Here is a 226325-nt window from a genome sequence, read left to right on the forward strand (position 1 = left end):
TTGGCGGTAGCGGCAGCTTCCAGGTCCTGCCGTGCTTGCGCCTGCCTGGATTTCTGGAGAGCGGCAAGCTCGCCCGCGCTCGACGTCTCCGTCTTGGCCTCCTGCTGGCGGGCACGCTCACCCGCATCGACGGGCTTTGCCGCAATCTGCGTTTCGGTCGCCAGCGGCACCGTGCCATTGCGCACCAGTTCATAGGTGACGAGACCGGCGACGGGAACGACGAGCAAGGTGGCGAGGGCCGAGCCGGCCAGAAGTCTGCGGTTCATGATGGGGCTCCATATCCGGTTGAAGATGGAGCTTCGACGCCCGCCACCGGCCGAACCTTGGGGCGCCGTTACAATTTTTTCCGCATCGTCGAAGGCCCGCATGGCTGCGGTCAGCGCATCGGCGCGCGCAGAATCCAGCGCGGCAGGCGGGGCGCGGCGGGCGAGTTTTTCGAGGTCGAGATCGGTCATCGGTCTATCCTTCCGTCACGCGGCGGCATCGCGCAAAAGCACCTTCAGGCGCTTGCGGGCCTCGTGCACATGCCAGGAAATCGTCGTTTCGGCGCAGCCGAGCACCTCGGCCGCAGCGGCGTGGCTCAGGCCTTCACCATAGATGAGCAGCACGGCGTCGCGCTGCTTGTCGGGAAGCTGGCGCACGGCCTGCCAGAGGTCCTCGTTGTCGCCCTCCTGCGGGCCGCCTTCCAGCACGGCCCGCTCACGCAGATAGGCCGCATCGCGCCATTCGGCCCGGCGGCGCTTGCGCATCTGGTCGCGGGCGGCGTTCAGCGTCACGGTGTAAAGCCATGTGCCGAAGCGGCTCGCGCCCTTGAAGCCGCGAATGGCGGCGGCAAGGCGTATGCACACCTCCTGCGCCACGTCCTCGGCGTCCTGCCGGTCGCCGCACCATCGCCAGGCGACGGCGTGAATGAAATCATAGCGGCTTTCGACTAGCGCGGCGAATGCCTGCCGGTCCCCCAAAGCCGCTTTCTCGACGAGTTCTGTTTCCACGGGTCCATCCCGATTGCGTGCACTAACCCTTCAGACGTCTGCCGGGCGGCAATCCTTGGGCGGCAAACGAGATTTTTTTCACCAGGGCAGTTTTTTCACGACAGCGATGATCGTGCCCATCACCGCATCGCGGTCATGCCGCCGGATTTCCGGCGCATAGAGGCTGGAAATACTACCGTCGAGGAAGAGCGCATTGTTGCATTGCAGCCGGTCGCGGAAGAGCGTCGCGAAGTCGTGGAAACGCACCGGAACATCGGAAATAGCGAAGGCGACGCGCCCATCCGGCAGGATGCCGACGCCGTTGCGGATTTGCAGGCTGGTGGCATCCGGCAGGAAACGAGGATGGATCTTCCCGTCGATGACGAGCATCGGCCCGGATTGCGTTGCCGCGACGGGCGAAAGGCCGGCCTTGGCAAAAGCCTCCGTCTCCATCACGCCGGCCTTGCCCTCCGCTACCCAGAACACGCCATTCGGCTTCATGAAGAAATTGCCGAAGGCATCGTCGTGATTGAGCGCGCCCGTCTCCTTGCCATCCTCCACCAGCAGCCCGACCGGCCCGTAGTCGTGGTGATACATGCCGCCATTCATGGCGAAGCTCATATGCTGCCCGTTGCGCAGAAGATGCGTGTTGAGCTGGTCGTAGGTCGCCCCCGCCGTGTCCAGCGTCCTCGCGCCGTAAAGCCGGATCGCGTCCTTCGCCGGATCGAAGGTGCAGACGGTATAACGGCCGGAAAGATGCTCGATCCCGGCGCATTTCGGCGGTTCGGCCATGGCGGTGCTCCGCAGGACAAGGATGAAAAACAAAAATGAAAGAGACAGGAATAACCGCATGGGCCTTGGCTCCCCTCGCAATGCGGCGAATTTAGCGGTGATTCCCCTCAAAGCGACAGCGCCGCCATGTGGAAGCGCAGTTGCGCGTCGTCGTAGCGATAGGCGGCACCCACAGGACAGGCCGCGCGGGCGAGACAGCCGGAGAGCATGCAGCCCGCCTGCCCCTCCTGCGTGCGCAGATGCGAGCGGCAGGCCGGCACGTCGAAGGCTCCCGCATGGACCGCGCCGGCGGGACAGGTGGTCAGGCATGGTTTGTCGGGACAGTGGTCGCAGGGATGGGGTTTTGCCGCGAACCGTTCCTCCTCGATCCTCTCCACAAAACCCAGCGCGCCACGATAGCCATGCCAGAGGCCGTAAACGGGGTGGATGAGGATGCCGAGTGGCGAGGTCTTCAGGCCCTCCGCGCGCATGGCCCATTGCTGGAAGGGTTGCCAGGGCGGGTCGGAGGGAAACCAGACGGTGGCGTCCACCGCCGCAGCGACGGGATGGAGAACCGCTTTCGACCAGGTGTCCAGGGGATCGCTGCCGCCGCGATCCGGCTGCGTCTCGCGCCAGCGCGAGAAGGCGGGCCAGAGGGAGGAGCCGATATTGCCGATGAGCACGACGCTTCCGGCGGGGCGGCCGTCCGCCAGTTGCGGGGCGGTCTCGCCCTCGGCGAAATTCACGAAGCCACGCAAAAAAAGACCGTGCGGCTCGAGAGCCGCACGGATGTTGTTCGTATCGGGACGACGCGCCCTCACCGGGTCACGTCTCCCTTGAGCTCGTAGTGGGGACGCCAGACGTCTTTCTGGATCATGTCCGCCACCCGCGTCGCTCCGCCTTGCTCCCTGGCGCGATCGGGACCCTTTCAGGTAAAGGCGTCCGGCATCGATTCCTTGCGCTTGGCAACGTATTCGAGCAGCGCATCGTCGATCGACGGATCGAGATACGGCGCCTCATAGTGCTCCAGCCAGGTGCGGCAGAGCGCGTTGGCGCGCTCCTCGATGCGCTTCTGGCCTTCGATCTCCCACTGCTCGAACGAGTTGTTGTCGGCGAGCGGCGAGCGGTAGAAGGCGCTCTGGAAGTTGGCCTGGGTATGGGCGCAGCCGAGATAGTGGCTGCCCGGGCCGACTTCGCGGATGGCGTCGAGCGCCTGCGCAGTCTCCGAAAGGTCGATGCCTTCGGCGAACTTTTGCTGCATGCCGAGCTGGTCTTGGTCGATCATGAACTTCTCGTAGGAGGCGACGAGGCCGCCTTCGAGCCAGCCGGCCGCGTGCAGCACGAAATTCGTGCCGGCGAGCAGCGTCATGTTCAGCGTGTTGGCCGATTCGTGGGCCGCCTGCGCATCCGGAATCTTCGAGCCGCAGAGCGAGCCGCCCGTACGGAACGGCAGGCCAAGGCGGCGGGCGAGCTGCGCCGCGCCGTAGGAGACGAGCGACGGCTCCGGCGAACCGAAGGTCGGCGCGCCCGACTGCATGGAGATCGAGGCGGCGAAGGTGCCGAACAGCACCGGCGCACCCTTGCGGATGAGCTGGGTGAAGGACGCGCCGGCGAGAACCTCGGCAAGAATCTGCGTCAGCGTGCCGGCGACCGTGACCGGGCTCATGGCGCCCGACAGGATGAACGGCGAGACGACGCAGGCCTGATTATGACGGGCATAGACCTTCAGCGCGCCCACCATGGTCTCGTCGAAGACCATCGGCGAATTGGCGTTGATGAGGTTGAGCGTGACCGTGTTCTTCTCGACGAAATCGTCGCCGAAGACGAGCTTGGCCATGGCGATCGTGTCTTCCGCGCGTTCCGGCGCGGTGACCGAGCCCATGAACGGCTTGTCGGAATATTTGATATGGCTGTAGACCATGTCCAGGTGACGCTTGTTCACCGGAACGTCCACCGGCTCGCAGACCGTGCCGCCGGAGGAATGCATGGACGGCGCCATATAGGCGAGCTTCACGAAATTGCGGAAGTCCTCGATGGTCGCATAGCGGCGATTGCCGTCGAGGTCGCGCACGAAGGGCGGGCCATAGACCGGCGCGAAGACGGTGGCCTTGCCGCCGATATGCGCGTTGCGCTCGGCGTTGCGGGCATGCCAGGTGAAATCGGACGGAGCGGTCTTCAGAAGCTCACGGCACAGGCCCTTGGGAAAATGCACGCGCTCGCCGCGCACATCCGCGCCGGCATCCTTCCAGAGCGCCAGGGCTTCCGGGTCGTCGCGGAATTCGATGCCGATCTCCTCCAGCACGCGGTCGGCATTGCGCTCGATCAGCGACAGGCCTTCCTCGTCGAGAACCTCGTATTCCTTCACCTTGCGGGTGATGTAGGGCAGCGACGGGCCGGGACCGCCCCCCGTGCGCGATGCGCGCCGTGCGGCCGCGCCGCGTCCCTCGCGCGAACGGCGTCCGCCGCCCTCGCCTGCTGCCTGCTGGATGTCCTCGCTCATGATCCGTCTTTCCTTGTGCTGCCCGGCCTTGTACTTCCGGCCTTGTTCTTCCAGCGCCTGAATGCGCCTCCTGCCCTATGCTAGCAAGCCCCGGGTGGAGGGCGGTTCTCAATGCGCCAAGCCGTGGCGCACGCTGGATATCGATGTCGCGGAGACTATAGCGGGTTTGCGACGGCGCGCGTAGCGGCATCGTCGCGTTTGCACTGTCAATTCACGGCTTTACGGAGTATTGAGGAAACAAGTGTTCGGCGGGTCGCTTTTCGCTGTATGCGACGTCGCTTTCAAAATCAGGTGCGCGCGGGAGGAAGGATATTCCTTTACGACGAGCCTGCCGACCGCAGAGCCAATGGAGACGAGGAACCAACATGTCTGACGACGAAATCATTCTCGCCGATCTCTCCGACGAAGAGCTTGTGCAGCAGATGCACGACGACCTCTACGACGGCCTCAAGGAGGAGATCGAAGAGGGCACGAACATCCTGCTCGAACGCGGCTGGGCTCCCTATGACGTGCTGACCCAGGCGCTCGTCGAAGGCATGCGCATCGTCGGCGTCGACTTCCGCGACGGCATCCTCTTCGTTCCGGAAGTGCTGCTTTCGGCCAATGCCATGAAGGCCGGCATGTCGATCCTGCGTCCGCTGCTCGCCGCCACCGGCGCGCCGAAGCAGGGCAAGATGGTCATCGGCACCGTCAAGGGCGACATCCACGACATCGGCAAGAACCTCGTCGGCATGATGATGGAAGGCGCGGGCTTCGACGTCATCGACCTCGGCATCAACAACCCGGTCGAAAACTACCTCGAAGCCATCGAGCGCGAGCAGCCGGATATCCTCGGCATGTCCGCCCTGCTGACCACCACCATGCCCTACATGAAGGTCGTCATCGACACGATGAAGGAAAAGGGCCTGCGCGACGACTACGTCGTTCTCGTCGGCGGCGCGCCGCTGAACGAGGAATTCGGCAAGGCCGTCGGTGCGGACGCCTATTGCCGCGACGCGGCCGTCGCCGTTGAAACGGCCAAGGAATTCATGAAGCGCAAGCACAACATGCTTGCAGGCTGACAAACGAATAGGGCGGCGCCGGTCTTGAATCGGCGCCACCCTGCAATGATCTATCAGGTAGCCGCGCCCGAAGGCGCTGGCCCCGGCCGCATCAGTTGGCGGCGCGTGCGATGTTGTTGCCGGCATCCTTCGTCGCGTCGACGGCGTTGGCCGTATCCCGGCCCAGGCCGCGAATGGTGTTGCCGCAGGCGCTGAGCATGATCAGCGCGGTGAGTACGATACCGAAACGGGCGAGATGTTTCGCGGTCATGGCAGGGTCTCCTCATGAATCACTTCGAATCGAAAGTTAGACCAGCAAAGCCGGAAGGGGAACGTACCCCCCCTGAAAAATTACGGGTGATCGCCTGCGGCGCCATCGCCCGCGAAGTCCTCGCCATCCGGGATGCGAACGGTCTCGACCATATCGACCTGCAATGTCTTCCCGCCATCTGGCACGCCCATCCGGAAAAGATCGCCCCCGGCGTGGAACAGGCGATCGGGGAGGCCCGGGCCGAAGGCTTTTCGCGCATCTTCGTCGGCTATGCCGATTGCGGCACCGGCGGACTGCTCGACAAGGTCTGCGAGCGCGAGGGCGTCGAGCGCATCGCCGGCCCGCACTGTTATTCCTTCTTCGCCGGCAACGAAGCCTTCGCGGCCAAGGACGACGACGTGACGTCCTTCTTCCTTACCGACTTCCTCGCCCGCCAGTTCCGCTCCTTCGTCATCGAGCCGCTCGGCCTCGACCGGCATCCGCAGTTGAAGGAGATGTATTTCGGCAATTACCGCAAGGTCGTCTACCTCTCGCAGATCGAGGACGAGGCCCTGCAGCAGAAGGCGAAGGAAGCCGCAGACTATCTCGGCCTCGCCTACGAATACCGCTTCACCGGCTATGGCGACCTGACGGGCGAACTGCTGCGGGCGCGTTAGCCAATCCTTAGCCCTGCCTTGCAAATCCGGGGCGACGGTTACCGCTTCCTAAGCCATGTCCACGATGATGCGCGCCAAAGACCGGGCGAGGCATGACATGACGGAACGCGAGACGCGAATGGAAACGGTGGCGATGCTGATCCAGCCCGGCACCAACCCCGAAATCGTCGTCAACGCCGTCAGGGCGGCCTTCCCGAATCTCGTGGTGATCGAGGAACAGCCCGAATCGAAGGCGCTCTTCATCCGGCGACGCGCCAGGAAACTCGGCTGGGTGCAGGCGCTGGGACAGCTCGCGACCATGGTCGTCTCCAGATACGGCAAGCGCTTCACCGCCGCCCGCGCTGCCGAAATCCTCGAAGAATTCGGCGCAAATCCTCAAATCGACTCGACAATCCGTCGGATCGCCGTTCCCTCCGCCAACAGCCCGGATTTCCTGAAGGTGCTCGACGGCGTTCGCCCGGCAGCGCTGCTTCTCGTCAGCACCCGCATGCTGAAGGCCGAAACGCTCGCCGCCATCCCCTGCCCCGTCCTCAACCTGCATGCCGGCATCAACCCGCAATATCGCGGCCTGCAGGGCGGCTACTGGTCGCGCGTCATGGCCGACGAGGCGAACTTCGGCGCGACCGTGCATCTCGTCGATGCGGGCGTGGATACCGGCGGCGTGCTCTACCAGCATCGCCTCGAACCGTCCAAACGCGACACGATGCACACCTATCCGCTGCTCCAGACGGCGGCGGCGACCGGCATCGTCGTCGCGGCGCTGCGCGATGCGGTTTGCGGTGACCTCAAGCCTTTGAAAATAGCGGCGCCCTCGCGGCAATGGTATCATCCGCCGATCTGGACCTGGCTCTGGAACGGCGTGACCCGCGGCATCTGGTAAAACTTCTGGATAGCGAAATCCCGCGTCGCTTTTGAGCATGGGGCAGTCGTGGCGAGTGCAGCCCGCGACGCGGCCACGAAGCATTGTCATTGCGAGGAGACCTTTTCACATGGCAGACCGCATCATCGTCTACTGGCGCGACATCCCCGCCCAGGTCATCATCAAGAAGGGCCGCACGAACGCCAAGCGGGAGCTGTCGCTGCGCTTCACCGAGGCGATCGACATGTGCGCCATGCGCACCGGCGCCGCCGAGACGGACGACTACCTCGCCGAATGGCGCAAGGCCGATCCGGTCCCGGTTTCCGACGATCTCGAAGCCGAGGCCGACAAGGCCGCCGCCGAGCTGGAAGCCGCCTATGACCGCGAGCGCCTCGTCGCCCTCGTCAAGGCCGGAGGCCGCGACAATGGCTGACGCCGTCCAGAAGCCCGGTAATGCCGCGCCCGCCAAGAAGGCCGCCACCGGCGCCTTCACCCCGGCCGGCGTCTCCCCGAGCCGCCGCTCGCGCCACAAATACACGATCCGCCTGTGGGCCGTGCGCAACTCGCGCTTCTTCGAGTGGTTCTACAACCGCTTCGCCCAAGGCTTCCTGCTGCTGCACCCGGTCTGGAAGCTCTTCGGCTACCAGCGCGTGGAGCGACCGATCACCTTCGTCGAGCGCCATGTGAAGGGTTTCCTCTTCGACTGTCGCATGTGCGGCCAGTGCGCTCTGTCCTCCACGGGCATGTCCTGCCCGATGAACTGTCCCAAGCAGCTTCGCAACGGTCCCTGCGGCGGCGTGCGCGCCAACGGCAATTGCGAAGTGGAGCCGGACATGCCCTGCGTCTGGGTACAGGCATGGAAGGGCTCGCAGAACATGGCGAACGGGAATGCCATCATGAACGTGCAGAAGCCGGTGAACCAGTCGCTGCGTGAAACCTCCTCCTGGCTGCGCGTGACGGCCGAAGCCGCCGCTGCCCGGGAAGCCGACGCCTCCGCCGGAAAGGACGCCTGAGCCATGGCGCATATCGACGAAAACCCGCTCGGCGCGCACCTGCCGCTCGATCCGCTTCCCGGCCATTCCTCGCTCGGCCGCCTCGAACGCGTCCTGCGCCGCGGCGAATTCGCCGTGACGACGGAACTCAACCCGCCGGACAGCGCCAACCCGGAAGACGTCTATGCCCGCGCCGCGATCTTCGACGGCTGGGTGGACGGCATCAACGCGGTGGACGCTTCGGGCGCCAACTGCCACATGTCGTCCGTCGGCATCTGCGCGCTTTTGACCCGCATGGGCTATGCGCCGATCATGCAGATCGCCTGCCGCGACAAGAACCGCATCGCCATCCAGGGCGACGTGCTGGGCGCGGCCGCCATGGGCGTGTGCAACATCATGTGCCTCACCGGCGACGGCGTGCAGGCCGGCGACCAGCCGGGCGCAAAGCCGGTCTTCGACCTCGACTGCATGTCGCTGCTCGAAACGGTGCGCATCATGCGCGACAATTCGAAATTCCTGTCGGGCCGCAAGCTGACGACGCCGCCGAAGGTCTTCCTCGGCGCGGCGATCAACCCCTTCGCCCCGCCCCACGACTTCCGCCCCTATCGCCTCGCCAAGAAGATCGAGGCCGGCGCGCAGTTCGTGCAGAGCCAGTATTGCTTCGATGTTCCCATGTTCCGGGAATACATGAAGAAGGTGCGCGACCTCGGCCTGCACGAGAAGTGCTACATCCTCGTCGGCGTCGGGCCGATGGCCTCCGCCAAGACGGCCAAGTGGATCCGCTCCAACGTGCCGGGCATCCACATTCCCGATGCGGTCATCAAGCGCCTGGAAGGCGCGGAAGACCAGAAGAAGGAAGGCAAGCAGCTCTGCATCGACATCATCAACGAGGTGAAGGAGATAGAGGGCGTTTCCGGCATTCACGTCATGGCCTACCGCCAGGAAGAATATGTCGCGGAAATGGTGCATGATTCCGGCGTGCTGAAGGGCCGCCAGCCCTGGAAGCGCGAGCCGAACCCGGTCGACCAGCTCATTGCCGAACGCATCGAGGCGGCGCGCAACGGTCAGGAACAGGACCAGCAGCAGATGGCCGGACAGGCCGCCCAGCAACCCCATTGATTCCGCCTGCCGGCGCCCGCCGGCATGCAGCTTGTAACACCGGAAATCGCGCGCTAGACCAGAACCAGCGCCCTGCCCCAGAGGACCCTATATGACACGCACCATCGTCGCCTCGGCCACCCGCGAAATCGTCATCGGTTTCGACCAGCCCTTCTGCGTCATCGGCGAACGCATCAACCCGACCGGCCGCAAGAAGCTGGCCGCGGAAATGCAGGCCGGCAACTTCGAGACCGTCATCAAGGACGCGCTGGAACAGGTCGCCGCCGGTGCGACGATGCTCGACATCAATGCGGGCGTGACCTCGGTCAACCCGAACGAGACCGAACCGGGCCTGCTCGTCCAGACGCTGGAGATCGTCCAGGGCCTCGTCGATATCCCGCTCGCCATCGACTCGTCGGTAACGGCCGCCATCGAAGCCGGCCTCAAGGTCGCCAAGGGCCGCCCGCTGGTGAACTCGGTCACGGGCGAGGAAGAAAAGCTCGAAGCGATCCTGCCGCTGGTCAAGAAATACGACGTTCCGGTCGTCGCCATCTCGAACGACGAAACCGGCATCTCCATGGACCCGGACGTGCGCTTCGCCGTCGCCAAGAAGATCGTCGAACGCGCCATGGACCACGGCATCAAGCCGCACGACATCGTCGTCGACCCGCTCGTCATGCCGATCGGCGCGCTGGGCGATGCCGGCCGACAGGTCTTCCAGCTCCTTTATCGCCTGCGCAACGAGCTGAAGGTCAACACGACCTGCGGCCTCTCCAACATCTCCTTCGGCCTGCCGCACCGCCACGGCATCAATGCCGGCTTCATCCCGATGGTCATCGGCGCCGGCATGACGTCCGCCATCATGAACCCGTGCCGCCCGCAGGAAATGGAAGCCGTGCGCGCCGCCAACGTGCTGAACGGCACCGACGCGAACTGCACCAACTGGATCATGACCTACCGCGACCACAAGCCCGCCGAAGCCGGTGCGCCGGCTGCGGCCTCCGCCGCAGCCCCTGCAGCCGGCGGCGGTCGCCGTGGCGGTCGCGCAGCCCGCGCCGGCGCCGGCGCGGCACGGGAATAACGTGGCCGGCGGGCGTCAGCTTCGTCGCGACGCCTTCAGCCTCTGGCTGGAGGCCCCTTTCGTGATCGCCATGCGCTGCCACGAGATGGGCATGGCCGCGATGACGGGTTCGACGCAGGACACCGCCGAAATGACCCGGATGGTCACCGAGAAGATGGCTGCCGCGGCGGAAAGCGTCGTGGCGGCCAATTTTGCTTTGGCAAAGGCCCTGATGACGGCGGCTTCGCCGGAAAGCACGGTCCGCGCCGTTTCCGAAGCCGCCGTCAGGCCCTACGGCAAGCGCGTGCGCCGCAATGCGCGCCGCCTCGCCGCCCGGAAGCACTGACATGGCCGGCCCTGTCTGCAAGAGAGAGTATGAGCGATGCGCATCGAAGGTGAGAGCGAGACCAATATGACGGAAGCCTCGGCAAAGGAACCGCTCGTCCTCTTCATGCCCTCGGGCAAGCGCGGCCGCTTCCCGGTCGGCACGCCCGTTCTGGAAGCCGCGCGCAAGCTGGGCGTCTATGTCGAGAGCGTGTGCGGCGGGCGCGCGACCTGCGGGCGCTGTCAGATCGAGGTGCAGGAAGGCAACTTCGCCAAGCACAAGATCGTCTCCTCCCTCGACCACATCTCCGAAAAGGGCCCGAAGGAAGAGCGCTACGAGAAGATCCGCGGCCTTCCCGAAGGACGCCGCCTCTCCTGCTCCGCCCTCATCCTCGGCGATCTCGTCGTCGACGTGCCGCAGGACACCGTCATCAATGCGCAGGTCGTGCGCAAGGCGGCGACCGACCGTGTCATCGAGCGCAACGCCGCCGTCCAGCTCTGCTATGTCGAGGTGGACGAACCCGACATGCACAAGCCGCTCGGCGATCTCGACCGCCTCAAGGTCATGCTGGAAAAGGACTGGGGCTGGAAGGACCTTCTCATCGCTCCGCACCTCATCCCGCAGGTCCAGTCGATCCTGCGCAAGGGCGAATGGGGCGTCACCGCCGCCATCCACCGCGACATGGATAGTTCGCGCCCCTTCATCGTCGGCCTGTGGCCGGGCCTCAAGAACGAGGCCTATGGCATCGCCTGCGATATCGGCTCGACGACCATCGCCATGCATCTCGTCTCGCTGCTCTCCGGCCGCATCGTCGCCTCCTCCGGCACGTCGAACCCGCAGATCCGCTTCGGCGAGGATCTGATGAGCCGCGTCTCCTACGTCATGATGAACCCGGACGGCCGGGAAGCCATGACCAAGGCGGTGCGCGAGGCCGTCAACAGCCTGATCGGCAAGGTCTGCGAGGAAGGTGAGGTCGACCGGCACGATATCCTCGACCTCGTCTTCGTCGCCAACCCCATCATGCACCACCTCTTCCTCGGCATCGACCCGACGGAACTCGGCCAGGCGCCCTTCGCGCTCGCCGTGTCCGGCGCGCTGCAATATTGGGCGCATGAGATCGATATCGAGGTCAATCGCGGCGCGCGACTCTATACGCTGCCCTGCATCGCCGGCCATGTCGGCGCGGATGCGGCCGGCGCGACGCTTGCGGAAGGCCCCTATCGGCAGGATCGCATGATGCTGCTGGTCGACGTCGGCACCAATGCGGAAATCGTGCTCGGCAACAAAAGCCGCGTCGTCGCCGCCTCCTCGCCCACCGGCCCCGCTTTCGAGGGCGCGGAAATCTCCTCCGGCCAGCGCGCTGCCCCCGGCGCGATCGAGCGCGTGCGCATCGATCCTGCCACGCTGGAGCCGAAATTCCGCGTCATCGGCGTCGACAAGTGGTCCGACGAGGAAGGCTTTGCCGAAGCCGCCTCCAGCGTCGGCGTCACCGGCATCTGCGGCTCGGCGATCATCGAGGTCGTCGCGGAAATGTACCTTTCCGGCATCATCTCCGAGGATGGCGTGGTGGATGGCTCCATGGCGGAGCGCAGCCCGCGCATCCTGCAGAACGGCCGCACCTTCTCCTACCTGCTGCATGACGGCGAGCCGCGCATCACGGTGACGCAGAACGATATCCGCGCCATCCAGCTCGCCAAGTCCGCGCTCTATGCCGGCATCAAGCTCTTGATGGAAAAGCAGGGCGTGGAGCATGTCGACACGATCCGCTTCGCCGGCGCCTTCGGCTCCTTCATCGATCCGAAATACGCCATGGTGCTCGGCCTCATCCCGGACTGCGACCTTGCCGAGGTTAAGGCCGTCGGCAATGCCGCAGGCACCGGCGCGCTGATGGCGCTGCTCAACCGCGACCACCGCCGCGAGATCGAGAAGGAAGTGGCCCGCATCGAGAAGATCGAGACGGCGCTGGAGCCGAACTTCCAGCAGCTCTTCGTCAACGCCATGGCCATGCCGAACAAGGTGGACGCCTTCCCGGAACTTGCCAAGGTGGTCACCCTGCCGGAACGCAAGGTGCTTTCCGACGATGGCGGCGGCGAAGGTGGCGGCCGGCGTCGGCGTCGCAGCCGCGAATGAGGCCGCAGCCGGCCTTTTCCTCGTCCCAAAGCAGCCCTACGATGGGCCGCCGAAGACAATGAGAATCACCATGACCAGTTCCCCCATCGCCGCCGTCGCCCTGTGCGTCGTGCTCGCCTCGCCCGCTTTCGCCGACACCTATGCGGCCGTCAGCAACACGGCGATGTCCATCACCGGCGATATCGAGCTGGATGAAACCGGCATCACCTTCGAAAACGGCGAACAGGTCACGTTCGACGAGCAGGTCGCCGACCGGCTGACGGTCGACGGCCAGTCGGTGGAGGCGCATGTCTTCAGCCTTGCGGAAGCGCGCGATCCGGTCCTGCTCAACGGCAACAGGCTGTGTGGCGCGCCCGTGACCTATGCCGCATCGTGGGAGACGAGCGACGGTAACGGCACGATACTCGCCGTCTTCTCGACGCCGGAGCCGCCGCAGAGCGACGCCGACATGTGCGCCTCCTACACCTACGAATAGACCTGCTTCCGCACGATCCCGGAAGGCGACCCTGCCGGTAGCGCTTCAGCAGGCGACCTGCAGCATGTCCATCGGCCGGCGCTCCATGCGGGCGAAGGCGGCGCGGATATATTCGGCGACAGCCTGCGCCGGGGCCTCGGCCTCATCGCTCACCACGAGGCCAATGAGATAGTGGCCGAGGTCCGGCAGGCCGTCCTTCTCGCCGAGCGCCACCATGTCGTCGCCGACGAGGAAGCGGGCGAGCGGGGCAACGGCGAGGTCCGCGCGGATGGCGGCGCGCTGGCCCATGTGATGGGCGCAGAAATAGGCGACGCGGAAATCCCGGCCCGACCGGCTGAGTTCCTCCAGCGCACGGGCGCGCCAGATGCAGCCCTCTTCCCAGACGGAGACCGGCAGCGGGTTTTTCAGATGGGCATTGCCGCAGTTCTTGCCCGCCCAGACGAGCTGTTCCTTGAGCAGGATTTCACCGGGAACGGGAAGAGTGCCGTCCGCCGAATTGAAGATCGCAAGGTCGAGCCGGCGTTCGGCGACCGCGCGGCGGAGATTCGCGCTGTTCTCGATCGACACGTTGACGGCGATCGACGGGAAGGTTTCGGCAAAGCGGCGCAGCACCTCCGGCAGGATCAGTTCGCCCACATCGTCCGGCGCGCCGAGCCGCACGACGCCGTTCATCTCCGGCATCATGAAGCGCGAGACCGCCTCGTTGCTGAGCGCGATCAGCCGGCGCGCATAGGAAAGCAGCACCTCGCCGTGATGGGTCAGCACCACCGAGCGTGCGTCACGGCGGAAAAGGGTGCAGCCCAGAAGCTCCTCCAGCTTCTTGATCTGCATCGACACCGCCGAGGGCGTGCGATGCACGGTCTCGGCCGCCGTGGTGAAGTTTCCCGTCTCGGCAATCGCCACGAAGGTTCTGAGGATATCCAGCTCCAGCAAGGGGAGCGTCTGGCGCATCAGCAGGTTCATCGCTGCCTCCATGGATCAGAAAATCTGAAGTAAAGACTAACTTCATTTCGTTTGATTGAAATACGAGACAGGCAGATAGTCAATCTGCAAAGCCACCGAATGGAAGGAAAAACGCCATGAACACGCAAAAATCGTTGTCGGACGGCGCCGATCTCGCCGTTCTCGTCCGTGGAAACGGATTCTCCTACGCCATCCGGCGCTTCGTCGGCGAGGCCATCGCGGCCCACCGCAAACGCGCCGCAATCCGCCACACAGCCTATGAACTGAACCAGCTTCCTCCTTACCTGCAACAGGACATCGACTGGCCTGCCATCGGAAAACATGAAGAACGCTGATCTATCCAATCAAATATATTCGTTTGTGTGATGCATGAGGTTGCGAGATAGTCACGATCAAGGTCGCGACCTTTCGATACCTCCCAAGCTCGAAAGGACCCTGAAATGGCAATAGCATTGGAACATCGCCCGGTACGGCGCGCAGCCCCCGCCGGCAGTCTTACCCGTCTCGTGCAGGATGGCCTTGCACGCATCGCATCCGCATGGCGGCGCTACCGCGTCCAGCGCGAACTCGAAGGCCTGTCCTACGACCAGCGCAAGGACATCGGCTTCCGCGCATGGGACAAGACCACGCGATGACAGACGACTGTAACGGCGACATGCCGAAGGAAGACGACGCCGAACACCGCCGGAGCTGACCTCAAACGTCTCTCCGGCGGTTTTCGTTTCGGCCTACAGGATCGGGATATGCGGGGCGGTGTTCATGGGCAGGGCGCCCGTCAACCGGGGATCGTCGAAGACCTCGACCTGCCGCCTGACCGGCGTGAAGCCCGAGCGGATGTAAAAGCCCAGCGCCTGCGGCGAATCCAGCGTGCAGGTATGCAGCCAGAAGCGGCGAATGGGCGACTGCGGCCGCGACCATGCCCGCGCGATGGCGTGGTTCATCAGCCAGCGCCCGGCCCCCTTGCCGATGATCGCCTCGGTCAACCCGAAGAAGGCGAGTTCGCAGCTTCCCTCTTCCCGGAAATCGAGTTCCAGCAGCCCCTCGGCGCGCCCGTCGCGCATCACGGCGAAGACGTCGACATCCGCATGATGCAGGATCGCGGCAAGTTCGGCATCGGCCATGGCGAGACGCGAGGTCCAAAGCCATTGCGCGCCGATACGCCGGTAGAGATCGCGATACCAGGCGGGATCCGCCTTTTCGACAGGCGAAAGCGCGACGCCGGGCTGGTCGATCTCGACATGGCGTTCCGCCGGCGCGGACATCTCCAGGCAGGTCACCACCGCCGCGAGCTTTCCCGCCGGCACGTCCGAATATCCGTCTGGCAGCATTCAGCAGTCCCTTTCGATCGTCTGCGCCGTTGTGACCGCCCGCGCCGGTCCTGTCAAACCGGCGCGCAGGGAGGCGGCGTCGCGTTTTGACCATTACGTAAGGTGCGTCGCAAACGCATAAGAGCCGGCATTCGTCACAATTCCGCCGGAAGCCCCTGACATCGCAACGTTACGTGACAGGCTACAGTCGCAACCATCCTTATGACTGTCGCAAAAATACTAGCGCAGCCGCCGCCTCGCCTGCGACGCTTGCAGTATCTCCCCCGGCATGGACACTCCGATGAACAAGCAAGACGTCAAGAAGCGCTCTCTCGTTTTCTTCCTGGTGCCCAATTTCTCCATGCTGCCCTTCTCGGCGGCCATTGAGACGCTGCGCATCGCAAACCGCATGCTGGGCTACGAAGCCTATACCTGGCGGCTCGCCTCGACGGACGGCCAGCAGGTCCTCTCCTCCAGCGGCATCGGCATAGAGGTCAATTCCTCGCTCGCCGACGAACGCAAGCATCTCGGCGGCGAGAACCGGCCCTCGATGGTGCTGGTCTGTTCCGGCATCTATGTCGAGGACTTCAGCAACAAGTCCGTCAACGCCTGGCTGCGCGAGGTCTATAACCGCGGCATCGCCGTCGGTTCGCTCTGTACGGGCGCGCATGTGCTGGCGCAGGCGGGCCTGCTGACGGGCAAGCGCTGCGCGATCCACTGGGAGAACCTGCCGGGCTTCGCCGAGGCCTTCCCACAGGCCGACGTCTATGCCGACCTCTACGAGATCGACAGCAATATCTACACCTGTGCCGGCGGCACCGCCTCGCTCGACATGATGCTGAACCTGATCGACCAGGATTTCGGCGAGAACCTCGTCAACCGCGTCTGCGAACAGGCGCTGACCGACCGCGTGCGCGGCCCGCACGACCGCCAGCGCCTGCCGCTGCGCGCCCGCCTCGGCGTACAGAACGCCAAGGTTCTGTCGATCATCGAACTGATGGAGAAGAACCTCGCCGAGCCGCTGTCGCTGCTGGAGATCGCCGACGGCGCCGACCTCTCCCGCCGGCAGATCGAGCGGCTGTTCCGCCAGGAAATGGGCCGCTCGCCCGCCCGCTACTACCTCGAAATCCGGCTCGACCGCGCACGGCACCTGCTGGTGCAGTCCTCGATGCCCGTGGTGGAGGTGGCCGTCGCCTGCGGCTTCGTTTCCGCCTCGCACTTCTCCAAGTGTTATCGCGAACTCTACAACCGCTCGCCCCAGCAGGAGCGCGCCGAGCGCAAGCTGACGCTCTCGACCCTCGCGCGCTAGGACCGCTCGACATTCAGGCCGGCATGGGCTGAATGGCGAGCGGTCCCAAGACGGCGGGCTTTAAGCCTGCTGGCGCTGCCGCGCGGTACGGATTTGCGTCAGCGTGTCGAGGTTCTGGTTGACGCGGCAGTAGAATTCCTCGTCGATGAACGGGCGCATGATGAAGTCGTTGCCGCCGGCCTTGAGGAAGCGGGCCGACAGCAGGCGATCCGTCGAGGACGAGACGCCGATGATGCGCAACTGGTGCGAGCCGACCGTGCCGCGAATGCGCCGCGTCAGCTCGAAGCCGTCGATATCCGGCATGTTGTAGTCGGTGATCATCAGCGCGATATCGGGATTGGCCTTGAGCAGCGCGAGCGCGCTGGACCCGTTTTCCGCCGTGCTGACACGGAAATTGTAGCGCTTGAGGCGCGTCGTCAGCAGCGCCCTCGCCGTCGCGCTGTCGTCGACGATCAGCACGTGATGCTGGTGGTTGGTCAGGAAGCGGCAGACCGATTCCGCCAGCATGTCTACCGCGAAGATATTGTCCTTCAGGATATAGTCGACGATCTCCTTGGACAGGAGCTTGTCGCGCGTCGCCTGCTGGAACGTGCCGGTGAAGACGATGGTCGGAATGGAAAGATCCACCAGATAGTTCAGCGCCTCGCCATTCTCGGCGCCCGGCAGGTTTATGTTCGAAATCGCCAGGGTGATCTTGTCGGTGGATTTGTCATAGGCAAGCTCCAGTTCCTCGAAGCTGCGGCAAATCTCGACATCGATGTCGAAAAGCTCCTTCAACCGCTTCGAGATCATGGACGTGAAGACATTCGAGTCCTCGGCAACAAGAATACGGTGGTGCGAAAGAGACGCGCCGGAATACTGCATTCCGGAAATGCCGATGAACGCCATGACTTGCCTTCGTAAGATGGATTATCCCCGTCTGAAGACGTAGCGACAACCCTTTGCGAAAGCGTTAAATTTAGGGGGCTTGAAAACACGACGGGCGGGTCGGCGCGTCGTTTCTCGCAGGCAAAGTAAAACGGCGCGCCTCTTCTTGCGCGCCGTTTGCGGAAAGTGGCCGGATGCCTATTTCACCGAGGCGCCGCCGCCCTTGATCTCGACATCCTCCGCGCCGTTGAGCGCGATGCGGTCGCCGTTAGGCAGGGTGAGGAAGCAGCCCGAGGGGCAGATCGTTTCGGTCGCGCCCGGCTCCAGCGCCACCTCGGCGCGGCTGCCGTCCTCGACGATGACGAGAACCTGCGTGTCGGCGTCCTTGTTGGTCACCGAGGCGGCAACGGCCGGAGCGGACATCGCGGCCGACACCAGCAGCATCATGATCATTCGCTTCATCTTCACCCGGCGCAGCGCGCCGCCCTCTTCAAAGCCCTCGGGGAACACTAACGTTCCCCGATTGGATTTGCATGTGTTTTATGAGGGGGCGGCTGAATGGAGCGTGAATGCGGCGTTCATGTGCCGGAAATCGGGCGGCGCTCAGGTCTCGGGCGTCTCGTCGGCCGTCGGCTTCGCCTTGCGCCGGGCGGCTTGCGGGCGCACTTTCTCCGTCGCCTGTTCGAGAATGGCGGTGATCAGCTCGGCGCTTTCCGGCGATATCTTGACCGGCACCTCCGCCGCCGACGGCGCGCCGATGGCGATCTTCTCCTCGCGGAACCGTTCGAGGATGGCGGCCCTGAGGTCCGACTTGACGCCCGTGCCGTTGAGGATATCCGCCAGGAAGGCGCGGATTTCGAAGTCCAGCGTCGCGGAAGAGAACCCCTGGAAGACGACCGTCGGCTCAGGATTGCGCAGGAGGCCCTGCTGGCCGCGCACGACCTCGACGAGCAGTTGCTGCACGTGGCGCGGATCGTTGCCGCCATGCACGCTGATCGGAATCTCGACGCGGCCGAGCTTGTTGCGGTGCGTCCAGTTGCCGACCTGCCCGTTGATCAGCACCGAGTTCGGCACGATCACCGTCTGGCGCTGGAAGGTCTCGATCTCGGTGGCGCGCACGGAGATGCGGCGCACGAAACCCTCGGTCGTGCCCGCCACCACCCAGTCGCCGACCTTGAACGGTCGCTCGGCAAGCAGGATGAGGCCGGAGACGAAATTCGACACGATGTTCTGCAGGCCGAAACCGATACCGAGCGAGAGGGCGCCGGCGACGAGCGCAAGGCTGGAAAGATTGATGCCCGCCGCCGAGATACCGACGAGACCGGCAAGCGCCACGCCCGCATAGCCGACCGCCGTGCGCACGGAGTTGCGCACGCCCGCATCGACCTGGCTGCGCGCCAGCACATTGCCGTCGACCCACCGCTGGAACCAGCGCGTGATGACGAGGCCGGCGACGAAGAGCAGGACGCCGGCAAGGATGCCCACCAGCGAGATCGTGATGGTGCCGATGCGGATTTCCGTAAAGATGCGATAGGCCCAGGACTCGATATCCGCGATCTGGAAGCCCCATTGCAGCAGGATGAGCGGCACGAAGAAGACGAAGAGCAGCAGATAGATCGCCAGCCCCGCCGCAAGGCCGATCTGGTCGAGCGCGACCTGCCCGAGGCCGAAGCGCTCCTCCAGCCGCTTGCCGACCGCCGTCTCGGCAAAGGCGTTCGTGGCGGAAACGGCGCGGCCGGACAGGAAGCCGATATACATCGTCACCACCACCGCGCCCGTTACCACGATCTGGGTGGCGACAAAGCGCGCCATGCCGACATAGCCGAGCAGCGCCGCGAGGATGAGGCCGAGGCCGGTCAGCACCAGCAGAACGAAGATTGAGCGCGGCCAGGGACGCCCCGGCGAATCCGGCGTCTCACCCTGCCGCAGCACCGGCTTGATGAAGGCGGTGACGAGAAGCAGCGCGCCGATGACGATGGAGGCGAAGAAGCTCTTCACCACCGTCAGCACCACCGGCGAGCCCAGCACCTCGCTGATCGTGCCGAGGAAATAATCCGCGCCGTTGACCACGGCCATGCTGAAGATCAGGAGCCAGAGGAGCTGCGCGCCCCGGTCGGAAACCCGCACCAGCCGCCAGTGCCCGTCCCCCGGCGACAGCACCGCATTGGCAAGCTGCCCGAGGAAATAGATGGCGACCAGCACGCCGAGCGCGATGGCGACGATGGGCGCGATATCGGGCCGCAGCACCTTGAAGGCGTCGAGGAAGAAATAGCTCGCACCGGCAAAGGCCGCCGCCGCCATGGTCGGCAGGACGGTGGACCAGAAGGCGACGGACAGGCGCGTGATATAGTGCGGCTTCTCCTGCCGGGCCGCGCGCGTGATATAGGGCGAGAACAGCCGGTAGCTGCCGGACAGCAGAACAAGGGCCGCCATCAGCGACAGGGCAACGGCGCCCAGAAGCTGCATGCGCTTGAATTTCCAGACGAACTGCATCCACGCTGTCACGGTGCGGCCGAGCGTCTGCGTCTCCTCGGTAATCGCACCGGAGGCCTCGGAGAAGAGATCGGAACTGATTTCGGTCCGCTTCAGGATGGCGTCGGAGAAAAGCTGTCGGCGGATTTCCGTAATGCGGTTGGAAAGCTTCGTCGCCTCGATCGAAAGGTTCTCCGCCTCCCCCGTCAGCGCATTGATCTCGTTGCGCTCGGTGGTGAGCTTCTTGCGCTCCTCCACCACGACGTCGGCCTCGGCCGGCGCGCCCTCGGCCGGCGGGTCGCCAAGCTCGGCCTGACGCGCCTTGATGGCGTCGAGGCGCGGGCGCGTGGCGACGGAGATCGCCAGGATCGACCGGTTCAGCGCTTCCGCCTCGACCTTGAGCTGGACAAGGCGCGCATCGTCGTCGGCATGGGTATCGACGCGCTCGCGGATGGCGTTGAGCTGCGCGCCCGCCTTGTCGAGATCGGCATTGGCCTGCTGGAGCGGCGTCGCCGTCTCGACGGCGGGCGCGGCGGCCGTCTGCGCGAGAACGGGCGTGGCCGCGCTGAGGACAAGCGCGAGAAGAACGGAGACAAGACGAAAGACCGGCAAAAGGCCACCCTCGCAGGACAGAGACAGACGACGCATCGCACGCATGCGATTCCCCACCCTTCTAGCCATGATTGCGGCCATTTTGAACCATCCGGCCCGCGCGGCTAGAATCCGGCCCCCGGTTCGGCGAGATAAGCCTCCTCCTCCCGCGTCGAAACCCTGCCGAGGAAGGCGTTGCGATGGGGAAAGCGGCCATATTCGGCGACGACCTCGCGGTGCCGTATGGCATAGTCGAGATACATCTCGTCGCCATGCGCCTCGAACAGCGCGACGGAAAGATCCTGATCCGCCAGGTCCTCTGAATGCTCGAAGGGCATGTAGAAGAAATGGCGGCGGCCGTAGTCGACCAGCTTGTCCGCCCCAGCCTCTAGCGCCAGCCTTGCCTCGCGCCGGGCGATCCAGTCCGTGGCGAACGCCATCGGCGAGGCGCGGTACATGTTGCGGGGGAACTGGTCGAGCACGATGATCGCCGCCAGCCGCGCCTCGGGGCTTTCCCGCCACTCGGGCGTGACCGCGCGGGAGAGCGCGCGATGCGTCGCGCAAAACCGCGAGAAGACCCGCGCGTCGAGATCGGGCGTGGATTGCCACCAGTCCTTCGCCGTCAGGGTCTCGCACCAATAGCCGACGACCTCCTCCGGCCGCCTCATCCCGTCATCCTGCATATTTGCGCCTCCAGTCATTGTCTGCGGCAATATGGCGTCGCGCCGGGGCGCGGCAAGGGGCCGGCCCTATCGACTCGCGCCATCCGCCCATGCATCCTGCCGCGAGCGGAACCCGAAGGGAAATGGCTTGGCCCGGCAGATCGCATTGTGCGTCCTTATCGCCGTCATCGCCTATGTCTGCCTCTGGGCGGCATGGACCTGGTATTGATCGTCCATGCCGGCAATCGCCGCCAGACGGGGCTGCGGCCGCCCGTATCCCGCATGGCGCGCAAGATCGAGGAACGCGCCGACGCGGCGCTCGACCTTCTGCGCATGGTTCTGCGCGATATCCGCCAGCCGATGGTCGAGGCAGGGATTGGCGAAGCGTTCGAGAGTGACGGCAAGATAGTCTTCCGCCGCCTCGCCCTGCCCGAGATGCGCGAAGACCGGCAGAACCTCGTCCCGGTAGAGCGCCGCCAGTTCCTCCATGACATCGGCCCGCGCGATGAAATCGCGCACGACCGGATCGCCCGCGCCGCCCTGTCGCCGCCAGAGATCGACAAGAACCGTGTGGCCGAGATTGAGGATATGCAGCTTCAGCCGCTCGATCACCTTCAGGTCGTCGACCATGAGGATCGCCGGATGGGCGCAGGGCGCGACGACGCCCGGCCCCTTCTCGATGGCCCAGAGCGCGTAAGGCTCCGCGACGGCGCCGGCCGGCTCTATCGGCTCCGAGACGATGCGGTCGACGAGGCTGCTCGCCCATATCACCCGGTCCCCGATATAGGAGACCAGCGCGCCATCCGCGTCGTGGCGCCGCGCGATGGCGAGGACCGCGTCCTTCAGCACCGCGCCATTGTCGGCCACCAGCTCCATCGGCATGACGACGATCGGGGCCGCGCCCGCCACGAACCGGGCAGCCAGCAGATGGTATAGCTTGGCGGGAAAGCTCATCGCCGGGAGATAGGCGCTCTCGCCATCCTCCGGCCGGCTCTGGAAGCCGGCGTCGCCCGTATTGGAAAGGACGAATTCGGCCTCCTCGACGAAGACGCGCACCACCTCCGGCCAGTCGGCGGAAGCGGAAAAGCAGCGCCGCACGGAGGTGACCGTCCGTATCTCATCGACCACACGGCCATCCTGAAGACCGCGGATGCGGACGGGATAGCCTTCCGGCGCGGCCAGCGCGGCAAGCCGCCGGCTGCGGCCGGCATCGCCCGAGGTCTGCACCACGGTGATCGCGCGCGCCGGCGCGCCCTCGGACAGGAACAGGTCGGCATGGGCCTGCAGGAACCGGCTGGTTCCGAACTGGATGACGGTGGTCTTCATCGCCGCGTCTTGCTCCCTGATGCGCGCTTCCTTCCTGTTTCACACCATCGCCGGCCGACCGCAAGCTTAGCGGCCGCCTAATCAACGCTGAATCAAACGCTCATGTCGGCCCTTTCCCGCTTCCACTACACATCGGGAAAGGCGGCCGCAGGGCCGGCGCTCCGGGAAGGGAAGGAAGCGGCATGGCAGTTGAAAAAGTGGACACGCTCGTCATCGGCGCCGGTCAGGCGGGTGTTGCGATGAGCGAGCATCTCGGCAGGCGTGGCATTCCCCATCTCGTGCTCGAAAAGGCCCGCATCGCCGAAAGCTGGCGCACGGCCCGCTGGGACAGCCTCGTCGCCAACGGCCCCGCCTGGCACGACCGCTTCCCCGGCCTCACCTTCGCCGGCCTCGAGGACGAGGCCTTCGCGCCCAAGGAACAGGTGGCCGACTACTTCGTGACCTATGCCGAGAAGATCAAGGCCCCGATCCGCTGTGGTGTCGAGGTGCGGTCCGTGCGCAAGGAGGGCGACACCTTCCGCGTCGAGACCTCCGACGGCGTGATCGAGGCGAAGAACGTCGTCTCCGCCACCGGAGCGTTCCAGCGGCCCGTCATGCCGGCCCTCGTGCCGGAACAGAAGGGGCTGACGCAGATCCATTCCAACACCTATCGCAATCCCGGCCAGTTGCCCGAGGGCGCGGTTCTGGTGATCGGCGCAGGTTCGTCCGGCACGCAGATCGCCGACGAACTGCTGCGCGCCGGCCGCAGCGTCTACCTTTCCATCGGCCCGCACGACCGGCCGCCGCGCCGCTATCGCGGCAAGGATTTCTGCTGGTGGCTCGGCGTGCTCGGCATATGGGACCTCAAGGTGCCGGCCCCGAACACCGAGCATGTCACCATCGCCGTCAGCGGCGCCTATGGCGGCAACACCGTGGACTTCCGCCGCCTCGGCAATCGCGGCATGACGCTGCTCGGTCGGGCCGAGGCCTGCAAGGACGGCGTGCTGCATGTCGCGCCCGACCTCGTGGAGAACATCGCCCGGGGCGACGCCAACCACCTTTCCCTGCTCGACCGCGCCGACGCCTATGCGGCGGAACACGGCCTCGACCTGCCGGAAGACCCGGAGGCGCGCCGCAAGGAACCGGACCCGGCCTGCGTGACCGACCCGATCCTGACGCTGAACCTCAAGGAAGCCGGCATCACCTCGATCATCTGGGCGACGGGCTATGCGGTCGATTACGGCTGGCTGAAGGCCGACACGCTCGACGAAAAGGGCCGCCCGGTCCACGAGCGCGGCGTCTCCAAAGTGCCCGGCCTCTTCTTCGTCGGCCTGCCGTGGCTGTCGCGCCGCGCCTCCTCCTTCATCTGGGGCTGCTGGCACGATGCGGATTATCTGGCCGGCTACATCGCCGAACACCGTGGCGGACAGGATGCCGGCATCGCCGCCGCGGCCTCCTGAAAACCCGGCGCCGGCCGCCCGCAAGGAGGAAGCGAGCATGCCATGAACCGACACCCGGCCCCCGAGAAAGCCCCCGTCGTCCACAGCCCTGCGGAACGCGCTCTTTCCGAGCGTGCAAATCTGTTCCTTAATTGGCGTTTCAACGGGGGAACAGACATGGCCTTGCGCTTCACGCTCCGGCAACTGGAATATCTTGTCGCTGTCGGGGAATTCGGCTCCGTCACGGAGGCGGCCGAACGGGTGAACGTCTCGGCCCCCTCCGTCTCGGCGGCGATCTCGCAGCTCGAGAAGGAATTCGGCATCAACCTCTTCGTGCGCCGCCACGCGCATGGCCTGTCGCTGACGCAGGCCGGCCACAGCTTCGTCGCGCAGGCGCGGCAGATCCTCTCGGAAGCCGCAAGACTCAACGCCCTTTCCAACGAGCTGACCGGCCAGGTGCGCGGGCCGCTGCATGTCGCCTGCCTCGTCACCTTCGCGCAGGCCGTCATCCCCTCCCTGCGCCGCGCCTTCTCCGATACCTATCCCGAGGTCGATTTCTTTCAGTACGAGCGCGACCAGGCGCGTATCCTCGAAGGCCTGCGCATGGCGCGCTTCGACATCGCGCTCAGCTACGATCTCGACATCCCCGCCGACATGGCCTTCCACGAACTGGCCGTGCTGCCGCCCTATGCGGTGCTGCACGAGGAGCATCCGCTGGCGAACCGCCGCGAGGTGACGGTGGAAGACCTTGCGCCGCACCCGATGATCCTGCTCGACCTGCCGCATTCCTCGGCCTATTTCCTCTCGCTCTTCCGCGACGCGGGCCTGACGCCGCATATCGCCGAGCGCACGCGGGACATGTCGGTGATGCGCGCCATGGTGGCCAACCGCTTCGGCTATTCCATCGCCAATATCCGCCCGGTCTCCACCTATGCACCAGATGGCAGCCGCCTCACCTTCGTGCCGCTCACCGGGAACCTGCGCCCCATGCGCATGGGCATCCTCTCGATGGCCGGCTCCACGCCGGCGCTCACCGTCCGGCGCTTCATCGATTTCTGCGGCGAGACGATCCGCGGCATGGGCATGGACCTGCCGGTTTCCGCCGACGACCCTCAGCAAGAGAAAGGCAGTTCATGACGACGACCATCGACTGGCGCGCCCGCGCCGCGAGCCTGAAATTCCGCAACGGCCTCTATATCGACGGCGGCTTCCGCGATGCGGCGAAGGGCGGCCGGTTCGAGACCGTGAACCCGGCCAACGCGCAGGTGCTGACGGCCGTCGCCCGCGGCACCGCCGAGGATATCGACGCCGCCGTCGCCTCCGCTCGCCGCGCCTTCGAGGATGGCCGCTGGTCCGGCAAGTCGCCGGCCGAGCGCAAGGCGGTGCTCTTGCGCCTCGCCGCCCTCATCCGCGAGAACGTGCCGGAACTCGCTTTGCTCGATACGCTCGACATGGGCAAACCGATCAGCGACAGCTCCACCATCGACGCGCCCGGCTCCGCCCATTTCTTCGAATGGCATGCCGAGGCCATCGACAAGCTCTATGACGAGATCGCCCCCACCGGGCGCGGCGACCTCGCCATGATCCGCCGCGTGCCGCTCGGCGTCATCGGCGCCGTCGTGCCGTGGAACTTCCCGCTCGACATGGCGACGTGGAAGCTCGCGCCGGCGCTCGCCACCGGCAATTCCGTCGTGCTCAAGCCGGCCGAGCAATCGCCGCTCTCCGCCCTCATGCTGGCCGAACTTGCCTCCGAGGCGGGCCTGCCGGATGGCGTGCTCAACGTCGTGCCCGGCTTCGGCGAGGATGCCGGCCGCGCGCTCGGCCTCCACCCGGATGTCGACGCCCTCGTCTTCACCGGCTCCACCAAGGTCGGCAAGCTCTTCATGACCTATGCGGGCGAGAGCAACATGAAGCAAGTCTGGCTGGAGACGGGCGGCAAGTCGCCGAACCTTATCTTCGCCGATGCGGACCTCGACAAGGCGGCCGAAATGGCGGCCTTCGGCATCCTGTTCAATTCCGGCGAGGTCTGCTCGGCCAATTCCCGCCTGCTGGTGCATCGCTCCGTGCAGGAGGAGTTTACGCAGAAGCTGATCGCCGCGACCGCTGCATGGCCGCTCGGCGACCCGCTCGACACCGCCACCCGCATGGGGCCGCTGGTGGAAAAGAGCCATGCCGACCGCGTCGCCTCCTATATCGACATCGGCCGCAAGGAAGCCCGCCTTGCCCACGGTGGCACGCGCGAGACGCGCGACGGCTCGGACTGCTACATCCAGCCGACCATCTTCAACGAGGTCGCGCCGGACGCCCGCATTGCGCGGGAGGAAATCTTCGGCCCCGTGCTCGCCATCACGCCCTTCGACAGCGACGAGGAAGCGCTTCGCATCGCCAATGACAGCGAATACGGCCTCGCCGCCTCCGTCTGGACGAAGGACCTGTCGCGCGCGCTCTCGGTCTCCGACCGACTGAACGCCGGCACCGTCTCCGTCAACACGGTCGACGCGCTCTCGGCCATGACGCCCTTCGGCGGGGTCAAGCAATCCGGCTTCGGCCGCGATCTCTCCATCCACAGCTTCGACAAGTATTGCTCCCTCAAGACCGTGTGGGTGAAATACTAGGCCCGCCCATCCGGTCCGGGTTGCGCGCCGGTCCCCTTTTTGCGGTTGTTTCCGCAGAGGGGATCGGCGCAAAAGTCTTCATAATTGACTGAAATCAAAAGATATTTTCCAAGCCCCTGAAGAACCTGACAGGGATAGGGGAAGCGTCGCGGCCACGCGAAGGGTCTCGATTAGCCTGAACCTAATCCATGCTTCCGGAACGCATCATTTACCGAAAGCCCTTCGCCCAATCCAATAGCCTCACAAACCCCGAGGATTGCCATGCGCGACGCCAAATACGATATCCTGTTCGAACCCCTCGCGATCGGCCCGCACGTCGCAAAGAACCGGCTCTATCAGGTGCCGCATTGCAACGGCGGCGGCTATCGTGACCCCTCCGCGGCCGCGGCCATGCGCGGCATCAAGTCGGAAGGCGGCTGGGGCGTCATCTTCACCGAACAGACCGAGATGCACCACACCTCGGAAATCACACCCTTCATCGAATTGCGTCTCTGGGAGGACAAGGACATTCCCGGCCTTCGCCGCATGTCCGACGCGATGAAGGTGCATGGCGCGCTCGCCGGCATCCAGCTTGCCTATTCCGGCATCAACGGCCCGAACTTCTACACCAAGGAAGTGCCGCTCGCCCCCTCCGCCCTGCCGATCCGCACCTTCACCAACGATCCGGTGCAGGCCCGCGCACTCGACCTCACGGATATCAGGAATCTCCGCCGCTGGTTCGTCAACGCAGCCAAGCGCTCCAAGATGGCCGGCTTCGACCTGATCTGTCTTTACGGCGCGCACGGCTTCGGCATCTTCCAGCACTTCCTGTCGCGCGCCACCAACCAGCGCACGGACGAATATGGCGGGAGCCTGGAAAACCGCTCGCGCTTCGCCCGCGAGGTCGTCGCCGATATCCGCGACGCCGTCGGCGATACGACCGCGATCACCATGCGCGTCAGCCTTGACGAGACCATCGGCGAACTCGGCTTCTCCAATGCCGAGGTGCGCGAATTCGTCGAGATGAATGCCGACCTGCCCGACCTTTGGGACCTCGCGCACGGCGCATGGGAAGACTGTTCCGGCCCCTCGCGCTTCAAGGAGGAAGGCGCGCAGGAGCTACTGGTCCGGGGTATTCGCGAACTCTCCTCCAGACCCGTCGTCGGCGTCGGCCGCTTCACCTCGCCGGACGTGATGGCGCGCATGATCCGCCAGGGCGTGCTTGATTTCATCGGCTGCGCCCGCCCCTCCATCGCCGATCCCTTCCTGCCGAAAAAGATCGAGGAAGGCCGCATCGAGGACATCCGCGAATGCATCGGCTGCAACATGTGCATCACCGGCGACATGACCATGTCGATCAGCCGCTGCACGCAGAACCCGACCTTCATGGAGGAATGGCGCAAGGGCTGGCACCCCGAGCGCATGAACGAGAAGGGCGAGAGCCAGACGGTGCTCGTCGTCGGCGCAGGTCCCGCCGGGCTTGAGGCCACCCGCGCCCTCTCGCTGCGCGGCTATGACGTGACGCTGGCCGAGGCGACCACGGCGCTCGGCGGCCGTGTCGCCCGCGAGCGGCTGCTGCCCGGCCTTTCCGCCTGGGGCCGCGTCGTCGATTACCGCCAGTACCAGATTTCCCAGCGCACCAATGTCGAGACCTATTTCGACAGCCGCCTGACGGCCGAGGACGTGCTGGGCTTCGGCTTCGAGCATGTCGCCATCGCCACCGGCTCGCACTGGCGGCGCGACGGCGTCGCCCGTCAGCATGTCATGCCCATGCCGGTCGACCCCGCCATGACCGTCTGGACGCCCGACGACGTGATGGCGAAGGTCCATCCCGAAAACCTCGCCGGCAAGACCGTGGTGGTCTATGACGACGACCACTATTACATGGGTGGCGTGATGGCCGAGGTGATGGCCAAGGCTGGCGCCAACGTCATCCTCGTCACGCCCTCGGCCTATGTCTCGGACTGGACGCGCAACACGCTGGAACAGGGCGCGATCCATGTGCGCCTCGACGATCTCGGCGTCGACATCCGCCTCAACCGCGGCGTCACCGCCATCCGCGCCGGCGAGGTCGAGACCAATTGCACCTATACCGGCCGCAAGACGGCCATCGGCTGCGACGCGGTCGTGATGGTCGCCTCGCGCCTTGCGGAAGATGCGCTCTACAACGCGCTTCTCGCCCGGCAGGCCGACTGGGCCGATGCCGGCATCAAGACGGTCAAGATCATCGGCGACGCCAGCGCCCCGGCCCCCATCGCCTGGGCGACCTATGCCGGCCATCGCTATGCGCGGGAACTGGACACGCCCGACATCGGCGACGCCCTGCCCTTCCGCCGCGAAGTCACCCAGCTCGAACCGGCGTGAGGAACGACGCATGACTGAGCCCAAGGCCATCGAAGTGAAGTCGGTCTCCAAAAACTTCGGGGCCTATCAGGCGCTGAAATCGGTCAGCTTCGACATCGGCAGCAACGAGTTCTTCACGATGCTCGGCCCGTCGGGCTGCGGCAAGACCACGCTCTTGCGCATGCTCGCCGGCTTCGAAAGCCCGGACGCCGGCTCGATCCTGCTCAACGGCAAGGAAGTCGTCTCCATCCCGCCGCACAAGCGGCGGGTCAACACCGTCTTCCAGAGCTACGCCCTCTTCCCGCACATGACGCTGGAACAGAACGTCGCCTACGGCCTCGAAAACCTCGGCTGGGAACAGGCGCGCATCAGAACCCGCGTCGGCGAGATGCTGGAGCGCGTGCATATGGGACCGATGGCGAAGCGCAAGCCCGCCCAGCTTTCCGGCGGCCAGCGCCAGCGCATCGCGCTTGCCCGGGCGCTCGCGCCCGAGCCGGAGGTGCTGCTGCTCGACGAGCCGCTTTCCGCCCTCGACCTGAAGCTCCGGCAGGCGATGCGCGACGAGCTGCGCACGCTCCAGCGCGACACCGGCATCACCTTCGTCTTCGTCACGCACGATCAGGAAGAAGCGCTCGACATGTCCGATCGTATCGCCGTGCTCGGCGGCGGCGAGGTGCAGCAGATCGGCACCCCGGCGGAAATCTACGAGGAGCCGGTGAACCGCTTCGTCGCCGATTTCGTCGGCGAGACGAATTTCCTCGACGTGGAAGTACTGGAAACCACCGGCAGCGAGGCGACCATCCGCACCCCCTTCGGCCTTTCCATCACCGTACCGGCAACCGGCCCGACCGCCAAAGGCCGCGCCACGCTCTCCGTGCGCCCGGAAAAGATCAATCTCGGCAATCAGGCGCAGGGCATCACCTTCGAGGGCCGCATCACCAACAAGAACTATATGGGCGGCTACACCCACTACACGCTCGACGTCGCGGGCACGGAACTGCGCGCCTCGCGCCGCAATGCATCCCGCGAGGGCGACACGATCCCGCTCGGCGCAACGGTTCCCGTCGGCTTCATCGCAGCCTCCGCGCGGGTGCTGGCGGCATGACGGACAGCGCCCTCCATATCCCCGCCGAGACGGTGCGCGCGCCCCGCGCCCGCTTCTGGCACGATCTTTCCTTCTGGGGCCTGCTGCCGGCGCGGCTGCTGATGAGCTTCGCGCTGATCCTGCCGATCTTCATCATCGCCGCCGTCTCCGTGGCGACACGCGGCGCCTATGGCGGCTTCACCTGGGATTTCAACCTCGCCGGCTACAGCCAGATCCTCTTCAACGAGGGCTGGACCGGGGAACTCGAATTCACCCCGCAATATCTCCTCATCATCGGCCGCACCTTCCTGCTTGCCGGTGCGACCACGCTGATCTGCCTCCTCTTCGCCGTGCCGGTCGCCTATTTCATCTCGCGCCAGCCGCCGGGCCGCAAGGCGGCACTGGTCTATCTCGTGACGCTGCCCTTCTGGGTCTCGATGATCCTGCGCGTCTATGCCTGGATGATCATTCTCGGAAAGGACGGTACGCTGCCGAAACTGCTGGAAACGCTCGGCTTTCCCGCCGGCATGAGCTTCATGTTCAACGACGGGGCGACGCTGACGGCCATGGTCTATACCGCCATGCCGCTGATGGTGCTGCCGGTCTTCGCCTCCATCGAGAAGCTGGACGGCACGCTGATCGAAGCCTCGCACGACCTTTACGGCGACCGCTGGGTGACGCTGCGCCGGGTGATCCTGCCGCTGACGGCGCCGGGTCTTACGGCGGGCGCCATCCTCGTCTTCGTCCCCTCGCTCGGCGCGGTGCTGGAGCCGGCCCTGATGGGCGGCGGCAAGCAGATGATGATGGGTTCGCTCATCCAGCTCCAGTTCGGCGGCGGCCGCAACTGGCCCTTCGGCGCGGCCATCGCCATGACGCTGATGGCCCTTGTCATGCTCTTCCTGATCTTCACGGCGCTGCGCGCCGCCCGCCGGGAGGCGACGCCATGAGCATCCGCCACGACGTCAAGCGCTATCCGGGCCTTGCCCCCCTCACCGTCTTCTTCTTCCTCTATCTCTATGCACCGCTCGCGGTCATCGTCGTCTATTCCTTCAACGCCAATCGCGTGGCCGGCGTCTGGACGGGCTTTTCGCTGAAATGGTACGGCTCGGCGCTCAACAACGCCGCGCTGATGAACGCGCTGGAGACCTCTTTGACGGTCGCGGCCGTCGCTACAATCGTCTCCACCCTCGTCGCGCTTTCCGCCGCGCTCGCCATCATTCGCGGCAAGAACCTGCGCTTCCGCAAGCTCTCCGAGACGATCGTCAACCTGCCGCTGCTGCTGCCGGAAATCGTGCTGGCCGTCGCGACGCTTCTTCTCTTCTCGCTGCTCGATATCCAGAACGGCATGCTGCGGCTGATCATCGCCCATTCGGCCTTCTGCACGCCTTTCGCCTTCCTGCCGATCCGCGCCCGCCTGCAGGGCATGTCGCTGGACTTCGAGGAGGCGAGCGCCGACCTTTACGCCGACCGCTGGACGACCTTCCGCCGTGTGACGCTGCCGCTCATCTTCCCCGGCGTCTTTTCCGGCGCGATGCTGGCCTTCCTCATCTCGATGGACGACTTCATCACCTCGAACCTGCTTTCGACCGGCGGCTCGACGACGCTGCCCGTTTACATCTTCTCGCTGATCCGCGCCGGCACCTCGCCGGAACTGAACGCCATCGCGACGCTGCTGATCCTCGCCTCACTCGTCCTTGCCACCGTCGCGCTTCTGGTTTCCGCGCGCGGCGCCCGCGAAAATGCCGAACCATAAATAATCAAAGAGAGGAACATAAAATGAAGAAATATCTTGCCGCCACCGCCCTCGCCCTCTGCTTCGCCACGAGCGCGCAGGCCGCCGGTGAACTCAACATCTACGCCTGGGCCGAATCCATCTCGCCCGACCTCATCGCGAAATTCTCCAAGGAGAACGACGTGAAGGTGAATGTCGACAGCTTCACCTCCAACGAGGACCTTTTGACCAAGCTGCAGGCCGGCTCCTCCGGCTACGACATCGCAACCCCCTCGCAGCACTTCCTGCGCGTAATGATCGACCAGGGCATCATCGAGAATTTCGGGGCCAACAAGCTCAAGGCCTATGAGAACATCGAGGAGAAATGGCGTAACCAATGGTGGGACGAAAAGCAGGAATACTCCATTCCGCTCGCCTATGGCACCGCCGGCTTCGTGGTGAACACGGACCAGTACAAGGGCCCGACCGACAGCTTCAAATACTTCTTCGAGCCGGCCGAAGAGCTGAAGGGCAAGATCGCCCTCCTCTCCTATCCCGACGAGGTGATCGGCGCGGCCCAGCTCTATCTCGGCGTGCCCTTCTGCTCGGAAGACCAGGCGGAGATGAAGAAGGTGCTGGACCTGCTCATGGCGCAGAAGCCGTTCGTCGCCGTCTATTCCTCCGACAATATCGCAAGCCGCCTCGCCTCCGGCGAGGTCTCGGTGCATTTCTGGTGGGATGGCGACTCGCTGCGCGCCCGCAAGGCCGGCTCGCCGGTCAAGCTCGCCATGACCAAGGAAGGCCTCGTCGGCTGGATGGACAGCTATGTCATCCCGAAGGGTGCGCCGAACCAGGATAACGCGGTGAAGTTCATCGAGTTCATGTCGACGCAGGAGAACGCCACGGAGCAGATGAATTTCTACTCCCATTCCTCGCCGATGAAGGTCATCCAGGAAAAGGTCGTCAACACGCGCGAAACGGCGCCGGAACTCTATCCGGACGTGCCGATCACCTTCTCGCGCACCTGCTCGGCCGCCGCACAGGATTTGGTGACCCGCGTCTGGACCCAGCTTCTCCAGTAATTTCGCCTTCGCGCCGCGGGCGACCGCGGCGCTTTCCCATACCCTCAAGGAGACATCCATGCCCGTGCACACCCGCATCCGCCCCTTCAACACGAAGGAAACCTATCCCGAGCAAAAGCTGAACAACGATCTCTGCCAGGCCGTGGTGGCGCGCGGGGCGACGGTGTTCGTGCGCGGGCAGATCGCGCAGGACCTCGACACGCGCGAGAGCCTGCATATCGGCGATGCCGGCGCACAGGCCCGCAAGGCGATGGAGAACATCAAGATGCTGCTGGAAGAGGCCGGCTCCGACCTCAGCCATATCTGCCGCGTCGTCGTCTATCTCATCGATATCCGCTATCGCGAGGCGGTCTATACCGAGATGGGCAAGTATCTGCAGGGCGTCTTCCCGGTCTCGACCGGCCTCGTCGTCTCCGCCCTCGCCCGGCCGGAATGGCTGGTCGAGATCGAGGCGACCGCCGTCATTCCCGACGAAGCCTGAAGGAGGCCGGCATGACCTTTTCCGTCTCCGGCCGCTGCCCCGACACCGGCATGTTCGGCGTCGCCGTCTCCTCCTCCTCGCCGAGCGTTGCGGCGCGCTGCGCCCATGTCCGCGCCGGCGTCGGCGCGGTCTCGACGCAGAACGTCACCGATCCCCGCCTCGGCCCGAAGGGGCTGGACCTGATGGCCGCCGGCCTTTCGGCGGAAGCGGCGCTGGAACGGCTCATCACTGAAGCCCCGCATATCGAATACCGCCAGCTCGCCCTCGTCGATGCCGAAGGCCGCACCGCAAGTTATTCGGGCGCAAAGACCCTCGGCACCCATGCGACGGCGCGCGGCAACAATGTCGTCGCCGCCGGCAACATGCTGACGAGCACCGCAATCCCGCAGAAGATGGTGGAGGCCTTCGAGGCCGCCGCCGGACAGCATCTCGGCGACCGCCTGATCGCCGCCATGCGCGCGGCGCTTGCGGCAGGCGGCGAGGAAGGGCCGGTCCATTCCATGGGCCTCGTCATGGTCGACAAGGTTTCCTGGAACGTCGCGGACCTGCGCGTCGACTGGACCGACGGCGACCCGGTCGAGGAATGCGCCGCCCTGTGGGAGCGCTGGCGCGGCGAGATGGACGCCTATGTCACCCGCGCGCTCAATCCCTCGGGCGCGCCGAGCTACGGCGTGCCGGGCGACCTCTGATCCATGATCCCCTCGACACCCAAAATCCTCGCCCGCCTCGTCGCAGAACCCACCGTCTCGCGCCGCTCCAATCTTGCGCTGCTCGACTATGTGGAAGGGCTTCTGCGCCCGGCGGGCGCGCGCATCGAGCGGTTCGCCCATCCGGACGGCAGCCGCGCCAATCTCTGGGCGACCATCGGCCCGGCGGGTTCGGGCGGCGTGGTCCTGTCGGGCCATACGGATGTCGTGCCGGTCGAGGGACAGGCCTGGAGCAGCGATCCCTTCACGCTCCGCGAGCATGACGGCCGCCTTTACGGCCGCGGCACGGCGGATATGAAGGGTTTCGTCGCGGCCAGCCTGCGGGCGGCCCTCCTCGCCGCCGCCCGCCCGCTGAAACGCCCGCTGCATCTCGCCTTCTCCTATGACGAGGAGATCGGCTGCATCGGCGTGCGCGGCATGATCGAGGCGCTGGCGGCGCGGACGGAACGGCCGGCGCTCTGCATCGTCGGCGAACCGACGGAAATGGGCATCGCCACCGGCCACAAGGGCAAGCGCGCGCTGCGCGCCTGCTGCCACGGGCAGGAGGGCCACTCCGCCCTCGCCCCGAACGCGCTCAACGCCCTGCATCTCGGCGCGGCCTTCATCCAGGCCCTTCAGGCGCGGCAAGCGCATCTGGCCGATCACGGCCCGCGCGATCCGGATTACGACATCCCCTATTCCACCATCCATGCCGGCATGATGCAGGGTGGCACGGCGCTCAACATCGTGCCGAACCGCTGCGAGATCGATTTCGAAATCCGCAACATCGCGGAGGACGATCCCGCCGATATCCTCGCCGGCATCGCCGCCGATGCGCAAAGCATCGCCGCACCCTATCGCAACCGCTTCCCCATGGCCTGCGTCGAGATCGAGGAAATCTCCAGCTATCCCGGCCTTGCCACCCGGCGCGACGCCCCGGCCGTGCGCCTGCTCGCCCGCCTGCTGGACGACGAGGCCACGCGCAAGGTGGCCTTCGGCACGGAGGGCGGCCTTTTCGATGAAACGCTCGGCCTTTCCACCGCGATCTGCGGCCCCGGCTCCATGGAACAGGGCCACAAGCCGGACGAATTCGTCACCCGCGCGCAACTCGACCGCTGCGACGCCATGCTGGCCCGCCTCGTGACGGAACTCGAAACCGCGCCCTGAGCTGGCCTCCCTCAGCCCTATCCCCCTATCCACCCCGGCAGGCACCGAAGCCGCCCATCGGGCTACCTGCGCATGGCAACGCCGGCATGGCCATCGCATACAAAATTTATGGATATTCGGCACAATATAGCCAATCATCCCCGGCATGACGATTCTTGACATTGCATACAAAAACAAGAAATAATGTGAACTTATTACGCACACAAGAATTCCCGCCACCCGAATCCAGTGAGAATCCGATGGACGTCGAGAACAGAACCGCTCGCCACCTCTCCCCGCGCACGACCCTCGTGCTGTCCCGATCCCAGATCGAGGGACTGGTGACCATGGCCGAGGTGGTCGAGGCCGTGGAGGCCGCGCATGCCGACATATCCCGTGGCGCTGCCGCGCAGCCGGCGGCGGTCGCGATGACGCTTCCCTCCGGCACCGGAACCTTCCTGGCGATGCCGGCGCTGGCCGACCGTCAGGGCCTCGCGGCCGTCAAGCTGCTGGCCGACATTCCCGACAACACGGCGCGCAGCCTGCCGATGCAGCGCTCGGTGGCGCTTCTGATCTCGCAGGAAACCGGCGCGCCGGTGGCGATCTTCCATGGCCAGATCCCGACCCGCATCCGCACCGCCGCCGCCAGCGCCGTGGCGACCCGCCACCTGTCGCGCGCCGACAGCCGCGTGCTGGGCCTGATCGGCGCCGGCGACCTTGCCGTGGAGCATGTGCGCGCCATCCAGGAGGTCCGCCCGATCGAGCGCGTCGTGGTATGGTCGCGCTCGCCAGCCACCGTCGCCCGTTTCATCGAACGGGTCGGCCGCGATTACCCCGATCTTGCCCTGGAGGCCGCCACAGCACCGGAAGAGGTCTTCGCCAAGGCAGATATCGTCTGCACCCTCACTCCGTCCCGCGAGCCGCATGTCAAAGGCGCATGGTTCAAATCGGGCCAGCACATCAACGCCGTCGGCGCGCCGCCGCGCCCGGACCACCGCGAAATCGATTCCGCCGGCATGGCGCGCGCGCGCGTCTTCCTCGACAGCGTTCCCATGGCCATGCACGATTCGGGCGACCTGCTGCTCGCCATCGCCGAAGGAGCGATCACCGCCGAGCAGGCCTCGACGGAAATCGGCGACGTGATCACCGGCGCCACCAAGGGCCGGACCGCCACCGACGAGATCACCCTCTTCAATTCCGTGGGCCTCGCCATCCAGGATCTTGCGATCGGCGACCTGATCGTCGCCAAGGCCCGCGAGAAGGGCATCGGCCTCGAAATAGACCTTACGGCCTGAGCACACCGCAGCCTTATGAGCGGCAGGGACAGATATCCTTGCCGCCCACAGGCGTTTCTACAAGAAGCTTCCGCCATGCCTGACGCACGGGGATGGTGTTAGCTGCTCAAGTGAGAAGATCGGGTTCCAGGCATCCCAAGCGGGCCTTGATGCCCCCCCTTGTCGAACGCTCCTTCTGCAAGCTCGAACGCTTCCGCCGAATAGCAACACACTTCGACAAACTCGCCAGAAACCTCGTGACCGCTGCCCTTCTCGCTTCAACGAAATTGAAGCTTATTGGGCAGCAGCCCGAATCGGCCCTCGCGTTGGATATGCAGCACGCGCATGCCTCCTTGCGAATTGTATGGCTGGTGGCATCGGAGCGTTCGGCTATCCTGTTAGCGGATAGGTTGATCGGGAGGGGTTCGCCAATGCCCAGGCACACTTGGAATTTCGCTATATGAGCGGCAAGGACGGGCAGATCGAATGCCCCTTCCAGCGGATGCACTGACTTCAGCGATACATCTTGCGCAGCAACGCTTCAACAAGCTGGCGGCTTTGCAAAACCGCTTCGGTGCGCGCGTTCCCTTTTCTAGCAGTTACGACGCCACCGCCTTTGACTCTGGGAGGAGTATTTGGAGACCGTGAGCTACACCGCACAACCCGTCTATAGCCCGCTGGAGCTTGGCCCCACGCAGGCCGAACGCCGTGAACGGGCACCCTACGGCGTCATCGACATGGGCTCCAATTCCATCCGGCTGGTCGTCCACGAACAACTCAGCCGAGCACCGCTGGCGCCATTGAAGCCGTGCTGCGCTCCCGCACCATCGCCGATGGCTATGCGCGTCTCACGCCGCGATACTCAAGCTCAAGTCCTTCGAGGTCATTGAACTTCAGGCCGGCAATCCATCCTGAAACGTCCACGGCGATCCCAGCGGAGCCTACGCATGCACAGGTCGATCCCTCGTTCCATCCTCTTTTGTTGCGATCACAATTCGGTCAGGTCCCCCATGGCCGAGGGACTGATGAAGAAGCTGCATGGCCGCACCGCCTACGTCCAGTCGGCCGGCGTCAAGAACGACATGGAGATCGACGGCTTCGCCGTCGCCGTCTGCAACGAGATCGGCGTCGAACTGGTACGCCACCGGTCTCGTTCGTTCGAGCAGATGCAGGAATGGGGCGATCATCTCGGAAGCTTCGATCTGGTGGTCGCCCTGTCCACGGCGAGCCAGGAGCAAGCCTTGGCGCTGGCGCAAACAGCATATCTCGAAGTGGAATACTGGCCTATCGCAGACCCTGTCGGCTTGTCGGAGGGGCGTGAGGCCACGCTCCATCAGTACAGAATCGCCCGCGATCAGATCCGAACGAGGATAATCGAACGCTTCGGGCTCCCATCGGACGTTTAAGCTGCCACCGCTGAAGACGCCCCGCCTGAACCATCGATGCCGACAGGACATCTTGCGAATTCCGGGAAAGCTCCATCAAATCCCCCTCCCGTCTTGCCGCGGGAGGTGGACATACGACTATCGTGGCGCTCGATGGCGGGCTTCGTGATGCAAGACCGAGGCCGTATGCTCCTGCGGTATTTCCTGCATGAACAGTGTCATGGCGGCCCGGATATCAAGGCCTTCATGCTCGACTTCCGCGCCGTGTTACCCGACCCCAGCTTCTGCGCCGCAGATCTGCTCACCGAGTACGACGATGTCGTCGGCCAATGAAAGGCCGCAACGCATACCGGAGCGGACTAGATTGATCTTCTGCCCGGCTACAAGGCTCCTCTCGCCGCACCCGACCACAGGACGCACTTCACCTGCAAAACCATGTTGAAGGTGATGGATGGACGGCATGACCGCGATAAGGCCTGCTTCCTCCGGCTCGCCTGATGTGACATCTCCTCGAATAGCGGAGAGCATCGATAGGTGCCGACAGAAGGTCTGACAAGCGCGATCAGGGTGGAGCAAGCCGTGGCGCGCAGACGAGTGCCGCAGTGCCCGGCACGCTGCCGATCACGACGTCTATTCCGTACAGCGTTTTCAGCGCTTCCAGCGTCAGCGTTTCTCGCGTAGGGCCGAGGTCTTCCAGCCTGCCGTCCTTGAGCAGAGCCACACGATCGGCGGCCTGAAGGGCGTGATCGGGGTTGTGCGTGGACAACACGACGGCGAGCCCCTGTGCGGCCAGCCGGCGGATATGGGCGAGCAGCCGCATCTGGTTGCCATAGTCGAGATTGGCCGTCGGCTCGTCCATGACGACAATGCGCGCCTCCTGCGCCAATGCCCGGGCAATCAGCGCCAGTTGCCGCTCGCCGCCACTGATCTCGGTGGAAGGTATATCGGCAAGCCGCTCGATGCCGAGGCTCGCGAGCGCGGCGTCGGCAACCGCCCGCTCGTGCGCACCGGGCACTGCGAAGGCGGAAAGATGCGCCGCCCGGCCCATCAGCACGACATCGCGAACGGTGAAGGGAAACGGGGTGGCATGGGCCTGCGGCACATAGGCGATGCGCAACGCCCGCTCACGGCGCGACCAGACGGAAAGCGGCTTGCCGTCGAGCAGGACTTCGCCGGCCTGCACCGGCAGGAGGCCGAGCATGGTCTTGAACAGTGTCGTCTTGCCGGCCCCGTTCGGGCCAAGCAGGGCCAGCACCTCCCCGCTTGCCAGCGACAGCTCGACACCGTGGCCGATCTCGCGGCCGCGATAGCCGAAGGAGAGCGATTTCAGCGTCAGTGTCATGACCACCCTCGCTTTCCAGCAATCAACAGCCACAGGAAGAACGGCGCGCCGACAACGGCGGTGAGAATACCGAGCGGCACTTCAATCGCAGCGATGGAGCGCGCCAGCATGTCGACGACGAGCAGATAGGCCGCGCCGAGCATCATCGCGGCCGGCAGGAGGCGGCGGAAATCCGGCCCGACGAGCATGCGGGCGATATGGGGGATGACGAGACCGATCCAGCCGATAATGCCGGTAACGGACACGGTCGCCGCCGTCACCAGCGTTGCGCCGGCAATCAGCACGATGCGGGTCCTCAATGTGTCGATACCCAGCGTCTGCGCCTCCTCCTCGCCCAGCGTCATGACGTTCATGCGCCAGCGCAGGAGAACGAGCGGCACCAGACCGATGACGACGGCGGGAAGGATGGAGAGAACGTCGAAGCGTGTGATCGCCGTCATGCTGCCAAGCAGCCAGTAGGTGATCGCCGGCAACTGGTCATAGGGGTCGGCGAGCACCTTGATCAGCGATATGCCGGCGCCGATCAGCGCCTGGATGGCAATGCCGGCCAGCACCAGCGTGAGCACGGGATCGCGTTCGCGCACCAGAGCGCCGATGCCGGTGACGGCCAGGACCGCCACAAGCCCGCCAACGAATGCGGCGAGCTGAATGGCGAGCAGCGGCAGAGAGAGGAAGATGCCAAGCACCGCGCCGAGGCTCGCACCGACGGAAACGCCGAGCAGATCGGGCGAGACGAGCGGATTGCGGAACAGCCCCTGATAGGTCGCTCCCGCCGCGGCAAGCCCCGCCCCAACGATCAAGGCGGCCATGACGCGCGGCAGGCGCACGTTCCAAAGCACGGTGGCCAGCAGCGGATCCGTTCCCTCGCCCGTCACCAGTTGCCGCACCGCCTCGAACAGCGGTTTCGGCCCGCCGCCATATTTGCCGACCATCATGGAAACGAGCGCTAGCAGTACAAGACCGGCGACGCCGATCAGCGCCGCAGACCGACCCGTCAGGGCGGTGCCTATCCGCATCTACTTCGCCGCTCCCTTGCCAAGCAGCGTTTCCAGCTCTTCGCTATTGAGCTCGACCTGATAGAACAACTTGAAGAACGCCTTTACCTCGTCATCGAGCGCCGCCGGAAATGCTTCGGGGTAGAGCGTATGCTCCAACCAGGCGACGCCGATCAGGCGGTTGACGCCGGGCGGCGAGTCGATCCAGCCGAACGGCATGGTCGGCGCGACATGAATGCGCCCGGCCTTCACCGCCTCCAGCCCGGCCCAGAGCGGATCGGTCCTTACGGCCTTCGCGAACTTCGGCGAGGCAGCGAAGATGACGTCCGGCCTCCAGGACAGGATTTGCTCGAGCGAGACCGCGGTCAGGCCGCCCTTGCCCGCCGCTGCCGCCACGTTGCGCGCACCGACCGCCTCGAGCAATTCCATGTTGATCGAGCCGGAAAGCCCCGTCTCCAGGCCTTCCGCACCGCGGCCATAATAGACCGAGGGGCGCTTCTCTGCGGGTATGCCGGCGAGGCCTTCTTCCAGCGCGGCAAGCTTTTCATCGGCATAGGCGGCCAGCGTTTCCGCCCGCGCCTCGACGCCGAGAATCGCGCCGGTCTCACGCAGCATCGCACCGCTGCGGGCAAAAGCGCCATCGACGAGAATATAGGGAATGCCGGTCTGCGCCTGCACCTTGTCGGCCAGCGAGGCATAGGTCGGGTTCACGGTGCCCGCATCGATGATGACATCGGGCTTGGCCGCCAGAACCGCCTCGATATTGGCCGTTCCGCCCTTGCCGGTGAGCTGGCCGAAGACCGGCAGATCTCGCACGGCAGGCAGCAGGAAGGCTTTTTCCTCCGCCTTCGGCTCACGCACCCAGCCAACGAGTTTTTCCGGCGCCAGCACGTAGACGAGCACCGAGGCCGGCGGGCCGGCCGCCAGAACACGCTCCACCTTATCGGGGATTTCGACGACGCGGCCCGCGGCATCCGTGATGCTGCGGGCCGCAACAGGCAGAGCCGAAGCGAGGAAGGCCAAGAGGATGAATAGGCTGCGCAAGGCAGGCATGAATGACCTCCCACTTTTCGTTTCGCCAAGGCCGATGGCGCGCGGACGAAAACTCACTGCCGCGCGTCTTCGCGATGACGGGCTTGCCGCAGCCAGCCCAGAACCTGTGTGCTCGACGCCGGCAATTCCTCTGCCCTGCCGTCAGCGAAGGCGAGAAATGCCTCCCGCCATTGCGGAGACACGCCTACCAGCACCGGAATCCCGCGATCGCAGGCTTCGATGATGGCCGCGACAAGCCCGCGGCCGATGGCCTCCTGCTTGCCGAACTTGTTGACGATCAAGCCATCGGCCCCCGGCAACCGGTCATGGACGATCATCACCGCCTCTTCCAGCGCCGCCGCATCGAGCCGGCATCCGGTCGCGCCCGGCCCGAGGTCGAGGCTGATATTCCATCTCGCGCCGTCCGGCAGCAGGCCGAGGACGATGTTGCATTTTTCATGCGGGGCATCGGGATCGACCGGCTGTATGGTCCCAGCCAAAAGAATCCCGTCGCGCTTCGCCTCCTCGGCGACCACCCCCAGAACCGCATCCGTTTTACGCTCCTCGCTAGAGCAGACATAACCGATGTTCATCTTCACCTCCCCGATACGTGTCATGGTCAGAACGTGGCGCGTGCATTCAGGTAAAACGTGCGTCCGGCCTCCGGGAACCCGGTGACAAGCTCGTAGTTCCTGTCGAACAGGTTGCGGACGCCGAAGCTGGCGGAATGGGCCTCCGTGAACTTGTACTCGAAATTCAGGTTCGCGAGAGCGAAACCGCCGGTCTCGATATATGGACCGTTCTTCACCGGGTTGTCCGACCAGCGGGAGGACGATGCCTCCAGGCTCCCGGTCACCGACAGCTTTTCCGTCGGATTCCAGGTAGCATGGGCAAAAAATAGATGCTCCGGCACGCCGGTCGAGCGCAGGTTCGGGAGAAGCGCATCAGTGATCTCTCGCTTGAGATACGTGTAGTTACCACCAACCGTCAGCTCTTCCGTGGCATCCCACTCGGTGGTCAGTTCGAAGCCATAATATCGCCCGTCGCCGACATTCTGGTTCTGCCCCGTGGTGGCATTGACGCCGACCGACTGGATGACATCCTTGACGTCGCTGTAGAATAGGGCGCCGGAGCCGCGCCACGTGTCCGTCAGCTCGGTCTCGCCGCCGACTTCGAAATTGACCGCACGCTCGGGGCCGAGATCGGGATTGGGCAGCGCCGTGTCGAAGCGCGTGCTGAACCGCTCGAACATGTTGGGAAAGCGCGTGCGCGAGGAAACGCTGGCATGAAGCTCGGTCACGGCGGTCGGGCGCCATATGGCGGCCGTCTGCCAATTTAAGGAATCGCTGCCGCCAAGCGGATAGGAGAAGACCGCACTGGTGTTCTTGTCGTATTCCTCGGCGCGTTTCAGCGTCGTTTTCTCATAGCTGGCGCCAGCAACGAGATCGAGCGTGTCGGTGATGTGGTACGTATTCTCCAGCGCGAAAGCCAGGCCGTCTTCAACCTGGGTCTGCCTCGGTTCAAGCAGGCGACTGGTCGGGTGATCCGGTCGATTGTCGTTCCATTCCGTATGGCTATCCCGGCGATAATGGAGAGCAGCCTTCAGGCTGTTGCTCTCGAATTCCGTCCCGGCTTCGACGCTTAGGCCGTAGGCATGGTCATCGTAGTAGCTGTCGAAGGCCCGCTTCTCCTGCTGCGTCGTGAACGTGCTGTCGTCGTAGGACGACAGGAGGTTGTCAAACGTGTTGTAGAACGCCTTCACCTTCACATAGGAGTCTTCGCCAATCGCCGTATTGGAGTTGAACGAGAGCGATCCGATATCCCATTGCGGCCAGGTCCAGTTGCGCTGCCAGTCCGTTCCAATGCCGAAGATCTTGGAAGGCGTGCGGCCGATCACGCCTTGGTTGATCGCGTAAGGCGCATTCTTCTCCCCCTCCTGCCGCGTATAGCTGACGACATATTCATCCGTGTCGTTCGGCGTAATGCCGACCTTGATATTCCCGCGCCAATCCTCGACGTCGCTGAAATCGCGACGCCCCCCATTTTCAACGGCGTTGGGGCTGAAATCACGAGAGAGGAACCAGCCATTGCTGGAGCGCACCAGGCGATAGCGTCCGTCAAGTTGGTGTAATTTCGGGTGTAGGACCGGGCCGTCATGATCAGGCGGCTCTGGGTGTAATCTGAAGTGTAGTTTCCTCTTCGATTGTTGGTGGGTTTAGCTCGGCCATTGCCTCGACCTGCATGTATCGGCTCAGGAGCTGCCATTCGTCGTTGGCTTCGAGCAGAACCGCGCCGATGAGGCGAACGATGCTGTCCTCGTTGGGGAAGATGCCGACGACATCGGCACGGCGCTTGACCTCCTTGTTGAGGCGTTCGAGTGGATTCGTTGAATGTAATTTCGTGCGGTGCTGGGCGGGGAAGGCCATGTAGGCCAGCACGTCGGCTTCGGCATTGTCCATGAAGGTACCGAGCTTGGGCCATCTGGCGCGGAGCTGGTCGGCGACATGCCGCCAGGTCTGCACGGCATTGTCATGGTCGGGCTGGATGAAAGCCTGACGGATCGCGGCGGCGACCATGGTGTGCTGGCCCTTGGGAACGTAGGCCAGCGCATTGCGTGTCGCATGAACACGGCAGCGCTGCCATGTCGCGCTGAGGATACGGGTAATGGCCGCTTTCAGCCCTTCATGGGCATCGGAGATGACCAGCTTGACGCCGGTGAGGCCTCGGCGGACCAGATCACGCAGGAAGCTCGTCCAGAACGGCTCGGCTTCGGAGGGGCCGATGTGCAGGCCGACAATCTCCCTCTTCCCGTCCGTGTTGACCGCCACCGCGATTATCGCCGCCACCGACACGATGCGACCGCCCTCACGCACCTTCAGATAGGTGGCGTCGAGCCAGAGGTATGGCCAGTCACCGGAAAGGGGGCGCTTGAGGAAGGCGTTCACCCGCTCGTCGATATCCTTGCACAGCTTGGAGACGGAGGATTTGGAGATGCCGGTCATGCCCATGGCCTGCACCAGCTCATCGACCTTGCGCGTCGAGACGCCGTTGATCCACGCCTCCTGGATCACGGCCACCAGCGCCTTCTCCACCATCTTCCTCGGCTCCAGAAAGCCGGGAAAGTAGGCTCCCTGTCGCATCTTCGGTATCTTCAGGTTCAGCGTGCCGAGCCGGGTGTCGAGCGAGCGGTCGCGGTAGCCGTTGCGCCATGTCTGGCGGCTGTCGCCACGTTCATAGCGCCCAGCGCCGATCAGGCCATCAACATCGGCTTCCATGATCAGTTGCAGCACGCTTTCGGCAATCGTGCGCAGAAAATCGCTATCGCCACTCTTCGCGGCAAGCTCGGAAAGAGCTAATCTGTCGTCGGTCATCGGGGTTCCTTTCGGCTGGTTGAAGCTTTGCAACTCCACCTTCTCCGACAGGCCCGGTGCCCACCTTGCGCTCAACGAATTCGGCAGCTCATTCTCCACCGCCGTTTCCACCTCAATGCGCCTCCGAAATTACACCACGTGCGCGGACGCTACCCACCAGGCCGCTTGCCTGAACATAGAACATGTCCTGCCGCGTGCCCACGGATGCAAACGTCTTGTAGGAAGCAAGTCTACCGGTATTGCCGAATTCCAGTCCGGTTTGCACCTCCCCTTCGAAAGGTTCGGTCGGTGTTCTGGTGACGAGATTGATGGCGCCGCCCATGCCGCCGGGACCGCTCAGGACAGGCACATACCCCTTCTGCACTTGAATCTCGGAGAGGTCCGGCGTCAGGAAGCGACCGTAGTCGATGCGATTGTCGGCCGGCAGGTAGATGCGCACGCCATCGATGTAGAGCGGCACCTGCCAGCGGTCGAAACCGCGCACATAAACCAGCCGCTCGTTACGGCTGCCGCCGGTATTGGCAACCGCGACACCGGGAACGACGCGCAAAGCGTCATCGAGCGTAACGCGGTTACTTCGACGAACCTCTTCGGCGCTGACCGTGGATTGTGAAACAGCCCTGCCGCCGCTGCCGCCGCCCGGAACAACGATCTGGCCCAATTCGAAGACACCCGTGTCCTCGGGCTTGAGGCGTGTCGTCTTCACGGAGGCCAATGGCCCGGCCTTTTGCTGACCTGACGTTGCGGGCTGTGCCCACGCACATGTTCCAAAGACACTCGCGCTCAGCAAGGTCAGCGACAGACGGATAATATGGTTGTTCATAGGCGTCCCCTTCCCATTGAACCCCAAAGGCACGCGCAGAAAACATCCCCATTTCTGGAGACGGATCGATCAGCCCCGGGAATCCCTACTCGATATATTTTTTGAGATATATCGAGTAGGGTCGACCAGCAACCCTCTGTCGCAATCAGCAACACGTTCCTTATTGCCTATTTGAGATCAGGCTGTTGCCGGAAAGACATCAACCACATGGCGCTGCGCATGCATCTCGATAGAACGAAAACATTCCGAACCCCGTCGCCGCGTGAACGAGCGCTTTCTCCTGCCCTTCTCGCCCGAATATTTCACCAGCCGGCGATGATCTATTTCCAGACCGTCGCCGAACTCCTGTCCGTGCGCGAATGTGCGCGGCGCCTCAATGTCGCATCCTCGGCCGTATCGCGGCAGATTACCCAATTGGAAGACGCGCTCGGCATGGCCCTGTTCCAACGAGAGGGTCGTCGACTGCAGTTGACACCGGCGGGCGAAATCCTCTTTCGTCACGTCCGCCGTGTTGCCTCGCCACTGGAGGCGGCGGTGTCCGAACTCGACATGCTGCGCGGCCTCAAGACCGGGTCGGTTCGCATCGCAACCGTCGAAAGCGTCGGCATGTCTTTCCTGCCTCCCTTGCTGACGGCGTTCTCGCAGCAACATCCGACCTTGCATCTCAGCGTCGAAGTCACCTCGTCCGCCGATGTCGTGGCCCGCCTCATCGGCGAAACCGTCGACGTCGGCTTCGGCTTCGTCACGACACCGCCGCGCGAAATCGAAATGGCTGTACGACGCGATATGCGCGTCGGCGTGCTCATGCGACGGGATCACCCGCTGGCAGAACGCAAAAGCCTGAGCCTTGCCGACTGCTTTACCCACCCCGTCGCAATCGGCACGCGGGACCTGTCGATCCGGCGGGCAATCCAGCCGATCCTCGACGCATCCCCGTCTGTCCCGCCGCCACTCCTGGAGGTGGGCTCCATCCGCATGCTGGTCGAATTGGCCGAGGCCGGACACCATGTCTCCATCATGACGCCAATCGGCGCGCACAACGAGATCAGCCGTGGCTCTCTGCTTTTCCGGTCGCTCGACGAGCCCGGTCTCTCCACCAACCGTTTCGGCCTCATGGTGCGCGCCGGCGCAGATCTTCACTTCGCTCCCGCCGTGTTCTACGAACACGCAAAGGAGCATTTTCGCGGCCTGGAACTACCCGGGGCGGTGCTGACCTAGATTTGCACCGAATACATCGCGGGAACGAAGCCGTTCGGCCGAAGCGATATCAGGTTTGGCGCCCTTTGGTTGATCGAGAAAGACGTTGCTGGTGCTTCATGCGGTCACCAAACAAAGGCAGGTCGGCACGCTTATACGGACTTTGAATCCTGCTCAATCGAGCGTGCGGCGGAAGCGTAGCAGCGCCAGGATGCCGAGGACGGCCACCATTGCCGTGAGCGCCAGGAAATCGACGGCGATGTCGGCGGATGTGGCGCCCTTGAGCATGACGGCGCGGACCATGCGCAGGAGATGCGTGACCGGCTGCACCTCGCCGAGCCACTGTGCCCAGACCGGCATGCCGCGGAACGGGAACATGAAACCGGACAGCAGGATAGAGGGCAGGAAGACGAAGATGGAGAGCTGCATGGCCTGCATCTGCGTGCGCGCCACCGTCGAGATGAGATAGCCGAGCAGAACGAGCGCCAGCACGAAGAGCAGGACGCAGGCGAACAGCAGCAGCGGCGAGCCGACGAAGGGCACGTCGAAGATGAGTTTTGCCGCGCCGAGCACCACCAGCCCCTGCACGGCGCCGATGCCGATGAAGGGTGTGATCTTGCCGATCATGATTTCCGCCGGTGTCGCGGGCATCGCCAGCAGGTTTTCCATCGTGCCGCGCTCGATCTCGCGCGTCAGCGCCATGGCCGCCATCATCACCAGCGTCATCTGCAGGATGATGCCGAGCAAGCCGGGCACGATATTGTATTGCATGATGCCCTCGGGATTGTAGCGGCTGTGCGCGACGATCTCGAGCTGAAGCGGCGGCGTCTCGCCGAGTTCCTTCGCCACGAAGGCGTTCGCCACCCGGCCGAGCGCGCCGACCGCGCCGGAGGACGCCGCAGGATCGGACGCGTCGGCCTCGACCAGCAATTGCGGCCGGTCGCCCCTCAGAATTCGCCGGCCGAAATCCGGCGGGATGAGGATGACGAAGGAGACGTCGCCGCGGGCGAGCAGCCGGTCCGCTTCCTCGGCGGTGACGTTGGGATGGGTGATGTCGAAATAGCCCGTCACCTCCAGCGCCGTGGACATGGCCTGCGTGAACCGGTCCTGCACCGGGGCGACAAGCGCCGTCGGCAGATGGCGCGGATCGTTGTTGATGGCGAAGCCGAAGAGCAGGAGCTGCATCAGCGGCACGATGAGCATCATGGCGAAGGTGACGCGGTCGCGCCGCATCTGGATGAATTCCTTGCGCAGGATCGCGCCCAGCCGGCTCGGAGAAAGGATCATCGCATATTGTCCTTCGACTGGTCCATGAGGCGGATGAAGACATCCTCCAGGCTGGTTTCCGCCGGCCGGCCCTCGACATTCTCCGCCGCCAGCGCCGCCATCAGCGCCGCGCGATCCGTCCCGGTGACATGCAGCGCCGTGCCGAAGGGTTCCACCTGCTCGACGCCCGGAGCCTTGCGCAGGTGCGTGGCGAGCACGCCGGGCCGCTCGGCTTCGACAAGCAGCGTCACGAGACCGGCATTGTCGATCACCTCCTGCGTCGTGCCGGAGGCGACGAGGCGGCCATAGGCGATGTAGTTGATGCGATGGCAGCGCTCGGCCTCGTCCATGTAGTGGGTGGAGACCAGCACGGTCATGCCTTCGGCGGCGCGCGCGTGGATTTCGTCCCAGAACTGCCGGCGCGCCTTGGGGTCCACCCCGGCGGTCGGCTCGTCCAGCAGCAGGAGGCGCGGCTTGTGCATGATACAGGCGGCCAGCGCCAGCCGCTGCTTCCAGCCGCCGGAAAGGCTGGCGGCGAGCTGGCGCTTGCGGGAGGTGAGCCCGAGATCGGCAAGCGTATCGGCGACGGCCTGGCGCGGCAGGCCATAGAGGCCGGCGACGAAGACAAGGTTCTCCTCGATGGTGAGGTCCTCGTAGAAGGAGAAGCGCTGCGTCATGTAGCCGACCTGCCGGCGGATCTGGCGCTGGTCACGGCGCACATCGAGACCCAGCACCTCGCCCTCCCCGGCATCCGGCGTCAGCAACCCGCAGATCATGCGGATACAGGTCGTCTTGCCGGAGCCGTTCGGCCCCAGGAAGCCGGCGATCTCGCCTTCCGCCACCGTCAGCGCGACATCGTCCACGACCTTGCGGCCGTCGAAGGATTTCGTCAGGCCGCGCACGGCGACGACCGGAGGAGCAGCAGCATCCGTCATGGCGCGCGGCGGACCTCCACGATCTGGCCCGGCTTCAGCGCCGCCTCGCCCTCCGGCCGCGCCTCGACCCGGTAGACGAGCTTCTGGCGCGCATCGCGCGAATAGATGACGGGGGGCGTGAACTCCGCCTCGTCGGCGACATGCGTCACGACGGCGGACAGCGGCGGGCAGCCGTCGCAACTGACGGCGAGTTTCGTGTCGATGCCGATCGAGGAGAGGTCCCCTTCGCCCACATAGAGCCGCAGCTTGATCGCCCCGTCCGGCAGGAAGGAGAGAACCGGCATGGAAGGTCCGGCGATTTCCCCGGCATGGCGCACGATATCCGTAACCGTGCCGCCTGCCGGCGCGACGAGCCGGCGCTGGTCGAGCGTCCAGCGGGCGGCATCCCGGCTGGCCGTCGCCTCGCGCACCGCAGCGCGCGCCGCCTCGATCTGCTCCTTGCGGGCGGGCAGGCGCGCAACGGCAAGGCGCGCCTCCGCCTCGGTGACGGCGGCGGCGGCCATGTCGGCGGCAGCCTGCGCGGCGTCGTATTGCGACTGGGAGCTGGCGCGCTCCTGCACGAGCCGTTTCTGCCGCGCGGCTTCCTTCTGCGTGCGCAGGGCATTGGCCCGCGCGGAGGCGGCCGTTGCCTCGATGACGGCAAGCTCTTCGGCGCGGCTTCCTTCCTCAAGGTTCGCCAGTTCGCTTTCGGCGCGGCCCAGCGCGGCCTCCGCCGCGGCAAGGGCGATTTCGGCATCCGCCTCGTCGACCTGCGCCAGCACCGTTCCCTTTTCCACCCGGTCGCCGAGATGGACCGGGATTTCGACGATGCGTGCGGTGGCGAGCGGCGTGATCGCCACATATTCGCCCTCCACATAACCTGTGGCGAGCGGCGGCGGCGCGCCGCAGGCGGCGAACAATCCGGCAAGCAGCGGGATCGTGCAGAGGAAGTCAGCCATTTTCTGCCTCCAGAATGGCATCGAGATTGAAGAGCAGGCGGCGGGCGATGGCGCGCGTGGCGGCCGGCGGATAACCGTTCCAGTCCATGCGCCGCTGCACGACGGGCGCTGCCAGCCGGAAATAGGCCGCCTGCCCCACGAGGGAGAAGACCGCGAGCTTCACATCCTCCGACTCCGCCGGTTTGCCGGTGGCAATCGACCAGATATGGCAGAGGGCGCGATGCCGATTTTCGATGAGCGTCCGATACAGCCGCTCCGGCACGGGACTGGTCGGCTGCGCCAGTTCGCGCAGCAGGAAGGCTACGAGAGGCTCGGCCGCCGGTGCGGTGAGGAACAACACCATGCGCCGCAGCAGCCGCTTGAGAATATGATGCGCCACGGCGGGCGTCAGCCTTGCCGGATCGGCGGGCAGCACGCGGGCGATCTGGCCGATGCGGGATGCGACGAAATCCGCGCAGGCAAGCCGCAAGCCATCCTTGCCGCCGAAATGATAGGCGATGGACGAAATGTTCGTTTCCGCCTCCGCAGCGATGGCGCGCGTGGAGGTCGCGGCGAAGCCATCGCGGCCAAAGAGCCGCAAGGCCACCTGGACGAGAGCCGCGCGGGTGGGATGTTCATTCTCCTGCATGCGCCACCGAATTCAATCAATCGATTGATTTATTGATGGACGATTTGCGGGCGTCTGTCGAGTCATGGGCTTCGATGGCTGCCAGATCGCGCCTCCCCCGCAATGGCAGCCCGTGTGAGCCAAGGCCAAATCCCGACAAGGGTCAGCCGCTACGCCTTGCGCTCCTGGAGAATGTTGCCGCCGTCGACGACGAGAACGGCGCCATTGATGTAGCTCGCTTTCGCCGACGCAAGGAAGCTGACGGCGGCGGCGATCTCGTCGGGCGTTCCGGCACGCCCACAGGGCGTTGCCTGCGCCGCACGGCGCTCCTCTTCCGTCGAGGCCCCGGTTTCGACCCAGCCGGGCGCGACCGCATTCACGGTGACGCCGTGCGGCCCGGCCTCAAGGGCCAATGCATGGGTCATGCCCACCATGCCGGCCTTGGCGGCCGAATAGGCGGTTTCGCCCGGATTGGCGACATAGGGGCCGGTCACCGAGGCGACGTTGACGATGCGTCCATACCCATCGGCATACATGGACGGCAGATAGATCCGTGTCGCGAGAAAGGCCGTCTTGAGGCTCACGGAGATGCCGCGGTCCCAGTCCGTTTCCTCCAGCTCGACGAATGCCCGCTGCAAGGCCGGCTGCGCGACGCTGCCCATGCCGGCATTGTTGACAAGGACGGCGGCGGGGCCCGTTGCCCGATAGAGGGCTTCGACCGCCACCCCGTCCGTAAGGTCGCAGATATGACCGGTCGCTGCGAAGCCGGAGGCGCGCAGCTCGCCGGCGCGGGCAAGGATGCGCTCGCTCGTCGCGACGAGATGGACGTGGAACCCCTCTTCGGCGAGGCTTCTCGCACAGGCGAAGCCGATGCCGTCGAGGGCGCCGGCGCCGGTGATGATCGCGGTCTTGCGCTGCATGGACATTCCTCAATAGCCCGCCGTGACGCCGAAATCGATGGAGAGGGCCGCGCCGGTGATCGGCGCGCCTTCCGGCTCGCAAAGATAGGCTACCATCCGGGCGATTTCTTCGGGCCGGATGAAACGTGCCGCCCCCTGCTGCGGGTAGTTCGAGAGCAGCTTCGCCTTGTAGCCATCGGGATCGCCGCCGCCGTAGCGCTCCGCCTGGAACTCGATCATCGGGGTCGCGACATCGCCGGGGCAGACGGCATTGACCCGGATCTGGCGCGGCGCAAGCTCCAGCGCAAGAGCCTTCGTCAGCAACACCAGGCCGCCCTTCGAGGCGCAGTAGATCGCCGCGCCATTGTTGCCGACAAGGCCGGCATCCGAGGCGATACTGACGATGGACGCGCCCGCGCCGAGATGCGGGATCGCAGCTTGTATGAGGAAGAACGCCCCCTTGAGATTGACGTCCATCACGATGTCCCAGTCGGCTTCCGTCATCGTCACGGAATCCCCCTCGCGCCAGACACCGGCGGAATTGACGAGGACATCCAGACGCCCGCGCCAGGCCAGCACCGCCTCGACGGCTGACGCGCAGGCGGCGACCTGACGTATGTCGAGCGACACGGCAAGCGCCTCCCCGCCTTTCGCCCGGATGGCTTCCACGGTTGCGGTCAGGCGCTCCGAAGGAAGGTCCGCGACGGCCACCGCATAGCCATCGGCCGACAGGCGCGTGGCGATCGCCGCCCCCATGCCGCCCGCTCCGCCCGCGACAAGCGCCACTCTTCGGGTCCGCTGATCGGTCATGTCTACCCCTGTTCTGCCGAAGGCCGAATTGCACCGCGCGCAAGCAACCCTGCCGCCTCAGCGTGAAGCACCGCGCTGCCGGCGGCAAGGACGGTCCTGCCGGAATCGATCGTCAGCGGCTGTCCCGCCCAGTCGGAGATCACGCCGCCCGCCCCCTCGATCACCGGCACCGCGGCAAGATAATCGAAGATATCGAGGCCCGTCTCGACGATGAGATCGGCATAGCCGCTCGCGACGAGACCGAAACCGTGGCACTCCATGCCATAGGAGGTGAACCGCGTGGCTGCATGCAGGCTGGCGAGCGCCGCCGGCTCTTCCGGCATCGTGTAGTAATGCGGCGAGTTCGTCAGGAAACGGGCGGCGGCAAGGTCGGTACAGGCGGAGACCCGGACCGGGCGGCCATCGAGCAGCGTCGGACGGCCGTGAACGCCAAGCCAACGCTGGCCGAGCGCGGGGTGGTCGATGATGCCGAGAACCGGCCTGCCCTTGTACAGGAGCGCAATCAGCACGCCGAACATGGGCGAACCGACGATGAAGGACTGCGTTCCGTCGATAGGATCGATGACCCAGACATGATCGCGGTTGCGATCCTGCGCCCCGGACTCCTCGCCGACGATGCCGTGGCCGGGAAAGCGCGCGGCGATCATCTCGCGCAGCGTCGTCTCGACGCTGCGGTCGGCGATGGTCACCGGGCTTTGATCGGCCTTGATTTCCACTTCGGGCGCGGCGCGGAAATATCGCATGGCGACGGGCCTTGCCGCATCGGCAAGCGCATTCGCAAAGGCCATGATGGTTTCGTCGGGAGCGAGCGACACGATAGTTCCTTCCAGCATCAGGTGACGGGTTCCTTCCATGCCTGCATGCGGCGCGCGAGGCGGGAACTCACCCAGGCCCGCAGCAGCCAGACAGACGCGGAGGTGATGAGCAGGACGGTGCTCATGGCCGCCGAGGGGGCGAGCGCGCCGCCCGTATTCCAGTTGACGATGGTGATGGCAGCGACCTGCGTGCGCGCGGAATAAAGGAAGATAACCGCCGCCACCGTGGTCATCGCATTCACGAAGAGATAGCCCCAGATATTGATGATCGTGGGCAGGCAGCAGGGCAGCGTGACGCGCAAGAACGTGACGTAGAACGGCACCTTCAGCGAAGCGCCGGTCGCCTCGAACTCCCGGCTGAGATGCTTCAGCGCGGTCAGCGACATGATATGCGGCACCGTGTAGAAATAGATCACCGAGGACAGAACGAGGATGCCCATCGTCGAATAGAGGCCGACAAGCGGGTTCATCGGATTGTTGAAGAAGAAGATGTAGGAAAGGCCCAGCACGACGCCCGGCACCGCCAGCGGCAGCATGCAGACGAGGTTCATGGCCGCGCGAAGGCCGGCATTCCCCTCCCCCTTCTCGATCAGGTAGGCCCCGAGGAAGATCATGACGGTGCCGATACTCGCCGTCGCCGTCGCAAGAATCCAGCTATTGAAATAGACCGACCAGCCGCCGCCCGGCATGCGCGAGAACTGGTAGCTGTTGAACGACAGGCTGAGATTGTAAGGCCAGTACTTCACCAGCGAGGCGAAGCCGGCCGTGCCGAGAATGGCCAGCAGGAAGATCGCAACGGCCGTGCAGAGGAGGAAAAGCGCGGTATCGAGCGCCGGCCGCCGCACCACGCGCAGCGGGATGGCGCCGGAGCTGACGAGGCCGTCATTGCGGCGCTGGACGATCTGCTGCACCACGAAGGACAGGATCGTCGGCAACAGCAGGAAGATCGCCGTCACCGCGCCCATCTGGAAATCGTAGCGTCCGACCACCTGCAGATAGATCTGCGTCGACAGCACCGGATAATTGCCGCCGATCACGCTCGGCACGCCGAAATCCGTGAACGAGATGGTGAAGACGGAAAGGGCCGCGCTCGTCAGGCCGTAGCGGCAACCCGGCAGGGTGACGGTGCGGAAGATGCGGGCGGGGGTGGCCCTCAGCGAAATCGCCGCCTCGTAAAGCCGCTGGTCGGCGGCGGCGAGCGCCGTCGAGAGGATGAGAACCGCATGGGGAAAGGCGAAGGTGACCTGCCCCATGACGATGCCGATCGGCCCATAGACCGAGTGGCCCATCAACACGTCTTTCAGGATACCCTGCTTGCCGAAGAGATAGATCAGCGAGATACCCGGCAAGAGCGAGGGCGCGAGGATGGGGATCATCGCAATGCCCGAAAAGAGCGCCCGCGCCGGCATCCGGGTGCGCATCACGCCATAGGCATAGGCGAAGGCGAGCGTGACCGTGATCACGGTGGAGATCGCGGAGGTCACGAAGCTGTTGCGCGCCGCGCCGGCAAGACCGGGCGTGTCGGCGAAACGCCGGAAATTGTCCAGGCCGGCGAACATGCCCTCGGTATTCTGCACGCTCTTCACCAGAATGGCGGCGAGCGGGAAGACAAGGCCGAAGGCGAGAAAGGCCGCGATCAGGCAGAGGACCGAATTGGTGAGGGTGCGGCTGGAGATCATGGCCGTCACCCGCGCGGAAAGAGACGGAGCTTTTCGGCGGGCAGCGCGACGGAGAGCGTGGCGCCCGGCGCAAGCGCGCGGGCACGTACGGCCGTCTCCGAAAGATCGACGCGCAGCGCAGCGCCGCCGAGCCCCAAAGCCGCCGCATGAACGCGAATGAAGGCGCCCAGGAATTCGAGGCGCTCCACGGCAAGGTCGACACGGTTCACGCCGCCTTCGCCTTCCGCAAGAGCGATCTCGGAAGGCCGGATCGCGAGCCGAACGGCGGTTCCCCGCGGCAGCGCGCCGTGCTCTGCCGTGAGATTCAGCCTCGTCGCCCCGGCCATGGCTGCGCCATCGCCATCGAACTGCGCATCGACGAAGTTCATCTCCCCGACGAAATCCGCAACGAACTCGGTGGCCGGGGTGTTGTAGATTTCCGGCGCGGTACCGAACTGCTCGACGCGCCCCTGATTCATCACCACGATCCTGTCGGCCATGGCGAGCGCTTCCTCCTGGTCGTGCGTCACCATGATGGTGGTGACGGCGAGGCGCTTCTGCAGGGCGCGCAATTCTCCGCGCAGCCGGAAGCGGACACGCGTGTCCAATGCAGAAAGCGGCTCGTCGAGCAGAAGCAGGCCCGGCGAGATCGCCAGCGCCCTTGCCAGCGCCACGCGCTGCTGCTGGCCACCGGAAAGCTGGGCGGGATATTTCCCGGCCTGATTGGCGATGCCCACGAGGTCGAGCATGTCGTGGACATGCGTCCTGACGGCCTCGCGCGACATCTTCCGGCCATAGAGCCCGTAACCGACATTGGCCGCGACGGTCAGGTTCGGAAACAGCGCGTAGGACTGGAAGACGATGCCGAAATCACGCGCCTGCGGCGGCAGCAGCGTCACGTCCTGCCCATTCTGCACGATCCTGCCCGAACTCAGCAGCTCCAGCCCGGCAATGCTGCGCAGAAGGGTCGTCTTGCCGCAGCCCGATGGACCGAGAAAGCAGATGAACTCGGATTTTCCGATGGAAAGGCTGACATCGTTCAGCGCCGTGAAGGCGCCATAGGCCTTCGACGCTTCGGAGAGCTGGAGATAGGGTTGGGCAATATCTGTCACGGGAACCTCGAAGAATGGGAGGACATCGCGGAAAGCCCCGCGATGTCCGCTCGGCTGGCCGGTTACTCCACCGTTTTCGCGCCGTAGCGGCGCTGCCATTCCTCCAGAATGCCGGCCTTCTTCTCAGCCAGCATGTTGAAGTCGAGGTTGAGCATCTTGGCCTCCTCGCCTTCCGGATAGTTCTCGATTTCCGGCTTGATGCCTTCCCGCGCGACGACCACGTAATATTTGCTGTTGATCTCGCCGGACTTCTGGCTGGCGGCAAAATCCGCGAGGATCTTGGCCGCTTCCGGGTTCTTGCCGCCCTTGATCAGCGCCGTCGCCTCGATCTCGGAGCCGAGGCCCTCCGTCGGCAGGATGATGTTGACGGGCGCGCCCTCGTTCTTGGCCTTCACGCCGGGGAACGCATAGGAAATGCCGACGACCGCCTCACCCGAGGCCGCCATGCGGCACGGCGCGCCGCCGCTCGAGACATATTGCGAGATGTTCTCGTGCAGCTTGTCCATATAATCCCAGCCGTCCTTTTCGCCGAAAAGCGTGAGCCAGCCGGCAACGGTCAGGAAGCCCGTGCCCGAGGCGTTCGGGTTGGCCATGACGATCTTGCCCTTGTATTCCGGCTTGATCAGGTCCTTCCAGCTCGCAGGTTCCGCCGCACCGCCCGCCGGCCCTTCCACGGTGTTGTAGCAGACCGCCGACGCCCAGGCGTCGAGGCCCGTCCAGAGCGGCACGTCATGCGCGGTGTCCTTGAGGGCGGGCTTGATCTTGTCGAACTCGGCCGGCTTGTACGGCTCGATGACGCCTTCCTTGTCGAGCACGAGAAGCCCGCTCACCGGCGCGCCGAACAGGATATCGGCGCGGGGATTGGCCTTCTCGGCGATCAGCCGCGAGATGATCGTGCCGCCGGTCGAGACGATCATGTCGACCTCGATATCCGGATGCTCCGCCTTGAAGGCGTCCATGAGCTCGACCACCTGGTCCTCGTCGAGGGCGCTATAGACGGTCAGCGGCTCGGCCTGCGCCGCGCCGGCCGCAAGCATCAGCGCGAGCGCCGAGGTCAGGTGGCGAAACGTGATGGAATTCCTTTTCGCAATGGTCATGTCTTCCTCAGCCTCTTGAATGCTTGAATGAACGGTCGCGACCGCCAGGGTCGAACGGAAAGTGCGCACCACCGCAAATCGAGATCACAAAACACGTCATGTTTTGGCAATTATGCGGCGAAACATGATCACGATTATGGCAAAAAGCGCCCCTGTCAAAGCCTTTTGAGGATATTGCGCCACCACGGGAAAAGCGAAAAATATCGCACAACATCATAATTTATAGAATAATTTCAAACTATTATCTCCACATCCACGGCAACGCCGGGAGCAAGATATACCTCGCTTGCAATTACAAAACTCGAATGCTAATTGTGATCACAATTGATGCATCGCTGAGAGACCGCAAACAATTCAATGCGGATAACCTTGCGTCTGAAGCGCCCCTTCCCACGATGACGGATGGAAGAGGCCGCGCTGTCGGCGCATAGTGATGGCGGCAATTTGCGTCGCACCGGCCAGGGGCCTGCCGACGCAACGATCGAGAACGACGGGGTGAGGATGAGCGACAGGAACCACCACGCGACGGACCGAACGGCAACAAGCGCGGGGCTGACTGCGCATGCGGGCCGGCCGGAGACCAGCGCCGCGCCTGAGCAGACGATGCAGGAGCGCGCCTACCAGGCCTTGCGCCATGCCCTGATCGTCGGGCAGCTCGCGCCCGGCAAGGGCATCAGCCTTCGTGCGATGGCCGAGGTCATCGGTGTCGGCATCATGCCGGTGCGGGCCGCCATCGCCCGGCTTTCGGCCGAAAACGCCCTTGCGGTCCACGACAATCGCCGCGTCTCCATTCCGGAAATGACCATGGAGCGTTTCGACCAGCTCATGCAGGCCCGCCTGCTGCTGGAGCCGGCCTGCGCCATGCGCGCGCTCAACGTCATTGACGAAGCAGGGCTTGCCCGCATCCGCAGCCACGACGACCAGATGAACAGCAGCTACGAGACCGGCGATGCCGAACTCTATATGGCCGCCAACTATGCATTCCATTTCGAAATCTACCGCGCCGGCCGGTCCGAGGTCCTCACCCACCTGCTGGAGAGCGTCTGGATGCAGTTCGGTCCCTTCATGCGTAAGGTCTATGGCATGGTAGGCACCGCCCACCTTTCCGACAAGCACGAGATGGCGATCAACGCCATCGCACGGCGCGACGTCACGAGCCTGAAGGTCGCCATCGAGGCCGATATCCTCGACGGCATGGACCTGCTCGGAAAATCCATCTTCACCCAGGCCGCCGAACCGGGCAGCCCGTCATCAAGACGCAGGTCCAGGGCCAGCAGCGGCCGGGCCCGACTCACAGCAACGGAGTAGAGACATGGCATCCTCAGTTCCCGCCGGGGCTGCAGCCTCGGGCGACATCTTCGTGCGCGCCGCGCTGGACGACCTCCTGAAGGCGGAAAACGCCCTCTACCGCGACCGCCGCCCCCTTGCGGCGGCCCGCGCCGCGCGCAACGCCAAGGGCGGTTTTGCCGGCGGCGTGCCGCTGCACTGGATGCGCGACTGGCCGCAGCCCTTCCCGATGGTGATCGACGCCGCGCAGGGCAACCGGCTGCGGGATGTCGACGGCAACGAGGCGGTGGATTTCTGCCTCGGCGATACGGGGGCGATGTTCGGCCACTCCCCCGCCCCCGTCATGCAGGCGCTGCGCGAGCGCGAGAGCCGCGGCCTCACCCACATGCTGCCCTCCGCCGATGCCGACCGGGTGGGCGAACTTTTGCAGGACCGCTTCGGCCTGCCCTGCTGGCAGATGGCCGTGACGGCGAGTGACGCCAACCGCTTCGCCCTGCGCGCCGCCCGCGCGGCGACGGGGCGCAGGCGCATCCTCGTCTTCGACGGCTGCTACCACGGCACCGCCGAGGACACGCTGGTCGACCTCGTCGACGGCAAGACCATGGCCCGGCGCAGCCTTGTCGGGCAGGTGCAGGACCCCAGCCTGACCACCGTCATGATCCCCTTCAACGATATCGCGGCCCTCGACGCCGAACTGGCCAAGGGCGACATCGCCTGCGTCATCGCCGAGCCGGTCATGACGAATTGCGGCATGATCCTGCCGCAGCCCGGCTTCTGGGAGCATCTGCGCGCGGCCACCCGCAAGGCCGGCACGCTGCTGCTGCTCGACGAGACCCACACCATCTCCACCGGCCCCGGCGGCTACGGCCGGACCTACGGCGTCGAACCGGACCTTTTCGTGCTCGGCAAGCCCGTGGCGGGCGGCGTCCCGGCCGCCGTCTGGGGCATGACGCAGGAGGTGAACGACCGCCTCTTCGCCTCCCGTCCCGAGGACGAGCACGGCCATTCGGGCGTCGGCACGACGCTGGCGGGCAGCACGCTGCAGCTTGCCTGCGTGCGAGCCACGCTCGAGCACCTGATGACGCCGGAAACCTATGCAGCGATGCTGGCCGGCGCGGAACGCCTCGATGCCGGCATCAGCGGCCTGATCGCACGCCACGGCCTGCCCTGGCATACGGCGCGGGTCGGCGCGCGGCTGGAGATCGTCTTCAGCCCCGTTCCCGTCACCAATGCCGCCGAGGCGCGCGCCGCCGCCGATCCGCAGGTCGAGCGCTTCCTGCATGTCGCCCTCCTCAACCGCGGCTTCCTGCTCACCCCGTTCCACAACATGATGCTGGTCAGCCCCGATACGAGCGAGGCCGACATCGCGGCCTTCCTGACCGCCTTCGACGCGGTTCTCGCCCTCCTGCCGCGGGAGGAGGCGCGATGAGAACGATCGAGGCCCCCGCCCGTCCGGCCGCGCCGCAGACGCGCGCCTCCATCGGCGAACTGCACGATTTCCTAAAGGCTCATCCAGAGATCGAGGCCTTCGACCTCATCCTGATCGATCCCAACGGCATTCCGCGCGGCAAGACCGTGCGGCGCCACGAGATCGAGGGCATCTATGAGACCGGGCGCAACCTGCCCGGCTCCATCCTCGGACTGGACGTGACGGGCGAGGACGTGGACGAGACCGGGCTGGTCTGGTCGGACGGCGATGCCGACCGCTGCGCCTGGCCCATCCCCGGCACCCTCGCCCCGGCGCTGTGGACCGATCCGCCACGGGGTCAGTTCCGCGTCGCGCTGCACGAAATGGACGGGCGGCCCGTGGAGGCCGATCCGCGCCATGTGCTCCAGCGCCGGATCGACGCGCTCGCCGAAAAGGGTTACCGGGCCGTCGCGGCCTTCGAGCTGGAATTCTACCTCGTCGACATGGCCGAGGGCGACAGCGTCCCCCAGCCCGCCCGCCTGCCGCTGACCGGCGCGCGCCCCGACGGCACCCATGTCTACGGCATCGAGGAACTGGACAGGCTGGAGCCGTTCAGCCGCGACCTTTACCGCGCCGCCGCCGCGCAAGGCCTGCCGGTCGAGACGCTGATCTCGGAATATGCGCCCGGCCAGTTCGAGCTGACGCTGCACCATCGCGACGCGATGCAGGCGGCAGAGGACCTCGTTGCGCTGAAACACCTGCTGCGCGGCGTCGCGCGCCGCCACGGCATGCAGGCCTGCTTCATGGCGAAACCCTTCGCCGACCGCGCCGGCTCCGGCATGCACATGCATGCGAGCCTGTGCGACATGGACGGCCGCAACCTCTTCGCCGACCGCGACGGCCTGCTCGCGCCGCCGCTGCTGTCCGCCATCGGCGGCCTGCTCGACGCGCTCCCGGAAAGCATGCTCGTCATGGCGCCCCACAACAATTCCTGGCGGCGCTTCTCGGCACAGAGCTATGCGCCGACGACGCCGAACTGGGGCATCAACAACCGCGGCGTCGCCGTCCGCGTGCCCGCCGGCGCGCCGGGCGGCCGCCACCTCGAACAGCGCATGGCCGGCGTCGACGCCAACCCCTTCCTCGTCGCCGCCGTCACCCTCGCGGCAATGGCGCGCGGCATCGCGGCAGAGCGCGATCCAGGCCTGCCCGCAGACGGCGACGGCTCCGCCGCAGGCGACGCCCCGCCACTGCCGCGCAATTGGACCGAGGCCATCGAGGCCGCGCAAGGCTCCTCTTTCCTCAAGGACGCGCTGGGAGAGACGATGCACCGCGTCCTCCTCGCCATCAAACGCTCCGAAGCCGCCCGCTTCGCCGCCTATGTCTCACCGCTGGACTACCGGCTATATTTGGGGACGGTGTAACGCTGCCTGGACCATTCCGGTGAAGTGAATTTCATCGGAATGGTCAAGTCGGTGGCGTCAGAGGTGCCACCTGCCAAGGCTTTGGGGGAGCCGCGATAACCTGCTCATATGCGCGCCGAGACAAGTCGCACGACGAGGAGATCAAACTGATTTCGGAGATTTCCGGCCACTCAGCCGGCGATGCCCTCAGGCGCGGAGAGAACAGAGAATGAAAGTGTATAACTTTCCGTTTTCCGTAGGATGCGGGTTGGTAGAAAACCGCTAAGTAGTTGTATTTGGTGGGTGATCACGGGCTCGAACCGTGGACCCGCTGATTAAGAGTCAGCTGCTCTACCAACTGAGCTAATCACCCACTTGACCGCTGCTGCGGTGCTGGAGGGGCGTATAAAGGCGTTCTCGGGGCTTGTCTATACGCTGGTCCAAAAAAAATGCGCCGCGGGACAAATTTCTTTCGCAGCGCAAAACGAATGTCACAAATCCAGCGTGCCGGATGCGGTGCGCACCGCCTCGCCGCCGATGCGTGCGCCGGCGATGACGCCGCCGGATATGTCGAGATGCAGGTGGATCAGCGAGGGGCGGCCCATTTCGACGCCCTGCTCGATGAGAAGCGGATGGTGACCGTCCACCAGCCTGTCGAAGGCGTGGATGGCGCCAGACAGCGCGGCGACCGCCGCCCCCGTCGCCGGGTCCTCCGATATGCCCATGTCGGGCGCGAACATGCGGGCATGGAATTTCGCATTGTGGTTCACGCCGCCGCGGCAATAGAGATAGGCCGAGGCGAGCCGTCCTTCGGCAAAGGGCGCGCAGCGCTCCCAGAGCGTTGGATCGAACTCCACGGCCGCTGCCGCCGCCAGGTCGTGCACCGGAACCATGACGAAGGCGACGCCGGCGCTCCAGAGCGTCGGCTGGTGATTCTCGAAGCCGATCTGGCTGGGCTTCAGGCTGAAGGCATCGGCGAGCGCCTGCCGGTCGAAGGTCGCGTCGAGGCGTACGGATTTGCGCGGCACGTCGAATTCGGCAAAGGCCGCGCCGCCCGCGCCGAGCCGGACCGCACAGCGCACCGGGCCGACATTCTCCTCCAGCACGCTCACCTGGTCGCTCGGGCCTGCCTGCCCGTTGCCGGTGACCTCGGCGATGGCGATGGCCGCGCCCACTGTCGGATGGCCGGCGAAGGGCAGTTCGCGGCCGGGCGTGAAGATACGCAGGCGCGCGGTGTGCGCCGGATTTTCCGCCGTCTTCACGAACACCGTCTCGGACAGGTTGAACTCGCCGGCGATGCGCTGCATCGCCCCATCCTCCAGGCCATCGGCATCGAAGACGACGGCCAGCGGGTTGCCGGCAAGGCGCGTATCGGTGAAGACGTCGTAGATGGCGTAGCGGCGGGACAAGGCATTCTCCGTATTCGATTTTCGCACCAGCCTGCCCGAGGCCTTTGCCGCGGGCAAGGGAAAACGGCTCAAAGGTCGAGCGTCATGACGACGGGGCAATGGTCCGAGGCCTTCGGCCGGTCCCAGCCGACACGCGGATAGCGTTCCACCTCCTGTCCCGGCGGGAAGATCGTGCGGAACGGCTGGCCGGCACGGATGATCTCGGGGACATGGTGGGCATTGCGCTCGGCCAGCGAGGGCGACAGCCAGATATAGTCGAGCTGGCAGAGATGGCGCTCCTCCGGGCCGCGGCTGTGGTAGAGCGTCCAGCGGTCGTCCACCGGCCGGCGCAGCATCGGGTTCACCGCAAAGCCGCCTTCGGTGAAGGTGTCGAGCGCGCTCACCGGCTCCTGCTGCGGCACGAATCGGTAGCCGTTGCGCCGGTCGCCCTCGATGGCGAGCTTTTCCTGGTAGTCGTTCATGTCGCCGCAGATGGCGAAGGCCTTGTCGGCCGTGCGCCCGGCGCCGAAGCGGTTCTCGACGATGCGGCGCACCGCCCGCGCCTCGGCCATGCGCACCGGCATGGTCGACTGGCGTCCGTCCATGCCCTCCCTGCCCGGCCCCATCGATTTGAAATGCACGACATAGAGCGTCAGCGGCCGCCCGCCGATGCGCAGGTCCATTTCCAGGCAGTCGCGCTTGAAGATCTTGTCGTCCGGGTTGAGGCCCGAGCCGAGATCCGGCGTATAGAGGCCGAAATCGCGGTAGGTGACGGAGGCATGGCTGCGGATATCGACGCATTCGATCCGCTGGCCGTCGCGCGTCTCCTCGCGCATCAACACGGAAACGTCGATGCCGCGGCTGTCATTGCCCTCGATGAGATATTTCTGGCGGTAGCCGTTGCCGACCATGCGGAAGAGATAGCCGTATTCGAAGGCCTGCAGCGCCGCCATGTTGTCAGTTTCCTGCAGGCAGAGGATATCGGCATCCGCATCGGCGATGGCGAGCGCCGAATGCTGGCGCGTGTCGTCCGTATGGGCGACGGTGCGCGCCTCCTCCAGCCGCTGATATTCCGCCTCGTTGCGGATGTCGAACAGGCGCAGCACGCGATCCTGCCGAATCTGGTTGCGAAAACCCGTGAAATCGAAGCGGGTCATGAGGTTTTCGATATTGAAGGTGGCAAGGCGTAGCGACATGAGGTCCTTCCGGGAATGCCGCCGGAGTGTAGCCGGCTGACCGGCAATGGGAAGCGCTTTTCACAGGCCAGCCTGCATCACCGGAATAAACCGCCCCGCCCTCCCGTCATCTCCTCACGGACGATGCGTGTTCCGGCGACGGCGGGAGAACGGTCATGGCAGTTGCATCCAGCATGGCGCGGGCGTTTATGCCCCTGTTGCTTCTCATGAGCCTCGTCGGCGGGGCGGCCGGCCAGCCGGCGCAGAACTGGCTGGAGCCGAAGACGACGGCCGAGAAGCTCGCCATGCTCGGCCGGGAATTCGGCAGGAACGCCCGATATTCCGAGATCAGCATCACCAGCGATTCGATGCGCATTCTTGCCGAAGTGCCCGACAAGCCCGGCACGATGGCCGACTACAACGCCAATGACAACGGCATCACCGCATCCAGCATGATGATGCCCTGGGATGCGGAGTTCCGGCCCGAGCAGCTCTACCGGATGAGCGACCTCGCCTTCTTCTCGGCGGAAAAACTCAATGAGCTGACGGCCCGCACCTTCGCACGGCTGCAGGTCGGTTCGGAAATGGCGCTGGCGCGCTACACCTTCTCCATCGGCCAGTTGCCGACGCCGGACGGGACTTTCATGGTGCCCTCGCCGGATGGCAAGGTGACACTGGAAATCCGGCTGGAGGCCGATGACGGCTGGAAGGGCGGGCGCGTCACCTATTCCTCGACCGGCGAGGAAATCGATATCGTCATGCCCTGACGGGCGGCGCTCAGAGGGTTGTGAGAAGCAGGCTGGTCTCGGATTTCGAGACACCGTCCATGGCACGGATGCCGCGCAGCACCCGCTCGAACTCGACGAGATTGTCCGCGTGAAGCTCCGCGACGAGGTCCCACGCCCCGTTGGTGGTGTGCAGGGCGCGCACTTGCGGAATACCGCGCAGCGCCTTGATCGCGGCCAGCGTCTTCTGGCCGGTGATCTCGATCATCATGATGGCCCGCACGGCATGGGGATCGTCTGCCTCCGTCACCCGCACGGAAAAACCGGCGATGACGCCGTCGCGCGTCAGCCGCTCGATGCGGTTCTGCACCGTGCCGCGCGAGACGTTCAATTCGGCTGCAAGCGCCGAAAGCGACGCGCGGCCGTCCTTGCGCAGCAAGGCGAGAAGTTTCCGGTCTACCGTATCCATATCCGCTGCCGAAATGTCAGTTATGGCTTGCGAAATGCTAATCCAAGGTGCGATTTTCGCAAAAGATTGCCGTTTCGCTTGCCGTCATCCTTGGCTAGCCTTGCAATCTCCTGAATGCAACCTCCATCGGCAGGCCCCATGTCCCAGACGAACGAAACCGCCCTTCGCACCGCCGCCCGCCGCAGCCGGGACCTTTCGCTGATGATGACCCGCTGGCCGAGCGTGACGGGTTCGGCGGACGAGGCGTCCTTTTCCGAAAAACTGCGCACCCATCTTGCCGAGACCGCCTATTTCAAAAGCCACCCGGACCAGCTCTTCACCGTCGACAGCCATGGCGAGCCGCTGACGCGGAACGTCGTGGCGCTGGTGCGCGGCAGCGGGCGGCGGACGGTGGTGCTGGCCGGCCATTTCGATACCGTCTCCATCACCAATTACGGCACGCTCGCGCCGCTCGCCTGCGAGCCGGAGCCGCTGACGCAGGCTCTGCTCGACGAGCTGCGCAGCCGCCCGCTGAACGGCGCGGAGACGAAAGCGCTCAGGGACTTCGAAAGCGGCGACTTCATCGCCGGGCGCGGCCTGCTCGACATGAAGAGCGGCCTTGCCGCCGGTATCGCGGCGCTGGAGCGTTTCGCCGGGCTGGAAGCCCCCGAGGGCAACATCCTCTTCGTGGCCACACCGGACGAGGAGAACCGCTCGCGCGGCATGCGCAGCCTGCGCAATGCCCTGCCGGAGATCGCCCGCCGCTTCGACCTCGATATCGTCGGCGGCATCAATCTCGATGCGTCGAGCTGCGAACGCGACGGCGAGGAAGGCCGGGCGGTCTATCTCGGCTCCATCGGCAAGTTCGCGCCCTTCGCCTTCGTCATCGGCCGCCCGACCCATGCCGGCTACCCCTTCAACGGCACCAGCGCCCACCGCATCAGCGCCGAGATCGTGCGCGCCATGGATACCGTACCGGAACTCAGCGACGAGGCCTTCGGCGAGCGCTCCCCGCCGCCCGTCTGCCTGGAAGCGCGCGACATCCGCGACGGCTACGACGTGACGACGCCGGACCGCGTCTGGCTCTCCTTCAACTGGCTGACCCACCGCCGCAGCGCCGGCGATATTCTTGGGGAATTCAGGGCGCTCGTCTCCGGCGCGCTGCAAACGGCGCTCGAAACGCAGGACGCCCATGCCGCCCGCTACCGCAACCGGGACACAGGCCGGACCGAGGGTCTCGTGCTCACCTATGCCGAGCTGCTGGAGCGCTTGAAGGCACGCGGCGGTTCGGCGGCCCTGGCGCGGCTCGAAGCGCTGGACCGTTCGCTCGCCGGCGGCACCGACCCGCTGAAGGTCAGCCGCGAGATCGTCTCGGCGGCCGTGACCGAAGCGGGCATCGAAGGGCCGGCGGTCATCGTCGGCTTCGGCAGCCTGCATTATCCGCTGGTGCATCTGCAGCGCGCTTCGACCGGCGGCAGCCTGCAGGGCATGCTACAGGGCGTGATGGATGCCGCCGCGACGCGGCACGGCACATCGATCAAGTTCAAGCAGATTTTCGCGGGCATTTCCGACATGAGCTTCTTCGGCCACCGGCCGGACGCCGGCGAGACCGGGCTGCTTGCCGGCAACACGCCCTCGGCGGCCTTCACGGACGATGCGCCGGAAGGGCTGCTGTCTTTCCCGACGGTCAATATCGGACCGTGGGGGCGCGACTATCACCAGAAATGGGAGCGCGTACACGCGCCCTATACGTTCGAGGTGCTGCCGGATCTGGTCTTCGAGACGGCGCTGGCCTGGCTTGCCGAATAGCCCCTCATCCGGCCTGCCGGCCACCGTCTCCTTGGCTGCGGGGAGAAGGAGATATGCCGCGCCGTTTTCCGCAATTCTTCAACATTGCGTGGGGCAAGTCCCCTCTCCCCGCTTGCGGGGAGAGGGTTAGGGTGAGGGGCAACCGCGACGGTTAAGCCGCCAGACGCTCGCTGGCGAGCAACCGGCCAAGGCGGGAGATGCCTTCTTCGATCGTCACATCGTTGGCGCAGGAGAAGCTGAGGCGCAGGGTGTTCGCGCCGCTGCCATCGGCATGGAAAGCCTGACCGGGAACGAAGGCGACCTTTTCCGTCTCGATGGAACGGGCGAGCAGCTTCGCGCCGTCCATGCCAACCGGCAAGGTGACCCAGACGAACATGCCGCCCTCGGGCTTCGTCCACGTCACGCCTTCCGGCATGTACTTATCGAGAGCGGCCAGCATGACGTTGCGGCGATGGCTGTAGGCCGCGCGAATCTTGGCGACCTGCGCGTCGAAGCCGCGCTCGGCGACATGGGCGATGGCCATCTGGTTGATGGTCGAGGAATGCAGGTCCGCCGCCTGCTTCATCAGCACGAGCTTGCGGATGACGGGCGCTGCCGCGACGATGTAGCCGACGCGCAGGCCCGGTGCGAGCGTCTTGGAGAAGCTGCCGCAATAGATGGTGCGCGCGGCGTCGATGCTGCCCTTCTCGGCAATTTCCAGCGCCAGGATCGGCGGGACCGCCTCGCCGTCATAGCGCAGCGACTGGTAGGCGGCGTCCTCGATGACGGGGATATCCAGCTCCTCGGCCAGCTTCAGCAGCTTCTCGCGGCCGGCGCGGTCGACCGTTTCGCCGGTCGGGTTGGCGAAATCGGCGGAGAGATAGGCGAACTTGACCCGGCCGCCGGCATCCGCCGCGGTCGCGCGATAGGCTTCCGGCGTGCGGTTGCCCGTCAGGTTGAGCTGGTCGTAGGTCGGCTCATAGGCGTTGAAGGCCTGCAGCGCGCCGAGATAGGTCGGCCAGGTGACGAGCGCCGTGTCCTTCGGGGACAGGAACAGCTTGCCGAGATAATCGAGGCCCTGCTGCGAGCCGGAAACGATGAAGACGTTCTCCGCCGTGCAGGGAATGCCGATCTTGCCCATTTCGCCGGCAAGCCAGTCCCGCAGCGGCTTGTAGCCCTCGCTGACGGAATATTGCAGGCCCGCTGCCGCGCCCTCGCCCGCCAGCACATCCGTATAGGCGGCGGAGAACGCCTCCTTCGGGAACAGCGCCGGATCCGGGATGCCGCCGGCAAACGAGATGATGTCCGGCCGCTCCAGCAGCTTCAGCAATTCGCGGATTTCGGATGCCTTCATACGCGACGCACGGGTCGCGAAGGCCTGTTCCCATTTGAACATAGGGGTTTCCTCGGGCTTGTTGTTTGACCCGCACATCATCACGGCGAAGTATTTATGTCAATAATACTGACCTAAATATTCGCATCGAAAAAGACGCGCGAAACCCGATGCCCGCGCAAACCCATTGCATGCGCAACCGCCACGCCTGCCGGCACTTGCGGCGGCAGCGGTCAGGTCGTCCGGTCTCCGTAAAGGCTGAGCAGCACGAGCATGGCTATACTGCCCAGGATAAAAAGATCGAACCAGGCGAAGTATTGGAAAATCGTGGTCATCGCACTATCCTCCTGACAGCGGAACGAAACACTTGCGTATTTTGTTCCCATTCAGGCTTTCGCGCAAGTTTATTACTTGCTGCGCCGCGATAGAGCGGAAGGATGCGCTGCACTATTTCAAATCTACTGAAATAGAGGACCGGGCGGAAAGCCGCCCGGCCCGTTTTCCCGCGAAAGCGGAAAAGCTTAGTTGACGGCCTTGTCGACCAGCTTGTTCTTGCCGATCCAGGGCATCATGCCGCGAAGCTTCGCGCCGACTTCCTCGATCTGGTGCGAGTCGTTGTTGCGGCGGATGCCCTTGAAGCGTGCGCCGCCGGCCTTCCATTCCTGCATCCACTCGGAGGTGAACTTGCCGGTCTGGATGTCGGTGAGGACGCGCTTCATCTCGGCCTTCGTTTCGGCGGTGATGATGCGCGGGCCCGTGACGTATTCGCCCCACTCGGCCGTGTTCGAGATCGAGTAGTTCATGTTGGCGATGCCGCCTTCATAGATCAGGTCGACGATGAGCTTCACTTCATGCAGGCACTCGAAATAGGCCATTTCCGGCGCGTAGCCGGCTTCGACCAGCGTTTCGAAACCGGCGCGGATCAGCTCGACGAGACCGCCGCACAGAACGACCTGCTCGCCGAAGAGGTCGGTTTCGCACTCTTCCTTGAAGTTGGTCTCGATGATGCCCGAACGGCCGCCGCCAACGCCGCAGGCGTAGGACAGGGCAACGTCAAGCGCGTTACCGGAAGCGTTCTGGTGAACGGCGACGAGGCAGGGAACGCCGCCGCCCTTCTGGTATTCGCCGCGAACCGTGTGGCCCGGGCCCTTCGGCGCGATCATGACGACGTCGACGGTGGCCTTCGGCTCGATGAGGCCGAAATGGACGTTGAGGCCGTGGGCAAACGCGATGGCCGCGCCGTCACGGATGTTGCCGGCGATTTCGCCCTTGTAGATGTCGGCCTGCAGCTCGTCCGGCGTCGCCATCATCAGGAGGTCGGCCCACTTGGCAGCTTCGGCGACGGTCATGACCTTGAAGCCGTCGGCTTCGGCCTTCTTGACGGTCGGCGAACCGGCCTTGAGCGCGATCACGACGTTCTTGGCGCCGGAATCCTTGAGGTTGAGAGCGTGCGCACGGCCCTGCGAGCCATAGCCGACGATGGCGACGTTCTTCGCCTTGATGAGGTTGAGATCGGCATCACGATCGTAATAGACGCGCATCGATGGTTCCTTCCCTTTGCTTGTCTGTTTCATCCGAACCGGCGGCTTTCCCTGCCGGTCTATCCTTTCACACCGTGAAGTGTCAGGAAGGCCTCCACGGCCCTCTCCGCACGCGGCGAGAATTCCTTTTTGAGCGCTGCGGCATCCTCGCCGAGAAGCATGCGCAGATGCATGTCCGAGACGATGAGGCCGTAGAGCGTGCCGTATGCCTCGTCAGCACTGTCGAAAGCAAGCAACTTCGCTTTGCGGCCCGCTTCGAGAAGCGCGGCGGCGCGCCTGCCGATCGGCCGGCGACCGCGCTCCTGCAGAAGACGGCCGAGCCCGGCCCCCTCGCGGCTCGCCTGGCCGATGGCGAGACGGTTGAGCGCGAGCGACACATCGCCCGAAAGCACGTCGATCAGATCGCGCGCGAAAGCGACGAGATGCTGGCGCAGCGTTTCCGCCGTCAGCTTGCCGGCCTCCACCTCGACGGTGCGCACCTTGCCGGCCTGATAGGCGATCATCGCCGAGATCAGCCCGTCGCGGTCGCCGAACCACTTGTAGAGGCTTTCCTTGGAACAGTTGGCCGCACGCGCCACGCCCGCGGTGGTCAACGCGCGCTCCCCGCCCTCCACGAGCAGGCCGAGCGCACGCTCCAGCACCGCGCCCTGACGTTCCGTCAGTCCCGCGGCCGCCGCGCCGGCATGTCCCTGCTCCCAGATCTGCAAGATGTTCACCTGTTCAATTTGCGTACCGTACCGTACGGTTCGGCATCTTCTAGCGCTCTCCACCGTTCCGGTCAACAGGCTTCTTCCAATCCCGGACCGCGCGGTGATTTGCCCGGCCGAATCCAGCCGTAAACGGCTCGATCCGCCATGGAGATCCGGCAGGGTGGATTGCCGCAACGCACAATCGGACAGAAATTTTCTTTCTGCTATCTCGCTGATTTGAAACAGAAGTCCAAGGCGATGCCCCTTCATCGTGGGTCCGGATAAAATTTTTCGCTTCCCAATCCGTTTCCGCCGGTTAAGATTTGTGAGACCTGCGGTGCGGCAGGCCGCTCGCCCCGTGCGCCGGCCGGCCAAAACCCGGGCCTCAGTCAGGAGTACGAAGCCAATCGCCCTTACGCCAAGGAGACAGAAAATGTTGAATTTCCTGCCAGACCTTCACGAAGGACATGCTCCCATCACTCTGCAGCAACTGTTCGGCGATGCCCTGGAGGCATTCGACGCCTGGGAAGACGAACGCGCCGAGCCGATGGTGATCTACGAGGACCACGTCGTTCCCATAAGCGCCGTCTTCGAAAGCATGCATGACTGCACGGATATCCTGCCGCGCACCCTGGCGGAGATCGCGGCCGATGCATTGGCCCGCAATCCGGCTACGGCCGAGGTGAAGATCGCCACCTTCGGCGATGCCGCCTGCATCGCCACGGCGCTCACCGAGCAGCGCCGCCTCTACGGCGAGGCCGCCATCGCCTCCTTCCTCGACCATAACCGCGTCGACAAGCGACGACCCGCCTGACACTCATAATAGCAACACGACAAGGGGCCCCGGAAACGGGGCCTCTTCTTTTTTGGCGCGCCTTTCCGGCCCTGTTCCCGCGGTGACAGCCAGACCCGGGGGGCTGTGGGATTATCCAGTTCAAGAGCGAAACGAAACGCTCTGCCAACCCAAGGAGAGAACCCCATGCGCAAGATCACCCTTATTTCCCTCGCCCTCGTCACCGTCCTCGGCGCCGCCGCAACCCCGTCCTTCGCCCAGGTCGCCACCCATTCCGCCAGCGTCGGCGGCGGCAGCTCGACCGGTGGTGGCGGCAGCTCGACCGGCGGCGGCCGCACCAGCCACGGCGGCAACAACGGCGGCGGCGGCCACCATGAAGGCCGTGGCGACTACGCCAACGTTCCCCCGGTGAAGCACAAGAAGCCCGTCGTCATTGCCGGCAAGGGCGGCGCCTACTGCTCGACCAACTTCCGCGTCCTTTACGATGCGAATGGCCGCCGCACCAAGGTTCGCCATTGCGACGAACGCAATCTCGTCGAGATCAATTGATCGCCAGACACCATCCGAAAGGGGCGCGGCTGCCGGCCGCGCCCCTTTCGCCATTTGCAGGCCCGGCAGAAGACTGAGCGGAAAGCTTGACCCGAGACGGAGAAGCACCTATTTCTCCCGCATCGAGATTTGAACGATGACTTCTGCATTTGCGGGTTCGCCCGCACCTTGACGAACTTCCCCTTCAAATTCGACCACCCATGGTCGCCGACCGGCGACCGACGATTGATTTGACGGCTTAGGAAAGGTTTCGTCATGGCAACTGGTACCGTAAAGTGGTTCAACACGACCAAGGGCTACGGCTTCATTCAGCAGGACAGCGGTGAACCGGACGTTTTCGTCCACATCTCCGCCGTACAGCGCGCAGGCCTCGCCGGCCTCAACGAAGGTCAGAAGGTCAGCTTCGAGCTGGTCCGCGACCGCAAGTCCGGCAAGATGTCTGCCGATCAGCTCGAAGCAGCCTGATCCGGCGTTTCGCCGACTGATTGAAAAGGCCGGTTTCGACCGGCCTTTTTTGTGTCCGCTATTCGGCGTGCTCCACCGGCAGGCGCGTGCCGCTCTTCAGCACCTCCATCGAAATGGAGGCCGAGACGTCGAACAACTCGACCTTGCGCACGATGCGCTTGTAGACCACATCGTAATGCTCGACCCGCGGCAGCACGACCTTCAATATGTAGTCGTAGTTGCCCGTCAGCCGGTGCGCCTCCACCACTTCGGGAATATCCGCGATCGCCCGCGAAAACAGCGCGATCCACTCGTCGCTGTGATGCGCCGTCTTGATGAGGGCGAAGACCGTGGTGGGCACGCCCATCCTGTCCCGGTCGAGCAGGGCGACCCTGCCGGCGATATGCCCGCTTTCCTCCAGCCGCTGGATGCGCCGGGCGCAGGCGGAAAGCGACAGGTTCACCTTCTCCGCCAGCGCCGCGACGGGCGCGCCCGCATCCTCCTGCAGAAGCGCCAGCAATTTTCTGTCCCGCTCATCAAGCACGCCGAGATTCCCTTTCAAAACCAAACGAGGCGCGAATTAAGCGCGCCTGAACGCCAATTCACAAGAGGGATTGTCGGCCTCCGCCCAAAATGCCCGGAACTTTGCGAACAATCGCCGTCCTCTCCGCTGCATTCTAGTCGTCATCGAAACACCAGCGGGGAAACGACCATGAAGACGATCGGCCTTATCGGCGGCATGAGCTTCGAGAGCACGGCAGTCTATTATCGCATGATCAACGAGGCGGCGCGCGAGCGGCTCGGCGGCCTGCATTCGGCCGACGTGCTGGTGCATTCGGTCGATTTCCAGTCCATTGTCGACCTGCAGAAGGCGGGTCGCTGGGATGCGGCGGGCGAGCGCCTCGGCGCGGTCGCGGCCGGTCTTGAAAAGGCCGGCGCGCAATGCGTGCTGATCTGCACCAACACCATGCATCTCGTCGCCGACGCCGTGCAGGAAGCGGTTTCCGCCCCCGTCATCAACATCATCGACGAAGTCGCACGCGACATTCTGGCGGCCGGCAAGCGCCGCCCGCTGCTGCTCGCCACGCGCTACACGATGGAGCACGGCTTCTATGCGAACCGCATGAAGGACGCCGGTCTCGACGTCATGGTGCCGGATGAAGCCGGCCGCGCGCTGATGCACAGCGTCATCTTCAACGAACTGTGCCAGGGCAAGGTGCTGGACACGTCCCGCGAGCGCGTTCTCGCTCTCATAGAGACCGCGCGGGCCGCGGGCGCCGACAGCGTCATCCTCGGCTGCACGGAGATCTGCCTGCTGCTCGATCCCGACGCCCTGACGCTGCCCGGCTTCGATTCGACCGCGATCCATGCTCGCGCCGCCGTCGACTTCGCGCTCGGCCCGGTCGTCGCCAGCAAGGCTGCCTGAGCCGTCTCAGGCCTCACGAAGCGCGGCATCCAGCCATACGCATTCCTGCAGGCCGGCCCGTGTAAACGGGTCGGCCAATGTGCCTGAGACGATGGCTGCAAGGATCTGCGGCGCCGGCGGAATTTTCGCGACGGTGGCGACCAGCCGGTCGCGCAGCCAGGCGATGGAACGGGAATCCGACTGGTAGAACGGCGTGAAGACGTAGGACAGGAGCTGGAACAGCCGCACATGACTGCGCCGGGCATCCGCGTAACTGGCAAGTGCCTCCTCAAGCGTTGCCGCCGATGAAAGGGCATGCGCCAGCGCCGCCGCATCGAGCAAGGCCATATTGGCCCCCTGCCCGAGCTGCGGACTGGTGGAATGGGCGCTGTCGCCGATGAACGCGATGCCGTCCGCATGGGGCGGCAAGGCGGTGCGGTGGGCATAACGCGCCAGCGTCAACTGATCCCAATCCGCGATCTGGTCGAGGAACGGCACGGTCTGCGGCCAGTAATCGGCGATGCGGTCCTTCCAGCGCGCCAGCCCTTCCCGTTTTACGGTATCCGCATCCGCAGTCTTGAGGCTCCAGAAGAAGGCGGCCTTGCGCGCGCCGCCGGCCTGCGCCCGGCCGACCGGCAGCACGCCGATCATGACCTTCGCGGCATCGTAGCGCTGGGTCAGCGCGCGGGCGTCATGGGCGATCCCCTCGCAATCGAGCGTCGCCCAGAACGCACCCCAGGGCAATTCCTTCACCTTCGGCGCGACGACAGAGGCAGCGACGAGCTGCGAGCGCGCACCGCTCGCGTCGACCACCAGATCGTAATCGCCGACGATCTCCCCGACGTCGTCATGCAGCACCGTGCGGGATTGCCGTGTCTCGGCCTTGGCGAGCGTGATGCCGGTGCGGATGGGCAGTCGCGCCGCCGCCACCGCATCGTGCAGGGTGGAGAACAGCGCGGCGCGATGCACGGCAAGGCCGTAGCGTCCGCCGGCCAGCGCATCGTAGCGCACGTCGAGGACGGTGCGGCCGCTGCGGGCATCCGCACCGTGCAGGCGCTCGATACGGTTGCCGAGCGCATGGATCGCCGGGGAGAGACCGAGGGCATCCAGCACCGTGAGGCCGGTCGGCTGCATCAGCAGGCCGGAGCCGACCGGCGACGGCGCGTCGAAGCGTTCGATCAGTTCGACCCGATGGCCGGCGCGCGAGAGAAAAAGCGCCGCCGCAAGTCCCGCAGGTCCCGCGCCGGCAATGCCGATATCCAATGGCTTCATGCCCGTCCCCGATGCGGCCCCGATGGCGGGAGCCTCAGCCCTGCCCCGCATCATAGGCCGTGCGTGCGGCCCGGATCGCGGTGTGGTGATCCGTAGACCACTGCACGAGCGTGCGCAGAAGCGCAAGGAAGGATTGGCCGAGCGACGTCAGCCGGTATTCCACGCTCGGCGGCTGCGTCGGATAGACGGTGCGCGTGAGATAGCCGTCGCGCTGCAGGTCGCGCAGCGTCTGGGTCAGCATGCGCTGGGAGATATCCGGGATGAAACGGCGCAATTCGGAGAAGCGGCGCGGGCCATCCGCAAGGCCGAGGATCATCAGCGACGTCCACTTGCCGCCGACGCTGTCCAGCACATCACGCACCGGGCAATCGTCCATCGACATGGGCACGCCGTCGATGAGCAAGACCCGCTCCCCGCGCGCACGATCGACGATCCTGTTCATAGCCGGTTCCCTCCAGGTAACCACCGCAGAAAAAACTGCCTTCTTTACAAGCTCTATCAGATTACCGGATAAGAGCAAGTCTCAATAAGAGACCAACATTCAGCAGGACATGAGGCTCCTCCCCGCCGCTCCTGCCAGAAAGGGAAAGACATGACCGATACGCTTCTCGTCACCGGCGCCTCCGGCCAGCTCGGCCGCCTCGTCCTCGATGCGCTCCTCGCCTCCGGCAAGGTCGCGCCCGCCGGCATCGTCGCCACCACGCGCGACACGGCCAAGCTCGCGGACTATGCCGCCAGGGGCGTCACCGTCCGCGCCGCCGATTTCGACGACCCGGCCTCGCTCGACGCCGCCTTCGCCGGCGCGACCAAGGTGTTGATCGTCTCCACCGACGCGCTCGACCAGCCCGGCAAGCGCCTTACCCAGCACACCGCAGCCGTCGCCGCCGCCAGGAAGGCCGGCGTGAAGCACATCCTCTACACGTCCATGCCGCAGCCGGACGATTCGCTCGTCACCTTCGCCCCCGACCATCTCGGCACCGAGGACGCCATCAAGGCGACCGGCATTCCCTACACGATCCTGCGCGACGGCTGGTATGCGGAAAACCTCTTCATGTCGCTGCCGCATGCCCTGGAAGCCGGCGCCTGGTACACCTCCACCGGCGAAGGCAGGATCGCGCATATCACGCGCGCCGACACGGCAGCGGCCCTTGCCGGCGCCCTGCTGAAGGCTGGCGATGAAAGCAGGACCTACACGCTGACTGGCACGAAGAGCCGCACGGCGGAGGAAATCGCCGCCGTCGTTTCCGCCGCGACCGGAAAGCCGCTGAAGGTGGTGCATGTCACCGACGCCCAGCTTGCCGAGGGCCTGAAGGCCGCCGGCCTGCCGGAAGGCTTCATCCCGACAATCGTTTCCTTCGACGCCAACACGCGCGAAGGCAAGATCGCCGCCGTCACCGGCGATGCCGAGGCACTCTCCGGCAGCAAGCCGACGTCCTTCGAGGACTTCGTCGCCGCCAGCAAGGCAGCCTTCCTCGGTTGAGGGGAAAGTGGTGCGGCGCTCGAAAGAGCGCCGCCCTCAGATATCCTGGCCGCAGGCGCGGCAGAAGCGCCGCACCGTTTCCGCCATGCCGTATTCCAGCGCATCGCCGGTCAGGCCATGGCCGATGGAGACTTCCGCAAGGTGCGGAATGCGGGCGACGAGCGCCGGGAGGTTGGCCACCGTCAGGTCATGGCCGGCATTGACGGCAAGGCCGAGGTCGCGGGCGATATCCGCCGTCTCGCCGAGCAGGTCGAGAATGCGCGCGCCCTCCGCCGGATCGTCGAAGCAGCCGCCGTAGGGGCCGGTATAAAGCTCGATCCGGTCCGCGCCGATATCCCGCGCAATGGTCAGCGCCTCGCGGTCCGGATCGCCGTCGGCGAACACCGAGACACGCAGGCCCAGCTTCTTCAGCCGCCCGACAATATTGCCGAGCAGGTTGTGGTTCCTGCGAAAATCCCAGCCATGGTCCGATGTCGCCTGCGACGGATCGTCGGGCACGAGTGTCACCTGCTCGGGGCGATGTTCCTCCACGAGGCGCATGAAGTTCTCTTCGGGGAAGCCTTCGATGTTGAATTCCGTGCCGGAAAACTCGCCGTCGATCAGCGTGCGGATCGGCGCGAGGTCGCTGAAGCGGACATGGCGCTGGTCCGGCCGGGGATGGACCGTGATGCCGCTTGCGCCCGCCTCCAGCGCGATCCGCCCGAGATGCGTGACGCTCGGCCAGGGCAGGTCGCGGCGATTGCGCAGCATGGCGATGGCATTGAGGTTGACCGACAGCTTCGCAGGCATGGCGACAGGCTCCTAGATTGCTGGCTCAACGTCTAGCCGGTTGTTTCCACAAGGGCAATCGCCGCAAGGCCCCAGGAAACCGGGCCTGCGGAGGAATTGGCGGCACCCTGCGTCATTCGCACTTGCCGATCATCAAGAATCATCGATAAATTCCCCACGAATTTTTGGGGTGCCTGTACACTGGGCGCCAGCGATTCGAGGAACGGGAAGGATATCAGGCAGCGCCGATGGTCTCCTCTTTGGCGGTACCATGACGAAGACGGACAGGCCGGCGTGCGAACTCGTGCGACGCGCCCTTGGCGCGATCATGGCCAGCGATACCTTCGCCCGTTCAGAGCGGCTGCGCTCCTTCCTCTCCTACATTGTCGAGAACGAACTGTCCGGCAAGGCCGCCCAGTTGAAGGGCTACAGCATCGGCATCGACGTTTTCAGCCGCGCGCCGGGCTTCGACGCGGGCAACGACCCGCTGGTGCGCGTGCAGGCCGGCAAGCTCAGGAAGCTGCTGGAACAATATTACCAGACCGAGGGCGCGGCCGACCCGCTGCGCATCTTCGTGCCGCTCGGCAGCTATGTGCCGGAATACCGCCTTTTCCAGCCCGACCGGCAGGATGCCGCCGCGCCGGCATCCCGCGCCTCCCGGCCGAAGCCGCAGGGCCGCCGCTCCTGGCTCCCGGCTCCGGTATCCTCCCCGCTCGCGCTCTTCTCGCTGCTGCCGCTCATCTTCCTCGCCCCGTCCGTCTATCCGGAAACGACCAATGCGGCGATCGCCAAGGCGCAGTCCACCCTCTTCGCGCAGGGTAGCGCCGCAAGCGAGGCCCCGGCCCTGCCCTACCTGCAGATCGTGCAATGCTGGCCCGCCGGCGGCGACTGCAACACGCTGGCAGCGGCCATCTCCAAATTCGCGGGCTACTACAAGACCGTGCATATCGGCGGACCCTACGGCACGAACGCGCCCGATCCATTGTCCTATGCCATCCGCATCGAGAACCGGCCGGACGGGAGCGGCATCTATGCCCGGCTGATCCACGAAAAAACCGGCGCAACGGTCTATACGCGGCATTTCACCCGCCAACAGTTGCGCAGCGAAACGGGCCTTGCCTACGAGGCCGTGGCCTTCGCCGCGCGCGCCTTTTCGGCGAGTGGCCCGCTCTATCGCCACGCGGCGCGCACCGGCACGGCCAGCGGCATCATGGAATGCCTCGCCCGCGAAGAGCGCCGCCCGCCGCGCGGGCTGCTACAGGCCGGACAGGCGCGCGACTGCGTCGCCAGCGCATCCAAGGCGCTCGCCGATGCCGGCCTGCGCAAGACCATCGCCCGCTGAAGCCTTTCGGCGGCTTTGCGCCCGGAACGCTCCACGCGATCAATTTCGCAAGATACATCCCTAGATATAACGATAGGAATCCCCGCCCCGCAGGCCTATTGTGAAGACTGCGGGCGAGTAGTGCTTACCGCTCGGGTTCACGATTGCACATCCCGAATGAATCCGAAACTCACGAAAATCGTATGCAACCATGCTCGATTTGCACAGATCGGCAGGCTATAGCGGACAGGACAATATCCGCCGTCCCGACATCCAGTCTCAGGGGGAGAGGGTGTCGCGCCGGCGACCGGGGGATAATGACATGACGACTTTTTCAACGCGCGGGCTGCTTTCATGATGACCACCGAGTCGAAGAAAGCCGAGGCCCGGACGGGCGGACGCAGATCCATCCGCTACCTGCCGGTGGCCCCGCTGCCGGAAAACCTGCCGGAAGGGCGGCTTGCCATCGCGGACATGGCGAACGCCTTCGGCGTGACCCATCGCACGCTGCACTTCTATGAGGAAAAGGGACTGCTGACCGCCACGCGCGTCGGCCCCATGCGGGTTTATGGGCCGGAGGAAATCCAGCAGATGGCGGTGGTCAACACCTGCCGCGAGACGGGCATGCCCGTCGCCGTGATCCAGGAACTGCTGGAACGGCTTTCCGCCGCCGATAGCCAGGAAGAGGCCGACACCGCCTTCCGCACCGCCATGACGGCGCGCAAGCGGGAACTGGCCGCCCAGCAATCGACGATCCGCCGGCAGATGCAGCAGATCAACGAGCTTCTGGACTTTACCGGCGCGCATGAAAGCGAGAGCAACGACAACACGCCGCAGGCGCATCTGACGCCCGTCGAACTGCGCTGCCTCGCGCTGATGGCCGAAGGCTATCCCACGAGCCGCATTGCCCGCGCGCTCGAGGTCGAGCCGGGCGAAGTGCAGGTGATGGAGAAGACCATTATCGGCAAGTTCAACAGCAGCAACCGTTTCCAGGCCGTCGCCAAGGCGGTCATGCTGGGGATCGTCGGCCACTGAGGCCGACGTAAGCGGCCGGACATGATGACCGGCGCTTCCATCCGCTTCCCGGGAAGCGGTCCGTGGTGCGGGGCCTTGGCTATCGCACCACGGTAAGCGTTTCGGCCGCGCGCGTAATGGCCGTGTAGAGCCAGCGTTCGCGCGTATCGCGGAAGGCGAAGCTCTCGTCGAACAGCACGACATTGTTCCACTGCGAACCCTGCGCCTTGTGCACCGTCAGCGCATAGCCGAAATCGAACTCGTCGTAGCGCTTGCGCGTCGACCACGGAATCTCTTCCTCGACATTCTCGAAGGCGGCCTTCAGCAGCTTGATCTTGGCCGCGCCGCGATCCATGTCGTCGTCTTCGGGCCGGATCATCAGGTTGATGCCGGGCTTCACCGTTTCCTTGGATGAACTCATCACCTGCCAGAGCGAGCCGTTGAGCAGGCCCTTGGCCGGGTCGTTGCGAAGGCACACCAGCTTGTCGCCGGATTGCGGATATTCGGTCGTAAAACCCTTCAGCTCGCGAAGGCGCTGGTTATAGCGCCGGCGCGTCCGGTTGGTGCCGACGAGAACCTGATCGGCATCGAGCACCAATGTCTGGTCGACCTCGCTGCGGCCGATGACGCGCGCCGCGCCATAGTCGCCATAGGCGATGTCGTTACCCTCGCGCACCTGCATGGCGAGCTGGATGATCGGGTTGTCGCGCGCCTGCCGGTGGATTTCCGTCAGGAGATAATCCGGTTCCTGGTTGGTGAAGTAGCCGCCGCCGGAGACGGGCGGCAACTGGCCGGGATCGCCGAGCACGAGGATGGGCGTGCCGAAGCTCATCAGGTCGCGGCCGAGCGCCTCGTCCACCATGGAGCATTCGTCGATGACGACGAGCGCCGCCTTGGCGACCGGGCTCTGGCGATTGATGGAAAACATCGGCGAGACCGAGGTCTTGCCGGTCTCCTCGTCCTCCACCTCTTCCTCGCCGCGCGGGCGATAGATCAGCGAATGGATCGTCTTGGCGTTGCGCGCGCCCTTGGAGCGCAACACCTGCGCCGCCTTGCCGGTGAAGGCGGCGAACAGCACCTCGCCGTCGACATGCTCGGCGAAATAGCGCGCAAGCGTGGTCTTGCCGGTGCCGGCATAGCCGAAGAGCCGGAACAGCGGGTCACGACCGTCCTTGAGCCATCGCGAGACGGCCTTCAGCGCTTCATCCTGTTGGGGTGCGAATTCCATGCCCGGACTTGGCAGGATTCGCGGGCGCGAGGCAAGGGGCATTGCCGGCGCAGCGGCGCGAAGAAATGCCCTTCCCCCGGATTTGGCCCTGTTCGCCGAAGACCTGCCGCGCTATGCAGGGCGCAACCTCCGGAGCGATGATTTGTCCCCCGCCTCCCGCACACCGAACGACACAGCGCCCGCGCCGGGCGGCCTCGGCAAATGGCCGGCCGCCGCGCAATGGTGCCTCGTCGGCGGCCTTTCGCTCGTGACCACCGTGCCGCTGGAAATCGCCGGCTTTCCGGCCGCCCTCCTCATGGGGCCGATGCTCGCCGGCATTTTCGCGGCGCTCGGCGGCAGCACGATCCGCCTGCCGCGTATCTTCTTCTTCGCCGTGCAGGTCGTGCTGGCGCTGATGATCGCGACAATGGTGTCGGAGGATTTCGTCGGCACCTTCGCGCGGAACTGGCCGGTGGTGCTTCTTGTCGTGCTCTCCGTCATAGCGGTCAGCACGCTGTCCGGCTGGATGATCGCACGCACCGGCCTCTTGCCCGGCACGACGGCGATCTGGGGTTCGTCGGCGGGCGCGGCCTCCACCATGCTGATGATGGCCGAAGCCTATGGCGCGGATGCCCGCCTCGTCGCCTTCATGCAATATCTGCGCGTCGTCTTCGTCGCGAGCCTTGCGACGCTGGTCGCCCATTTCGGCGGGCATGACGGCGCGACGGTGCCGCCGCACGCCTGGTTCGAGCCGGTGCCGATGCTGCCGCTCGCCGCCATGCTGGCCATCGGCGTCCTTGCCGGGCTTGCCGGCCAGAGGCTGCGCATACCGGCCGGCGCCTTCCTCGTGCCCTTTGCGCTTGCCTCGATGCTCAACGCCTCCGGCACGGTGACGATCGCCCTGCCGCAATGGCTGCTCGTCGCCGCCTTCGCCCTGCTCGGCTGGAATATCGGCCTCGGCTTCACCCGCACCATCCTGCTGCACGCGCGCCGGGCGCTGCTGCCGACGGTCATCTCCATCGTCGCGCTGATCGGTTTTTCCGGCCTGCTCGCCGGCCTGCTCATGCTGCTGCTGGATGTCGATCCGCTGACCGCCTATCTGGCGACCAGCCCCGGTGGCCTCGATTCCATCGCCGTCATCGCCGCCTCCGCCAAGGTGGATGTCGCCTTCGTCATGACGCTGCAGACGGCGCGGCTGATCCTCGTATCGCTCATCGGCCCCTGGCTCGCCCGCTTCATGGCCGACAGGGCCTGAAGCTGCGCTAGCGCAGCATCGGCCAGAGGCTGGCGACCAGCAGAAGCGCCATCGTGATGTTGAACCACTTGAGCCGCACCGGATCGGACAGCCATTCGCGCAGCGCCGAGCCGAAGCCGGCCCAGGTGGAAACGCTCGGGAAATTGACGATGGCGAAGGCGACGCCGACGATCAGCACGCTCATCGTGTAGTTCGCCGAATTGGTATAGGTCGCCATGGCGGAAACGGCCATGACCCAGGCCTTCGGATTCACCCACTGGAAGGCGGCCGCTTCGAGGAAGCTCATCGGCCGCGCGCCGGTCTTGCCCTCGCCGATGCTGCGCGACGTGCCGATCTTCCAGGCGATCCAGACAAGATACGCCCCGCCGGCGAATTTCAGCACCGTATAGACCAGCGGCACCGCCTCCAGCAGCGCGCCGAGGCCGAAGCCGACGGCCAGCAGCAGGATGAGGAAGCCGACGCCGATGCCGCACATATGCGGAATCGTGCGCACGAAGCCGAAATTCACACCCGATGCGAAAAGCATCATGTTGTTCGGGCCGGGCGTTATGGAAGTGGTGAAGGCGAAGACGAGAAGCGCCAGAAAGATTTCGATCTGCATCACAGACCCTTGTTATCCGGATTGTTTTTTCCGATTGATAGTCCATCTCTTGGCCAGGACCAGCCAATTCTTGTCATTGATACAATTCCGGCTGGTGATGCATCGTTTGCGGAGCACGACATGAAAGCGGAACTACCGGCAGTTACCCTTCCCGGCGGACGGCAGGTGCCGGCGCTCGGCCTCGGCACCTGGCACATGGGCGAAGGCTACGCCTCGCCGGACGAGGAGGTCGCAAGCCTCAGGGCCGGCCTCGACCTCGGCATGACGGTGATCGACACGGCCGAAATGTATGCCGACGGCGGCGCGGAAGAGGTGGTGGGCGAAGCCATCCGCGGCCGGCGCGACGAGGTTTTCCTCGTCAGCAAGGTGCTGCCCTACAATGCCAGCCGCGCCGGCACCATCGCCGCCTGCGAGGCAAGCCTGAAGCGGCTCGGCACCGACCATATCGAACTCTACCTGCTGCACTGGCGCGGCCGCTACCCGCTGGCGGAAACCGTCGAGGCCTTCGAGACGCTGAAGGCGCAGGGCAAGATCGGCGCCTGGGGCGTTTCCAATTTCGACGAGCCGGACATGAAGGAACTGCTGGGCGCCGCCGAGCCGTCGCGTCCCGCCGCCAACCAGGTGCTCTACAATCTCGCCCGGCGCGGCATCGAGTTCGATCTCCTGCGCTGGAGCCAGGTGCAGGGCATCCCGATCATGGCCTATTCGCCGCTCGACGAGGGCAGGCTCATCGGCCATCCGGCGCTGGAGGAGATCGGCCTTGTCCACAATGCCAGCAGCGCCCAGGTCGCCCTCGCCTTCCTGCTCACCAAGGCCGGCGTCATCGCCATCCCGAAATCCGGCTCGCCGGAGCGGGTGCGCGAGAACCTGCGCGCCGCCGAAATCCGCCTCACCTCGGAGGACCTGCGCCTCCTCGACGCCGCCTTCCCCCCGCCGACCCGCAAGCGGCCGCTGGAGATGATCTGAGGGGCAGAAACAAAAGGGCCTCCCCGTTTCCGGGGAGGCCCTTTTCAAATTCGATCCCTGCGGAAACTCACATGCCCTGCGGGCCGCGGTTCATCGCGGCAATGCCCGTGCGGCAGACTTCCACGAGGCCGAGCGGCTTCATGATCGCCACGAACTGGTCGATCTTGGAGGACTTGCCGGTGATCTCCAGAATGAAGTGCTCCGTCGTCGCATCGACGACCTTGGCATGGAAGGCGTCGGCAAGGCGCAGGGTTTCCTGGCGCATCTCGCCGGAACCGACGATCTTCACCAGCGCCACCTCGCGCTCGATCGGCCGCTCCTGCCCGAGAACCCGGGCGCGGACGGTCAGGTCGACGACCCGATGGACCGGCACGATGCGCTCGAGCTGCGACTTGATCTGCTCGAGAACGCTCGGCGTGCCGCGCGTGACGATGGTGATGCGCGACAGATGCGCCTCATGCTCGGTCTCGGAAACCGTGAGGCTTTCGATGTTGTAGCCACGGCCGGAGAACAGGCCGATGACGCGGGCAAGGACGCCCGGTTCGTTGTCGACGAGCACGGAGAGCGTGTGGCTCTCCGCGACCTGCGTTTCCTTGGCGATGAAATAGGCGGAGCCCGTGGGCTGAAGGTGTGCGTTCATGGGTTCTCTACCTTATATCAAACGAGCTGGCGGCCCTTGGCGTCGATCGCGTTGGCGACCGCTTCGTCCGTGGCCTCGTCGGGCAGCAGCATTTCGTTATGCGCCTTGCCCGAGGGGATCATCGGGAAGCAGTTCGTCAGGTTCGCGACGCGGCAGTCGAAGATGACCGGACGCTTGACGTCGATCATTTCCTGAATGGCTGCATCGAGATCGGCCGGCTTGTCGCAGGCGATGCCGACGCCGCCATAGGCTTCCGCCAGCTTGACGAAATCGGGCATGGCTTCCGTGTAGGAGTTCGACAGGCGGTTTCCGTGCAGCAACTGCTGCCACTGGCGCACCATGCCCATGTACTGGTTGTTCAGGATGAAGATCTTGACCGGCAGGTCATACTGCACGGCGCAGCTCATTTCCTGGATGCACATCTGGATCGAGGCGTCGCCGGCAATGTCGATGACGAGGCTGTCGCGATGCGCGACCTGTACGCCGATCGCCGCCGGGAAACCGTAGCCCATCGTGCCGAGGCCGCCCGAGGTCATCCAGCGGTTCGGATGCTCGAAGCCGTAGAACTGCGCCGCCCACATCTGGTGCTGGCCGACTTCCGTCGTGATGTAGGTGTCGCGGTCCTTGGTCAGCTCGTAGAGCCGCTGGATCGCGTATTGCGGCATGATGACGTCGTTGCTGTGCGTGTAGGCGAACGAGTTGCGCGCGCGCCACTTGGCAATCGAGGTCCACCAGTCGGCCTGAACGGCCTTGTCGTAGTCCTTCGCGCCGGCGCGCCACTGGCGAACCATGTCTTCGAGGACATTGCCGACATCGCCGAGGATCGGAACGTCGACGCGGACGTTCTTGTTGATTGAGGACGGATCGATGTCGATATGGATCTTCTTCGAATTCGGCGAGAAGGCATTGAGGCGGCCGGTGATGCGGTCGTCGAAGCGCGCGCCGATGCAGACCATGACGTCGCAGTCATGCATCGCCATGTTCGCCTCGTAGGAGCCGTGCATGCCCAGCATACCCAGCCAGTTCTTGCCGGACGCCGGATAGGCGCCGAGGCCCATCAGCGTCGAGGTGATCGGGAAGCCGGTGATTTCGACCAGCTCGCGCAGCAGGCGCGAGGCTTCCGGACCGGAATTCACGACGCCGCCGCCGGAATAGATGATCGGCCGGCGGGCGGACTTCATCAGGCTGACGGCCGCCGCGATCTGGTTCGCGTCGCCCTGGACCTTCGGCTGGTAGCTCTTCTGGATGGGCGCTGCGGACGGCGGCGTATAGGTGCCGGTCGCGAACTGCACGTCCTTCGGGATATCGACGACGACCGGGCCGGGACGGCCGGACTGCGCGACGCGGAAGGCCTCATGGATGGTGCGGGCCAGCTCGTTGACGTCCTTGACCAGCCAGTTGTGCTTGGTGCAGGGGCGCGTGATGCCGACCGTGTCGCACTCCTGGAAGGCGTCCGAGCCGATGAGCGTGGTCGGAACCTGGCCGGTGAGGCAGACGAGCGGGATGGAATCCATCAGGGCGTCCTGCAGCGGCGTGACGGCATTGGTCGCGCCGGGGCCGGAGGTGACGAGCATGACGCCGACCTTGCCGGTGGAGCGGGCATAGCCTTCGGCCATGTGGCCGGCGCCCTGCTCGTGGCGAACGAGGATGTGCTCGATGTCTTCCTGCTGGAATATCTCGTCATAGATCGGCAGGACGGCACCGCCCGGATAGCCGAAGATATGTTCCACGCCATTGTCTTTCAGGGCCTGCAAGACAATTTCCGCGCCCGTCATCTGGTTTTCTGTTCCGCTCATCGGATTTCCGTCCGTCTCTTTTCGCATGTCAGGGTGATTATCGAATTTCTGGGCATAAAAAAAGGCCCCTTGGAGGAGCCTGCTTACCGCGCATGGGTGCTTTCGCCGGGTGGTTACTCCACCCTGCCCATGCGCGTTCCCACCACAAGAATGATAGCCGTCAGATTTTTCATGGGGCGGATTGTTAGACACAAAGCAAAGGCGCGTCAACGCTTTTCCGGCTGTTTCGAAACGGCGCGGGGCGACTGGGGCCGCAAAACACCCGAAACCCCTTGTTAAGCGGCCCCGGAGTATGATCGGGGCCGATGGCAAGGAGTGCCGCGTTGCTCAACAATGATCTACAGACCTCTATCGTGGCCGGCGAGCAGGAACGGCGCGATGAACTGGCGGCCGGTAACCGCCTGCTCGGCCGCGTCGTCGCGTGCAGCGGCTCGCGCGCCACCATCAGCGCGCTGGCGCAAGCGGGCCAGACCGCGCTCACCGAACTGTGGGCTGTCGGCCGCCTCATCTCCATTTCCGTCGGCCGCAACCGCGTCGTCGCCCTCGTCTATTCCATGTCCACCGACCAGCAAAGCTGGTCGGAAAACGGCGATACCGTTTTCCGCATCGAGGTCGAGCTTCTCGGCGAGGTCTATGTCGGCCCGGACGGGCGCGAGCGGTTTTCCGCCGGCATCACCAATTATCCCTATCTCGGGGCTGTCGCCCACCGCATCCGCACCTCGGATCTCGCCAAGGTCTACGACACCGGCAAGCACGATGTCTGCGCGATCGGCAAGCTGACGCAGGACGACAGCCTCGATGCGACGATCCACGTGCCCTCCATGCTGGAGAAGCACTTCGCCATCGTCGGCACGACCGGCGTCGGCAAATCCACCGCCGTCACGCTGCTGTTGCACAAGGCGATCCAGTCCGACCCCAAGCTGCGCGTGCTGATCCTCGACCCGCACAACGAATTCGCCGCCGCCTTCGGCGACCTCGCCGTCGTCATCGACACGGACACGCTGGACCTGCCCTTCTGGCTGTTCCGGCTGGAGGAATTCGCCGAAGTGATCTTCCGCGGCCGCCCGCCGGCGCCGGAAGAGATGGATATCCTGCGCGACCTCATCCCGGAGGCCAAGCGCGCCTTCCGCGGCTCGAACGAGAACGGCGTGATGCGCCGCACGAGCGAGAAAAGCTCGATGACGGCCGACACGCCCGTGCCCTTCCGCATCGCGGACCTGCTGGCGCTGATCGACGAGCGCATCGGGCGGCTCGAAGGCCGGGCCGAGAAGCCGCACCTGCGCTCGCTCAAGGTCAAGATCATGTCGGCGATCAACGACCCGCGCTACCATTTCATGTTCTCCTCGAACACGATCACCGACACGATCCTCGACACCATCGCCCGCATCTTCCGCATTCCGGGCGAAGGCAAGCCGGTGACGACGTTCCAGCTCGCCGGCATCCCCTCGGAAGTGGTGAACTCCGTCGCCTCCGTCCTCTGCCGCATGGCCTTCGAAATCGGCCTTTGGAGCCATGGCGGCGTGCATATGCTCGTGGTATGCGAGGAAGCCCACCGCTATGTGCCGGCCGACCCCAAGCTCAGCTTCACGCCGACGCGCCAGGCCATTGCCCGCATCGCCAAGGAAGGCCGCAAATACGGCGTGTCGCTCGGCATCATCACCCAGCGCCCCGGCGAACTCGATCCGACCATCCTATCCCAGTGCTCGACGATCTTCGCAATGCGTCTTGCCAACGATCACGACCAGGAGATCATCCGCTCGGCGATCCCCAACTCCTCCGCCTCGACAACGAGCTTCATCTCCTCCATCGGCAATGGCGAGGCCATCGCCTTCGGCGAGGCCGTCGCGGTGCCCATGCGCATCCGCTTCGCGCGCGTGGCGGCCGAGAGCCTGCCCAAAGCGAACGGCGCGGGTGTCAAAGCCGGGGACGAGACGCCGCAAAGCGTCGACCTGCGCTCCATCGTCACGCGCATGCGCTCGATTTCCGGCCCCGATATTTCCGGCTTCCAGAACTCCTATCTCTCCACGCAGGACATGCCGACCGGCTACGAGGACGCGCCCTACGAGGATGAGGAGGACTATATCGACACGCTGCAGAACGCCGCGGCGCCCCCCGCCGCACCCGCGCGGTCCCTGCACGAGCCCTACCGGCCCGACATGCTGCCCGGTGCGGGCAGCGTCTACGAGCCGTCGCCGCAGGAGCGTTTCGAGGCCATCCGCCGCGAACTGACCGGCGACCCGCAGCGCCCCGCCGCCGATCCCCACCGCCAGCCGGCGCGCCCCGCCTTCGGCGAGCAGCAAGAGCCGCGCCGCGAAGGCTCCATCCGCGAACAGCTTCTCAAGAAACCGCTCAGCAGCCTGATCCGGCGCTAGAGCATTTCCAGCCGAAGCGGAACCGCTTCGGCGTCGGATAATGCGGCAAAGAATAATCTATGGCATCTCCGGTGCATCGGAATTCACCGGAGATGCCATAGGATCGATCCGCGACCAGCTTTCATCGAACTGGTTGCGGAACCAGGTCATCTGGCGCTTGGCATATTGCCTTGTCGCGGCCGCGCCGCGCTCGATCACCTCGGCCCTGGTCATTTCGCCGGCCAGCATGGCGGCGATCTGCGGCACGCCGATGGCTTTCATCACCGGCATGGCTGGCGAGAGATTCAAAGCCAGCAGCGCCTTCACCTCCTCCACCGCCCCCGTTTCCAGCATCTGCCCGAAACGCCGGTCGATGCGGGCGGCGAGCACCGCCCGGTCGGGCAGCACGACGATCTTCTCCGCCCGCTCCGGCGCAATGACCGCCGGCCCCGTGGCGGACTGGAAGACGGCAATGGACCGCCCCGTCGCCTCCAGCACTTCAAGCGCCCGCACGATGCGCTGGCCGTCGCCCGGCATCAGCCGCGCCGCCGTTTCCGGGTCGCGCCGCGCAAGCTCCCGGTGCAAGGCCTCTGCCCCCTCGGTGGCGAGCCGCCCCCGCATCCGCTCGCGCATATCGTCCGGGATCGCCGGCATATCCGACAGGCCGCCTGTCAGCGCGCGAAAGTAAAGGCCCGTACCGCCGACGAAGACGGGAAGCTTTCCCCGCTCGCGCAGCTCCGCGACGACGGCCGTCGCCTCGCGCAGCCAGTCGCCGGTGGAATAGGCCGCGCCCGCCGGCACATGGCCGTAAAGCCGATGCTCGATGCCGGCCATGTCCGCCGGCTGCGGGTGCGCCGTCAGGATGTTCAGCGTGTCATAGACCTGCATGCTGTCCGCATTGATCACGACGCCGCCGTGCTCGGCCGCAAGCCGCACGGCAAGCGCGGACTTGCCGCTTGCCGTCGGTCCCGTTATCAGGATCGCGTCCCGCTTTCGATCAAGGTTTCTCATCATGGCTTTCGTTGCCACGCTTGTCGCCAATCCGTCAAATCCTGTTCTGACGCCCGCCATTGCGGAGAAGGCCGCCGATGCGGTCAAGGCCTCCGGCCTCTACTGGCTTGCCGACGGCATCGCCTGCGATATCGCGCTGCGCGACGACAGCGATCCCGTTGCGGCGGAAAAGACGATCCGCGCACTCATCCCCGGCACGCCGATCGACCTTGCCGTTCAGGATGCCGAGACGCGGCGCAAGAAACTGCTGATCGCCGACATGGATTCGACCATGATCGGCCAGGAATGCATCGATGAACTGGCGGCGGAAGTCGGCCTCAAGGACAAGGTGGCGACGATCACCGCCCGCGCCATGAACGGCGAGATCGCCTTCGAGCCGGCCTTGCGCGAGCGCGTCGCGCTGTTGAAGGGCCTGCCGGTCTCCGTCGTCGACGAGGTCATCGCCAAGCGCATTACGCTGACGCCCGGCGGCATGGAGCTGATCGCGACGATGAAGGCCAAGAGCTATTACACCGCCCTCGTCTCCGGCGGCTTCACCGTCTTCACCAGCCGCATCGCCGCCACGCTGGGCTTTGACGAGAACCGCGCCAATATTCTGCTCGACGCCGATGGCAAGCTCACCGGCGAAGTCGCCGAACCCATCCTCGGCAGGCAGGCCAAGGTGGATGCGCTAATGGAGATTTCCGAACGCCTCGGCATCTCGCCGCAAGAGGCGATGGCCGTCGGCGACGGCGCGAACGACCTCGGCATGCTGCACGCCTCCGGCGCGGGCGTCGCCCTGCACGCCAAGCCGGCCGTCGCAGCCGAAGCGAAAATCCGCATCGACCACGGCGACCTCACCGCCCTTCTCTACCTACAGGGCTATCGCAAGTCGGACTTCGTGACGGCCTGATGCTCATCGCCACGACAAAGCGCCTCGCCTTGCGCAACTGGGAGGAAAAGGACCGGGCGCTTTTCCACGAGATCAATTCCGATCCCGTGGTCATGGAATTCTTTCCCTTCCTGCGCACGCGCGTCCAGTCGGACGAACTCTTCGACCGCCTGCGCGGCATCATCGCGCAGACTGGCCTCGGCTTCTACGCGCTCGCCGACCGGGCAACGGACGAGGCCATGGGCTTCTGCGGTCTCTCGCGCACCAACGGGCTGGAACCCCATGTGGCGGATGGCGCCGTCGAAATCGGCTGGCGGCTTGCAAGACGCCACTGGGGCCATGGCTACATTACGGAAGCGGCGGAAAAGCTGCTGGAATTCGGCTTCGCGGAAAAGGGCCTGCCCGAGATCGTCTCGTTCGCCGTCGCGGACAATGCCCGCTCCATCGCCGTCATGCGGCGCATCGGCATGGCGGCCGCACCGGACCGCGATTTCATTATGCCCGGCATAGAGGATGCCCGCGCCGAGCTTCGCCCGCACGTCCTTTACGCCCTCGACCGCGCGGGCTGGCAGCAAAAAGGCCGCTGAAGCAATGCTCCAACGGCCTGAATCACTGTCTCGAAAGCTGCCGCCAAGCCCCTGACGGGACTCGGCTTTTCCCGTCAGTCGATGCGCACCGTGACATAGCGCAGCGCCCCGCTGGGATTGGCGATCATCATCAGCGCGTTGCGGCGGTCCTCCGACTTCAGCTTGGCGACGCGGCTCCTGACTTCCTCCACCGTGGTGACGGTTTCCTGCCCGACCTCGACGATCACGTCGCCCGGCGCGATACCCCGCTCGGCGGCAGCCGAATCCGGGGCGACCTCGGTGATCACCACGCCCTTGACGCTTTCCACGATGCCGAAGGACTTGCGCGCGTCCTCGTCGAGGTCGCCGATGCCCATGCCGAGAACCGTTCCGGTCTTCTTCGGCTCGGCCTGCTCGCCGGTCTCGGGGGTCGCGCCCTCCTCGGTCGTGCTCTCGTCCTGCGTCGCCTCGGCGCCCGCGTCCTCCGTATCCTCGCCGTCCTCCAGGCGGCCGAGCGTGACCTTGACGGTCATCTCTTTGCCGTTGCGCAGGATCACGACATCCACCGCCTTGCCGATCGGGCTTTCGGCGACGACGCGCGGCAGGTCGCGCATCTCGTGGACATCCTTGCCGTCGAAGCGGACGATGACGTCGCCGGTCTGGATCGAGCCGTTATCGACCGGCCCGCCCTTGATGATGCCGGCGACCAGCGCACCCTTGGTCTCGGTCATGCCGAGGCTTTCGGCGATATCGTCGGTGACGGGCTGGATGCGAACGCCGAGCCAGCCGCGGCGCGTCTCGCCGAAGTCGCGAAGCTGGGTGAAGATGTTCTGCGCCAGTTCGGTCGGGACGGAGAAGCCGATGCCGATGGAGCCGCCGGAGGGCGAGATGATCGCCGTGTTGATGCCGATGACCTCGCCCTTCATGTTGAAGAGCGGACCGCCGGAATTGCCGCGGTTGATGGCGGCGTCCGTCTGGATGAAGTTGTCATAGGGGCCGGCATTGATGTTGCGGCCGCGCGCCGAAATGATGCCGACCGTGACCGAGCCGCCGAGGCCGAACGGATTGCCGATGGCCATCACCCAGTCGCCGATGCGCATGGTGCGGGAATCGCCGAAGGGCACGGCCTTCAGCGGCGATTTCGGCTCGACCTTCAAAAGCGCAAGGTCCGTCTTCGGGTCCGTGCCGACGAGCTTGGCCTTCAGCTTGGAGCCGTTGGCGAAATTCACCTCGATATCGTCCGCGCCCTCGATGACGTGATTGTTCGTGGCGATGAAGCCGGAGGGATCGATGACGAAGCCGGAGCCGAGCGAATTGACCGTCTGCGGCTGGTTGGAGCCTTCGCCGCCCTCGCCCTTGAAGAAATCGTCGAACAAATCCTGATAGGGCGAGCCTTCCGGCACCTGCGGAACGGGTCCCTTGTCCTCGTCCTTGACGTTCTGCGAGGTGGAGATGTTCACCACCGCGTCGAGCAGGCCTTCAGCGAGATCGGCGACGGATTCCGGGCCGGCCGGCTTCACCTCGGCCGCCGCCGGAACGGCGAGCGGACCTGCCGCGACCAGCGAAAAACTCACCGCGAGCGCGAGCGCCGCGTGGGCTGCGCTGGACCTCGTCTTCAAAGCCATGTTCGGCATCCTCTTTGTCTTGCTGTCACGGCGAGTGTTTGCCCCGGATACGGCAAAAATCAGTCCGCTATAATGATTTGCCGCGAAGTCTTGCCCGTCTTCGCCCCTGCCCGCAAGGGCGCTTTCATACGCCGCGAATGAACCACACCATCAGGACGCCGAGGGCGACGGCGACGAGACCGGAGGTTCGAAGCTGGTTTTCCGGAATCTGCGGCAGATATTCCGCCATGCGCTTCAAAGCCGAAGGGGCCAGTGCGTACACCAGCCCCTCGATGATCATGAAGAACGCGATCCCCGTCAGGAAATCGGACATGGAAGCGTTCTCAGTTTGCCGTGGAGGGCGTCGCCGCCGCGCCGTTCGTCGCACCCGAGGCGGCCGCCGGCCTTCTGCCCGAGGCATCCTCGAAGAAGCGGAAGAACTCCGAACGCGGCGACAGGACGAGCGTCGTGTCGGGCGAGTTCATCGAGTCGCGATAGGCGATCATCGAGCGATAGAACTCGAAGAAGTCCTCGTCCTGCGAGAAGGCTTCGCCGAAGACGCGATTGCGCTCGCCGTCGCCCTCGCCTCGCAGGATTTCCGAATCGCGCTGGGCAGCGGCCACGAACTCGACGACCTGACGATCGGCGATGGCGCGGCGGCGCTGGCCTTCTTCGTTACCGCGGGCGCGGATGAGTTCGGCTTCGGCAAGACGCTCGGCCTTCATGCGGTCGTAGGTCTGCTGCGAGACTTCCTGCGTCAGGTCCGTACGGCGGATGCGCACGTCGGAGATGGTGAGGCCGAGGTTGGAGGCGTCGTTCGCCAGTTCGCCGCGCACTTCACGCATCATCGAAGCGCGCTCTTCCGAAAGGGCGGATTCGAAGCCGCGCAGGCCGTAGACCCGGCGCAGCGCCGCGTCGAGACGGGTGCGCAGGCGCGCTTCCGCCGATTCCCGGTCGCCCGAGACTGCTTCGCGGAAGCGGCGGGCATCCGTGATCTTGTAGACCACGAAGGCATCGACCTCATAGAACTTGCCGCCCGAAACCTGGACGCGGATGTCGTCGAGGTCGAAGCGCAGCGCCTGGTCCTGGATATACTGGACGCTGTCGGCATCCATGAAGCCGAAGGGCAGCTTGAAATAGAGGCCCGGCTCGGACTTGACGTCCTGAATCTGGCCGAAGCGGATGACGATCGCCTGCTGGCGCTCGTTCACGACGAACACCGACGAATAGACGATGAAGAGAAGAACGCCGGCGGCGATCAGGATGGCCGTTACGCGATTGCCCATTACTGAGTGCCTCCCGCCTGCTGGCCGGTCGTCCGGCCAAGTTCGTTGAGGGGAAGGAAGGGAACCACGCCCTGTCCGTTCTGCTGCTCGTCGATGATGACCTTCTTGGAGCTCTTCATCACGCCTTCCATGGTTTCAAGGAAGAGACGCTTGCGCGTCACGTCGGGAGCGGCCTTGTACTGCTCGTAGATGGAAAGGAAGCGTGCCGCTTCACCTTCCGCTTCCTTGACGACGCGGTCCTTGTAGGCGGCCGCCTCTTCGCGGATCTGCGCGGCCTGACCGCGGGCAAGACCCAGCTTCTGGTTGGCGTACTGGTTGGCTTCCTCGACGAAGCGGTCCTCGTCCTGCTCGGCGCGCTGCACTTCGTCGAACGCGTCGGCCACTTCGCGCGGCGGGGCCGCATCCTCGATGGCGACGGTGTTGATGGAAATGCCGGCGCCATAGGCGTCCATGGTCGCCTGGATCGTCGACTTCACGCCTTCGGCGATGGCCTGACGGTTGTCGCGGAAGATATCCTGCGCCGGACGGCGGCCGACGACTTCGCGCATGGCGCTTTCGGAGACCTGCTGCAGCGTTTCGGCCGGATATTCGAGGTTGAAGAGGTAGGCCTGCGGATCGGTGACGGAATAGAGCACCGAGAACTGCACGTTCACGATGTTCTGGTCGCCCGTCAGCATCAGGCCGGAGCTGTCGGAATTCGACGATGCCGTGCGGCGGCCGATATTCTGCTGCTGCTCGGTGATCTTGACGACTTCGACGGTCTCGAACGGCCACATGTGGAAATGCAGGCCGGGCATGGAGACTTCCTGCTTCGGCTTGCCGAAGCGCAACTCGACGCCGCGCTCGTCCGGCTGGACGGTGTAGATGGCGTTCATCAGCCAGAAGACGCCGAGAAGCAGGAGCGCGATGACCACGATGCCGCCGTTGAAACCGCCGGGCATGACGTTCTTGAGCTGGTCCTGGCCACGCCGGATGATTTCCTCAAGGTCGGGCGGGCCGCCATTGCCGCCGCCACCGCCGCGCGGGCGGTTCGGTCCCTGCCCCCACGGTCCTTGATTGTTTCCACCGCCGCCGCCGCCCCAAGGGCCGCCGCCGCCGTTCTGATTGCTCCAGGGCATCAATACCTCTTTCGTTAAATCCCCTTGAAGCGTTCCCGCCAAACGCGAAAACGCCCCATCGCTTGTTCTGAGCGTTTCGCAGATTGTTTCGCCGCGCAACGCTAGGTGAACCCGTTATAGGTATCCCACGGGCACCTTTCAACAAATCCGCGGCGCGTTGCGCGCCCGTGCGGCAAAATAGTTCGTGATCGACGCGCCTTATGCGGATGTTTTCCGACGCCAGGTGACGAAACGCATGGCGTGGCTGTCCTTTTCGCCCTGCGGAATGGGTTCTTCCACAACCTTCTCGAAGACGGCAGGGTCGATTGCGGGAAAGCGCGTGTCGCCCTCCACATCCGCCTCGACATGGGTGACATGCAGGATATCGGCCCGGTCGAAGACCTGCGCATAGATTTGTCCGCCGCCGATGACGCAGATCTCGTCCACGCCGAGCAGCCGCGCCTCGCGCCCCGCCACGGCCAGCCCCTCGTCGAGCGAGGCGACGACATCCGCGCCGGGCGCGGAGAACGCCGTGTCGCGGGTGACGACGATGTTCGGGCGTCCCGGCAACGGGCGGCCGATCGACTCCCAGGTCTTGCGGCCCATCAGCACCGGCTTGCCGAGCGTCAGTTGCTTGAAGCGCTTCAGGTCCGACGGAAGCCGCCATGGCAGGTCGCCATCGCGGCCGATGACGCCGTTCCGCGCGACTGCGACGACGAGGACGATCTTGGCTTGGCTCATGCGGCTTTCCCGAAATCAGACGGCGATGGGCGCCTTGATGCTTGAATCGGCTTCATAGCCGACCAGTTCGAAGTCCTCGAATTTGAAGGAGAAAAGGTCCTTCACATCGGGGTTGATCTTCATGAAGGGCAACGGCTTCGGCGTGCGCGTCATCTGCGTGCGCACCTGCTCGAAATGGTTGGCGTAGATATGGGCGTCGCCGAGCGTATGCACGAAATCGCCGGGCTGGAGGCCCGTCACCTGCGCCACCATCATGGTCAGCAGCGCATAGGAGGCGATGTTGAAGGGCACGCCGAGGAAGATATCGGCGGAGCGCTGGTAGAGCTGGCAGGAGAGCCTGCCGTCCGCAACGTAGAACTGGAACAGGCAATGGCACGGCGGCAGCGCCATTTCGTCGACCAGCGCCGGGTTCCAGGCCGAGACGATATGGCGGCGCGAGTTCGGATTGTTCCGGATGCTGTCGACCACCGCGACGATCTGGTCGAGATGGCGGCCGTCATGGGTCGGCCAGGAGCGCCACTGGTAGCCGTAGACCGGGCCGAGATCGCCGTTGGCGTCCGCCCATTCGTCCCAGATGGTCACGCCGTTGTCGCGCAGATAGGCGATGTTGGTGTCGCCCTTCAGGAACCACAGCAGTTCATGGATGATGGAGCGCAGGTGCAGCTTCTTGGTGGTCAGCACCGGGAAACCTTCGGCAAGGTCGAAGCGCATCTGGTAGCCGAAGACGCCGCGCGTGCCCGTGCCGGTCCGGTCCCCGCGGTCGGAGCCGTTTTCCATCACATGGGCGAGAAGGTCGAGATATTGCTGCATGACCGCCGTCGATTCGTTGTCCAGCGTAAGATACTAGAGCCGAAGCGGCGGCGGCCAAAGGGTGAAATGGATTTTTCCCGGCTTTCCTCAGGCAAGCGCGCCGAGTTTTCCGAGTTCCTTGGCGGTGAGGTAGTAGAAGGTCACGCGCGATTTGGTACGGTCGTCGGCCATCGCCTTGCACACCGCCTCGACCGCCTTGTCGGCGGCATCCCCGGTAATGCCGAGCTTCTTGCCGCACCACTTCTCCTTGACGCGGCCCAGCTCTTCGGGATCGGTGCAGGAGACCAGGGAGGAGTCACGGTTGCGCAAGGCAATGCCGAGATGGGTCACGATCTTCTTGACGATGGCCTCGTCGGCACCGCTGTCATACTTGCGGACATTTGCGAGATAGTCGGTCATGCTGTCTCCTCTACGGTCACTGGGCGTCCGTCATCATGATGGACATGCCGCGCCGCCATGTTTTCACGCCGGAATGGCAAGTCAAGCACGAATGAATGCTCCGTCCGCCGAATGCGCGATCATCACATCGCTCGGTTTTACTTCGCCATTTTTGCACTTTCTGAAGGAATAGGCCGTAAAGGTGCCTCATGCGGCCAAAGGTGGACATGCCGCGGGCAACGACGGTAGCGGCAGGTGAGCAAGGCCGAAGACTATTCGCAGAAATTCTGGCTGGCCTACGGCATAGCCTGCCTCGCCGTGGCAGGAATGTCGTTCGGCTGGGGCGTCGTCTTCGCGCTGCGGCATGCCTGGGCGCTCGTCGCCATCGATATCGCCGTCATCGCCGTCGCCCTCATGAGCTTTATGCTCGCGCGCCGGCGCCGGCTTTCGGCAGCCCTGCTCTTCTCGCAGGCCTCGTTCCTGGCCATCATCCTCGTATTCTGTCTCGTCTTCGACGTGCCGAACGGCGTGGCGCCGCGCGTCACGCACCTTTTCCTCCTTGTCCTCGCCCTGCTCGGCTACATCAACTACCAGCGGGAGCGCTCGCGCTTCCAGTTCGCCGTCATCGCGCTCTGCCTCCTCTCCTTCGTGGTGTTCGCCAGCACCCATGTCTCCGTGCCCTTCGCCCGGCCGATTCCGGACGAATTCCGCACCCTCGGCACCTGGATCAATTCGATCATCGCCGTCGCCATGCTGTGCGGCGCGATCTACGTGATGCGGCTGAAATTCGCCCGGAACCTGGACATCGCGCGCGATATCAGGAGCGCGCTCACAAACCGGGAATTCGAGCTGTTCTACCAGCCGCAGGTCGACGAAGCCGGCGTGACGACCGGCGCGGAAGCCCTGCTGCGCCGCAGGCGGCCGGATGGCGGCCATATCCCGCCGGCCGCGTTCATCCCCGCCGCCGAGCAGGCGGGCCTGATGCCGGAAATCGGCGACTGGGTGCTGGGCGAAGCCTGCCGGACCCTCGCCTTCTGGCAGCAGGACCCGGCGACACGCCATCTGAAACTGGCGATCAACGTCAATGCCGACCAGTTCATGAAGCCGGATTTCGTCGATACCCTGATGGCGCGCATCGCCGCGCGCGACCTGGACCCGACCCGCCTCAAGCTGGAACTGACCGAAAGCATGATGGCCGCCGATATCGACATCGTGGCGGAAAAGATGCGCGCGCTGAGCGCCGCCGGCATCACCATCTCGCTCGACGACTTCGGCACCGGCTATTCCTCGCTCAGCCACCTGCGCCGCCTGCCGGTCCACGAAATCAAGATCGACCGCTCCTTCGTGCAGGAAGCGCCGGAGAGCAAGCGCAACCGCATCCTCTTGAAAAGCATCTTCGACATTGCCGGCATGCTGGAATTCTCGGTCGTCGCCGAGGGCATCGAGACGAAGGAACAGTTGCTGCTGCTGCAATCTTACGGCTGCACCGCCTTCCAGGGCTATTATTTCGGCCGCCCCGTGCCCTTTGCCGAGTTCCAGAAACAATGGATCGGCGAACCGCCGCCGCCGGCCGCAAGCGCCTGACCCGGCTTCGAAAAAATCCCTGTCACAAAGCCCTTTCCTTGCGCGGCGGGAATGCCTATATGTGAGGTGCTGCTTCGGCAGCTATGGCAATAAACGGGCGGTGTAATAAACCCATTGGACCCGGGGGCGGTACCCGGCGCCTCCACCAAAAACCGGTCGACCTTGACGGACCGGCTTTTGATGGGGGCGAAATAGGATCGACAAGGGCGTAAAGATCGACTTTTTGCTCGGCATTGTACCACCGTTATCGGGCTAAACTTGTAGTTGCAAACGACAACTATGCGGAAGCTCGTCTCGCTGCTTAATCGCGGTGTGACACTTCACTCAAAGTCCTGACGGGTCGCACCGGCAGGCGGGGTCCGAAGGCACCTGGCAACAGAAGCCTTCACCTTCTCCAATCCCTTGAAATGGTCTATAGCTGTGCCAGATGACTCGTGCCGGAAGGCATGAGAAAAACGAAGAATGCCTGAATACAAAGGCAGGAAGAAAGACAGGAACGGATGGCGCAAGACCACATTCGCTACGACATTCTCGCCCAGGACGCGCTGCGCAGCGTCATTCGCAAGGTTTTGTCCGAGGTTGCGGTCACGGGCCACCTGCCCGGCGAGCACCATTTCTTCATTACCTTCCTCACCAACGCCCCGGGCGTGCGCATCTCGCAGCACCTCAAGGCCAAGTATGCGGAACAGATGACCATCGTCGTCCAGCACCAGTTCTGGGACCTCAAGGTCACCGAGAGCCTGTTCGAGATCGGCCTCTCCTTCTCCGACACGCCCGAAAAGCTGGTCATCCCCTTCAACGCCATCCGCGGCTTCTACGACCCGTCCGTCAGCTTCGAGCTGGAATTCGACGTGCCGGCCGCCGAGGAAGAGGATGAGGATCACTCCGCGGAGATCACCGCCTACCCCGCCGCCCCGGAAAAGGCCGAGGATTCCGGTGAGGAGCCCGTGCCGCCGACTGGTGGCGACAACAACAAGGGCGGTTCGGTCGTCTCGCTCGATTCCTTCCGCAAGAAGAACTGAGCCTTTCCGATGAGCGGCGACGTCGTCAATCTCCGCCAGTTCCGCAAGCAGAAGGCCCGCTCCGACAAGGAGAAGGCGGCCGAGCAGAACCGCATCGCCTTCGGCCGGACCAAGGCGGAGAAGACGCTGACACGCGCCCTTAACGAGAAGGCGGAAAAGACGCTCGATCAGGGCCGCCTTGAGCGGCCTGACGGCGAACGACCCGACGACGCGGCGGACTGACTTTCCCCGCGATCTCAAAGTCTTGCCGGGAAAACCGGAATCAACCTGACAATCGCCTCGCGTGTTTTCACGCCGTTTCGGCCTGTGTGCTTCCGCCGGAAGCACACACCATCGTCCTGCAGGGAAAGCATGATCCGCAAATATTCGACCACCCTGCACGGCCATCGCACGAGCTTCTCGCTCGAACCGGCCTTCCATGACGAGTTGAAGGGCATCGCCGAGGAGCGTGGCCTGACGCTCGCCGCGCTGCTGCGCGAGATCGACGATACGCGCGGCCCCGACGACAATCTTTCCTCAGCGCTGCGCCTGCATGTGCTGGAATGGCTGAAACAGAAGGCCGGCAGCGTTTCCGCTGAGGACGGGCACGCACCCTCGGCGTAAAGCCGCCGCGCGCCCTCTTGGAAATACCCTAATTCACACCCGGCAGCACATCGAAATTCAAGTCCTCACCGCCGCCAACGGGCGGCAGTTCGCCGCCGCGCTCGACTCCCTCTTCCGGCGAGACCGGCAGGCGGCGGCGCTTCGCCTCCTCCTCCGCCTTGCGCGCTTCTTCCGAGGCTCGCTGTTCGGCAAGCCGGCGCGCCTCCTCCTGCGCCTCCAGCAACCGGCGGGCATCGTCCGCGGCCTTGCGCTTGGCCCGCTCGGCCTCTTCGGCCGCACGCTGCACCTCGAAACGCTCGTTCGCCTCCGCACGGCGGCGCGCCTCATCCTCCGCCCGCAGGCGCTCGGCTTCGGCTTGCTCGGCACGGGCCTCCGCCCGCGCGCGGTACAGCGCCGCCTCCCGCCGCAGGCGCTGCTTCTCAAGCACATTGGCCTGCAGCGTCTCCACGCGTCGGCGCTCCGTCTCGAAGCGGCGCAGCGAAAGGAAGTTGGCGAGCGGCTGCACGTCGAATTCGACGCCGGGCGCTTCAACAAGGCCGCGATAGGCGAGCGCCACTTCCGGCTCCGCACCGGCCAGAGCGTCCTCGCCGGCCTTGTAGGTCACGGAAAGCCGCCCCGTCATGGCATCGCCCGCAAGATCGATATCCGCATCGCCGGAGAATACCGCACGCGCATCTTCCGCCGTCGCGCTCTGTACGCGAAGCCTGCCGCCGGAAAGCGCGAAGGGGATGCGCACCGCGCCAAGCGCCGCCTCGCTTTGCAAAATGGCGTCGGCGGCAAAGCCTACGACACGCTCCGGCGTGATATCCCCCTCAATCCGGTCCGCCGCCGCCAGCAGCACCGGCAGCGCGCCGGTATCGACGCCGCGGATCGTGAAGTCGGCGGCCTTGATCTCGCCCGAACCGCTCGCCCCCTCGACCATGGCGCGCACGCTATTGCCGGAAGCATCGACGGCGAGCGTCACATCGGCCTTGCCGCCCGCGACCGCGCCATCGGCGCCCGACCACACCATTTTCAACAGATCGGCCCCGGCAAGCGTGGCGCGCGCCTCGAACAGGCCGTTTTCATCCGCATTGGCCAGCTTGATACGGCCCGAAAGCCTGCCGCCCAGCCAGTCGCCCGCCATGTCGGTCAGTGCCAGCTCGCCGCCCTTCCAGGCGAGATTACCCTTGAAGCCTTCCACCACGCCGTAAAGGCCGGGCCAGAAGGAACCGGCCTCCAGCGCGACGGACACATCCGCCGTTTCCAGAACCGGCCGTGCCAGCGGGGCCGCGCTCAGCCCGCCCTCGGCAATATCCGTCACCGATCCGGCCACCGCCTCCGCAAGGAAGGCGAAATCGACGGTATCGAAGCGCAGCGCGCCTGCGCCCTTCAGCATCGCGGCCGTACGGTCGAGCGTGAGATTGCCGGAAAAGGCGTTGCGATCGGCCTTGCCCGCGATATCCTTAATCGCAATGCTATCCGCGCCCGTCGCCACCGATGCCTGCAAGGTCAGCGGCAGACCGGCACCGGACTGCGGCAAGGCGATGCCGTTCATCATCAGATAGGGCTCGATATCGTCGCTCTGGACGGCAAGCGCCAGCGCGCCGTTCAGGAAGCCTTCCGCCGCGAGCGCTGCCGTGCCCTCGGCGGAAATCGACGTGTTGCCCGCCTTGAAGGCGGCCAAGACCGTCGCCGCGCCGTCCTGCGGTTGCGTCACGCGGAAGGTGACACTGCCATCCGGGTCGCCGTCAAAGGGCAGCGGATCGAGGCCGATCTGTCCCGCGAGAACCACGGATTGCGGATGGAAGAGGCTGCCCGTCAGGTCGAAGCCGCGCCCCGCGAGAAGATCGGCGAAGGTCGCCGCCGACAGGTTCAGTTCGATGCGCCCGTCATTCACCGGCCCCTTGAGCGTGATGCCCGCCTTCTCGCCAGAGATGGCGGCATGTAGCGCAAGGTCCGCATTGTCATAGTAGCCGGCATTGGCGACGAAGCGGGACAACAGCGGATGGGCGGGCAGATGCCGCGCCAGCAGCGCCGCCACCGGCCCCATCGCCTCCGCCTTCAGCGTGACATCCAGCCCGGCGCTCGGCGCGGCAAGCGAGCCGCCGAGCGTGCCGCGCGCGCCAAGCGCCGCACCCGCAAGCGAGGCCACGTCGAGGCGGTCGACGGTCATGAGGCCGTCCTTGGCGGAGAGCACGGCCCGCACCCCTTCGGCGCTTTCCCCGAAGGCAAGGAGAGTGTCCGCCTCAAGATCGAGCGCGATGGAATGACCAAGCACGGTGGAAAGCGAGGCATCGCCCGCGACAAGCCCGACGAGAGCCTGCAAGGATTCCAGCTCGACTTCATTGCCGCTGAGCTTCAGCGATAGCGTGGGCGCGGCATCCGGGCGGGATTCGCGCTCCATCCGGCCGGTCAGCGAGGCCCCGCCGACAGCGATTTCGAGATTCTCGAAGCGCTGCAACGCATCGGTAAGGTTCACCTTCGCCGAAAAACCGGCGGTCTTCAGCTTGCGGATTTCCGGGTCCACCGAGCCGGCGAGCCAGGCCGCAAGGCCCGAGGGCTGGTTGGAGGCGACGAGCAAGTCGCCGACGAAGGCGCGATCGCCGCGCAGGGTCAGCCGCCCCTTGGCCTCCAGCGCCGTGCGGCCCGGCAGCAGCGCATCGGCCCGCTCGATCCGCCAGCCGTCACCATCCGGCTTCACATCCAGCCGGATCTCGCGCACCGTCGTGTCGCCGACCACCACGGCCGGCAGGAAGAGGCTGGCGCGGCCCGGCACCTGCGGGATCGGGATATCGGCGGCAATGGTGAGCAGCGCCTGAAGCCGCTGGCGGGCGGAAACCTGCGGGTTGCGGCCGGTCTTGCCGGTCTCCCCGCTGTTGCCGATGCGGCTGACGTCGATCTGCTGGCCATCGGCGATCAGCAGGAATTCCGGCGCGCGGCCGGTATCCAGCGTCGCCTCGCCCGTCACCACGTAGGGGTCCTCATGCGGCCCGGCTTCCAGGCGGTATTCCGGCACGCGGATACGCTCGTTCGAAAGCTCGAACTTGCCGGCGACGCGGATCGGATCGGCGGCTTTCTCGCCCTTAGGGCGCGGCTTTTCGGAGATGGTGAAGCCGCCCTGATATTGCGGACGGAAATCCACCACCTTGAGCGCACCGTCGAGATCGGCGGTGAAGGCCAAACGATCCGGCACGATGCGGGCACGCATGGAAAGCGCGCCATTCTCCACCTGCCCGCTCGAAAGCTGGAAAGCGCCGCTTTCCCCGTCCAGCGCCGCGCGTCCGTCGATGCGCCACGGCCCGGCGAGCGACTTTGCCGAAATCTGCGCATCGAGGCCCGTGACATGGCGCGTGCGGCCCGTCTGCTCGTCGACGAATTCGATTTCGCCGCCGGTGATCGACACGTTTTCAAGAATGACCGTCTTGGCCGGAATGGCGGACTTGCGGCCGCGCGCCCAATCCAGCGTGCCGTCCGAAAAGAGCTTGATGCGCGCCCTCGGCTCCTCGATGCGCATGTCGAAGATCAGCGCCTCGCCGGAAAGGAAGGGCGCAAGCTCGGCATCCATGGAAAAGCGCGCCACCTCGACCAGCGGCTTGCCATCCTCCGGCGCGCCGACGCGCACGTCGTTCAGCGTCACGGAGGGAAACGGGATCAGCCGGGCATCGACGCTGCCATGCACGGTGACGGGGCGGCCCATGATGCGGCTCGCCTCGCGCTCGAAATCCTGCCGGAAACTCGTCCAGTCGATGAAGAGCGGAGCAAGCAGCGCCGCAAACAGCGCCACGACCACCACGCCGCCGACAATAAGCCCGATCCTAGAAAGCACGCCGCATGCCTCGACTTCCGTTCAACCGCCGCAACATAGCGGCTATTGTGCCGTCCTGACCGAAAAAATCTTGCCGGGGTTGAGAATGTTGTCCGGGTCGAGCGCCTGCTTGATCTGCCGCATGAGCTCGACCGAGCCGCCTAGCTCCATGGGCAGGAAGGCCTGCTTGCCCTGCCCGATGCCGTGCTCCCCGGTGCAGGTGCCGTCCATGGCGAGCGCGCGGGCGTTCAGCCGGCCGACGAAGGCTTCCACGGCGGCGACATGCGCCGGGTCCTTGTCGTCGAAGACGAGGCTGACATGGAAATTGCCGTCGCCGGCATGGCCGACGATAGGGGCGAGCAAGCCGTGCTCGTCGATATCCCGCTCGGTTTCCGCCACGCAATCGGCAAGGCGGGAGATCGGCACGCAGACATCCGTCGCGATCACGGAATAACCCGGCCGGAGCGCCTTCGCAGCCCAATAGACATTGTGCCGCGCCTTCCAGAGCTTCGCCCGTTCTTCGGCATCCGCCGTCCATTGGAACGCACCGCCGCCATATTCCGCGGCAATGGCACCGAATTCTTCCGATTGCAGGCGCACGCTCTCCTCGTTGCCGTGGAATTCGACGAAGAGCGTCGGCTGTTCCGGCAGGGTCAGGCCCGAATAGGCGTTGCAGGCCTTGATCTGGAGCGTATTCACAAGCTCGATCCGGGCCACCGGAATGCCGAGCTGGATCGTCATGATCACGGCATCGCACGCATCCTTCAGTGTCGGAAAACCGCAGATACCGCCGGCGATCACGGCCGGAATGCCCTGAAGACGCAGGGTGACGGAGGTGAGAATGCCGAGCGTGCCTTCCGCGCCGACGAGAAGACGCGTGAGATCGTAGCCGGCCGAGGATTTTCGCGCGCGCCGGGCGGTGCGGATCGCCTCGCCGGTCGCCGTCACGGCGGTCAGGGCCAGCACATTGTCCTTCATCGTGCCGTAGCGCACGGCATTGGTGCCGGAGGCGCGGGTGGAGGCCATGCCGCCGATGGAGGCGTTAGCACCCGGATCGATGGGGAAGAAAAGGCCGGTATCGCGCAGATAGGTGTTCAGCTCCTCGCGGGTGATTCCCGGCTCGACGGTGCAGTCGAGGTCCTCGGCATTCACCTCCAGAACCCGCTTCATGTTGCAGAAGTCGATGGAGATGCCGCCATAAGGCGCATTCACCTGCCCCTCCAGCGACGAGCCGGTGCCGAAGGGTACGACCGGCACTTTCAGCTCGGCGCAGAGCTTTACGACGGCCTGCACCTCTTCCGCATTTTCCACGAAGACGACGCCGTCGGGAAGCTGGGCGGGAATATAGGTGGTCGTATGGGCATGCTGGGCGCGGATCGCCTCGCCGGTCTGGAACCTTGCGCCAAAACGCGCCGCAAGGCGCGGCAGCGCCTCGGCAATGCCCTTTTCGTTCCGCGCGCCGCTGCTGATATCCGCCAGTGCCATGATGTCATCCTCAACTCTTCGAGGATTACTCAGCAAATTGGCGCTGCGCTGTCCAGCCGCAATTTCCCGCCCCGGGCGATCATTCCGCCGCCTGCGGCAGGGCGGCGTCCTCCTCGCGCCGGCCGAGCGTGCGCGCATGCTCCAGCTCGGCGGCAAGGCGCTTTTCCTCGTCCGCATGCGGGCTGGTGAAGCGCGCGATGACCAGATAGGCCACCGGCGTCAGGTAGAGCGTGACCACCGTCGCAAGGCCGAGGCCGCCGACAAGCACCCAGCCGAGCGAGATGCGCGCCTCCGCGCCTGCCCCGCTCGCCAGCACCAGCGGCACCGCGCCGACGACGGTGGCGATCATCGTCATCAGAACCGGGCGCAGGCGCACGTTCGAAGCGTTTTCGATGGCGCTGCGGATATCCTGCCCGCGGTCGCGAAGCTGGTTGGCGAATTCGACGATGAGAATGCCGTTCTTCGCCATGATGCCGACAAGCAACACGAGACCGATCTGGCTGTAGATGTTCAGCGTCGTCCCCGTCAGGATCATCGCGAAGACGGCGCAGGCAAGGCCGAGCGGCACCGTGACCATGATGATGATGGCGCTGACGAAGCTTTCGAACTGCGCCGCCAGCACGAGGAAGATGATGGCGAGCGCAAAGCCGAAGGTGACGATAAGGCCGCTCGAATTCTCCTGCAGCGTCGCCGCTTCCGCCATGGGCATCAGGCGCGCGCCGTCCGGCAGCAGCGGCTCGGCCATCTCCTGCACCATTTTCAGCGCATCGCCGAGCGCAAGCCCGTCTTTCAGGCCGGCCGACAGCGAGACGGCGCGAAGCTGCTGCTCGCGCGAAAGCTGCGGCGCGACGGCCTTTTCCTCCAGCGTGGCGATGGAGGACATCGGCACGATCTTGCCGTCGCCGGTCTTGAGGAAGATGTTCTCAAGGTCCATCGGGTCGTTGATCGGCGTCGTGGTGGAGGAGAGCTTGACCGGATAGGACTGGCCCTCGACATAGACGTCGACGACGCTCGTGCCCTCCAGCATCGCCTGCAAGGCGGCGGAAAGGCCGGTAATGTCGATGCCGAGGTCGGCGGCGCGTTCGCGGTCCACCGTCACGGAAAGCTGCGCCTGGTTGGCCTCGTAGTTGAGGCGCACGTTCTGGAAGCGGCCGCTGTCCTCGATCTTGCGCACCAGTTCCGCCGCCGCATTGCCGAGCCTGGTATAGTCGTTGCCGACCAGCGCAACCTGCAACCCGTTGCCCGCCCCGCGAATGCCGAGACTGTTCGGCTGGATGACGAAGGCGCGCACCGAGGGCACCGTGCCTACGGCCTTGTTGATATCCTGCACGATCTGCTGCTGCGTGCGGTCGCGCTCGCCCCAAGGCGCGAGCGTCAGCACCATGAAGCCGCTGTTCGTGGAGCCGCCCTGCCCGGAAATCGAGAAGATATTGACGATCTCGCCGCTGTCGTAGAGCGGGCGAAGCTGGTTCTCGATCAGCTTCATCTGGTCCTGCGCATAGTCGAGCGATACGCCCTGCGGCGCGTTCACGCGCAGCATCACCATGGAGCGGTCTTCACTCGGCGTCAGCTCCGACTTGATGGTGAAGAAGGAGGTCGCGCCGGCCGCCGTGAAGAGCACCGCCACCATGAAGACGATGAGCGGCGCGCCAAGGCAGGCGCTGAGCGTCCGGCGGTAGAAGCGCGAGGCCGCGCCGCCGATGCGCGCGAGGACACCGTCATGCTCGTGCTTCACCTCCTTCGTCAGCAGGCGCGAGGCGAGCATCGGGCAGAGCGTCAGCGCCACAAAGGACGAGAGCAGCACGGCGAAGGCCAAAACGAAGCCGAATTCGCGGAACAGCCGGCCCGCCTGCCCGGGCAGGAAGGAAAGCGGCACGAAGACGGCGGCGAGCGTCGCCGTGGTCGCGATGACGGCGAAGAACACTTCAAGCGTGCCGTGAATGGCCGCCGCGCGCGGCTGCAACCCTTCGGCGCGCCGGCGCACGATGTTCTCCAGCACCACGATGGCGTCGTCCACCACAAGGCCCGTCGCCAGAACGATGGCAAGCAGCGTGAGGATGTTGACGGAAAAGCCCGCCATGTAGATGGCCGCGATGGTGCCGACCAGCGCGATGGGCATGCTGATCGTCGGAATGAGCGTGGCGCGCCAGTCGAGCAGGAAGAGATAGATGACCAGCGTCACGATCAGCACGGCGACGACGAGTGCGATCCCGACCTCATGGATGGCCCCGTCGATGAAGACGGCATCGTTGCTGGTGATCTTGAGCTGCGTGCCTTCCGGCAGCACCGCGCCAAGCCGCGAGACCATCTCCTTCACGCCCTCGGCAATGTCGAGCGTGTTGGACTGCGCCTGCCGGATGATGCCGAGGCCGATGCCCTGACGGCCGTTCGAGCGCAGCGCCGTCGAACCTTCGTCCGGTCCCAGCGTCACCATGGCGATATCGCCGAGACGCACGCGATTCTTGAGAATGAGGTTCTCGAAATCGGCGGGCGTGGCAAGGTCCGCCGTCGCGCGCACGGTGATGTCCTGGCTCTGGCTCTTCAGGGAGCCGGCCGGCACGTCGAAGGCGGCAGTCGCCAGCGCATTGCGCAGGTCCGCGACCGTCAGCCCGCGCGCAGCGAGCTTGGCCTGATCGACGTCCACGCGGAAAATCTTCTCCTGGTCGCCATAGACGACGACATCGGCGACACCCTCGACGGAGGCGAGGCGGTCGGTGATCTCGTTTTCGGCCAGCAGCGTCAGGTCTTCGAGCGATCGGGTGTCGGAGGTCAGCGCAAGCCGCATGATCGGCTGGCTGTCGGCGTCCGCCTTCACCACGCGCGGCTCGTCGGCGCCGTCGGGAATCTGGTTCGCCACGCGGCCGAGCGCGTCGCGCACGTCGTTGGCGGCCTGGTTGACGTCCGTGGTCTCGGAGAATTGCAGCGTGACGCGGCTGCGGCCGAAGGACGAGACCGAGGAAATGTCCTTGATACCCTGCACGCGCGACACCGCGCCTTCGATGACATCCGTCAGTTCGCGGTCGACCGTCTCCGGCGACGCGCCGTCGAAATCCGTCGACACGCTGATGACCGGCTGGTCGACGGAGGGCAGTTCGCGGATTTCAACGCCGTTGAAAGCGGCAAGGCCGGCGACGACGATCAGCGTATTGAGGACGAGGGCGAAGATCGGCCGACGAATGAAGAGCGCGGTAAAGCCGGCCTTGCCGGTATCGTTCAGTCCGCCCGTCTCCCCCGACATCACGTGCCCTCCGTGGCGACGGGCGCCTTCTGTTCCGCCGTGCGGACCGAGCCACCCGGACGAAGCGTCTGCAGGCCTTCCGTGACGACCTGATCGCCCTCGGCAAGCTCCGCGCGCACCAGAACCTTGTCGGGATTGCGCTGGACGATGCGGATCGGCACGCGCTCCACCTTCTCGCCCTTCACGCGCCAGATATAGGAACCATCGGCGCTCCACTGGACGGAAAGCGGATCGACACTCGGATAGAGGTCGCCTTCGAAACGCATCGTCACCTGGAAGGACATGCCGGCGCGCAGCAGGTCCTCGGGATTGTCGATGCGGGCGCGCACGCGCAAGGTCCGGCTTTCCTGATCGATGCGGTTGTCGACCGCCTGCACCGTGCCCGTGAAGGTCTCGCCCGGCCGCGCCACGGCCGTCGCCGTGACCGCGCCGCCGACCCGCACGCTGGTCGCGAAACGCTCCGGCACCCAGTAGTCGACGAGGATTTCCGAGCGGTCGTCGATGCGGGCGATGGCCGTGGAGGTCGTGACATAGTCGCCGGGATTGACCGAAATGATGCCGACCACGCCGCCATAGGGCGCGGTGATGTCCCGGCGGCTCAGCGTCAGCTCGGCATTGCGCAGCGCCAGTTCGGCAGCCTTCAGCGCCGTCTGGGCGTCCTGCAATTCCGCAACGCTCACCGAGGCGCGCAGGTTTTCCACGCGCGTCAGTTTCTGCTGCGCGCTTTCAAGGGCGACACGCGCCTGATCGGCGGCGATTTTCTGCTCGTCGTTGTCGAGCCGGGCGATCACCTGCCCCTGCTCCACCCGGTCGCCGGATTCGACGAGGACTTCGGTCAGGTTGCCGGTGGCATAGGGCGTCACCGTCACCGTGCGGATCGCCTCGCCGTCGCCGATGGCGTTCAGCCGGTCGTTGACGGTGGCGATGGTGACCGGCTTGGTCACCACCAGCGCCGGCCCGCCGCCGAAGCCGCCGCGTTGTCCGCCGCCTGCCCCGCTCCCGGCATTGTCGCCCCCGGCCTTGCCGTCACCGGCCGGCGCTATCGCGGCGACGAGCGGGCCGGGCAGGCCCGCGGCCTCCAGCATGCCATTCGCCCCGGGCACGAAGCGGCCCCAGAGCAAGACCCCGGCCGAAAGGACGCCAAGGCTTATGAGGAGCTGTTTCCAAACCCGCATGCAATCTCTCTCCGATGGAAGCGAACCGCCGCTTGCTGCACCGCGACATAAGGCAAGTATCCCGCTTTGGAAATGAACCGGCAATGAAAGAATACGATCATTACGGAATTGTAAGGTTGGCGGGCGGCGGCGTTATGCAAAGGCAGGAAAACTTGGAGAAATCTTCCCGCCCTGCCCCTTTTGCGAGCATGCGCGGGTCTGGACCCGCCTTGCGCTTGTGATAGCTTTTTCGCCGGCCGGAAGGCCGCGCCTATTTCAGTATTCTTTCATCAACGCATTGAACGAGAGGGGAAAATCATGTGCGACGCCTGCGTCATCGAGACCGTCAAGAACCGCATGCTTTCGAGAAGAAGCTTCTTCCGCGCCGCCGCCGCGGGGGCCGCGACCGTCGCCGCTGCAAGCTCGGGTGCGCTCAGCCCCGCCCTTGCCGCCGCGCCGACGACGGTGACGGACCTCACCCATGAACTCCACGAGGAGTTCCCGACCTTCTTCGGCCAGCAGCAGTTCTGGCGCGAGCAGAAGTTCAATTACAAGGAACACAAGTTCAACCTGTTCGAACTGCGCGTGAACGAACATACCGGCACCCATCTCGACGCACCGCTGCATTTCTCCGAGGATGGCAAGTCGGTCGCCGAAATCCCGGTATCGGACCTCGTCGTGCCGCTCGCGGTCATCGATATCCGCGCGAAGGCCGATGCGAACCCGGATGCACAGCTCACGCCCGACGACATCAAGGCCTGGATCGCCGCCAATGGCGACCTGCCGGAAAAGGCGTGCGTGGCGCTCAATTCCGGCTGGGGCAAGCATCTGGGCACCGACAAGTTCCGCAATGCCGATGCCGAGGGCAAGATGCACTTCCCCGGCTTCCATGTCGAAGCGGTGCAGTATCTTGCGGAAAACTCCAGCGCCGTCGGCATCGCGGTCGATACGCTGTCGCTCGATTACGGCATCTCGCCGGACTTCGCCACGCACTATGCCTGGCTCGCTTCCGGCCATTGGGGGCTTGAAGGCGCGGCCAATCTGGACCAGCTTCCGGCAAAGGGCGCGACCCTCGTCGTCGGCGCGCCGAAAGTGCGCGGCGGCACGGGCGGCCCGTCCCGCGTCTTCGCACTGGTCTGAAACATGCCGGCCGGCGGTTCGCCGCCGGCCTTTCCCGAGGAGCAAGCCATGAGCACCGTCAAGCCCGCCGAAGACCTGGAAGCAAACCCGCGCGTCAAGGCGGTGTTCGACGATATCCGCGCCACCCGCAAGTCGGATTTCATCAACAATATGTGGCTCTACCTCGCCTTCGATCCCGCCTTGCTGGAGCGCACATGGGCGGAGGTGAAGGCCGTGATGGCGACGCCCTCGACGCTCGATCCGCTCGTCAAGGAAATGCTCTACATCGCCGTCTCGGTGACGAACGGTTGCAGCTATTGCGTCCATTCCCATACCGCCGCCGCCAAGGCCAAAGGCATGTCGGACGCGCAATATGCCGAGCTGCTCGCCATCGTCTCGCTCGCCGGCAAGACCAACCAGCTCGCCACCGGCCTTCAGGTGCCCGTGGACGCCGTCTTCGACGCGGACCGCGCAAAGGCCTGAGCAGCGGCAGTTTCCACAATCTTTCCGTCCCCGTTCTTCCCCATGGAATAAAAGCAGAACGGAAAACTGGCCTTTCGGGACCGAATCACTACATTGAGCCGCATGACCAGCGGTTACGACGACATTCCCTTCTTCGACGAGGACCCGCAGCTCGGCGGCAAGCCCGCAGCGCCCGCCAGGCCGGCCGGCGGCGGCATCGCCGCGCGCGCCATGGCGGCCCGCGACGCGCAGCGTGCGCCCGATTATCTTTCCGGCCTCAATCCCGAGCAGCGCGAGGCGGTCGAGACGCTGGACGGCCCCGTGCTGGTGCTCGCCGGCGCGGGCACCGGCAAGACGCGCGTGCTCACCACCCGCATCGCCCATATCCTCGCCACCGGCCGCGCCTTCCCCAGCCAGCTTCTCGCCGTGACCTTCACCAACAAGGCGGCGCGCGAGATGAAGGAGCGCATCGGCCTGCTCGTCGGCGGCGCGGTCGAGGGCATGCCCTGGCTCGGCACATTCCATTCCATCGGCGTAAAACTCCTGCGCCGCCATGCCGAACTCGTCGGCCTCAAGTCGGATTTCTCGATCCTCGACACCGACGACGTGGTGCGGCTGATCAAGCAGATCCTGCAGGCCGAGGGCATCGACGACAAGCGCTGGCCGGCCAAGCAGTTCGCCGGCATGATCGACACGTGGAAGAACAAGGGCCTCGACCCGGCGCAGATCCCGGAAGGTGACGCCCGCGCCTTCGCCAACGGCAAGGGCCGCGAACTCTACACCGCCTACCAGACCCGCCTGAAGACGCTGAACGCCTGCGATTTCGGCGACCTGCTGCTGCACCCGATCCGCATCTTCCGCGCCCATGCGGATGTGCTGGCCGAGTACCACCAGAAATTCCGTTACATCCTCGTCGACGAGTATCAGGACACCAACACCGCCCAATATATGTGGCTGCGCCTGCTCGCCCAGCGCCCCAAGGGCACGCCGCAGAACGTGTGCTGCGTCGGTGACGACGACCAGTCGATCTACGGCTGGCGCGGTGCGGAGGTAGACAACATCCTGCGCTTCGAAAAGGATTTTCCGGGCGCCAAGGTCATCAAGCTGGAGCGCAACTATCGCTCCACGGCCCATATCCTCGGCGCGGCCGGCCATCTGATCGCCCATAACGAGGACCGGCTGGGCAAGACGCTCTTCACCGACCGGCACGATCCCGACGACGACAAGGTCGTCGTCCACGCCGCCTGGGACTCCGAGGAGGAGGCCCGCGCGGTCGGCGAGGAGATCGAGCAGCTCCAGCGCAAACAGCACAAGCTGAACGATATGGCGATCCTCGTGCGCGCCTCGTTCCAGATGCGCGAGTTCGAAGACCGCTTCGTCACGCTCGGCCTCAACTACCGCGTCATCGGCGGCCCGCGCTTCTATGAGCGGCTCGAAATCCGCGATGCCCTCGCCTATTTCCGCCTCGTCAGCCAGCCGGCCGACGATCTTGCCTTCGAGCGCATCGTCAATACGCCCAAGCGCGGCCTCGGCGACACGACGATCCGCAACCTGCACGACTATGCCCGCGCCCGCGACATTCCGATGCTCGCCGCAGCGGCCGATATCGTCGAAACGGACGAGCTGAAGCCGAAGGCGCGCAAGGCGCTCTTCGACGTCGTCACCGATTTCCGCCGCTGGCAGACGCTCATGGAGACGATGCCGCACACCGAGCTTGCCGAGCAGATTCTCGACGAGAGCGGCTATACAGCCATGTGGCAGGCCGACAAGTCGGCCGAAGCGCCGGGACGCCTTGAGAACCTCAAGGAACTGATCCGCTCCATGGAAGCGTTCGAATCCCTGCGCGGCTTCCTCGAGCATGTCTCGCTGGTCATGGACGCCGAGCAGAACGAGAATCTCGATGCCGTCTCGATCATGACGCTGCACTCGGCCAAGGGCCTGGAATTCGAGACCGTCTTCCTGCCCGGCTGGGAAGAAGGCCTCTTCCCGCATCAGCGCTCGCTGGACGAGGGCGGCCGCTCCGGGCTGGAGGAAGAACGGCGCCTCGCCTATGTCGGCATCACACGCGCAAAACGCCGCTGCCATATCTGGTTCGTCTCGAACCGCCGCATCCACGGCCTCTGGCAATCCACCCTGCCCTCCCGCTTCCTCGACGAGCTGCCGGAAAGCCATGTGGAAGTGGCCGAGGTGGAACAGTCCTATGGCGGTTACGGCCGCGGCGGCTACGGCCAGTCGCGCTTCGACAAGCAGGAGCCGTTCCAGAACGCCTATTCGACGCCGGGCTGGCGGCGTGCGCAGGCGAACCGCACCGAGGCGACGCGCGACAATTGGGGTTCACGCTCCGGCCATGCCGTCGAGCGCATCGGCTACGGGGAAAGCGGCCCGCGCGCCCGCACCATCGAAGGGGAACTCATCGCCAAGTCGACCACGAGCGAGCCATCGAAATTTTCCGTCGGCGACCGGGTCTTCCATCTGAAATTCGGCAATGGCAACGTGGCGGCGGTCGAGGGCAACAAGCTGACGATCGACTTCGATCGCGCCGGCCAGAAGCGCGTGCTCGACGGCTTCGTCGAGCGGGTGTGACGGGGCCGCAAGCGACCCCGTCGGAACATCATGCGCCCGCCTTGCGATAGAGCGCTGCAAGCCGCGTGCGGGACGACGGCATTTCCGGCACGACGACCAGCATGGTGACATGGCCGCGCTTGAAGGCGTTCAGGAACGGCTCGTAGTTCTGGAAGGCGACGCAGCCATGCGAGCCTTTCTGGCCGCGCAGGAGGTTGGTATGCGTCAGCAGCCCCGTGCGGTTCTTCGGATCGCGTCCGTCGACCGAGAGCATGCGGATCGCCTCGACGCCATGGAAGCGCCGCTCGCGCATCCGCAGGCGATAGATGCCCGCAGGCGTCGGGCCGGTCATCTTGACGTGCTCGTAGTTCGGATTGTCGCGCATCTTGCCGATGCCGGAATGGGCGCGCAGCTTCGTGCCGTCGGGCATGTGGACCGTCGCGTTGGAAACGTCGTAGATAGCCACCTTCGTGCCCTTGCCCGGCCAGCCCTTGCCGCTGTCCTTGCCCTTGAACAGGTCGCCGAACAGCGAACGCTCGGGCTTGACGAGGGCGACGTCTTCCTTGTCCTTGTCCTTCGCCTCGTCGGCCTTGGTGCGCGCGACGGGCTTTTCCTCAACCGGCTTGCGCTCGATGGTGACGGTTTCGAGCGCCGGCTTGGCCTCGGGCAGCGGGATTTCGCCGAGGATCATGTCCTCGTCCGCTTCCGTTTCCGGCTTCTTCATGACGAGGCCGAAGGGCTGAATGTCCTTGCGCGCGGAGGTATCGCTGGGCAGCAGCGCCGTTACCAGCGTCGGCTGGCCGCTGATCGCCTTTTCCTCTTCCACCGAGCGCTCGGCGCGGGCGAAGGCGGCTTCCAGCATCAGGGCCTTGGCCTTCTCGCGCTTGACGGCGGAGGCGAGCTGGATGGAAATCCGGCGCTGGTGCGCGGCCTGGATCGCCTCTGCGGTCAATTGCTTCTGGCGAACCTCGCTTTCGGACGGCAGCGAAAGGCGCGAGAACTTCGCGACCTTCACCATGCGCCCGGTGCGGTTCTCCTGAAGCGCAGCGGTTTTCAGATGGAGGGGACCGGCGATGGTCTTCTTGCCTTCAGACAGCGAGGATGCCGCATCCTGCATCGCGCCGAGCGTCGAAACGACGGCCCAGGCGGACCCGGCGATGACGCCGCAGGCAAGCAATGCGCTGAAAAGGAGACCCCGACGGGACTTCGACGCGGAACGCGCGGAACCGTATACAGACGCCATGATACTCGTTACCCGATACTCGTTACTCGACGCGGCCGCGGAAATCACGCTCCGAAAGCCGTTACGCAGGCGGCAGGCGGGACCAGACGTCCCGGCTCTCTGCCGAACGAGCAAAGAATGACGAAATATGGTAAGCAATTCCTAAACGGCGCCTCATGTTTTTGCAGGAAACCGCCGGGTGGTCCTCGACACCCGGCAAGGCGTGCCTGTCATGAGAATGCGGCGATGGCGTGTCGAAACACCCCGCCTCCCTAGAACTGGGGATGCCGGGCCAGCCAGTCGGTCGCCTTTTCATAGGCGGCGGCGGCCGCGAGCACATCCCGGTCGGCCCGCGCGGGGCCGACGATCTGGATGCCGGCGGGCAGCCCGTTCGCCCCGAAACCGGCCGGCATGGCGGCGGCCGGCAGGCCGGCCAGCGTCGGGCCGATCACCACTTCCATCCAGCGGTGATAGGTATCCATCGTGCGGCCGCCCACCGTCTTCGGCCAGTCGATTTGCGCATCGAAGGGGAAGACCTGCGCGGAAGGCAGGATCAGGAAATCGTAGGTCTCGAACAGGCCGGCGACATAGCGGTGCCAGTCGCTCCGCCCGAGCGAGGCCTCATGTACCGCCGCCGCCGAAAGGTCGCGACCGCTCTCGATCTCCCAGATCATCTCCGGCTTCATGCGCACGCGCCGCGCCGGATCGGCATAGTCCGCCGCCTGCCCGTTCGAAACGAGGAAGTGGCGCAGCGTCAGCCAGATCTGCCAGAGCCGCGCCATGTCGAAGCCCGGCGGCACCGCTTCCACCGTGCATCCGAGCCGGCGGAAGACGTCGAGCGATGCCCGGCACAGGTCCAGCACGCCGGGGTCGAAGGGAAGATAGCCGCCGAAATCGCCGAGCCAGCCGATGCGCGCGCCGGAAAGGTCCGCCGCCCCGGTAAAGGCGAGGTCTTCGTCCCGAAGGGACAGCGGATCGCGCGGATCGTGCCCCGCCTGCGTCGCCAGCAGCGCCGCGACATCGGCGACCGTGCGCCCCATCGGCCCGTTGACCGCGAGCTGGCCGAGAAACAGTTCGTTGCCGAGCGAGGGCACGCGGCCGAAGGACGGGCGGAAGCCGACGACATTGTTGAAGCCGGCGGGGTTGCGCAGCGATCCCATCATGTCGCTGCCGTCCGCCACCGGCAGGATATGCGCGGCAAGCCCCGCCGCCGCGCCGCCGGACGAGCCGCCCGCACTCTTCGTCCGGTCATAGGGATTGCGCGTCACGCCGAAGACCGGGTTGTAGCTGTGCGAGCCGAGGCCCATTTCCGGCGCATTGGTCTTGCCGATCACGATGGCCCCGGCCGCGCGGATGCGCTCGACATGGATATCGTCGTAGTCGGGCACGAAATCCGCGTAGTTCGCCGAACCGAAGGTGCAGAGGATGCCTCTCGCCTCGGAGAGGTCCTTCACCGCGAAGGGTATGCCGTGCAGCCAGCCGCGATAGTCTCCCGCCGCAAGCGCCCTGTCGGCCTCCTCCGCCTCGGCAAGCAGCGCCTCGGCCGGCCGCAGGCTGACCACGGCGTTGATCTGCGGATTGACCGCCGCGATGCGGGAAAGATAGGCCGCCATGACGCTGCGGCAGTCGAGCCGGCGTTCGGCGATGGCGGCGGAAAGGGCAAGGGCGGAAAGGTCGGTGATATCCTGCAAGGTCGGCTCCGGCGGTCGGCTCCCGCAAGAGCTAGCAGGCGGCAGGGCCGAGCGCCAGCCCATCCCCTCGCGTCTATCGCGCCGCGCGCCGCGCCTCCAGCACCTCCGCCGCCTCCAGCAGCGTGGCGAAAAGGTAGGAGATCTTGTCGCTGCGCGTCTCGCCGTACCAGATCTGCGGCACCATCACCCGGAAGCGGCTTTCCAGAAGGTCGGCCAGCGCCTCGGTATCCCCCATCCATTCGAGCGTGTCGGCATAGAGGTTCATCACGCTTGGCGCGGGGAAGCGGACAAGCAGATCCTCGAAGCCCTGCTTGACGAGATCGGGATCGCACAGCGTATCGGCCAGTTCGTGGTCACCCACCTCGGTGTTCGCCTGCTGGATCAGCGCATAGAAGCCGAGGCCGAAACGGTCCTTGGTCAGTTCCGCCGCCCGGCGAGCGAAATTCTCCAGGTCGTGCTCGTTCCGCCCGAGCCAGCGCGGCATGATCATGCGGGCATGGGCGCGGCAGAGGTCGATATTGTAGCGGTCCATCAGCCAGGCGCGCTCGAAACGCGCCTTGAAAGTGTCGAAATCGCCCGTATTGGCCGAGCGGCTGTAGTCGCTCATGCGCCAACTGAAATCCGCCGGATCGGGGCAACTGTCGAGCACCGCGTCCGCCTCGCCGAGCAGTTCTTCGTAACCCTGCCACTGGTCGCCCCGCACATCCTGCGCCCAGGCCGTCCCGCGTCGCACGAAGGCCATCGCGCGCAGCGCGTCGGCATAGGTGGCGGCGGAGAAGGCGGAGGGGCTGCGATGGAAAAATTCCCGGAAAGGCGCCAGCTCGTCCCCGGAAGGACGCACGCTCTCCTCATAATCCGGCAGCGCCATGAAAGGTTCGAGGAACCAGTCCTTCACCAGCGCGTAGAGCGGCTTGCCGTTCGCCGCGATGACGCTGCTTGCCCGCGCCGCCTCGAAGGCCCGGTGAAACGCCTCGAAATCGCCGCCCCGCCAAGCCGCGCGCATGGCGTCGCGCTGGCCGTTCAGTTCCGGCAGTTCGTCATGCAGCTCGTAAAGACGGAGTTTGTAGTCGTGGACAAGCTGCTCTTCCAGCGACAGCGGCTCCTGCGGCACGCCGTTCCCCCGGCCTGACAGCGTCTTGCGCACCGCGGCGAGTATGCTCCTGAAGCTCATATGGACCCGTCTCCCCTGCCCGAGCACCCGCAATCACAGGTGCAGAAACCAGACGGTTCCACACCCCTCGCTATTCGCCCTATCACCGATTTTTGAAGAATGCGCGCCCTTTCCACCCGCCACCCATGATACATTGCCGGCAGCGTATGCACGGGATGGGTGACGGTCATGCTGACGACGCTTGCCTTGCTGATGGGCCTGACGGCCGGTGCAGCCGCGTCCGGCGAAGAGGTGGATGTGGAGCTGGTGCTGGCGGTCGACGTCTCCCGCTCCATGGATATCGAGGAGGCCGAGGTGCAGCGCGCCGGCTACGTGCAGGCGCTGCGTCACCCCGATTTCATCAATGCCGTGCGCGACGGGCTGAACGGCCGCATCGCCATCACCTATTTCGAATGGGCCGGCACGATCAGCGACAGCTCGCACATCCCCTGGCAGGTCATCTCCGGCCCCGGGGAGGCCGGGGCCTTCGCGGCACTCGTGGAAGCACGCCCCATCGCCATGCGCCGCGGCACCTCGATATCCGGCGCCATCGTCTATGGTGCAAGGCTGTTCGAGGGGAACGGCTATAGCGGCCTGCGCCGCGTTATCGACATTTCCGGCGACGGGCCGAACAATTTCGGCGCGCCCGTCACACCTGCCCGCGACACGGCGACGGCGCTCGGCATCGTCATCAACGGCCTCGCCATCATGATCCGCCCCTCGGCCGCCTACGGTTCGCTGGACGACTATTACGCCAACTGCGTCATCGGCGGCCCCGGCGCTTTCGTCCTGCCGGTGCGCGACCCGGAGGATTTCGCCGTCGCCATCCGCCGCAAGCTCATTCTTGAAGTCAGCGGCGCCGAGCCGCCCGCCCGCGTGATCCGCACCGCCGGCCCCGCCTACGACTGCATGATCGGCGAGAAGCTGCGGCCCGGTACGCTGGAGCGCCTTTCGCCCGAACAGCGCAAATAGCCTGTTCCCGCCGGAACAGCATCGCCGTCCCCCTCCTGTCACAGTGAGCCTACGGGATGAGACACCTCATCCTTTCACCCGAAGAGAGGAGACTGAGAATGCGAAAGTTCATCATGTCCGCCGTCGTCGCGACCGTAGCAGCGGTATCCTTCGCCGCCCCCTCGCAGGCCGGCGGCCTCTATATCGACATTGGCGGCGGCTACGGCTGGGGCGGCCATCACCACGGCTATGTCAGCGACGATTACGGCTACCATCGCCACTGCCACTGGAAGAAGATCAAGCGCTACAACAAGTGGGGCGAACTGGTCATCAAGCGCGTGAAGGTCTGCCGCTAAGCGATTCCGACCGCACGGATTTCACACCCGGAACCCGGCTGCCCGCAGCCGGGTTTTCTATCGCGCGGGGGCCGTGGCGAAACTGGAGAAGAGCCGGCGCAGCGCCTCCCCTCCCTCGGCCGCGATATCGAACCGGCGGCCGAACAGCAGCCATTCCGAACACAGCCCCTTGATGACCCAGCGCAGCATGGAAGCGGCCGAATGCGGCGTCCAGGCCGCGCAGAGCCGGCCCTGTCGCGCCGCCTTGGCGAAGGCCGCCTCCAGCGTCTGCATATGCTCGTCGTCGATATCGTTCTGGCGCTCGGAGATGCGGGCGAATTCACCCGTCGCCTCGCAGCGCAGGAGGATCGTCAGGATGCGCTGGCGGTGCTCGTCCGCCGCCAGAAGCTCGATCCATTGCCTGCCGACCCGTTCGAGAAGGCCGAACACGTCGACATTCTCCGCCTCCAGCTCGCGGGCGATCAGGTCTTCCTGCGGCAGGGGCAGCGAATCGGAGAGTTCCAGCACAAGGTCCGCCCGGTTGGCGAAGTGCCAGTAGATGGCGCCGCGGGTAACCCCCGCGGCGCGCGCCACATCCTCCATGGAGGCATGGGCGACGCCTTTTTCGTAGAAGACCTTCTCGGCCGCCAGCAATATCTGCTGGCGGGTTTCCTTGGCCTCCGCCTTGGTCCGGCGCATGGCGGCTTACTCTGCCGGGCTTGCGGCCGGAACCGGCTCCTCCTTCTTCTTCCCGTGGCCGACGAGCTTCATCACGAAGACGAAGAAGACGGGCACGAAGAAGATGGCGAGCACGGTGGCGGTGATCATGCCGCCCATCACGCCGGTGCCGATGGCGCGCTGGCTGCCCGAGCTTGCGCCCGTGGCGATGGCGAGCGGCAGAACGCCGAGCGTGAAGGCGAGCGAGGTCATCAGGATCGGGCGGAAGCGCAGGTGGCAGGCCTCGACGGTGGCGTCGAGCAGCGACCGGCCTTCCGCCATCAGCTCCTTGGCGAACTCGATGATCAGGATCGCGTTCTTCGCCGAAAGGCCGATGATCGCGATGAGGCCCACCTTGAAGTACACGTCGTTCGACATGTCGCGCAGCGTCACGGCCACGACCGCGCCGATCACCCCGAGCGGCACCACGAGGATGACCGCGAAGGGAATGGACCAGCTCTCGTAGAGCGCCGCAAGGCACAGGAACACCAGGAGGATCGACAGGGTGATCAGGATCGGGGCCTGCGAGCCGGACTGGATTTCCTGCAGCGACTGGCCCGTCCACTCATAGCCGAAGCCCGGCGGAAGCTGGGCGGCGAGCCGCTCCATCTCGGCGATCGCATCGCCCGTGGAGAAGCCCGGCTTGGTGTCGCCGCTGATGCGCATGGACGGATAACCGTTATAGCCCACGGTCTGCGTTGGCGCCTTCACCCACTCCGCCGTCGCGAAGGCCGAGATCGGCACCATGCCGCCCTTGGCGTTACGGACGTTGAGGTTGAGGAGGTCGGCGACCTGCATGCGCTCGCCCTGATCCGCCTGAACCGTCACGCGCTGCATGCGCCCGGAGTTCGGGAAGTCGTTGACATAGGTCGAGCCGAGATTGGTCGAGATCGTCGAGTTGATGTCGGCGAAGCTAACGCCGAAGGTGTTGGCCTTCTCGCGGTCGATCACGACATTGACCTGCGCGGCGTCCGGCATGCCGTCGACGCGCACGCCCGTGACGACATTGCTCTGGGCGGCAAGGCCGATGAGCTGGCCCGTCGCGGCCGTCAGCGCCTGCTGGCCCAGCCCGCCGCGGTCCTGGAGACGGAACGAGAAGCCGCCCGTCGTGCCCAGGCCCTGGATCGGCGGCGGCGACAGCGCGAAGCTGATCGCATCCCTGATCTGGCTCATCGCCATGCTGGCGCGCCCGGCAATCGCCTGCGCGGAATTTTCCGGCCCGCGCTCGCTCCAGTCCTTCAGCGTCACGAAGGCAAGGCCCGCATTCTGGCCCGCGCCGAAGAACGAGAAGCCGTTGATGCCGACGATGGTGTTGACGGCGGATTCCTGGCCGAAGATCTTCTCGGTCTGCGTGAGAACCTCGTCCGTGCGGTGGCCGGTCGCTTCCGAGGGAAGCTGCATCATGACGATCACGAAGCCCTGGTCCTCGTCCGGAAGGAACGAGGTCGGCAGCTTCACGAACATGTAGCCGAGGCCCACAAGGATCGCGAGGTAGATCACCATCACGCGGCCGGTGCGGCGGATAAGCCAGCCGACGCTGCCGCTATAGGCCCGCGACGTCTTGTCGAAGCCACGGTTGAACCAGCCGAAGAAACCGCGCTTGGCGTGGTGATGCCCCTTCGGCACCTGCTTCAGGAAGCTGCCGGCGAGCGCCGGGGTCAGCGACAGGGCAAGGAAGGCCGAGAACAGGATCGAGACGACCATCGTCAGCGAGAACTGCTGGTAGATGACGCCCACCGCGCCGGGGAAGAAGGCCATCGGAATGAACACCGAGGCGAGCACCAGCGTGATGCCGATGACGGCGCCGGTGATCTGCTTCATCGCCTTGCGGGTCGCCTCCTTCGGCGGCAGCCCCTCTTCCGACATGATGCGCTCGACATTCTCCACGACGATGATCGCATCGTCCACGAGAATGCCGATGGCGAGCACCATGGCGAACATGGTGAGCACGTTGATCGAAAAGCCCATGGCATACATGACGGCGCAGGTGCCGAGCAGCGCGACGGGCACGACGAGCGTCGGGATGATCGTGTAGCGGATGTTCTGCAGGAACAGGAACATCACGAGGAACACGAGGCCCACGGCTTCGAGAAGCGTGTGCAGCACCTTCTCGATGGACACCTTCACGAAGGGCGAGGTGTCGTAGGGGATCGAGTATTCCAGGCCCGGCGGGAAGAACTGCGCCAGTTCGTCCATGCGCGCCTTGATCGCCGCGGAGGTCTCCATGGCGTTGCCGGACGGCGAAAGCTGCACGCCGATGGCGGCGGACGGCTGGCCGTTGAGGCGGGTCGAGAAGGAATAGGTCTCGCCGCCGACCTCGACGCGCGCGACGTCGCGCAGGCGCACGGCGGAACCATCCGCATTGGCGCGCAGAACGATGGCGCCGAACTCTTCCGGCGTCGTGAGCTGGCCCTTGATGTTCACCGGAGCCGCGATCTGCTGGGTGATCGGGTTCGGCTGGGCGCCGATGCTGCCGGCCGCGATCTGCGCGTTCTGCGCCTGCACGGCGGCGGTCACGTCGGCTGCGGTGAGGTTCAGGCCGAGCATCTTGGCCGGATCGAGCCAGACGCGCATGGAGCGCTGCGTGGCGAAGAGCTGCGCGCGGCCGACGCCGGGCACGCGCTGGATTTCCGACAGGATGTTGCGGTTGAGATAGTCGCCGAGGCCGATGGCGTCCATGGAGCCGTCGGTGGAGGTCAGCGAGACGATCAGCAGGAAGCCGGAGCCGGCCTCCTCGACCTGCACGCCCTGACGGCGAACGGAATCGGGAAGGCGCGGCTCGACGCGGCTGATGCGGTTCTGCACGTCGACCGAAGCCTGGCTCGGATCGGTGCCCGGCGCGAAGGTGATGTTGATTTCGGCCGAACCCGAGGCGCTCGAGGTCGATTCGAAATAGAGCATGCCTTCGACGCCGTTCAGCTCATCCTCGATGAGCTTGGTGACGCTCTGGTAGGTGTCCTGCGAGGACGCGCCGGCATAGGACGTCGAGACCGAGATCTGCGGCGGGGCGACGTCCGGATACTGCGCGATCGGCAGCAGCGGAATGGAGATGGCGCCGGCGATCATGATGAAGATCGCCACGACCCAGGCGAAAATCGGCCTGTCGATGAAGAAACTGGGCATCGTGCGGATCCTTACTTCGCCTGCTCGGTCTTGGCGGCGTCGCCGCCCTCGGCCTTGCCGGCTTCATCGGCCTTGGTTTCGCCAGTCTTCGCTTCATCAGCCTTGGCTTCACCGGCCTTCGCCTCGCCGCCTTCGGTGGCCGGCTTGGCGGCATTGGCGACCGCATTCGGGTCCCAGTCGGACGGAACGACCTCGCCGCCGGGCTGAACCTTCTGGAAGCCCTCGACGATGATCTTCTCGCCGCCCTTCAGGCCGTCGGTGATCACCCAGCGGGTGCCATCGGCGCGGCCGACCTGCACCGGACGGGGACCCGCCTTGTTGTCGGCGGAAACGACATAGACCAGCGCGCTGCCCGACGCATCGCGCTGCACGGCCTGCTGCGGAACGAGCACGGCGCCCTTCTCGACGCCCTGCTCGACCTTCACACGCACATACATGCCCGGCAGAAGGTCGCCCTCCGGATTCGGGAACTCGCCGCGCAGCGTCACCTGGCCGGTCGTTTCGTCGACGGCGGCCTCCGAGAACAGGAGCTTGCCCGGATGCGGGTAAGCGGAACCGTCATCGAGGAACAGATTGACCTCGGCCGAGTTGTTGTCGGCCATCAGCGCGCCGTCCTTCAGCGCCTTGCGCAGGCGGATAAGGTCGGTCGCCGACTGGGTGAAGTCGGCATAGACCGGATCGAGCTGCTGGATCGTGGCGAGGTTTTCCGTACCGTTGGTGGAAACCAGCGCACCCTCGGTGATGAGCGCGCGGCCGATACGGCCGCTGATCGGCGCCTTCACCTCGGTATATTCGAGATTGAGCCGGGCCGTCGCAAGGCCGGCTTCGGCAATGGCGACATCGGCGTCGGCCTGCGCCAGCTTGGCGATGGCGTCGTCATAGGTCTGCGCGGAGGCGACGTTCGACTTCTTGAGCTGTTCCTGGCGCACGGTGTCGTTCTTCGCCTGGGCCTGCACGGCCTTGGCGCGGCGCAGCGTCGCCTCGGCGCTGTCGACCAGAACCTGGAACGGCGCCGGGTCGATGCGATAGAGCACGTCGCCTTCCTTGACCAGCGAGCCCTGCTCGAAAATCCGCTCGATGAGAATGCCCGAGGCCCGCGGACGGACTTCGGCGGTGCGGGTCGCGGCGACGCGCCCCGGCAGTTCGTTGGTGATCGGCACGTCCTCGGCCTTCACCGTCAGGACCGCCACCTGCGGCGGCGGAAAGGCAAAGCCCTCCTGCGGAGCCTGCTCTTCCTTGCAGCCCGCGAGGGTCAAGAGGGCGCCAAGGGTCGCAATCGAAATCGGTCTCGTGAAACGCATGGGTTCTTCCATAAGCGGTGCCGGCAACGGGGCGGCGGGGGTGCTGAAAACGAATAGATGCGGTGGCCGCAGGACCACCGCATCGCAACATACAAACACGGCTGTATGTTAGTTTCTGACGTTTGACAATCGTAGATCACGGCGGAAGAAGCCGCAATCCTCCCCTTTCACGGACTTGTGATGAGGGGCCTCAGCGTATTGCGCGACCATTCGCATCGAAACGATGCGTCTGGCCGGCCGCCGGCGTGGCATAGACCGTATCGCCGACTTCGTAGTGATGTTCGCCGAACAGGCGGACGGTGAAGGACCCCACCTTCTCCGATTCGATATAGACGATCGTGTCGGCGCCGAGATGCTCGACATGCACCACCTTGCCCTGCCACTCGCCGCTTTCGCGCGAGAGCGTCAGGTGCTCCGGGCGCACCCCGACGGTCTTGGCGTCGGTAACGCCAAGGCGTTCGGCGTCGATGAAGTTCATGCCCGGCGAGCCGATGAAGCCGGCGACGAAGAGGTTTGCCGGCCGGTTGTAGAGTTCCATCGGCGAGCCGACCTGCTGGATGACGCCCGCATCGAGCACCACGATCTTGTCCGCCAGCGTCATCGCCTCGACCTGGTCGTGCGTGACGTAGATCATGGTCGCCTTCAGCTCGCGGTGCAGCCTTGCGATCTCCAGGCGCGTGTTGACGCGCAGCGCCGCATCGAGGTTGGACAGCGGCTCGTCGAAGAGGAACAGCTTCGGCTCGCGAACGATGGCGCGGCCGATGGCGACGCGCTGGCGCTGGCCGCCGGAAAGCTCGGCCGGACGGCGGGCGAGGTACTTTTCCAGCGACAGCATGGCGGACGCCTTGGAAACGCGCTTTTCGATCTCCTCCTTCGGCGCGCCGGCCTGCTTGAGGCCAAGGCCCATATTGTCCTTGACCGTCAGGTGCGGATAGAGCGCGTAGGACTGGAACACCATGGCGATGCCACGCTTGGCCGGCGGCACGGTCACGACTTCCGCGCCGTCGATGGTGATCGAGCCGGAGGTCGCATCCTCGAGGCCGGCGATGATGCGCAGCAGCGTGGACTTGCCGCAGCCCGAGGGGCCGACGAAGATGACGAATTCGCCGTCCTTCACGTCGAGGTCGATGCCCTTGATGACGTCGACATTGCCGAAGGACTTGCGTACGGATTTCAGTTGAAGAGAGCCCATCTTTTATCCCCCTTAGAGCTTGACCGTCTGGCCGGTTCTGACACTTTCATCGGCCGCCAGGCATATCCTCAGCGACTGCACCGCATCGTCCATGTGCCGCGAAAGATCGATGTCCTCGCGGATGGCCTTCAGCACGAAGGCCTGTTCCCGGTCGCACAGTTCCTGATGGCCGGGTTCGCCCGCCATCTTCAGGTCCTCGTCCGGCGACAGGAATTTCCCGTCCGGGCCGGTCGCCGCGTTATGCACGCGGATGACGGCCGTCTTGGTATGCGTGTCGATGTCGTCCGATTTGGCGTTCGGGTCCATGACGATGGAGACCGAACCGTTCGGCGACATGACGTCCTTCACGAAGAAGGCCGTTTCGGAGATCATCGGCCCCCAGGCCGCCTCGTACCAGCCGAGCGAACCGTCGTCGAAAAGCACCTGCAGATGGCCGTAATTGTACATGTCCGGCTTGATCTCATCGGAGAGGCGCAGGCCCATGCCGCGCACCTCGACGGGCTTGGCATCGGTGATCTGGCACATCACGTCGAGATAATGCACGCCGCAGTCGACGATCGGCGGCGTGGTCTGCATCAGCGCCTTGTGGGTCGCCCAGGTCGACCCGCTCGACTGCTGGTTCAGGTTCATGCGGAAGACGTAGGGACCGCCGAGCTTGCGCGCCTCGGCGATCAGGCGGATCCACGAGGGATGGTGGCGCAGGATATAGCCGACGACCAGCTTGCGGCCGTTCGCCCTTGCGCAGGCCACGACCCGCTCGGCATCCGCCACCGTGGTCGCCAGCGGCTTTTCGAGGAAGACATGCGCACCGGCTTCCATGGCCGCGATGGCGTATTCGGCATGGCTGTCGGAATAGGTGTTGACCGAGCAGAGTTCGGGCTTCAGCTCCTTCAGCGCCTCGTGGAAGGACGGATGGATCTCGTAGCCTTCCAGCCCGGCCGGAACCGCGACCTTCGAGCGATTGACGAGGCCGACGATCGTAAAGCCGGGGTTCTCGTGATAGGCGAGAGCATGGCTCCTGCCCATGTTGCCGAGACCCGCGGAAAGAACGCGGATGGGGTTCATTGCAGAACTCACTTTACAGCTCCCGAGGTGATGCCGCGGATCAACTGCCGCGAGAAGATGAAGTAGAGGATCAGGACCGGCAGGATGGCGAGCGACAGGGCCGCGAGAACCGCGTTCCAGTTGGTCACGAACTGGCCGATGAAGATCTGCGAGCCGAGCGTCACCGTCTTGGTCGCCTCGCTCGGCGCCAGGATCAGCGGGAACCACAGGTCGTTCCAGATCGGGATCATGGTGAAGACCGCGACCGTCGCCATGGCCGGGCGCACCAGCGGCAGCACCAGGCGGAAGAAGATCGAGTATTCCGAAAGCCCGTCGATACGGCCGGCATTCTTGAGGTCGTCAGAGACGGTCCGCATGAATTCCGACAGGATGAACACGGCGAGCGGAATGCCCTGCGCGGTATAGACCAGCACCAGCGCCGTCAGCGTATTGACGAGGCCCGTCGCCACCATGCCCTGCAGGATCGCGACCGTGCCGAGGCGGATCGGGATCATGATGCCGATGGCGAGATAGAGACCCATCAGCGTGTTGCCGCGGAAGCGGTATTCCGAGAGGGCGAAGGCGGCCATGGCCCCGAAGAGCAGCACCAGCGCGATGGAGGCCACCGTGACGATGAAGCTGTTCTGGAAGTAGGTCGTGAAATCGCCCTGCCCCAGCACCGTCGTATAGCCGACGAGGTCGAAGGTCGCGGGGGTCGGAAGCTGCATCGGGTTGCGGAAGATCGCGTTGCGATCCTTCATCGAGTTGATCAGCGTCAGGAACACCGGAAAGATCGAGATGATCGCATAGCTGGCGAGCGCGAGATGGACGAGCGCGGTGCGGGTCAGCGAGTTGCGTGCTTGAGACATGTCAGGCCCTCCCGATCAGAACTGGTAGCGACGCATGCGCCGCTGGATGGCGAAGAGATAAAGCGATACGCCGGCGAGGATGATGAGGAACATGACCGTCGCGATCGTCGCGCCCATCGAGCGGTCGCCGAGCTGAAGCTGGAAACCGAAGAAGGTGCGATAGAGCAGCGTGCCGAGGATATCCGTCGACTTGTCCGGCCCGGCCAGCGCGCCCTGCACGGTGTAGACCAGGTCGAAGGCGTTGAAGTTGCCGACGAAGGTGAGGATCGAGATGATGCCGATGGCGGGCAGGATCAGCGGCAGCTTGATCTTGAAGAACTGGCTCCAGCCGGTCACGCCGTCGCATTCGGCCGCCTCGACGACTTCCTCGGGGATGTTGAGCAGCGCGGCATAGATCAGCATCATGGGAATGCCGACATATTGCCAGACCGAGATCAGCGACACGGCGATGAGGGCCGAGCCGGGCTTGCCGAGCCAGGGCGAGAACAGCGACTTCAGGCCGACGAGGTCCATGAGGTAGGGCGAGACGCCCCAGATCGGCGAGAGGATCAGCTTCCAGATGAAACCGACGATCACGAAGGAGAGGAGCGTCGGCAGGAAGATCGCCGTGCGGTAGAACGAGGCGAAGCGCAGCTTGGGCAGCGACAGCATGGCGGCGAGCGCCACCCCGATCGGGTTCTGCACCAGCATGTGGATCACGAAGAAGACGAAGTTGTTCTTCAGCGCGTTCCAGAAGTCGGCGGCCCAGCGCTCGTCGCCGAACAGCACCTTGAAGTTGCCGAGACCGACGAAGGTCGACTGGCCGTCCACCGTGTTGAACAGCGACAGGCGAAGCGTCTCGATCAGCGGCAGGATCATGACCGCCGAATAGACGATGAAGGCCGGCAGCAGGAAAATGCCGATATGCCAGCGCGTCGGGCGCTTGATCGGTTCCGCTGCAGCATGGGAAGAAGGAATGTCGCTCATGGTCTGGCTGCCCCTCCGGTTATCGTTCGTTGAATCGGCATGCGCGAACGCCTTGCGCGGCGGCGGCCGCACATGACAAATCCAGCATACACATTAGTGACGGGGTCGCTCCCCGAATTTGCCTTTCGGCACCCTCTGTCCACCGGGACGAAAAGGGTCACGGCCAGCGCCTGCGATTTCGAGCCGCGCCGCCGGAAGCTCCTCCCCCCGAATTTTACGGGGAGAGGACCGGAGCGGGACGAGGCCCGCTCCTCAAGCAGAATTCAGCAGCCGAACGGCAGGCTTACTTGACCGGCTTGAACCAGCTATCGAGGCCCTTCTGGAGCTTCTCGGCAGCCTGTTCCGGCGTTTCCGTGCCGTTGATGACGTTGGCCGATGCCGTCCAGGTCTCGTTTTCGAGGTTCGGCGTGCCGCGCGACAGGATCTGGTAGGTCGAGCGGATCGTCGGCTTGCACTTTTCACGCCAGGAGACGAATTCCTGCGCCAGCGGGTCGGCCATCTTCACGGCCGTCGAGTTCAGGCTGAAGAAGCCCGGCAGCGAGTTGGCGTAGATGTCGGCGAATTCCGGCGAGGACACGAAGGTCAGGAACTTCTTGGCGGCGTCAGCATTCGGGCTCTTGGCGTTGAGGCCGATGCCGATGTCGTTGTGGTCCGAGATGTAGCAGGTGTCGCCGGCATTCTTCACCGGCGGCGGGAACGCGCCCATCTTGAACTGCGCCTGCGTGTTGAACAGGCCGATTTCCCACGAGCCGGCCGGGTAGATGGCGGCGCGACCGAGCGTGAAGAGGTTCTGGCTGTCCGGATAGGTCTGGGCTTCGAAACCGTCGCCGAGGTAATCCTTCCACTTGGCGAGAACGCGGAACGGCTCGACCCAGCCCTCGTCGGTCAGCTTCTGCTCGCCGCGGATCAGCGCCTTGCGGCCTTCCTCACCCTTCCAGTAGGTCGGGCCGATGTTCTGGTAGCCCATGGTGGCGGCTTCCCAGAGGTCCTTCGTGCCCATCGCCATCGGGATGAAGCTGCCTTCAGCCTTGATCTTGTCGAGCGCGGCGAAGAATTCGGCTTCCGTGGTCGGGACCGTGATGCCGAGCTGGTCGAAGGCGTCCTTGTTGTAGATGAAGCCGTGGATGACCGAGGCCATCGGCACGCAGAAGGTCGTCGCGCCATCGTCCGTCGTCCAGGCGGACTTGGCGACGTCGGAGAAGTTCTCCATGCCGGCCACGTCGTTCAGGCCGACGAGATGGCCCTTCTTGAAGAGTTCGAGCGAGGCGTCGAACGGACGGCAGGTGATGAGGTCGCCTGCCGAGCCGGCATCCAGCTTGGCGTTCAGCGCGGCGTTGTATTCGGTCGGCGCGGTCGGCGCGAAGACGACCTTGATGCCCGGGTTCTTGGCTTCGAAGGCCGGGATGATCTTTTCCTGCCAGATGGCGAGGTCGTCGTTACGCCAGCTTTCGACCGTCAGCGTGACGTCTTCCGCCTGGGCGATCCCGGCCGTGCCGAGGATGCTCGTGGCAAGGAGCAGACCCTTGATTGCGTTGCGTGTCATTGCATTCTCCCCTTTTATGCGCCGCAGCGCGTTCTGAGTTCCATGTTATCCGAGGGTCTGGAGGGCGCGCCGGAGGCTCTGCCCCGACCGATCCAGCGCCGCTTTCGCAGCGCCGGCATCCTCTACCCCCGCAGCCAGAAGCACGGCCGTTTTTACCGAGCCTTCGGAGCGCGCGAGAAGGCGCTCGGCCTCGTCGATGCCGACACCCGAGATGTCGGAGACGATGCGGCAGGCGCGCCCCTTCAATTTGATATTGTCGGCCTTGAGATTGACCATGTGACCGTCGTGAACATGGCCGAGATGGATGCCGGTGAGCGTCGAGAACATGTTGAAGGCGATCTTCTGCGCCGTACCCGCCCCCATGCGCGTCGAGCCGGAGATGACCTCCGGCGGCGTCTGAAGCAGGATGGCGACATCCGCGTCGGCAAAGAGCGCCGCACCGGGATTGTTGGCCATGGCCACGACCCGCGCGCCCTTCTCTTTCGCGTAATCCGCGATGGCGAGCGCATAGGGCGTGCTGCCGCTCGCCGAAACGGAGATCACACAGTCCTTCGGGCCGATACCAGCCGCGACGGCATCGCCGACGGCGAGGTCACGGTCGTCCTCATAACCGCCAGCAAGGTCCACGAGGCTCGCGGCGCCGCCGGCAAGCAGGATGACGATTCGGTCATGGGGGATGCCGTAGGTGCCGGGCAGCTCGAGCGCGTCGGCCATGGCCATCAGGCCGGAACTGCCGGCGCCGGCATAGACAAGGCGACCGCCGGAAAGCAGCGCGTCGGCGGCAAGGCGGGAAGCGGCGGCGATATCGACGAGCGCGGCGTCCACCACGGCGGCGGCGGCCTTCTGCCCATCCGCAAGCACTTTCAGCGCGTCGACAGGCTGACGTTCGTCCAGCCCCCTCGCCTGTTCATGCCTGCCCTCGGTCCTGCCTGCGGCCATGGTCGTTTCTCCTCTGGCCGAAATTAATGCCAAAAAAATACCAATTGTCCATAGGAAATTAATTTTTGAGACCACTTTTTTGCCATCGAATATTTTTATCAAGCAAAATCAATTGATTGAATAAAAGACCACCTTCCGCATCACCATACCCCTTGGTTATTGGTATTTTTTTGGTATCGTTATCTCAGGAGGTGCCCATGACGAATTACATTCTCGGTATCGACGGTGGGGGAACGAGCTGCCGCGCGGCGGTGGCGCGCCCGGACGGCATCATTCTCGGGCGCGGCAAGAGCGGCGCGGCGAATATCCTGACCGACCCCAACAACGCGATCATCTCCATCACGGAAGCCGCCAGGGCCGCCTATCGCGAGGCGGGCCTGGACGAGGCCGGCATCAACGGCGCGTCGGCCTTTCTCGGCCTTGCCGGCACCAATGTCGGCGACCTGACGCGCTATGTGCACGACCGCCTGCCCTTCCAGCATACGGACATCGATTCCGACGGCCTGATCGCCCTGCAGGGCGCGATCGGCGACGAGGACGGCGCGGTGGCGATCCTCGGCACCGGCTCCATCTATATGGGCCGCAAGGACAATGTGGTGCGCTATATCGGCGGCTGGGGCTTCACGGTCGGCGACCTCGGCGGTGGCGCGCGGCTCGGCCATGCCCTGCTTCAGGAAGCGCTGCTCGCCCATGACGGCGTGCATCCCCGCTCCGGCGTGACGGACGCGATCCTCGATGAATTCAAGGGCGACCCGCGCGGCATCGTCGAATTCGCCCGCCTTTCCAAGCCCGGCGACTTCGGCCGCTTCGCGCCGATCCTCTTCGATCATGCGCGCCGGGGCGACGCCCAGGCCATCGCCATCGTCAAGGCCGGCGCGGCGACGGTGAACGAATCCCTCGACGCCATCATGGACCTGGCCGGTGCAAAACGGCTCTGCCTGCTCGGCGGGCTGGCGCAGATCTATCCGGAATGGCTTTCCGAGCGCCATCGCGCCATATTGGTGGAAGCTGAAGCCGATGCGCTGACGGGCGCGGTGGCGCTCGCCGCCAAGGGCTACAGGCAACGCACGGGAGCCGCCGCATGAGCACGCCGCTTGCCGCCATCCTGACGCCGGAAAGCCTTCAGTCGGGCGTGCCCGGGCCGCTCTATCTGAAACTGCGCCAGACGCTGGAAGAGGCGATCACCTCCGGCAAGCTGAACTATGGCGACGCCCTGCCCGCCGAACGCGACCTTGCCGACCACGCCAATGTCAGCCGCGTCACCGTACGCAAGGCGGTCGACGATCTCGTCAAGGACGGCCTGCTCGTGCGCCGCCATGGCTCCGGCACCTTCGTCGCCAAGCCCGTCGCCAAGGTGCAGCAGTCGCTTTCGCGCCTCACCTCCTTCACCGAGGACATGGCGCGCCGGGGCCTCAACACTCGCGCCGAATGGATCGACCGCGGCCTGTTCCATCCCTCGCCCGACGAGATGATGATGCTCGGCCTGCCGGCGGATGCGCTGGTCGCCCGGCTCGGACGCCTGCGCGTCGCCGACGACATGCCGCTCGCCATCGAGCGCGCCTGCATCTCCGCCGAGTTCCTGCCCGATCCGCTTCAGGTGCAGGGCTCGCTCTATGCGGCGCTGGAAAAGCGCGGCTGCCGGCCGGTGCGCGCCGTGCAGCGCATCTCCGCCTACAACATGAAGGATCCCGATGCCTCCATGCTCGGCGTGCCGCCGGGCTCGGCCGGGCTCTCCATCGAGCGCATCTCCTATCTTCGCACGGGCCGGGTGGTCGAGTTCACCCGCTCCATATATCGCGGCGACGCCTATGACTTCGTCGCCGAACTGACGCTTTCCGAGACGTGACCGTCCAATCGCAAGGGGAATTCCATGCAGACCAACATGCGCAGAGAGATCAACGAAATCCCGGAAGCCGCAGCCCGTCTGCTGGCCAATTCGGCAGGCGCGATCGCCGCCGCCGGCAAGGCGCTTCGCGAGCGTGACCCGCAGTTCTTCGTGACGGTCGCGCGCGGCTCCTCCGACCATGCCGCGCTCTTCCTGAAATATGCCATCGAGCTGACCGCCGGCCGCCCCGTCGCCTCGCTCGGCCCGTCGCTCGCCTCGATCTACGGCGCGAATCTCAAGCTCGGCGGCGGCGCGGCCATCGCTATCTCGCAGTCCGGCAAGAGCCCGGACATCGTCGCCATGGCGGACGGCGCGACGAAGGGTGGCGCGATCTCCATCGCGCTCACCAACACCCTGCCCTCGCCGCTGGCCGACGCCTGCACGCACTCGCTCGATCTTTCGGCCGGCCCGGAAATCAGCGTCGCGGCCACCAAGTCCTATGTGAACTCCATCGTCGCCGGCCTTGCCGTGCTCGCCGAATGGACGGGCGACACCGCCCTCGATCGCGCCGTGAAGGACCTGCCGGAGCAGTTCGCCAAGGCCGTGGCGCTCGACTGGTCCGAACTTGCCGGCGACCTGCGCGACGCCCAGTCGCTCTACGTGCTCGGCCGCGGCCCGGGCCTTGCCATCGCCAGCGAAGCCGCCCTGAAGTTCAAGGAAACCTCCGGCATGCATGCCGAAGCCTATTCCTCGGCGGAAGTGCTGCACGGCCCCGTCGCCCTCGTCGGCCCGGCCTTCCCGGTCATCGCGCTTGCCGCCCGGGACGCGGCCGAAGCCTCCGTCACCGGCATGGCCGACAGCCTCGCCGAACGCGGCGCCTATGTCGGCATCACCGCAGCCGGCGCGAAGAGCGCGCGAAAACTGCCCTTCGTCGCCACCGGCCACCCGATCACCGACGCGCTGGCGCTCATCGTTCCCTTCTACGGCTTCGTGGAAGCCTGGTCGCGCGGCAAGGGTCTCGACCCCGACAAGCCGGTCAACCTCAAGAAAGTGACGGAAACCCGATGACAGCGCTCACCGCCATTACCGGCGCCCGGATCTTCGACGGCGATCTGTGGCATGAGGATAGCGCGCTCCTGATCGAGGGCGGCAAGGTCGCCGCCCTCGCAGCTTCGCGCGACGTGCCTGCGGAAGCCCGCACCGTGCCGATGGACGGGCTGTCGCTCGTCCCCGGCTTCATCGATCTTCAGGTCAATGGTGGCGGCGGCGTGCTGCTCAACGAGCAGCCGGACCTCGACGGCATCCGCACCATCTGCGCCGCCCATGCCCGCTTCGGCACGACGGCGCTGCTGCCGACGCTGATCACCGACAACCGCGCGGTGACGGCGAAGGCCGTCGCCGCTGGTCTTGCGGCGCAGGAAGCGGCGGTGCCGGGCTTCCTCGGCCTCCATCTCGAAGGCCCGCACCTGTCCATCGCCCGCAAGGGCGCGCACGACCCCGCCCTCATCCGTCCGATGGAGCCGGCCGATGTCGAACGCACCGTAGCGGCCCGCAAGGGTCTCGAAGCGCTGCTGATGACGCTCGCACCGGAAAACGCCACGAACGAACAGATCGCCGCGCTCCATGCGGCCGGCGTCACCGTCAGCCTCGGCCATTCCGATTGCGACTACGACACCGCATCCTCCGCCGTCGATGCCGGCGCGCGCATGATGACGCATCTCTTCAACGCCATGAGCCAGCTCGGCAACCGCGAGCCGGGCATGGTGGGCGCGGCGCTCGATCTCGGCCATCTCCATGCCGGCCTGATCGCCGACGGTTTCCACGTCCATCCGGCCTCCATCCGCGCGGCGCTGAGAGCCAAGCGCGGCCCCGGCCGCATCTTCCTCGTCACCGACGCCATGTCGACCATCGGCACGGACATGACGAGCTTCTTCCTCAACGGCCGCGAGATTTTCCGCAAGGATGGCCGCCTGACGCTCGCCGACGGCACGCTGGCCGGCGCCGATATCGATATGGCCTCCTGCATCCGCTACATGCGCGATGTCGTGGGCATCGATCTGGAGGAAGCCCTGCGCATGGCCTCGCTCTATCCGGCCGAGGCCATCGGCATGACGGGCCGCAAGGGTCGCCTGACCCATGGTCACGATGCGGACTTCACGGCCATCGACGCGGGCGTGAACGTCGCCGCCACCTGGATTGCCGGCACGCCGGTCTTCGCCGCCTGAACCGCCGCCGCGGTCCTTGCGGGTCGCGGCGGAATCGGCTCTATCGGCGGGGTCAAGGATAGGAGCGGCAGCACATGCAATTGATCTTCGACGGCCACAACGACGTTCTCCTGCGCCTTTGGGAACATGCGCAGAAGGGCGAGGACCCCATCGCCGAATTCGTCGATGGCACCGACAAGGGCCATATCGACGCCCCGCGCGCGCTGAAGGGCGGGCTGGCCGGCGGCTTCTGCGCCATGTTCATCCCGCCGAACGAGGACTATCCGCCGCGCGAGGTGGATGAGAACGGCCATTACAGCATCCGCATGGTCGGCCCGCTGGAACAGCGCGCCGCGCTCGCCACCGCCCTCGAAATGGCCGCCATCGCCTTCCGGCTGGAACGTACGGGCGCGCTCGCCATCTGCCGCTCCACCGCCGATATCCGCGCCGCCATGGAGGCCCGCCGCTTCGCCGCCGTGCTCCATATCGAAGGCTGCGAGCCGATCACGGAAGACCTCTCGACGCTGGAAACGCTCTACGCCGCTGGCCTGCGCTCGCTCGGCCCCGTCTGGAGCCGGCACAACCGCTTCGGCCATGGCGTGCCCTTCGCCTATCCCTCCTCGCCCGATACCGGCCCCGGCCTCACAGAAGCGGGCGTCGCGCTGGTGAAGGAATGCGACCGCCTCGGCATCATGATCGACCTTGCCCACATCACCGAGCAGGGCTTCTGGGACGTGGCGCGCGAAAGCACCCAGCCGCTCGTCGCCACCCATTCCAACGCCCATGCCCTGACGCCGATCTCGCGCAACCTCACGGACCGTCAGCTCGACGCGATCCGCGAGCGCAAGGGCATTGCCGGCCTCAACTACGCCACCACCATGCTGCGCGCCGACGGCATGGAGAACCCCGACACGCCGCTCTCCGACATGGTCCGCCATATCGACCATATGGTCGAGCGAATGGGCATCGACTGCGTGGCGCTCGGCTCGGATTTCGACGGCGCGACCATTCCGGCCGCCATCACCGACGCCGCCGGCAATCAGGCGCTCGTCGAGGCGCTGCGCTCCGCCGGCTACGGTGAGGACGACCTTGCAAAGCTCTGCCGCGAGAACTGGCTGCGGCTCCTGAAAACCGTCTGGCGCGAAGCCTGACCCTTAGCGAACGGAAAGACGCCATGACCAAGCCCCTCATCGAACTCTGCGTCGAAGGCATCGACGGTTTCCTCGCCGCGCAGGAAGCCGGCGCGGACCGCGTGGAACTCTGCGCAAGCCTGATGGAGGGCGGCCTGACGCCGAGCCTTGCCACGATCCGCGCCGCCGTGAAGGCGGCACGCATTCCTGTCCATGTCATCATCCGCCCGCGCGGCGGCGATTTCCTCTATTCTGAGGCCGAGTTCGAGACGATGGTCGAGGACATCAAGGCCCTGCGTTCGGAAGGCGTCGCCGGCGTCGTCATCGGCTGCCTGACGCCGGACGGCCGGATCGACGAGGCCCGCACGAAGGCGCTGGTCGAGGCCGCGCGCCCGATGTCCGTCACCTGCCACCGCGCCTTCGACATGACGGCGGACGCCCGCGAGGCGCTGGAAGCGCTGATCCGCTGCGGCATCGACCGCATGCTGACCTCCGGCCAGCGCGATACCGCCGTGGAGGGTGTCGCCATCCTCAAGAGCGCCGTCGAGCAGGCCGCCGGCCGCATCGTCATCATGGGCTGCGGCGCGCTCGATGCGGACAATATCCGCAAGGTGCGCGACGAGGCGGGCCTGACCGAAATGCATTTCGCGGCGCTGAAGACCGTGCCGAGCGGCATGGCGTTCCGCAACCCGCATGTCGGCATGGGCGGCACCGAGAAGGATCGCGAATACGAGCTGACGCTGACGGACGGAAACGCCGTGCGCGCGACCATCGCCGCTGCAAAATCCTGACGGGACGTCTTGCAAGCGGCGGGCGGGCATCCTTACCTGTCAGGGAACCAAGGAGACCCGCCATGCCGCTGACGCCTACCGCCCCTCGCCTGCGCACCCTTGCCATCGCCGGTATCATGACCTGCGCCGCCCTGCCCGCGGCCGCTGAAACGGTCGGCAAGGTCGGCGTCGACTGGATCGGCAACGATATCTACATCGACGCCGTGACCGACCCGAAGGTCAGCGGCGTCACCTGCCACGTCACCTATTTCGACCGCTCCGTCATCGACCGCCTGAAGAAAGGCAACTGGTTCGAGGACCCGTCGAACAACGCCATCTCCTGCCAGCAGACCGGCCCCATCACCATCGGCGATATCGATCTCGACCGTAGCGGCGAGGAAGTCTTCAAGTCCGGCCTGTCGCTGATCTGGAAGGCGCTGATCGTCACGCGCGTCTACGACAGGAAGAACGACACGCTGATCTATCTCGCCCATTCGCGCGAACCCACGGAAGGCTCGGCGAAAATGTCGATCTCCACGGTCCCGCTCTACGGCGAGACGGTGACCTGGACGAGCGGCAAGCCATAAAAAACGCCCCGGCCGCAATCGGCTCGGGGCGTCTCTTCAAGGATGCGGCGCTTACTTGACGTAAACGATCTTGCCGCCATCCGCCGCCGTCTTGATCTCGACGACATTGTTGAGCTGGACGTTCTTGGACGCCAGAATGTCCGTCAGGCCCGGATCGGACTGAAGCTCGGACTGGGCCTTTTCGAGCGCGGCCGGGTCGTTGACCTTGTGCGACAGGCGGTCAAATTCGGCGCGCTGGTCCTGGTCTGCCTCCAGCGTCGAAATCTGGACGACATTGACCTTGTCGGCGCTGATCGAGCCGGTGGCCATCGTGTCCGCATCCATGCTCTGCTGCGCATAGGCGACGCCGGCGACCGGCGATACCGCGAGAAGCGAAGCAAGGGCGATTGTCACTGTCTTGTTCATTGCATTTCTCCACTGTTCATTGCGGGAAGCAGGGAGAAAACGGCAGGTCCCTCGTTTGGTTCCTGCCCAAATGGGGCAAGATCAAGGTATTTCGGTGCAACGCGAAAGCCCCCGGAGGGCAACCCGCCGGGGACTGGAAGCTGAAATCCGGCTTGCTCGCTCAGGCGGCCTGGGCGAGTTCGTCGGCGATGACCGTATCGAGGTTGAGGAAGCAGACCATCGACTTTTCGAGCGCCACGATGCCGCGGCAGAAGGCGCGCTGGGCTTCCGGGATGATTTCCGGCGCCGGCTGCAAAGCCTCGCTCTTGATGGTCATCATGTCGGAAACCTGCTCGACCAGCAGGCCGACCAGCTTGCCGGCGATATCCGTGACGATGATGGCGGAACGCTCGGACGGTTCCGTCATCTTCATGCCGAGGCGGCAGGCCATGTCGATGACCGGGATCACCGCGCCACGCAGGTTGATGAGGCCGAGCACATAGGGCGGCGTATGCGGCATCGGCGTCACCGGCGCCCAGCCGCGGATTTCGCGGATGGCCATGATGTCGATGCAGAATTCCTGCTCGCCCAGATGGAAGGAAACGATTTCGAGATAGGCGCCGGACTGCTTGATGGCGTTGGACATGGACAAGACCTCTTCCCCACGGGGAGCGAACTGTTTGAGATGCGCAGCCCGCCGTTGCCGGCGTGCGGCGGACATCATGTCCTCAAGCCTTCGGGCCTATTGCGCGCTCCTGACAAGGTGGCAAAGAGAGATTAAGCAATGCCTAAGAATTACGCACTGGGCCGGCATTCCCGCCGATTTCGCCGGAGGCGCCCCGCCCTTTTTGCCTGACGCTGCGGCAGTTTGAGAACCGGCCGCGCCATGCTATGCTCCCGGGCATGGACAAGACCGCCCGCCGATATACCGTGTTGCCGCTGGCGCTCATCGCGCTCGGCCTCGGCGTCATGGCCGCCACCGCCGCCTTTGCGGGATGGCTGGAGCATGGAACGGCGATCTTCCTCAGCCTTGCCGAATCCGGCATGTCCTGGTGTTTCTGATCACGATTGCGAGAGCACGCCGCCTTGCCCGTCCTTGCGGCAATTGGCGCGTTTGCGCGGCTTCCGGCAAGGGACTATGAAACCCGCAAAGCGGCACCAAGCCTCTCTCGTTTCTTCGAAGGATCGCCATGAAGACCCTGCGCCTCGTACTGTGGATCGCCGTCGCGCTCGTCGCGGCCCTGCTCGGCTGGCTGACGCTGGAAATGACCCGGACCAAGGAGCAGGTCGCAAGCGGCCCGTTCGGCGCGCCCTTCGAACTCGTCGCGCAGGATGGCAAGCCGATCACCGAAAAGGCCTTCACCGGCAAGCCGTCCGCCCTCTTCTTCGGCTTCACCCATTGCCCGGAAGTCTGCCCCACCACCCTCTTCGAACTCGACGGCTGGCTATCCAAGGTCGACCCGGACGGCTCCAAGCTCCAGGCCTATTTCGTGACCGTCGATCCCGAGCGCGACACGCCGGAACTCGTCGGCCAGTATGTCGGCAACGTCTCCAAGCGCATCACCGGCATTTCCGGCGAGCCGGCCAAGGTGCTGGACATGGCCAAGAGCTTCCGCGTCTACTACCGCAAGGTGCCGCTCGACGAAGCCAAGCCCGACGGCGACTACACGATGGATCACACCGCCTCCGTCTTCCTGCTGGATGCGAACGGCCGCTTCGTCGGCACCATCGCCTATGGCGAAAACCCCGAGGTCGCCGAGCAGAAGCTCGCCAACCTGATCAAGCGATAAGATCGGCCTTTGCCCTCGGCTTTCGGACATGCTAGGCGGACCTGAAACAACAGGAAGCCGACCCGTGAGCGAAATCCGCCTCTACATCTCCACCACCGAAAGGAAAGCGGACGTCGCGCTTTCGCTGATGACCGAAGCCTTCGAGGAAGAGGGCTACGCCATCGCGACGATGGAGATCGACGAGAAGAACGACATCTGGGAAGCCTCGGTCTACATGTTCCGGCCGGACGAGGCGGAGATCCACCAGCGCTTCGCCGCCCTGCTCGAAAACGATTTCCCCGGCGTCGAAATCCAGCGCGAGGTCATTCCCGAGATCGACTGGATCGCCAAGTCGCTGGAAGGCCTGAAGCCGGTGCGCGCCGGCCGCTTCGTCGTGCATGGCTCGCATGACCGGGGCACCGCCCGCCCCGGCGAGATCAGCATCGAGATCGATGCCGGCCAGGCCTTCGGCACCGGCCATCACGGCACGACCGCCGGCTGCCTCGAAGTGATCTTCAACGTGATGCGCGCCCGCAAGGTCAAGCGCGTCCTCGACCTCGGCACCGGCAGTGGCGTGCTCGCCATCGCCGCGCGCAAGCTGGCGCCCGTTCAGGTGCTCGCCACCGATATCGACCCCATCGCCACCCGCGTCGCGCGCGAGAACGTGCGCCTTAACGGCATCGCCTCGGGCATCGCGCTGGAAACCGCTCCCGGCTTCCACTCCACCGCCTTCGGCCGCCACGGCCCTTTCGACCTCATCATCGCCAATATCCTCGCCCGCCCGCTGATGCGCATGGCCCCGCAGCTCGCCGCCCAGCTTGCGCCGAACGGCGACGTCATCCTCTCGGGCATCCTCGCCTCGCAGCGCTGGAAGGTACTCGCCGCCTATAACGGCGCGGGCCTGCGCCATGTGAAGACCATCTGGCGCGAGGGCTGGGTGACCATCCACCTCGACAACCGGCGCTGAGCCGTCATCGGCGGGGTGCTTCGCACGCCGCCGGTTCCTTTCCGGAATCAAGGCAAAAGAAAAGGCGGTGCCAGAGGCACCGCCTATGGGCCGGCGAACCGACCTGCCCGCGAGCTTGAGGAGGAGGAGTGCTCAAGCGGGCCTATGCGTTCCGAGCGCCTTCCCGGAGGAGGGAGGAGGAGTGACCGGCAAGACGCCTGATCGGAACACCTAGCTATATGCGTTACGAAGGACTGGAGGAACTTTCACTTCGTTTCGCTTGAAGCGCGTTTCAAGTTCGCTTCGTTGGGGCTGCTTATAATCTATAAAAAAAATAGAAATACCCCCTTTTGAGGAATGGGTGCCATGCGTCAGGCGCATAAGTCCAATGTGATACCTCTTCCAGTCCCGTTTTCCCGCCTTTGACGCGCGGTATCGATGGGCTAGATTGCGGGCACGATTCATAGCCCCAGCGGATGCCGCCATGTTCCAGAGTTTCGACGTTACCTCCACGCCTGAGTTCGGCCGCGAGCGGGCAGACGCCCTGCGCGCCACCTTCGATGCGCTCGGCATCGACGGCTTCCTCGTGCCGCGGGCGGATGAATATCAGGGGGAATACGTGCCGGCCTCCGCCGAGCGCCTGTCCTGGCTGACGGGCTTCACCGGCTCGGCCGGCGTCGCGCTGGTCATGCGCGGTCAGGCCGTGGTCTTCGTCGACGGCCGCTATGTCACGCAGCTTGCCGAACAGGTGGACGGCAGCGTCTTCACCGGCGGCGACCTCGTCGGCGAACCGCCGCATCTCTGGCTGCAGAACCACGCACCGAAGGATTTTCGCCTCGGCATCGACCCGTGGCTGCATACCGGCGCGGAAGTGCGCCGGCTGGAAAAGGCGCTGGCCGGCCTCGGCGGCGCGCTCGTCTTCCTGCCCTACAACCCGCTCGACAAGGCCTGGACCGACCGCCCGAACGAGCCGCTCGGCCGTGTCGCCATCCAGGCCATCGAACATGCCGGCGAACTCGCGAAGGACAAGCTCGTGACGATGGCCGAGGCGACGGCGAAGGCCGGCGCGGATGCGCTCGCCGTCACCGACCCCTCCTCCATCGCGTGGATCTTCAACATCCGCGGCAGCGACGTGCCGCACACGCCCCATCCGCTCGCCCGCGCCATCATTCCGGCGAACGGCCGCCCGCAGCTCTTCCTCGACAAACGCAAGACCGGCATCGAGCAGGAAGCCTACCTCACCCAGCTCGCCGACCTCGTGCCCCCCTCGCAGTTCGACGAGGCCATTGCGGCGCTGGCGGCGGCGGGCAAGCGCATCCTCATCGATCCCGATCAGGCGCCCTTCGCGCTGGCCGAGATCGTGCGCGCCAAGGGCGGCGCGCTGGTGGAAGCGGTCGATCCGGCCCGCCTGCCCCGCGCCTGCAAGAACAAGGTCGAACTCGAAGGCTCCGCCCGCGCCCATCTGCAGGACGGCGCGGCGATGGTCGAATTCCTGGCCTGGCTGGACGGCACGACGCCCGGCACCGTGACCGAGATGACCGTCACGAAGAAGCTGGAGGACGTGCGCCGCAGCGTCGGCGAGCGCCAGCAGAACCCGCTGAAGGACGTCTCCTTCGACACGATCGCCGGCGCCGGCGCCCATGCCGCCATCATGCACTACCGCGTGACGACGGCCACCGACGCCACCATCGAGCCGGGCACGATGTTCCTCATCGATTCCGGCGCGCAATACATCAACGGCACGACTGACATCACCCGCACTGTCGCCATCGGCGCGGTGCCGGAGGAGCAGAAGCGCTTCTTCACGCTGGTGCTGAAGGGCATGATCGCCATCAGCCTCGCCCGCTTCCCGAAGGGCACGCGCGGCTGTGACCTAGATCCCCTCGCCCGCATTTCGCTCTGGAAGGCCGGCGCGGATTTCGCCCACGGCACCGGCCATGGCGTTGGCTCCTATCTCTCGGTGCATGAAGGCCCGCAGCGCATCTCGCGGCTTTCGACGCAGGAGCTGCTGTCCGGCATGATCCTCTCGAACGAGCCGGGCTACTACCGCCCCGGCAGCTTCGGCATCCGCATCGAGAACCTCGTCCATGTGCTGCCGGCAGCCCCCGTTCCGGGCGGCGACATCGACATGCTCGGCTTCGAGACGCTGACCTTCTGCCCCATCGACCGCCGGCTCGTCCTGCCCGCCCTGATGACGGGCGAGGAACTGGGCTGGCTCAACGCCTATCATGCGCAAACGCGCGAAAAGCTGCTGCCGCTGCTGTCGGACGACGCGACGAAGGCGTGGCTGGAGAAGGCGACGGCGCCGATCAGCCCATAAGGAAGGTGCGCAGGATCATCACGACGATCCAGCCGACCGCCAGCATCGGCAGCAGCGCAAGCCGCAGGCCGGCGAGAAGCGCGATGGCCATCGTCAGGCTCACGTCCCATCCGCCCGTAATGGCGGCCGGAGCCACCAGCGTGGTAAGCACGGCCGCCGGAACGGCGTTCAGCGCCGCTTCGGCGCGCGGCGGAATGCGCTTCATGCGCGTGATGAAGATATAGCCGCCGACGCGGGTGAGATAGGTCGCGATGGCCCCGGCCGCGATGATCATCAGCGTCTGGGCGTGAAACAGCGTGTCCATGCTCACGCCTCCCCTTCGATAACATCGCCGACGGGCGCGTCTGTTTCCTTGGTGTCGAGCGGCAGCAGCGCGGCCACGACGATGCCGGCGAGCGCGCCAAGGCTGACATGCCAGGGCGAGCCGACGAAATGCAGCGCAAGCACCGAGCCCACCCCCGAGGCGATCACCACCGGCAGCCAGTTCGCCCGGCTGCGGAAGCCGAGCACGAGGCCCATGAAGTAGATCGGCAGCAGCACGTCGATGCCGATGGATCGGGGATCGCCGATCAGGTTGCCGAGGAAACCGCCGACCACCGTCAGGCACAGCCACGGCACATAGACGCTGAGGCCGAGCACCATGGACCAGATATAGGTGACGCGGATACCCGCATCGCCCCGCCGCTCGGTCTCGGCGAATTGCGGATCGGTCAGAAGGAACAGCGACGTCGCCTTCTCGAAGAAGGTCAGATGCCGGATATGCGGCGCGATCGCCGCCGAATAGAGCACATGGCGAAAATTCACCGCGAAGATCGACAGAACCACTAGCCAGGGCGCGACATTGTGATTGAACAGCTCGACGCCAACGAGCTGGCTCGCGCCGGCATAAAGCGTCGCGCTCATCAGCGCGGCCTCGGCGATGGTCAGGCCATTGTCGATGGCGACGGCGCCGAACAGGATGGCGAAGGGCGAAGCGGCGATGGCGACGGCAATGCCGCGCCGGAAGGCGTCGCGGATTTCTTCTTTGGTGGCGGGGGTCATGGGTCTGCTCTCTTGGAATGGCAAAGCCATAGAGCAGGCAGAAGCCACCGGCAAACCAATATGGCTGATGAACCGTTCAGCGGAATTGATCGATCAGCCCGTTAGAGCGACCGGCGCTGATGGATGCTCAGCTCTTCTTGAGCTGGAACGTATGCTCCGGCCCCGGGAAGCTGCGCGCCTTGACCTCTTGCGCATAGGTTGCGAACGCCTCGCTCATGATGGGCGCGATGTTGGCGAAGTGCTTGACGAAGCGGGGCTTGAAATCCGTGAAGATGCCGAGCACGTCGTCCACCACCAGCACCTGCCCGTCGCAGGCCGGCGATGCGCCGATGCCGATGGTCGGCACCTTGACGTTGCCGGTGATTTCGCGCGCCAGCGGCTCGACCGTACCTTCGATGACGATGGCGAAGGCGCCGGCCTCGTCGATGGCGGCGGCGTCCTTGCGGATCTTCTCGACTTCCTTGTCGTTACGGCCGAGCGAGCGGTAGCCGCCCGTCGTGTTGATGAGCTGCGGCATCAGGCCGACATGGCCGAGCACCGGAATGCCGCGCTGGGTGAGGAAATGCACCGTCTCGGCCATTTCCGCCCCGCCTTCAAGCTTCACGGCCGAACAGCCGGTTTCCTTCAGCACCCGGGCAGCCGTGGCGAAAGCCTGCTCCTTGGACTGCTGGTAGGAACCGAACGGCAGGTCGATGACGACGCAGGCGTTGGACGAACCGCGCATGACGGCCTGCCCGTGGGCGATCATCATCTCGACGGTCACGCCGACCGTGGAATCGAGGCCGTAGAGCACCATGCCGAGGCTATCGCCAACCAGCATGAAATCGACATGCGGGTCCATGAGCTTGGCGACCGGCGTCGTATAGGCGGTCAGACTGACGATGGGACGCTCACCCTTGAGGGCCTTGATGTCGGCGGGAGCCAGACGACGCTTGGCGGTGTGTACGCTCATGTCACGCTACCTTCTTCGCATTTTTCGGGCCAAGGACCCTGTTATCGAGGAGCTTCGTGCTCCCAAAGCGCACGAAAAGCAACAAAAGAACCGGCCGGTCCCCGACCGTGTCGATTTCGGCCAGCCTTTCGGGATCGCGCACGGCGACCACTTCCGGCTTGGCCAGCGGCTCGGAGCGGATGAAGGCGGCAACCCCCGCCTCCAGCGCCCGCGCATCCGTCACGCCCGCCACGATCAGCCGTTCCGCCTCCTCCAGCGCGCGCGGTACGATGGCCGCGGCGGCGCGCTCTTCGGCCGAGAGATAGACATTGCGCGACGAACAGGCCAGCCCGTCCGCCTCGCGCACGGTCGGCACGCCGATCACCTCGATGGGCTGGGCGAGATCGAGGACCATGCGGCGGATGATGGTGAGCTGCTGGAAATCCTTCTCACCGAAATAGGCGCGGTCGGGGCCGGCAATGTTGAAAAGCTTGGTGACGACGGTGGCGACGCCGGCGAAATGGCCGGGACGGACGGAGCCCTCCAGCTCCGCGCCGAGCTTCGGCACGTCGACCACGGTTTCCATCGGCCGCGGATACATGTCCTCGACACCGGGCGCGAAGAGATAATGCACACCCTCCGCTTCCAGCATCGCCTGGTCGCGGGCGAGATCGCGCGGATAACGCGCAAGGTCCTCGTTCGCGCCGAACTGCAACGGATTGACGAAAATGGTGGCGACGACGATGTCGTTGTCGGCGAGCGCCCGGCGGGCAAGCTCCATATGGCCGACATGAAGATAGCCCATGGTGGGGACGAGGCCGATCGTGCGGCCGTCGAGACGATGCGGCGCGAGAGCCGCGCGCAAATCCGCGATGGTGGTGAAGGTCTTCATCGGCGGCTCCTCCTTGCTCTCGCCCTCTCCCGTGGGCGATCCCGCCTGCATGCCTTCTTGTGCGCATTTCAGGGGGTGGCGTTTTCTATCTTGTGCAGCGCAAAAAGACAATCGGCAAAGACTTTTGCCACCCATAGCTTAACCTGCTGGGCAGCTTTGCGTTTTGCGCACTGTACATTTGCGGCAAGGACCAGTAGAGAGCGCGCACACACGCTCGTCATTCACGGGCTTGAGAGTGCGGTGCAAGATCGCCGCTGAACCCGAATTCCGAAAGACCCCACATGACGAGTTTCGAAAGCCTCGCTCCGGCGATGGCAAAGGCGTTGGAAAAACGCGGCTATACCACATTGACGCCGGTGCAGATCGCCGTCTCCGACCCCAAGATCGGCGATGCCGACGCGCTGGTCTCCGCGCAGACCGGCTCCGGCAAGACCGTGGCCTTCGGCCTCGCGCTCGCCCCGACGCTGCTGGAAGGCGAAGACCGCTTCGACCGCGCCGGCAGCCCGCTCGCCCTCGTTATCGCCCCGACGCGCGAACTTGCCATGCAGGTCAAGCGCGAGCTGGAATGGCTCTACGAGATGACCGGCGCGGTCATCGGCTCCTGCGTCGGCGGCATGGATGTGCGCACGGAACGGCGCGCGCTGGAACGCGGCGCGCATATCATCGTCGGCACGCCCGGCCGTCTGCGCGACCACATCACCCGGGGCAATCTCGATCTTTCCGACATCCGCGCCGTCGTGCTCGACGAGGCCGACGAGATGCTGGACCTCGGCTTCCGCGAAGACCTGGAATTCATCCTGGAAGCCGCGCCCGAAGACCGCCGCACGCTGATGTTCTCGGCCACCGTGCCGAAGGAAATCGCCGCCCTCGCCAAGAATTACCAGCGCGATGCCATGCGCATCTCGACGGCCGCAGAGAAGGAACAGCACGTCGATATCGACTATCGCGCCTTGCTGACCGCCCCGGCCGACCGCGAGAACGCCATCATCAACACGCTGCGATTCTACGATGCGCAGAACGCCATCGTCTTCTGTTCGACGCGCGCGGCCGTGAACCACCTGACGGCCCGCTTCAACAATCGCGGCTTCTCGGTCGTCGCCCTTTCCGGCGAACTCAGCCAGAACGAACGCACCCATGCGCTGCAGGCCATGCGCGACGGCCGTGCTCGCGTCTGCATCGCCACCGACGTCGCCGCCCGCGGCATCGACCTGCCGAACCTCGAGCTGGTCGTTCATGCCGATCTGCCGACCAATCCCGACACGCTGCTGCACCGTTCGGGCCGCACCGGCCGCGCCGGCCGCAAGGGCGTCAGCGCCCTCATCGTGCCGCTCAACGCCCGCCGCAAGGCCGAGCGCCTCTTGCAGATCGCGAACCTCAAGGCCAACTGGGCGACCCCGCCCTCAGCCGAGGAAATCCTGCGCCGCGACGACGAGCGCCTGCTCGCCGACCCGCTGCTGACCGACAAGGTCACCGAGGACGAGGAAGCGACCGTCGAGGCGCTGGTCGCAAAGTTCGACGCCCGCCAGCTCGCCGCAGCCGTCACGCGCTTCTTCAAGGCCGGCCGCTCCGCGCCGGAAGACCTGATCGAAGTCTCGCTCGAACAGCGCAAGCCGCGCGAGCGCAGCAACGACGCCATTCCGGCCGAAACCAAGCGCCCGCGCGACAGCTTCGCCGCAAGCGTCTGGGTCTCCATCTCGGTCGGCCGCAAGCAGCGCGCCGAACCGCGCTGGCTGATCCCCATGCTCTGCCGCAACGGCAACATCACCAAGAACGAGATCGGCGCGATCAAGATGCAGCCGGAAGAGACGTTTGTGGAGCTCTCCGCCGAGGCATCGGACGGTTTCCTCGGCGCGCTCGGGCCGAACAGCATGCTGGAACGCGGCATCCGCGTGACCGTGCTGGAAGGCATGCACGACCTCACGCCCCAGTTCTACGAGCGCACGCCCGGCGAGAAGACGCCGCGCTACGACCGTCCGGAACGCCGCGCCGACTGGAAGCCGAAGGGCGAATTCGAGAAGAAGGGCGGCTATGACAAGAAGGCGCGCTTCGAGAAGAAGCGTGACTTCGACAAGCCGGAAGGCGCAAGCGCCAAGCCGCACTGGAAGGACCGCGACAACAAGGGCGATTTCAACAAGGGCGACGCCGACAAGAAGCCCCGTTTCGAAAAGAAGCGCGATTTCGACAAGCCGGAAGGTGCGAGCGCCAAGCCGCACTGGAAGGATCGCGAAGACGGCGGCAAGAAGCCCGCCAAGCCCTTTGCCGGCGCAAAACCCTTCAAGGGCAAGCGCGACGAGAAATTCGCCAAGCCCGAAGGCGCGGCCCGCAAGCCCAAGGGCAAGAAGCCGGAACGCGACTGAACGATCAACGGCGCGGACCTTCCGGTTCCGCGCCGTTTTCATACGACCTTACGGCATGAGACGCCGCGAATGCGGCCCCTCACGATCCCTTGATCAGTTCGAACCAGCCGTCCTCGTCGATCACCTCGACGCTGAATTCGCGCGCCTTGTCGAGCTTGGAGCCGGCCCCGGGACCGGCGACAACGAGGTCGGTCTTCTTCGACACGGACCCCGCCACCTTCGCGCCCAGCCGCTCGGCCATGGCCTTGGCCTCGTCGCGTGTCATCTTCTCCAGCGATCCGGTGAAGACCACCGTCTTGCCCGCAACCGGGCTGGACGATGCGACGATTGCCTCGGCGGCCTGCGGCGTCACCTCCTCCAGCAGCCGGCCGATCACATCGAGATTGCGGGGCTCCTTGTAGAACTCGACCATGGCGCGGGCGACGACCTCGCCGATGCCGTCGATGCTGTTGAGTTCGCTCCATGCCTCACCGGAAAGCGGCGCGGACGCCTTCATCGCCTCCTCGAAGGCGGCGTAGGTGCCGTAAGCGCGCGCCAGCAGCTTCGCATTGGTCTCGCCGACATGGCGGATACCGAGCGCATAGATGAAGCGGTTGAGCGCGATGGAGCGGCGGGCGTCGATGGCGTCGTAGAGTTTGCGCACGCTCACCTTGCCGAAGCCGTCGATATTTTCCAGCCGGGTCAGGGACGCCGCCTGCCGCTTCTCTAGCGTGAAGATATCGGGCGCGGTGCGGATCGCGAGAGACGCATCTTCCGCCTCGAAGAAGAAATCGATCTGCTTGGAGCCCAATCCTTCGATATCGAAGGCGTTGCGCGAGACGAAATGCTTCAGGTGCTCCACCGCCTGCGCGCGGCAGACGAAGCCGCCCGTGCAGCGGGTGACGGAATCGAGCCGGCCCGTCTTTTCGTTGCGCTCGCGCACGGCATGGCTCTCGCAGACCGGGCAGGTCTTCGGGAATTCGTAGGACACCGATCCCGCCGGCCGCTTTTCCATCACGACATCCAGCACCTGCGGGATCACGTCGCCCGCGCGCTGCACAATCACGGTATCGCCGATGCGGATATCGTGCCCCTCTTCGCGGATGCGCTCGCCGCTATTGCCGATGCCCTCGATGTAATCGGCATTGTGCAGGGTCGCATTGGTGACGACCACGCCGCCGACCGTGACGGGCGTCAGCCGCGCGACGGGCGTCAGCGCGCCGGTGCGGCCGACCTGGATGTCGATCTTCTCGACCGTGGTGAAGGCCTGCTCGGCCGGGAACTTGTGCGCCGTCGCCCAGCGCGGCGAGCGGGAACGGAAGCCGAGGCGTTCCTGAAGCGCCAGTTCGTCGACCTTGTAGACGACGCCGTCGATATCGTAGTCGAGGTCCGGCCGGGCAAGGCCGATCTCGCGGTAATGTGCGATGATCTCCTCGACGCGCGAAAGCCGCTGCGTCATCGGGTTGACCGGGAAGCCCCAGCCTTTCAGCACGCCGATCATGCCGAACTGCGTATCGGCCGGCATCTCCGACATCTCGCCCCAGGCATAGGCGAAGAAGCGCAGCTTGCGGCTCGCCGTCACCGAGGCGTCGAGCTGGCGCAGCGAACCGGCCGCCGTGTTGCGCGGGTTGACATAGGTCTGCTTGCCTTCCGCCGCCATCTTCTCGTTGAGCGCCAAAAAATCGCTCTTGGCCATGTAGACCTCGCCGCGCACCTCCACGACGGCCGGCGCGCCGGCCGGAAGGCGGCTCGGGATTTCGTCGATGGTCAGGACATTGGCGGTGACGTTCTCGCCCGTCGTGCCGTCGCCGCGCGTCGCAGCACTGACAAGGCGGCCGTTCTCGTAGCGGATCGACATGGAAAGGCCGTCGATCTTCGGCTCGGCGGTAAACGCGATGGAATCGTCCGGCAGGCGGCCGAGGAAGCGGTAGACGGAGGCGACGAAGTCGCGCACGTCCTCGTCGGAAAAGGTATTGTCGAGCGACAGCATCGGCCGGGAATGGGTGATCGGCGCGAAGGTCGGCAGCGGCGCGGAGCCGACGCGGCGTGACGGACTGTCATCGCGCACCAGCGCGGGAAAACGCGCCTCGATCTCCTCGTTGCGGCGCTTCAGCGCGTCGTAGTCGGCATCCGAAATCTCGGGGGCATCCTGACCGTGATAGAGTTCGTCATTGCGCGCAATCTCCGCCGCCAGAAAGGCAAGCTCGGCCGCGGCCTCTTCTTCGGTCAGGATTTCGACGGGGGTTTTCGCGTTCGCCATGACATGCTCCGGATTGCGGAGTCGTTTTAGAGCAAACTTGGCGAAAGGAAAGTGGCTCTACAGGGTGGGGCTGCCCCTCATCCCGCTGCCGCGACCTTCTCCCCGTAAACGGGGAGAAGGCGGATACCGCCCCGTTTTCCCGCCAACGAACGGTAAAAGAAGGATAAGGCCGTGCCACAAATCCCTTCTCCCCGCCTGCGGGGAGAAGGTGCCGGCAGGCGGATGAGGGGCAATTGCCTCAGACGCCGCCCGAAAGCAACCTTGCCGCCGCCGCCCTCGCCTCGTCGGTCACGGACGCGCCGGCCAGCATGCGGGCGATCTCCTCGGTGCGCGCGCCGTCGTCCATGCGGGCGACGCGGGTGGCGACGGTCTCGCTGCCCTCGACCGGTCCCTTGGAGATGAGGAGGTGCGTCGCCGCGCGGGCGGCGACCTGCGGGGCGTGGGTGACGGAGAGCACCTGCACCGTGGCGGACAGGCGCTTCAGCCGCTGGCCGATGGCATCCGCCACCGCCCCGCCGACGCCGGTGTCGATTTCGTCGAAGACGAGCGTCGGGGCCGAGCCGCGATCGGCGAGCGCCACCTTCAGCGCCAAAAGGAAGCGTGACAGCTCGCCGCCGGACGCCACCTTCATGATCGGGCCGCGGCGCGTGCCCGGGTTGGTCTGCACGTGGAATTCGACCGTATCGATCCCCTCCTCCGCCCCGCCGTCCGGGTCGGTGGTGATCTCGACGGTGAAGCGCGCGCGCTCCAGCTTCAGCGCCGGCAGCTCGGCCATCACGGCGGCGGCGAGCGCATCGGCGGCGTGGTGCCGTTTTTCCGAGAGCGAGCGGGCGGAGATCTCGTAGGCGGCGCGCGTCTCGACAAGCCGCGCCTGCAACTGCACCAGCTTCTCCTCGCCCGCATCGAGATCGGCCAGATCGGCGATCATTTTTGCAGCAAGGGCCGGAAGGCCGGTGACGGGAACCGAATATTTGCGCGCGGCGGCGCGCAGCGCGAAGAGGCGTTCTTCCGTGCGCTCCAGTTCCTTGGGGTCGTATTCCGTCTTGCGCAGCGCCTCGTCCACGGCCCTCTGCGCATCGGAAAGCTGGTTGAGCGCCTGATCCAGAAACTCGACGGTCTCTTCCAGCAGGCCCGGCGCTTCGTGGCTCTTGCGCTCCAGACGGCGCACCAGCGCGGCAATCAGCGGCACGGGCGAGGCATTGCCGTTCAGGAACTCGCTCGCCTCGTTGATGTCGCCGGCAATGCGCTCGGCCTTCATCATGCGCGCGCGGGTCTCGGCCAGCGCATCCTCCTCACCGTCCTGCGGCGAGAGGGTTTCCAGCTCCTCGACGGAGGAGCGCAGATAATCCGCCTCGCGGGCCGCCGCCTCCACCTTTTCACGGTGGCGGCGCAGCGTGCGCTCGGCTTCCTTCCACTGGTGATAGAGCGTGCCCACATCGGCGGCCGCCTCGCTCAGCCCGCCGAAGGCGTCGAGCAGCAGGCGATGCGCGTCGGTATCGACAAGCGCACGGTCGTCGTGCTGGCCGTGAATTTCCACGAGAAGCTGGCCGGCCTGCCGCATGAGCTGCACGGAAACCGGCTGGTCGTTGACATAGGCCTTGGTGCGGCCGTCGGCCGATTGCTGGCGGCGGAAGATGAGGTCGCCGTCGTCGTCGATGCCGTTGTCGCGAAGGAGCGCCCGCGCCCGATGGTTGCCCGGCACGTCGAAAACGGCCGTCACCTGGCCGCGCTCGGTGCCGTGACGCACCAGCGAGCCATCGCCACGCCCGCCGAGGGCCAGCGAAAGACTGTCGAGAAGAATGGATTTTCCGGCGCCCGTCTCGCCGGTCAGCACGGAAAGGCCCGACTCGAAGGCAAGATCGAGCCGTTCGATCAAGACGATATCGCGGATCGATAGCTGCGCCAGCATTGCCGCATCAATTCTCTTCGTTTCACGCGCTTGCGAAGACAAGGCCGCTCACGCGCCCTTGCCGGAATCGCGCCCCGCTCAAGCGCCCATCAGCCTGCGGCCGGCGCGCGCGATCCAGGAACCGGAGTTCTCGCGCGGCTCCAGCCCCTTGGTCTGCAGGAGCTTGTAGCTGTCCGCATACCATTCGCTGTCCGGATAGTTGTGGCCAAGAACGGCGGCGGCGGTCTGCGCTTCGCTGTCCACGCCCATGGCGTAATAGGTCTCGACGAGGCGCGCCAGCGCTTCCTCGATCTGGTTGGTCATCGGGTACTTCTCGACGACGACGCGGAAACGGGTTGCCGCGGCAATGTATTCCTTGCGCTCGAGATAGTAGCGGCCGACCTGCATTTCCTTGCCGGCGAGCTGGTCGCGGGCAAAGCGGATCTTCGCCTGCGCGTCCTCGACATATTCCGAATCGGGATAGTTATCGACAACGGCCTGCATCGCCTCGATCGTCTGTTGCGAAGCGCGCTGGTCCTGCGTCACGCTGGGGATCTGCTTCCAGTAGCCCAGACCGACGATATATTGCGCATAGGCCGCGTCTTCCGAACCGGGATAGAGCGCAAGGTAACGCTTGGCGGCGGAGATCGCCTCCTCGTTACGGCCCTGGCGGTAGCTCGTGAAGGCCAGCATGACGAGCGACTTGCGCGCCTGATCGGAGAACGGGCTCTGCCGGTCGACCGCCTCGAACTTGCGGCCGGCCTCGGTGACCTTGCCGGCATTGAGGTTGGCGAGACCCTGGTTGTAGAGCGTGTCGGGAGACTCGTTTTCCATGCCCAGCTTGGAGATGTCGATATCCGGATCCGACTGGCACGCGGAAAGAACCACCGGAGACAACGCCGCAAACAGCATAAGATAGGCAATGCGCGCCGTCTTCTTCACACCAACAGACCCTGCAACAACCATGTGACAATCCCAGTTCAACGGCACTCGATGCGGACGGGCCGCACATGCGCCCCGCGTTGTATCTCCAAATACCTGAAGACCGCAACGCCATGGCGGCGCATTAACGCATTTTTATGGCATTCGTGTCGGGAAGCGATGCCGGCCCGGTCTCACAGAGACCAGGGCGCGAACTCGGGAGCGTTGACGGCGATCAGCTCGCGCTGGCCGGCGCGGGACCGCGGCGTGGAAGCCTCGACCACCTCATAGGCGGTGCGGTCGCTGAGAAGGGCGTTCAGCGCATGGGCGTTCATCTTGTGGCCGCCGCGATAGGAGCGGTAGCAGCCGATGAAGGGTGCGCCGGCAAGGGCAAGGTCGCCCACGGCGTCGAGGGTCTTGTGACGAACGAACTCGTCCTTCGCGTAGCGCAGGCCTTCCACGTTGATCACCGTATTGTCATCGGAGATGACGACGGAGTTTTCCAGCGAGGAGCCGAGCGCATGGCCGGAGGCCCAGAGACGCTCGACATCGCGCATGAAGCCGAAGGTGCGCGCGCGGGACAGTTCGTTGCGGAAGGTGGCAGGCGTCAGATCGCCCTTCCAGGCCTGGCGGCCAATCAGCGGGCAGTCGAAATCGATCTCGACCTCGAATCGCGTGCCGTCATAGGGCGAGAACTCGGCCCAGGACGCGCCCGCCTCGATGCGCACCGGCTTGACGATGCGGATATAGCGGCGCTTGACGGAAAGGGCGACGAGGCCGACCTGATCGATGGCGTCGATGAAGGGGGCGGAGCTGCCGTCCATGATCGGCATTTCGGCGCCGTGGACTTCGATCAGCACATTGTCGAGGCCGAGCGCATAGAGCGCAGCCATGACATGCTCGATGGTGGCGATGCAGGTTGCCGGCGAGAAGCCGAGAACGGTGCACAGATCCGTATTGCCGACCTGCGAGGAGACGGCGCGGTATTCGCTGACGGTGCCGTCGTCATGCTGGCGCTGGAAGACGATGCCGCTGTCGGCCTCGGAGGGGTTGAAGGTGATCGAAACCGCCGCACCGGAATGGACGCCCGTACCGGAAATCGTCACCGGATGGGAGATCGTCGTCTGGAAACCGAGCATCGTCATATGCATTCGCCTTGTCTTGTTGCCGGCGCATTCATGGCCGACGGTGTCTGTTGAGGCTCAAGAAGCCATGCGCCGGACGCGTCGCGTCCGCCGGAAAATCTGCCGGAACGTCTGGAATGTGCTGTCGCATCCGGCGTGCCGTCTGCGCGAATCCTGACTGTCCCCTCTGCCCACCCTGAATTTAGTAGGCCCCTCAACATCATACAAATCACTGTTTCTTTCGATTTGTTACGCTTCTTATCGACCCGCAACCCATTGAAAGAATTATGCAATAAAAAACGCCCGGATCAGGGATCCGGGCGTCTTGTCACAAAGCCGTAACCGGCGCCTCAGTTGGACTGCCGGCGCAGGAAGGCCGGGATTTCCAACTGGTCGTCCTCACCGAGCGAACGCGGCTGCGGATTCGCGCGGCCATGATCGTCAAGCTGGCCGCGACGCGGGGCGTAGAGGCTGGCTTCGGCCGAGAGCGGACGGCGCTGCTGCTGGGCGGGCGCTGCCTGTTCCTGAACGGCCTGGGTCTCTTCATGACGGCCGAGGGAAGAGGTCAGGCGACGCAGCAGGCCCATCGGGCCGCGCTCTTCCTGGGTGCCGGCCATCGGCTGCTGGGCGGCGCGATGGTCGATCTCTGCCTGCACAACCGGGGGGAAGTCCTCGATCTTCGGCATGCGCATGGCCTGCGGCTCCTGACGGATGATCGGAGCGGCCGGCTCGACGCGCTGCTGCATGACCGGAGCGTGCTGCACCGGCTGCTGGACCGGGATCGAACGCTGGACGACCGGCGTTTCGACCGGAGCGGCGAAGATGCGGTTCTGCAGGCGCGGCTCTTCCTGGTGGACGACGGCCGGCTGCACCGCCGCCGGAGCCATTGCCGGAATGGCAAGCTCGCGCTCGAGGCTTTCTTCCGAGGCGCGGATGGCGTCCGCGATCGGATCGGCCACCGGCTGCTGGACGGCCGGCTGCTGCATGACGGGCTGCTGCATCACCGGCTGGTGCTGCATGACAGGCTGCGGCTGCGGAGCAACGGCGACCGGCTGGATATGCTGCTGGACCGGAACGGCGGCGGAGGGACGGACTACCGGCTTGCTGAGGCTGCGAAAGTCAGCCGAACGACCGGCCACCTCCGAGGCCGAACGGTCGATGCCCGTGGCAACGACGGAGACGCGGATGAGGCCTTCGAGTTCTTCGTCGAAGGTGGCGCCGAGGATGATGTTCGCATCCGGATCGACTTCCTCGCGAATACGGGTCGCAGCTTCGTCGACTTCGAAGAGGGTAAGGTCGCGACCGCCGGTGATCGAGATCAGCAGGCCCTGCGCGCCCTTCATCGAGGTTTCGTCGAGCAGCGGGTTGGCGATAGCGGCTTCGGCAGCGGCCATTGCGCGGCCTTCGCCCGAAGCTTCGCCCGTGCCCATCATGGCGCGGCCCATCTCGCGCATCACCGAGCGGACGTCGGCGAAGTCGAGGTTGATCAGGCCTTCCTTGACCATGAGGTCGGTGATGCAGGCGACGCCCGAATAGAGCACTTGGTCGGCCATCGCGAAGGCGTCGGCGAAGGTGGTCTTGTCGTTGGCGATGCGGAAGAGGTTCTGGTTCGGGATGACGATCAGCGTGTCGACCGACTTCTGGAGTTCCAGTATACCTTCTTCGGCCAGACGCATGCGGCGGCCGCCCTCGAAGTGGAACGGCTTGGTGACGACGCCGACGGTCAGGATGCCCTTGTTGCGGGCGGCCTGTGCGACAATCGGAGCTGCGCCCGTGCCGGTGCCGCCGCCCATGCCGGCGGTGACGAAGCACATGTGGGTGCCGTTGAGGTGATCGATGATCTCATCGATGCACTCTTCGGCGGCCGCGCGGCCGACTTCCGGCTGCGAACCGGCGCCGAGACCTTCGGTGACCTGCACGCCCATCTGGATGATGCGGGTGGCCTTGGTCATGGACAGAGCCTGCGCGTCCGTGTTGGCGACGACGAAATCGACGCCTTCCAGACCGGCGGTGATCATGTTGTTGACCGCGTTGCCGCCGCCGCCGCCGACGCCAAAGACGGTGATGCGGGGCTTCAGCTCGGTGATGTCCGGCTTCTGGAGCTTGATAGTCATTGCCTTGTTCCTTTCGTTTCCGGCTGCGTCGCCCAACCGGTCTATTCCCAAAACTTCGTTGTCGGTCTTTTCCGGCGGCGCGCCGCCGGAAAACCCGTCAGAAACTTTCCTTCAGCCACTGTCCCATGCGGGCGATGCGGCCGTTGCCACCTGTAAGCTGCGAGAGCATGCCGCCCTGCACAGCGTGTTCTTCCAGTTCCGCAACCTGCGGATAGATCATCAGACCCACCGCGGTCGAAAAGGCCGGGCCCTTGGCCGCCGTCGGCAGACCGGACACGCCGAGCGGGCGGCCGATACGGACATTGCGGGCGAGGATGCGGCGCGCCGCTTCCGGCAGGCCGGTAAGCTGGCTTGCGCCGCCCGTCAGCACGATCCTTTTTCCGACGATCGGCGAGAAGCCGGAGCGCTGGATGCGGTCGCGAATGAGTTCGAGCGTTTCCTCGATCCGGGCCCGCACGATGCGCGAGATGAGCGCGCGCGGCACATGGGTCGGCTGGTCGCGGTCGTCCTCGCCGATGGGCGGAACGGTGATGATGTCGCGCTCGTCGCCGGCATTCGGCAGGGCCGAGCCATGCACGACCTTGAGGCGTTCGGCATCCTCGATGCGGGTCGAAAGGCCGCGCGCAAGGTCCGTGGTGACGTGGTGGCCACCGAGCGATACGGCGTCGGAATGCACCAGCTTGCCTTCGGCGAAGACGGAGATCGTCGTCGTGCCGCCGCCCATGTCAATGCAGGCGCAGCCGAGTTCGACTTCGTCGTCGACGAGGGCCGAAAGGCCGCTCGCATAGGGCGTCGCCACCATGCCCTCGACGGAGAGGTGCGCGCGGTTGATGCAGAGTTCGAGGTTCTTCAGCGCGGTGCGCTCGGCCGTCAGCACATGCATGTCGACGCCGAGGACGTCGCCGTACATGGAGAGCGGGTCGCGGATGCCGCGCTCGCCGTCCAGCGAGAAGCCGGTCGGCAGCGAATGGAGAATGGCGCGGTCCTGGCGCAGCGACTGCTGGCCGGCAACGGCAAGCACCTTGCGCAGGTCGTTGGCGTCGACTTCCTGGCCGCCGAGATCGATGGTCGCCGTATAGACGTCGCTCTGCAGGCGGCCTGCGGAAACGTTGACGATCAGGCTCTCGATGGTGAGGCCGGCCATGCGCTCGGCCGCGTCGACGGCAAGGCGCACGACGCTTTCGGCCGCGTCGAGATCGGTGATCACGCCGTTCTTCACGCCGCGGGATTTCTGGTGGCCGATGCCGATGATTTCGACATTGTGCGTGCGGCCCGGCAGGATCTCGCTCTCGGCGCGCGGCGTCAGCCGGCCGATCATGCAGACGACCTTGGTGGAGCCGATGTCGAGGACCGAGACGACGTGAGCCCGCTTGGAAGAAAGCGGCTTCAAGCGCGGCAGGCCGAAATGGGACGAACCGAAAATGCTCATGTGCGCTTCGCTGCCTTCTTCAGGTCCTTTGCCCTCTGCTCGACCGCCGCGTTGCGACGTTCCAGCGCCCCTTCCGTCAGCCGCACCGTGGTGCGGTCCTCAAGCCTCAGATCGACCGCGGCGATATCGCGCTCCAGAAGCCCCTCTTCGCCTTCCAGCGTCGCCAGCACATCCATGGCGCGGGGCACGTTATGCTCCGGCAGCTTCACGACGATGCCGTTGTCGAGGCGCAGGTCCCAGCGGCGGCCGGCGACCCGGATATAGGCCTTCACCCGCGCCTTGATTTCCGGCCAGTTGTCGAACTCGTCGGCAAAGCCGGCGGCGGCCGTCTCGGCGTCGCGGCCCACGAAGAGCGGCAGCGAGGAGAACTTGTTGTCGCGCAGCGGCGCGATCACGGAGCCGTTCTTCTCGATCAGCGACAGGTCGTTGCCGTGCTGCCAGATCGCGAAAGCCTCGCGCTCCTTCAGCGTGATCTGGATGGTGCCCGGATAGATCTTGCGAACGGAGACGTCCTGCACCCAGGGCAGCTCGGCAAGCTTGGTGCGGGCATCCTTGACGTCGAGCGCGACCAGCGAGGTCGTGCCGTCGAGGCCGAGGCGCTCCAGAATATCGATCTCGGAGGTCTCGCGATTGCCGGAGACCTTCACGTCCTCGATGGCGAAGCCGATGGCGGTCGTCGAGGCCTGCGCGAAATCCTGCGAATGACCGCCGAGCGACATGCCGTAAAGGCCCGTCGCGCCAAGGAAGATCGCCGTGGCGGCGCTGCCGGTATGGCGCGGAATATGGATGCGGCCGGCCGCAAGGCTCACCAGGAAACGGACGACCCGGCGTAGCGGGCGCGGCAGCACGCGGCCGGCTTCCGCCTCGGAAGGCCCGACGGGGCGCACCCTGCTCTTCTTGACGCTCAACGTAAGCACGACGCGTCCTCCACCATCCACTTCAAGAATTCACCAAAAGCATGGCCGGCATGCTCGGCCATTTCGGGCACCAGGGAGGTAGGGGTCATGCCGGGCTGGGTGTTGATTTCCAGCCAGACAAGCTCGCCATTCTCGGAGAAACGGTCGTCGTAACGGAAGTCGGAACGGCTGACGCCACGGCACCCGATCGCTTGATGCGCCTTGAGTGCGAGTGTTTGTACTTTTTGGTAAATATTCGGTGAAATTTGCGCCGGGATGACGTGTTTCGAGCCGCCTTTTACGTATTTGGAATCGTAATCGTAGAAGGCGTGCCCCTGCGGCACCACCTCCGTGACGCCGAGCGCCACATCGCCCATGACGCCGCAGGTGAGTTCGCGGCCGTAGATGTAGCGCTCGACCATGACGGCATCACCATAGCGCCATTCCGAGGACGTGATGATCTGCGGCGGATGCGACTGGTCTTCCTTGACCATGACGACGCCGAAGGAGGACCCCTCGCGCACCGGCTTGACCACATAGGGCGGCTTCATCGGATGGGCCGAGGTGAAGTCGAAGCGGTTCATCAGGCGCTGCTCGGCGATCGGAATGCCGGCGGCCTTGGCGACGATCTTCGCCTGCGCCTTGTCCATGGCGAGCGCGGAAGCGAGTACGCCGGAATGGGTATAGGGGATTTCGAGATATTCGAGGATGCCCTGGATGGTGCCGTCCTCGCCGAAGGGACCGTGCAGCGCATTGAAGGCGACGTTCGGCTTCAGCTCGGAAAGCACGCTGGCGATATCGTGGCCGACATCGACGCGGGTGACCTTGTAGCCGACGGCTTCGAGCGCATCGGCGCAAGCGTTCCCCGACGAAAGGCTCACCGGCCGTTCCGACGAAAAACCACCCATCAGCACCGCGACATGCTTCACGCTCATAGAACCCTCGACTGAATTCCGCACTGTGTCCCTCGTCCCTTGTGCGGACCTGATTTTCCTCTGGGTCCGACTCGCCGGGCGAGATGGGACCACTAGAGCGTCATTAAGGTTAATGAAGCGTTTACTTTCGTTAACCCGATGCGCCGCGAGGCAAATTTTCCTCGCTCCGAATCAAGACACTCTCCGATTCTCTCCTTGGAATCAGAGAGTTGCGGCCGTGGCAAGAAAAAGTGCGCCTGTGCGCGAACGGGAAACGAAAAAGGGCCCCGCCATGGCGGAGCCCTTTCATGGTTAGCGAAGCGGATGGAAGGATCAGTCGTCTTCGCCCACGACCTTCCAGATCACGGCGCCGATGACGCCGCCGAGGATCGGCGCGACCCAGAACAGCCAGAGCTGCGAGAGCGCCGCCGTATCGGCAAAGAGCGCGACACCCGTCGAGCGCGCCGGGTTCACCGAGGTATTGGTGACCGGGATCGACACGAGATGGATAAGCGTCAGGCCGAGGCCGATGGCGATGGGCGCAAAGCCCGCCGGCGCGCGGCCGTGGGTCGAGCCGAGAATGATGATGAGGAAGAAGGCCGTCAGCACCACTTCGATGACCAGCGCCGCCGTCAGCGAGTAGCCGCCCGGCGAAAGTTCGCCATAGCCGTTGGAGGCAAAGCCGCCAGCCACGAACCCGGCCTTGCCGGAGGCCACCAGGTAGAGCACGGCGGCGGCCGCGATCGCGCCCACGACCTGCGCCACGATATAGGGCACGAGGCTGGAAGCCGGGAACTTGCCCGCGACCGTGAGGCCGACGGAGACGGCCGGGTTGAAATGGCCGCCGGAAATGCCGCCGACCGCATAGGCCATCGTCAGCACGGTAAGGCCGAAGGCGAAGGCCACGCCGAGAAGGCCGATACCGACCTCCGGGAAAGCGGCGGCGAGAACGGCGCTGCCGCAGCCGCCGAAGACGAGCCAGAACGTACCAAGGAATTCGGCTGAAAGTTTCTTGAACATGAATTGTCCCCTGATCCAGGCCCCGCGCACACGAGGCCTCCTTGCGCAATCAGCGCGCCGCCAAACATAGCATTGCGCAAACTTTACTGAACAGGGGGTGTTTGAGCCGCCGGGCAAAAGCCCGGCAGCCCTGTCGGTCAGGCCGTCGCCCGGCCGAGGAATTCCTTGACCTCGTAGCCCGGCATGAACTTGCCGAGGCGCTTGATCTCCCATTGCAGCATGACGCCGGAATGCTCCAGCACGCGGCTGCGCACGGTCTCGCCGAGATATTCCAGCTCGTAGCCGGTCGCCTGCCCCGTATTGATCATGAAGTTGCAATGCATGGGCGACATCTGCGCGCCGCCGATCATCATGCCGCGGCAACCCGCTTCGTCGATCAGCTTCCAGGCCGAATGCCCCTCGGGGTTCTTGAAGGTCGAACCGCCGGTCTTCTCGCGAATCGGCTGGACGGTCTCGCGGTGCTGGCGCACGGCATCCATCTTCGCACGAATCTCTTCCTTGTCGCCCGCCTGCCCCTGGAAGACGGCGTGGGTGAAGATGAGGCCGGCCGGTGCGGCGGAATGGCGGTAGGTATAGCCCATATCCGCGTTGCTCAGCACATGCTGGCTGCCCTTGCGGTCGACGGCATGGACCTCGACGACGAGATCCTTCGTCTCCCCGCCATTGGCGCCGGCATTCATGCGCAGCGCGCCGCCGATGGAGCCGGGAATGCCGTAGTAGAACTCGAAGCCGGCAATGCCGTGGTCGAGCGCCATGGCGGCGATGTTCTTGTCCGGGCAGATGCCCCCGGCCTTGATGCGGTTCTCGCCGGCAAGCTCGACATCGCCGAAACCCTTGGCCGAAAGGCGAATCACCACGCCGGGAATGCCGCCGTCGCGCACGAGGAGATTCGAGCCGACGCCCGTCACCGTCAGCGGCACCTCTTCCGGCAGCAGCTTGAGGAAGGTCGCGAGGTCTTCGACGTCGTGCGGATGGAACATCAGCTCGGCGAGGCCGCCGGCGCGGAACCAGGTCACGCGGTCCATCGGCGCATCCGGCGTCAGGCGGCCGCGGACCTCCTTGATGCCCTCGCCCAACGACGCCAGAAGTTTTGCCCCATCAACCGTCTTCATGCCACCTCACCCGAAATGCCTGCAAGTTCCTTCGGCAGCGCCTGCGCCCAGTACGTGATGCTGCCAGCCCCCAAGAGAACCACGAAATCGCCGGGCTTTGCAATGCCGGCGACGATCTCGGCCAGCCCTTCGGGCGCGGCCAGGAACCGCGCGTCGCGGTGGCCGCCGGACTTGATGCGCGATACCAGCTCCTCGGCGCTGACGCCCTCGATCGGGTCCTCGCCCGCCGCATAGACCGGCGCGATCAGGATCGTGTCGGCATCGTTGAAGCAGCCGGCGAACTCCTCGAAGAGGCTCGCCACGCGGCTGTAGCGGTGCGGCTGATGCACCGCGACGATCCGGCCCGAGCAGGCTTCCCGCGCCGCGCGCAGCACGGCCTTGATCTCGACCGGATGGTGGCCGTAGTCGTCATAGACGTTCACGCCGTTCCAGCTTCCGGTGAAGGTGAAGCGTCGCTTGACGCCGCCGAAGCTCGCAAGCCCCTTGGCGATGGCGTCGGGCGCGATGCCGAGGCGCTGGGCGACCGCGATGGCGCCCGTCGCGTTGGAAACGTTGTGGCGGCCCGGCATCGGCAGGCGCAGGTCCTTCATGGAAATCACCTGGCCGGTGCGGCGGCGGCGGATTTCCACGTCGAAGACCGAGGTCGCGCCGTCCATGCGAATATTGCCGAAGCGCACGTCTGCCTGCGGGTTTTCGCCATAGGTGATGACCTTGCGGTCCTCGATGCGGCTGACCATGGCCTGCACTTCCGGATGGTCGAGGCACATGACGCCGAAGCCGTAGAACGGCACGTTCTCGACGAACTGGCGGAAGGCCGCGCGCACGGCGTCGAAATTGCCGTAGTGGTCGAGATGTTCCGGGTCGATATTGGTGACGACGGCGACATCCGCCGGCAGTTTCAGGAAGGTGCCGTCCGATTCGTCGGCCTCCACCACCATCCACTCGCCCTCGCCCATGCGGGCATTGGTGCCGTAGGCGTTGATGATGCCGCCATTGATGACGGTCGGGTCCAGCCCGCCGGCCTCCAGCAGCGTCGCGACCATCGAGGTCGTCGTCGTCTTGCCGTGCGTGCCGCCGATAGCGATGGCATTGCGGAAGCGCATCAGCTCGGCGAGCATTTCCGCGCGGCGAACGACGGGCAGCAGCTTTTCGCGCGCCGCGATCAGTTCCGGGTTCGTCTTCTTGATGGCGGTCGAAACGACGACCACTTCGGCATCGCCAAGGTTCTCGGCCTTGTGGCCGACGAAGACCTCGATGCCCTTGTCGCGCAGGCGCTGCACATTGGCGCTGTCCGACTGGTCGGAGCCCTGAACGCGATGGCCGAGATTGTGCAGCACTTCGGCAATACCGCTCATGCCGATGCCGCCAATGCCGATGAAATGAACGAGCCCTATGCTCTGCGGCATCTTCATGGCCGTTCTCCCTTGAATTGTGCGATCGTCTTGCCGCCCGCAATAGCCTCAACCATGGAGGCTAGCAAGCGCGCGGCGTCCGGTTTGCCCGCCTTTCTGGCATTTGCGGCCATGGCGGCCATGCCGGAAGGATCGTGCATCGCCTTGGAAACGATGCTCGAAAGGCGCTCCGTCGAAAGCTCGCTTTGAGCGATCACCTTCGCCCCGCCGCCGGCCGCGAGCACCGCGGCATTGGCCGCCTGATCGTGATCGAGCGCGTGGGGATAGGGCACGAGGATGGAGGGACGGCCGATGACCGAAACCTCCGAGACCGTCGAGGCGCCGGAGCGGCTGACGACGAGATGGGCATGGCCGATGCGCGAAGCCATGTCGGTGAAGAAGGGCGAGACCTCGGCGGGAATGCCGAGATCGGCATAGGAGCGCACCACCTCGTCGCGGTCTTCCGGCCGCGCCTGCTGGGTGATCTTCAGCCGCGCCCGGTCCGCCGGCTCCATGGCCGCAATCGCCGAGGGAATGGCTTTGGAGAAGAACTGCGCGCCCTGGCTACCGCCGAAGACGACGAGGCGGAATTCGCCATCCGCCGACGTCTCATAAGGAATGGTCGCCGCTTCCAGCACGGCCGGACGCACCGGATTGCCCGTCGTCACCGTCTTGTCGGAATAGGACCCGCCCGTCTCCGGCAGGAAGCCGCCGGCAATGGCCTTCACCCTCGCGGCGAGCGCCTTGTTGGCGCGGCCCATCACGGCGTTCTGCTCGTGAATCATCGAGGGAATACCCATGCCCGTCGCGGCCAGCAGCGGCGGCAGGGTCGGATAACCGCCGAAACCGACGACGACCTTCGGCTTCAGCCGCGCCATCAGCTGTCGCGCGGTGCGGATGCCCTTCCAGAGCGTGAAGAGCGATCTGGCGACGCTGACCGGGTTCTTCGAGCCGATGGTCGCGGAGGGGACGATATGGATTTCATCCGCCGGGAACTTGCCGGCGAAACGCTCGGCGCGGCTGTCGGTGACGAGATGCACCGCCCACCCGCCGGCCTTCAGCTCATGCGCAAGCGCCTCTGCGGGAAAGAGATGGCCGCCGGTACCACCGGCGGCGAGAAGAACGATGCCTTTTGTCATGCAAAACCCTTATTCAGCGGGCGCAACGATACCGCCGCGGAAGAGGCTGCGCTCGGAGGCGCGCTTTTCCGGCCGGTGGCGGGTCAGCGCCAGGACGAAGCCGGCCGTCACGCAGATCGCGATCATCGACGAACCGCCATAGGAGATCAGCGGCAGCGTCATGCCCTTGGCCGGCAGCAGTTCAAGGTTCACGCCGATATTGATCATCGACTGGATGCCGAGCTGAAGCACGAGACCGGCAACGGCGAAACGCGTGAAATCGTTGCGCTCCTTGAAGGCATGATTGAGGCCGCGCATCACCACGAAGGCGAAGATCAGCACGATGACCATGCAGAAGATGATGCCGAACTCCTCGGCCGCGACGGAGAAGATGAAGTCGGTATGGCTGTCCGGGATGATGCGCTTGACGGTGCCCTCGCCCGGTCCCTGACCGAACCAGTCGCCGCGAATGATGGCCTCGCGCGCCGTATCCATCTGGAACGTGTCGCCCTCGCCGGTCATGAACTTGTCGATACGCGCCGCCACGTGCGGCAGGAACGTATAGGCCGTCAGCAGGCCGCCGACGCCCGCGCCGCCGAGGATGATGATCCACAGCCAGGGCATGCCGGCCATGAAGAACATGCCGCCCCAGACGGCAGCGGTCAGGATCGTCTGGCCGAGGTCGGGCTGGGCGACGAGCAGCGCCGCGACGATGCCGAACAGGATGATGGCGAAGAGGTTGCCGGGGATTTCCGGCTGGCGGGCATGTTCTGCAAACAGCCATGCGCAGATGACCACGAAGGCCGGTTTCATGAATTCCGACGGCTGGATGGAGAAGCTGCCGATGGAAATCCAGCGCCGCGAGCCCTTGACCTCGACGCCGAAGAACAGCGCCAGAACCATGGCCGCGAGCGAGACGACGAGCAGGATCATCGCCGCCCGGCGCACCTGCCGAGGCGACAGGAACGAGATGCCGAACATGACGGCGATGGCCGGCAGCAGGAACATCGCGTGTCGCTTGACGAAGTGGAAGCTGTCCAGCCCCAGACGCTCAGCCACCGCGGGGCTGGCCGCGAAGGACAGCATGAAGCCGAGGCCCATCAGGAGGATGAAGGCCGCGAGGAAGAACCGGTCTATCGTCCAGAACCAGTCCGCCAATGCACCACGTTCGGCACGACTAACCATGTCTTTTTCCTCGTTAGGCTTCCACCAGCATGGACACGCCCGGCAGCGCCGCCACGTGTTTCACGAAGGCATCGCCCCTGACTTCAAAATTCTTGTACTGGTCGAAGCTTGCGCAGGCCGGGGACAGGAGAACGGCAACGGGGCCGCTGCCATCCTTGCCGGCATCCGCAGCCGCGTCCTCCACGGCGCGCTCCAGCGTGCCGGAAATCTCGAAAGGCACCGCATCGCCAAGCGTCGCGGCAAAGGCCGGTGCCGCCTCGCCGATGAGATAGGCCTTGGCGATCTTCGGGAAGAAGCCGTCGAGGGTGGAGATGCCCCCCTCCTTCGGCACGCCGCCGGCGATCCAGTAGATACGCTCGAAGCTCGAAAGAGCCGGCGCGGCCGCATCGGCATTCGTCGCCTTGGAATCGTTGACGAAGAGCGTTTCGCCCTTGCGGCCAACCGGCTGCATGCGATGCTTGAGGCCGGGGAACGAGGCAAGGCCAGCGCGAATTTCATCCTCGCTGACGCCGACTGCAAGGCAGCTAGCGACGGCGGCGGCGGCGTTCTGCGCATTGTGACTGCCGCGCAGCGTCTGGATCGGCGACAGGTCGGCGATCTGCCGGCTCGCCCCGCCCTCGGCCAGAAGCAGGCACGCGCCATCGGCATAGACGCCGTCGGCCAGCACATTGCGCTTGGAGATGCGCACAACCTTCGTGCCGGCCCGCTCCACGCGGTCGGCGATCATCTCGCAATAGGTGTCATCGACGCCGACAATGGCCGTGCCGCTGCCGGCAACCAGCCGTTCCTTGACGTCGGCATAGTGCTGCATGGAGCCATGCCGGTCGAGATGGTCGGGCGTCAGGTTGATGAGGATGCCGGCGGAGGGGTTCAACGTCGGCGCGAGGTCGATCTGGTAGGACGAGCACTCGACCACATAGAAGCGGCCGGCCTTCGGCGGATCGAGCGTCAGCACGGCCGTGCCGATATTGCCGCCGAGCTGCGTGTCGCGACCGCTCGCCTTGAGGATATGGGCGATGAGCGCCGTGGTGGTCGACTTGCCGTTCGTGCCGGTGATGGCGATGAAGGGGCAATCCGGCGCATGCGCGCGGCGCTCGCGCACGAAGAGTTCGACGTCGCCGACGATCTCCGCCCCGGCCGCATGGGCAAGGTCCGCGCTCCAATGGGGCTTGGGATGGGTGAGCGGCACGCCGGGCGACAGCACCAGCGCATCGACGGTCTTCCAGTCGAGATTGCGCAGATCGCCGGTCCGGATGCCGGCGGCGGAGGCGTTCTCCACGCTCGCCGGGCTATCGTCCCAGGCGATGACATCCGCCCCGCCGGCGGCGAGCGCCAGCGCCGTCGCAAGGCCCGAGCCGCCCAGCCCGAACAGCGCGACCGACTTGCCCTTGAATGTGGTGACGGGGATCATGGGCCTTACCGCAGCTTGAGCGTGGAAAGGCCGACCAGCGCCAGCACGACAGCGATGATCCAGAAGCGGATGACGACCTGGCTTTCCGTCCAGCCCTTCTTCTCGAAGTGGTGGTGGATGGGGGCCATCAGGAAGACGCGCTTGCCGGTGAGCTTGAACGAGGCGACCTGGATGATGACCGACAGCGTTTCCATGACGAACAGACCGCCGATGATCGCCATGACGATCTCATGCTTGGTGGCGACCGCGACGGAGCCGATCAGGCCGCCGAGCGCCAGCGAACCCGTGTCGCCCATGAAGATGGCGGCGGGCGGCGCGTTGAACCACAGGAAGCCGAGGCCGGCCCCGATGACCGCGCCGAGCACGACCGCAAGCTCCCCCGTGCCGGGCACGAAATGGATCTGCAGGTAGTTGGAGAAGACCGCGTTACCAGCGAGATAGGCGATGAGACCGAAGGCCGCCGCCGAAATCATCACCGGAACGGTGGCAAGACCGTCGAGGCCGTCCGTCAGGTTCACGGCATTGCCGGCCGCCACGATGACGAAGCCGCCGAACAGCACGAAGAAGATGCCGAGATTGACCAGCACGTCCTTGAAGAAGGGGAAGGTGATCGAGGAGCCGAAGGTGGAGCCGGCGGCCCCTGCCGAAAGCGTGGCGCGCATCATGAAATAGGTGGCGATGGCGGCGATCAGGAATTCAAGACCGAGGCGCGCCTTGCCGGAAAAGCCCTTTTCCGTCTGCTTGGTCACCTTCAGGTAGTCGTCGTAGAAGCCGATGGCGCCGAAGCCGAGGGTGACGAGCAGCGTCGCGACCACATAGACATTCGAAAGATCGGCCCAGAGTAAGGCGCTGCCGACGATGCCGGCAAGGATCATCAGGCCGCCCATCGTGGGCGTGCCGGCCTTCTTGAAATGCGTCTGCGGTCCGTCGGCGCGGATCGGCTGGCCCTTGCCCTGGCGGATGCGCAGCGACGAAATGATCATCGGACCGAACAGGAAGACGATGGTCGCGGAGGTGAACAGCGCGGCGCCGGTGCGGAAGGTAATGTAACGGAACAGGTTGAACACCTGAATGGTGTCCGCCAGCTCGACGAGCCAAAGCAGCATTGTCACCCTTTCCCCAAAGGTTCCCCAAGGCGTCCCCGGTGTGACCGACCGGAGATGGGAAGCAAATCACATAAAAGATAAGGTCCGGCGGGTCTCACCCGGCCGAACCTCCCTCAACTCTCGTGTTCCCTCTCGGAGAACACCGGATATTTGTCAAGCAGGGCAGCCACGATGCGGCTGAAACCCGTGCCCTTGGACGACTTCACGACAAGGACGTCGCCCGGCTGCACCGCCGCCAGCGCATGAACCGCAAGCGCATCGGCCGTGTCGCGATAGTCCGTCTCGATCCCCTCGGGCAATGCATCGCGCAGCGCCGCCATGTCCGGGCCGCCGAGCCAGACCGTGCCGATGGCGGCGGAAACGAGCGGTTCGGCAAGGTCGGCATGGACGGCCGGCGAATGCTCGCCCATTTCCAGCATATCGCCGAGCACGGCGATGCGCCGGCCGCGGCCATGCGGCTCGGCATCGTGCAGCAGCGCGATGGCCGCACGCATCGAGGCCGGGTTGGCATTGTAGCTTTCGTCGATCAGCGTGAACCAGCCGCCGTCCTTGGCGAGCCGGTAGCGCCGTCCCCGGCCCTTCTCGGCTTCCATGGTGGCAAGACCGGCCATGGCCTTTTCGATATCGCCGCCGGCAAGATGCACCGCGCCGAGCACGGCGACGGCGTTTTCCGCGATATGCCGGCCGGGCGCGCCCATCGGCACTTCCAGCGTCTGCCCGCCGACGGCGGCACGCAGCAGGCTGCCCTCCGGGCCGCTCGTGAAATCGAGCAGGCGAAACTCGGAAGCGGGATCGGCCCCGAAAGTATGGATATGCGAGACGCCAGCCGCCTGCGCCGCCCCTTCGAGGAAGGCGAACTGCTTGTTGTCCCGGTTGAGGATCGCGTGACCGCCGGGCACCAGCCCCTCGAAAATCTCGGCCTTGGCGGCGGCGATCTCCTCCAGATTGCGGAAATTGCCGAGATGGGCGGGCGCAATCGTCGTGATCATCGCGATATGCGGGCGCACCATGCCGACCAGCGGGCGAATCTCGTCGGCATGGTTCATGCCGATCTCGAAGATGCCGTAGTCGGTGGTCTCCGGCATGCGGGCGAGCGTCAGCGGCACGCCCCAATGGTTGTTGAAGGAGGCGACGGAGGCATGCACGCTGCCCGAAGGCGACAGCGCCTGCCGCAGCATCTCCTTGCTCGTCGTCTTGCCGACCGAGCCGGTGACGGCGATGATGCGCGCCGCCGTGCGGTCGCGCGCCGCGCAGCCGAGGTCGATCAACGCCTGCAGCACATCCTGCACCACGATCATCGGCGTGACGAGGCGGCCGAGCGCCGGCAGCTTGCCCTCGCTCACGACCAGCAGGCCCGCCCCGTTGGCGACGGCGAAGCTCGCGAAATCGTGGCCGTCGACCCGGTCGCCCTTGATGGCGAAGAAGGCTTCGCCCGGCGCAATCGCGCGGCTGTCGATGGAAATGCCGGTCACGCCCTGCGGCAGGTTGCCGATGGGGCGGCCATGCATGGCGGCGATGAGGTCAGCGCTGCTCCAGAGCCAGTTCAACGGTCCAACTCCTCCAGTGCCTTGCGCAGCTCCGCATGGTCGGAGAACGGCAGCGTGACGGTGCCGACCGTCTGCCCCTCTTCATGCCCCTTGCCGGCGACGATCAGCGTATCGCCCGATTGCAGCATGCCGACAGCCCCGCGGATCGCCTCGGCACGGTCGCCGATCTCGGTCGCGCCTTTGGCGGCGGCCATGATTTCCGAGCGGATGACAGCGGGCACTTCCGAGCGCGGATTGTCGTCGGTGACGATCACCACATCGGCAAGCCGCGTGGCGATCTCGCCCATGATCGGCCGCTTGCCCTTGTCGCGGTCGCCGCCGCAGCCGAAGACCACGATGACGCGGCCCGTCGTGAAGGGACGAACGGAGGTCAGCACGTTTTCCAGCGCATCCGGCTTGTGCGCATAGTCGACATAGGCGAGCGCACCGTTCTTCGCATGGCCCACCAGTTCGAGGCGGCCGGACGCGCCGATCAGCTTTTCCAGCGCGGCCATGGCAATGGCGGCGGGAACGCCCGTCGACATGGCAAGACCGGCCGCGACCAGCGCATTGGCCACCTGGAAATCGCCGGCCAGCGGAATGTGAACTTCGAAAATCTCGCCGCCGACATGGATTTCGGCGGTCTGCTTGTGGCGGAAATGCTCGACGCGCTTCAGCGTAAGATAGTCGCCCTTGCGACCGACCGTGCGCACGTCGAGACCGGCCTTGCGCGCCGCGTCGATCGCCACGCCCGACCATTCGTCATCGGCATAGATGACGGCGGGGGCGCCCTTTTCCAGCAGCGTATCGAAGAGCCGCATCTTGGAGGCCATGTAGTGCTCGACCGTCGGATGGTAATCCATGTGGTCGCGGCCAAGATTGGTGAAGGCGGCGGCGGAAAGCTTCACGCCGTCGAGGCGCGACTGGTCGAGGCCGTGGCTGGAGGCCTCCATGGCGGCATGGGTGACGCCGGCATCGGCAAGCTCGGCCAGCAGCGCATGCAGCGACACCGGATCGGGCGTCGTCAGCGAACCGTAATCGTTGCGGCCGGGGGCCACGACGCCGGTCGTGCCGATCATCGCGGCCGCGTGGCCGGCATGTTCCCATATCTGGCGGGTGAAGGAGGCGACGGACGTCTTGCCGGCGGTGCCGGTGACGGCCACCATGGTTTCCGGCTGGCGACCGTAGAAATGCGCGGCGGCAAGCGCCAGGAAGCGGCGCGGCTCGGCGACAGCGATGACCGGCGCGGAGGTCTCGACCTTCACGCCCTCGGCAACGACGACAGCGGCGGCGCCACGGGAGACGGCATCGGCGATGAAGGCGCTGCCATCGGCCTTGGTGCCGGAAAGAGCGACGAAGAGATCGCCGGGCTTCACCTTGCGGCTGTCGCTGGCAATGCCGGTCGCGTCTATCGCGGCGGCTGCGCCCAGGGCATTGGTTTGAGGTCCGGCGAGGTCACTGATCTTCATAGTCCGCTCTGTTGCTTTCTGTGGCAGCCGTTCCGCTCTCGAATCGGCGTCCCGTCATCTCCATTCAATAAGACACAAGCAAGGCAGACCCGTCCTCACCAAATTTCGGCTTTACACCGAGAAGCGCGGCGGAACGGCGGATGATCTCGCCCACCATCGGCGCGGCATTGAGGCCGGCGGTTCGGCCCCCGCCCTCGCCCGTCTGCGGCGCGTCGATGAAGGTCAGCACCACGTATTTCGGGTCGTCGATCGGGAAGCCGGACAGGAAGGCGTTGAAGTTCTGCGTGTTGGAATAGCGCCCGCCCACGACCTTGTTGGCCGTGCCCGTCTTGCCGCCCACATTGAAGCCCGGCACCAGCGAGCGCCGGCCGGAACCGTCGTTCGCGTTGAGCTTGAAGAGGTAGCGCATGCTGTCGACCGTCTTGGGGCCGATGACGACCTTCGCGATCTCGTCCGCCTCTTCCTGCGTGCGCGGCAGGAAGGTGGGGTTGATGAGCTTGCCGCCGTTGATGAGGGCCGCGCCCGCCACCGCCGTCTGCAGCGGCGTCGTGGAAACGCCGTGGCCGAAGGAGATGGTGATCGAGTTGATCTTCTTCCATTCGCGCGGCTGGCTCGGGGTCTTCACTTCCGGCAGCTCGGTCTCCAGGCGCGTCAGGAGGCCAAGGCGTGTCAGGAACTCCTTGTGCGCCGCGATGCCGACGACGTCGGCCATCTTGGCCGTGCCGATGTTGGAGGAATACTGGAAGATTTCCGGCACGGACAGAACGCGGTGCTTACCGTGGAAGTCCTTGATTGTGAAGCCGCCGATGCGGATGGGCGCGCGGGCGTCGAAGCTGTCGGTCAGCTTCACCTTGCCCGAATCGAGCGCCATGGCCGTCGTGAAGCTCTTGAAGGTGGAGCCCATTTCGAACGTTCCGTTCGACATGCGGTTCATCCAGCCTTCCTTGGCGCCTTCGGCCGGGTTGTTCGGGTCATAATCCGGGTAGGAGGCCATGGCGAGGACTTCGCCCGTGCGTACATCGAGCACCACCGCGCCGGCGGCGATCGCCTTGTACTTCTCCATGCCGTCCTTGACGACCTCGCGCACCACGGCCTGCACGCGCAGGTCGATGGAAAGGCGCACCGGCTCCAGCTTGGCGTCGCTCGTCATGCCGATGGCGGCAAGGTCGGCGAGGCCCTGGCTGTCGATGTAGCGCTCCATGCCGGCAATGCCGCGGTTGTCGATATTGACATGGCCGACGATATGCGAAGCGGTCGCGCCGCCCGGATAGAAGCGGCGCTTTTCCGGCCGGAAGCCGACGCCGGGAATGCCGAGCGCGAGGATGCGGCTCTGCTGCTTAGGAGTAAGCTGGCGCTTCAGCCACTGGAAGCGCGACTTGGAGGTGAGCTTGCGATAGGTGCCGCGACGGTCGAGGTCCGGCATCACGGTCGCCAGCATTTCCACGGCCTCGTCCGCATCGACGATCTTGTGCGGCTCGGCATAGAGCGAGACGGTGCGGATGTCCGTGGCGAGGATTTCGCCGTTGCGGTCGACGATATCCGGGCGCGAGGCCATCAGGTGGTCGGCCGGGCCGATGGAGGAAACGGTCTCGGGCGAGGCCATGCCATACTGAACGAGCCGCCCGCCGATGACGGCATAGACCACGCCGAAGCAGCAGATGATGACGGCGACGCGGCTGCGGGCCTGCGAGCCGGAGCGCTTGCGCGTGCCCTCGAAGGCCTGCCCGTTGCCGGCGACGCGGTTGTTGTTGCCGCCGGCGCTGAAATGCGCCTTGCTCTTGAGGTCCATGATGCGGGAGAGGAACGACATCAGTTTGCCACCGATCCGGTTTGGATTGCGTCCGTGCTCTTCTTCTTGGTCTTCTTGTCGCCCTCGGCGATCTTTTCGTCCTTCGCCGGTTCCAGCGCCGGCAGCTCGGCGGTCGGCATCGGCAGCTCGTTCGGCTGGGCGAGCTGGGTCGATTCGGTCGGCACGAGCTTGAGGTCGGCTTCGAAGGTCTTGACGAGACGGTTGAGGCGGTTCGGCTGCGTCAGCAGCGCCCAGTCGGCCTTGAGGAGGTCGATCGTGTCCTCCTCCAGCTTGATCTCGGCGTCGAGCTTGCGCACCTCCTCAAGCTTGTTCTCAGCCTGATGCTTGATCGAGTAGGTGACGGTGGCTGCGGCGGTCATGACGGCGATCATCACGACATCAAGGGTACGAAACATCACTCAGCTTCCCATCTTCTCGAGGCTGGCAAGGTTGGGCAGGTTGAAAATGGACAGATCATCCGTCCCGGCGGGAGCGCCCGTGCGCTCGCCCGCCCTCAGCTTCGCGGATCGGGCGCGCGGATTGACCGCGCTCTCCTCGTCGCTGGCGGCCACCATAGGGCGCCCGACTGGTGCGAAGGTTGCGGCCTTGTCGTGAACCTGCGGCAGATGGCGCGACCCTGCGGCCTTGCCGGAGCGATCCTGGAAGAATTTCTTGACGATGCGGTCTTCCAGCGAGTGGAAGGAGACGATGACCAGACGGCCGCCCGGCTTCAGCACGCGCTCGGCGGCGAGCAGCGCCTCGGCAAGCTCTCCAAGCTCGTCGTTGACGAAAACGCGCAGCGCCTGGAAGACGCGCGTCGCCGGATGGATCTTGTCCTTGGCCTTGCGCGGCGTGGTCAGCTCGATGAGGTTGGCAAGCTGGCGCGTCGTCGTGAAGGGCTCCTTCTCGCGCGCCTTCTCGATGGCGCGGGCGATGCGGCCGGCCTGCTTCTCCTCGCCGAGGAAGCCGAAGATGCGGATGAGGTCGGAAACCTTGGCGCGGTTCACCACATCGGCCGCCGAAACGCCGGAAGCCGACATGCGCATGTCGAGCGGCCCGTTCTTCTGGAAGGAGAAACCGCGCTCGGCCTCGTCGATCTGCATGGAGGAGACGCCGATATCGAGCACGACGCCGTCGAGCCCGCCTTCAGGCGCGTGATTTCCAAGATCGGAAAAGCGGGAATGAATGAGCGTGAGGCGGCCGCCGGAGGACTTTACGAGGTCCTGCCCGCCGGCGATCGCCGTCGGGTCGCGGTCAAGGCCGATGACATTGGCACCGGCAGCAAGGATGGCGGAGCTGTAGCCGCCTGCGCCAAAGGTGCCGTCGAGGATGACCTGACCGGGCGCAGGCGCAAGCGCTTCGAGGACTTCGGAGAGAAGAACCGGAATGTGACGGACCGGTCCGCCATCGGCATCAGAAACCCCGTTGCCAATATCCGCCGCCATTCCGATTCTCCGTCTTATTCCGAGCCCAGACCTCGCATTCTGAACTCTTCCCGGGCCGCCGCCTGCGTGGCTAGAAATGTCTGCGGTGCCCAGAGCTGAAAGTGATCCGCCCGACCGACAAAGGTCACGTCCGTCGTGATGCCCGTATAGTCCCGGATGAAATCCGTGACCGGCAGGCGCCCCTCCGAATCGAGCTTCATGAAGACGCCGCCCCCGTGAATGAGGAGCGACATCCCGTTGGCCTTCGGCGAAAACGCATCCTCGCTGGCGATCTGGCGCTCGAAACGATCGAGCAGATCCAGCCCACCGACGCTGATCGCCGGAAACATGAAATCCTGGAAGCAATAAAGTTCCCGGATGTCGCGTTGCGACAGCACGGAGCGGAATGCCGAAGGAACGGAAACCCTCCCCTTGGCATCGACCCTGTTCGTCGCATTCGACAGGAACCGGTTCATGACGCGATACAGCCGCTTCCAAAGCCGGAGCGCTGTGCACCCCCCCCGGCGTTACCAACACAACACCACGCGCGCAAACCTGCCCCGATGCGGCACTGAAGTGCCACACCGTCCCCGGACGGTTCGCCTCAAAGCTTTGCGATGATCGGACGCTCATGCGTCCTCGTGCAGTGTGATTTTGGGATACCATGGGACCATATGGGCGTCAATGGGAAGGAACCTCATTCCCCTTACTCGGACCGTCAAAGGCACACAGGCGTGAGTATTTGCGTTGTGCAAAAATTCACGTTCTGAGGTTAGTTTGTTTTCCTGGTAAAAACAGTTTCTTAACCGTAATTTCCAATAGTTAACATGAAGTTAAGACAGGCTGCCGGCGAAAGGGAAGGTGCGCGTCAACCTCATGTATACGCGTGAGTTTCCTGGAGAATTCCCAAACAAGGATGCGAGATGAACCCAGTCATCGCGCGGCCAGAGGGAGTTAGAAAAATCGAACGACAGAGACTATTGCAAGAAATTACGACATAAGAAGAAGAGAGAAGCCATGCCGAAGAAAATCCTGTTCGTTACTTCCTTCCCGCCCTTCCCGATGGATCGCAGCGGGGGCGGGATACGATCGAGGTTGCTTCTCGATGCACTGAGTACATGCGGACAGGTCAGCATTTTTTACCTGAACTACCGCGGCGCGGACCACGACCTCCAAAAAATCCCTGAATCGCCCTTTAGCGATGGCACCCTGCGACTTTCGAAATCCGTCCTGATTCCCGGACACGGAACCGGGAAGGTCGGCGCCTATGCCGCCAAGGCCTTCGACTTCGTAGCCGGCCGGGGCATGGCTGCGGCGGGTCTCAGGGTTAGCAAGGAGGCGCGCCGGCTTATGGGCGAGATGATCGATCGCGGGGAAGTCGATCTCGTCGTCGGCCGCCTGAGCCGCCCGACGGCAGTCGCCGGTCTTCTCGAAGAGCTGCGCGTGCCCCTCATCGTCGATGCCGACGATTGGGAGCCGAGCCGCACCATCGCACAGATCCGCGCAACGCCTGCCCATAATCTTCCCTTGCGCGTTTTCCTGCACCGCTATCTTCAAGGCTCGCAGGCTCTCGGAGACCGGCTTCTTGAAAGGGCCGATCACGTCTGGCTCGCATCCGAGGCGGACACGGCGATGCTCGCGCGCCCGAACGTCACGACCCTGCCGAACCTGCCCCTGGCGAAAGCCGGCGAATCGATCACTCCTCTGGCCAGGTCTGACCGGGCTTCGAAGACCCTCTTTGCGGTCGGCCAATGGAGCCGCTCACAGAATTCCGACGGCATGAAGTGGTTCCTACGCAGCGTTTGGCCGCTGCTTTTCGAACGCATGCCCGAAGCGGAGCTTCGCATAAGCGGCGACACCCCGGAAGCGCTGGCGCGGGAATGGCGCGCGCTACCGAATGTCCGCCCACTGGGCTTTGTCGACGATCTGCGCGCGGAATACGAAAAGGCGGCCCTGGTGGCCGCCCCCATAACCTGGGGCGGCGGCACCAAGATCAAGGTTCTGGAGGCGCTTGCCTACGGCCGCGTGCCGGTCGGCCCGGATCATGCCTTCGACGGCCTTGCCGATGTCTCCTCCGTCCAGACCATCGCCGCCGTCGAAAACGACCCGGCGAGAACCGCCGAGACGATCGCGAGCCTGCTCGACGACCCGCAGGCGCGGCACACGCGCGAGGCTGCAGCCGTGGAATACTACCGGGAAAACTACTCCGTCGCCGCATTCAACCGGCATGTCCGGAATACCGTGGAACAGGTTATCGGGCCGGAATGACCGCCCTCGCCCGGACGGCGTAGAGAGAATTTGCCAGTTGGCCTGTAAGCCGGGTTCTGTATGGCTCCGGCTTTCACCGGAACGTGGCAGCCATTCATCTGGGACCGGACTTGCGCCCGGCCTCTTGCAACCCACCCGGATGACCGGCCCGGAAACAGGCTGGACCGCTTGCGCGGCCCGCGTCATCCCTATTCGGTTTTGCTCCCGGTGGGGTTTACCGTGCCGCCCATGTCGCCATGGCCGCGGTGGGCTCTTACCCCACCCTTTCACCCTTACCTTCCAAGGAAGGCGGTTTGCTTTCTGTGGCACTTTCCCTGGGGTCGCCCCCGCCGGACGTTATCCGGCACCGTGTTTCCGTGGAGCCCGGACTTTCCTCACCCTGCGGCCTTTCGGCACTTGCAAGGCGCGGCTGCCCGGCCAACTGGCAGGGGGTGACTAGCCCATGGCGGGCCGAAACACCAGAGCCTCAGCGAAAATGAACGGCGAAATCGGTCGCATAGTCCGGTTCGTCGAGCCGGCCGCGAATCACCAGGTCCGCACCGATGCGGCCGATCTCGTCCGAACTCTTGGCCGCCGCGCCGTTGCCGCCGGTCAGAAGCGCGATGCGCTCACCCTCCACGAAGCCAGCATAGGGATAGCCATGCACGGTATAGGTCGTGACACAGGGAATGGAGACGAGGCGCACCGGGTCGAGATCGGGCAGCGACCGGGCAAGCAGTCGCTTGAGATGGACGATGGCCTCGGGCCTGCCCTCCCCGCGGAACCAGTCGCGGATCGCCTGCTCGTCCTCTATCGCCACCTCGGTCGGGTCGCCGCCGATCTTCAGATAGGTCTTGCCGTCCGGGTAGGTGATGGGCGGAAGGAAATAGAAGTGATCGGAAGGATCGGCGCTCTCGTCGATCCATGAAGGCATGCCCCGATAGGCCGCCACCTGCGCCGGCTTCAACTGCGCCAGCAGGACGGTGCGCGCCTTGACGACGAGCGCAGGCACTTTCGGCAGCAGCCCCGGCGCGCGCGAAAAACCGCCGGTCGCCACCAGCACGCGCCCGCCCGTCACCGAACCGCCGGACTTCAGCGAGACGGACGCCCGGTCGCCGGCATCCGTGACCGAAAGCGCATCGTCGAGGACCGAAATCCCGCCGGCCTTCTCCATCGCCGCGACCTGTGCGGCGACGAGCTTGCGGGGGTCGACATAACCCGCCCCCCTCGCCTCGAAGACCCCGGCGGAAGTTTCCGGCAGGGCGAACCACGGGAACCGTGCGTGCAGCGCAGCCCTGTCGAGCGAGGGCGCATCGAGCGCGTAGCACCTTGCGACATCCTCGACGGAGCGGACGAAATCGCTGCCGGCGGGGCCGCTGATCAGGCAGCCGGTCTCGCCGTAGAAGGCGATGCCGCTCTCCGCCTCGATCTGGCGATAGCGGGCGATGGAGCGGTTGGCGAGCAGCGCCCAGTCGGGATCTCCGTCGATGGTGCGGGTGATGCGCCCGCTGTCGTAGTGGCTGGAGAAGACGCCGTCATGCGTCTTCCAGTCCGCCGGCTCGCCCCGTCCGACGAGCGCCACCGAGGCCTCCGTCTTCGCAAGATGCCGCGCGGCGGCCGCACCCATCATGCCCCTGCCCACGACGACGAAATCGAAATGCTGAACCATGCTCCACCCTCACCTTTCGAAGACGGCATAGCATGGCGGCAGGCCGATTTCAGCCGGGCATTCCATCAATCGATATAGCTCTGCACCTTGCCGCAATAGCGCTTGGAAACCGGGTTCATGCGCTTGGCGCCATGGCCGGCATTGTATTTGAGGATGGTGCCGCAGGTCGTGCCGCCGCCAAGGTCATGAGCCATGGCGAGGTACTTCATGCCGAACTTGATGTTGGTTTCCGGGTCGAACAGCCCCTTGGCGCTGCCGCGATAGCCCATCATGCGCGCCGTCGCCGGCTTGATCTGCATGAGGCCGATTTCACCGGCGCTGCCGCGGGCACTCGGATTGAAATTGCTTTCGACGCGAACGACCGCATGGGCAAGATCCACCGGAACGCCGTAGGTCTTCGCATAGGTCTGGATGAGGCTGGAATAACCGGCCGCCTTCACGCCCGTCTTCAGCGGATTGTCGGCCTGCGGATAGCCGGTCGTGCTCTTGAAGGTCTTCAACTGGCCGACGACGACCTCGTCCCTGTCGGTGGTCGCCTTGCGCTTGCCGCGCTTGCTCGAAACCTTGCGCGGTTTCTCCTTGCCTTCGGCTTCGGCCTTTTCCGCCTTGGCGGTCTTCACGGCAGGTCCCCGGTAGTCGCCGGACGCCGCATGCGCCATGCCGGCGGAAAAAACGGACGCGCAAAGGCAGGCCGCGCTGAGGGCAGCAAGAAGTCTTCTCATCTATTTCCAGTCTCCAAAAGGCGCAAAGGCAGAGCCTTGGCGGCGGCGTCAGAGGCCGCGCACCTTGCGCAAACGTCTCGATCCTTGTTGGGTGCGGTCAGGCCCTGACCGCATGCTGCGCTGCAACGAACGCAACCGGAAAGAACATCCCCAATCGGGTCAGGATGTGGCGAAACGGTAAACTTCTGTTACAGACCGTAATATTCGAATATTCGAAAGGGCTTTCAAGCCACCAGTCGCGGCAGGGCGGACAGCAGCCGGTGCAGCGTGTCGATGGTCGAAAAATCGGCGATGCCGTCGACCCGCTCGGTCCGGAAATGACGCTGGAAGGCAGCCACCGCCCCCTCGGTCCTTTCCGAATAAATCCCATCGATTTCAACACCATAGCCATAGAGCGACAGCATGCTCTGCAGCGCCTCGACCGGCTGGCCGGCATCCCCCCTCTGGAAGAAGCGCCCGCCGGTAATCGCGGACGGCTCCACCCAATGTCCGACGCCTGCCGCATGGAGGCGCGCCCAGGGGAATTTTTCACCCGGATCGACCTTGCGAATGGGGGCCACATCGCTGTGCGCGAGCACCCTTTCGGGGGCTATCCCCCACCTTCCGCCACAATCGAGACAAAGTTCGACGACCGCGCGGACCTGCGCATCCGGGAAATCCGGCAGCCCGCCGGGATGGCCGGGATTGGCGATCTCGATGCCGATGGAGGCCGAATTGATGTCGGTCTCGCCCTGCCAGAAGCTCTTGCCGGCGTGCCAGGCGCGATCCGCCTCGCGCACGAGCTGCTCCACGCGCCCGTCCTCATGCACGAAGTAATGACAGGAGACCTGGCTTTCGGGCGCGCAAAGCCATTTCAGCGCGCCTTCCGCCGTTTCCATGCCGGTATAATGCAGGAGGATGATGTCGGGCGAGCGCCCGCCCGCCCTCTCGCCGAAATTCGGCGACGGCGCGGCGGTCGCGCCGGAATAGTCACATGTGAATGCGCTCATGCGGCGCAGCGTTCCTTCTCGATCGCCTCATAGGCAGCGTTGAGCGCGGCCATGCGGTCGTTCGCGATCTGATGGAACTCGGCCGGCACGCCACGCGCCACCAGCGTATCAGGATGGTTCTCCGACGCAAGCACCCGGTAGCGCTTGCGAATCTCGGCGAAATCGTCGCTCGGCTTGACGCCCAGCACCTTGTAGGGGTCGCGGCCGCTGATATGGACGTGACGCGCCGTGATCTGCTCGAAGCGCTCCTCGGCCATGCCGAAGATTTCCGCGACGCGCGACAGGAACGCCATCTCGTTCTCGTGAATCAGCCCATCCGCCTTGGCGATGTGGAACAGGCCGTCGACGATATCCTCGAGGATCGGGCAGTTCTTTTCGCAGGAGACGCAGAGCGCCTTCATCTTCTCCGCATAGGCCTCGTAGCCGGCAACGTCCTGCCGCGCGAGGTTATACAGCCGGGCGACATTGGCCGCCTGGTTGTCGGGATACTTGAAGATGTCCTTGAAGGCATCGACCTCGGCGGTCGTGACGATACCGTCCGCCTTCGCCATCTTGGCGGAAAGCGCGATCATCGCGACGGAAAAGGCAACCTGCCGGCGCGTTTCCGGATCGCCCTCGAAAAGCGTCCGCACAGCCTCGACCACGCCGGACAGCACGTTGCTGGCGGCATCGGAGACCATGCCGACAAGGCGATCCCATACGGCACTGATGAAGCAACTCGGCGAATTCTGGAACATAAGGTGATCTTGATCAGACAATTGCAGGGAAAGCAAGGCAGGAAATGGCTGGATGACAAAATTTTGATGCCCCTCATTAAGTGGAGGCATCGAATTTTCCGGTGCATGGATTTTCGCCGGCCCGGCATAGAAGACAATCCGTCATGGACTGCGGATAAGTTCGCCGCGCCGTTCCCCTGCGGGGGATTATGGTTTAGACAACGCGCACCTATCGAGACGTGCTGAAGCCGAGGAGGAAACATGGCCAAGCAGAAAGTCGCAATGCTGACCGCCGGCGGGCTCGCGCCCTGCCTGTCGTCCGCTGTCGGGGGCCTTATCGAACGCTACAGCGACGTCGCGCCGGAAATCGAGCTGGTCGCCTACCGCTCCGGCTATCAGGGCCTGCTGCTTGCCGACCGGATCGAGATCACGAAGGACATGCGCGAGAAAGCGCCCCTACTCCATCGTTATGGCGGCTCGCCCATCGGCAACAGCCGCGTGAAGCTGACGAACGCCGCCGACTGCGTGAAGCGCGGCCTCGTCAAGGAAGGCGAGAACCCGCTGCGCGTGGCCGCCGAGCGGCTCGCCAAGGACGGCATCACCATCCTGCACACCATCGGCGGCGACGACACCAACACGACGGCGGCCGACCTTGCCGCCTATCTCGGCGCCAACGGCTACAACCTCACCGTCGTCGGCCTGCCGAAGACGGTCGACAACGACGTCGTGCCGATCCGCCAGTCGCTCGGGGCATGGACGGCCGCCGAAGTCGGCGCCGGCTTCTTCGACCATGTCAGCAACGAGCAGAGCGCAGCGCCGAAGACGCTCGTCGTGCATGAGGTCATGGGCCGCCATTGCGGCTGGCTCACCGCCGCCACGGCCCGCGCCTATATCCAGAAGACCAGCGGCAACGACTATGTCGACGGCTTCATGATGAACAAGCAGCTCAAAAACATCGACGGCCTCTACCTGCCGGAGCTGGACTTCAACCTCGAAGCCGAGGCCGAGCGCCTGAGGGCGATCATGGACCGCGCCGGCTTCGTCACGCTGTTCGTTTCGGAAGGCGCGTGCCTCGACGCCATCGTCGCCGAGCGGGAAGCCTCCGGCGAAACCGTCAAGCGCGACGCCTTCGGCCATGTGAAGATCGACACGATCAATGTCGGCAACTGGTTCTCCAAACAGTTCGCCGCCCTGCTCGGCGCCGAGCGCGCCATGGTGCAGAAGTCGGGCTACTATGCCCGCTCCGCCCCGGCCAACCGCGACGACCTGCGCCTCATCCAGAGCATGACCGACCTTGCCGTCGAAAGCGCGCTCAACAAGGTCTCAGGCGTCACCGGCCACGACGAGGGCCAGGGCGGCAAGCTGCGCACCATCGAGTTCCCGCGCATCAAGGGCGGCAAGCACTTCGACACCTCCGCCAAGTGGTTCGGCGAGGTGATGGACGCCATCGGCCAGAAGTGGAAGCCGGCGGCCTGATCAGATCCCGCTTGACGGCAAAAATTTGCGATGGCTTGCTCCCCGGATCGAACACCGATCCGGGGAGTTTTCATGTCCTTCGACCATTGGCTTGCCTTCGCCGCCGCATCCGCCGTCATGCTCGCCATTCCGGGTCCGACGATCCTCCTCGTCATCTCCTATGCGCTCAGCCATGGCCGGCGCACGGCGGGGGCCACCGTCGCGGGCGTCGCGCTCGGCGACTTCACCGCGATGACCGCCTCCATGCTCGGCCTCGGCGCATTGCTCGCCACCTCGGCGGCCATCTTCACCGTGCTGAAATGGGTGGGCGCGGCCTATCTCGTCTGGCTCGGCATTAAGCTCTGGCGCGCGCCAGCCACGATCGGCGCGGAGGGCGAGGCCCCGGCGGAGGAAAGGCCCTTCCGCATCTTCGCCCATGCCTATGTCGTGACGGCGCTGAACCCCAAGAGCATCGTCTTCTTCGTCGCCTTCCTGCCGCAGTTCCTCGACCTCTCCCGGCCGATGCTGCCGCAGATGGTGATCTTCGAGGCGACCTTCCTCGTGCTCGCCACGCTGAACGCCTTCTCCTATGCCCTGCTTGCCTCCGCGGCCCGCAAAACCATCCGCAACCCCACGGTCCAGAAGGTCGTGAACCGCACCGGCGGAACGCTTCTGATCGGCGCGGGACTGCTGACGGCGGGCCTCAAACGGGCGACGGCATGACGCATCGCGAGGTCTACGGGTTGCCGCTTACGGCCTGATCGGCTATGAGCGGGGCACGGCCACGGCCGATTGATTTGCAAAAGCGGGGGCGTTCCGGCGCCCCTGAACCCCGGCAAACCGAGAGCGACACCATGGCTGATACCCCCGTTTCCCGTCCGGCACGCGTTGCCGCGCTTGCCTGTGCAGGCCTTCTTGCGACGCTTGCGGGCTGCGCCAGCGTTGCCGAAGATGCGGTGACGGCCAAGACCGTGACGCCCGCCTCGACCACCACGACGACGGATATCGCCGCAGCCGACGGCGCGACCACGGAAGTCGCCTACGCCGCCCTTCCCGTCGCCAAGCCCGGCACGGAAAACACGCCCGCCGCCCTGCCGACGCCAATTGCCGTCGCGGTCGCGGGCGATGCAGCCGCGGTTCCGGTCTCCGCCCTTGCCGAAGCCAGGGCAGAAACGGGCGCGGCCGCGGCCACCGCCGCGCTTGCCGGCAATACGGGCAATGGCGTCACCGCCGTTGCCGGCATGCCGCAAGCCTACGACACCGTCATCGGCGTCTCCGTCATGGAACCGGGCTTCGACACGGGCGAGCCGGAAGGCCTCGAACAGCTCGTCGCCACCCACAAGATCGTGCCGATGGCCAAGCCCGCGATGATCAGCAACGCCGTCCTGACGACCGAGACGCGCCTGAAGGTGCCGCAGGCCGAGCAGCCGTTCAAGAAGTCCGGCACGCCGATCGACGCCCTGATCACCAAATACGCCGCCCTCTACGGCATTCCGGAATCGCTGCTGCACCGTGTCGTGCGGCGCGAAAGCACCTACAATCCCCGGGCCTTCAACCGTGGCCACTATGGCCTGATGCAGATCAAGTATTCGACGGCCAAGAGCATGGGCTACGAAGGCCCGGCGGAAGGCCTGTTCGACGCCGAGACGAACATCAAATATGCCGGCAAGTATCTGCGCGGCGCATGGATGGTCGCGGACGACAAGAACGACGGCGCGGTGCAGCTTTACGCCGCCGGCTACTATTACCATGCCAAGCGCAAGGGCCTGCTGGACGAGACCGGGCTGCGGTAAGTTCGCGCAATTGGCCGCCATCCGCCTGCCGGCATCTTCTCCCCGCCTGCGGGGCGAAGGCGAGCCTCGAACCGATTTCCTGAAAATAGCAGCGTCTTGGGGATGTAAGGCATAGCGACATCTCCCTTCTCCCCGCGTGCGGGGAGAAGGTCGCGGCAGCGGGATGAGGGGCCCTTACCGCGTCGCTTTCAGCCAGAACGACATCGGCTTTTCGCTTTCACCCTCTTCATCGATATCCTGCCAGGCCAGCATCGTGCGCAGGTCCGCGCGATGCACATAACCGCGCCTGCCCCAGAAATCGTCCAGCGGCACATAGCCGGCCGGGCGCAAGGGATGATCCTTCGGACGTTCCACGGCGCAGAAGGCGCACCAGTCGAAGCGGTCGAGCCGCCGCGCATAGGCCTCGCGCTCCTCGAAGAAGCGCACGCCGAGGCCCCTGCCCCGATAGGCCGGCAGAAGCACGGATTCCCCGAAATAGAAGACCTTTGCCGGATCGATGCCGGCGTCGACGAACGGCGTCCTGAAAACCTCGGAGGCATCGGGCATCGGCACGCCCGTCGAGGCGCCGACGATCCGCTCCCCGTCCAGCGCCAGCACGAACAGGCTTTCGGGCGATTGCGCATAGGTCGCGAGATAGGAAGCTTCGTAGTCCTCGCTGCCCTCGTAGAGATAGGGGAAGGCGCGGAAGACGTCGGTGCGCAGGCGCGCGAGATCGGCGATATGCGGCGTGACGGCCTTGCCGTGGACGATCCTGATCTGCATGATCCGTAAATGTTCCCAAAGGCTTGAACAATGCTATAACGCGAACGGGCTTCGGCCCGGCACAACGATATGAGGGATGACATGCCAGCAAAAGAGACGATCCGCGCCTATTACGATGCTTTCAACAGGCAGGACATGGAGGCCTTCTTCGATCTCTTGCACGACGATGTCATCCACGACATCAACCAGGGCGGTCGCCAGGTCGGCAAGGATGCCTTCCGCGATTTCATGGCGCATATGAACCGCTGCTACCGCGAGACGCTGACGGATATCGTCATCATGTCCAACGACGACGGCACGCGCGGCTCGGCCGAATTCGTCGTCAACGGCCAGTACCTCGCCTCCGACGAGGGCCTGCCGGAAGCGAACGGCCAGACCTATGTCCTGCCGGCCGGCGCCTTCTTCGAGATCCGCGAAGGCAAGGTCGCCCGTATCTCCAACACCTACAATCTCAACGACTGGATCGCTCAGGTCGGCGCCTGAGCCTCTGCCGCGTCCAGCACGTCGAGAATGCGCCTGATCAGCGTCTGGGGCCGGTAGTCGAGTTTCGACGGCGTCAGCCCCAGACGGATCACCGCCAGCCCGCGCGCGGGAACGATGGCGGCCGACTGACCGTCATGCCCGCGCATCCAGAAGGTGCCGGCAGGCAGGCCGTAATCGGCATCGCTCTTGTCGCCCGGCCCCTTCGTCCAGGTCTGCATTTGGCTATAGGCGCCGCCGGATGCCGCGCTCGGCGTCGCCATGGCCGTCACGAACCCTTCCGGCAACAGCCGCACGCCGTTCCAGACCCCGTCGTTCAAAAGCAGCAGCGAGAAGCGCGCCCAGTCGCGCGCCGTCGCATACATGTAGGACGAGCCGACGAAGATGCCGGTCTCGTCCGTCTCCATCACCGCGCTCGCCATGCCGAGCGGCCCGAACAGCGCCTTGGCCGGGAAGGAAAGCGCCTGCACCCGGCCGCCGAGCGCTTCCATCCAGAGGCGCGAAAGTAGCACCGCGGTACCGCTGGAATAATTGAATCTCTCACCCGGCCTCACCTCGAGCGGCAGGGACAGCACGAAGCGCGTCATGTCCGGCTCGAGGAACAGCATGCGCGTGACATCCGCAACCCCGCCATAGCCCTCATTGAAGGCAAGCCCGCTCTCCATGGCGAGCAACTGCGCGAGCGTGATCCGCGAACGCGCATCGCCGCGCCATTCCACAAAGAGATTGTCCGCGCGCGGCGAAAGGCCGCCGGCCTGGAACACCCGGCCGAGAAGCGCGGCATTGACCGACTTGGCCATCGACCAGCCGAGCAGCGGCGTTTCGGCGGCAAAGCCCTCGCCATAGGCCTCGGCGACGATGCGGCCGTCATGCACGACGACGACGGCCCGCATGCCCGGGCCGGTAAGCGCGGGATCGGCCAGCAGCGCCGAAATCCGCGGGTCCGGCGTCACGGCCTCGCCGGCGGGCCAGAGGACGGCCGGATCGCCCTTCGAGATCGCCGGCAGCGGTACATCCGACACCGCCTGCCGCGCCGCGCGGAAATCACCATCCGGCACGGTCGAGCAACCGAACCCCTCGTTCCACACCGCATGGCCTGGCGCGAAGACGCCCAGCAGATGGGTCGTGACCGTCTTTTCCGAAAGATCGACATTCTGCCGCATCAGGCGCAGCAGCGGATGGCCGGGGGCCTGCACGTCCAGCGCCAGCACCTGCTGGGGATCGCGCCCGGCGATGAAGACGTTCGAGCAGACGATCTTGGCCGCATAGCCGGACCCGACGCTCAGCAGCGACGGCGGCGATACGATGATCCAGCTCGCCCCCACCAGGATGACGAGAACGAGCAGGGAAAGCGGCCAGGCGGCCAGCCTGTAGAATCGTCCCATCGCGGCCCTCTCCTTACGCCTGCGAGACAAGCAGGATTTGATCGTCGTGAGAAGGCCTTTTTGTGTCTCAGGCCGAAAGCCTGATCTCCGGCCGCGCAAGGAGGGCTATGACATCGGCTGCGGCGACCGGCCCGGAAATCAGGTAGCCCTGCGCTTCCGACGCGCCCCGCTGGCGGATGAAATCCAGTTGCCCTTCGGACTCGATGCCCTCCACCGTCGTCGTCACCTGGAAGGTCTGGCCCAGTTTCAGGATGATATCGACGATCTCGGCCTCGCGCTTGTTCTCCATCATAGCCCGCGCGAAGGAGCGGTCGATCTTGAGCTGGTCAATGGGGAAAGCGCGCAGGTTGTCGATCGAGGAGAAGCCGACGCCGAAGTCGTCCAGCGCGACGCGCACGCCATGGGCGCGCAGCTTGCCGAGCGTCTCGCGGATCGCCGCCCGGTCCGCCGACAGGACGGATTCCTTGACCTCGATGGTGAGGCGTCCGGGTGCAAGGCCCGTTTCGGCAAGACAGGCCTTCACATGATCGACGAAGGCGCAGTCCTTGAACTGGTCGCCCACCACATTGACCGCCACGCCCGCCGGCGCGGGCCAGCGGGCCGCCTCGCGGCAGGCCTCGCGCATCACCCAGTCGCCGAGCGGCAGGATGAGGCCGGTCTTCTCCGCGGCCGGAATGAAGACTTCCGGGTTGATCACGCCCTTCACCGGATGCCGCCAGCGTATGAGCGCTTCGAAGGCGCGCACGGAACGGCTCTCGACGCCAACGATCGGCTGGTATTCCAGGAAGAATTCGCCCGCCGCGACCGCGCGCGCCAGATCGCGCTCGACGTCCGCGCGCGCCTGCATGTCGGCGGCAAGGGCCGCGTCGAAGAAGCGGAAGCTGCTGCCCTGCACCGCCTTGGCCTCATAAAGGGCGACGTCGGCGCGCTTGAGCAGTTCCGACATGGTCGTGTCGCCCGCTTCCAGGAAAGTGACGCCGATACTGCAGCCGCTCGCCACGCGATGGCGCTTCAGCTCGAACGGCGCTTCGAACAGGCCGCAGATGGTGCGGCAAACGTCTTCCGCCTTGCCCTGGGAAGGACGGCCCGGGATGCCCACGACGAATTCATCGCCGCCGAGGCGGTAGACGCGCGCCGGCGCGGGCAGCGCCCGGGTCAGCCGGTCGGCGATGGCGGCCAGAAGCTGGTCGCCCACATCATGGCCGAGGCTGTCGTTGACGAACTTGAAACGGTCGAGGTCGATGAGAAGGAGCGCCGGCCGGTGCTCCCCCCTCGCCTCCACGCGAGCCTGGATGTCGCGCTCGAGGCAATAGCGGTTGGCAAGTCCGGTCAGCCGGTCGTGATGGGCGTCGTGCGTCAGCCGCTGCTCGGTCTGCCGGCGCTGGCTGATCTCGTCGATGAGCTGCGCCTTCGAACGGCCGATCTGGTAGAAACCGACGCCGAAGAAGACGGGCATGAGAGCGAGCGCGGTGGCCGCCGGCGCGGAAAAGCCGAAGAGGCTCGCCTGCTCCGGCTCGCGCAGGAGCTGATCGGCGGCAAGGCAGATCGCGGGAAGGAAGGTTCCGAAGACCGATCCTGCCAGCGCATAGCGCTGCTCGATCCTCGGCAACAAGGTTTTCAACATCATGTAACCCTAAACCGTTGTTATCATGACAACAGGGTGAGCACTGGCCCCATCGGCCTCACGATGTTCTAGCCAACAAAGAATGACAGAGTCTTAAGAGTGCGTTGGCGTTTGGCCCCCAAGATTCAGGGGGTCTTCTTTTCCCGGGAACCTTGGCGCGGCTCGCGCGTTCCTGCCCTTGTTGTCATTCGTGCGTGGGGCTTCGCGCGACTATCGAGTGGGAAGGACATGACATGAAATCGATGATCCTCGCCGCCGCCGGTCTGCTTGCGGGCGCAAGCGCATTGCCGGCTCTGGCGGCAGACATGACCGTCACCGAACCGCCCATGGAGGCCCCCATCACCGAGGTGTCGGGCGTCTACGACTGGGGCGGCTTCTATGTCGGCGTGAATGCCGGCTACGCCTTCACCGGGGTCGATTACTCCGACGGCACGACCTCCATCGACCGCGACCTGAACGGGTTCGCGCTCGGCGCCTATGCGGGCTACAACATCTTCAACGACGGCTGGGTCTACGGCGTCGAGGCCGACGTCAAGCACGACTTCAACGACGAGCGCTTCGCGACCGGCGCCGGCACGATCGATACGGAAACCACCTGGGGCGGCTCCGTCCGCGCCCGTCTCGGCTACGCCATCGACCGGACCCTGATCTACGGCACGGGCGGCTATGCCTTCACCCACGCCAAGCTGGAGAACGTAACCACCGGCGCGAGCGACGGCGAGACCCTGCACGGCTGGACCATCGGCGCGGGCGTCGAGCACGCCTTCACCGACACCGTGGCGGGCCGGATCGAATACCGCTACAGCGACTACAGCAAGTCCGACGTCTTCGGCCTCGCCGGGGTCGATGGCGATGTCGATTCGCACTCCATCATGGTCGGCGTGAGCATGAAATTCTGACCGCGAAGCCGGGACGGTGCCGCCGTCCCGGCTTAACGCTCCGCTAACCGTAATTTTACGAAAATACGCGATAGGTCGAGAACCCGTCTCGCGCGCTCCCCTTTACGGCCCGGTCCATTCGAGGCAGGATTGGTAAACGCGCAACAACGGAACCTCCATGCGTCGGCTCATTCCGGTTCTCCTGCCCCTCGCCCTCTTCGCGACGTCCTGCTCCACCTCCAGCTACGACCTTGGGGTCACCACCGCCTCGGTCCCGCCGCGCTTCGAGGACAAGGACCCGCAGGATTTCGGCGCGCGCAATCCGCACAGGCATCAGGTCCACGGCATCGACGTGTCCAAGTGGAACGGCGATATCGACTGGCCGGCGGTCAAGAAAGGCGGCGTCTCCTTCGCCTTCCTGAAGGCGACCGAGGGCACCGACCGCATCGACAGCCGCTTTGCCGAATACTGGCGGGGCGCCAAGGCCGCCGGCGTCGCCCATGCCCCCTACCACTTCTATTACTTCTGCTCGACGGCGGATGCGCAGGCCGACTGGTTCATCGCCAATGTGCCGAAGGAGGCCGTGCTGCTGCCCCCGGTGCTGGACGCCGAGTGGAACCCCGATTCGCCCACCTGCAAGACCCGCCCGCCCGCCGACGAGGTGCGCACGGCCCTCAAGCGCTTCATGGACCGCCTCGAGGCGCACTACGGCAAGCGCCCGATCATCTACACGACGGTCGATTTCCACCGCGACAACCTCGTCGGCTATTTCGACGGCTACCCATTCTGGCTGCGCGCGGTCGCCGAGCACCCGGAAAACATCTACCCGGCGCGCAAGTGGGCCTTCTGGCAATATACCTCCACGGGCGTCGTGCCCGGCGTGGCGACGAATACCGACATCAACGTCTTTGCCGGTTCGGCGAAGAACTGGAACCAGTGGGTCGCCTCCGTTTCACGCTGACGGCTGCAACAGTCGCCCGATAAAGACGGGCGGCACGCCGCGGTTGCGGTTTTCTTCTTGCTTCCGTCACATTCATCTGAGACAGCCGGACAACCTCAGATGACAGGGCGACGGACCCAAGGAGCATTCGGATGCGGCAGAACCTGAAGACGACACTTGCGGCAGGCCTCACGGCGTTTCTTCTGGCGGGCGGCGCGCACGCCCAGACAGCGGCGGCGCCGGCCTGCGGCGGCGATTTCAAGGCCTTTCTGGACGGCGTGAAGGCCGAAGCGATCGCGCGCGGCGTTTCCGCCGACGTGGTCGACCGGGCGCTCGCCGGCGCGGCCATCGACCAGAAGGTGCTGTCGCGCGACCGCGCACAGGGCGTCTTCCGCCAGACCTTCCTCGAATTCTCCAAGCGCACGGTCAGCCAGGCCCGCCTCGATATCGGCCGCAAGAAACTGAAGGAGCTCGCCCCGGTCTTCGCCCGCGCCGAGCAGGAATTCGGCGTTCCCGGTCCGATCATCGCCGCCTTCTGGGCCATGGAGACCGACTTCGGCGCGGTACAGGGCGATTTCAACACCCGCAACGCCCTCGTGACGCTCTCGCACGATTGCCGCCGCCCGGAACTCTTCCGCAAGCAGCTTCTCGCCGCCATCGAGATGGTCGGCCATGGCGACCTCGACCCGAACGGCACGACCGGCGCCTGGGCCGGCGAGATCGGCCAGGTGCAGATGCTGCCGAAGGACATCATCGAATTCGGCGTCGATGGCGACGGCGACGGCCATGTGAACGTCAAGCAGAGCGCTGCGGACGCCATCCTGACCGCCGCCAAGTTCATCCAGCATCTCGGCTTCACCAAGGGCCAGCCCTGGATTCAGGAAGTCTCCGTGCCGGACGTGCTGCCCTTCGAGAAGACCGGCCTGCAGCCGGGCATGACGGCGGCCGACTGGTTCGCCCTCGGCGTCAAGCCGCGCGACGGCAACACCTCTTTCGGCAATCTCGAAGCCTCCCTCGTGCTGCCGCAGGGCCGCAAGGGACCGGCCTTCATCACCTATCCGAACTTCAACATCTATCTCGAATGGAACCAGTCCTTCATCTACACCACGTCTGCCGCCTACTTCGCCACGCGCCTTGCCGGCGCGCCGCCCTATGAGCGCGGCAACCCGGAGGAAGGCCTTTCCGAAGAGGGCATGAAACAGCTCCAGACGAAGCTGCAGACACTCGGCCACGATGTCGGCAAGATCGACGGCATCCTCGGCTCGGGCACGCGCGCGGCGATCCAGAAGGAACAGCTTCGCCTCGGCCTTCCCGCCGACGGCTGGGCGACGCAGGCGCTGCTCTCCGCGCTCTGATCGAAATCGGGTGGCCGCCGGTCACCCGGATGTTATAGGTTTCCCCTGACCTGACGCGGCGCATGCCCGGTCGAACCGGACATGCGCCGTTTTCGTTTTGCAAGGGAAAATCCATGGAACAGACGGTAGCGCCCACACGCATGAGCGCCGGCACCTGGGGCCTGCTCGCATTGCTCGGCATGATCTGGGGCGGCTCGTTCTTCTTCGCACGCGTGGCCGTCGCGCATGTGCCGCCCGCCACGCTCGTGCTGCTGCGCGTCGGCATCGCGGCGCTTGCGCTCCACATCTATGTCGCCGGCCGCTTCGGCATCTACGCGACGCTGCGCGCCCGCTGGCGCGAATTCCTGCTGCTCGGCCTCCTCAACAACGCCGTGCCGCATATGCTGATCTTCCTCGGCCAGACGCAGATCGGCGCGGGCCTCGCCTCCATTCTCAACGCCACGACGCCGATCTTCACCGTGCTCATCGCCAACCGGATGACCACGGACGAAAAACTCTCGCCGGAAAAGATCGCCGGCTGCCTGATCGGCCTCGTCGGCACCGCCGTGCTGATCGGCCCGCGCGCCCTCGCCCCCTTCACCGGCGACGGCGGGCCGCCGCTCTGGGCCGTGATCCTGCCGGTGCTCGCCGCCGTCTCCTACGGTTTTGCCGCGACCTACGGCAAGCGTTTCCGGGGCACCGCCCCGCCGGTCATCGCCGCCGGCCAGCTCACCGCCTCGACGCTGCTGATGCTGCCCGTCTCGCTGAGCCTCGATTCGCCCTGGCAGCTTGCCCTGCCCCCGCTGCCGGCCATGCTCGCCGTCCTTGCGCTGGCGCTGCTCTCGACCGCCTACGGCTACATCCTCTTCTTCCGGATCATGGCCGCCGCCGGCGCCACCAATACCTCGCTCGTCACCCTGCTGGTGCCGCCAAGCGCGATCGTCGCCGGCATGCTCTTCCTCGGCGAACGGCTGACGCCGCTCGGCATTGTCGGCATGGCGCTGGTGCTGCTCGGTCTCGTGGTGCTGGACGGGCGCGCCTTCGCCCGCTTCCGCGCCCGCTGATCCGGCTGGAACAAAGCGCCCGGACGCCCGTTTCGGGACAGTCGGGCGCGTCGGAAACGCCCGGCTTTCGCCACACTGGTAAATGCACAATGCCGGCATTCGTCATTTGGTAGGGATTGTGAATTTTTTGTGGCGCATACGATAGAGGAGAAAAATCAGCGGCTTAGCACTGTGAATAACCGTCCCTGGACGGCCGGATGTTGCAACGCAGCAACAAAACACCTTTCCAAGCCGCTTTTTTCGGTCGTAGTATCGACCCGTCAACGCAAGGAGGTCAGCCATGGGACTCACACATTCCTTGAATGTTCTGATGATCAGTGCAGCGTTCCTCTTCGTCGCAACGATGATCTTCATCTAAGGCGACCAAAGCGAAGCAGAAGGGTCAGGGAAAAAGACCAATAACCCTGCCCAGACTATTCAAGAAAAATGCATGGCCCCGGAAACGGCGCCATGCATTTTCGTTTCGGGCAGGCAATGTCTTCAGGCCGCCGCGCCCGCCGTGTGGTTCGGCGCGATCTTCGCAAAGCCGACGCCGTCACAGACGGCCGAAACCAGCGTGGCCCGGTTCATCGTATAGAAATGGAACTCGCCCACGCCGCGGGCGATGAGATCTTCCACCTGACGGACGGCAAGCTCCACCGCGACAGCGGCGCGCTCCTGCGGCCGGTCGTCGAACGGCGCCAGACGCTCGGCGAGCCATCCCGGCACGGAAGCGCCGCAAAGGCCGGCAAACTTCTGCACCTGCGAGAGATTGTGCACCGGCAGGATGCCCGGCACGACCGGGATCGCGATGCCCGCCTTGCGCACCCGCTCCAGATAGCGCTCGTAATCGTCGTTCTCGAAGAAGAACTGCGTCAGCGCGCGCGTCGCGCCCGCATCCACCTTGCGCTTCAGCATGTCGATATCGGCGGCGACATCGGGGCTTTGCGGATGCTTTTCCGGATAGGCGGAAACGGACAGTTCGAAATCGGCAAGGGTGCGCAGGCCCGCGACCAGTTCGGCCGCATTGGCATAGCCGCCCGGATGCGGCTGGTAGGCCGCGCCGACGCCGCCCGGCGGATCGCCGCGCAAGGCCACGAAATGCTTCACGCCGACCGCCTGGAATTCCGCGACGACGGCATGGACCTCCTCCTTCGTCGCCCCGACGCAGGTCAGATGCGAGGCGGCGGGCAGCCCCATGTCGAGGAGGTGGCGCACCGTCGCCAGCGTCGGCGCCTTGGTGGAGCCGCCCGCGCCATAGGTGACGGACATGAAGCCGGGCCGATAGGCCGAAAGCTCGGCGGCCGTTTCCCAGAGCTGGCCTTCGGCCTCCGCCGATTTCGGCGGGAAGAATTCGAAGGACAGGCGGATATCCTTGCGGGCTGGGCTGGCGGTCGCCGGGTTCATGTCAACTCCTCCTGCGGATTGCGATAGGGTCGGCCGCCTCGGCGCGCTGGTCGCGGGCAAGCCAGATGGTCACGGTCAGCGCATCGGCGGCCGAATGCGCGGGCTTGAGGTCCACGACCTCCTCCACGACCAGCCCCGCCTTCTCCAGCCACTCGGAGAGCGTACGATGGGAAAAGCCGAGACGGACATGGGCATGCTCGTCACGCAGGTGTTCCAGCGCGTGCGGGGCAAGGTCGATGATGGCAAGACGCCCGCCCGGAGCCAGCATGCGCGCAGCTTCGAGGACCGCCGCTTCCGGCTCTTCGAGGAAGTGCAGCACCTGATGGATCGTCACGACATCGAATTCGTCGCGCTCCAGCGGCAGGTTGAAGATGTCGCCATGGCGGATGGAGGCCTTGGTGATGCCGGCGCGATCCAGATTGGCCCGCGCCACCGCAAGCATGTCGCGGCTGGCGTCGACGCCGACGCCGCGCCGGTAAAGCCCCTCGAAGAGCTGCAGGATGCGCCCCGTGCCCGTGCCGAGGTCGAGGAAGGCGTCGACCGGCTCCGTGCCGATGAGCGCGGCGAGCTTCGCCTCCACTTCCGCCTCGCTGACATGCAGACGCCGCACCGCATCCCACTCCGCCGCGTTGCGGCTGAAATAGGCCTGCGCCTTGTCGGAGCGGATCTTCTTGAGCACGCGCAGCCGTTCGTCGTCGCGCGCGAAGACCGCATCCGCCGGATCGATGGCCTCCAGCAGCCGGCGGGCGAGCGAGACGGCGACGCCGCCCTGGCTCAGCCGGAAGAACGCCCAGGCGCCCTCCTGGTAGCGATCGACCAGCGCGGCTTCCGCCAGGAGCTTCAGGTGGCGCGAGATGCGCGGCTGGGACTGGCCGAGGATATCGGTGAGGTCCGTCACCGTCAGGTCGCCATGGGACAGGAGCGCGAGAAGGCGAAGCCGCGTCGGTTCGCCCGCCGCCTTCAGGATCTCCACAATGTCGTCCAGTCCAAGTGTCTGCGTGTCGCCCATGGTCTTTCCAATCAAGACATAAAGATATGTTTATGTGATTAATCTGCTTCGCGCAAGAGCCAATCCATGCGCCGATCTTCCCATCAACAGGGCCAAAGAAAAACCCCGGCAAGCCGGGGTTTTTCAAAGGCAAAAGCAGCGTCGGCCTCAGCGCGTCAGGCGCTTGTAGGTCACGCGCTTCGGATTGACGGCATCCGCGCCGAGGCGGCGGATCTTGTCCTGCTCGTAGTCCTCGAAGTTACCCTCGAACCATTCCACATGGCTATCGCCCTCGAAGGCGAGGATGTGGGTGGCGAGACGGTCGAGGAACATGCGGTCGTGCGAGATGATGACGGCGCAGCCGGCGAAGTTCTCCAGCGCGTCTTCCAGCGCGGCCAGCGTTTCCGTGTCGAGGTCGTTGGTCGGTTCGTCGAGCAGGATGACGTTGTAGCCGCCCTTCAGCATCTTGGCGAGGTGCACGCGGTTGCGCTGGCCGCCCGAGAGCGTGCCGACCTTCTGCTGCTGGTCGCCGCCCTTGAAGTTGAACGCGCCGCAATAGGCGCGGCTGTTCATCTCGTGCTTGCCGAGCTTGAGCACATCGTTGCCGCCGGAGATTTCCTCCCAGACGGTCTTGTTGCCGCCGAGCGCATCGCGGCTCTGGTCGACATAGCCGAGATCGACCGTCTCACCGACGGTGATCGAGCCGGAATCCGGCTTTTCCTGGCCGGTGATCATGCGGAACAGCGTCGTCTTGCCGGCGCCGTTCGGGCCGATGACGCCGACGATGCCGCCGGGCGGCAGCTTGAAGGTAAGGTTCTCGATGAGGACGCGGTCGCCATAGGCCTTGGTGAGGTTTTCCGCCTCGATGACCACGTTGCCGAGACGCTCGCCGACCGGGATGACGATCTGCGCGTCGCCGGGACGACGGTCGGCCGCCGCCTTGACCAGTTCGTCATAGGCCTTGATACGGGCCTTGGACTTGGCCTGACGGGCCTTGGGCGAGGAGGCGATCCACTCCTGCTCGCGCGACAGCGCCTTCTGGCGGGTGCCCTCTTCGCGTTCTTCCTGCGCCATGCGCTTTGCTTTGGCCTGCAGATAGGCGGAGTAATTGCCTTCGTAGGGAATGCCACGACCGCGGTCGAGTTCGAGAATCCAGCCCGTGACATTGTCGAGGAAGTAGCGGTCGTGGGTGATCATCAGCACGGAGCCGGGATATTCGCGCAGGTGCTTTTCGAGCCAGGCGATCGTCTCGGCGTCGAGATGGTTGGTCGGTTCGTCGAGCAGCAGCAGGTCCGGCTGGGCGAGCAGCAGCTTGCAGAGCGCCACGCGACGCTTTTCACCGCCCGAAAGGCTATCGACGCCGGAGTCGCCCGGCGGGCAGCGCAGCGCGTCCATCGCCATCTCGACCTGGCTTTCGAGGTCCCAGAGGTTCTGGCTGTCGATGATGTCCTGGAGCTTGGCGCCCTCTTCCGCCGTCTCGTCGGAATAGTTCATCATCAGTTCGTTGTAGCGGTCGAGGATCGCCTTCTTGGGGGCGACGCCCTCCATGACGTTTTCGAGCACGGTCTTGGATGCGTCGAGCTGCGGCTCCTGCGGCAGGTAGCCGAGGGTCGCGCCCTCCGCCAGCCACGCCTCGCCCGTGAACTCCTTGTCGAGGCCGGCCATGATCCGCAGCACCGTCGACTTACCCGCGCCGTTCGGGCCGAGGATACCGATCTTGGCATCCGGGTAGAACGAGAGGTGGATGTTCTCGAGGATCTTCTTGTTGCCATAGGCCTTGTTGAGCCCAGACATGTGGTAGATGAACTGACGTGCCATGAAAACGCGCTCCGGATCGGACAAATTTGCCCGCTATGTAGGCGAATTCTCCGCCCGCGGCAATCAGCGAAAGCCGCGGCGCACAGGCAAGGCGGCCCGCGTCTACCGCAGCGCGGCGTGGTCGATGCGCAAGAGCTGGAAGCGCGTTTCGGCCGGCGGCGCGATCCGCACCAATCCCGGCCAGTCCTCGCCTGCCGACAGCGCCGCATAGAGCGGGGCGAAAGCGGCATCCGACGTCAGCGGCAGACGGCAGACCGCCACATAATCGAACGGCGCCAGCGCCGCCCGGCGCACCGCGGGATCGCTCGACAGGAACGCCTCGTACATGCGCTTCATGCCGGGCGAGGCGCGGTGGAACGGCATGGCGGCGACCCGGAAACCCTCGGGCATGGCCTCGATAAGGGTGAAGGCAAGACCATTGGGCTGAGCGATCCGGCCGGGCGCAACGGTCGCCAGAACCGAAAGATCCTCCCCCTCGCAGGCATCCATGGACATATAGTCGACAGCATCGAAAGGACGATCGACGGGCTTCACGAGGGCGACCATGCCCACAAAAGCGGCGACCGCCGCCGCAAACGCTCCGAGCGCAGCGCGCTGCCGGCCCGCGCCTGTCCGCGGGTCGAGCCACCAGGCGACGAGCGCCGGCAGGAAAAGCGGCGTCAGCGCAGAGGCAAAGCGGATATAGCGGACCATCAGCAGGGCAAGAAGGAGTGAAACCGCCGCAAGCGCATAGAGCGCAAGGAAGGACGCCGCACCGGACCGGGCCTTTGCAACCGCCATCGGCAGCAGCAGGCAGAGCACGGACCCGACCGACAGCAGCGCCGCCACGACAGCATAGCGGCCGTTCCGCAACAGGAAGAGCACGCCCTGTTCCTGCTCGATACGGTCGAACCAGTAAAGGCGGGACAGTGGATCGATGACCGCATAGGGCCCGGCCAGGCAGGCCGGAAACAGCACGGCGGCCAACGCCAGAACGCCGAGCGAGGCAAGCGCCAGCAGCGACGCCCTTGCCATCGGCGATGCGGGCATCCCCGGCACGAGGCACACGCCGCCGAATGCAAGGGACAGGCCGAGCATCAGGACGATCTGCGGCGCGGAAAAAGCGTCGCACTGCTGCGCCGCGATCCCGGCCGGCCCGAGAAAGGCCGCGGCGAGCACGACAGTCGCGCTCCCCATGCCGACCGCCGCATTCAACAGAACCGCACGGCTTCCCTTCGCATCGAGGATATAGCTGCAGGCCATCGCGCCGAAGGCGGCGACCACCAGCGGCAGGCATTCCAAACCTACCGCCACCGACGCCGCTCCGGCGGCCCCCGTCAAAAACCCGCCCTTCGCATCCCAGCAAAGCCCCGCGGCCATGGCGAGCAGCAGCACAAGCTGGACATTGTGATGGTCGATCCGGCCCGGCGCGAATTCCAGCACCGCGAAAGCCATAAGCATCGCCATCAGGACGAATATCATGGCCTCCGCCATCCTCGACGGCAGCGGGCCGCCCATCAACCCGCGCGCCACGAAGACGGCAAGGCCGCAGAAGGCGATCAGCATCAGAGGCGGCCAGAGGAGATAGGCGATGCCCAGAGCCTGCTCCGGCGCGACGAAGACGGACAGCGCCTTCGAAAACACCAGATAGGGCAGGTCGACCAGCCGCGACCAGGGCGAAAGATAGGGTTCCGGCATGGCGACGGACGGCAGGACCGGATCGAACCAGCCCGTCTCGCCCGATACCAGGCGGCCGATCTGCGCGGCGCGCAGCCTGTCGTCCACATCCGCATAGACGGCCCGCCCGTCGGCCAGATCCGCAAGAACCACCGCAAGACCCGTACCGCAGACAAGACCGGCACTCTCGAGCCGCGTCAGGCGCGTCGGGCAGTCCCGCCGGCACGCAACTTGCGAAACACCCGATGCCATTCCTGCCAATCCCGCTGAAAATGCCCGCAGCCTAGGAGATCCCGTTTAAGATTGGGTTGCCGCCCGCAACGCTCATCGCGCGCCCGCCACGGCAGCGATACCCTCGGTGCAGCGGGATTTTACCGGGACCGCGCCGCCTATCAGCGCCGACAGCGTCCCCTCGCCCGCCGCAAGGCCGATGGTGAGGCCGATCACGACGGGCTGGCCGGCCGTCTTGCGGCAGGCGAGGCGCACGCGTTCCCCTGCGCCGGGACCGAAGGCCGCGTCGAAGGCGGCGCGGACTTCGGCGAGCGTCATGACGCCGCCGGCTTTCCCGGAAAAGAGCGCGGGGAGAGGCGAGGCATTGAGCTGGTCGAGCAGGTCCAGCGAGCGGCTGTAATAGGCTTCCGCCGAGGTGGCGAGGCAACTGCCGCTTTTCAGCCATTGCCGCCGGTCGAGTCCGATGCGGGCTGCGGGCATGGCGGCCAGAAGGCGCTCCCGCGTGCCCGAGGCGAGCGTGATTTCAGGCAGTTCCGTCCATTTTCCCTTGCGCGCCCGCTGCTGAAGGTCGGCCTCGACCCCACAATAGCTGTTGCGGATCTGGAAGCGGCTGTGCAGCGAGAACCGCTTCGCTGCCGGCCCGGCAGCGGAAAAGTCCGCGCAGCCCCGGCTCTTCGGCCGCGCCGCGCAATAGCCCGGCTGCCAGCTTACGGAGAGGATTTCGCGCGCGGCGCCGGCGGGCGCGGCCTCCGTGCCGGCGAAGGCGGGTGCCGCCAGCAGGCAGAGGCAGGCAGAAAGAAAGGAAAACAGGCAACGGAAGCACAAGGCAGCTTTCGTCTTCATGACCAGCTCCAACGAGAACAAAACGAGATCATTTACAACCATAAATCAGAAAAATGCAACCCATGATCCGAAAAATCGCGAATGACGTGCGGCAGTGGAAAAATACACGCCGCATCCCATTGTCTTTGCGCGGCAAATCGCGTTGACCTGTCCGCAAAGGGGAGGACTTGCCGTGTTTTCACAGGCCGAGACGCTGAAAAGCCCGAGCGGGGCGGCGCTTGCGCTGCGGCACGAGCCGGCGCGCGGAGAGGCGCGCGGCATCCTTCTTCTCAGCCACGGCCTTGCCGAGCATAGCGCGCGCTACGCCCCCTTCGCCGACCGCATGGCGGCGGAGGGTTTTCACGTCTATGCGCATGACCATCGCGGCCATGGCCATACGACAGCGCCGGATGCGCCGCTCGGCCAGTTCGCGCCGCGCGGCGGCATCCATCGCGTCATCGAGGACATGCGCGCGGTGCGCGACCTTGCCGTGGGCCGGCACCCCGGCCTGCCGGTGGTGCTGTTCGGCCATTCGATGGGCGGCCTCATGGCGCTTGCCTTCGCGCAGGCCCATCCCGCCGATATCGACGCGCTCGCCGTGTGGAATTCCAATCTCGAGCCGGGTCCCGCCGGACGGCTGGCGCAGGTCGTGCTGGCCGGCGAGCGGATGCTGAAGGGATCGGACGTGCCGAGCGGCATCCTGCCCAGGCTCACCTTCGGGGCCTGGGGAAAATCCATCGCCGGCCGACGGACGCAGTTCGACTGGCTGTCGCACGATGCGGCGCAGGTGGACGCCTATATCGCCGATCCGCTCTGCGGCTTCGACGTCAATGTCTCCATGTGGATCGATATCTTCGCCGTCACCTTCGCCGATGCTTCGTCGGAAGGGATCGCGCGCCTGCCGAAGGTGCTGCCGATCCACCTTGCCGGCGGCGACGAGGATCCGGCGACCGATCGCGGCCGGGCGACCCTCGCCTTTTCGCAAAGGCTCAAGAAATCGAGGCTTGAGGACGTGACCACGATCGTCTATCGCGGCATGCGTCACGAAACGCTGAACGAAAGCCCGGCGCTGCGCGATCCCGCCATCGACGCCTTTGCCGGCTGGTGCCGCCGGGTTGTCGAGCAAAAGCGCCGGCCGCCGGACCCATCATGAGCACGACCACTATAACGCCGCTGCGCAACGAAGTCAGCCTCGGGCTTGCCTTCATGGTCCTGTCGGTGCTCATCTCGCCGATCATCGATATCTTCGCCAAACTCGCCGTCACCTCCGTTCCCGCGACGGAGATCACCTTCGTGCGCCTGCTTTTCCAGATGACGGTGCTGGGGCCGATCTGCCTGATGCGCGGCACGCTGCTGGACGTGACATGGAAGAAGATGGGGCTTCACGCCGCCCGCGGCCTGCTGATGGCCATCACCATGATCAGCTTCGTCACGCCGCTCGCCGTGATGGAGGTGGCCGACGCCATCGCCATTTTCTTCGTCGAGCCGATCATCCTCACCATCCTCGGCTCCATCTTCCTGAAGGAGACCATCGGCTGGCGGCGCTATACGGCCTGCGGCGTCGGCTTCTTCGGCTCGCTGCTCGTCATCCAGCCGAGCCTGCAGGAAGTGGGCCTCATCGCCCTCCTGCCGGTCGTCGCCGCCTTCTCGCTGGCGCTCTTCTTCCTGCTCACCCGCCTCGTGGCGCAGAAGGAAGACCCGTGGTCCATGCAGTTCTATGCCGGTCTCTGGGGGGCGGTCATCGCCGGCCTGCTGCTCGTCGTCGGCAGTTTCGCGGGCATTTCCTTCCTCACGCCCGTCGTGCCCGACATGCAGAACACGCTCTATATCGCAGGCGCGGCCGTCGCGGCCACCATCGCCGGCGTGCTCGGGGTCTATGCCTATCGCTCGGCCCCAGCCTCCACCCTCGCCCCGCTGCAATATCTGGAGATCGTCTCGGCGACGATCTTCGGCTGGTGGGTCTTCGGCGATCTGCCGGATCCGCTGAAATGGCTCGGCATCGCCATCATCATCAGCTCGGGCCTCTATGTCATCTGGCGCGAGCGGCAGGTGGGCAAGACGGCGACGATCCAGCCCGAATCCACGCCGATCTGACAAAGACGAAAACCGGGGCGAAGACCGGCGCGCGCGGCGGGCATCAAGTCAGTCGAACCCGTCATGATGTCCCCGCCCCCGCCCGCTATCCTGCCCTCCGGCTTTTTGTTATCCAAGACGAAACGGGCGAAAAGCCCGGCGGGCGCTTTCGCGCGCCTGTGGAGGAGGAGTGCATGATGGACAAGTCGAACCTACCGCTCGCCGGTATAAGGGTCATCGAGCTGGCGCGGGTGCTCGCAGGCCCCTGGGCCGGGCAGATGCTGGCGGACCTCGGCGCGGACGTCATCAAGATCGAGAACCCCGATGGCGGCGACGACACGCGCGCCTGGGGGCCTCCCTTCGTCATGGGCAAGGACGGCGAGAACCTTTCCGCCGCCTACTACCACTCCACCAATCGCGGAAAACGCTCCATCGCCGTCGACCTCAAGACGGAGGAAGGGCGCGAGACCGTCCACCGCCTGATCGCGACCGCCGATGTGGTGATCGAGAACTTCAAGGTCGGCGGCCTCACGAAATACGGCCTCGACTACAAGAGCCTTGCGGCGCGGCATCCGAAACTCGTCTATTGCTCCGTCACCGGCTTCGGCCAGGACGGTCCCTATGCGGCCCGCGCTGGCTACGACTATATCGTGCAGGGCATGTCCGGCTTCATGTCCGTGACGGGCGCGCCGGATGGCGAGCCGATGAAGGCGGGCGTCGCGATCGCCGATATCTTCACCGGCATCTATGCCGTCACCGCCATCCAGGCCGCCCTCATCCATGTCATGAAGACCGGCAAGGGCCAGCATGTCGACATGGCGCTGCTCGACGTGCAATCGGCCGTCATGGCGAACCAGAACATGAACTTCCTCGCCTCCGGCAAGGCGCCGACACGGCTCGGCAATGCGCATCCGAACATCTCACCCTACGAGGTCGTGCCGACGTCGGATGGACACATCATCCTTGCCGTCGGCAATGACGGCCAGTTCCGCAAGCTCTGCGGCATCCTGAAACTTACCGGCGTTTCCGACGACGAGCGCTTCGCCACCAACCGCGCCCGCGTCGCCAACCGCGAGGAGGTGCGCCGCATCGTGACGGGCGCGACCGCCGCGATCACCAAGGCGGACCTGCTCGACGCCTGCGAGCGCGAAGGCGTTCCGGCCGGGCCGATCAATTCCATTGCCGAGACTTTCGATGACCCGCAGGTCAAGGCCCGGGGCCTCCGCGTCGACCTGCCGGATGCGGGCGGGAACCTCATTCCCGGCGTGCGCACGCCCATCGTCTTCTCCGGCACGCCCCTTGTCTACGACCGCCCCAGCCCCCGGCTCGGCGAACATACCGACGCCGTGATGGCGGAACTCGAAACCCTCGAAGCAGGAAAGAAAAGCGCATGAAGACCGGCGGCCAGCTCATCGTCGACGCCCTCGTAGCCAACGGCGTCAAGCGCGTCGCCTGCGTGCCGGGCGAAAGCTATCTCGCGGTGCTCGACGCGCTGCACGACACCAATGTCGACGTGCTCGTCTGCCGCCAGGAAGGCGGCGCGGCAATGATGGCGGATTGCTGGGGCCGGCTCACCGGCGAGCCGGGCATCTGCATGGTCACGCGGGGCCCCGGCGCCACCAACGCCTCCGCCGGCCTGCATATCGCACGGCAGGATTCGATCCCGATGATCCTCTTCATCGGCCAGGTGCAGCGCGACGCGCGCGAGCGCGAGGCCTTCCAGGAAGTGGAATACCGCCGCGCCTTCACCGAGGTCGCCAAGTGGGTGGCCGAGATCGACGATGCCCGCCGCATTCCCGAATTCATCACCCGCGCCTTCGCCGTCGCCACCTCCGGCCGGCCCGGCCCGGTCGTGCTGGCGCTGCCGGAAGACATGCTGACGGATGAGGTCAAGGCGGTCGAGGCCAGGCCCTATATGCCGGTGGAGGCCCATCCGGGCCGCAAGCAGGTCGAGGAACTGGCGGGGCTTCTCGAAAAGGCCGAACGTCCGCTCGTCATCCTCGGCGGCACGCGCTGGTCGGACGAGAGCGTGAAGGGCATCGCCGCCTTTGCCGAGCGCTGGTCGCTGCCGGTCTCCTGCTCCTTCCGCCGCCAGATGCTGTTCGATCACCAGCACCCGAACTATGCCGGCGATTCCGGCATCGGCATCAATCCGGCGCTGGGCAAGGAAATCCGCGAAGCCGACCTCGTCATCCTGCTCGGCGGCCGCTATTCCGAAATGCCCTCGGCCACCTATAGCCTGATGCAGAGCCCCTATCCGCAGCAGAAGCTGGTGCATGTCTATCCCGACCCGTCGGAACTCGGCCGCGTCTACCGCCCGGATCTGGCGATCTGCGCCGCGCCGGAAGATTTCATCGCCGCGCTCGACGGCCTCGCGCCGAAGACCGCGCCGCGCTGGGCCGCCCGCACCGCCGCCATGCATGAAAGCTACCTGAAGTGGTCGACGCCGCCCATGGAAGGCCCCGGCGCGGTTCAGATGGGGCCGATCATGGCCTGGCTGGAGGAAAACACGGCCGAGGACACGATCTTCACCAACGGCGCTGGCAACTACGCCACCTGGGTGCATCGCTTCCACCGCTTCCGCCGCTTCGGCACGCAGGCCGCCCCGACCTCCGGCTCCATGGGCTACGGCCTGCCGGCCGCCGTCGCGGCCAAGCAGCTCCATCCCGAGCGCGAGGTCATCTGCTTTGCCGGCGATGGCTGCTTCATGATGCACGGCCAGGAATTCGCAACCGCCGTGCGCTACAAGCTGCCGATCATCACCGTGGTCGTCAACAACGGCATCTACGGCACGATCCGCATGCATCAGGAGCGGGAATATCCCGGCCGCGTCAGCGCCACGGACCTCACCAACCCGGATTTCGCAGCCCTCGCGGTCGCCTATGGCGGCCATGGCGAGACGGTGGAGAAGACGGAAGACTTCGCCGCCGCGTTCCTGCGCGCGCGCGCCAGCGGCAAGCCGGCGATCATCGAGGTAAAGCTCGATCCCGAAGCGATCACGCCCACGCGCACGCTGTCGGATATCCGTAGCGGGAAGTAAGAGTGGGGGCCGAAAGGCCCCCGCCACACCACGAAAACATCTCTTTCGTCATGCTCGGGCCTATCCCGAGCATCTGCAACGTTTCGATTTTTCGATGTGTTGGTAGATCCTCGGCACAAGGCCGAGGATGACGACGGTGGATGAAGCAAGGTTGCCAACAGCGAGTTGCTGGCGAAACCTCCCCACCCTTACCCGCGAATGTGCTGCGTCTGCTCGTAGGTCTTCGTCGAGCGCATGCCCGAACGGCAATAGCCGAGCATCGGGCGCGGCAGTTCGTCGAGCGCGTCGACCATGCCGTTCACCGCCTCCACCGTCACGCCCATCGGGCCGACCGGCACATGCGCGCTCTCGACGCCGAGTTCCTTCGCGCGGGCAGCAATGGCCGAGAATTCCGGCTGGCCGGCCTCTTCATGGTCCGGACGGTGGCAGACGATGGACTTGAAGCCGAGGGCGGCGATCGTGTCGAGGTCCTCGACGGTGATCTGGCCGGAGACGGAATATTCGTCGTTGATCGCGCGGATATCCATGGGAGGTCCTTTCAGAAATAGGGGCGATCCCGTTTAGGCCTGCGCCGTCAAGGCGTCAATCGTGCGAAATCTAGCGGACCTCGAAGGCGAGCGCGTAGCCGACGCTCTCGCCCGGCGCAAAGTCCGGCGCTTCGCCGGAGGCAATCAGCTCCTCCCGCGAGGCCAGCCGGTGCGAGACCGGCTCGATGCCGAGCACCGCGCAGCCGGGCGACTGGTTCCGCCAGACCTGCAGGTAAGGCAAGGTGTCGGTGCGGAAGCGGATATGCACGCTGCGCCCGCCAAGCGCGGCGATCGGCCCCACGGCGATCTCCGCCCAGCCATGCTCGGCCGTCTCGGTCACCGGGACGCAGAATATCTTCATGTCGCCGTCGTCGAAGCGCCAAGGCAGGCTGCCGCCGGGCAGCATGGCGCCGGTCAACCGCGTGTTCTCGTCGAAAAGGCCGGTACCGAAATTGATATGGTACATGGCGAAGGGCGGCCACGGCCTGTCGCCCGTATTGGTGACGGCGTCGTCGAGCGAGATGTGCCCCGTGCGCCGGTCGGCACGCCAGCGGCGGGCAAGATCGGCCGTGCCGCCATGGGCGAGCGCAACGGCGACGCGCCCCTCGCAGATCGCCTCGCCCTCGTCCTCCTCGATGGCGATGTCCCGCGCCGGATGGGAAGAGAGCGAACCGTGCAGCGGATAGCGCCGGCCATCGGCCGCGCCTTCCACCGGCACGGGATGGCGGATGTGATCCGGTCCGCAGGTGAAGAGAAAGCCCGGCAACGCCTTGTCGATGCGCGGATCGCCGTCCGAGGGAATGGCCGATCCGGGCGCGATGTCCACGCCATGGAAGACGGCGCTTGCGACATCGAGGGCGGAATGCGCCGTCAGGTCGAGGCGGAAGGACTGGTCCGGCGTGTCGGCGGCAAGGGCGAAAGGCATGTCAAACTCCGGTGAGACGGGCAAGGGCCGCATGCTAGGGCCAAGCGTTGCGCAGCGCCATCGGGGCCGCGTCTTCGTCCCGTATCTTTTCATGGAACGGCGGCGCGGGACTACAAGTTTTTACCATGCGCGTTGACGTTACGTTCACCATCGATTCAGTTTTCCATATTAAGGTCCGAATTGAAGTGTTCCGTCCGCGCGACATATGCAATCTGGCAGGTCAACAGCCGTGAATTCGATTTTCAAAACAAGCATTTCGTTTCTTGCAGCCGCATCCGTTCTCGGATTCGCGGCCCTGCCGGCCAAGGCCCAGCAGCAGCAGCTCTCCCGCAATACGATTCTGGTTTCGCCCGAAGGCGATATCCTCGACTATGTTCCCGACGACGGCAGCATGCGCTGGGGACGCGACAGCCGCGGCCGCAAGGTGCTGATCGACGCCTGGGGCGATATCGTCGCGACCGCCGTGCCGGCCGACCGCTATTTCGGCAATGACGGCGATGCCGCCCCCTCGCGCCGCGAGCGTTACCGCGAAGCCCGCGGCTATTCGGAAACGAACCCGGACTATTTCCCCCCGGCCCCCGGCGCCGAATATGACGACAACCTGACGACCAGCTCCGTGCCGGAAATGCGCGAGGCGCTGCCGGACGACAGGGATCGCCGGACGCCGCCGGATACCGATTTCGGCAATACGCAGCCCATGCCCGGCCTTTCCGATGACCCGGACGAGGCGCTGGCGCTGCCGGCGGAAGGCACCGATCCGAACACCGAATTCGTGCCCGGCCCGAAATTCGCGCCGGCGGCCGCGCTCGGCAAGATGTCGTCCGCCGAGGTCACCGCCCTTCAGGTGTTCCTCGACCGCGAGGGCTTCTCCCCGGGCGTGATCGACGGCAAGAAGGGGTCCAACGTCACCAAGGCCATCGAGGCCTGGCAGAACGCCACCGGCGAGACGCTCGATCCGAACAATGCCGACGATATTCTGGAGCGCCTGCGCCTGTCCGGCGGCATGGCCTTCACCACTTACGAGATCACCGCCGCCGACGCGGCCGGTCCCTATGTGGCGTCGATCCCGGACGACTATGCCCACAAGGCCGCGCTGCCGCATCTCTCCTTCACCTCGACGGAAGAGATGCTGGGCGAGAAGTTCCACATGGACGTCGCCTATCTGAAAGAGATCAATCCGGGCGTCGACTTCACCATTCCCGGCACGCTCGTCAAGGTCGTCGATATCGGTGAGAAGAAGACGGGCAAGGTCGCAAAGATCCTCGCCGACAAGGGGCGCAAGCAGGTGCTCGCCTATGACGCGAACGGCACGCTGATCGCCGCCTATCCGGCGTCCATCGGCTCGTCGGACACGCCCTCGCCCTCCGGCACGGTGACGGTCCAGCGCATCGCGCTCAATCCGGGCTACACCTACAATCCGAAGATCAACTTCAAGCAGGGCAACAACGACAAGGTGCTGACGCTGCAACCCGGCCCGAACGGCCCGGTCGGCACCGTCTGGATCGCGCTCTCCAAGCCGACCTACGGCATCCACGGCACGCCGGAACCGTCCAAGATCGGCAAGACCCAGAGCCACGGCTGCATCCGCCTGACCAACTGGGACGCCACCGAGCTTGCCAAGATGACGAGCGCCGGCGTGACGGTCGAATTCGTCGACTGATCGCCAACCGAAGACAGCCAACGAAGCCGGCCCGCAAGGCCGGCTTTTTTCGTTCCGGCAAAGGCCGAAGGAAAATGGAAAAAGGCCGGGAGCGCGCTGCGCTCCCGGCCTTTTCAATCCGTCAAACGGCTTTACGCCGCGCGGGTATAACCGGAATTGCGCGCCGGCTGGGCGGTGCCGCCGGTGCGGAAGGCGCTGAGCTGGGCGGCGATGGAGGCGGATTCGGCGGTCAATGCCTGGCTCGCGGCATTCGCCTGCTCGACCATCGCGGCATTCTGCTGGGTGATCTGGTCCATGGCGTTGACCGCCTGGTTGACCGCCTGCAGGCCCGTCGCCTGCTCCGCGGTGCTGGCGCGAATCGTGTTGAACACCGCGCTCACCTCCACGACCTGTGACACGATCTGGCGCAGCGACTGGGCGACCTCGCCCACCGAGCGCACGCCGTCCTCGACCTGCCCATGGGATTTCGCGATGAGGTTCTGAATGTCCTTGGCGGCATCGGCGCAGCGCTGGGCGAGCGCCCGCACTTCCGAGGCGACGACGGCGAAGCCGCGCCCGGCCTCCCCGGCCCGCGCGGCCTCGATGCCGGCGTTCAGCGCCAGAAGGTTCGTCTGGAAGGCGATCTCGTCGATCACCTCGATGATATTGGCGATGGCCGACGAGGAGGCCTGAATCTCGCCCATGGCGGTGATCGCCTCTTCCACCACCTCGCCGCTGCGCTGCGCATTGTCGCGCGCGGCCATGACGAGGGCGTTCGCCTCGTTGGCGCTCTGCGCGGTCTGGCGCACGGTGGTCGTCACCTGCTCCACGGCCGCCGCCGTCTCCTCAAGGTTGGCCGCCTGCCGCTCCGTGCGCTTGGCAAGATCGTCGGAAGCCGAGGCGATCTCGCGGGCGCTGAGATGGATCGACCCCGCGCCGGCGCCGATATTGCCGATGGCCTGCGCCAGCGTGGAGATCGCGTGGTTGAAGTCGTCGCGCAGCGCCTCGTAGGCTTCCGGCAGCGCGCCGGTGATGCGCGCCGTAAGGTCGCCGTCCGAGATACGCTTCAGCGCGGCACCGAAGGAATCGCTGACAAGCTTGCGCTCCTCGGCGAGAACCTGCGCCTGCACCGCCTGCTGCTTGGTGACGTCGGACGTGTCCTGGTAGACGGAGATCGACAGGTCCATGTCGAGGAACATCGCCTTGAGCAGGCTGGAGAAACGCGCCGCGAATTCCTCCGGGCCGATTTGCGGACGGGAGAAGAGACCGCCCTTCGGCCAGAGCGATTTTACCGCTTCCGTCAGCAGATGCTCCACGACGAGCGCATAGCCGCCGATATACCAGCGCGGCTCCAGCCCGATACGGGCATGCACATGGCCGATCGTCTGCACCTTCGAGGCATAATCGCCCGTGAAGTCGCCGGCGGCGATGTTCGCCCAGTGGCCGAGCTGCGCGTTCTTGGCGCGGTTCATATGCGCGTCGTTCGCGAAGAGGTGGTTCACCTCCGGGCTCTTGCGCACGATGGCGTAGAACTTATCGAGCGCCGGCCCCATCTCCTTCTCGATAAAGGGTTTCAGGCTGCGCAGCCGCTTCAGCGCGGCCTCGTCGAGACCGAGATAGTCCAGGCGGCGCGCGATATCGGGATTCTGGCTGGCGGTCTGCGGGGCTGGCTTCATGAAGAGGGTATCCTGGAACGCGAGAGACGGGAGGAAAACGCAATGCTCCCCGGGTCGGCGGCCCGCACGGCGCGCCCACCCCGCGACCCCTCATGGGTCAAGTTGAAGGCGAACACCTTCAGGGAATAGCTTTCTGAGGCGATATCATTAGGTTAGTCATGGTAAATTGTTCATTACCAAGCCTCGCGCGGAGGACGGAAAACGGCTGCGCCTTTCGTCGCAGCCGCTCCGGTCGTTCATCAATTTTCAAGGTCTCAGGCTGCCTGCCGCAGCGTGCGGAACAGGCCGCGCCCGGTGGCGCTGCGTTTGCGCGAAGGAAGAAGGCCCAGTACCTCCCCGGCGAAGAGGCGCGCATTCTCGCGCGCCTTGTCGAGATTGCTCACCTTGGCCGGGTCCATCGAATAGAGCGTGCCGCCGCAATCGAAGATATCGCGGAAGGCCGTGCGTTCGCCGATCGGCGTATCCAGCACCGCAACGCCGCGCGCCGAAAGCAGCGCCTTGATCGCCGCCATGGCGCGGGTCGTCACCATGGAATTCATGCGCGTCAGCACCACCGAATGGCCGATGCGGATGCCGGCCTTCTCATCGAGCTGCTTGAGCAGTTCGAGGATCTGCGCAGCGCCCCGCGCATCCATCGCACAGCCCTGCACCGGGATCATCACATGATCGGAAAGGCCGATGGCCGTCGCGACCAGCGCATCGCGCGCGCCGGCAAGATCGATGATGAAATAGTCGGTCGTATCGCGGTTCTCGCGGATATGCCCCTGGATGGAGGCCATGGAGACTTCCGAGATGACGGCGATGTTGCGCTGGCGGCCGGAAATTTCATGCCAATGGCTGATCCAGCGCTGCGGATCGGCGTCGAGGATGGTGATGCGATGGCCCTGGCTGGCAAGCTCGGTGGCCAGAATGAGGGCCGCGGTGGTCTTGCCCGCGCCACCCTTGGCATTGGCGAATGTGATGACTGGCATGACGTTTCCTCTCGAAGGCTGCGAGCGTCCTCATTGCTCTCATCAGACGACCCGGTGGAAATGGCGCCCGCTTAACCGAACCTTTCAAAACATGGTTAACAAAGAGGAAATTTCCGTATCGCGAGGATTAATGAGACAGCGCGTCAAATTTGCGCTTTGTAAAGAAAAAACCCGGAAAACCAATGTTTTCCGGGCTTCTGTCATTTGTTAACGGTGAGAATTCAGATGCATTCGACGAAGAGGCGCTTGGCCGCGTCGAGTGTCAGTTCCACCGGGTTGCCGCCGGCCGTCGGGTCGACGATGGCCATGGCGGACATCTCGTCGATCCGGTCCGTGCCGACGCCGAGCGCCGAGAGCTTGTCCGGCACGCCGAGTTCCTCGCGCAGGCGCAGCACATAGTCGAAGAAGCCGTCGAAGCCGCCGGCAATACCGAGATAGGCGGCGGCGCTGGCGATCTTCGCCTCGATGGCCGGACGGTTGAAGGTCAGCACCGGCGGCATCACGACGGCATTGGTCATGCCGTGATGCGTGTTGTAGATCGCGCCGACCGGGTGCGACAGCGAATGGATCGCGCCGAGGCCCTTCTGGAAGGCGACAGCGCCCATGGCGGCGGCCGACATCATATGGGCGCGGGCCTCGATATCCGTGCCGTCCTTGTAGGCGCGCGGCAGGTATTCCTTGACGAGACGCATGCCTTCGAGCGCGATGCCCTGGCTCATCGGATGGTAGAACGGCGAGCAATAGGCTTCGAGGCAATGGGCGAAGGCGTCCATGCCGGTGCCCGAGGTGATGACCTTCGGCATGCCGACCGTCAGTTCCGGGTCGCAGATCGTCACCGAAGGCAGGAACTTCGGATGGAAGATCACCTTCTTGGTGTGCGTCTCGGAATTGGTGATGACGGAGGCGCGGCCGACTTCCGAGCCGGTGCCGGCCGTCGTCGGCACGGCGACGATGGGCGCGATGCCGTCGGAATTGGCGCGGGTCCACCAGTCGCCGATATCCTCGAAATCCCAGACGGGGCGCGTCTGGCCGGACATGAAGGCGATTGCCTTGCCGAGGTCGAGGCCCGAGCCGCCGCCGAAGGCGACGACGCCGTCATGGCCGCCGTCGCGGAAGACCTTGACGCCGGCTTCGAGGTTCTTGTCGGTCGGGTTGGGATCGACCTCCGCGAACATCGCCCGGCCGAGGCCTGCGGCCTCGAGAATATCGAGCGCGTTCTTGGTGATCGGCATGGTGGAAAGGCCGCGGTCGGTGACGAGCAGCGGCTTCTTCATGCCGACCGCCTTGCAGTGGTCGGCCAGTTCCTTGATACGGCCTGCCCCGAACTTGATCGCGGTCGGGTAGCTCCAGTTGGCGGTGATGGTCATGCTCTTCAAGCTTTCCTGAAATGGTAGGATTTCGGACGGGTAAGGTTGTGGAAGCCGATGACGGAGAGCGAGCCGCCGCGGCCCGTTTCCTTCACGCCCGTCCAGCACAGCGCCGGGTCGAGATAGTCGGCGCGGTTCTGGAAGACGGTGCCGGTCTCGAGGTCCCGGGCGATGCGGGCGGCGCGCTCGCTGTCCTTCGTCCAGAGCGAGACGGTGAGGCCGTATTTGCAATCGTTCATCAGCGCGAGCGCTTCCTCGTCGCTCTTCACCTTCATGATGCCGACGGCCGGGCCGAAGGTCTCTTCCGTCATGAACTCCATGGAGTGGTCCACATCGACGAGGACCTGCGGCGCGACGTATGCGCCGCCGTCATCGGCCGGGAAGAGCTTGGGATCGACCAGCGCCTTCGCGCCCTTGGCGACGGCATCGGCGATCTGCGAGCGTACGGTCGCGGCAAAGCGCTTGTGCGCCATGGGCCCAAGCGTCGTTTCCGGGTCGAGCGGATTGCCGAGCTTGTAGTTGGAAACCCAGGCGACAGACTTCTCGACGAAGGCGTCGTAGAGCTTCTCGTTGACATAGACACGCTCGATGCCGCAGCAGCACTGGCCCGAATTGTAGGTCGCGCCGTCCATCAGCGTATCGACGGCGGCGTCGAGGTCTGCGTCTTCCATGACGTAGCCCGGGTCCTTGCCGCCGAGTTCGAGACCGACCGGCGTGAAGGTGCCGGCAGCCGCGCGCTCGATGGACCGGCCGCCTTCGACGGAGCCCGTGAAGTTGACGAAATCGAAGCTGTTGCCGGCGATCAGCGCCGAGGTCGTGTCATGGTCGAGGAAGACGTTCTGGAAGACGTCTTCCGGCACGCCCGCCTCGTTGAAGGCGCGCACGAGGCGTTCGCCGACCAGCAGCGTCTGCGCGGCATGCTTGATGATGACGACATTGCCGGCCATCAGCGCCGGGGCGATGGTGTTGATCGCCGTCATATAGGGATAGTTCCACGGCGCGATGACGAAGACGACGCCGTGCGGTTCACGCTCGATACGGCGCTCGAACTTGGCACTGTCCTCGATGACGATCGGCGCCAACGAGGAGCCGGCGATCTCGGCGACATAGTTGGAACGCTCGTTGAAGCCCTTGAACTCGCCGCCGTAGCGGACCGGGCGGCCCATCTGCCAGGCGATTTCCGGCACGATCTCGTCGGCCATCTCGTTGACGCGGGCGACGCCCTTGAGAACGAGCTGGATGCGCTCGTCCAGCGGGCGCTTGGCCCAGGCCTTCTGCGCCTTCTTCGCGCGGGCGACGACGGCCTGCGCGGCCGCCAGCGGCATCGTCTCGCGCTCGGCATAGACCGAGCCGTCCACGGGGGATATGCATTTGATCACAGTCATGATCGACTTCCTGTTGGTTCTATCGGAATTTCAGTTTTGACGGGGTCCCGCCGCGCCTTTGCGCCCGCCGGAGAATCTCCGGGGGCCAAAGGGGCAGACCCGCGCCGTTCTTACGCTCTCTCGAAGCCGCGCGCCACCTCCCAGTCGGTGATGCGGCGGTCGTATTCCTCCTGCTCCCATTCGGCGGCGCGGACATAGTGATCGACCACGTCGCTGCCGAAGGCATCGCGCAGCATGGCCGAATCCTTCAGGGCCGCGGCCGCGCCGCGCAGGGTCCGCGGAATCTCGCGGATATCCTTGCCGCCATAGGCATCACCCTCGAAGGGCGCTTCCAGTTCGAACTTGCCCTCGATGCCGGCGATACCGGCGGCAAGCAGCGCCGCCATGGCGAGATAGGGGTTGAGGTCCGAGCCGCCGACGCGGCATTCGATACGGATGCCCTTGGTGCCCTCCCCGCACAGGCGATAGCCGGCGGTGCGGTTGTCCTTGCTCCAGATCGCCTTGGTCGGCGCGAAGGTGCCGGCGACGAAGCGCTTGTAGGAATTGATATAGGGCGCGAGGAAATAGGTGATCTCGCTGGCATGGGCGAGCAGGCCCGCCACATACATGCGCATCATTTCCGACATGCCGTATTTGGCGTCCCTGTCGAAGAACCTCGCTTCCTTGCCGTCGAGGCTCCAGAGCGACTGGTGGATATGCGAGGAGGAGCCGGCGGCGTTGTAGTTCCACTTGGCAAGGAACGTCACGGCCTTGCCGCGCTGCCAGGCGATTTCCTTGGTGGCGTTCTTGATGATCGAATGCCGGTCCGCCATGGTCAGCGCCTCGGCGTAGCGCACATTGATCTCCTCCTGGCCGGGCGAAGCCTCGCCCTTGGAGTTCTCGACCGGAATGCCCGCGCCCTGCAGGCCGTTGCGCAGCGCCCGCATCACATCCTCTTCCTTGGTGGTCTGGAAGATGTGGTAGTCCTCGTTGTAGCCGCTTGCGGGCTGGAGGTCGCGGTAGCCGCTCTCGCGGGCGTGGTCGTAGGTCTGGTCGAAGAGGTAGAATTCCAGCTCGCTCGCCATGAAGGGCTTGAGGCCCATGGCCTCCAGCCGCTTGACCTGCTTCTTGAGGATGGCGCGCGGCGAATGCGGCACTTCCTCATGGGTGTGGTGGTCGAGCACGTCGCAGAGCACCAGCGCCGTGCCTTCGAGCCAGGGCAGCTTGCGCAGCGTCGCAAGGTCCGGCTTCATCGTGTAGTCGCCGTAACCGGCGGCCCAGCTCGTCGACTTGTAGCCGGGGACGGTCTCCATCTCCATGTCGGTCGCCAGCAGATAGTTGCAGCTATGCGTTTCCTCATAGGCGCTGTCGACGAAATATTGTGCGTGGAAGCGTTTGCCCATCAGGCGCCCCTGCATGTCGACAAGGCATGCGAGAACGGTGTCGATGCGGCCCTCGGCCACATCCTTCTTCAGGTCATCGAATGTATAGGTCACGGTCATCGGGGTGGTCCTGCGGGTTATGGCGGCGTGCCGGACCGGACCTCAAGCGGCCCGGCCCGGCGTCTTGGATGGCGTCAGCCGTTCACGTAGGGCGGGCCGGCCTTGTTGATGACGGCATTGTAGTCCTCGAATATCTTGACGACCTTGGCGGCCGTCTCGCCCTGCTCGGCAATCTCCTTCCAGAAGACCTTCGCTGCGTCCTCGACGGTCTTCCATTCCTCGGCCGGGATGCTGGTGAGCTTCAGCTTCGTGCCTTCGGCGCGCAGCTTCGCCTCGCCGCCCCAATACCACTGGTCGCGGTAGTTGTTGCCGGATTCGATGGCCGTCATGACCAGCTTCTTCAGGTGATCCGGCAGTTCCGCCCACTTCTTCTCGTTGACGAAGAAGGAGCCGATCCAGGCGCCGGAGATGTTGTTGGTCAGGAAGTGGTCCGTCACATCGGCCCAGCCGACCGTGTAGTCCTCGGTGATGCCCGACCAGGCCATGCCGTCGAGTTCGCCGGTCTGTACGGCGACCTGCGCATCCTCGTAGGGGATCGTCACCGGCACGACGCCGAACTGGCTGAGGAAGCGGCCCGCCGTCGGGAAGGTGTAGAGGCGAAGCCCCTCCAGGTCCTTGACGGAGGTGATGGCCTTCTTGGTGTTGAAGTGGCACGGGTCCTGGCCGGAGGACGAGAGCCAGACGACGCCCCCGACCTTCTCATAGGACGAGCGCCAGATGTCGGCGAGGCCGTACTGCTTGAACAGCACCGGCACGTCGAGGATCGACTTGGTGGCGAGCGGGAAGTAGCCGCCGAAGGTGGCGACGTCAGCCGGGGACGCCATCGAGTCGTCGTCCGAATGCACGGCGTCGATGGTGCCCGCCTGCAGCGCGCGGAAAAGCTCGCCCGTCGGCACGATCTGGTCGGCGAAGTAAAGCTCGATTTCCAGCTCGCCCTTCGCAGAGGCGTTGATCGCGTCGACGATCGGCTTGGTGACATGCTCGCCGAGCGCGGCGCCCGCATAGGTCTGGAAACGCCACTTGATAGGCTCCTGGGCCCGCACGATGGCGGGTGCGGAAAGTGTCGCGGCGCCGGCTCCGATCGTAACCGCCCCGGCCCGTGTCAGAAATTGCCTTCTATTGGTCATATCTCTTTCCCTCTGGTTATCATCAGGCTTTGCCGGGAACGGCCGTTCATCCCGGACGGTCAATGGTCTTTTCTTCTACCGGCCTCATTACTCCCACGGGCGCCGGCGGCTGTCGCCGCCGGCAAACTCGTCACTTGCTGTAGTAGTTGTTCGGCAGCCACGTCGCGATTTCCGGGAAGCAGCCGATGATGATCAAGCTTGCGATCATGATGCCGACGAAGGGCCAGATCGATGCATAGATATCGCGCATGGTGATGCCGGGCGGCGCCATGGCGCGCATCATGAACAGGTTGTAGCCGAAGGGCGGCGTGATGTAGGCGATCTGGCAGGTGATCGTGTAGAGCACGCCGTACCAGACGAGATCGAAGCCCAGCTTCTGCACCAGCGGAATGTAGAGCGGGGCGACGATGACGAGCATCGCCGTATCGTCGAGGAACATGCCCATAATCAGGAACGAGAGCTGCATCAGCACCAGCACCTGCCACGGCTCCAGCCCCAGGTCGCCGAGGAAGAAGCGCTCGATGGACTTGACCGCGCCGAGACCGTCGAAGACCGCGCCGAAGCAGAGCGAGGCGATCAGGATCCACATGAACATGCAGGTGATGCCGAGCGTCTTCTGAAGCACGTCGTTCCACAGGCTACGCGACAGGCGGCCGCGCTGCCAGGCGACGAGCGCCGAGGAAATGGCGCCGACCGCCGAGGCTTCCACGAGGCTGGCGATGCCCGAGAGGAACAGCCACATCATCAGCGTGAAGATGCCGAGCGGCAGGATGCCGGCCGTGAGCAGCTTCAGCTTCTCGCTCGTCGGCACGTGGCGCTCCTCCGCCGGCAGCGCCGGGCCGAGCGACGGATTGATCCGGCAGCGCACATAGACGTAGATCGCCATCAGCGCCGCCATCAGGAGGCCCGGGAACACGCCGGCAAGCCAGAGCTGGCCGACCGGAACGCGGGCGATCATGCCGTAAAGCACGAGCACGATGCTCGGCGGGATCAGGATGCCGAGCGTCGAGCCGCCCTGCACCACGCCCGTCGTCATCACCTTGTCGTAGCCGCGGCGCAGCAGTTCCGGCAGCGCGATGGTCGCACCGATCGCCATGCCGGCGACGGAAAGGCCGTTCATGGCCGAAATGATGACCATGAGGCCGATGGTGCCGAGGGCAAGGCCGCCGTTGATCGGTCCCATCCAGACATGGAAGGCCTTGTAGAGGTCTTCCGCGATGCCGGATTCGGAGAGCATGTAGCCCATGAACACGAACATCGGCACCGTCAGCATCGGATACCATTTGACGAGCTTCATGGCGGAGGCGAAGCCCATTTCCGAGCCGCCCGTTCCCCACAGGAGGAAGGCCGCCACGACGCCGACGAAGCCGATCACGGCAAAGACGCGCTGCCCGGTGAGCAGCAGCACCATCATGCCGGCGAACATCGTGATTGCGATGAATTCATAGCTCATGCGATGGGCCTTCCCCGCAATTCGGCGATATCCTTGAACAGCGAAGAGGTGGCCTGCGCGAGCATCATCACGACGCCGAAGGTCATGACGATCTTGATCGGCGCCATGTAGGGCGCCCAGGCGGAGAAGCTCTTTTCCTTGAACTGGATGGCGTAGGTCGTGCTGGCGATGCCGCCGAACAGCATGAAGCCGAGGAACACGATCAGCGCGATGGCGGTCACCACGTCGAAGGCGGCGCGGCGGCGCACCGACCACTGGCTGTAGAAGAGGTCCATGCGCACATGATCGTCCGTCTGCATGGCGAAGGCGCCGCCGAGCATGTAGTAGGCCGCCATGGTGAACTGGGCGGATTCCAGCATCCAGTTCGCCGGCAGGTGGAACGCCTTCGAAACCGACGAATAAAGCAGGATCGCGAACATCGCGAAGATCAGATACATCGCAAAAAGGCCGACGCGCCGGTTGAACGTGTCGACGAAGCGCACATAGCTCTTGATGAAATCAGGCATCGGCCCTGCCTCCCCTGGCAGCGGCGGCATTCTCAGCCGGACCGGTCCTCCAAATTGACAACGCAAGCATTCGCCTGGCCTCTCCAGTTCGTGTTCTTTTCCGTTTCCACGGCATTCCGTTCCCGGGTCGTTTTTTAATTGATTGCGGAAAGGCTCTTGCCGAGCAGTCCCGTCAGATAGCCGGCCACGACCTCCTGGCCGGCTTCGTCTCGGATGAGGTCGTTGCGAACCTCGATCATCACATTGGCAAGGCCGTTGGAAAGGCCGTGCTCCCTGAGGGTATGCGTCACGCCGTCCTCAGGCCCGTACGGCTCGTTGCGGCGGGCGTCGTAGCGCCTGTCGGCTGCAGCTTCGGTCAGCATGGCGTCGGCAAGGCGCGTGTCGGCATCGTGCAGGATGCCGATTTCCACGTCGCGCTGCTTGCCGAAATAGACGGGGGTGAAGCTGTGCATGGTGACGATGACCGGCGGCCTGCCCTCGGCGATACGCGCCGTCACCAGACGGGAAAGCGTGTCGCGGAAGGGCAGATAGAGCGCCTCGGTGCGGGCGTCGCGCGCCGCCTGATCCAGCCCCGCATTGCCCGGAACATCGAAGACCTCGCTCTTTTCCGGCATGGCGGCCGGTGATTCCGGCGGACGGTTGCAATCGTAGACGAGGCGCGAGAAGCGCTGGTGGAGCAGCGTCGCATCGAGGCTTTTCGCTATCAGGCGCGAAACGGCGAGCGCGCCCGGATCCCAGGCGATATGGCTTGCCAGCGCCTCCTCGGAAAGTCCGAGCGTGCCGAGCGACTTCGGCAGGACGCGCGATGCATGCTCGCAGACCAGGATCACCGGACTGCGGGCAATAGCATTCTCCAGGGCGACAGGGTCGCCCTCCTCCACACTCAGAATTCCCATGAGCCTGATCCCCTCGACCGGCTTTTATCGTTGATGAAGAGAATTCTTCACCATTCTGCCAGTGTCAACCGGGGGATGAAAAAATCTCTTCAAAAAATCATTTGACTCGAATTGTGACAGCGATGTTTAATTTTGAAAACTCCGGCAAAGACCGGAGCGCAGGGGAATAACTTGACGCTCAACCAAGCATCCATGACGGTGTCGGATGTGATCCATGCTCATTTCGATGCGCTGACGCGCGCCGAAAGGCAGCTGGCCACATCGCTGCTCGATAACTATCCCGTCTCCGGCCTCGGCAGCATCACGACCGTGGCGGAAAACGCCGGCGTGTCGACGCCGACGGTCGCGCGCATGGTGCAGAAACTCGGCTTCCGCGGTTTCCCGGATTTCCAGGTCCGCCTGCATCACGAGCTGGAGGCGACGCTTTCCAGCCCCATCAGCAAGCACGACCGCTGGGCCGCCAACGCGCCCGGCACCCACATCCTCAACCGCTTCGCCGACGCGATCATGACGAACCTGCGCCAGACACTCGCGCAGGTGGAGGCCGCCGAATTCGACGGCGCGGCCGCCCTCCTCGCCGACCGCCAGCGCAGCATCTACATCATCGGCGGGCGCATCACGAAGGCGCTCGCCGACTATCTCTTCACCCATCTCCAGGTCATCCGCCCGAACGTCACGCAGATTGCGTCCAATCCCAGTTCCTGGCCGCATTACGTGCTGAACATGAAGGCCGGCGACGTGCTCGTGATCTTCGACATCCGCCGCTACGAGCAGGAGATGGAGACGCTCGGCCGCGTCGCCCGCGAGCGCGGCGTGGAGATCGTGCTGTTCACCGACCAGTGGGCCTCGCCCGTCGCCAAGGCGGCGGCAAGGGTCTTCCGCGTCCATATCGAGGCGCCGTCCGCATGGGATTCCTCCGTCGTGACGCTCTTCATCGTGGAAGCGCTGATCGAAGCGGTGCAAAGTTCGGGCTGGGAGGAAACCAGCGGCCGAATGAAGACGCTGGAGGGTCTGTTCGAGGCCAGCCGGCTTTTTCGCAAACCCCGGCCGGAGGTTTCCGGCAAGACCTGATCGACATACGAAAAAAACGAAATAAAACTGTCACATAAGCTTCATACGCCGCAAGTAATCACCACGCCGAAATGCCTGACACACAAAAGGAGAACCCCGTGATGTCACATACGAAACGTCTGCTCTCGCTCTCCACCGCCATGGTGATCGCCACCACGTCGCTCGCCTTCGCCGAGCCGAGCGCGGAGCTGATCGAGGCCGCCAAGAAGGAAGGCATGCTCACGACCATCGCGCTGCCGCATGACTGGTGCGGCTACGGTGACGTCATCGCCTCCTTCAAGGCCAAGTATCCGGAAATCCAGGTCAACGAACTGAACCCGGACGCCGGCTCGGCCGACGAAATCGAAGCCATCAAGGCCAACAAGGACAACAAGGGCCCGCAGTCGCCCGACGTGATCGACGTCGGCCTCGCCTTCGGCCCGTCCGCCAAGGCCGAAGGCCTGCTGCAGCCCTACAAGGTCTCGACCTGGGACGAGATTCCGGACGAGATCAAGGACGCCGACGGCCACTGGTACGGCGACTATTACGGCGTGATGTCCTTCCTCGTGAACAAGGACCTCGTCGCCAATTCGCCGAAGGACTGGGCCGACCTCCTGAAGCCGGAATATGCCGGCCAGGTCGCGCTTGCCGGTGACCCGCGCGCCTCCAACCAGGCGATCCTCGCGGTTCTCGCCGCCGGTCTTTCCAAGGACGCCAAGTCCGGCAAGGAAGCCGGCGAGGCTGGCCTTGCCTACTTCGCCGAGATGAACAAGGCCGGCAACTTCGTTCCGGTCATCGGCAAGTCCGGCACGCTGGCGCAGGGCTCGACCCCGATCGTCGTCGCCTGGGACTACAACGCGCTGGGCTGGGCCAAGACCCTCAACGGCAACCCGCCGACGGAAGTCGTCGTTCCGGAGAAGGGCGTCCTCGCCGGCGTCTACGTCCAGGGCATCTCGGCCTATGCGCCGCATCCGAACGCCGCCAAGCTGTGGATGGAGCACGTCTACTCCGACGAAGGCCAGCTCGGCTGGCTGAAGGGCTATTGCCATCCGGCGCGCTTCAACGCCATGGTCAAGGCCGGCAAGGTTCCGCAGGAACTGATCGACGCCCTGCCGCCGGCAGCGTCCTATGAGAAGGCCTACTTCCCGACGCTCGAGGAAGTCGACGCCAACAAGGCCGCCGTCACCGGCGCATGGGACAGCGTCGTCGGCGCGAACGTGCAGTAAGCGACATCCTTCGTCGCCCCGGCCGCATGCCGGGGCGACGATCGCGGTATGCCAATAACGGCAACCCCATCCGAGGTTTTCTTGATGTCATCAGACAGCTCAGCCGCCAGCCGGCCGACGCGCGAGCCCTTCCGCCTCCCGCTGCATTGGCTCGGCGCGGCGCCGTTCGCGATCTTCGTCCTGTTGTTCCTGATCATGCCGACGATGCGTATCGTCATCGGCGCCTTCCAGACGCCGGACGGCGGCTTCACGCTGGACAATATCCGCGGGCTGTTCACCACATCGATCCTGTCGGCCTACTGGATCTCGATCAAGATTTCCATCGCCTCGGCCCTGCTCGGCTGCCTGATCGGCTTTGCCGTCGCCTCCGCCGCCGTGCTCGGCGGCCTGCCGAAGTGGATTCGCGGCCCACTGCTGACCTTCTCCGGCGTCGCCTCGAACTTCGCGGGCGTCCCGCTCGCCTTCGCCTTCCTCGCGACCCTCGGCCCGGTCGGTCTCGTCACCGTGTTCCTGCGCACCCAGTTCGGCTTCGACCTGCGCGCCCACGGCTTCAACATCCTGTCCTTCTGGGGTCTGACGGTCACTTACCTCTTTTTCCAGATTCCGCTGATGATCCTCATCATCACGCCCGCGCTCGACGGCCTGAAGCGCGAATGGCGCGAGGCGGCGCAGATTCTCGGCGCGACCAACGCGCAGTACTGGCGCATGGTCGCCTTCCCGATCCTGCTGCCCTCCTTCCTCGGCACGCTGGCCCTGCTCTTCGCCAACGCCTTCGGCGCGGTCGCGACGGCCATCGCGCTCACCGGCTCCTCGCTCTCCATCGTGCCGATCCTGCTCTTCGCGCAGATTCGCGGCGACGTGCTGGGCAATCCCCATCTCGGCTATGCGCTGGCCTTCGGCATGATCGTCGTCACCGGCATCGCCAACACGATCTACATCTGGCTGCGCGCGCGCAGCGAAAGGTGGCTGAAATGAAAAAGCTCTGGGCCTGGGGCGCCCTCCTCTTCGGGCTGCTCTACTTCATCCTGCCGCTGCTCGGCATGACCAACTTCTCCCTGAAGATGCGCCGCGGCGTCTATTCGCTGGACGCCTACGCCGTCGTGCTCGGCGACCCGCGCTTCCAGGAGACCTTCACCTATTCGGTGATGATGGCGCTCGCCACCATCGCTTTCGGCGTGCTGCTTGTCGTGCCCACCGCCTATTGGGTGCGCCTCAAGCTGCCGGGCCTTCGCCCCTATGTCGAGTTCATCACGCTCCTGCCGCTGGTCATCCCGGCCATCGTCATCGTCTTCGGCTATATCCGCCTCTACAACACGTCGAGCTGGCTGCCGCTGACCGGCTCGATCACCGGCACCAACATCCTGCTGATGTTCGGCTATTCGATGCTGGCCTTGCCCTACATGTACCGCGCCGTCGATACGGGCCTGCGCTCCATCGACATCGCCACGCTGACGGAAGCCGCCCAGAGCCTCGGCGCAGGCTGGATGACCATCCTCGCCCGCATCATCCTGCCGAACGTGCTGGTCGCGGTGCTTTCCGGCGCATTCCTGACCTTCGCCATCGTCATCGGCGAGTTCACCATGGCCGCCCTCCTCAACCGTCCGGCCTTCGGCCCCTACATGCAGCTTCTCGGCGCAAACCGCGCCTATGAGCCGGCTGCGCTCGCGGTCATGTCCTTCGCCTTGACCTGGGGCTGCCTCGGCCTGATCCAGCTTGTTTCCCGCTTCCAGAAGGGCGCGCAAAGCCCCGCCTAAGGACCATTCATGAGCTTCCTGACCCTCACCAGCATCCAGAAGTCCTTCGGCCCCGTGCAGGTCGTCAAGGATTTCAACATGTCCATCGAAAAGGGCGAGTTCATCTCGTTCCTCGGACCTTCGGGCTGCGGCAAGACGACCATCCTGCGCATGATCGCCGGCTTCGAGACGCCCTCGGGCGGCGCGATCAGCATCGACGGCAAGAGCCAGGCGAACCTTCGCCCCAACCAGCGCAATATCGGCATGGTCTTCCAGGCCTATGCGCTCTTCCCGAACATGAACGTCGCGGAAAACGTCGCCTTCGGCCTCAAGGTCGCCGGCCGGCCGAAAGCCGAGATCGACGCGCGCGTCAAGGAAATGCTCGGCCTCATCAAGCTCGATCACCTCGCCGACCGCTACCCCTACCAGATGTCCGGCGGCCAGCAGCAGCGCGTGGCGCTCGCCCGCGCGCTCGCCCCCAAGCCGCAGGTCCTCCTCCTCGACGAACCGCTCTCGGCCCTCGACGCCAAGATCCGCGTATCGCTGCGCGAGGAAATCCGCATGATCCAGCAGCAGCTCGGCATCACCACGGTCTTCGTCACGCACGACCAGGAAGAGGCGCTGTCGATCTCCGACCGCATCGTCGTCATGAATGCTGGCAAGGCCGACCAGATCGGCACGCCCGCCGACATCTACAACCGCCCCGCCACCCGCTTCGTCGCCGGCTTCGTCGGCACGCTGAACCTCATCGAGGCCAAAGTGGTCGATGCCGCTTCCAACCGCGTGACGATCGGCGACCAGGGCGTGACGCTGCGCGAATCGCTCGGCAATGCGAAGGCCGGCGACACGGTTTCGCTGGCGCTGCGCCCCGAGGCCGGCTCCATCGCCGCCGACGCCAAGGGCGACACGGCGCTTTCCGGCGAGGTCGTCTCGTCGAACTTCCTCGGCTCCGTCATCCGCACGCGCATGAAGGTCGGCGGCAGCGTCATTTCCTTCGACATGTTCAACAGCCCCGGCCTCGTGCCGCCGGCCGTCGGAGAAACGGTCACGCTGCGCTTCACCGCCGGCGATCTTCTCGTCATCCACGACTGAACCGTTCCAGACCTTGCGAGAGGTTTGGAAAAATCTGTCGTGAATTCTCTCTTTTGCGTCGCCCGCGGATTTGATCCGCGGGCGATTGCCGTTTAGTCTCCCATCGTTCTCAGGGCGGGGTGAAACTCCCCACCGGCGGTATCCGGAGCGATCCGGCAGCCCGCGAGCGCCTTCCGTAAGGAAGGGTCAGCAGATCCGGTGCGAAGCCGGAGCCGACGGTTACAGTCCGGATGGAAGAGAGCAAGCAGGAAGGCCCGCCGTCACCGGCGGCGTCCCTCCTTGCGTGTTCGCCCAAGGGACCCGTTGAAAAATGGCTCAACCCTTGAAAGGCCAAGACATATGAACGCCAATGCCACCCCCGCCGCCCGTATCGCCGTCATCCGTGCCCGCTGGCACGCCGGCATCGTCGACCAGGCGGTTACGTCCTTCATCGCCGAATGGCAGGCCCTCGGCGGTCGCTCGGAAGACATCGACGTGATCGACGTACCGGGCGCCCTCGAAATCCCGCTTCAGGCCCAGCTTCTGGCGAAGACCGGCCGCTACTCCGCCATCCTCGGCGTCGCGCTCGTCGTCGACGGCGGCATCTACCGCCACGACTTCGTCGCCGGCACCGTCGTCGACGCCATCGTGCGCGTCGGCCTCGATACGAACGTGCCGGTGCTCTCGGCCGTGCTGACGCCGCACAACTTCCAGGAATCGGAAGCCCATATCGCCTTCTTCCGCGATCACTTCGTCATCAAGGGCAAGGAAGCCGCCCATGCGGCCCGGCAGATTCTCGATGCGCGGGCACAGGTGGCGCTGGTGTCTGCCCGTTGAATCGATAGGTGAGCGGCCGGAATCGATCCGCAAGGACGAGGCCACAACCTCTTGAAAAGACTCCTGGAAGCCCGGCAGCGATGCCGGGCTTTCGCCGTTTCAGGCCTGCAGGTTCTTCAGGTAGATCGACAGCAATTGTATCTGCGAGGAGATGCCGAGCTTGCGGTACACATTGCGCCGATGCACCTTCACCGTGCCCGTCGAGATATCGAGCCGCAGCCCGATCGATTCCGAGGAATGCCCCTGCAGCACCAGCTCGATGATCGAGGCTTCGCGGTCGGTGAGGTTGAGCTTGCGCCAGACCTTGTCCGCCGCGCTCACCGGCTCGTTGCGCCGGCCGCGCCCCTGCCCCGTCTCGGCAAAACGCTCGGCAAGGCCGCTCCAGGCGCGGCGCACGAAGGCGGCGACGAAGGGTTCGGCATCGGTGAGCAGGCCGAATTCGCCGGCCGGGAAGACGCCCGTCTTCTCCCGCCGCATCAGCGAAACCACCACCGTCACCCCGTCCTGCGTCGGCACGAAGAAGCCCAGCTCCTCGGCAAGCCGGGTCTGCGAATAGTAGCTGCGGTAATATTCGCTGGAGAAGAAACGGTCCGGCGCAAGCTCGCGCATGCGCAGCACGCCCGAACGCCCGGCCCGCGCCGTGTGGTAGAACGGGTCGAGGAGATACGGCCCCGCCTGATAGAGGCTGACGAAGACATTGTAGTCGTCCGCATCGAAGGTGCTGAACAGGTCGATGGGCCGCGCCTTGTCGCGGTAGGCGAAGACGACCATGCCGTCGAAGCGCACCAGCGCGCGCATCATCGCCAGCAGGGTCTCGCCGGCCTGCCGGTCGGAGCGCTCCGTTTCCCCGGTCCAGTCGGCGAGCGCCCGGAAAAATGCCGTGAAATCGACCCGCATGGCGTTGCTCCCCGATTCCCGCGACGCCCCCTCATGTGCCGCCGCCGGGATATACTCCTTCCACAGTCGATTTACGGATAAAATACCTCTCTCGGGGTATATACCAACCCGGCGGCGGCTGACTAGCATTCCGCTCGACGGTGGCTAAAGCGGCGCAAGATCGCTTCAACGCAACAACCGCAGGGAACAGACGTGACATCCGCCCCAACGAACGACATCGAGTTCCGTTCGGTGACCAAGCGCTATGGCGCGGTGACCGCGGTCTCAGACATAAACCTGACCGTGCCGAAAGGCGCGTTCGTCGCCCTGCTCGGCCCCTCCGGCTGCGGCAAGACGACCTGCCTTCGCATGATCGGCGGCTTCGAGCAGCCGAGCGAGGGCGAGGTGCTGATCGCCGGCAAGGTGGCCAATGGCGTGCCGGCCTATCGCCGACCGGTCAACATGGTCTTCCAGCAATATGCGCTCTTCCCGCATTTCGACGTGGAGAAGAACGTCGCCTATGGCCTCAAGCAGCTTCGCCCGAAGCTGCCGGCGGCGGAGATATCCCGCCGCGTCGGCGAGGCGCTGGAGATGGTGCGCCTTTCGGGCTTCGCCAAGCGCCGCATCCATGAAATGTCCGGCGGCCAGCAGCAGCGCGTGGCGCTCGCCCGCGCACTCGTCAACAAGCCGTCCGTGCTTCTTCTCGACGAGCCGCTGGCGGCCCTCGACAAGAAGCTGCGCACCGCCATGCAGATCGAGTTGCAGACGCTCCAGCGCGATCTCGGCATCACCTTCGTGCTCGTCACCCACGACCAGGAGGAGGCGCTGTCGATGAGCGACCTCGTCTGCGTGATGAGCGCCGGCCGCATCCGCCAGCTTGCGACGCCGCAGGAGGTCTACGACCGTCCCGCCGATCTCTTCGTCGCCGATTTCGTCGGCAAGACGAACCGCTTCGACGGCACGCTGGAGGCCGGCGGCACCGTGCGGCTCGGCAACGGCGCGGCCCTGCCCGCCCCGCGCGGCGATCTCAAACCGGGCGCCGTCACCGTGGCGCTGCGCCCGGAGGCGATCCGCCTTGCCCGTGGCGGCGCGGGAACGGCGACGCTGGAAGGCACCGTCACCCATCGCATCTTCCTCGGCTCGGCGGCAGAATATTCCATCGCCGTCGACGGCCTCGGCGACCTGCTCGTCACGGCCGAACGCCAGACGCAGAACGACCTCGTCGCGCCGGGCGAACGGGTCGCGATCAGCTTCGATCCCGGTACAGCGCATATCTTTCCAGCCTGAGGGGAAACAGGCCCCAAACAACAACAAGGGAACAGCGTCATGTCGAAATGGTTCAGAGAGAATGCCCCGATCAGCGCCCGTGAACTGACGGACGAATTCCAGCGGCTGAAGCGCGGTTCGGTCACGCGCCGCCACTTCCTCGGGGTCTCCGGCCTCGGCCTTGCCGCCGCCGTCCTCGCCCGCCAGCCCGGCCTCTTCAATTCCGCGGCCTATGCGCAGCAGGAAGACCTCGGCACCTCCATGTCGCTCGCCACCTGGCCGAACTACCACGACCCGGCGACCTTCGAAGCCTTCACGGCCAAGACGGGCGTCGCCGTCGAGGTCAACGTCTTCGGTTCGAACGAGGAGATGCTGGCCAAGCTCCAGGCCGGCGGTACCGGCTGGGACCTGTTCGTGCCCACCAACTACACGATCTCCACCTATGCCGGCCTCGGCCTGATCGATCCGCTCGACCTGTCCAAGGTGCCGAATTTCGACCCCAAGACCCAGAACACCCGCTTCACCAACGAAGGCACGGTGGACGGCAAGGTCTATGCGCTGCCGAAGAACTGGGGCACGACGGGCATCGCCTTCAACTCCGACAAGGTCAAGTCGAAGGTCACGAGCTGGAAGGAGTTCTTCGAGGTCGCCATGACCGAGGCCGACGGCCGCGCCATGGTGCATGACTACCAGCTCACCACCATCGGCAACGCCCTCGTCTCGCTCGGCTTCTCCTTCAACTCGATCAAGCCCGAGGAACTCGCCAAGGCCGAGGAACTGCTGATCAAGGTCAAGC

Annotated in this window: 207 protein-coding genes, 1 tRNA gene, 2 other RNA genes, 1 pseudogene and 1 riboswitch (2 of these 212 running past the window's edge); of the genes and pseudogenes, 90 read left to right on the top strand and 121 right to left on the bottom strand. The window is 65.2% G+C overall.

The features are described 5' to 3' along the window. The 5 genes from K8M09_RS09700 to K8M09_RS09720 all read right to left on the bottom strand — a co-directional run. On the bottom strand, window positions 1-455 hold the start of the coding sequence (locus tag K8M09_RS09700; protein WP_160784531.1) for a VWA domain-containing protein. It extends 1624 nt beyond the left edge of the window; the window shows 455 of its 2079 coding nt (coding positions 1-455); it begins with the start codon at window positions 453-455; its stop codon lies beyond the left edge, outside the window. Window positions 456-470: 15 nt separating this feature from the next. Further along, a complete protein-coding gene (locus tag K8M09_RS09705) occupies window positions 471-992 on the bottom strand; it encodes an RNA polymerase sigma factor (RefSeq protein WP_160784532.1) in 522 nt (173 codons plus the stop codon). A gap of 78 nt (window positions 993-1070) precedes the next feature. Further along, window positions 1071-1763, bottom strand: a complete 693-nt coding sequence (locus tag K8M09_RS09710; RefSeq protein WP_229342265.1) for a phosphodiester glycosidase family protein — start codon at window positions 1761-1763, stop codon at window positions 1071-1073. Between the two features lie 107 nt (window positions 1764-1870). Further along, window positions 1871-2563, bottom strand: coding sequence for a 4Fe-4S dicluster domain-containing protein (locus K8M09_RS09715; RefSeq protein ID WP_160784534.1), 693 nt, complete (start codon window positions 2561-2563; stop codon window positions 1871-1873). A gap of 107 nt (window positions 2564-2670) precedes the next feature. Continuing rightward, complete coding sequence (locus K8M09_RS09720) at window positions 2671-4242, bottom strand: trimethylamine methyltransferase family protein (RefSeq protein WP_160784535.1); 1572 nt, start codon at window positions 4240-4242, stop codon at window positions 2671-2673. A 365-nt stretch (window positions 4243-4607) separates the two neighbouring features. On the opposite strand from K8M09_RS09720, the gene K8M09_RS09725 reads away from it, so the two are divergent. Then, entirely contained in the window at window positions 4608-5303 is a 696-nt protein-coding gene (locus K8M09_RS09725; protein WP_023514481.1) for a corrinoid protein, read from the top strand. Between the two features lie 91 nt (window positions 5304-5394). On the opposite strand, the gene K8M09_RS09730 is transcribed toward K8M09_RS09725, so the two are convergent. Next, on the bottom strand, window positions 5395-5553 hold the full coding sequence (locus K8M09_RS09730; RefSeq protein ID WP_160784536.1) for an entericidin domain-containing protein: 159 nt from the start codon (window positions 5551-5553) through the stop codon (window positions 5395-5397). A gap of 14 nt (window positions 5554-5567) precedes the next feature. On the opposite strand from K8M09_RS09730, the gene K8M09_RS09735 reads away from it, so the two are divergent. The 9 genes from K8M09_RS09735 to K8M09_RS09775 all read left to right on the top strand — a co-directional run bounded on the left by K8M09_RS09735 (window position 5568) and on the right by K8M09_RS09775 (window position 13148). Further along, window positions 5568-6209 (top strand): DUF1638 domain-containing protein, encoded by a 642-nt coding sequence (locus tag K8M09_RS09735; RefSeq protein ID WP_160784537.1) that lies wholly within the window; start codon window positions 5568-5570, stop codon window positions 6207-6209. Window positions 6210-6306: 97 nt separating this feature from the next. Beyond that, window positions 6307-7089, top strand: a complete 783-nt coding sequence (locus tag K8M09_RS09740) for a formyl transferase (protein ID WP_160784538.1) — start codon at window positions 6307-6309, stop codon at window positions 7087-7089. Between the two features lie 109 nt (window positions 7090-7198). Further along, the gene (locus K8M09_RS09745; protein ID WP_160784539.1) at window positions 7199-7501 is read left to right on the top strand and encodes a virulence factor; all 303 of its coding nucleotides are present in this window, start codon (window positions 7199-7201) and stop codon (window positions 7499-7501) included. Next, window positions 7494-8081 carry a methylenetetrahydrofolate reductase C-terminal domain-containing protein gene (locus K8M09_RS09750; protein ID WP_160784540.1) on the top strand — a complete coding sequence of 196 codons (588 nt, stop codon included), beginning with the start codon at window positions 7494-7496 and terminating at the stop codon, window positions 8079-8081. Before K8M09_RS09745 ends, K8M09_RS09750 begins: the two co-directional genes overlap by 8 nt. A 3-nt stretch (window positions 8082-8084) precedes the next feature. Continuing rightward, a complete protein-coding gene (locus K8M09_RS09755) occupies window positions 8085-9179 on the top strand; it encodes a methylenetetrahydrofolate reductase (RefSeq protein ID WP_160784541.1) in 1095 nt (364 codons plus the stop codon). Window positions 9180-9270: 91 nt separating this feature from the next. Next, window positions 9271-10239: a methyltetrahydrofolate cobalamin methyltransferase gene (locus K8M09_RS09760; RefSeq protein WP_160784542.1), complete on the top strand. Its 969-nt coding sequence runs from the start codon at window positions 9271-9273 to the stop codon at window positions 10237-10239. Window position 10240: 1 nt separating this feature from the next. Further along, a complete protein-coding gene (locus K8M09_RS09765) occupies window positions 10241-10564 on the top strand; it encodes a hypothetical protein (RefSeq protein ID WP_160784543.1) in 324 nt (107 codons plus the stop codon). A gap of 36 nt (window positions 10565-10600) precedes the next feature. Continuing rightward, a complete protein-coding gene (locus K8M09_RS09770; protein WP_160784544.1) occupies window positions 10601-12673 on the top strand; it encodes an ASKHA domain-containing protein in 2073 nt (690 codons plus the stop codon). Between the two features lie 70 nt (window positions 12674-12743). After that, window positions 12744-13148 (top strand): hypothetical protein, encoded by a 405-nt coding sequence (locus K8M09_RS09775; protein WP_229342267.1) that lies wholly within the window; start codon window positions 12744-12746, stop codon window positions 13146-13148. 45 nt (window positions 13149-13193) lie between these two features. On the opposite strand, the gene K8M09_RS09780 is transcribed toward K8M09_RS09775, so the two are convergent. Then, the gene (locus K8M09_RS09780) at window positions 13194-14111 is read right to left on the bottom strand and encodes a LysR family transcriptional regulator (protein ID WP_160784545.1); all 918 of its coding nucleotides are present in this window, start codon (window positions 14109-14111) and stop codon (window positions 13194-13196) included. A gap of 116 nt (window positions 14112-14227) precedes the next feature. Between K8M09_RS09780 and K8M09_RS09785 the strand changes: the two genes are divergently transcribed. Then, window positions 14228-14446, top strand: a complete 219-nt coding sequence (locus K8M09_RS09785) for a hypothetical protein (RefSeq protein WP_160784546.1) — start codon at window positions 14228-14230, stop codon at window positions 14444-14446. A 105-nt stretch (window positions 14447-14551) separates the two neighbouring features. Beyond that, window positions 14552-14746: a hypothetical protein gene (locus K8M09_RS09790; protein WP_160784547.1), complete on the top strand. Its 195-nt coding sequence runs from the start codon at window positions 14552-14554 to the stop codon at window positions 14744-14746. Window positions 14747-14839: 93 nt separating this feature from the next. On the opposite strand, the gene K8M09_RS09795 is transcribed toward K8M09_RS09790, so the two are convergent. Continuing rightward, entirely contained in the window at window positions 14840-15439 is a 600-nt protein-coding gene (locus tag K8M09_RS09795; protein ID WP_160784548.1) for a GNAT family N-acetyltransferase, read from the bottom strand. 280 nt (window positions 15440-15719) lie between these two features. On the opposite strand from K8M09_RS09795, the gene K8M09_RS09800 reads away from it, so the two are divergent. Beyond that, window positions 15720-16727, top strand: coding sequence for a GlxA family transcriptional regulator (locus K8M09_RS09800; RefSeq protein WP_160784549.1), 1008 nt, complete (start codon window positions 15720-15722; stop codon window positions 16725-16727). 60 nt (window positions 16728-16787) lie between these two features. Here K8M09_RS09800 and K8M09_RS09805 read toward each other — a convergent pair whose 3' ends face one another. The 5 genes from K8M09_RS09805 to K8M09_RS09825 form a co-directional block, all read right to left on the bottom strand. Next, window positions 16788-17615, bottom strand: coding sequence for a response regulator (locus K8M09_RS09805; RefSeq protein WP_160784550.1), 828 nt, complete (start codon window positions 17613-17615; stop codon window positions 16788-16790). 177 nt (window positions 17616-17792) lie between these two features. Then, window positions 17793-18056, bottom strand: coding sequence for a hypothetical protein (locus K8M09_RS09810; RefSeq protein ID WP_160784601.1), 264 nt, complete (start codon window positions 18054-18056; stop codon window positions 17793-17795). A 141-nt stretch (window positions 18057-18197) separates the two neighbouring features. Further along, window positions 18198-20723, bottom strand: coding sequence for a mechanosensitive ion channel family protein (locus K8M09_RS09815; RefSeq protein WP_229342269.1), 2526 nt, complete (start codon window positions 20721-20723; stop codon window positions 18198-18200). 59 nt (window positions 20724-20782) lie between these two features. After that, the gene (locus K8M09_RS09820) at window positions 20783-21325 is read right to left on the bottom strand and encodes a DUF924 family protein (protein WP_229342271.1); all 543 of its coding nucleotides are present in this window, start codon (window positions 21323-21325) and stop codon (window positions 20783-20785) included. A gap of 186 nt (window positions 21326-21511) precedes the next feature. Then, the gene (locus K8M09_RS09825; RefSeq protein WP_160784553.1) at window positions 21512-22645 is read right to left on the bottom strand and encodes a mannitol dehydrogenase family protein; all 1134 of its coding nucleotides are present in this window, start codon (window positions 22643-22645) and stop codon (window positions 21512-21514) included. A 182-nt stretch (window positions 22646-22827) separates the two neighbouring features. Between K8M09_RS09825 and K8M09_RS09830 the strand changes: the two genes are divergently transcribed. The 15 genes and pseudogenes from K8M09_RS09830 (at window position 22828) to K8M09_RS09900 (ending at window position 38182) form a co-directional block, all read left to right on the top strand. After that, window positions 22828-24084 carry a flavin-containing monooxygenase gene (locus K8M09_RS09830; RefSeq protein ID WP_160784554.1) on the top strand — a complete coding sequence of 419 codons (1257 nt, stop codon included), beginning with the start codon at window positions 22828-22830 and terminating at the stop codon, window positions 24082-24084. A gap of 156 nt (window positions 24085-24240) precedes the next feature. Beyond that, on the top strand, window positions 24241-25200 hold the full coding sequence (locus tag K8M09_RS09835; RefSeq protein WP_160784555.1) for a LysR family transcriptional regulator: 960 nt from the start codon (window positions 24241-24243) through the stop codon (window positions 25198-25200). After that, window positions 25197-26678 carry an aldehyde dehydrogenase gene (locus K8M09_RS09840; RefSeq protein ID WP_160784556.1) on the top strand — a complete coding sequence of 494 codons (1482 nt, stop codon included), beginning with the start codon at window positions 25197-25199 and terminating at the stop codon, window positions 26676-26678. Before K8M09_RS09835 ends, K8M09_RS09840 begins: the two co-directional genes overlap by 4 nt. A gap of 261 nt (window positions 26679-26939) precedes the next feature. After that, a complete protein-coding gene (locus tag K8M09_RS09845; RefSeq protein WP_160784557.1) occupies window positions 26940-29021 on the top strand; it encodes an oxidoreductase in 2082 nt (693 codons plus the stop codon). A gap of 10 nt (window positions 29022-29031) precedes the next feature. Next, a complete protein-coding gene (locus tag K8M09_RS09850; RefSeq protein ID WP_160784558.1) occupies window positions 29032-30105 on the top strand; it encodes an ABC transporter ATP-binding protein in 1074 nt (357 codons plus the stop codon). Continuing rightward, window positions 30102-31031 carry an ABC transporter permease gene (locus K8M09_RS09855; RefSeq protein WP_160784559.1) on the top strand — a complete coding sequence of 310 codons (930 nt, stop codon included), beginning with the start codon at window positions 30102-30104 and terminating at the stop codon, window positions 31029-31031. Before K8M09_RS09850 ends, K8M09_RS09855 begins: the two co-directional genes overlap by 4 nt. After that, window positions 31028-31837: an ABC transporter permease gene (locus K8M09_RS09860; protein WP_160784560.1), complete on the top strand. Its 810-nt coding sequence runs from the start codon at window positions 31028-31030 to the stop codon at window positions 31835-31837. The genes K8M09_RS09855 and K8M09_RS09860 overlap by 4 nt, the downstream gene beginning before the upstream one ends. A 23-nt stretch (window positions 31838-31860) precedes the next feature. Beyond that, the gene (locus K8M09_RS09865; protein ID WP_160784561.1) at window positions 31861-32877 is read left to right on the top strand and encodes an extracellular solute-binding protein; all 1017 of its coding nucleotides are present in this window, start codon (window positions 31861-31863) and stop codon (window positions 32875-32877) included. A gap of 58 nt (window positions 32878-32935) precedes the next feature. Further along, window positions 32936-33358, top strand: a complete 423-nt coding sequence (locus K8M09_RS09870) for a RidA family protein (protein WP_050743390.1) — start codon at window positions 32936-32938, stop codon at window positions 33356-33358. Window positions 33359-33369: 11 nt separating this feature from the next. After that, window positions 33370-34047: a DUF1028 domain-containing protein gene (locus K8M09_RS09875; RefSeq protein WP_160784562.1), complete on the top strand. Its 678-nt coding sequence runs from the start codon at window positions 33370-33372 to the stop codon at window positions 34045-34047. A gap of 3 nt (window positions 34048-34050) precedes the next feature. Continuing rightward, on the top strand, window positions 34051-35211 hold the full coding sequence (gene argE / locus K8M09_RS09880; protein WP_160784563.1) for an acetylornithine deacetylase: 1161 nt from the start codon (window positions 34051-34053) through the stop codon (window positions 35209-35211). Between the two features lie 239 nt (window positions 35212-35450). Beyond that, window positions 35451-36485, top strand: a complete 1035-nt coding sequence (locus K8M09_RS09885) for an ornithine cyclodeaminase family protein (protein ID WP_160784564.1) — start codon at window positions 35451-35453, stop codon at window positions 36483-36485. A 161-nt stretch (window positions 36486-36646) separates the two neighbouring features. Continuing rightward, window positions 36647-36745, top strand: a pseudogene (locus K8M09_RS09890) (IS5/IS1182 family transposase); the annotation flags it as partial. A 744-nt stretch (window positions 36746-37489) separates the two neighbouring features. Further along, complete coding sequence (locus tag K8M09_RS09895) at window positions 37490-37870, top strand: arsenate-mycothiol transferase ArsC (protein ID WP_229342273.1); 381 nt, start codon at window positions 37490-37492, stop codon at window positions 37868-37870. 132 nt (window positions 37871-38002) lie between these two features. Further along, window positions 38003-38182, top strand: coding sequence for a hypothetical protein (locus tag K8M09_RS09900; protein ID WP_160784567.1), 180 nt, complete (start codon window positions 38003-38005; stop codon window positions 38180-38182). 229 nt (window positions 38183-38411) lie between these two features. Here the strand turns inward: K8M09_RS09900 and K8M09_RS09905 are convergent, their stop codons facing one another. The 7 genes from K8M09_RS09905 to K8M09_RS09935 form a co-directional block, all read right to left on the bottom strand. Beyond that, the gene (locus K8M09_RS09905) at window positions 38412-39191 is read right to left on the bottom strand and encodes an ABC transporter ATP-binding protein (RefSeq protein WP_160784568.1); all 780 of its coding nucleotides are present in this window, start codon (window positions 39189-39191) and stop codon (window positions 38412-38414) included. Next, on the bottom strand, window positions 39188-40207 hold the full coding sequence (locus K8M09_RS09910; RefSeq protein WP_160784569.1) for a FecCD family ABC transporter permease: 1020 nt from the start codon (window positions 40205-40207) through the stop codon (window positions 39188-39190). Before K8M09_RS09910 ends, K8M09_RS09905 begins: the two co-directional genes overlap by 4 nt. Then, the gene (locus K8M09_RS09915) at window positions 40208-41239 is read right to left on the bottom strand and encodes an iron ABC transporter substrate-binding protein (RefSeq protein ID WP_160784570.1); all 1032 of its coding nucleotides are present in this window, start codon (window positions 41237-41239) and stop codon (window positions 40208-40210) included. A gap of 53 nt (window positions 41240-41292) precedes the next feature. Further along, a complete protein-coding gene (locus tag K8M09_RS09920; RefSeq protein WP_160784571.1) occupies window positions 41293-41811 on the bottom strand; it encodes a DUF2478 domain-containing protein in 519 nt (172 codons plus the stop codon). Window positions 41812-41837: 26 nt separating this feature from the next. Then, window positions 41838-43319: a TonB-dependent receptor gene (locus tag K8M09_RS09925; RefSeq protein ID WP_229342275.1), complete on the bottom strand. Its 1482-nt coding sequence runs from the start codon at window positions 43317-43319 to the stop codon at window positions 41838-41840. 58 nt (window positions 43320-43377) lie between these two features. Continuing rightward, window positions 43378-44589, bottom strand: a complete 1212-nt coding sequence (locus K8M09_RS09930; RefSeq protein ID WP_160788268.1) for an IS256 family transposase — start codon at window positions 44587-44589, stop codon at window positions 43378-43380. A gap of 112 nt (window positions 44590-44701) precedes the next feature. After that, window positions 44702-45412 carry a TonB-dependent receptor plug domain-containing protein gene (locus K8M09_RS09935; RefSeq protein WP_229342277.1) on the bottom strand — a complete coding sequence of 237 codons (711 nt, stop codon included), beginning with the start codon at window positions 45410-45412 and terminating at the stop codon, window positions 44702-44704. 207 nt (window positions 45413-45619) lie between these two features. Between K8M09_RS09935 and K8M09_RS09940 the strand changes: the two genes are divergently transcribed. Then, a complete protein-coding gene (locus tag K8M09_RS09940) occupies window positions 45620-46630 on the top strand; it encodes a LysR family transcriptional regulator (RefSeq protein ID WP_160785925.1) in 1011 nt (336 codons plus the stop codon). Window positions 46631-46783: 153 nt separating this feature from the next. On the opposite strand, the gene K8M09_RS09945 is transcribed toward K8M09_RS09940, so the two are convergent. From K8M09_RS09945 to K8M09_RS09990, 10 genes are all read right to left on the bottom strand, one after another. Beyond that, a complete protein-coding gene (locus K8M09_RS09945; protein WP_160785926.1) occupies window positions 46784-47896 on the bottom strand; it encodes an ABC transporter permease in 1113 nt (370 codons plus the stop codon). After that, complete coding sequence (locus tag K8M09_RS09950) at window positions 47893-48810, bottom strand: ABC transporter ATP-binding protein (protein ID WP_160785927.1); 918 nt, start codon at window positions 48808-48810, stop codon at window positions 47893-47895. The genes K8M09_RS09945 and K8M09_RS09950 overlap by 4 nt, the downstream gene beginning before the upstream one ends. After that, a complete protein-coding gene (locus tag K8M09_RS09955) occupies window positions 48807-49748 on the bottom strand; it encodes an HlyD family secretion protein (protein ID WP_160785928.1) in 942 nt (313 codons plus the stop codon). Before K8M09_RS09955 ends, K8M09_RS09950 begins: the two co-directional genes overlap by 4 nt. Beyond that, window positions 49741-50376, bottom strand: coding sequence for a CerR family C-terminal domain-containing protein (locus K8M09_RS09960; RefSeq protein ID WP_160785929.1), 636 nt, complete (start codon window positions 50374-50376; stop codon window positions 49741-49743). Before K8M09_RS09960 ends, K8M09_RS09955 begins: the two co-directional genes overlap by 8 nt. A 149-nt stretch (window positions 50377-50525) precedes the next feature. Then, window positions 50526-51275 (bottom strand): SDR family oxidoreductase, encoded by a 750-nt coding sequence (locus tag K8M09_RS09965; protein WP_229342279.1) that lies wholly within the window; start codon window positions 51273-51275, stop codon window positions 50526-50528. Between the two features lie 9 nt (window positions 51276-51284). Further along, on the bottom strand, window positions 51285-52064 hold the full coding sequence (locus K8M09_RS09970; RefSeq protein WP_160785931.1) for an SDR family NAD(P)-dependent oxidoreductase: 780 nt from the start codon (window positions 52062-52064) through the stop codon (window positions 51285-51287). A 2-nt stretch (window positions 52065-52066) separates the two neighbouring features. Continuing rightward, entirely contained in the window at window positions 52067-52897 is an 831-nt protein-coding gene (locus K8M09_RS09975; RefSeq protein ID WP_160785932.1) for an inositol monophosphatase family protein, read from the bottom strand. Beyond that, window positions 52897-54558 (bottom strand): putative 2-aminoethylphosphonate ABC transporter permease subunit, encoded by a 1662-nt coding sequence (locus K8M09_RS09980; RefSeq protein WP_160785933.1) that lies wholly within the window; start codon window positions 54556-54558, stop codon window positions 52897-52899. The genes K8M09_RS09975 and K8M09_RS09980 overlap by 1 nt, the downstream gene beginning before the upstream one ends. Before the next feature lie 5 nt (window positions 54559-54563). Further along, complete coding sequence (locus K8M09_RS09985; RefSeq protein ID WP_229342281.1) at window positions 54564-55649, bottom strand: putative 2-aminoethylphosphonate ABC transporter ATP-binding protein; 1086 nt, start codon at window positions 55647-55649, stop codon at window positions 54564-54566. Window positions 55650-55711: 62 nt separating this feature from the next. Further along, window positions 55712-56746, bottom strand: coding sequence for an extracellular solute-binding protein (locus K8M09_RS09990; RefSeq protein WP_160785935.1), 1035 nt, complete (start codon window positions 56744-56746; stop codon window positions 55712-55714). A 501-nt stretch (window positions 56747-57247) separates the two neighbouring features. Here K8M09_RS09990 and K8M09_RS09995 point away from each other — a divergent pair. From K8M09_RS09995 to K8M09_RS10005, 3 genes are read left to right on the top strand one after another with little or no spacing between them, the layout of a single operon-like run. After that, window positions 57248-58054, top strand: coding sequence for a GntR family transcriptional regulator (locus tag K8M09_RS09995; protein WP_206366668.1), 807 nt, complete (start codon window positions 57248-57250; stop codon window positions 58052-58054). Window positions 58055-58058: 4 nt separating this feature from the next. After that, entirely contained in the window at window positions 58059-59462 is a 1404-nt protein-coding gene (locus tag K8M09_RS10000; RefSeq protein WP_160785936.1) for a transaminase, read from the top strand. Beyond that, window positions 59459-60862 carry a glutamine synthetase family protein gene (locus tag K8M09_RS10005; RefSeq protein ID WP_160785937.1) on the top strand — a complete coding sequence of 468 codons (1404 nt, stop codon included), beginning with the start codon at window positions 59459-59461 and terminating at the stop codon, window positions 60860-60862. The genes K8M09_RS10000 and K8M09_RS10005 overlap by 4 nt, the downstream gene beginning before the upstream one ends. Before the next feature lie 276 nt (window positions 60863-61138). Here the strand turns inward: K8M09_RS10005 and K8M09_RS10010 are convergent. The 3 genes from K8M09_RS10010 to K8M09_RS10020 form a co-directional block, all read right to left on the bottom strand. Further along, a tRNA-Lys gene (locus K8M09_RS10010) sits at window positions 61139-61214 on the bottom strand. 118 nt (window positions 61215-61332) lie between these two features. Then, window positions 61333-62250, bottom strand: a complete 918-nt coding sequence (locus tag K8M09_RS10015) for a PhzF family phenazine biosynthesis protein (protein ID WP_160785938.1) — start codon at window positions 62248-62250, stop codon at window positions 61333-61335. A 68-nt stretch (window positions 62251-62318) separates the two neighbouring features. Beyond that, on the bottom strand, window positions 62319-63425 hold the full coding sequence (locus tag K8M09_RS10020) for an endonuclease/exonuclease/phosphatase family protein (protein WP_160785939.1): 1107 nt from the start codon (window positions 63423-63425) through the stop codon (window positions 62319-62321). A gap of 155 nt (window positions 63426-63580) precedes the next feature. Here K8M09_RS10020 and K8M09_RS10025 point away from each other — a divergent pair, with 155 nt between their 5' ends. Further along, a complete protein-coding gene (locus K8M09_RS10025; RefSeq protein WP_160785940.1) occupies window positions 63581-64171 on the top strand; it encodes a hypothetical protein in 591 nt (196 codons plus the stop codon). 10 nt (window positions 64172-64181) lie between these two features. On the opposite strand, the gene K8M09_RS10030 is transcribed toward K8M09_RS10025, so the two are convergent. Further along, window positions 64182-64598 (bottom strand): Lrp/AsnC family transcriptional regulator, encoded by a 417-nt coding sequence (locus K8M09_RS10030; protein WP_160785941.1) that lies wholly within the window; start codon window positions 64596-64598, stop codon window positions 64182-64184. A 138-nt stretch (window positions 64599-64736) separates the two neighbouring features. Between K8M09_RS10030 and K8M09_RS10035 the strand changes: the two genes are divergently transcribed. Then, on the top strand, window positions 64737-66386 hold the full coding sequence (locus K8M09_RS10035; protein WP_229342283.1) for a M20/M25/M40 family metallo-hydrolase: 1650 nt from the start codon (window positions 64737-64739) through the stop codon (window positions 66384-66386). Window positions 66387-66537: 151 nt separating this feature from the next. On the opposite strand, the gene K8M09_RS10040 is transcribed toward K8M09_RS10035, so the two are convergent. From K8M09_RS10040 to K8M09_RS10050, 3 genes are all read right to left on the bottom strand, one after another. Further along, window positions 66538-67761 (bottom strand): aminotransferase-like domain-containing protein, encoded by a 1224-nt coding sequence (locus K8M09_RS10040; protein ID WP_160785942.1) that lies wholly within the window; start codon window positions 67759-67761, stop codon window positions 66538-66540. A gap of 458 nt (window positions 67762-68219) precedes the next feature. Next, entirely contained in the window at window positions 68220-69239 is a 1020-nt protein-coding gene (gene ilvC / locus K8M09_RS10045; protein WP_160785943.1) for a ketol-acid reductoisomerase, read from the bottom strand. Window positions 69240-69298: 59 nt separating this feature from the next. Continuing rightward, window positions 69299-69946: a TetR/AcrR family transcriptional regulator C-terminal domain-containing protein gene (locus K8M09_RS10050; RefSeq protein WP_160785944.1), complete on the bottom strand. Its 648-nt coding sequence runs from the start codon at window positions 69944-69946 to the stop codon at window positions 69299-69301. A 415-nt stretch (window positions 69947-70361) separates the two neighbouring features. On the opposite strand from K8M09_RS10050, the gene K8M09_RS10055 reads away from it, so the two are divergent. The 3 genes from K8M09_RS10055 to K8M09_RS10065 all read left to right on the top strand — a co-directional run bounded on the left by K8M09_RS10055 (window position 70362) and on the right by K8M09_RS10065 (window position 71735). Continuing rightward, window positions 70362-70742: a BRA0787 family protein gene (locus K8M09_RS10055; protein WP_160785945.1), complete on the top strand. Its 381-nt coding sequence runs from the start codon at window positions 70362-70364 to the stop codon at window positions 70740-70742. Window positions 70743-70907: 165 nt separating this feature from the next. Continuing rightward, window positions 70908-71270 carry a hypothetical protein gene (locus K8M09_RS10060; protein ID WP_160785946.1) on the top strand — a complete coding sequence of 121 codons (363 nt, stop codon included), beginning with the start codon at window positions 70908-70910 and terminating at the stop codon, window positions 71268-71270. 255 nt (window positions 71271-71525) lie between these two features. Beyond that, window positions 71526-71735: a cold-shock protein gene (locus K8M09_RS10065; RefSeq protein ID WP_160785947.1), complete on the top strand. Its 210-nt coding sequence runs from the start codon at window positions 71526-71528 to the stop codon at window positions 71733-71735. 58 nt (window positions 71736-71793) lie between these two features. On the opposite strand, the gene K8M09_RS10070 is transcribed toward K8M09_RS10065, so the two are convergent. Beyond that, window positions 71794-72258 carry an Lrp/AsnC family transcriptional regulator gene (locus K8M09_RS10070; protein ID WP_160785948.1) on the bottom strand — a complete coding sequence of 155 codons (465 nt, stop codon included), beginning with the start codon at window positions 72256-72258 and terminating at the stop codon, window positions 71794-71796. Window positions 72259-72426: 168 nt separating this feature from the next. Here K8M09_RS10070 and K8M09_RS10075 point away from each other — a divergent pair, with 168 nt between their 5' ends. Continuing rightward, window positions 72427-73140: an aspartate/glutamate racemase family protein gene (locus K8M09_RS10075; protein ID WP_160785949.1), complete on the top strand. Its 714-nt coding sequence runs from the start codon at window positions 72427-72429 to the stop codon at window positions 73138-73140. Window positions 73141-73146: 6 nt separating this feature from the next. Here the strand turns inward: K8M09_RS10075 and K8M09_RS10080 are convergent, their stop codons facing one another. Together K8M09_RS10080 and K8M09_RS10085 are read right to left on the bottom strand one after the other, a co-directional pair. Beyond that, window positions 73147-74391, bottom strand: a complete 1245-nt coding sequence (locus tag K8M09_RS10080) for an FAD-dependent oxidoreductase (protein ID WP_160785950.1) — start codon at window positions 74389-74391, stop codon at window positions 73147-73149. A gap of 34 nt (window positions 74392-74425) precedes the next feature. After that, window positions 74426-74833 (bottom strand): winged helix-turn-helix transcriptional regulator, encoded by a 408-nt coding sequence (locus tag K8M09_RS10085; RefSeq protein WP_160785951.1) that lies wholly within the window; start codon window positions 74831-74833, stop codon window positions 74426-74428. A 150-nt stretch (window positions 74834-74983) separates the two neighbouring features. Between K8M09_RS10085 and K8M09_RS10090 the strand changes: the two genes are divergently transcribed. Then, the gene (locus K8M09_RS10090; protein ID WP_160785952.1) at window positions 74984-75871 is read left to right on the top strand and encodes an SDR family oxidoreductase; all 888 of its coding nucleotides are present in this window, start codon (window positions 74984-74986) and stop codon (window positions 75869-75871) included. Between the two features lie 36 nt (window positions 75872-75907). Here the strand turns inward: K8M09_RS10090 and K8M09_RS10095 are convergent, their stop codons facing one another. After that, on the bottom strand, window positions 75908-76660 hold the full coding sequence (locus K8M09_RS10095; RefSeq protein ID WP_160785953.1) for a pyridoxine 5'-phosphate synthase: 753 nt from the start codon (window positions 76658-76660) through the stop codon (window positions 75908-75910). 250 nt (window positions 76661-76910) lie between these two features. Between K8M09_RS10095 and K8M09_RS10100 the strand changes: the two genes are divergently transcribed. Both K8M09_RS10100 and K8M09_RS10105 read left to right on the top strand, forming a co-directional pair. Next, the gene (locus K8M09_RS10100) at window positions 76911-77981 is read left to right on the top strand and encodes a hypothetical protein (RefSeq protein WP_160785954.1); all 1071 of its coding nucleotides are present in this window, start codon (window positions 76911-76913) and stop codon (window positions 77979-77981) included. A 336-nt stretch (window positions 77982-78317) separates the two neighbouring features. Then, complete coding sequence (locus K8M09_RS10105; RefSeq protein WP_380734851.1) at window positions 78318-78995, top strand: MerR family transcriptional regulator; 678 nt, start codon at window positions 78318-78320, stop codon at window positions 78993-78995. 79 nt (window positions 78996-79074) lie between these two features. On the opposite strand, the gene K8M09_RS10110 is transcribed toward K8M09_RS10105, so the two are convergent. Continuing rightward, on the bottom strand, window positions 79075-80202 hold the full coding sequence (locus K8M09_RS10110; protein ID WP_160785955.1) for an ATP-dependent DNA helicase: 1128 nt from the start codon (window positions 80200-80202) through the stop codon (window positions 79075-79077). A gap of 142 nt (window positions 80203-80344) precedes the next feature. Here K8M09_RS10110 and K8M09_RS10115 point away from each other — a divergent pair, with 142 nt between their 5' ends. Continuing rightward, window positions 80345-81436 carry an AbrB family transcriptional regulator gene (locus tag K8M09_RS10115; protein ID WP_229341804.1) on the top strand — a complete coding sequence of 364 codons (1092 nt, stop codon included), beginning with the start codon at window positions 80345-80347 and terminating at the stop codon, window positions 81434-81436. 7 nt (window positions 81437-81443) lie between these two features. Here K8M09_RS10115 and K8M09_RS10120 read toward each other — a convergent pair whose 3' ends face one another. Next, entirely contained in the window at window positions 81444-82037 is a 594-nt protein-coding gene (locus K8M09_RS10120) for a LysE family translocator (protein ID WP_160785957.1), read from the bottom strand. 120 nt (window positions 82038-82157) lie between these two features. Here K8M09_RS10120 and K8M09_RS10125 point away from each other — a divergent pair, with 120 nt between their 5' ends. Further along, window positions 82158-83003 (top strand): aldo/keto reductase, encoded by an 846-nt coding sequence (locus K8M09_RS10125; protein ID WP_160785958.1) that lies wholly within the window; start codon window positions 82158-82160, stop codon window positions 83001-83003. A gap of 67 nt (window positions 83004-83070) precedes the next feature. Here the strand turns inward: K8M09_RS10125 and ilvN are convergent, their stop codons facing one another. Together ilvN and K8M09_RS10135 are read right to left on the bottom strand one after the other, a co-directional pair. Then, window positions 83071-83643 carry an acetolactate synthase small subunit gene (gene ilvN, locus K8M09_RS10130; protein ID WP_160785959.1) on the bottom strand — a complete coding sequence of 191 codons (573 nt, stop codon included), beginning with the start codon at window positions 83641-83643 and terminating at the stop codon, window positions 83071-83073. A 17-nt stretch (window positions 83644-83660) separates the two neighbouring features. Then, window positions 83661-85439, bottom strand: a complete 1779-nt coding sequence (locus K8M09_RS10135; RefSeq protein ID WP_160785960.1) for an acetolactate synthase 3 large subunit — start codon at window positions 85437-85439, stop codon at window positions 83661-83663. Between the two features lie 305 nt (window positions 85440-85744). Here K8M09_RS10135 and K8M09_RS10140 point away from each other — a divergent pair, with 305 nt between their 5' ends. Continuing rightward, window positions 85745-87811, top strand: a complete 2067-nt coding sequence (locus K8M09_RS10140; protein ID WP_160785961.1) for an ATP-binding protein — start codon at window positions 85745-85747, stop codon at window positions 87809-87811. 57 nt (window positions 87812-87868) lie between these two features. Here the strand turns inward: K8M09_RS10140 and miaA are convergent, their stop codons facing one another. Beyond that, window positions 87869-88804: a tRNA (adenosine(37)-N6)-dimethylallyltransferase MiaA gene (gene miaA, locus K8M09_RS10145; protein WP_160785962.1), complete on the bottom strand. Its 936-nt coding sequence runs from the start codon at window positions 88802-88804 to the stop codon at window positions 87869-87871. Here miaA and serB point away from each other — a divergent pair. Together serB and K8M09_RS10155 are read left to right on the top strand one after the other, a co-directional pair. After that, window positions 88803-89693 carry a phosphoserine phosphatase SerB gene (gene serB / locus K8M09_RS10150; RefSeq protein WP_160785963.1) on the top strand — a complete coding sequence of 297 codons (891 nt, stop codon included), beginning with the start codon at window positions 88803-88805 and terminating at the stop codon, window positions 89691-89693. The genes miaA and serB overlap by 2 nt on opposite strands. Beyond that, a complete protein-coding gene (locus tag K8M09_RS10155; RefSeq protein ID WP_160785964.1) occupies window positions 89693-90259 on the top strand; it encodes a GNAT family N-acetyltransferase in 567 nt (188 codons plus the stop codon). Before serB ends, K8M09_RS10155 begins: the two co-directional genes overlap by 1 nt. 74 nt (window positions 90260-90333) lie before the next feature. Here K8M09_RS10155 and K8M09_RS10160 read toward each other — a convergent pair whose 3' ends face one another. From K8M09_RS10160 to K8M09_RS10190, 7 genes are all read right to left on the bottom strand, one after another. Further along, complete coding sequence (locus K8M09_RS10160) at window positions 90334-91872, bottom strand: DegQ family serine endoprotease (protein WP_160785965.1); 1539 nt, start codon at window positions 91870-91872, stop codon at window positions 90334-90336. A gap of 115 nt (window positions 91873-91987) precedes the next feature. Further along, entirely contained in the window at window positions 91988-92176 is a 189-nt protein-coding gene (locus tag K8M09_RS10165) for a DUF2065 domain-containing protein (protein ID WP_160785966.1), read from the bottom strand. A 10-nt stretch (window positions 92177-92186) separates the two neighbouring features. Further along, window positions 92187-93128, bottom strand: a complete 942-nt coding sequence (hflC, locus tag K8M09_RS10170) for a protease modulator HflC (RefSeq protein ID WP_160785967.1) — start codon at window positions 93126-93128, stop codon at window positions 92187-92189. Further along, the gene (hflK, locus tag K8M09_RS10175; protein WP_160785968.1) at window positions 93128-94246 is read right to left on the bottom strand and encodes an FtsH protease activity modulator HflK; all 1119 of its coding nucleotides are present in this window, start codon (window positions 94244-94246) and stop codon (window positions 93128-93130) included. The genes hflC and hflK overlap by 1 nt, the downstream gene beginning before the upstream one ends. Window positions 94247-94444: 198 nt before the next feature. Further along, window positions 94445-94966 (bottom strand): dihydrofolate reductase, encoded by a 522-nt coding sequence (locus tag K8M09_RS10180; protein WP_160785969.1) that lies wholly within the window; start codon window positions 94964-94966, stop codon window positions 94445-94447. A gap of 15 nt (window positions 94967-94981) precedes the next feature. Beyond that, entirely contained in the window at window positions 94982-95776 is a 795-nt protein-coding gene (locus tag K8M09_RS10185; RefSeq protein ID WP_160785970.1) for a thymidylate synthase, read from the bottom strand. A gap of 87 nt (window positions 95777-95863) precedes the next feature. After that, window positions 95864-96175 (bottom strand): DUF2853 family protein, encoded by a 312-nt coding sequence (locus K8M09_RS10190; RefSeq protein WP_160785971.1) that lies wholly within the window; start codon window positions 96173-96175, stop codon window positions 95864-95866. A 234-nt stretch (window positions 96176-96409) separates the two neighbouring features. Here K8M09_RS10190 and K8M09_RS10195 point away from each other — a divergent pair, with 234 nt between their 5' ends. From K8M09_RS10195 to K8M09_RS10215, 5 genes are all read left to right on the top strand, one after another. Further along, complete coding sequence (locus tag K8M09_RS10195; protein WP_160785972.1) at window positions 96410-97738, top strand: putative bifunctional diguanylate cyclase/phosphodiesterase; 1329 nt, start codon at window positions 96410-96412, stop codon at window positions 97736-97738. 29 nt (window positions 97739-97767) lie between these two features. Continuing rightward, window positions 97768-98128: a transfer-messenger RNA gene (ssrA, locus tag K8M09_RS10200) on the top strand. A gap of 110 nt (window positions 98129-98238) precedes the next feature. Further along, complete coding sequence (locus K8M09_RS10205; RefSeq protein ID WP_160785973.1) at window positions 98239-98760, top strand: SspB family protein; 522 nt, start codon at window positions 98239-98241, stop codon at window positions 98758-98760. A gap of 9 nt (window positions 98761-98769) precedes the next feature. Continuing rightward, window positions 98770-98982 carry a DUF4169 family protein gene (locus K8M09_RS10210; RefSeq protein ID WP_160785974.1) on the top strand — a complete coding sequence of 71 codons (213 nt, stop codon included), beginning with the start codon at window positions 98770-98772 and terminating at the stop codon, window positions 98980-98982. Window positions 98983-99111: 129 nt separating this feature from the next. Further along, window positions 99112-99363, top strand: coding sequence for a ribbon-helix-helix domain-containing protein (locus tag K8M09_RS10215; RefSeq protein ID WP_160785975.1), 252 nt, complete (start codon window positions 99112-99114; stop codon window positions 99361-99363). A gap of 28 nt (window positions 99364-99391) precedes the next feature. Here the strand turns inward: K8M09_RS10215 and K8M09_RS10220 are convergent, their stop codons facing one another. The 4 genes from K8M09_RS10220 to K8M09_RS10235 form a co-directional block, all read right to left on the bottom strand. After that, on the bottom strand, window positions 99392-103171 hold the full coding sequence (locus K8M09_RS10220) for an AsmA family protein (RefSeq protein WP_160785976.1): 3780 nt from the start codon (window positions 103169-103171) through the stop codon (window positions 99392-99394). A 42-nt stretch (window positions 103172-103213) separates the two neighbouring features. Next, entirely contained in the window at window positions 103214-104635 is a 1422-nt protein-coding gene (locus tag K8M09_RS10225; protein ID WP_160785977.1) for an FAD-binding oxidoreductase, read from the bottom strand. A 79-nt stretch (window positions 104636-104714) separates the two neighbouring features. Further along, on the bottom strand, window positions 104715-107873 hold the full coding sequence (locus K8M09_RS10230; RefSeq protein WP_160785978.1) for an efflux RND transporter permease subunit: 3159 nt from the start codon (window positions 107871-107873) through the stop codon (window positions 104715-104717). Next, on the bottom strand, window positions 107873-109048 hold the full coding sequence (locus tag K8M09_RS10235; RefSeq protein WP_160785979.1) for an efflux RND transporter periplasmic adaptor subunit: 1176 nt from the start codon (window positions 109046-109048) through the stop codon (window positions 107873-107875). Before K8M09_RS10235 ends, K8M09_RS10230 begins: the two co-directional genes overlap by 1 nt. 297 nt (window positions 109049-109345) lie before the next feature. Between K8M09_RS10235 and K8M09_RS10240 the strand changes: the two genes are divergently transcribed. The 3 genes from K8M09_RS10240 to K8M09_RS10250 all read left to right on the top strand — a co-directional run bounded on the left by K8M09_RS10240 (window position 109346) and on the right by K8M09_RS10250 (window position 113191). Continuing rightward, on the top strand, window positions 109346-110167 hold the full coding sequence (locus K8M09_RS10240) for a cyclase family protein (RefSeq protein WP_160785980.1): 822 nt from the start codon (window positions 109346-109348) through the stop codon (window positions 110165-110167). A gap of 48 nt (window positions 110168-110215) precedes the next feature. Further along, the gene (locus tag K8M09_RS10245; RefSeq protein ID WP_160785981.1) at window positions 110216-110629 is read left to right on the top strand and encodes a carboxymuconolactone decarboxylase family protein; all 414 of its coding nucleotides are present in this window, start codon (window positions 110216-110218) and stop codon (window positions 110627-110629) included. A 102-nt stretch (window positions 110630-110731) separates the two neighbouring features. Next, window positions 110732-113191, top strand: a complete 2460-nt coding sequence (locus K8M09_RS10250) for an ATP-dependent helicase (protein ID WP_160785982.1) — start codon at window positions 110732-110734, stop codon at window positions 113189-113191. A gap of 28 nt (window positions 113192-113219) precedes the next feature. Here K8M09_RS10250 and K8M09_RS10255 read toward each other — a convergent pair whose 3' ends face one another. The 3 genes from K8M09_RS10255 to K8M09_RS10265 form a co-directional block, all read right to left on the bottom strand. Then, window positions 113220-114413, bottom strand: coding sequence for a DUF2778 domain-containing protein (locus tag K8M09_RS10255; RefSeq protein WP_206366669.1), 1194 nt, complete (start codon window positions 114411-114413; stop codon window positions 113220-113222). A gap of 251 nt (window positions 114414-114664) precedes the next feature. Then, window positions 114665-116083 (bottom strand): amidase, encoded by a 1419-nt coding sequence (locus K8M09_RS10260; RefSeq protein ID WP_229341813.1) that lies wholly within the window; start codon window positions 116081-116083, stop codon window positions 114665-114667. Window positions 116084-116156: 73 nt separating this feature from the next. Further along, window positions 116157-117254 (bottom strand): hypothetical protein, encoded by a 1098-nt coding sequence (locus K8M09_RS10265; protein ID WP_160785984.1) that lies wholly within the window; start codon window positions 117252-117254, stop codon window positions 116157-116159. A gap of 168 nt (window positions 117255-117422) precedes the next feature. On the opposite strand from K8M09_RS10265, the gene K8M09_RS10270 reads away from it, so the two are divergent. Then, window positions 117423-118205, top strand: coding sequence for a DUF1194 domain-containing protein (locus tag K8M09_RS10270; RefSeq protein WP_160785985.1), 783 nt, complete (start codon window positions 117423-117425; stop codon window positions 118203-118205). Between the two features lie 98 nt (window positions 118206-118303). Further along, complete coding sequence (locus K8M09_RS10275; protein WP_160785986.1) at window positions 118304-118540, top strand: hypothetical protein; 237 nt, start codon at window positions 118304-118306, stop codon at window positions 118538-118540. Between the two features lie 57 nt (window positions 118541-118597). Here K8M09_RS10275 and K8M09_RS10280 read toward each other — a convergent pair whose 3' ends face one another. From K8M09_RS10280 to K8M09_RS10320, 9 genes are all read right to left on the bottom strand, one after another. Further along, window positions 118598-119218, bottom strand: a complete 621-nt coding sequence (locus tag K8M09_RS10280) for a TetR family transcriptional regulator (protein ID WP_160785987.1) — start codon at window positions 119216-119218, stop codon at window positions 118598-118600. Between the two features lie 6 nt (window positions 119219-119224). Next, a complete protein-coding gene (locus K8M09_RS10285; RefSeq protein ID WP_160785988.1) occupies window positions 119225-122359 on the bottom strand; it encodes an efflux RND transporter permease subunit in 3135 nt (1044 codons plus the stop codon). Between the two features lie 11 nt (window positions 122360-122370). Beyond that, window positions 122371-123672 carry an efflux RND transporter periplasmic adaptor subunit gene (locus K8M09_RS10290; RefSeq protein ID WP_160785989.1) on the bottom strand — a complete coding sequence of 434 codons (1302 nt, stop codon included), beginning with the start codon at window positions 123670-123672 and terminating at the stop codon, window positions 122371-122373. A 178-nt stretch (window positions 123673-123850) separates the two neighbouring features. Next, window positions 123851-124852: an ABC transporter ATP-binding protein gene (locus tag K8M09_RS10295; protein ID WP_160785990.1), complete on the bottom strand. Its 1002-nt coding sequence runs from the start codon at window positions 124850-124852 to the stop codon at window positions 123851-123853. A 12-nt stretch (window positions 124853-124864) separates the two neighbouring features. Then, window positions 124865-125917 carry a Gfo/Idh/MocA family protein gene (locus tag K8M09_RS10300; RefSeq protein ID WP_170299488.1) on the bottom strand — a complete coding sequence of 351 codons (1053 nt, stop codon included), beginning with the start codon at window positions 125915-125917 and terminating at the stop codon, window positions 124865-124867. A gap of 8 nt (window positions 125918-125925) precedes the next feature. Beyond that, window positions 125926-126765, bottom strand: a complete 840-nt coding sequence (locus K8M09_RS10305; protein ID WP_160785992.1) for a carbohydrate ABC transporter permease — start codon at window positions 126763-126765, stop codon at window positions 125926-125928. Window positions 126766-126780: 15 nt separating this feature from the next. After that, on the bottom strand, window positions 126781-127731 hold the full coding sequence (locus K8M09_RS10310) for a carbohydrate ABC transporter permease (protein WP_160785993.1): 951 nt from the start codon (window positions 127729-127731) through the stop codon (window positions 126781-126783). A 283-nt stretch (window positions 127732-128014) separates the two neighbouring features. Next, on the bottom strand, window positions 128015-129274 hold the full coding sequence (locus tag K8M09_RS10315) for an ABC transporter substrate-binding protein (protein ID WP_160785994.1): 1260 nt from the start codon (window positions 129272-129274) through the stop codon (window positions 128015-128017). Window positions 129275-129319: 45 nt separating this feature from the next. Then, window positions 129320-130213, bottom strand: coding sequence for an N-acetylmuramic acid 6-phosphate etherase (locus K8M09_RS10320; RefSeq protein ID WP_160785995.1), 894 nt, complete (start codon window positions 130211-130213; stop codon window positions 129320-129322). A 197-nt stretch (window positions 130214-130410) separates the two neighbouring features. On the opposite strand from K8M09_RS10320, the gene K8M09_RS10325 reads away from it, so the two are divergent. The 7 genes from K8M09_RS10325 (at window position 130411) to K8M09_RS10355 (ending at window position 136729) form a co-directional block, all read left to right on the top strand. Further along, window positions 130411-131298: an N-acetylglucosamine kinase gene (locus tag K8M09_RS10325; RefSeq protein WP_160785996.1), complete on the top strand. Its 888-nt coding sequence runs from the start codon at window positions 130411-130413 to the stop codon at window positions 131296-131298. Continuing rightward, entirely contained in the window at window positions 131295-132059 is a 765-nt protein-coding gene (locus tag K8M09_RS10330; protein WP_160785997.1) for a GntR family transcriptional regulator, read from the top strand. The genes K8M09_RS10325 and K8M09_RS10330 overlap by 4 nt, the downstream gene beginning before the upstream one ends. Window positions 132060-132083: 24 nt before the next feature. Then, window positions 132084-133106: an SIS domain-containing protein gene (locus K8M09_RS10335; protein WP_160785998.1), complete on the top strand. Its 1023-nt coding sequence runs from the start codon at window positions 132084-132086 to the stop codon at window positions 133104-133106. Continuing rightward, on the top strand, window positions 133103-134263 hold the full coding sequence (gene nagA, locus K8M09_RS10340; protein WP_160785999.1) for an N-acetylglucosamine-6-phosphate deacetylase: 1161 nt from the start codon (window positions 133103-133105) through the stop codon (window positions 134261-134263). Before K8M09_RS10335 ends, nagA begins: the two co-directional genes overlap by 4 nt. 74 nt (window positions 134264-134337) lie before the next feature. After that, a complete protein-coding gene (locus K8M09_RS10345) occupies window positions 134338-135393 on the top strand; it encodes a dipeptidase (RefSeq protein ID WP_160786000.1) in 1056 nt (351 codons plus the stop codon). Between the two features lie 23 nt (window positions 135394-135416). Continuing rightward, the gene (locus tag K8M09_RS10350) at window positions 135417-136163 is read left to right on the top strand and encodes a copper homeostasis protein CutC (RefSeq protein WP_160786001.1); all 747 of its coding nucleotides are present in this window, start codon (window positions 135417-135419) and stop codon (window positions 136161-136163) included. Window positions 136164-136279: 116 nt separating this feature from the next. Next, window positions 136280-136729, top strand: a complete 450-nt coding sequence (locus K8M09_RS10355; RefSeq protein ID WP_160786101.1) for a CreA family protein — start codon at window positions 136280-136282, stop codon at window positions 136727-136729. A gap of 51 nt (window positions 136730-136780) precedes the next feature. Here the strand turns inward: K8M09_RS10355 and K8M09_RS10360 are convergent, their stop codons facing one another. Further along, the gene (locus tag K8M09_RS10360) at window positions 136781-137134 is read right to left on the bottom strand and encodes a hypothetical protein (RefSeq protein ID WP_160786002.1); all 354 of its coding nucleotides are present in this window, start codon (window positions 137132-137134) and stop codon (window positions 136781-136783) included. A gap of 160 nt (window positions 137135-137294) precedes the next feature. After that, window positions 137295-137759, bottom strand: coding sequence for a chemotaxis protein CheW (locus tag K8M09_RS10365; protein ID WP_117366518.1), 465 nt, complete (start codon window positions 137757-137759; stop codon window positions 137295-137297). A gap of 257 nt (window positions 137760-138016) precedes the next feature. Between K8M09_RS10365 and K8M09_RS10370 the strand changes: the two genes are divergently transcribed. From K8M09_RS10370 to K8M09_RS10385, 4 genes are all read left to right on the top strand, one after another. Then, entirely contained in the window at window positions 138017-138175 is a 159-nt protein-coding gene (locus K8M09_RS10370; protein WP_170299482.1) for a hypothetical protein, read from the top strand. 128 nt (window positions 138176-138303) lie between these two features. After that, window positions 138304-138903: an SCO family protein gene (locus K8M09_RS10375; protein WP_160786003.1), complete on the top strand. Its 600-nt coding sequence runs from the start codon at window positions 138304-138306 to the stop codon at window positions 138901-138903. Between the two features lie 64 nt (window positions 138904-138967). Beyond that, complete coding sequence (locus K8M09_RS10380; RefSeq protein ID WP_160786004.1) at window positions 138968-139849, top strand: 50S ribosomal protein L11 methyltransferase; 882 nt, start codon at window positions 138968-138970, stop codon at window positions 139847-139849. Window positions 139850-140312: 463 nt separating this feature from the next. After that, window positions 140313-142148 (top strand): aminopeptidase P family protein, encoded by a 1836-nt coding sequence (locus K8M09_RS10385; RefSeq protein ID WP_160786005.1) that lies wholly within the window; start codon window positions 140313-140315, stop codon window positions 142146-142148. On the opposite strand, the gene K8M09_RS10390 is transcribed toward K8M09_RS10385, so the two are convergent. The 4 genes from K8M09_RS10390 to panC form a co-directional block, all read right to left on the bottom strand. Next, a complete protein-coding gene (locus K8M09_RS10390) occupies window positions 142138-142452 on the bottom strand; it encodes an AzlD family protein (RefSeq protein WP_160786006.1) in 315 nt (104 codons plus the stop codon). The genes K8M09_RS10385 and K8M09_RS10390 overlap by 11 nt on opposite strands. 2 nt (window positions 142453-142454) lie before the next feature. Then, window positions 142455-143189 (bottom strand): AzlC family ABC transporter permease, encoded by a 735-nt coding sequence (locus K8M09_RS10395; RefSeq protein ID WP_160786007.1) that lies wholly within the window; start codon window positions 143187-143189, stop codon window positions 142455-142457. Window positions 143190-143316: 127 nt separating this feature from the next. Then, entirely contained in the window at window positions 143317-144141 is an 825-nt protein-coding gene (panB, locus tag K8M09_RS10400; protein ID WP_160786008.1) for a 3-methyl-2-oxobutanoate hydroxymethyltransferase, read from the bottom strand. Between the two features lies 1 nt (window position 144142). Then, window positions 144143-145012: a pantoate--beta-alanine ligase gene (gene panC / locus K8M09_RS10405; protein WP_160786009.1), complete on the bottom strand. Its 870-nt coding sequence runs from the start codon at window positions 145010-145012 to the stop codon at window positions 144143-144145. A 281-nt stretch (window positions 145013-145293) separates the two neighbouring features. On the opposite strand from panC, the gene K8M09_RS10410 reads away from it, so the two are divergent. Continuing rightward, window positions 145294-147369 carry a DEAD/DEAH box helicase gene (locus K8M09_RS10410; protein WP_160786010.1) on the top strand — a complete coding sequence of 692 codons (2076 nt, stop codon included), beginning with the start codon at window positions 145294-145296 and terminating at the stop codon, window positions 147367-147369. Between the two features lie 79 nt (window positions 147370-147448). Here the strand turns inward: K8M09_RS10410 and ligA are convergent, their stop codons facing one another. From ligA to mraZ, 21 genes are all read right to left on the bottom strand, one after another. Beyond that, complete coding sequence (gene ligA, locus K8M09_RS10415) at window positions 147449-149608, bottom strand: NAD-dependent DNA ligase LigA (protein ID WP_160786011.1); 2160 nt, start codon at window positions 149606-149608, stop codon at window positions 147449-147451. A gap of 238 nt (window positions 149609-149846) precedes the next feature. Further along, on the bottom strand, window positions 149847-151517 hold the full coding sequence (recN, locus tag K8M09_RS10420; RefSeq protein WP_160786012.1) for a DNA repair protein RecN: 1671 nt from the start codon (window positions 151515-151517) through the stop codon (window positions 149847-149849). A gap of 78 nt (window positions 151518-151595) precedes the next feature. Continuing rightward, window positions 151596-152462 (bottom strand): outer membrane protein assembly factor BamD, encoded by an 867-nt coding sequence (locus K8M09_RS10425; protein ID WP_160786013.1) that lies wholly within the window; start codon window positions 152460-152462, stop codon window positions 151596-151598. 149 nt (window positions 152463-152611) lie between these two features. Beyond that, the gene (gene lpxC, locus K8M09_RS10430) at window positions 152612-153568 is read right to left on the bottom strand and encodes a UDP-3-O-acyl-N-acetylglucosamine deacetylase (RefSeq protein WP_160786014.1); all 957 of its coding nucleotides are present in this window, start codon (window positions 153566-153568) and stop codon (window positions 152612-152614) included. Window positions 153569-153891: 323 nt separating this feature from the next. Beyond that, window positions 153892-155655, bottom strand: coding sequence for a cell division protein FtsZ (gene ftsZ / locus K8M09_RS10435; protein WP_160786015.1), 1764 nt, complete (start codon window positions 155653-155655; stop codon window positions 153892-153894). A gap of 97 nt (window positions 155656-155752) precedes the next feature. Further along, on the bottom strand, window positions 155753-157084 hold the full coding sequence (gene ftsA, locus K8M09_RS10440) for a cell division protein FtsA (RefSeq protein ID WP_160786016.1): 1332 nt from the start codon (window positions 157082-157084) through the stop codon (window positions 155753-155755). After that, entirely contained in the window at window positions 157081-158001 is a 921-nt protein-coding gene (locus K8M09_RS10445; RefSeq protein ID WP_160786017.1) for a cell division protein FtsQ/DivIB, read from the bottom strand. Before K8M09_RS10445 ends, ftsA begins: the two co-directional genes overlap by 4 nt. After that, window positions 157989-158915 carry a D-alanine--D-alanine ligase gene (locus K8M09_RS10450; RefSeq protein WP_160786018.1) on the bottom strand — a complete coding sequence of 309 codons (927 nt, stop codon included), beginning with the start codon at window positions 158913-158915 and terminating at the stop codon, window positions 157989-157991. Before K8M09_RS10450 ends, K8M09_RS10445 begins: the two co-directional genes overlap by 13 nt. 312 nt (window positions 158916-159227) lie before the next feature. Continuing rightward, a complete protein-coding gene (gene aqpZ, locus K8M09_RS10455) occupies window positions 159228-159914 on the bottom strand; it encodes an aquaporin Z (RefSeq protein WP_160786019.1) in 687 nt (228 codons plus the stop codon). Between the two features lie 137 nt (window positions 159915-160051). Continuing rightward, window positions 160052-161026 (bottom strand): UDP-N-acetylmuramate dehydrogenase, encoded by a 975-nt coding sequence (murB, locus tag K8M09_RS10460; RefSeq protein WP_160786020.1) that lies wholly within the window; start codon window positions 161024-161026, stop codon window positions 160052-160054. Further along, window positions 161023-162438 carry a UDP-N-acetylmuramate--L-alanine ligase gene (gene murC / locus K8M09_RS10465; RefSeq protein WP_160786021.1) on the bottom strand — a complete coding sequence of 472 codons (1416 nt, stop codon included), beginning with the start codon at window positions 162436-162438 and terminating at the stop codon, window positions 161023-161025. Before murC ends, murB begins: the two co-directional genes overlap by 4 nt. Beyond that, window positions 162435-163556 (bottom strand): undecaprenyldiphospho-muramoylpentapeptide beta-N-acetylglucosaminyltransferase, encoded by a 1122-nt coding sequence (murG, locus tag K8M09_RS10470; protein ID WP_160786022.1) that lies wholly within the window; start codon window positions 163554-163556, stop codon window positions 162435-162437. Before murG ends, murC begins: the two co-directional genes overlap by 4 nt. Window positions 163557-163565: 9 nt before the next feature. Then, window positions 163566-164720, bottom strand: coding sequence for a putative lipid II flippase FtsW (gene ftsW, locus K8M09_RS10475; RefSeq protein WP_160786023.1), 1155 nt, complete (start codon window positions 164718-164720; stop codon window positions 163566-163568). A 13-nt stretch (window positions 164721-164733) separates the two neighbouring features. Further along, window positions 164734-166131 (bottom strand): UDP-N-acetylmuramoyl-L-alanine--D-glutamate ligase, encoded by a 1398-nt coding sequence (murD, locus tag K8M09_RS10480; protein WP_160786024.1) that lies wholly within the window; start codon window positions 166129-166131, stop codon window positions 164734-164736. Between the two features lie 5 nt (window positions 166132-166136). Continuing rightward, window positions 166137-167237, bottom strand: a complete 1101-nt coding sequence (gene mraY / locus K8M09_RS10485) for a phospho-N-acetylmuramoyl-pentapeptide-transferase (protein WP_160786025.1) — start codon at window positions 167235-167237, stop codon at window positions 166137-166139. Between the two features lie 113 nt (window positions 167238-167350). Further along, the gene (locus K8M09_RS10490) at window positions 167351-168784 is read right to left on the bottom strand and encodes a UDP-N-acetylmuramoylalanyl-D-glutamyl-2,6-diaminopimelate--D-alanyl-D-alanine ligase (protein WP_160786026.1); all 1434 of its coding nucleotides are present in this window, start codon (window positions 168782-168784) and stop codon (window positions 167351-167353) included. Then, entirely contained in the window at window positions 168781-170232 is a 1452-nt protein-coding gene (locus K8M09_RS10495) for a UDP-N-acetylmuramoyl-L-alanyl-D-glutamate--2,6-diaminopimelate ligase (RefSeq protein ID WP_160786027.1), read from the bottom strand. The genes K8M09_RS10490 and K8M09_RS10495 overlap by 4 nt, the downstream gene beginning before the upstream one ends. A gap of 64 nt (window positions 170233-170296) precedes the next feature. Beyond that, window positions 170297-172042 carry a peptidoglycan D,D-transpeptidase FtsI family protein gene (locus tag K8M09_RS10500; protein WP_160786028.1) on the bottom strand — a complete coding sequence of 582 codons (1746 nt, stop codon included), beginning with the start codon at window positions 172040-172042 and terminating at the stop codon, window positions 170297-170299. After that, window positions 172042-172437 (bottom strand): cell division protein FtsL, encoded by a 396-nt coding sequence (gene ftsL / locus K8M09_RS10505; protein ID WP_160786029.1) that lies wholly within the window; start codon window positions 172435-172437, stop codon window positions 172042-172044. Before ftsL ends, K8M09_RS10500 begins: the two co-directional genes overlap by 1 nt. Window positions 172438-172440: 3 nt before the next feature. After that, window positions 172441-173466 carry a 16S rRNA (cytosine(1402)-N(4))-methyltransferase RsmH gene (gene rsmH, locus K8M09_RS10510; protein ID WP_160786030.1) on the bottom strand — a complete coding sequence of 342 codons (1026 nt, stop codon included), beginning with the start codon at window positions 173464-173466 and terminating at the stop codon, window positions 172441-172443. A gap of 14 nt (window positions 173467-173480) precedes the next feature. After that, window positions 173481-173921 (bottom strand): division/cell wall cluster transcriptional repressor MraZ, encoded by a 441-nt coding sequence (mraZ, locus tag K8M09_RS10515; RefSeq protein WP_160786031.1) that lies wholly within the window; start codon window positions 173919-173921, stop codon window positions 173481-173483. 541 nt (window positions 173922-174462) lie between these two features. On the opposite strand from mraZ, the gene K8M09_RS10520 reads away from it, so the two are divergent. Beyond that, window positions 174463-175713: a glycosyltransferase gene (locus tag K8M09_RS10520; RefSeq protein ID WP_160786032.1), complete on the top strand. Its 1251-nt coding sequence runs from the start codon at window positions 174463-174465 to the stop codon at window positions 175711-175713. A gap of 29 nt (window positions 175714-175742) precedes the next feature. Here the strand turns inward: K8M09_RS10520 and rnpB are convergent. From rnpB to K8M09_RS10545, 5 genes are all read right to left on the bottom strand, one after another. Beyond that, window positions 175743-176138: RNase P RNA component class A (gene rnpB, locus K8M09_RS10525), an RNA gene on the bottom strand. A 41-nt stretch (window positions 176139-176179) separates the two neighbouring features. After that, window positions 176180-177361: an NAD(P)/FAD-dependent oxidoreductase gene (locus K8M09_RS10530; RefSeq protein ID WP_160786033.1), complete on the bottom strand. Its 1182-nt coding sequence runs from the start codon at window positions 177359-177361 to the stop codon at window positions 176180-176182. Window positions 177362-177426: 65 nt separating this feature from the next. Then, complete coding sequence (locus K8M09_RS10535) at window positions 177427-178083, bottom strand: lytic transglycosylase domain-containing protein (RefSeq protein ID WP_229341815.1); 657 nt, start codon at window positions 178081-178083, stop codon at window positions 177427-177429. A gap of 224 nt (window positions 178084-178307) precedes the next feature. After that, complete coding sequence (locus K8M09_RS10540; protein WP_160786034.1) at window positions 178308-179072, bottom strand: peptidoglycan recognition protein family protein; 765 nt, start codon at window positions 179070-179072, stop codon at window positions 178308-178310. Beyond that, window positions 179069-179809, bottom strand: a complete 741-nt coding sequence (locus K8M09_RS10545) for a TerB family tellurite resistance protein (protein ID WP_160786035.1) — start codon at window positions 179807-179809, stop codon at window positions 179069-179071. Before K8M09_RS10545 ends, K8M09_RS10540 begins: the two co-directional genes overlap by 4 nt. A gap of 240 nt (window positions 179810-180049) precedes the next feature. Here K8M09_RS10545 and K8M09_RS10550 point away from each other — a divergent pair, with 240 nt between their 5' ends. The 3 genes from K8M09_RS10550 to K8M09_RS10560 all read left to right on the top strand — a co-directional run bounded on the left by K8M09_RS10550 (window position 180050) and on the right by K8M09_RS10560 (window position 183036). Continuing rightward, window positions 180050-181264, top strand: a complete 1215-nt coding sequence (locus tag K8M09_RS10550) for a pyrophosphate--fructose-6-phosphate 1-phosphotransferase (RefSeq protein ID WP_160786036.1) — start codon at window positions 180050-180052, stop codon at window positions 181262-181264. Between the two features lie 72 nt (window positions 181265-181336). Further along, window positions 181337-181966 carry a LysE family translocator gene (locus K8M09_RS10555; RefSeq protein ID WP_160786037.1) on the top strand — a complete coding sequence of 210 codons (630 nt, stop codon included), beginning with the start codon at window positions 181337-181339 and terminating at the stop codon, window positions 181964-181966. Between the two features lie 131 nt (window positions 181967-182097). Continuing rightward, window positions 182098-183036 (top strand): lytic transglycosylase domain-containing protein, encoded by a 939-nt coding sequence (locus K8M09_RS10560; protein ID WP_160786038.1) that lies wholly within the window; start codon window positions 182098-182100, stop codon window positions 183034-183036. Window positions 183037-183210: 174 nt separating this feature from the next. On the opposite strand, the gene K8M09_RS10565 is transcribed toward K8M09_RS10560, so the two are convergent. Beyond that, on the bottom strand, window positions 183211-183798 hold the full coding sequence (locus K8M09_RS10565; RefSeq protein ID WP_160786039.1) for a GNAT family N-acetyltransferase: 588 nt from the start codon (window positions 183796-183798) through the stop codon (window positions 183211-183213). An 81-nt stretch (window positions 183799-183879) separates the two neighbouring features. On the opposite strand from K8M09_RS10565, the gene K8M09_RS10570 reads away from it, so the two are divergent. Next, window positions 183880-184281, top strand: coding sequence for a ketosteroid isomerase-related protein (locus tag K8M09_RS10570; RefSeq protein ID WP_160786040.1), 402 nt, complete (start codon window positions 183880-183882; stop codon window positions 184279-184281). Here K8M09_RS10570 and K8M09_RS10575 read toward each other — a convergent pair. Beyond that, window positions 184266-185663, bottom strand: a complete 1398-nt coding sequence (locus K8M09_RS10575; RefSeq protein ID WP_160786041.1) for a serine hydrolase domain-containing protein — start codon at window positions 185661-185663, stop codon at window positions 184266-184268. The genes K8M09_RS10570 and K8M09_RS10575 overlap by 16 nt on opposite strands. Before the next feature lie 67 nt (window positions 185664-185730). Then, window positions 185731-187290, bottom strand: coding sequence for a putative bifunctional diguanylate cyclase/phosphodiesterase (locus tag K8M09_RS10580; RefSeq protein WP_229341817.1), 1560 nt, complete (start codon window positions 187288-187290; stop codon window positions 185731-185733). A gap of 230 nt (window positions 187291-187520) precedes the next feature. On the opposite strand from K8M09_RS10580, the gene K8M09_RS10585 reads away from it, so the two are divergent. The 4 genes from K8M09_RS10585 to K8M09_RS10600 all read left to right on the top strand — a co-directional run bounded on the left by K8M09_RS10585 (window position 187521) and on the right by K8M09_RS10600 (window position 191503). Next, a complete protein-coding gene (locus tag K8M09_RS10585; RefSeq protein ID WP_160786043.1) occupies window positions 187521-188186 on the top strand; it encodes an outer membrane protein in 666 nt (221 codons plus the stop codon). Window positions 188187-188343: 157 nt separating this feature from the next. After that, window positions 188344-189126 (top strand): glycoside hydrolase family 25 protein, encoded by a 783-nt coding sequence (locus tag K8M09_RS10590; protein ID WP_160786044.1) that lies wholly within the window; start codon window positions 188344-188346, stop codon window positions 189124-189126. A 131-nt stretch (window positions 189127-189257) separates the two neighbouring features. Further along, window positions 189258-190460, top strand: coding sequence for a lytic murein transglycosylase (locus K8M09_RS10595; RefSeq protein ID WP_160786045.1), 1203 nt, complete (start codon window positions 189258-189260; stop codon window positions 190458-190460). Window positions 190461-190573: 113 nt separating this feature from the next. Next, window positions 190574-191503 (top strand): DMT family transporter, encoded by a 930-nt coding sequence (locus tag K8M09_RS10600; protein ID WP_160786046.1) that lies wholly within the window; start codon window positions 190574-190576, stop codon window positions 191501-191503. A 480-nt stretch (window positions 191504-191983) separates the two neighbouring features. On the opposite strand, the gene metF is transcribed toward K8M09_RS10600, so the two are convergent. From metF to K8M09_RS10625, 5 genes are all read right to left on the bottom strand, one after another. Then, on the bottom strand, window positions 191984-192889 hold the full coding sequence (gene metF / locus K8M09_RS10605; protein WP_160786047.1) for a methylenetetrahydrofolate reductase [NAD(P)H]: 906 nt from the start codon (window positions 192887-192889) through the stop codon (window positions 191984-191986). A 1-nt stretch (window position 192890) separates the two neighbouring features. Continuing rightward, window positions 192891-193898, bottom strand: a complete 1008-nt coding sequence (locus tag K8M09_RS10610; protein ID WP_160786048.1) for an ArsR/SmtB family transcription factor — start codon at window positions 193896-193898, stop codon at window positions 192891-192893. Window positions 193899-194045: 147 nt separating this feature from the next. Beyond that, complete coding sequence (gene ettA / locus K8M09_RS10615; protein ID WP_160786049.1) at window positions 194046-195695, bottom strand: energy-dependent translational throttle protein EttA; 1650 nt, start codon at window positions 195693-195695, stop codon at window positions 194046-194048. A 102-nt stretch (window positions 195696-195797) separates the two neighbouring features. Then, the gene (locus tag K8M09_RS10620) at window positions 195798-197603 is read right to left on the bottom strand and encodes a hypothetical protein (protein WP_160786050.1); all 1806 of its coding nucleotides are present in this window, start codon (window positions 197601-197603) and stop codon (window positions 195798-195800) included. A gap of 72 nt (window positions 197604-197675) precedes the next feature. After that, on the bottom strand, window positions 197676-198425 hold the full coding sequence (locus tag K8M09_RS10625) for a ribonuclease (protein ID WP_160786051.1): 750 nt from the start codon (window positions 198423-198425) through the stop codon (window positions 197676-197678). A 172-nt stretch (window positions 198426-198597) separates the two neighbouring features. Here K8M09_RS10625 and K8M09_RS10630 point away from each other — a divergent pair, with 172 nt between their 5' ends. From K8M09_RS10630 to K8M09_RS10645, 4 genes are all read left to right on the top strand, one after another. Next, window positions 198598-199557, top strand: coding sequence for an alpha/beta fold hydrolase (locus K8M09_RS10630; protein ID WP_160786052.1), 960 nt, complete (start codon window positions 198598-198600; stop codon window positions 199555-199557). Further along, complete coding sequence (locus tag K8M09_RS10635; protein ID WP_160786053.1) at window positions 199554-200498, top strand: DMT family transporter; 945 nt, start codon at window positions 199554-199556, stop codon at window positions 200496-200498. Before K8M09_RS10630 ends, K8M09_RS10635 begins: the two co-directional genes overlap by 4 nt. Before the next feature lie 173 nt (window positions 200499-200671). Further along, window positions 200672-201871 carry a CaiB/BaiF CoA transferase family protein gene (locus K8M09_RS10640; RefSeq protein WP_160786054.1) on the top strand — a complete coding sequence of 400 codons (1200 nt, stop codon included), beginning with the start codon at window positions 200672-200674 and terminating at the stop codon, window positions 201869-201871. Continuing rightward, entirely contained in the window at window positions 201868-203517 is a 1650-nt protein-coding gene (locus K8M09_RS10645; protein WP_160786055.1) for a thiamine pyrophosphate-binding protein, read from the top strand. The genes K8M09_RS10640 and K8M09_RS10645 overlap by 4 nt, the downstream gene beginning before the upstream one ends. A gap of 188 nt (window positions 203518-203705) precedes the next feature. Here the strand turns inward: K8M09_RS10645 and K8M09_RS10650 are convergent, their stop codons facing one another. Together K8M09_RS10650 and K8M09_RS10655 are read right to left on the bottom strand one after the other, a co-directional pair. Continuing rightward, window positions 203706-204044: a TIGR01244 family sulfur transferase gene (locus K8M09_RS10650; RefSeq protein WP_160786056.1), complete on the bottom strand. Its 339-nt coding sequence runs from the start codon at window positions 204042-204044 to the stop codon at window positions 203706-203708. A 70-nt stretch (window positions 204045-204114) separates the two neighbouring features. After that, the gene (locus tag K8M09_RS10655) at window positions 204115-204969 is read right to left on the bottom strand and encodes a DUF4432 family protein (protein ID WP_160786057.1); all 855 of its coding nucleotides are present in this window, start codon (window positions 204967-204969) and stop codon (window positions 204115-204117) included. A gap of 295 nt (window positions 204970-205264) precedes the next feature. Between K8M09_RS10655 and K8M09_RS10660 the strand changes: the two genes are divergently transcribed. Continuing rightward, window positions 205265-206629 (top strand): L,D-transpeptidase family protein, encoded by a 1365-nt coding sequence (locus K8M09_RS10660; RefSeq protein WP_380734847.1) that lies wholly within the window; start codon window positions 205265-205267, stop codon window positions 206627-206629. Window positions 206630-206760: 131 nt separating this feature from the next. On the opposite strand, the gene K8M09_RS10665 is transcribed toward K8M09_RS10660, so the two are convergent. The 9 genes from K8M09_RS10665 to K8M09_RS10705 form a co-directional block, all read right to left on the bottom strand. Continuing rightward, complete coding sequence (locus K8M09_RS10665) at window positions 206761-208284, bottom strand: globin-coupled sensor protein (protein WP_160786059.1); 1524 nt, start codon at window positions 208282-208284, stop codon at window positions 206761-206763. A 254-nt stretch (window positions 208285-208538) separates the two neighbouring features. Further along, a complete protein-coding gene (locus K8M09_RS10670) occupies window positions 208539-209255 on the bottom strand; it encodes a ParA family protein (protein ID WP_160786060.1) in 717 nt (238 codons plus the stop codon). Between the two features lie 221 nt (window positions 209256-209476). Further along, window positions 209477-210622: an iron-containing alcohol dehydrogenase gene (locus K8M09_RS10675; protein ID WP_160786061.1), complete on the bottom strand. Its 1146-nt coding sequence runs from the start codon at window positions 210620-210622 to the stop codon at window positions 209477-209479. A 5-nt stretch (window positions 210623-210627) separates the two neighbouring features. Next, on the bottom strand, window positions 210628-212007 hold the full coding sequence (locus K8M09_RS10680) for an aldehyde dehydrogenase family protein (RefSeq protein ID WP_160786062.1): 1380 nt from the start codon (window positions 212005-212007) through the stop codon (window positions 210628-210630). Between the two features lie 110 nt (window positions 212008-212117). Beyond that, entirely contained in the window at window positions 212118-213488 is a 1371-nt protein-coding gene (locus tag K8M09_RS10685; protein WP_160786063.1) for a glutamine synthetase family protein, read from the bottom strand. A gap of 74 nt (window positions 213489-213562) precedes the next feature. Next, window positions 213563-214615: a TRAP transporter substrate-binding protein gene (locus K8M09_RS10690; RefSeq protein ID WP_160786064.1), complete on the bottom strand. Its 1053-nt coding sequence runs from the start codon at window positions 214613-214615 to the stop codon at window positions 213563-213565. 130 nt (window positions 214616-214745) lie between these two features. Continuing rightward, entirely contained in the window at window positions 214746-216068 is a 1323-nt protein-coding gene (locus K8M09_RS10695; RefSeq protein ID WP_160786065.1) for a TRAP transporter large permease, read from the bottom strand. Beyond that, window positions 216065-216574, bottom strand: coding sequence for a TRAP transporter small permease subunit (locus K8M09_RS10700; RefSeq protein WP_160786066.1), 510 nt, complete (start codon window positions 216572-216574; stop codon window positions 216065-216067). The genes K8M09_RS10695 and K8M09_RS10700 overlap by 4 nt, the downstream gene beginning before the upstream one ends. Before the next feature lie 134 nt (window positions 216575-216708). After that, window positions 216709-217470 (bottom strand): N-formylglutamate amidohydrolase, encoded by a 762-nt coding sequence (locus K8M09_RS10705; RefSeq protein ID WP_160786067.1) that lies wholly within the window; start codon window positions 217468-217470, stop codon window positions 216709-216711. Window positions 217471-217662: 192 nt separating this feature from the next. Between K8M09_RS10705 and K8M09_RS10710 the strand changes: the two genes are divergently transcribed. The 6 genes from K8M09_RS10710 to K8M09_RS10735 all read left to right on the top strand — a co-directional run bounded on the left by K8M09_RS10710 (window position 217663) and on the right by K8M09_RS10735 (window position 223387). Next, window positions 217663-218541 (top strand): MurR/RpiR family transcriptional regulator, encoded by an 879-nt coding sequence (locus tag K8M09_RS10710; RefSeq protein WP_160786103.1) that lies wholly within the window; start codon window positions 217663-217665, stop codon window positions 218539-218541. 98 nt (window positions 218542-218639) lie between these two features. Next, complete coding sequence (locus K8M09_RS10715; RefSeq protein ID WP_160786068.1) at window positions 218640-219746, top strand: ABC transporter substrate-binding protein; 1107 nt, start codon at window positions 218640-218642, stop codon at window positions 219744-219746. A gap of 84 nt (window positions 219747-219830) precedes the next feature. Next, window positions 219831-220721 carry an ABC transporter permease gene (locus K8M09_RS10720; protein WP_160786069.1) on the top strand — a complete coding sequence of 297 codons (891 nt, stop codon included), beginning with the start codon at window positions 219831-219833 and terminating at the stop codon, window positions 220719-220721. Beyond that, complete coding sequence (locus tag K8M09_RS10725; protein WP_160786070.1) at window positions 220718-221500, top strand: ABC transporter permease; 783 nt, start codon at window positions 220718-220720, stop codon at window positions 221498-221500. The genes K8M09_RS10720 and K8M09_RS10725 overlap by 4 nt, the downstream gene beginning before the upstream one ends. A gap of 9 nt (window positions 221501-221509) precedes the next feature. Next, window positions 221510-222571, top strand: a complete 1062-nt coding sequence (locus tag K8M09_RS10730) for an ABC transporter ATP-binding protein (protein WP_160786071.1) — start codon at window positions 221510-221512, stop codon at window positions 222569-222571. Window positions 222572-222672: 101 nt separating this feature from the next. Continuing rightward, window positions 222673-222817, top strand: a riboswitch (FMN riboswitch). A 93-nt stretch (window positions 222818-222910) separates the two neighbouring features. Then, entirely contained in the window at window positions 222911-223387 is a 477-nt protein-coding gene (locus K8M09_RS10735) for a 6,7-dimethyl-8-ribityllumazine synthase (RefSeq protein ID WP_160786072.1), read from the top strand. A 99-nt stretch (window positions 223388-223486) separates the two neighbouring features. Here the strand turns inward: K8M09_RS10735 and K8M09_RS10740 are convergent, their stop codons facing one another. After that, complete coding sequence (locus K8M09_RS10740) at window positions 223487-224284, bottom strand: helix-turn-helix transcriptional regulator (protein WP_160786073.1); 798 nt, start codon at window positions 224282-224284, stop codon at window positions 223487-223489. Between the two features lie 192 nt (window positions 224285-224476). Between K8M09_RS10740 and K8M09_RS10745 the strand changes: the two genes are divergently transcribed. After that, complete coding sequence (locus tag K8M09_RS10745; protein WP_160786074.1) at window positions 224477-225550, top strand: ABC transporter ATP-binding protein; 1074 nt, start codon at window positions 224477-224479, stop codon at window positions 225548-225550. A 39-nt stretch (window positions 225551-225589) separates the two neighbouring features. Beyond that, a protein-coding gene (locus K8M09_RS10750; protein ID WP_160786075.1) for a polyamine ABC transporter substrate-binding protein crosses the window boundary here: on the top strand, window positions 225590-226325 show its 5' portion. 431 nt of this gene lie beyond the right edge of the window; the window shows 736 of its 1167 coding nt (coding positions 1-736); the start codon lies at window positions 225590-225592; the stop codon falls past the right edge of the window.

Origin of the sequence: Shinella zoogloeoides (genome assembly GCF_020883495.1) — a bacterium.
GTDB classification, from domain to species: Bacteria; Pseudomonadota; Alphaproteobacteria; order Rhizobiales; family Rhizobiaceae; genus Shinella; species Shinella zoogloeoides.

Excerpts from the sequence above, each read along its gene's own strand:
- K8M09_RS09960 (WP_160785929.1), bottom strand. The coding sequence starts at position 50,376 with ATGCAGGAGAATGAACATCCCACCCGCGCGGCTCTCGTCCAGGTGGCC.
- ftsW (WP_160786023.1), bottom strand. The coding sequence starts at position 164,720 with ATGGTTAGTCGTGCCGAACGTGGTGCATTGGCGGACTGGTTCTGGACG.
- K8M09_RS09905 (WP_160784568.1), bottom strand. The coding sequence starts at position 39,191 with ATGACACTGACGCTGAAATCGCTCTCCTTCGGCTATCGCGGCCGCGAG.
- K8M09_RS10560 (WP_160786038.1), top strand. The coding sequence starts at position 182,098 with ATGGCTGATACCCCCGTTTCCCGTCCGGCACGCGTTGCCGCGCTTGCC.
- K8M09_RS10265 (WP_160785984.1), bottom strand. The coding sequence starts at position 117,254 with ATGAGCTTCAGGAGCATACTCGCCGCGGTGCGCAAGACGCTGTCAGGC.
- K8M09_RS09805 (WP_160784550.1), bottom strand. The coding sequence starts at position 17,615 with ATGGCGTTCATCGGCATTTCCGGAATGCAGTATTCCGGCGCGTCTCTT.
- murD (WP_160786024.1), bottom strand. The coding sequence starts at position 166,131 with ATGATCCCCGTCACCACATTCAAGGGCAAGTCGGTCGCGCTGTTCGGG.
- K8M09_RS09910 (WP_160784569.1), bottom strand. The coding sequence starts at position 40,207 with ATGCGGATAGGCACCGCCCTGACGGGTCGGTCTGCGGCGCTGATCGGC.
- K8M09_RS10675 (WP_160786061.1), bottom strand. The coding sequence starts at position 210,622 with ATGACCATCACCGCCAACTGGAGCTACCCGACCGCGATCAAGTTCGGG.
- K8M09_RS10635 (WP_160786053.1), top strand. The coding sequence starts at position 199,554 with ATGAGCACGACCACTATAACGCCGCTGCGCAACGAAGTCAGCCTCGGG.
- rsmH (WP_160786030.1), bottom strand. The coding sequence starts at position 173,466 with ATGGCGGCGGATATTGGCAACGGGGTTTCTGATGCCGATGGCGGACCG.
- K8M09_RS10250 (WP_160785982.1), top strand. The coding sequence starts at position 110,732 with ATGACCAGCGGTTACGACGACATTCCCTTCTTCGACGAGGACCCGCAG.
- K8M09_RS10040 (WP_160785942.1), bottom strand. The coding sequence starts at position 67,761 with ATGTTCAAATGGGAACAGGCCTTCGCGACCCGTGCGTCGCGTATGAAG.
- K8M09_RS09800 (WP_160784549.1), top strand. The coding sequence starts at position 15,720 with ATGAACAAGCAAGACGTCAAGAAGCGCTCTCTCGTTTTCTTCCTGGTG.
- K8M09_RS09860 (WP_160784560.1), top strand. The coding sequence starts at position 31,028 with ATGAGCATCCGCCACGACGTCAAGCGCTATCCGGGCCTTGCCCCCCTC.
- K8M09_RS10350 (WP_160786001.1), top strand. The coding sequence starts at position 135,417 with ATGACCAAGCCCCTCATCGAACTCTGCGTCGAAGGCATCGACGGTTTC.
- K8M09_RS10000 (WP_160785936.1), top strand. The coding sequence starts at position 58,059 with ATGGCATCCTCAGTTCCCGCCGGGGCTGCAGCCTCGGGCGACATCTTC.
- K8M09_RS10080 (WP_160785950.1), bottom strand. The coding sequence starts at position 74,391 with ATGAAGCCATTGGATATCGGCATTGCCGGCGCGGGACCTGCGGGACTT.
- K8M09_RS09935 (WP_229342277.1), bottom strand. The coding sequence starts at position 45,412 with ATGAACAACCATATTATCCGTCTGTCGCTGACCTTGCTGAGCGCGAGT.
- K8M09_RS10720 (WP_160786069.1), top strand. The coding sequence starts at position 219,831 with ATGTCATCAGACAGCTCAGCCGCCAGCCGGCCGACGCGCGAGCCCTTC.
- K8M09_RS10160 (WP_160785965.1), bottom strand. The coding sequence starts at position 91,872 with ATGCCGAACATGGCTTTGAAGACGAGGTCCAGCGCAGCCCACGCGGCG.
- K8M09_RS10645 (WP_160786055.1), top strand. The coding sequence starts at position 201,868 with ATGAAGACCGGCGGCCAGCTCATCGTCGACGCCCTCGTAGCCAACGGC.
- ftsL (WP_160786029.1), bottom strand. The coding sequence starts at position 172,437 with ATGTTTCGTACCCTTGATGTCGTGATGATCGCCGTCATGACCGCCGCA.
- K8M09_RS10225 (WP_160785977.1), bottom strand. The coding sequence starts at position 104,635 with ATGGCACTGGCGGATATCAGCAGCGGCGCGCGGAACGAAAAGGGCATT.
- K8M09_RS10680 (WP_160786062.1), bottom strand. The coding sequence starts at position 212,007 with ATGACTGTGATCAAATGCATATCCCCCGTGGACGGCTCGGTCTATGCC.
- miaA (WP_160785962.1), bottom strand. The coding sequence starts at position 88,804 with ATGATGAGAAACCTTGATCGAAAGCGGGACGCGATCCTGATAACGGGA.
- K8M09_RS10325 (WP_160785996.1), top strand. The coding sequence starts at position 130,411 with ATGACGAATTACATTCTCGGTATCGACGGTGGGGGAACGAGCTGCCGC.
- K8M09_RS10085 (WP_160785951.1), bottom strand. The coding sequence starts at position 74,833 with ATGAACAGGATCGTCGATCGTGCGCGCGGGGAGCGGGTCTTGCTCATC.
- K8M09_RS10610 (WP_160786048.1), bottom strand. The coding sequence starts at position 193,898 with ATGGGCGACACGCAGACACTTGGACTGGACGACATTGTGGAGATCCTG.
- argE (WP_160784563.1), top strand. The coding sequence starts at position 34,051 with ATGATCCCCTCGACACCCAAAATCCTCGCCCGCCTCGTCGCAGAACCC.
- K8M09_RS10285 (WP_160785988.1), bottom strand. The coding sequence starts at position 122,359 with ATGCCCAGTTTCTTCATCGACAGGCCGATTTTCGCCTGGGTCGTGGCG.
- K8M09_RS10315 (WP_160785994.1), bottom strand. The coding sequence starts at position 129,274 with ATGACACGCAACGCAATCAAGGGTCTGCTCCTTGCCACGAGCATCCTC.
- K8M09_RS10270 (WP_160785985.1), top strand. The coding sequence starts at position 117,423 with ATGCTGACGACGCTTGCCTTGCTGATGGGCCTGACGGCCGGTGCAGCC.
- K8M09_RS09775 (WP_229342267.1), top strand. The coding sequence starts at position 12,744 with ATGACCAGTTCCCCCATCGCCGCCGTCGCCCTGTGCGTCGTGCTCGCC.
- K8M09_RS10360 (WP_160786002.1), bottom strand. The coding sequence starts at position 137,134 with ATGAACAAGACAGTGACAATCGCCCTTGCTTCGCTTCTCGCGGTATCG.
- K8M09_RS10670 (WP_160786060.1), bottom strand. The coding sequence starts at position 209,255 with ATGCCAGTCATCACATTCGCCAATGCCAAGGGTGGCGCGGGCAAGACC.
- K8M09_RS09840 (WP_160784556.1), top strand. The coding sequence starts at position 25,197 with ATGACGACGACCATCGACTGGCGCGCCCGCGCCGCGAGCCTGAAATTC.
- K8M09_RS10075 (WP_160785949.1), top strand. The coding sequence starts at position 72,427 with ATGAAGACGATCGGCCTTATCGGCGGCATGAGCTTCGAGAGCACGGCA.
- K8M09_RS10535 (WP_229341815.1), bottom strand. The coding sequence starts at position 178,083 with ATGAGAAGACTTCTTGCTGCCCTCAGCGCGGCCTGCCTTTGCGCGTCC.
- K8M09_RS09995 (WP_206366668.1), top strand. The coding sequence starts at position 57,248 with ATGAGCGACAGGAACCACCACGCGACGGACCGAACGGCAACAAGCGCG.
- K8M09_RS10020 (WP_160785939.1), bottom strand. The coding sequence starts at position 63,425 with ATGTCGCTACGCCTTGCCACCTTCAATATCGAAAACCTCATGACCCGC.
- K8M09_RS10120 (WP_160785957.1), bottom strand. The coding sequence starts at position 82,037 with ATGCAGATCGAAATCTTTCTGGCGCTTCTCGTCTTCGCCTTCACCACT.
- K8M09_RS09795 (WP_160784548.1), bottom strand. The coding sequence starts at position 15,439 with ATGCTGCCAGACGGATATTCGGACGTGCCGGCGGGAAAGCTCGCGGCG.
- K8M09_RS10100 (WP_160785954.1), top strand. The coding sequence starts at position 76,911 with ATGACGAAGACGGACAGGCCGGCGTGCGAACTCGTGCGACGCGCCCTT.
- aqpZ (WP_160786019.1), bottom strand. The coding sequence starts at position 159,914 with ATGTTCAAGAAACTTTCAGCCGAATTCCTTGGTACGTTCTGGCTCGTC.
- K8M09_RS09875 (WP_160784562.1), top strand. The coding sequence starts at position 33,370 with ATGACCTTTTCCGTCTCCGGCCGCTGCCCCGACACCGGCATGTTCGGC.
- serB (WP_160785963.1), top strand. The coding sequence starts at position 88,803 with ATGGCTTTCGTTGCCACGCTTGTCGCCAATCCGTCAAATCCTGTTCTG.
- K8M09_RS09770 (WP_160784544.1), top strand. The coding sequence starts at position 10,601 with ATGCGCATCGAAGGTGAGAGCGAGACCAATATGACGGAAGCCTCGGCA.
- K8M09_RS09955 (WP_160785928.1), bottom strand. The coding sequence starts at position 49,748 with ATGGCTGACTTCCTCTGCACGATCCCGCTGCTTGCCGGATTGTTCGCC.
- K8M09_RS10730 (WP_160786071.1), top strand. The coding sequence starts at position 221,510 with ATGAGCTTCCTGACCCTCACCAGCATCCAGAAGTCCTTCGGCCCCGTG.
- K8M09_RS09975 (WP_160785932.1), bottom strand. The coding sequence starts at position 52,897 with ATGCTGGAAGGAACTATCGTGTCGCTCGCTCCCGACGAAACCATCATG.
- K8M09_RS10095 (WP_160785953.1), bottom strand. The coding sequence starts at position 76,660 with ATGCCTGCGAAGCTGTCGGTCAACCTCAATGCCATCGCCATGCTGCGC.
- K8M09_RS10280 (WP_160785987.1), bottom strand. The coding sequence starts at position 119,218 with ATGCGCCGGACCAAGGCGGAGGCCAAGGAAACCCGCCAGCAGATATTG.
- K8M09_RS10550 (WP_160786036.1), top strand. The coding sequence starts at position 180,050 with ATGGCCAAGCAGAAAGTCGCAATGCTGACCGCCGGCGGGCTCGCGCCC.
- ftsZ (WP_160786015.1), bottom strand. The coding sequence starts at position 155,655 with ATGACTATCAAGCTCCAGAAGCCGGACATCACCGAGCTGAAGCCCCGC.
- K8M09_RS10575 (WP_160786041.1), bottom strand. The coding sequence starts at position 185,663 with ATGGGACGATTCTACAGGCTGGCCGCCTGGCCGCTTTCCCTGCTCGTT.
- ftsA (WP_160786016.1), bottom strand. The coding sequence starts at position 157,084 with ATGAGCATTTTCGGTTCGTCCCATTTCGGCCTGCCGCGCTTGAAGCCG.
- K8M09_RS10105 (WP_380734851.1), top strand. The coding sequence starts at position 78,318 with ATGACCACCGAGTCGAAGAAAGCCGAGGCCCGGACGGGCGGACGCAGA.
- K8M09_RS10530 (WP_160786033.1), bottom strand. The coding sequence starts at position 177,361 with ATGGTTCAGCATTTCGATTTCGTCGTCGTGGGCAGGGGCATGATGGGT.
- K8M09_RS09710 (WP_229342265.1), bottom strand. The coding sequence starts at position 1,763 with ATGGCCGAACCGCCGAAATGCGCCGGGATCGAGCATCTTTCCGGCCGT.
- K8M09_RS10685 (WP_160786063.1), bottom strand. The coding sequence starts at position 213,488 with ATGACCGTGACCTATACATTCGATGACCTGAAGAAGGATGTGGCCGAG.
- K8M09_RS09970 (WP_160785931.1), bottom strand. The coding sequence starts at position 52,064 with ATGACCGATCAGCGGACCCGAAGAGTGGCGCTTGTCGCGGGCGGAGCG.
- K8M09_RS09750 (WP_160784540.1), top strand. The coding sequence starts at position 7,494 with ATGGCTGACGCCGTCCAGAAGCCCGGTAATGCCGCGCCCGCCAAGAAG.
- murC (WP_160786021.1), bottom strand. The coding sequence starts at position 162,438 with ATGAAGATGCCGCAGAGCATAGGGCTCGTTCATTTCATCGGCATTGGC.
- K8M09_RS10335 (WP_160785998.1), top strand. The coding sequence starts at position 132,084 with ATGCAGACCAACATGCGCAGAGAGATCAACGAAATCCCGGAAGCCGCA.
- K8M09_RS10300 (WP_170299488.1), bottom strand. The coding sequence starts at position 125,917 with ATGAACCCCATCCGCGTTCTTTCCGCGGGTCTCGGCAACATGGGCAGG.
- K8M09_RS10355 (WP_160786101.1), top strand. The coding sequence starts at position 136,280 with ATGACCTGCGCCGCCCTGCCCGCGGCCGCTGAAACGGTCGGCAAGGTC.
- K8M09_RS09755 (WP_160784541.1), top strand. The coding sequence starts at position 8,085 with ATGGCGCATATCGACGAAAACCCGCTCGGCGCGCACCTGCCGCTCGAT.
- K8M09_RS10025 (WP_160785940.1), top strand. The coding sequence starts at position 63,581 with ATGGCAGTTGCATCCAGCATGGCGCGGGCGTTTATGCCCCTGTTGCTT.
- K8M09_RS10690 (WP_160786064.1), bottom strand. The coding sequence starts at position 214,615 with ATGACCAATAGAAGGCAATTTCTGACACGGGCCGGGGCGGTTACGATC.
- K8M09_RS10005 (WP_160785937.1), top strand. The coding sequence starts at position 59,459 with ATGAGAACGATCGAGGCCCCCGCCCGTCCGGCCGCGCCGCAGACGCGC.
- K8M09_RS09845 (WP_160784557.1), top strand. The coding sequence starts at position 26,940 with ATGCGCGACGCCAAATACGATATCCTGTTCGAACCCCTCGCGATCGGC.
- K8M09_RS10180 (WP_160785969.1), bottom strand. The coding sequence starts at position 94,966 with ATGAGCCAAGCCAAGATCGTCCTCGTCGTCGCAGTCGCGCGGAACGGC.
- K8M09_RS10590 (WP_160786044.1), top strand. The coding sequence starts at position 188,344 with ATGCGTCGGCTCATTCCGGTTCTCCTGCCCCTCGCCCTCTTCGCGACG.
- K8M09_RS10625 (WP_160786051.1), bottom strand. The coding sequence starts at position 198,425 with ATGAAGACGAAAGCTGCCTTGTGCTTCCGTTGCCTGTTTTCCTTTCTT.
- ligA (WP_160786011.1), bottom strand. The coding sequence starts at position 149,608 with ATGGCGAACGCGAAAACCCCCGTCGAAATCCTGACCGAAGAAGAGGCC.
- K8M09_RS10555 (WP_160786037.1), top strand. The coding sequence starts at position 181,337 with ATGTCCTTCGACCATTGGCTTGCCTTCGCCGCCGCATCCGCCGTCATG.
- K8M09_RS10140 (WP_160785961.1), top strand. The coding sequence starts at position 85,745 with ATGGCAAGGAGTGCCGCGTTGCTCAACAATGATCTACAGACCTCTATC.
- hflK (WP_160785968.1), bottom strand. The coding sequence starts at position 94,246 with ATGCCCTGGAGCAATCAGAACGGCGGCGGCGGCCCTTGGGGCGGCGGC.
- mraY (WP_160786025.1), bottom strand. The coding sequence starts at position 167,237 with ATGCTGCTTTGGCTCGTCGAGCTGGCGGACACCATTCAGGTGTTCAAC.
- K8M09_RS09760 (WP_160784542.1), top strand. The coding sequence starts at position 9,271 with ATGACACGCACCATCGTCGCCTCGGCCACCCGCGAAATCGTCATCGGT.
- K8M09_RS10565 (WP_160786039.1), bottom strand. The coding sequence starts at position 183,798 with ATGCAGATCAGGATCGTCCACGGCAAGGCCGTCACGCCGCATATCGCC.
- K8M09_RS09950 (WP_160785927.1), bottom strand. The coding sequence starts at position 48,810 with ATGACGGATGCTGCTGCTCCTCCGGTCGTCGCCGTGCGCGGCCTGACG.
- K8M09_RS09720 (WP_160784535.1), bottom strand. The coding sequence starts at position 4,242 with ATGAGCGAGGACATCCAGCAGGCAGCAGGCGAGGGCGGCGGACGCCGT.
- K8M09_RS10235 (WP_160785979.1), bottom strand. The coding sequence starts at position 109,048 with ATGCGGGTTTGGAAACAGCTCCTCATAAGCCTTGGCGTCCTTTCGGCC.
- K8M09_RS10215 (WP_160785975.1), top strand. The coding sequence starts at position 99,112 with ATGATCCGCAAATATTCGACCACCCTGCACGGCCATCGCACGAGCTTC.
- K8M09_RS10090 (WP_160785952.1), top strand. The coding sequence starts at position 74,984 with ATGACCGATACGCTTCTCGTCACCGGCGCCTCCGGCCAGCTCGGCCGC.
- K8M09_RS10135 (WP_160785960.1), bottom strand. The coding sequence starts at position 85,439 with ATGAGCGGAACAGAAAACCAGATGACGGGCGCGGAAATTGTCTTGCAG.
- K8M09_RS10700 (WP_160786066.1), bottom strand. The coding sequence starts at position 216,574 with ATGCCTGATTTCATCAAGAGCTATGTGCGCTTCGTCGACACGTTCAAC.
- K8M09_RS09850 (WP_160784558.1), top strand. The coding sequence starts at position 29,032 with ATGACTGAGCCCAAGGCCATCGAAGTGAAGTCGGTCTCCAAAAACTTC.
- K8M09_RS10205 (WP_160785973.1), top strand. The coding sequence starts at position 98,239 with ATGGCGCAAGACCACATTCGCTACGACATTCTCGCCCAGGACGCGCTG.
- K8M09_RS10330 (WP_160785997.1), top strand. The coding sequence starts at position 131,295 with ATGAGCACGCCGCTTGCCGCCATCCTGACGCCGGAAAGCCTTCAGTCG.
- K8M09_RS10495 (WP_160786027.1), bottom strand. The coding sequence starts at position 170,232 with ATGAAGATCAGTGACCTCGCCGGACCTCAAACCAATGCCCTGGGCGCA.
- K8M09_RS10585 (WP_160786043.1), top strand. The coding sequence starts at position 187,521 with ATGAAATCGATGATCCTCGCCGCCGCCGGTCTGCTTGCGGGCGCAAGC.
- K8M09_RS10155 (WP_160785964.1), top strand. The coding sequence starts at position 89,693 with ATGCTCATCGCCACGACAAAGCGCCTCGCCTTGCGCAACTGGGAGGAA.
- ilvN (WP_160785959.1), bottom strand. The coding sequence starts at position 83,643 with ATGAACGCACACCTTCAGCCCACGGGCTCCGCCTATTTCATCGCCAAG.
- K8M09_RS10725 (WP_160786070.1), top strand. The coding sequence starts at position 220,718 with ATGAAAAAGCTCTGGGCCTGGGGCGCCCTCCTCTTCGGGCTGCTCTAC.
- K8M09_RS09725 (WP_023514481.1), top strand. The coding sequence starts at position 4,608 with ATGTCTGACGACGAAATCATTCTCGCCGATCTCTCCGACGAAGAGCTT.
- K8M09_RS10060 (WP_160785946.1), top strand. The coding sequence starts at position 70,908 with ATGCGCAAGATCACCCTTATTTCCCTCGCCCTCGTCACCGTCCTCGGC.
- K8M09_RS09730 (WP_160784536.1), bottom strand. The coding sequence starts at position 5,553 with ATGACCGCGAAACATCTCGCCCGTTTCGGTATCGTACTCACCGCGCTG.
- murG (WP_160786022.1), bottom strand. The coding sequence starts at position 163,556 with ATGACAAAAGGCATCGTTCTTCTCGCCGCCGGTGGTACCGGCGGCCAT.
- K8M09_RS09915 (WP_160784570.1), bottom strand. The coding sequence starts at position 41,239 with ATGCCTGCCTTGCGCAGCCTATTCATCCTCTTGGCCTTCCTCGCTTCG.
- K8M09_RS10665 (WP_160786059.1), bottom strand. The coding sequence starts at position 208,284 with ATGAAGCCAGCCCCGCAGACCGCCAGCCAGAATCCCGATATCGCGCGC.
- K8M09_RS10705 (WP_160786067.1), bottom strand. The coding sequence starts at position 217,470 with ATGGGAATTCTGAGTGTGGAGGAGGGCGACCCTGTCGCCCTGGAGAAT.
- K8M09_RS09870 (WP_050743390.1), top strand. The coding sequence starts at position 32,936 with ATGCCCGTGCACACCCGCATCCGCCCCTTCAACACGAAGGAAACCTAT.
- K8M09_RS10055 (WP_160785945.1), top strand. The coding sequence starts at position 70,362 with ATGTTGAATTTCCTGCCAGACCTTCACGAAGGACATGCTCCCATCACT.
- K8M09_RS09835 (WP_160784555.1), top strand. The coding sequence starts at position 24,241 with ATGGCCTTGCGCTTCACGCTCCGGCAACTGGAATATCTTGTCGCTGTC.
- K8M09_RS09945 (WP_160785926.1), bottom strand. The coding sequence starts at position 47,896 with ATGATCCTTTCTCCGAGCCGGCTGGGCGCGATCCTGCGCAAGGAATTC.
- K8M09_RS10240 (WP_160785980.1), top strand. The coding sequence starts at position 109,346 with ATGTGCGACGCCTGCGTCATCGAGACCGTCAAGAACCGCATGCTTTCG.
- K8M09_RS10295 (WP_160785990.1), bottom strand. The coding sequence starts at position 124,852 with ATGGGCTCTCTTCAACTGAAATCCGTACGCAAGTCCTTCGGCAATGTC.
- panC (WP_160786009.1), bottom strand. The coding sequence starts at position 145,012 with ATGAAGACCTTCACCACCATCGCGGATTTGCGCGCGGCTCTCGCGCCG.
- K8M09_RS10650 (WP_160786056.1), bottom strand. The coding sequence starts at position 204,044 with ATGGATATCCGCGCGATCAACGACGAATATTCCGTCTCCGGCCAGATC.
- ettA (WP_160786049.1), bottom strand. The coding sequence starts at position 195,695 with ATGGCACGTCAGTTCATCTACCACATGTCTGGGCTCAACAAGGCCTAT.
- K8M09_RS10390 (WP_160786006.1), bottom strand. The coding sequence starts at position 142,452 with ATGGACACGCTGTTTCACGCCCAGACGCTGATGATCATCGCGGCCGGG.
- K8M09_RS09815 (WP_229342269.1), bottom strand. The coding sequence starts at position 20,723 with ATGCGTGCGATGCGTCGTCTGTCTCTGTCCTGCGAGGGTGGCCTTTTG.
- recN (WP_160786012.1), bottom strand. The coding sequence starts at position 151,517 with ATGCTGGCGCAGCTATCGATCCGCGATATCGTCTTGATCGAACGGCTC.
- K8M09_RS09740 (WP_160784538.1), top strand. The coding sequence starts at position 6,307 with ATGACGGAACGCGAGACGCGAATGGAAACGGTGGCGATGCTGATCCAG.
- K8M09_RS10385 (WP_160786005.1), top strand. The coding sequence starts at position 140,313 with ATGTTCCAGAGTTTCGACGTTACCTCCACGCCTGAGTTCGGCCGCGAG.
- K8M09_RS10410 (WP_160786010.1), top strand. The coding sequence starts at position 145,294 with ATGACGAGTTTCGAAAGCCTCGCTCCGGCGATGGCAAAGGCGTTGGAA.
- K8M09_RS09790 (WP_160784547.1), top strand. The coding sequence starts at position 14,552 with ATGGCAATAGCATTGGAACATCGCCCGGTACGGCGCGCAGCCCCCGCC.
- K8M09_RS10290 (WP_160785989.1), bottom strand. The coding sequence starts at position 123,672 with ATGGAAGAACCCATGCGTTTCACGAGACCGATTTCGATTGCGACCCTT.
- K8M09_RS10545 (WP_160786035.1), bottom strand. The coding sequence starts at position 179,809 with ATGTTCCAGAATTCGCCGAGTTGCTTCATCAGTGCCGTATGGGATCGC.
- K8M09_RS09820 (WP_229342271.1), bottom strand. The coding sequence starts at position 21,325 with ATGAGGCGGCCGGAGGAGGTCGTCGGCTATTGGTGCGAGACCCTGACG.
- K8M09_RS10230 (WP_160785978.1), bottom strand. The coding sequence starts at position 107,873 with ATGTCGGGGGAGACGGGCGGACTGAACGATACCGGCAAGGCCGGCTTT.
- K8M09_RS10190 (WP_160785971.1), bottom strand. The coding sequence starts at position 96,175 with ATGACCGACTATCTCGCAAATGTCCGCAAGTATGACAGCGGTGCCGAC.
- K8M09_RS09940 (WP_160785925.1), top strand. The coding sequence starts at position 45,620 with ATGGCGCTGCGCATGCATCTCGATAGAACGAAAACATTCCGAACCCCG.
- nagA (WP_160785999.1), top strand. The coding sequence starts at position 133,103 with ATGACAGCGCTCACCGCCATTACCGGCGCCCGGATCTTCGACGGCGAT.
- K8M09_RS10520 (WP_160786032.1), top strand. The coding sequence starts at position 174,463 with ATGCCGAAGAAAATCCTGTTCGTTACTTCCTTCCCGCCCTTCCCGATG.
- panB (WP_160786008.1), bottom strand. The coding sequence starts at position 144,141 with ATGAGCGTACACACCGCCAAGCGTCGTCTGGCTCCCGCCGACATCAAG.
- K8M09_RS10110 (WP_160785955.1), bottom strand. The coding sequence starts at position 80,202 with ATGGAATTCGCACCCCAACAGGATGAAGCGCTGAAGGCCGTCTCGCGA.
- K8M09_RS10375 (WP_160786003.1), top strand. The coding sequence starts at position 138,304 with ATGAAGACCCTGCGCCTCGTACTGTGGATCGCCGTCGCGCTCGTCGCG.
- K8M09_RS10640 (WP_160786054.1), top strand. The coding sequence starts at position 200,672 with ATGATGGACAAGTCGAACCTACCGCTCGCCGGTATAAGGGTCATCGAG.
- K8M09_RS10540 (WP_160786034.1), bottom strand. The coding sequence starts at position 179,072 with ATGAGCGCATTCACATGTGACTATTCCGGCGCGACCGCCGCGCCGTCG.
- K8M09_RS10500 (WP_160786028.1), bottom strand. The coding sequence starts at position 172,042 with ATGTCGTTCCTCTCCCGCATCATGGACCTCAAGAGCAAGGCGCATTTC.
- K8M09_RS10255 (WP_206366669.1), bottom strand. The coding sequence starts at position 114,413 with ATGGCGTCTGTATACGGTTCCGCGCGTTCCGCGTCGAAGTCCCGTCGG.
- lpxC (WP_160786014.1), bottom strand. The coding sequence starts at position 153,568 with ATGCATATGACGATGCTCGGTTTCCAGACGACGATCTCCCATCCGGTG.
- K8M09_RS09825 (WP_160784553.1), bottom strand. The coding sequence starts at position 22,645 with ATGAAGACCACCGTCATCCAGTTCGGAACCAGCCGGTTCCTGCAGGCC.
- K8M09_RS10320 (WP_160785995.1), bottom strand. The coding sequence starts at position 130,213 with ATGGCCGCAGGCAGGACCGAGGGCAGGCATGAACAGGCGAGGGGGCTG.
- K8M09_RS10065 (WP_160785947.1), top strand. The coding sequence starts at position 71,526 with ATGGCAACTGGTACCGTAAAGTGGTTCAACACGACCAAGGGCTACGGC.
- K8M09_RS09980 (WP_160785933.1), bottom strand. The coding sequence starts at position 54,558 with ATGATCTCCAGCCGCACCCTCACCAATTCGGTCCTCTGCCTGATCGCG.
- K8M09_RS10620 (WP_160786050.1), bottom strand. The coding sequence starts at position 197,603 with ATGGCATCGGGTGTTTCGCAAGTTGCGTGCCGGCGGGACTGCCCGACG.
- K8M09_RS10370 (WP_170299482.1), top strand. The coding sequence starts at position 138,017 with ATGGACAAGACCGCCCGCCGATATACCGTGTTGCCGCTGGCGCTCATC.
- hflC (WP_160785967.1), bottom strand. The coding sequence starts at position 93,128 with ATGGGCAATCGCGTAACGGCCATCCTGATCGCCGCCGGCGTTCTTCTC.
- K8M09_RS10305 (WP_160785992.1), bottom strand. The coding sequence starts at position 126,765 with ATGTCTCAAGCACGCAACTCGCTGACCCGCACCGCGCTCGTCCATCTC.
- K8M09_RS10570 (WP_160786040.1), top strand. The coding sequence starts at position 183,880 with ATGCCAGCAAAAGAGACGATCCGCGCCTATTACGATGCTTTCAACAGG.
- K8M09_RS10210 (WP_160785974.1), top strand. The coding sequence starts at position 98,770 with ATGAGCGGCGACGTCGTCAATCTCCGCCAGTTCCGCAAGCAGAAGGCC.
- K8M09_RS09900 (WP_160784567.1), top strand. The coding sequence starts at position 38,003 with ATGGCGGGCTTCGTGATGCAAGACCGAGGCCGTATGCTCCTGCGGTAT.
- K8M09_RS09895 (WP_229342273.1), top strand. The coding sequence starts at position 37,490 with ATGAAGAAGCTGCATGGCCGCACCGCCTACGTCCAGTCGGCCGGCGTC.
- mraZ (WP_160786031.1), bottom strand. The coding sequence starts at position 173,921 with ATGAACCGGTTCCTGTCGAATGCGACGAACAGGGTCGATGCCAAGGGG.
- K8M09_RS10655 (WP_160786057.1), bottom strand. The coding sequence starts at position 204,969 with ATGCCTTTCGCCCTTGCCGCCGACACGCCGGACCAGTCCTTCCGCCTC.
- K8M09_RS09990 (WP_160785935.1), bottom strand. The coding sequence starts at position 56,746 with ATGACCATTGCGAAAAGGAATTCCATCACGTTTCGCCACCTGACCTCG.
- K8M09_RS10365 (WP_117366518.1), bottom strand. The coding sequence starts at position 137,759 with ATGTCCAACGCCATCAAGCAGTCCGGCGCCTATCTCGAAATCGTTTCC.
- K8M09_RS10035 (WP_229342283.1), top strand. The coding sequence starts at position 64,737 with ATGTCCCAGACGAACGAAACCGCCCTTCGCACCGCCGCCCGCCGCAGC.
- murB (WP_160786020.1), bottom strand. The coding sequence starts at position 161,026 with ATGAAGACGGTTGATGGGGCAAAACTTCTGGCGTCGTTGGGCGAGGGC.
- K8M09_RS10030 (WP_160785941.1), bottom strand. The coding sequence starts at position 64,598 with ATGGATACGGTAGACCGGAAACTTCTCGCCTTGCTGCGCAAGGACGGC.
- K8M09_RS10580 (WP_229341817.1), bottom strand. The coding sequence starts at position 187,290 with ATGATGTTGAAAACCTTGTTGCCGAGGATCGAGCAGCGCTATGCGCTG.
- K8M09_RS10450 (WP_160786018.1), bottom strand. The coding sequence starts at position 158,915 with ATGAGCGTGAAGCATGTCGCGGTGCTGATGGGTGGTTTTTCGTCGGAA.
- K8M09_RS10395 (WP_160786007.1), bottom strand. The coding sequence starts at position 143,189 with ATGACCCCCGCCACCAAAGAAGAAATCCGCGACGCCTTCCGGCGCGGC.
- K8M09_RS10245 (WP_160785981.1), top strand. The coding sequence starts at position 110,216 with ATGAGCACCGTCAAGCCCGCCGAAGACCTGGAAGCAAACCCGCGCGTC.
- metF (WP_160786047.1), bottom strand. The coding sequence starts at position 192,889 with ATGAACCCGGCGACCGCCAGCCCAGCCCGCAAGGATATCCGCCTGTCC.
- K8M09_RS10425 (WP_160786013.1), bottom strand. The coding sequence starts at position 152,462 with ATGGTTGTTGCAGGGTCTGTTGGTGTGAAGAAGACGGCGCGCATTGCC.
- K8M09_RS09785 (WP_160784546.1), top strand. The coding sequence starts at position 14,228 with ATGAACACGCAAAAATCGTTGTCGGACGGCGCCGATCTCGCCGTTCTC.
- K8M09_RS09735 (WP_160784537.1), top strand. The coding sequence starts at position 5,568 with ATGAATCACTTCGAATCGAAAGTTAGACCAGCAAAGCCGGAAGGGGAA.
- K8M09_RS09810 (WP_160784601.1), bottom strand. The coding sequence starts at position 18,056 with ATGAAGCGAATGATCATGATGCTGCTGGTGTCGGCCGCGATGTCCGCT.
- K8M09_RS09885 (WP_160784564.1), top strand. The coding sequence starts at position 35,451 with ATGGACGTCGAGAACAGAACCGCTCGCCACCTCTCCCCGCGCACGACC.
- K8M09_RS09745 (WP_160784539.1), top strand. The coding sequence starts at position 7,199 with ATGGCAGACCGCATCATCGTCTACTGGCGCGACATCCCCGCCCAGGTC.
- K8M09_RS09920 (WP_160784571.1), bottom strand. The coding sequence starts at position 41,811 with ATGAACATCGGTTATGTCTGCTCTAGCGAGGAGCGTAAAACGGATGCG.
- K8M09_RS09780 (WP_160784545.1), bottom strand. The coding sequence starts at position 14,111 with ATGAACCTGCTGATGCGCCAGACGCTCCCCTTGCTGGAGCTGGATATC.
- K8M09_RS09865 (WP_160784561.1), top strand. The coding sequence starts at position 31,861 with ATGAAGAAATATCTTGCCGCCACCGCCCTCGCCCTCTGCTTCGCCACG.
- K8M09_RS10710 (WP_160786103.1), top strand. The coding sequence starts at position 217,663 with ATGACGGTGTCGGATGTGATCCATGCTCATTTCGATGCGCTGACGCGC.
- K8M09_RS09830 (WP_160784554.1), top strand. The coding sequence starts at position 22,828 with ATGGCAGTTGAAAAAGTGGACACGCTCGTCATCGGCGCCGGTCAGGCG.
- K8M09_RS10595 (WP_160786045.1), top strand. The coding sequence starts at position 189,258 with ATGCGGCAGAACCTGAAGACGACACTTGCGGCAGGCCTCACGGCGTTT.
- K8M09_RS09965 (WP_229342279.1), bottom strand. The coding sequence starts at position 51,275 with ATGCAGCGCAAGACCGCGATCATCACCGGCGCCGGCGCCCTCGACGGC.
- K8M09_RS10735 (WP_160786072.1), top strand. The coding sequence starts at position 222,911 with ATGAACGCCAATGCCACCCCCGCCGCCCGTATCGCCGTCATCCGTGCC.
- K8M09_RS10125 (WP_160785958.1), top strand. The coding sequence starts at position 82,158 with ATGAAAGCGGAACTACCGGCAGTTACCCTTCCCGGCGGACGGCAGGTG.
- K8M09_RS10695 (WP_160786065.1), bottom strand. The coding sequence starts at position 216,068 with ATGAGCTATGAATTCATCGCAATCACGATGTTCGCCGGCATGATGGTG.
- K8M09_RS10600 (WP_160786046.1), top strand. The coding sequence starts at position 190,574 with ATGGAACAGACGGTAGCGCCCACACGCATGAGCGCCGGCACCTGGGGC.
- K8M09_RS10275 (WP_160785986.1), top strand. The coding sequence starts at position 118,304 with ATGCGAAAGTTCATCATGTCCGCCGTCGTCGCGACCGTAGCAGCGGTA.
- K8M09_RS10165 (WP_160785966.1), bottom strand. The coding sequence starts at position 92,176 with ATGTCCGATTTCCTGACGGGGATCGCGTTCTTCATGATCATCGAGGGG.
- K8M09_RS10740 (WP_160786073.1), bottom strand. The coding sequence starts at position 224,284 with ATGCGGGTCGATTTCACGGCATTTTTCCGGGCGCTCGCCGACTGGACC.
- K8M09_RS09930 (WP_160788268.1), bottom strand. The coding sequence starts at position 44,589 with ATGACCGACGACAGATTAGCTCTTTCCGAGCTTGCCGCGAAGAGTGGC.
- ilvC (WP_160785943.1), bottom strand. The coding sequence starts at position 69,239 with ATGCGCGTCTATTACGATCGTGATGCCGATCTCAACCTCATCAAGGCG.
- K8M09_RS10345 (WP_160786000.1), top strand. The coding sequence starts at position 134,338 with ATGCAATTGATCTTCGACGGCCACAACGACGTTCTCCTGCGCCTTTGG.
- K8M09_RS10310 (WP_160785993.1), bottom strand. The coding sequence starts at position 127,731 with ATGAGCGACATTCCTTCTTCCCATGCTGCAGCGGAACCGATCAAGCGC.
- K8M09_RS10185 (WP_160785970.1), bottom strand. The coding sequence starts at position 95,776 with ATGCAGCAATATCTCGACCTTCTCGCCCATGTGATGGAAAACGGCTCC.
- K8M09_RS09855 (WP_160784559.1), top strand. The coding sequence starts at position 30,102 with ATGACGGACAGCGCCCTCCATATCCCCGCCGAGACGGTGCGCGCGCCC.